At 67.3% G+C, this 230,686-nt stretch carries 203 protein-coding genes, 1 other RNA gene, 3 pseudogenes and 2 riboswitches (1 of these 209 cut by a window edge); of the genes and pseudogenes, 164 read left to right on the top strand and 43 right to left on the bottom strand.

Going from position 1 to position 230,686, the window contains the following annotated elements:
- From VKV57_08995 to VKV57_08985, 3 genes are all read right to left on the bottom strand, one after another.
- Positions 1 to 78: the 5' portion of a hypothetical protein gene (locus VKV57_08995; GenBank protein ID HLW60047.1), read on the bottom strand. 1,839 nt of this gene lie to the left of the window's left edge; the window shows 78 of its 1,917 coding nt (coding positions 1-78); it begins with the start codon at positions 76 to 78; its stop codon lies off the left edge, out of view.
- Between the two features lie 162 nt (positions 79 to 240).
- Positions 241 to 2,052: a hypothetical protein gene (locus tag VKV57_08990; GenBank protein ID HLW60046.1), complete on the bottom strand. Its 1,812-nt coding sequence runs from the start codon at positions 2,050 to 2,052 to the stop codon at positions 241 to 243.
- Between the two features lie 384 nt (positions 2,053 to 2,436).
- Positions 2,437 to 2,511, bottom strand: a riboswitch (cyclic di-GMP riboswitch).
- A 106-nt stretch (positions 2,512 to 2,617) separates the two neighbouring features.
- A complete protein-coding gene (locus tag VKV57_08985) occupies positions 2,618 to 3,727 on the bottom strand; it encodes a crosslink repair DNA glycosylase YcaQ family protein (protein HLW60045.1) in 1,110 nt (369 codons plus the stop codon).
- A 248-nt stretch (positions 3,728 to 3,975) separates the two neighbouring features.
- Here VKV57_08985 and VKV57_08980 point away from each other — a divergent pair, with 248 nt between their 5' ends.
- Complete coding sequence (locus VKV57_08980; GenBank protein HLW60044.1) at positions 3,976 to 4,434, top strand: sulfocyanin-like copper-binding protein; 459 nt, start codon at positions 3,976 to 3,978, stop codon at positions 4,432 to 4,434.
- Between the two features lie 47 nt (positions 4,435 to 4,481).
- Positions 4,482 to 5,693 carry a sulfite oxidase gene (locus VKV57_08975; GenBank protein ID HLW60043.1) on the top strand — a complete coding sequence of 404 codons (1,212 nt, stop codon included), beginning with the start codon at positions 4,482 to 4,484 and terminating at the stop codon, positions 5,691 to 5,693.
- 382 nt (positions 5,694 to 6,075) lie between these two features.
- On the opposite strand, the gene VKV57_08970 is transcribed toward VKV57_08975, so the two are convergent.
- The 3 genes from VKV57_08970 to VKV57_08960 form a co-directional block, all read right to left on the bottom strand.
- Positions 6,076 to 6,900 (bottom strand): ABC transporter permease, encoded by an 825-nt coding sequence (locus VKV57_08970; protein HLW60042.1) that lies wholly within the window; start codon positions 6,898 to 6,900, stop codon positions 6,076 to 6,078.
- Positions 6,857 to 7,726 (bottom strand): ATP-binding cassette domain-containing protein, encoded by an 870-nt coding sequence (locus tag VKV57_08965; protein HLW60041.1) that lies wholly within the window; start codon positions 7,724 to 7,726, stop codon positions 6,857 to 6,859. Before VKV57_08965 ends, VKV57_08970 begins: the two co-directional genes overlap by 44 nt.
- 507 nt (positions 7,727 to 8,233) lie before the next feature.
- Positions 8,234 to 8,491, bottom strand: coding sequence for a hypothetical protein (locus tag VKV57_08960; protein ID HLW60040.1), 258 nt, complete (start codon positions 8,489 to 8,491; stop codon positions 8,234 to 8,236).
- 480 nt (positions 8,492 to 8,971) lie between these two features.
- Between VKV57_08960 and VKV57_08955 the strand changes: the two genes are divergently transcribed.
- The 9 genes from VKV57_08955 to VKV57_08915 all read left to right on the top strand — a co-directional run bounded on the left by VKV57_08955 (position 8,972) and on the right by VKV57_08915 (position 21,090).
- The gene (locus VKV57_08955; GenBank protein ID HLW60039.1) at positions 8,972 to 9,379 is read left to right on the top strand and encodes a PIN domain-containing protein; all 408 of its coding nucleotides are present in this window, start codon (positions 8,972 to 8,974) and stop codon (positions 9,377 to 9,379) included.
- 458 nt (positions 9,380 to 9,837) lie between these two features.
- Positions 9,838 to 11,208 (top strand): adenylosuccinate lyase, encoded by a 1,371-nt coding sequence (purB, locus tag VKV57_08950; GenBank protein HLW60038.1) that lies wholly within the window; start codon positions 9,838 to 9,840, stop codon positions 11,206 to 11,208.
- 25 nt (positions 11,209 to 11,233) lie between these two features.
- Positions 11,234 to 11,803: an HD domain-containing protein gene (locus tag VKV57_08945; GenBank protein HLW60037.1), complete on the top strand. Its 570-nt coding sequence runs from the start codon at positions 11,234 to 11,236 to the stop codon at positions 11,801 to 11,803.
- A gap of 44 nt (positions 11,804 to 11,847) precedes the next feature.
- A complete protein-coding gene (locus VKV57_08940) occupies positions 11,848 to 13,533 on the top strand; it encodes a hydantoinase B/oxoprolinase family protein (protein ID HLW60036.1) in 1,686 nt (561 codons plus the stop codon).
- Entirely contained in the window at positions 13,530 to 15,572 is a 2,043-nt protein-coding gene (locus VKV57_08935) for a hydantoinase/oxoprolinase family protein (GenBank protein HLW60035.1), read from the top strand. The genes VKV57_08940 and VKV57_08935 overlap by 4 nt, the downstream gene beginning before the upstream one ends.
- A 56-nt stretch (positions 15,573 to 15,628) precedes the next feature.
- The gene (gene solA / locus VKV57_08930; protein ID HLW60034.1) at positions 15,629 to 16,804 is read left to right on the top strand and encodes an N-methyl-L-tryptophan oxidase; all 1,176 of its coding nucleotides are present in this window, start codon (positions 15,629 to 15,631) and stop codon (positions 16,802 to 16,804) included.
- 6 nt (positions 16,805 to 16,810) lie between these two features.
- Positions 16,811 to 18,064, top strand: a complete 1,254-nt coding sequence (locus tag VKV57_08925; GenBank protein HLW60033.1) for an amidohydrolase family protein — start codon at positions 16,811 to 16,813, stop codon at positions 18,062 to 18,064.
- Positions 18,065 to 18,498: 434 nt separating this feature from the next.
- Entirely contained in the window at positions 18,499 to 19,455 is a 957-nt protein-coding gene (gene speB / locus VKV57_08920; protein ID HLW60032.1) for an agmatinase, read from the top strand.
- Positions 19,456 to 19,752: 297 nt separating this feature from the next.
- Positions 19,753 to 21,090 (top strand): S41 family peptidase, encoded by a 1,338-nt coding sequence (locus tag VKV57_08915; protein ID HLW60031.1) that lies wholly within the window; start codon positions 19,753 to 19,755, stop codon positions 21,088 to 21,090.
- Between the two features lie 281 nt (positions 21,091 to 21,371).
- Here the strand turns inward: VKV57_08915 and VKV57_08910 are convergent, their stop codons facing one another.
- Positions 21,372 to 22,562, bottom strand: a complete 1,191-nt coding sequence (locus VKV57_08910; GenBank protein HLW60030.1) for a tetratricopeptide repeat protein — start codon at positions 22,560 to 22,562, stop codon at positions 21,372 to 21,374.
- A 1,080-nt stretch (positions 22,563 to 23,642) separates the two neighbouring features.
- Here VKV57_08910 and VKV57_08905 point away from each other — a divergent pair.
- From VKV57_08905 to VKV57_08875, 7 genes are all read left to right on the top strand, one after another.
- On the top strand, positions 23,643 to 24,719 hold the full coding sequence (locus VKV57_08905) for a glycosyltransferase family 2 protein (protein ID HLW60029.1): 1,077 nt from the start codon (positions 23,643 to 23,645) through the stop codon (positions 24,717 to 24,719).
- A gap of 692 nt (positions 24,720 to 25,411) precedes the next feature.
- Complete coding sequence (locus tag VKV57_08900; GenBank protein ID HLW60028.1) at positions 25,412 to 25,942, top strand: hypothetical protein; 531 nt, start codon at positions 25,412 to 25,414, stop codon at positions 25,940 to 25,942.
- The gene (locus tag VKV57_08895) at positions 25,923 to 26,543 is read left to right on the top strand and encodes an SIS domain-containing protein (protein HLW60027.1); all 621 of its coding nucleotides are present in this window, start codon (positions 25,923 to 25,925) and stop codon (positions 26,541 to 26,543) included. Before VKV57_08900 ends, VKV57_08895 begins: the two co-directional genes overlap by 20 nt.
- Positions 26,543 to 27,682, top strand: a complete 1,140-nt coding sequence (locus VKV57_08890; GenBank protein ID HLW60026.1) for a glycosyltransferase family 4 protein — start codon at positions 26,543 to 26,545, stop codon at positions 27,680 to 27,682. Before VKV57_08895 ends, VKV57_08890 begins: the two co-directional genes overlap by 1 nt.
- 1,169 nt (positions 27,683 to 28,851) lie before the next feature.
- On the top strand, positions 28,852 to 30,117 hold the full coding sequence (locus tag VKV57_08885; protein ID HLW60025.1) for an oligosaccharide flippase family protein: 1,266 nt from the start codon (positions 28,852 to 28,854) through the stop codon (positions 30,115 to 30,117).
- A gap of 101 nt (positions 30,118 to 30,218) precedes the next feature.
- Complete coding sequence (locus tag VKV57_08880; protein HLW60024.1) at positions 30,219 to 31,373, top strand: glycosyltransferase family 2 protein; 1,155 nt, start codon at positions 30,219 to 30,221, stop codon at positions 31,371 to 31,373.
- Positions 31,374 to 31,482: 109 nt separating this feature from the next.
- Complete coding sequence (locus tag VKV57_08875; GenBank protein ID HLW60023.1) at positions 31,483 to 34,152, top strand: hypothetical protein; 2,670 nt, start codon at positions 31,483 to 31,485, stop codon at positions 34,150 to 34,152.
- Between the two features lie 109 nt (positions 34,153 to 34,261).
- On the opposite strand, the gene VKV57_08870 is transcribed toward VKV57_08875, so the two are convergent.
- Complete coding sequence (locus VKV57_08870) at positions 34,262 to 35,170, bottom strand: hypothetical protein (GenBank protein ID HLW60022.1); 909 nt, start codon at positions 35,168 to 35,170, stop codon at positions 34,262 to 34,264.
- Between the two features lie 277 nt (positions 35,171 to 35,447).
- Between VKV57_08870 and VKV57_08865 the strand changes: the two genes are divergently transcribed.
- A complete protein-coding gene (locus tag VKV57_08865) occupies positions 35,448 to 36,290 on the top strand; it encodes a class I SAM-dependent methyltransferase (GenBank protein HLW60021.1) in 843 nt (280 codons plus the stop codon).
- 287 nt (positions 36,291 to 36,577) lie between these two features.
- On the opposite strand, the gene VKV57_08860 is transcribed toward VKV57_08865, so the two are convergent.
- Together VKV57_08860 and rfbB are read right to left on the bottom strand one after the other, a co-directional pair.
- Entirely contained in the window at positions 36,578 to 37,402 is an 825-nt protein-coding gene (locus VKV57_08860) for a sugar nucleotide-binding protein (protein HLW60020.1), read from the bottom strand.
- On the bottom strand, positions 37,399 to 38,421 hold the full coding sequence (gene rfbB / locus VKV57_08855; GenBank protein ID HLW60019.1) for a dTDP-glucose 4,6-dehydratase: 1,023 nt from the start codon (positions 38,419 to 38,421) through the stop codon (positions 37,399 to 37,401). Before rfbB ends, VKV57_08860 begins: the two co-directional genes overlap by 4 nt.
- 193 nt (positions 38,422 to 38,614) lie before the next feature.
- Here rfbB and VKV57_08850 point away from each other — a divergent pair, with 193 nt between their 5' ends.
- The 17 genes from VKV57_08850 (at position 38,615) to VKV57_08770 (ending at position 65,336) form a co-directional block, all read left to right on the top strand.
- Complete coding sequence (locus tag VKV57_08850) at positions 38,615 to 39,232, top strand: DUF5666 domain-containing protein (protein ID HLW60018.1); 618 nt, start codon at positions 38,615 to 38,617, stop codon at positions 39,230 to 39,232.
- A 1,295-nt stretch (positions 39,233 to 40,527) separates the two neighbouring features.
- Positions 40,528 to 41,223, top strand: coding sequence for a response regulator transcription factor (locus tag VKV57_08845; protein ID HLW60017.1), 696 nt, complete (start codon positions 40,528 to 40,530; stop codon positions 41,221 to 41,223).
- A gap of 636 nt (positions 41,224 to 41,859) precedes the next feature.
- Entirely contained in the window at positions 41,860 to 43,116 is a 1,257-nt protein-coding gene (locus tag VKV57_08840; protein ID HLW60016.1) for an SLBB domain-containing protein, read from the top strand.
- A 22-nt stretch (positions 43,117 to 43,138) separates the two neighbouring features.
- Positions 43,139 to 45,412, top strand: coding sequence for a polysaccharide biosynthesis tyrosine autokinase (locus VKV57_08835; protein HLW60015.1), 2,274 nt, complete (start codon positions 43,139 to 43,141; stop codon positions 45,410 to 45,412).
- Positions 45,413 to 45,510: 98 nt separating this feature from the next.
- Positions 45,511 to 46,908, top strand: coding sequence for a sugar transferase (locus VKV57_08830; protein HLW60014.1), 1,398 nt, complete (start codon positions 45,511 to 45,513; stop codon positions 46,906 to 46,908).
- A gap of 146 nt (positions 46,909 to 47,054) precedes the next feature.
- Positions 47,055 to 47,819 (top strand): hypothetical protein, encoded by a 765-nt coding sequence (locus tag VKV57_08825; GenBank protein HLW60013.1) that lies wholly within the window; start codon positions 47,055 to 47,057, stop codon positions 47,817 to 47,819.
- A gap of 299 nt (positions 47,820 to 48,118) precedes the next feature.
- On the top strand, positions 48,119 to 49,117 hold the full coding sequence (locus VKV57_08820) for a polysaccharide deacetylase family protein (GenBank protein ID HLW60012.1): 999 nt from the start codon (positions 48,119 to 48,121) through the stop codon (positions 49,115 to 49,117).
- 163 nt (positions 49,118 to 49,280) lie between these two features.
- On the top strand, positions 49,281 to 50,711 hold the full coding sequence (locus VKV57_08815) for an O-antigen ligase family protein (GenBank protein HLW60011.1): 1,431 nt from the start codon (positions 49,281 to 49,283) through the stop codon (positions 50,709 to 50,711).
- Positions 50,712 to 50,789: 78 nt separating this feature from the next.
- Positions 50,790 to 52,472 (top strand): right-handed parallel beta-helix repeat-containing protein, encoded by a 1,683-nt coding sequence (locus tag VKV57_08810; GenBank protein HLW60010.1) that lies wholly within the window; start codon positions 50,790 to 50,792, stop codon positions 52,470 to 52,472.
- Positions 52,473 to 52,568: 96 nt separating this feature from the next.
- Positions 52,569 to 53,789, top strand: coding sequence for a glycosyltransferase family 4 protein (locus tag VKV57_08805; protein ID HLW60009.1), 1,221 nt, complete (start codon positions 52,569 to 52,571; stop codon positions 53,787 to 53,789).
- Positions 53,790 to 53,969: 180 nt separating this feature from the next.
- A complete protein-coding gene (locus tag VKV57_08800; protein HLW60008.1) occupies positions 53,970 to 54,788 on the top strand; it encodes a WecB/TagA/CpsF family glycosyltransferase in 819 nt (272 codons plus the stop codon).
- Between the two features lie 303 nt (positions 54,789 to 55,091).
- Positions 55,092 to 57,671 carry a hypothetical protein gene (locus VKV57_08795; GenBank protein ID HLW60007.1) on the top strand — a complete coding sequence of 860 codons (2,580 nt, stop codon included), beginning with the start codon at positions 55,092 to 55,094 and terminating at the stop codon, positions 57,669 to 57,671.
- A 237-nt stretch (positions 57,672 to 57,908) separates the two neighbouring features.
- Complete coding sequence (locus VKV57_08790) at positions 57,909 to 59,222, top strand: polysaccharide biosynthesis C-terminal domain-containing protein (GenBank protein HLW60006.1); 1,314 nt, start codon at positions 57,909 to 57,911, stop codon at positions 59,220 to 59,222.
- 381 nt (positions 59,223 to 59,603) lie between these two features.
- The gene (locus VKV57_08785) at positions 59,604 to 60,881 is read left to right on the top strand and encodes an NAD(P)-binding domain-containing protein (protein HLW60005.1); all 1,278 of its coding nucleotides are present in this window, start codon (positions 59,604 to 59,606) and stop codon (positions 60,879 to 60,881) included.
- The gene (locus VKV57_08780; protein HLW60004.1) at positions 60,865 to 63,201 is read left to right on the top strand and encodes a class I SAM-dependent methyltransferase; all 2,337 of its coding nucleotides are present in this window, start codon (positions 60,865 to 60,867) and stop codon (positions 63,199 to 63,201) included. Before VKV57_08785 ends, VKV57_08780 begins: the two co-directional genes overlap by 17 nt.
- An 81-nt stretch (positions 63,202 to 63,282) precedes the next feature.
- Positions 63,283 to 64,107 (top strand): polysaccharide deacetylase family protein, encoded by an 825-nt coding sequence (locus tag VKV57_08775; GenBank protein HLW60003.1) that lies wholly within the window; start codon positions 63,283 to 63,285, stop codon positions 64,105 to 64,107.
- A complete protein-coding gene (locus VKV57_08770) occupies positions 64,104 to 65,336 on the top strand; it encodes a glycosyltransferase (protein ID HLW60002.1) in 1,233 nt (410 codons plus the stop codon). The genes VKV57_08775 and VKV57_08770 overlap by 4 nt, the downstream gene beginning before the upstream one ends.
- A 40-nt stretch (positions 65,337 to 65,376) precedes the next feature.
- On the opposite strand, the gene VKV57_08765 is transcribed toward VKV57_08770, so the two are convergent.
- Positions 65,377 to 67,218, bottom strand: coding sequence for a hypothetical protein (locus VKV57_08765; GenBank protein ID HLW60001.1), 1,842 nt, complete (start codon positions 67,216 to 67,218; stop codon positions 65,377 to 65,379).
- Positions 67,219 to 67,740: 522 nt separating this feature from the next.
- Positions 67,741 to 67,818, top strand: a riboswitch (cyclic di-GMP riboswitch).
- A 443-nt stretch (positions 67,819 to 68,261) separates the two neighbouring features.
- Between VKV57_08765 and VKV57_08760 the strand changes: the two genes are divergently transcribed.
- Both VKV57_08760 and VKV57_08755 read left to right on the top strand, forming a co-directional pair.
- Positions 68,262 to 68,903 (top strand): hypothetical protein, encoded by a 642-nt coding sequence (locus VKV57_08760; protein ID HLW60000.1) that lies wholly within the window; start codon positions 68,262 to 68,264, stop codon positions 68,901 to 68,903.
- Positions 68,893 to 69,666 (top strand): hypothetical protein, encoded by a 774-nt coding sequence (locus VKV57_08755; protein HLW59999.1) that lies wholly within the window; start codon positions 68,893 to 68,895, stop codon positions 69,664 to 69,666. Before VKV57_08760 ends, VKV57_08755 begins: the two co-directional genes overlap by 11 nt.
- Positions 69,667 to 69,673: 7 nt before the next feature.
- Here VKV57_08755 and VKV57_08750 read toward each other — a convergent pair whose 3' ends face one another.
- Positions 69,674 to 70,573, bottom strand: coding sequence for an amidohydrolase family protein (locus VKV57_08750; protein HLW59998.1), 900 nt, complete (start codon positions 70,571 to 70,573; stop codon positions 69,674 to 69,676).
- A gap of 116 nt (positions 70,574 to 70,689) precedes the next feature.
- Here VKV57_08750 and VKV57_08745 point away from each other — a divergent pair, with 116 nt between their 5' ends.
- From VKV57_08745 to VKV57_08710, 8 genes are all read left to right on the top strand, one after another.
- Positions 70,690 to 71,913 carry a choice-of-anchor tandem repeat NxxGxxAF-containing protein gene (locus VKV57_08745; GenBank protein HLW59997.1) on the top strand — a complete coding sequence of 408 codons (1,224 nt, stop codon included), beginning with the start codon at positions 70,690 to 70,692 and terminating at the stop codon, positions 71,911 to 71,913.
- The gene (locus VKV57_08740) at positions 71,913 to 72,647 is read left to right on the top strand and encodes a hypothetical protein (protein HLW59996.1); all 735 of its coding nucleotides are present in this window, start codon (positions 71,913 to 71,915) and stop codon (positions 72,645 to 72,647) included. Before VKV57_08745 ends, VKV57_08740 begins: the two co-directional genes overlap by 1 nt.
- Positions 72,647 to 73,060: a ribonuclease HI family protein gene (locus tag VKV57_08735; protein HLW59995.1), complete on the top strand. Its 414-nt coding sequence runs from the start codon at positions 72,647 to 72,649 to the stop codon at positions 73,058 to 73,060. The genes VKV57_08740 and VKV57_08735 overlap by 1 nt, the downstream gene beginning before the upstream one ends.
- Positions 73,061 to 73,093: 33 nt before the next feature.
- Positions 73,094 to 73,429, top strand: an RNA gene (gene rnpB, locus VKV57_08730) — RNase P RNA component class A.
- A 105-nt stretch (positions 73,430 to 73,534) separates the two neighbouring features.
- On the top strand, positions 73,535 to 74,707 hold the full coding sequence (gene iolM / locus VKV57_08725) for a scyllo-inosose 3-dehydrogenase (GenBank protein HLW59994.1): 1,173 nt from the start codon (positions 73,535 to 73,537) through the stop codon (positions 74,705 to 74,707).
- An 82-nt stretch (positions 74,708 to 74,789) separates the two neighbouring features.
- Positions 74,790 to 76,094: an extracellular solute-binding protein gene (locus tag VKV57_08720; protein ID HLW59993.1), complete on the top strand. Its 1,305-nt coding sequence runs from the start codon at positions 74,790 to 74,792 to the stop codon at positions 76,092 to 76,094.
- Positions 76,095 to 76,104: 10 nt separating this feature from the next.
- Positions 76,105 to 77,028, top strand: coding sequence for a sugar ABC transporter permease (locus VKV57_08715; GenBank protein HLW59992.1), 924 nt, complete (start codon positions 76,105 to 76,107; stop codon positions 77,026 to 77,028).
- Complete coding sequence (locus tag VKV57_08710; protein HLW59991.1) at positions 77,028 to 77,873, top strand: carbohydrate ABC transporter permease; 846 nt, start codon at positions 77,028 to 77,030, stop codon at positions 77,871 to 77,873. Before VKV57_08715 ends, VKV57_08710 begins: the two co-directional genes overlap by 1 nt.
- Before the next feature lie 13 nt (positions 77,874 to 77,886).
- Here the strand turns inward: VKV57_08710 and VKV57_08705 are convergent, their stop codons facing one another.
- The 5 genes from VKV57_08705 to VKV57_08685 are packed head-to-tail and all read right to left on the bottom strand — an operon-like array spanning position 77,887 to position 83,230.
- Positions 77,887 to 78,891, bottom strand: coding sequence for an oligopeptide/dipeptide ABC transporter ATP-binding protein (locus VKV57_08705; protein ID HLW59990.1), 1,005 nt, complete (start codon positions 78,889 to 78,891; stop codon positions 77,887 to 77,889).
- Positions 78,884 to 79,867, bottom strand: a complete 984-nt coding sequence (locus VKV57_08700) for an ABC transporter ATP-binding protein (protein HLW59989.1) — start codon at positions 79,865 to 79,867, stop codon at positions 78,884 to 78,886. The genes VKV57_08705 and VKV57_08700 overlap by 8 nt, the downstream gene beginning before the upstream one ends.
- Complete coding sequence (locus VKV57_08695; protein ID HLW59988.1) at positions 79,864 to 80,715, bottom strand: ABC transporter permease; 852 nt, start codon at positions 80,713 to 80,715, stop codon at positions 79,864 to 79,866. The genes VKV57_08700 and VKV57_08695 overlap by 4 nt, the downstream gene beginning before the upstream one ends.
- A 13-nt stretch (positions 80,716 to 80,728) precedes the next feature.
- Entirely contained in the window at positions 80,729 to 81,664 is a 936-nt protein-coding gene (locus VKV57_08690; protein ID HLW59987.1) for an ABC transporter permease, read from the bottom strand.
- A 45-nt stretch (positions 81,665 to 81,709) separates the two neighbouring features.
- On the bottom strand, positions 81,710 to 83,230 hold the full coding sequence (locus VKV57_08685; protein HLW59986.1) for an ABC transporter substrate-binding protein: 1,521 nt from the start codon (positions 83,228 to 83,230) through the stop codon (positions 81,710 to 81,712).
- 324 nt (positions 83,231 to 83,554) lie between these two features.
- Between VKV57_08685 and VKV57_08680 the strand changes: the two genes are divergently transcribed.
- From VKV57_08680 to VKV57_08580, 21 genes are all read left to right on the top strand, one after another.
- Positions 83,555 to 84,046, top strand: coding sequence for a (2Fe-2S)-binding protein (locus VKV57_08680; GenBank protein ID HLW59985.1), 492 nt, complete (start codon positions 83,555 to 83,557; stop codon positions 84,044 to 84,046).
- 13 nt (positions 84,047 to 84,059) lie between these two features.
- Positions 84,060 to 86,333 (top strand): molybdopterin cofactor-binding domain-containing protein, encoded by a 2,274-nt coding sequence (locus VKV57_08675; protein HLW59984.1) that lies wholly within the window; start codon positions 84,060 to 84,062, stop codon positions 86,331 to 86,333.
- 402 nt (positions 86,334 to 86,735) lie between these two features.
- Positions 86,736 to 87,533, top strand: coding sequence for an FCD domain-containing protein (locus tag VKV57_08670; GenBank protein HLW59983.1), 798 nt, complete (start codon positions 86,736 to 86,738; stop codon positions 87,531 to 87,533).
- Between the two features lie 40 nt (positions 87,534 to 87,573).
- Positions 87,574 to 88,503: an ABC transporter permease gene (locus VKV57_08665; protein ID HLW59982.1), complete on the top strand. Its 930-nt coding sequence runs from the start codon at positions 87,574 to 87,576 to the stop codon at positions 88,501 to 88,503.
- Complete coding sequence (locus VKV57_08660; protein HLW59981.1) at positions 88,496 to 89,410, top strand: ABC transporter permease; 915 nt, start codon at positions 88,496 to 88,498, stop codon at positions 89,408 to 89,410. The genes VKV57_08665 and VKV57_08660 overlap by 8 nt, the downstream gene beginning before the upstream one ends.
- A 69-nt stretch (positions 89,411 to 89,479) precedes the next feature.
- Positions 89,480 to 91,030: an ABC transporter substrate-binding protein gene (locus tag VKV57_08655; GenBank protein HLW59980.1), complete on the top strand. Its 1,551-nt coding sequence runs from the start codon at positions 89,480 to 89,482 to the stop codon at positions 91,028 to 91,030.
- A 37-nt stretch (positions 91,031 to 91,067) separates the two neighbouring features.
- The gene (locus VKV57_08650) at positions 91,068 to 93,023 is read left to right on the top strand and encodes an FAD-dependent oxidoreductase (protein ID HLW59979.1); all 1,956 of its coding nucleotides are present in this window, start codon (positions 91,068 to 91,070) and stop codon (positions 93,021 to 93,023) included.
- An 11-nt stretch (positions 93,024 to 93,034) separates the two neighbouring features.
- Positions 93,035 to 94,186, top strand: coding sequence for an FAD-dependent oxidoreductase (locus VKV57_08645; protein HLW59978.1), 1,152 nt, complete (start codon positions 93,035 to 93,037; stop codon positions 94,184 to 94,186).
- A 33-nt stretch (positions 94,187 to 94,219) separates the two neighbouring features.
- Positions 94,220 to 95,608, top strand: a complete 1,389-nt coding sequence (locus VKV57_08640) for an MmgE/PrpD family protein (GenBank protein ID HLW59977.1) — start codon at positions 94,220 to 94,222, stop codon at positions 95,606 to 95,608.
- Positions 95,608 to 96,567, top strand: a complete 960-nt coding sequence (locus tag VKV57_08635) for an NAD(P)-dependent oxidoreductase (protein HLW59976.1) — start codon at positions 95,608 to 95,610, stop codon at positions 96,565 to 96,567. Before VKV57_08640 ends, VKV57_08635 begins: the two co-directional genes overlap by 1 nt.
- A gap of 124 nt (positions 96,568 to 96,691) precedes the next feature.
- Entirely contained in the window at positions 96,692 to 98,041 is a 1,350-nt protein-coding gene (locus VKV57_08630; GenBank protein HLW59975.1) for an MmgE/PrpD family protein, read from the top strand.
- Between the two features lie 219 nt (positions 98,042 to 98,260).
- On the top strand, positions 98,261 to 99,163 hold the full coding sequence (locus tag VKV57_08625; GenBank protein ID HLW59974.1) for a TIM-barrel domain-containing protein: 903 nt from the start codon (positions 98,261 to 98,263) through the stop codon (positions 99,161 to 99,163).
- A complete protein-coding gene (locus tag VKV57_08620; GenBank protein ID HLW59973.1) occupies positions 99,163 to 99,435 on the top strand; it encodes a hypothetical protein in 273 nt (90 codons plus the stop codon). The genes VKV57_08625 and VKV57_08620 overlap by 1 nt, the downstream gene beginning before the upstream one ends.
- A 135-nt stretch (positions 99,436 to 99,570) precedes the next feature.
- A complete protein-coding gene (locus VKV57_08615; protein HLW59972.1) occupies positions 99,571 to 99,981 on the top strand; it encodes a (2Fe-2S)-binding protein in 411 nt (136 codons plus the stop codon).
- 302 nt (positions 99,982 to 100,283) lie between these two features.
- Positions 100,284 to 100,880 carry a GNAT family N-acetyltransferase gene (locus VKV57_08610; GenBank protein ID HLW59971.1) on the top strand — a complete coding sequence of 199 codons (597 nt, stop codon included), beginning with the start codon at positions 100,284 to 100,286 and terminating at the stop codon, positions 100,878 to 100,880.
- Between the two features lie 84 nt (positions 100,881 to 100,964).
- The gene (locus VKV57_08605) at positions 100,965 to 101,948 is read left to right on the top strand and encodes a Gfo/Idh/MocA family oxidoreductase (GenBank protein HLW59970.1); all 984 of its coding nucleotides are present in this window, start codon (positions 100,965 to 100,967) and stop codon (positions 101,946 to 101,948) included.
- Positions 101,941 to 102,750, top strand: coding sequence for an HAD family hydrolase (locus VKV57_08600; GenBank protein HLW59969.1), 810 nt, complete (start codon positions 101,941 to 101,943; stop codon positions 102,748 to 102,750). The genes VKV57_08605 and VKV57_08600 overlap by 8 nt, the downstream gene beginning before the upstream one ends.
- A gap of 107 nt (positions 102,751 to 102,857) precedes the next feature.
- Positions 102,858 to 103,787, top strand: a complete 930-nt coding sequence (gene iolN / locus VKV57_08595; protein ID HLW59968.1) for a 3-dehydro-scyllo-inosose hydrolase — start codon at positions 102,858 to 102,860, stop codon at positions 103,785 to 103,787.
- A gap of 20 nt (positions 103,788 to 103,807) precedes the next feature.
- Positions 103,808 to 104,674: a sugar phosphate isomerase/epimerase family protein gene (locus tag VKV57_08590; protein HLW59967.1), complete on the top strand. Its 867-nt coding sequence runs from the start codon at positions 103,808 to 103,810 to the stop codon at positions 104,672 to 104,674.
- A gap of 49 nt (positions 104,675 to 104,723) precedes the next feature.
- Positions 104,724 to 105,635 (top strand): TIM barrel protein, encoded by a 912-nt coding sequence (locus tag VKV57_08585; protein HLW59966.1) that lies wholly within the window; start codon positions 104,724 to 104,726, stop codon positions 105,633 to 105,635.
- A gap of 13 nt (positions 105,636 to 105,648) precedes the next feature.
- Entirely contained in the window at positions 105,649 to 106,638 is a 990-nt protein-coding gene (locus VKV57_08580; protein ID HLW59965.1) for a D-glycerate dehydrogenase, read from the top strand.
- A gap of 386 nt (positions 106,639 to 107,024) precedes the next feature.
- Here the strand turns inward: VKV57_08580 and VKV57_08575 are convergent, their stop codons facing one another.
- From VKV57_08575 to VKV57_08555, 5 genes and pseudogenes are all read right to left on the bottom strand, one after another.
- Positions 107,025 to 107,663 carry a dihydrofolate reductase family protein gene (locus tag VKV57_08575; GenBank protein HLW59964.1) on the bottom strand — a complete coding sequence of 213 codons (639 nt, stop codon included), beginning with the start codon at positions 107,661 to 107,663 and terminating at the stop codon, positions 107,025 to 107,027.
- Between the two features lie 111 nt (positions 107,664 to 107,774).
- Positions 107,775 to 108,182: an integrase core domain-containing protein gene (locus VKV57_08570; protein HLW59963.1), complete on the bottom strand. Its 408-nt coding sequence runs from the start codon at positions 108,180 to 108,182 to the stop codon at positions 107,775 to 107,777.
- Between the two features lie 796 nt (positions 108,183 to 108,978).
- Positions 108,979 to 109,805: pseudogene (locus VKV57_08565) on the bottom strand (SDR family oxidoreductase).
- A 175-nt stretch (positions 109,806 to 109,980) separates the two neighbouring features.
- Positions 109,981 to 111,021, bottom strand: coding sequence for a zinc-dependent alcohol dehydrogenase family protein (locus VKV57_08560; GenBank protein ID HLW59962.1), 1,041 nt, complete (start codon positions 111,019 to 111,021; stop codon positions 109,981 to 109,983).
- 291 nt (positions 111,022 to 111,312) lie between these two features.
- Positions 111,313 to 111,717 (bottom strand): RidA family protein, encoded by a 405-nt coding sequence (locus VKV57_08555; GenBank protein HLW59961.1) that lies wholly within the window; start codon positions 111,715 to 111,717, stop codon positions 111,313 to 111,315.
- Between the two features lie 152 nt (positions 111,718 to 111,869).
- On the opposite strand from VKV57_08555, the gene VKV57_08550 reads away from it, so the two are divergent.
- The 39 genes from VKV57_08550 (at position 111,870) to VKV57_08360 (ending at position 154,114) form a co-directional block, all read left to right on the top strand.
- Positions 111,870 to 112,136, top strand: coding sequence for a hypothetical protein (locus tag VKV57_08550; GenBank protein HLW59960.1), 267 nt, complete (start codon positions 111,870 to 111,872; stop codon positions 112,134 to 112,136).
- A gap of 26 nt (positions 112,137 to 112,162) precedes the next feature.
- Complete coding sequence (locus VKV57_08545) at positions 112,163 to 112,675, top strand: DUF5317 family protein (protein ID HLW59959.1); 513 nt, start codon at positions 112,163 to 112,165, stop codon at positions 112,673 to 112,675.
- A gap of 111 nt (positions 112,676 to 112,786) precedes the next feature.
- A complete protein-coding gene (gene mraZ, locus VKV57_08540; protein ID HLW59958.1) occupies positions 112,787 to 113,257 on the top strand; it encodes a division/cell wall cluster transcriptional repressor MraZ in 471 nt (156 codons plus the stop codon).
- Between the two features lie 76 nt (positions 113,258 to 113,333).
- On the top strand, positions 113,334 to 114,332 hold the full coding sequence (gene rsmH / locus VKV57_08535; GenBank protein ID HLW59957.1) for a 16S rRNA (cytosine(1402)-N(4))-methyltransferase RsmH: 999 nt from the start codon (positions 113,334 to 113,336) through the stop codon (positions 114,330 to 114,332).
- Between the two features lie 137 nt (positions 114,333 to 114,469).
- The gene (locus VKV57_08530; GenBank protein HLW59956.1) at positions 114,470 to 114,799 is read left to right on the top strand and encodes a hypothetical protein; all 330 of its coding nucleotides are present in this window, start codon (positions 114,470 to 114,472) and stop codon (positions 114,797 to 114,799) included.
- The gene (locus VKV57_08525) at positions 114,796 to 116,517 is read left to right on the top strand and encodes a penicillin-binding transpeptidase domain-containing protein (GenBank protein ID HLW59955.1); all 1,722 of its coding nucleotides are present in this window, start codon (positions 114,796 to 114,798) and stop codon (positions 116,515 to 116,517) included. Before VKV57_08530 ends, VKV57_08525 begins: the two co-directional genes overlap by 4 nt.
- A gap of 119 nt (positions 116,518 to 116,636) precedes the next feature.
- Positions 116,637 to 118,121, top strand: a complete 1,485-nt coding sequence (locus VKV57_08520) for a UDP-N-acetylmuramoyl-L-alanyl-D-glutamate--2,6-diaminopimelate ligase (GenBank protein HLW59954.1) — start codon at positions 116,637 to 116,639, stop codon at positions 118,119 to 118,121.
- Positions 118,121 to 119,557, top strand: coding sequence for a UDP-N-acetylmuramoyl-tripeptide--D-alanyl-D-alanine ligase (gene murF / locus VKV57_08515; GenBank protein ID HLW59953.1), 1,437 nt, complete (start codon positions 118,121 to 118,123; stop codon positions 119,555 to 119,557). The genes VKV57_08520 and murF overlap by 1 nt, the downstream gene beginning before the upstream one ends.
- Positions 119,554 to 120,519, top strand: coding sequence for a phospho-N-acetylmuramoyl-pentapeptide-transferase (gene mraY / locus VKV57_08510; GenBank protein ID HLW59952.1), 966 nt, complete (start codon positions 119,554 to 119,556; stop codon positions 120,517 to 120,519). The genes murF and mraY overlap by 4 nt, the downstream gene beginning before the upstream one ends.
- Positions 120,516 to 122,009: a UDP-N-acetylmuramoyl-L-alanine--D-glutamate ligase gene (gene murD / locus VKV57_08505; GenBank protein ID HLW59951.1), complete on the top strand. Its 1,494-nt coding sequence runs from the start codon at positions 120,516 to 120,518 to the stop codon at positions 122,007 to 122,009. Before mraY ends, murD begins: the two co-directional genes overlap by 4 nt.
- Positions 122,000 to 123,169, top strand: a complete 1,170-nt coding sequence (gene ftsW / locus VKV57_08500; GenBank protein ID HLW59950.1) for a putative lipid II flippase FtsW — start codon at positions 122,000 to 122,002, stop codon at positions 123,167 to 123,169. Before murD ends, ftsW begins: the two co-directional genes overlap by 10 nt.
- The gene (gene murG / locus VKV57_08495; protein HLW59949.1) at positions 123,154 to 124,287 is read left to right on the top strand and encodes an undecaprenyldiphospho-muramoylpentapeptide beta-N-acetylglucosaminyltransferase; all 1,134 of its coding nucleotides are present in this window, start codon (positions 123,154 to 123,156) and stop codon (positions 124,285 to 124,287) included. Before ftsW ends, murG begins: the two co-directional genes overlap by 16 nt.
- Positions 124,284 to 125,678, top strand: coding sequence for a UDP-N-acetylmuramate--L-alanine ligase (murC, locus tag VKV57_08490; protein HLW59948.1), 1,395 nt, complete (start codon positions 124,284 to 124,286; stop codon positions 125,676 to 125,678). Before murG ends, murC begins: the two co-directional genes overlap by 4 nt.
- The gene (gene murB, locus VKV57_08485) at positions 125,671 to 126,597 is read left to right on the top strand and encodes a UDP-N-acetylmuramate dehydrogenase (protein HLW59947.1); all 927 of its coding nucleotides are present in this window, start codon (positions 125,671 to 125,673) and stop codon (positions 126,595 to 126,597) included. Before murC ends, murB begins: the two co-directional genes overlap by 8 nt.
- Positions 126,598 to 126,607: 10 nt before the next feature.
- A complete protein-coding gene (locus tag VKV57_08480; GenBank protein HLW59946.1) occupies positions 126,608 to 127,465 on the top strand; it encodes an FtsQ-type POTRA domain-containing protein in 858 nt (285 codons plus the stop codon).
- Positions 127,466 to 127,487: 22 nt separating this feature from the next.
- Positions 127,488 to 128,729, top strand: coding sequence for a cell division protein FtsA (gene ftsA / locus VKV57_08475; protein ID HLW59945.1), 1,242 nt, complete (start codon positions 127,488 to 127,490; stop codon positions 128,727 to 128,729).
- Between the two features lie 225 nt (positions 128,730 to 128,954).
- Positions 128,955 to 130,028, top strand: coding sequence for a cell division protein FtsZ (gene ftsZ / locus VKV57_08470; protein ID HLW59944.1), 1,074 nt, complete (start codon positions 128,955 to 128,957; stop codon positions 130,026 to 130,028).
- A gap of 138 nt (positions 130,029 to 130,166) precedes the next feature.
- A complete protein-coding gene (locus VKV57_08465; protein HLW59943.1) occupies positions 130,167 to 131,240 on the top strand; it encodes a site-2 protease family protein in 1,074 nt (357 codons plus the stop codon).
- On the top strand, positions 131,231 to 131,992 hold the full coding sequence (locus VKV57_08460; protein ID HLW59942.1) for an ABC transporter ATP-binding protein: 762 nt from the start codon (positions 131,231 to 131,233) through the stop codon (positions 131,990 to 131,992). Before VKV57_08465 ends, VKV57_08460 begins: the two co-directional genes overlap by 10 nt.
- Entirely contained in the window at positions 131,989 to 133,245 is a 1,257-nt protein-coding gene (locus VKV57_08455) for an ABC transporter permease subunit (GenBank protein HLW59941.1), read from the top strand. Before VKV57_08460 ends, VKV57_08455 begins: the two co-directional genes overlap by 4 nt.
- Before the next feature lie 319 nt (positions 133,246 to 133,564).
- On the top strand, positions 133,565 to 134,089 hold the full coding sequence (gene nrdR / locus VKV57_08450) for a transcriptional regulator NrdR (GenBank protein HLW59940.1): 525 nt from the start codon (positions 133,565 to 133,567) through the stop codon (positions 134,087 to 134,089).
- Between the two features lie 53 nt (positions 134,090 to 134,142).
- Positions 134,143 to 137,799 (top strand): adenosylcobalamin-dependent ribonucleoside-diphosphate reductase, encoded by a 3,657-nt coding sequence (locus tag VKV57_08445; GenBank protein ID HLW59939.1) that lies wholly within the window; start codon positions 134,143 to 134,145, stop codon positions 137,797 to 137,799.
- A complete protein-coding gene (locus VKV57_08440; GenBank protein ID HLW59938.1) occupies positions 137,793 to 138,134 on the top strand; it encodes a hypothetical protein in 342 nt (113 codons plus the stop codon). The genes VKV57_08445 and VKV57_08440 overlap by 7 nt, the downstream gene beginning before the upstream one ends.
- Positions 138,135 to 138,344: 210 nt before the next feature.
- On the top strand, positions 138,345 to 139,262 hold the full coding sequence (locus VKV57_08435; GenBank protein HLW59937.1) for a phosphate/phosphite/phosphonate ABC transporter substrate-binding protein: 918 nt from the start codon (positions 138,345 to 138,347) through the stop codon (positions 139,260 to 139,262).
- Between the two features lie 37 nt (positions 139,263 to 139,299).
- The gene (gene phnC, locus VKV57_08430) at positions 139,300 to 140,121 is read left to right on the top strand and encodes a phosphonate ABC transporter ATP-binding protein (GenBank protein ID HLW59936.1); all 822 of its coding nucleotides are present in this window, start codon (positions 139,300 to 139,302) and stop codon (positions 140,119 to 140,121) included.
- Positions 140,121 to 141,284 carry a phosphonate ABC transporter, permease protein PhnE gene (phnE, locus tag VKV57_08425; GenBank protein ID HLW59935.1) on the top strand — a complete coding sequence of 388 codons (1,164 nt, stop codon included), beginning with the start codon at positions 140,121 to 140,123 and terminating at the stop codon, positions 141,282 to 141,284. The genes phnC and phnE overlap by 1 nt, the downstream gene beginning before the upstream one ends.
- Positions 141,281 to 142,066, top strand: coding sequence for a peptidoglycan editing factor PgeF (pgeF, locus tag VKV57_08420; GenBank protein ID HLW59934.1), 786 nt, complete (start codon positions 141,281 to 141,283; stop codon positions 142,064 to 142,066). Before phnE ends, pgeF begins: the two co-directional genes overlap by 4 nt.
- A 141-nt stretch (positions 142,067 to 142,207) precedes the next feature.
- Complete coding sequence (locus tag VKV57_08415; protein ID HLW59933.1) at positions 142,208 to 142,888, top strand: YggS family pyridoxal phosphate-dependent enzyme; 681 nt, start codon at positions 142,208 to 142,210, stop codon at positions 142,886 to 142,888.
- Positions 142,889 to 142,951: 63 nt separating this feature from the next.
- Positions 142,952 to 143,356 carry a cell division protein SepF gene (locus VKV57_08410; protein HLW59932.1) on the top strand — a complete coding sequence of 135 codons (405 nt, stop codon included), beginning with the start codon at positions 142,952 to 142,954 and terminating at the stop codon, positions 143,354 to 143,356.
- Between the two features lie 51 nt (positions 143,357 to 143,407).
- A complete protein-coding gene (gene mtnA, locus VKV57_08405) occupies positions 143,408 to 144,442 on the top strand; it encodes an S-methyl-5-thioribose-1-phosphate isomerase (GenBank protein HLW59931.1) in 1,035 nt (344 codons plus the stop codon).
- Positions 144,443 to 144,553: 111 nt separating this feature from the next.
- A complete protein-coding gene (locus VKV57_08400; protein ID HLW59930.1) occupies positions 144,554 to 144,910 on the top strand; it encodes a hypothetical protein in 357 nt (118 codons plus the stop codon).
- A 431-nt stretch (positions 144,911 to 145,341) separates the two neighbouring features.
- The gene (gene ileS, locus VKV57_08395; protein ID HLW59929.1) at positions 145,342 to 148,494 is read left to right on the top strand and encodes an isoleucine--tRNA ligase; all 3,153 of its coding nucleotides are present in this window, start codon (positions 145,342 to 145,344) and stop codon (positions 148,492 to 148,494) included.
- A gap of 130 nt (positions 148,495 to 148,624) precedes the next feature.
- Positions 148,625 to 149,476 carry an amino acid racemase gene (locus VKV57_08390; protein HLW59928.1) on the top strand — a complete coding sequence of 284 codons (852 nt, stop codon included), beginning with the start codon at positions 148,625 to 148,627 and terminating at the stop codon, positions 149,474 to 149,476.
- A 147-nt stretch (positions 149,477 to 149,623) separates the two neighbouring features.
- A complete protein-coding gene (locus tag VKV57_08385; GenBank protein ID HLW59927.1) occupies positions 149,624 to 150,001 on the top strand; it encodes a TraR/DksA C4-type zinc finger protein in 378 nt (125 codons plus the stop codon).
- Between the two features lie 71 nt (positions 150,002 to 150,072).
- Positions 150,073 to 150,453, top strand: a complete 381-nt coding sequence (gene lspA / locus VKV57_08380) for a signal peptidase II (protein ID HLW59926.1) — start codon at positions 150,073 to 150,075, stop codon at positions 150,451 to 150,453.
- 4 nt (positions 150,454 to 150,457) lie between these two features.
- A complete protein-coding gene (locus VKV57_08375; GenBank protein ID HLW59925.1) occupies positions 150,458 to 151,270 on the top strand; it encodes a prolipoprotein diacylglyceryl transferase family protein in 813 nt (270 codons plus the stop codon).
- A complete protein-coding gene (locus VKV57_08370; GenBank protein ID HLW59924.1) occupies positions 151,254 to 152,237 on the top strand; it encodes an RluA family pseudouridine synthase in 984 nt (327 codons plus the stop codon). Before VKV57_08375 ends, VKV57_08370 begins: the two co-directional genes overlap by 17 nt.
- A gap of 59 nt (positions 152,238 to 152,296) precedes the next feature.
- Complete coding sequence (gene pyrR, locus VKV57_08365; protein HLW59923.1) at positions 152,297 to 152,854, top strand: bifunctional pyr operon transcriptional regulator/uracil phosphoribosyltransferase PyrR; 558 nt, start codon at positions 152,297 to 152,299, stop codon at positions 152,852 to 152,854.
- A 189-nt stretch (positions 152,855 to 153,043) separates the two neighbouring features.
- The gene (locus tag VKV57_08360) at positions 153,044 to 154,114 is read left to right on the top strand and encodes a sensor domain-containing diguanylate cyclase (protein ID HLW59922.1); all 1,071 of its coding nucleotides are present in this window, start codon (positions 153,044 to 153,046) and stop codon (positions 154,112 to 154,114) included.
- On the opposite strand, the gene VKV57_08355 is transcribed toward VKV57_08360, so the two are convergent.
- Positions 154,111 to 155,868, bottom strand: coding sequence for an NFACT RNA binding domain-containing protein (locus tag VKV57_08355; GenBank protein HLW59921.1), 1,758 nt, complete (start codon positions 155,866 to 155,868; stop codon positions 154,111 to 154,113). The two genes, VKV57_08360 and VKV57_08355, sit on opposite strands and share 4 nt — an antisense overlap.
- 123 nt (positions 155,869 to 155,991) lie before the next feature.
- On the opposite strand from VKV57_08355, the gene VKV57_08350 reads away from it, so the two are divergent.
- From VKV57_08350 to VKV57_08275, 16 genes are all read left to right on the top strand, one after another.
- Complete coding sequence (locus tag VKV57_08350) at positions 155,992 to 158,679, top strand: HAD-IC family P-type ATPase (GenBank protein HLW59920.1); 2,688 nt, start codon at positions 155,992 to 155,994, stop codon at positions 158,677 to 158,679.
- Positions 158,680 to 158,684: 5 nt separating this feature from the next.
- Positions 158,685 to 159,551 carry a YicC/YloC family endoribonuclease gene (locus tag VKV57_08345; GenBank protein ID HLW59919.1) on the top strand — a complete coding sequence of 289 codons (867 nt, stop codon included), beginning with the start codon at positions 158,685 to 158,687 and terminating at the stop codon, positions 159,549 to 159,551.
- A gap of 14 nt (positions 159,552 to 159,565) precedes the next feature.
- Positions 159,566 to 159,859: a DUF370 domain-containing protein gene (locus tag VKV57_08340; protein HLW59918.1), complete on the top strand. Its 294-nt coding sequence runs from the start codon at positions 159,566 to 159,568 to the stop codon at positions 159,857 to 159,859.
- On the top strand, positions 159,856 to 160,398 hold the full coding sequence (locus VKV57_08335) for a cytidylate kinase family protein (protein ID HLW59917.1): 543 nt from the start codon (positions 159,856 to 159,858) through the stop codon (positions 160,396 to 160,398). The genes VKV57_08340 and VKV57_08335 overlap by 4 nt, the downstream gene beginning before the upstream one ends.
- Positions 160,340 to 160,972, top strand: a complete 633-nt coding sequence (locus VKV57_08330) for a flavoprotein (protein ID HLW59916.1) — start codon at positions 160,340 to 160,342, stop codon at positions 160,970 to 160,972. Before VKV57_08335 ends, VKV57_08330 begins: the two co-directional genes overlap by 59 nt.
- A complete protein-coding gene (gene priA, locus VKV57_08325) occupies positions 160,969 to 163,092 on the top strand; it encodes a primosomal protein N' (protein HLW59915.1) in 2,124 nt (707 codons plus the stop codon). Before VKV57_08330 ends, priA begins: the two co-directional genes overlap by 4 nt.
- A gap of 6 nt (positions 163,093 to 163,098) precedes the next feature.
- Entirely contained in the window at positions 163,099 to 163,602 is a 504-nt protein-coding gene (gene def / locus VKV57_08320; protein ID HLW59914.1) for a peptide deformylase, read from the top strand.
- Entirely contained in the window at positions 163,599 to 164,555 is a 957-nt protein-coding gene (gene fmt, locus VKV57_08315) for a methionyl-tRNA formyltransferase (protein ID HLW59913.1), read from the top strand. The genes def and fmt overlap by 4 nt, the downstream gene beginning before the upstream one ends.
- 69 nt (positions 164,556 to 164,624) lie before the next feature.
- Positions 164,625 to 165,308 carry a zinc metallopeptidase gene (locus VKV57_08310; GenBank protein ID HLW59912.1) on the top strand — a complete coding sequence of 228 codons (684 nt, stop codon included), beginning with the start codon at positions 164,625 to 164,627 and terminating at the stop codon, positions 165,306 to 165,308.
- Between the two features lie 40 nt (positions 165,309 to 165,348).
- Entirely contained in the window at positions 165,349 to 166,698 is a 1,350-nt protein-coding gene (gene rsmB, locus VKV57_08305) for a 16S rRNA (cytosine(967)-C(5))-methyltransferase RsmB (GenBank protein ID HLW59911.1), read from the top strand.
- Positions 166,695 to 167,807, top strand: a complete 1,113-nt coding sequence (rlmN, locus tag VKV57_08300; protein HLW59910.1) for a 23S rRNA (adenine(2503)-C(2))-methyltransferase RlmN — start codon at positions 166,695 to 166,697, stop codon at positions 167,805 to 167,807. Before rsmB ends, rlmN begins: the two co-directional genes overlap by 4 nt.
- Positions 167,804 to 168,169: an FHA domain-containing protein gene (locus VKV57_08295; protein HLW59909.1), complete on the top strand. Its 366-nt coding sequence runs from the start codon at positions 167,804 to 167,806 to the stop codon at positions 168,167 to 168,169. The genes rlmN and VKV57_08295 overlap by 4 nt, the downstream gene beginning before the upstream one ends.
- The gene (locus VKV57_08290; protein ID HLW59908.1) at positions 168,166 to 169,224 is read left to right on the top strand and encodes a protein phosphatase 2C domain-containing protein; all 1,059 of its coding nucleotides are present in this window, start codon (positions 168,166 to 168,168) and stop codon (positions 169,222 to 169,224) included. The genes VKV57_08295 and VKV57_08290 overlap by 4 nt, the downstream gene beginning before the upstream one ends.
- Positions 169,221 to 171,128 (top strand): PASTA domain-containing protein, encoded by a 1,908-nt coding sequence (locus tag VKV57_08285; GenBank protein ID HLW59907.1) that lies wholly within the window; start codon positions 169,221 to 169,223, stop codon positions 171,126 to 171,128. Before VKV57_08290 ends, VKV57_08285 begins: the two co-directional genes overlap by 4 nt.
- A 20-nt stretch (positions 171,129 to 171,148) precedes the next feature.
- Positions 171,149 to 171,820, top strand: coding sequence for a ribulose-phosphate 3-epimerase (gene rpe, locus VKV57_08280; protein ID HLW59906.1), 672 nt, complete (start codon positions 171,149 to 171,151; stop codon positions 171,818 to 171,820).
- Entirely contained in the window at positions 171,817 to 172,860 is a 1,044-nt protein-coding gene (locus VKV57_08275; GenBank protein ID HLW59905.1) for a histone deacetylase, read from the top strand. Before rpe ends, VKV57_08275 begins: the two co-directional genes overlap by 4 nt.
- Before the next feature lie 25 nt (positions 172,861 to 172,885).
- On the opposite strand, the gene VKV57_08270 is transcribed toward VKV57_08275, so the two are convergent.
- The 6 genes from VKV57_08270 to VKV57_08245 form a co-directional block, all read right to left on the bottom strand.
- Complete coding sequence (locus VKV57_08270; protein HLW59904.1) at positions 172,886 to 173,833, bottom strand: MBL fold metallo-hydrolase; 948 nt, start codon at positions 173,831 to 173,833, stop codon at positions 172,886 to 172,888.
- A 50-nt stretch (positions 173,834 to 173,883) separates the two neighbouring features.
- Positions 173,884 to 174,921, bottom strand: coding sequence for a methylmalonyl Co-A mutase-associated GTPase MeaB (gene meaB / locus VKV57_08265; protein ID HLW59903.1), 1,038 nt, complete (start codon positions 174,919 to 174,921; stop codon positions 173,884 to 173,886).
- On the bottom strand, positions 174,918 to 176,351 hold the full coding sequence (locus VKV57_08260; GenBank protein HLW59902.1) for an AMP-binding protein: 1,434 nt from the start codon (positions 176,349 to 176,351) through the stop codon (positions 174,918 to 174,920). The genes meaB and VKV57_08260 overlap by 4 nt, the downstream gene beginning before the upstream one ends.
- On the bottom strand, positions 176,338 to 176,760 hold the full coding sequence (locus tag VKV57_08255; GenBank protein ID HLW59901.1) for a cobalamin B12-binding domain-containing protein: 423 nt from the start codon (positions 176,758 to 176,760) through the stop codon (positions 176,338 to 176,340). The genes VKV57_08260 and VKV57_08255 overlap by 14 nt, the downstream gene beginning before the upstream one ends.
- Before the next feature lie 43 nt (positions 176,761 to 176,803).
- Positions 176,804 to 178,507, bottom strand: a complete 1,704-nt coding sequence (locus tag VKV57_08250; protein ID HLW59900.1) for a methylmalonyl-CoA mutase family protein — start codon at positions 178,505 to 178,507, stop codon at positions 176,804 to 176,806.
- Between the two features lie 108 nt (positions 178,508 to 178,615).
- Positions 178,616 to 179,509: an NAD(P)-dependent oxidoreductase gene (locus tag VKV57_08245; protein ID HLW59899.1), complete on the bottom strand. Its 894-nt coding sequence runs from the start codon at positions 179,507 to 179,509 to the stop codon at positions 178,616 to 178,618.
- A gap of 189 nt (positions 179,510 to 179,698) precedes the next feature.
- Here VKV57_08245 and VKV57_08240 point away from each other — a divergent pair, with 189 nt between their 5' ends.
- The 6 genes from VKV57_08240 (at position 179,699) to pstB (ending at position 185,149) form a co-directional block, all read left to right on the top strand.
- Entirely contained in the window at positions 179,699 to 180,646 is a 948-nt protein-coding gene (locus VKV57_08240) for a DUF47 family protein (protein HLW59898.1), read from the top strand.
- 168 nt (positions 180,647 to 180,814) lie between these two features.
- The gene (locus VKV57_08235) at positions 180,815 to 181,228 is read left to right on the top strand and encodes a methylglyoxal synthase (protein HLW59897.1); all 414 of its coding nucleotides are present in this window, start codon (positions 180,815 to 180,817) and stop codon (positions 181,226 to 181,228) included.
- A 119-nt stretch (positions 181,229 to 181,347) separates the two neighbouring features.
- Positions 181,348 to 182,442 (top strand): phosphate ABC transporter substrate-binding protein PstS, encoded by a 1,095-nt coding sequence (gene pstS, locus VKV57_08230; protein ID HLW59896.1) that lies wholly within the window; start codon positions 181,348 to 181,350, stop codon positions 182,440 to 182,442.
- 18 nt (positions 182,443 to 182,460) lie between these two features.
- The gene (gene pstC, locus VKV57_08225; protein HLW59895.1) at positions 182,461 to 183,450 is read left to right on the top strand and encodes a phosphate ABC transporter permease subunit PstC; all 990 of its coding nucleotides are present in this window, start codon (positions 182,461 to 182,463) and stop codon (positions 183,448 to 183,450) included.
- On the top strand, positions 183,450 to 184,304 hold the full coding sequence (gene pstA, locus VKV57_08220; GenBank protein HLW59894.1) for a phosphate ABC transporter permease PstA: 855 nt from the start codon (positions 183,450 to 183,452) through the stop codon (positions 184,302 to 184,304). The genes pstC and pstA overlap by 1 nt, the downstream gene beginning before the upstream one ends.
- A 5-nt stretch (positions 184,305 to 184,309) precedes the next feature.
- Complete coding sequence (gene pstB, locus VKV57_08215) at positions 184,310 to 185,149, top strand: phosphate ABC transporter ATP-binding protein PstB (GenBank protein HLW59893.1); 840 nt, start codon at positions 184,310 to 184,312, stop codon at positions 185,147 to 185,149.
- A gap of 255 nt (positions 185,150 to 185,404) precedes the next feature.
- Here pstB and VKV57_08210 read toward each other — a convergent pair whose 3' ends face one another.
- Positions 185,405 to 185,893 (bottom strand): reverse transcriptase-like protein, encoded by a 489-nt coding sequence (locus tag VKV57_08210; protein HLW59892.1) that lies wholly within the window; start codon positions 185,891 to 185,893, stop codon positions 185,405 to 185,407.
- Positions 185,890 to 186,150 carry a hypothetical protein gene (locus VKV57_08205; GenBank protein ID HLW59891.1) on the bottom strand — a complete coding sequence of 87 codons (261 nt, stop codon included), beginning with the start codon at positions 186,148 to 186,150 and terminating at the stop codon, positions 185,890 to 185,892. Before VKV57_08205 ends, VKV57_08210 begins: the two co-directional genes overlap by 4 nt.
- A 227-nt stretch (positions 186,151 to 186,377) precedes the next feature.
- On the opposite strand from VKV57_08205, the gene VKV57_08200 reads away from it, so the two are divergent.
- Both VKV57_08200 and phoU read left to right on the top strand, forming a co-directional pair.
- Positions 186,378 to 186,500: a hypothetical protein gene (locus tag VKV57_08200; protein ID HLW59890.1), complete on the top strand. Its 123-nt coding sequence runs from the start codon at positions 186,378 to 186,380 to the stop codon at positions 186,498 to 186,500.
- A 219-nt stretch (positions 186,501 to 186,719) separates the two neighbouring features.
- Positions 186,720 to 187,379: a phosphate signaling complex protein PhoU gene (gene phoU / locus VKV57_08195; protein HLW59889.1), complete on the top strand. Its 660-nt coding sequence runs from the start codon at positions 186,720 to 186,722 to the stop codon at positions 187,377 to 187,379.
- On the opposite strand, the gene cofC is transcribed toward phoU, so the two are convergent.
- The 3 genes from cofC to VKV57_08180 are packed head-to-tail and all read right to left on the bottom strand — an operon-like array spanning position 187,376 to position 189,609.
- Complete coding sequence (gene cofC, locus VKV57_08190) at positions 187,376 to 187,993, bottom strand: 2-phospho-L-lactate guanylyltransferase (protein ID HLW59888.1); 618 nt, start codon at positions 187,991 to 187,993, stop codon at positions 187,376 to 187,378. The two genes, phoU and cofC, sit on opposite strands and share 4 nt — an antisense overlap.
- A complete protein-coding gene (gene cofD / locus VKV57_08185; GenBank protein ID HLW59887.1) occupies positions 187,990 to 188,964 on the bottom strand; it encodes a 2-phospho-L-lactate transferase in 975 nt (324 codons plus the stop codon). Before cofD ends, cofC begins: the two co-directional genes overlap by 4 nt.
- 39 nt (positions 188,965 to 189,003) lie before the next feature.
- The gene (locus VKV57_08180) at positions 189,004 to 189,609 is read right to left on the bottom strand and encodes a nitroreductase family protein (protein HLW59886.1); all 606 of its coding nucleotides are present in this window, start codon (positions 189,607 to 189,609) and stop codon (positions 189,004 to 189,006) included.
- Between the two features lie 365 nt (positions 189,610 to 189,974).
- Here VKV57_08180 and proC point away from each other — a divergent pair, with 365 nt between their 5' ends.
- From proC to VKV57_08065, 23 genes and pseudogenes are all read left to right on the top strand, one after another.
- Positions 189,975 to 190,808, top strand: a complete 834-nt coding sequence (proC, locus tag VKV57_08175) for a pyrroline-5-carboxylate reductase (protein ID HLW59885.1) — start codon at positions 189,975 to 189,977, stop codon at positions 190,806 to 190,808.
- 130 nt (positions 190,809 to 190,938) lie between these two features.
- On the top strand, positions 190,939 to 192,549 hold the full coding sequence (locus VKV57_08170; GenBank protein ID HLW59884.1) for an ABC transporter substrate-binding protein: 1,611 nt from the start codon (positions 190,939 to 190,941) through the stop codon (positions 192,547 to 192,549).
- Between the two features lie 118 nt (positions 192,550 to 192,667).
- On the top strand, positions 192,668 to 193,672 hold the full coding sequence (locus VKV57_08165; protein HLW59883.1) for an ABC transporter permease: 1,005 nt from the start codon (positions 192,668 to 192,670) through the stop codon (positions 193,670 to 193,672).
- A gap of 1 nt (position 193,673) precedes the next feature.
- Entirely contained in the window at positions 193,674 to 194,552 is an 879-nt protein-coding gene (locus VKV57_08160) for an ABC transporter permease (GenBank protein HLW59882.1), read from the top strand.
- Between the two features lie 77 nt (positions 194,553 to 194,629).
- Positions 194,630 to 195,124 (top strand): thioesterase family protein, encoded by a 495-nt coding sequence (locus VKV57_08155; protein HLW59881.1) that lies wholly within the window; start codon positions 194,630 to 194,632, stop codon positions 195,122 to 195,124.
- A gap of 84 nt (positions 195,125 to 195,208) precedes the next feature.
- Positions 195,209 to 196,483: a S1 RNA-binding domain-containing protein gene (locus tag VKV57_08150; protein HLW59880.1), complete on the top strand. Its 1,275-nt coding sequence runs from the start codon at positions 195,209 to 195,211 to the stop codon at positions 196,481 to 196,483.
- Between the two features lie 83 nt (positions 196,484 to 196,566).
- Positions 196,567 to 197,349: an enoyl-CoA hydratase/isomerase family protein gene (locus VKV57_08145; GenBank protein HLW59879.1), complete on the top strand. Its 783-nt coding sequence runs from the start codon at positions 196,567 to 196,569 to the stop codon at positions 197,347 to 197,349.
- Between the two features lie 152 nt (positions 197,350 to 197,501).
- The gene (locus VKV57_08140) at positions 197,502 to 198,536 is read left to right on the top strand and encodes a sensor domain-containing diguanylate cyclase (GenBank protein HLW59878.1); all 1,035 of its coding nucleotides are present in this window, start codon (positions 197,502 to 197,504) and stop codon (positions 198,534 to 198,536) included.
- Between the two features lie 159 nt (positions 198,537 to 198,695).
- Positions 198,696 to 198,887 (top strand): hypothetical protein, encoded by a 192-nt coding sequence (locus VKV57_08135; GenBank protein ID HLW59877.1) that lies wholly within the window; start codon positions 198,696 to 198,698, stop codon positions 198,885 to 198,887.
- Between the two features lie 21 nt (positions 198,888 to 198,908).
- A pseudogene (locus VKV57_08130) lies at positions 198,909 to 199,157 on the top strand (OsmC family protein).
- A gap of 15 nt (positions 199,158 to 199,172) precedes the next feature.
- A complete protein-coding gene (locus VKV57_08125; protein HLW59876.1) occupies positions 199,173 to 199,400 on the top strand; it encodes an FmdB family zinc ribbon protein in 228 nt (75 codons plus the stop codon).
- Between the two features lie 10 nt (positions 199,401 to 199,410).
- Entirely contained in the window at positions 199,411 to 200,754 is a 1,344-nt protein-coding gene (locus tag VKV57_08120) for a flagellar biosynthesis protein FlgA (protein ID HLW59875.1), read from the top strand.
- Positions 200,755 to 200,760: 6 nt separating this feature from the next.
- Complete coding sequence (locus tag VKV57_08115) at positions 200,761 to 201,354, top strand: mismatch-specific DNA-glycosylase (GenBank protein HLW59874.1); 594 nt, start codon at positions 200,761 to 200,763, stop codon at positions 201,352 to 201,354.
- 71 nt (positions 201,355 to 201,425) lie between these two features.
- Positions 201,426 to 202,106 (top strand): DsbA family oxidoreductase, encoded by a 681-nt coding sequence (locus tag VKV57_08110; protein ID HLW59873.1) that lies wholly within the window; start codon positions 201,426 to 201,428, stop codon positions 202,104 to 202,106.
- A gap of 172 nt (positions 202,107 to 202,278) precedes the next feature.
- Positions 202,279 to 203,079: an SDR family NAD(P)-dependent oxidoreductase gene (locus VKV57_08105; GenBank protein HLW59872.1), complete on the top strand. Its 801-nt coding sequence runs from the start codon at positions 202,279 to 202,281 to the stop codon at positions 203,077 to 203,079.
- A 231-nt stretch (positions 203,080 to 203,310) separates the two neighbouring features.
- Positions 203,311 to 204,234 (top strand): acetamidase/formamidase family protein, encoded by a 924-nt coding sequence (locus VKV57_08100; protein ID HLW59871.1) that lies wholly within the window; start codon positions 203,311 to 203,313, stop codon positions 204,232 to 204,234.
- A 261-nt stretch (positions 204,235 to 204,495) separates the two neighbouring features.
- Complete coding sequence (locus VKV57_08095; protein ID HLW59870.1) at positions 204,496 to 204,678, top strand: hypothetical protein; 183 nt, start codon at positions 204,496 to 204,498, stop codon at positions 204,676 to 204,678.
- Between the two features lie 173 nt (positions 204,679 to 204,851).
- Entirely contained in the window at positions 204,852 to 205,265 is a 414-nt protein-coding gene (locus VKV57_08090; protein HLW59869.1) for a GYD domain-containing protein, read from the top strand.
- Positions 205,266 to 205,424: 159 nt separating this feature from the next.
- Positions 205,425 to 205,655, top strand: coding sequence for a hypothetical protein (locus tag VKV57_08085; protein ID HLW59868.1), 231 nt, complete (start codon positions 205,425 to 205,427; stop codon positions 205,653 to 205,655).
- A gap of 550 nt (positions 205,656 to 206,205) precedes the next feature.
- A complete protein-coding gene (locus VKV57_08080) occupies positions 206,206 to 206,451 on the top strand; it encodes a hypothetical protein (protein HLW59867.1) in 246 nt (81 codons plus the stop codon).
- A 413-nt stretch (positions 206,452 to 206,864) separates the two neighbouring features.
- Positions 206,865 to 208,385, top strand: coding sequence for a PAS domain S-box protein (locus tag VKV57_08075; GenBank protein ID HLW59866.1), 1,521 nt, complete (start codon positions 206,865 to 206,867; stop codon positions 208,383 to 208,385).
- The gene (locus VKV57_08070) at positions 208,382 to 208,810 is read left to right on the top strand and encodes a response regulator (protein HLW59865.1); all 429 of its coding nucleotides are present in this window, start codon (positions 208,382 to 208,384) and stop codon (positions 208,808 to 208,810) included. Before VKV57_08075 ends, VKV57_08070 begins: the two co-directional genes overlap by 4 nt.
- Before the next feature lie 454 nt (positions 208,811 to 209,264).
- Positions 209,265 to 210,080 (top strand): SDR family oxidoreductase, encoded by an 816-nt coding sequence (locus VKV57_08065; GenBank protein ID HLW59864.1) that lies wholly within the window; start codon positions 209,265 to 209,267, stop codon positions 210,078 to 210,080.
- Positions 210,081 to 210,083: 3 nt separating this feature from the next.
- Here the strand turns inward: VKV57_08065 and VKV57_08060 are convergent.
- The 3 genes and pseudogenes from VKV57_08060 to VKV57_08050 form a co-directional block, all read right to left on the bottom strand.
- Positions 210,084 to 210,847: pseudogene (locus VKV57_08060) on the bottom strand (IS5 family transposase).
- A gap of 62 nt (positions 210,848 to 210,909) precedes the next feature.
- Positions 210,910 to 211,458, bottom strand: a complete 549-nt coding sequence (locus VKV57_08055; GenBank protein HLW59863.1) for a dihydrofolate reductase family protein — start codon at positions 211,456 to 211,458, stop codon at positions 210,910 to 210,912.
- A 134-nt stretch (positions 211,459 to 211,592) separates the two neighbouring features.
- Positions 211,593 to 212,573 (bottom strand): IS481 family transposase, encoded by a 981-nt coding sequence (locus VKV57_08050; protein ID HLW59862.1) that lies wholly within the window; start codon positions 212,571 to 212,573, stop codon positions 211,593 to 211,595.
- Between the two features lie 599 nt (positions 212,574 to 213,172).
- On the opposite strand from VKV57_08050, the gene VKV57_08045 reads away from it, so the two are divergent.
- From VKV57_08045 to xylB, 4 genes are all read left to right on the top strand, one after another.
- A complete protein-coding gene (locus VKV57_08045) occupies positions 213,173 to 213,352 on the top strand; it encodes a hypothetical protein (GenBank protein HLW59861.1) in 180 nt (59 codons plus the stop codon).
- Between the two features lie 12 nt (positions 213,353 to 213,364).
- Positions 213,365 to 214,354 (top strand): aminoglycoside phosphotransferase family protein, encoded by a 990-nt coding sequence (locus tag VKV57_08040; protein ID HLW59860.1) that lies wholly within the window; start codon positions 213,365 to 213,367, stop codon positions 214,352 to 214,354.
- Positions 214,355 to 214,660: 306 nt separating this feature from the next.
- Positions 214,661 to 215,836 (top strand): VLRF1 family aeRF1-type release factor, encoded by a 1,176-nt coding sequence (locus VKV57_08035; GenBank protein ID HLW59859.1) that lies wholly within the window; start codon positions 214,661 to 214,663, stop codon positions 215,834 to 215,836.
- A gap of 162 nt (positions 215,837 to 215,998) precedes the next feature.
- Positions 215,999 to 217,507, top strand: a complete 1,509-nt coding sequence (gene xylB, locus VKV57_08030; protein ID HLW59858.1) for a xylulokinase — start codon at positions 215,999 to 216,001, stop codon at positions 217,505 to 217,507.
- A gap of 15 nt (positions 217,508 to 217,522) precedes the next feature.
- On the opposite strand, the gene hxlB is transcribed toward xylB, so the two are convergent.
- From hxlB to VKV57_08005, 5 genes are all read right to left on the bottom strand, one after another.
- A complete protein-coding gene (hxlB, locus tag VKV57_08025) occupies positions 217,523 to 218,083 on the bottom strand; it encodes a 6-phospho-3-hexuloisomerase (protein HLW59857.1) in 561 nt (186 codons plus the stop codon).
- 149 nt (positions 218,084 to 218,232) lie between these two features.
- Positions 218,233 to 219,141: a TIM barrel protein gene (locus VKV57_08020; protein HLW59856.1), complete on the bottom strand. Its 909-nt coding sequence runs from the start codon at positions 219,139 to 219,141 to the stop codon at positions 218,233 to 218,235.
- A 13-nt stretch (positions 219,142 to 219,154) separates the two neighbouring features.
- Complete coding sequence (locus tag VKV57_08015) at positions 219,155 to 220,225, bottom strand: ABC transporter permease (GenBank protein HLW59855.1); 1,071 nt, start codon at positions 220,223 to 220,225, stop codon at positions 219,155 to 219,157.
- Positions 220,222 to 221,730, bottom strand: a complete 1,509-nt coding sequence (locus VKV57_08010; GenBank protein ID HLW59854.1) for a sugar ABC transporter ATP-binding protein — start codon at positions 221,728 to 221,730, stop codon at positions 220,222 to 220,224. Before VKV57_08010 ends, VKV57_08015 begins: the two co-directional genes overlap by 4 nt.
- A 93-nt stretch (positions 221,731 to 221,823) precedes the next feature.
- On the bottom strand, positions 221,824 to 222,828 hold the full coding sequence (locus VKV57_08005; GenBank protein HLW59853.1) for a substrate-binding domain-containing protein: 1,005 nt from the start codon (positions 222,826 to 222,828) through the stop codon (positions 221,824 to 221,826).
- A 257-nt stretch (positions 222,829 to 223,085) separates the two neighbouring features.
- Between VKV57_08005 and rpiB the strand changes: the two genes are divergently transcribed.
- The 6 genes from rpiB (at position 223,086) to VKV57_07975 (ending at position 228,414) form a co-directional block, all read left to right on the top strand.
- The gene (gene rpiB, locus VKV57_08000; protein ID HLW59852.1) at positions 223,086 to 223,577 is read left to right on the top strand and encodes a ribose 5-phosphate isomerase B; all 492 of its coding nucleotides are present in this window, start codon (positions 223,086 to 223,088) and stop codon (positions 223,575 to 223,577) included.
- A gap of 58 nt (positions 223,578 to 223,635) precedes the next feature.
- Positions 223,636 to 224,439, top strand: coding sequence for a triose-phosphate isomerase (locus tag VKV57_07995; protein ID HLW59851.1), 804 nt, complete (start codon positions 223,636 to 223,638; stop codon positions 224,437 to 224,439).
- Between the two features lie 28 nt (positions 224,440 to 224,467).
- Positions 224,468 to 225,490 (top strand): dihydroxyacetone kinase subunit DhaK, encoded by a 1,023-nt coding sequence (locus VKV57_07990; GenBank protein HLW59850.1) that lies wholly within the window; start codon positions 224,468 to 224,470, stop codon positions 225,488 to 225,490.
- A 112-nt stretch (positions 225,491 to 225,602) separates the two neighbouring features.
- Positions 225,603 to 226,295, top strand: a complete 693-nt coding sequence (gene dhaL / locus VKV57_07985; GenBank protein ID HLW59849.1) for a dihydroxyacetone kinase subunit DhaL — start codon at positions 225,603 to 225,605, stop codon at positions 226,293 to 226,295.
- 339 nt (positions 226,296 to 226,634) lie between these two features.
- Positions 226,635 to 227,903 (top strand): helix-hairpin-helix domain-containing protein, encoded by a 1,269-nt coding sequence (locus VKV57_07980; GenBank protein HLW59848.1) that lies wholly within the window; start codon positions 226,635 to 226,637, stop codon positions 227,901 to 227,903.
- A gap of 76 nt (positions 227,904 to 227,979) precedes the next feature.
- Complete coding sequence (locus tag VKV57_07975) at positions 227,980 to 228,414, top strand: universal stress protein (protein HLW59847.1); 435 nt, start codon at positions 227,980 to 227,982, stop codon at positions 228,412 to 228,414.
- Between the two features lie 245 nt (positions 228,415 to 228,659).
- Here VKV57_07975 and VKV57_07970 read toward each other — a convergent pair whose 3' ends face one another.
- Positions 228,660 to 229,424 (bottom strand): transposase, encoded by a 765-nt coding sequence (locus VKV57_07970; protein ID HLW59846.1) that lies wholly within the window; start codon positions 229,422 to 229,424, stop codon positions 228,660 to 228,662.
- Positions 229,425 to 230,271: 847 nt separating this feature from the next.
- Here VKV57_07970 and VKV57_07965 point away from each other — a divergent pair.
- Positions 230,272 to 230,686 (top strand): BON domain-containing protein (locus VKV57_07965; GenBank protein ID HLW59845.1); only part of this gene is annotated, 415 nt, incomplete at its 3' end.

Below are 230,686 nucleotides of genomic sequence, written 5' to 3'. Positions count from 1 at the left end.
GGCGTACGTGCCGTACCAGACCGGGATGACCACGGCGAGGAACGCGGTCACCGCACAGGTCAGGATCCTTCGTGTCATTCGTCGTTGTCTCATGGATTGGCCCCCATAGATTCGATCACACCTGCGAGTCGCCTACACTGCATCCTGCCGCGCACCCTGGTGGGTGTCTTCGAAGGGGAGGTGGAGCGCCGGAGCCGTGTGCCCCGGCGCCCCACCCGTGACCTGATTCCCAGGACTCGTCTAGGTGTTGTTGTTGCCGCCCTTGCCGCCGCCGCCGCCGCTCCCGCCGTTGCCGGAGTTGTTGGAGTTGCCGCCGCCGCCGGTCCCGCCGCCGCCGCCGATTCCGCCGTTGCCGCTCGAGTTGTTGTTGGAGTTGCCGCCACCGCCGCCCGTGCCACCGGTTCCGCCGTTGCCGGAGTTGTTGAAGTTGCCGTTACCGGCGTTGCCACCGCCGCCGCCCGCGCCGCCGTTGCCCGAATTGTTCTCGTTGCTGTTCCCGCCGCCGCCGCCGTTCCCGCCGCCGCCGCCGTTCCCCGAGTTCAGGGTGTTATTGTTGCCGCCGGTTCCGCCCGACCCACCGGCACCACCGTTGCCGGAAGCTCCGGAGTTGGTGCTCGTGGTCGACGCGCCCGCGTCAATCACGCCGATGTTGCTGTTGCCGCCCGCGCCGCCCGTGCCGCCCGCACCGCCGTTCCCCGAGCCGGCTACGTTGCTCGACCCGCCGTTCCCGCCGGCGCCACCCGCTCCACCGTTGCCTGCGGAGCCCGTGTTCGTGTCGCTGCTCGTGGAACTACCGTCAAACACGCCCACGTTGCCGCCGCCGCCGTTCCCGCCGGCGCCACCTGCGCCGCCGTTCCCCGAAGCGGCTCCGTTGGTCGACCCGCCGTTCCCGCCGACGCCACCCGCCCCACCGTTGCCTGCGGAGCCGGTGTTGGCGTCGCCGCTCGCAGAACTAAGGTCCCCGACGCCCACGTTCGAGTTGCCGCCCGTGCCGCCCGCCCCGCCCGCGCCGCCGAGGCCCGAACCGGAGTCGTTGGTGCTGCCGCCCGTGCCGCCGTTGCCACCTGCACCGCCGTTGCCGGCCGAGCCCGCGTTCCCGTCCGCGCTCCCGAGGCTACCGTCCACGACGCCGTCGTTCGAGTTGCCGCCCGCTCCACCGGCGCCACCGGCGCCGCCGATGCCTGACCCGTTGGTGTTGGAGTTCCCACCGGCCCCGCCGGCCCCACCGTTCCCACCGACGCCCGCCGTGCCGAAGTTGCCGTCGAGGCTACCGGAGCTGCTGTCCTGAACGCCGGTGTTGTCGTTGCCCCCGGCCCCGGCGTTTCCGCCAGCGCCGCCGCCGCCCGATCCGCTGCCGTTCAAGTTGCCGCCGGCCCCGCCGCTGCCGCCCGCGCCGCCCGTGCCCGCTGCCCCGACATTCAAATCGCTGCTGCCGGAACTGTTGTCCTGGACGCCGATGTTGGGATCGCCGCCGGCGCCGCCGTTGCCGCCGTTGCCGCCGTTGCCCGAGCCGGAGTCATTCGACGTGCCGCCGTTGCCCCCGGCGCCCCCGATGCCGCCGTCGCCGGCCGAACCGGCGTTCGCGTTGGCGCTACCGGTGCTGTTGTCTTGGACGCCCGTGTTGGTGGTGCCGGCCAGGCTCCCCGCCGCGCCGCCGCCGGCGCCGCCTGCCCCGCCGGCCCCGCCGTTGCCGGAGCCGTTCGTGTTGGTGTCCCCGCCGTTGCCACCCGCGCCGCCCGCCGCGCCGTTCCCCGCCTCACCAGAATTGCTGTTGGAGCTGCCGGAGCTATTGTCCACCACGCCTGAGTTCCCGTCGCCGCCGATCCCGCCGGCCCCACCGTTCCCGCCGTTCCCGGAGACGCCGGAGTTGGTGTTCCCGCCGTTGCCGCCCCCGCCACCGGTTGCGCCATTGCCGGAACCGATGGTATTGTTGCTACCGCCGGCACCGCCGGTGCCGCCCGCCCCGCCGTTGCCCGAGTCCATGGCATGGGCGGCCGGCAGGCTCGCGCCCAAATACCACGCCGAAACCGAAAACGCCAGCACGAGCGTCACAGCAAAGTACAGGACCTTTGAACGTCTGGCACCTTTCCTCACAGTTCACCTCCGTGTGGGTTAATCGCAACCGCGATCTCGAGGCAGTACGGATTCACCTCCCTCCGGAATCGCCTGCGAACCTTGCGTCCAGACACAGCAGTGCTAAGACAGCGAAGAGCTCGCCTGTGACAGGGGGGATGCCCGCCAGGATCGGCGTCGGCATCCAAGCGTGCGACGTGCGCGAGATAGACCGGTGCGGGATCGTGTGCGGCGACTATCGGAGACGCAGCGCCAAACGTGCGCGCGGCCAGGTACCACAGCAGGGTGCGGAGGGAACCGTGCGAAACGAAAACGGCACGGCGCCCCGCGAAGGGCCCCGTGCCTTATACGTTCGGAGCCCTCTTCGGTAACCCGGCTGACCCCGAGGGTCCCGTGGCTTTGCGTCCCCGAATTGCTTCGGGTTTGCCTTTATCGGAGGTGCTGGTGCTATGCGATTTTCTTCATTCTGCTTCCGGGGTCGGCATTTGTCAAGCGCCGTCGTTTGTTCGATATGTCGGTGTGATGCGCATCCGCTATCCGTTGCTTAGGATTTCAGGCCCAGAAACGCGCGCACGCGATCCAGTTCCGCTTCGAGTTCGCGCTTGAAGGCGCGATCGCGGGGCGGGTGCGACTCAACGTAGCCGACCTCAGACGCAAGTTCGCCGTTCCTCACCGATAGGTTCCCCCAGCCGATGACGCGATCTCGCCACAGCAGCGGCAGCGCGTAGTAGCCGAGCTTGCGTTTGGGCGGCGGCGTGTAGGCTTCGAAGCGGTACACCCAACCCCACAGCAGTTCGAAGCGGGCGCGGTCGCGCACCATCGGATCGAAGGGTGTCAGCAACCGCACCGTCTCCTGCGCCGTCTGGCGCGCCGCGTCCTCCTCGGCCGGCCAATACCAGTCGACCCCATCGACGCGCGCGTGCGCCAGCCGCTGTTTGGCCCGCGCGAGGGCGCTCGTCAGCTCTCCGCGCCACTGCGGCACGGCAAAGCGCAGCCGGCGCACAAAGAACGACAGGCTCGCCGCGGGCAGCGGCGCGTAGATGCGGACGGCCACATCAATCAGCCGGTCGATCCGCGCGCCGCGCGCGGCCTCATTCGCCGGCCCGGGCCCGTGCCGGCGCAGGGCGTAGATGCGGATGCCGCCCTCGCGCCGGACCACGCGCAGCAGGCCGCGGTAGTGCATGGCGTCCAGCAGTTGGGTCGTGGCGTTCGACGAGCCGCCCCAGTAGTTCCTCACCGTGCCGTGCGAGAAATGATCATCGACCTCTCGCGGGTGCACCGCGCCGCGTTCGCGCACAAACTCCAGCAGGAGCCGGGCCCGATTCCTGCGGGTCGCGGGCCAGGGCCGATCCCCTTCGGCGGGGACGCTGATATCCGGACGCGGATGCATCAGCGCCTGGACGGCGCCGGTCACGAAGCCGTAGGTGACGAAGAAATCTTCCTCGACGTCGAGCTTCGCGTAGCGGCGTTCCAGGTCGCCGGCGCGGTAGTCCTTGACGCGGTGGCGCAGGATCAGATCCTGCGCGCGCGCCGGCGCGCGGATCGGATCGGCCTGGACATAGCCGAACCGGTTGAGGGTGCGCGTGAGTGTGGCCGGCGTGAAGAGGCTGCGGGCAACGGCAAACCGCCGCAGGTCGTCGAGGGTGATCACCATGCCTGTAGCATTCGGCGAATCGCCGCTCGATCCCGCGACGTCTCCGACGTGGGGATCCGCGCCGGCAGGATTTCCCCCGAGCGGAACGGTAGTGGTCCCCTGGGATGGGGCCCGTGCGTCGTGCATACGTTGAGGCCCGTTCTCAAGATGCCGCACAATGAACGCCCGTGCATCGTAGCACCCGCCGTTGTCGGGGCCCCCGGGGATGGGCGCCCTGGGCCGGTGGGCTCGTCTTTGCGGCGGTTGCGGTGACGTCGGCCGGAGCACTCGGGGCGGGGACGCCCCCACCCGTCGGCTACGACGGCGCCACGCGCACCGCGTCCTTGGACCTCACCGCGGCCCAGGCAGACGGTTACAACTTCAACGGCTACGCCGGCGGTGCGCTGATCGTGAAAGTGCCGATTGGGACCAGGGTGCAGGTGACGATGCGAAACGCCGCGGCGGACGTCTCACACAGCGCGCTGGTGGCCGCCTGGGACCAACGCATGAAAGGTAGTGGGATGACGCCGGCATTCCCCGGAGCGGCCCCCGCCGACTTCGAGACGGGCATCACGTCGCACGATCCTCCGCTGCGCTTCAGCTTCACCGCCCTGAGCGCCGGGACGTACGCCCTCATCTGCGGCGTCCCCGGCCACGCGTTGATCGGCATGTGGGACGAGTTCGACGTGGTGAACGGGCTGGACGCACCGTCGGTGACCACCAAGTAACGCTTGGGTCGGCGGGGAAGATCACCACCGACAGGGAGGGGGGCGGGATGGACGGGGAACGCGTGCCCGGACTGGAGGCAGGGGGCAGCCACCGCCTGACGCGGCGCGGGCTGCTCGTGCGATCGGGGGTGTTCGTGGGGGCTGCGGCGCTGGGCGGGTCGTGGGCGGCGGTCCGCGGCGCCCTGGCGCAGGAGCCCGCGATCCCGGGGGTCGCCCCGGGGATGAAGGTGATCAGTCGGTCGCCGATCAACCTGGAGACGCCGATTCAGTCCCTGCGGACGTGGATCACCCCCAACGACTGGTTCTTCGTCCGCCTGCATCTGCCGGGATACGCGCAGCTCAGCCGGGAGACGTGGGAGATGACCGTGGACGGCGAGGTCGGGCAACCGCTGCGCCTCGGGTGGGCCGAGGTGCAGCGGTTGCCGCGCGTCGAGCTGACGGCGTGGCTGCAGTGTGCGGGCAACCGGCGCGGGCACTTCCAGCCGAAGGCCGCGGGCGGGCAATGGGATCGCGGGGCCGTCGGGAACGCCCGGTGGGCCGGCGTTCGCTTGCGCGACGTGCTGCTGTCGGCGAACCCCACGGTCAGGGCCCATCACGTCGCGTTCGAGGGAAGCGATCCCAACGGCGCCGCTCCGCCGTACGTCCGCAGCATCCCGATCGAGAAAGCCCTCGACCCAAACACGCTGCTCGTTTTCGAGATGAACGCGCAGCCGCTGCCGGTCCTGCACGGGTTTCCGGTCCGGGCGCTGGTTCCGGGATGGGTCGGGTCGGCCAACGTGAAGTGGGTCCGAGCGATTCACCTGGGCGCTCAGGAGTGGAACGGACCGTACATGAAAGATCTCTACCGCATCAACCCCGTGCCGATCAATCCGACCGACAAGACCTTCAACTTCTCGCAGGACTTCGTCCCCACCACGGTGTTCCCGGTGAACTCGTTCTTCACCTCACCGACCGGCAGCGAGACGATGCCGGCGGGGTCGAGCGCCTTTGCCGGTGTCGCGTACGCGGGGGAGACCGCGATCGCGACGGTGGAGGTCTCGGCGGACGGCGGGGCGTGGCGGCCGGCCCGGATCACGACGCCCGGATCCGCCTACGCGTGGTATCAGTGGGAGTTCACGGCGACGTTCGCCCCCGGGCGTCACGAGATCGCGGTGCGCGCGACGGACTCGCGCGGTCGGACGCAGCCGCGTGATGGATTCTGGAATCCGCAGGGATATCTCTACAACGGGTGGGACGTCCTGGCCTGGACCGCTTCGTGATTGTCTCCTGATTCAGGCGCCCGCCACCATACGGCTGGGGATGGCGGCCTCACCGCCGCAGCCGACGAGCGAGTACGGCCTACGCGGCCAGCGGCGGTGAGGATGCGGGCGGTGCTCGGTGAAGTCGGTCCCCGTCGATGCCACGTATGCTCTGTCTTCTGCCGAATCGAAACCGCGCGAGCGCGGAGTGCATCAATTCCTGGAGAACCGGAACGATCGGTTCGACCAGGCCGTCGAGGGTATCCCGCACGGTGGGGGAGACATTCGATGGCGTCGCAGGCGTCTTCGGACATCGCCCCGATCCTCGTCATATCCGTCACACCGATCACAGGCCGTCCAAGGCCCGCTTGCCGAGGCTTGTCTCGGTGACCTTGAAGGGACGTCACGTCACCATCTGTGGATACAACTTGGCTGCCAATCCCACGAACAGCGCGGTCCCAAGGAGCAGGACGCCAAAATCGGTTCCCAAGCCCAGGGCACTCGTTCCGCCGTTGACCATGAGCGCGCGCAGGGCGTCGACTTGGTAGGTGAGGGGGTTGATGGCCGAGAGCAGGCGCAGCCAGTCGGGCATCAGGCTGATGGGATAGATGGCATTGCTGGCGAAGAACAGCGGCATCGTCAAGATCTGGCCGATGCCCATGAACCGCTCCCGCGTCTTGACCAGGCACGCCATGACGACCGAAAACATCGAGAAGAGGGCGGAGCCCATGATGACCAGCACGAGGACGCCCACCACGTTCGCCGGGTGGAAGTTCACGTCGATGCGCATCAGCACCGCGAGGGCGTAGACGATGATCGCTTGTGAGAGGGCGCGGACGCCCGCGGACAGCGCTTTGCCGAGGACCAGCGCCGTTCGGGTGGCCGGGCTCACCAGCAGTTTGTGGAGGATCCCGAGGTCGCGCTCCCAGATGGTCGCGATCCCGTAGAAGATGGCGATGAAGAGGACGCTCTGCGCGAGGATCCCGGGGGCCATGAAGGCCAAATAGGTGAGGCGCCCGGTGGGGACGCCCCGGAGCCGCGCCATCACCTGGCCGAAGACGACCAGCCAGAGCGTCGGTTGAACCGCCCGGGACAGTAGCTCGAGCGGGTCGTGCCGGAGCTTTCGGATCTCGGCGCCCGCGACGGCGAAGACGTGGCGGAGGAACGCCAGGGCGGCCGGGGGTTCACGAAAGACGTCGGGCGGTATGGCGGGTACGTAGGAGCTCACGGAAGTCCCCTCCTTGTTCGAGTGTGGCTCCGGTGAAGTGGATGAACGCGTCATCCAGGGTGGCGGCCGGCCCGACCTGGGCCTTGAGGCTGGCCGGCGAGCCGACGACCACCACTTGGCCACGATGCATGACGGCGACCCGGGCACAATGTTGATCGGCTTCTTCCATGCTGTGGGTCGTGACCAGGATCGTCATCTGGAAGCGCTGCTGGAGCTCGTGGAGGTGCTCCCAGACCGCTCGGTGGGCGATGGGATCGAGGCCGACTGTGGGTTCGTCCGCAAAGAGCACGGCGGGGTGATGCAGGGTGCTCTGGGCGATCTCCAGGCTTCGGACCATCCCTCCAGAGTAGTGACTCACTTGTTTGTTGGCCGCATCCTGGAGGCCGATCAGCGTCAACGCTTCATGGATCCGCCGGGCGCACTCCTTCGGCGGGATGTTGTAGAGCTGCGCGGACAGCAGGAGATTCTCGTATCCGGTGAGCGCGCCATCGGCCGAAACCAGTTGCGGCACATAGCCGATCCGGCGGCGGACGCGCGGCGCCTGGCTCACGACATCGAATCCGGCCACCCAGGCGTGGCCGGTGGTAGGCGGGAGGAGCGTGGTCAGGATCTTGATCATCGTGCTCTTCCCCGCCCCGTTGGGCCCGATCAGTCCAAAGATCTCACCGTGGTGAACCTCGATGGACGCGTCGTCCACGGCCGCCAGCGCACCGAAGCGTCGGGTCAGGCCAAGGGTACGAATCGCTTGGGCGGGGGGCACGGCGTCGCTGCCGACCGGCTCGACCGCCTGCGGGGCGGCTCGCGCTGAATCCGAGTCTGGGGTCATTGTCGGGTCGACTTCTTGCGGTCGTCTACACAGGGGGGCGCGGGCATTCAACGGGGTCCGGCGACAATGGTCTCACCTCGATCGCGGCAATCGTCTTTCTCCAGGGTGGAGAGGAACGCTCGTAGGGTGACAATCGGACGCTGAGATCGCCCGAGGCCGGTTAGATGAGCGTCTCGGGACACCGGAAAATGAGCGGCCGCACCCTTGGCCAAGGCGATCAGGTCATCACCCCCGGGGTCGGGTGCCAGCCTGGAACCCGGTTCGGGGTCGACGACCATGCTGGCCCTGTGCTCGAGCGGAGTCAGATACGCGCCCACTGCGTCTACCGTCGCATACTTCCTGAACTTGGGACGTAGGAGAGCGGCCCTCCGCGCATTGGGTGAATTCTGGGAGACAATGAATTCGACCCCCCCGCCAATCCAAGACAAGCAGTATCTGAGCCGGGGTCTTGGTGCGTCAGGCTAGGCGGCGAACAGCCCCCCCGGGGTCGAGAACCGCCCGATCCACCTACTTTCTCGAAGCGTGGAGTTCCTGATAGGCGATTTCGAGAGCTTCCTTGCCTGTCAGCTGACTCCGGTTCCAGATCTTCTCCAGTGCTCCGACCCCCAAGTATCCGCGGAGAGCATCCTCAACGACCTCGTACACCTTCTTGCCCGTGCGCGCGGCCAGCACCTTCATGGCCCTGAGCAGGGTGTCCTCAATGTCGATCGTGGTCTTCTTTCTGGCCATGTTGCCATTAATGACAGACTCATAGTATTCTGTCAAACCCTCGAAATGGCGCCAGGGTTTTTCCGAGCGGGTCTGTGGGTGATCGGGACATCTTGAATTTCTGTGGGGTTCTGTTTGGAGGGTGCAACCCCGTTCGTAAGTTGACGGAGTGGACCTGCTTGGTGCACTGCGCGGGTCCACTCTCGTTTGCTCCGGACTTCGGCACCCTTGCGTTTGCCTGACGAATGTAATACAATTCAAGCAGGACATAATACATACGGACCGTGTGATGGCGAAGAGTTTCCGCTTGGATCCCGGGCTGGAAGGGCGGTTGAAACGCGCCGCGCAGACGGAAGGGACGTCTACGTCTGAAAGTATTCGGCGGGCGATCGGCCGGTACTGTGAACAGGTCTTGGGGGCCACGTTGGCCCCTAGGTTGGCTGACGTGATTGGACTCGGGCGGGGCGGTGGCGGCCGTGCTCGCAGGAGCGGTGAGGCATTTCGGCGAGTTCTCCGCCGTAAGCACGGGCGGTCCGCGTGACGCTGACCGACGCCGGCCCTCTCGTGGCCCTGCTGGACCAGGACGAGCCCGACCACGCGAAGTGTGTCGCGCAGTTGCCACTGTTGCGCGCGCCGATGCTGACAACCTGGCCCGCCCTCACGGAGGCCATGGACCTCGTCGGGGAGGGCTTGGGGTGGCGTGGTCAGGAAGCCCTGTGGCGCATCCTGCGGCGAGGGGATCTCCGCCTTGCGGAAACGGGCGCCTCGACGGTCGATCGGATGGCACGGCTCATGTCGAAGTACCGTGACGTGCCAATGGATCTGGCGGACGCCTCCCTGGTCGCGGTGGCGGAGGAGCGTAGGTTGGCGAAGATCTTCACCCTCGACCGGGATTTTCGCATCTATCGGCTGCTCGGTCGTCGATCGTTTGTGATCGTCCCCTAAACAACTGCCCACATAGCCGCGACCGATATCCCGGGGTCTATGGCGGCCCATGGTTCGCCGGCTGCGGCGCCAGGGGATCTCTCCAGGGCCTCCCGGGTTGGCACCGCGCCATCGTCACGGCCAAAGTTCGCCGCATCGCCCTGATCTTCGCCAAGTCTCCACGCGGATGCTCAGGACCGGCCTCCAGCGACTCGATCCCATTCTTGCCGCAGACTCCACCGCCGCTGGGGCTGGCTAGCAGCTCGTTCCGTCATCGCTACGTTCGTCGAGGAGGCCCGTCTGACCGCATAGAATGTGACACCGGAACTCAAATGGCACCCAAACAGGCGGGACGGAGGCGCAGCAGGATACGGTCGGGCACGGGAGATGCCCCTGGGCCGCGCGAGCAGCCTGGTCGGGGTGACGGGGAAGCGATAGCTGATGGCAAGGGGCCGGCGTCGCACGTATACCCGGGGGAGATGGAGCTGTACCGGGACCACTTCGGAACACCGGAGATGCGGGAGGTCTTTTCCGAGGCGTCTCGGCTCGAGGCATGGCTGGCCTACGAGGGCGCCCTGGCGTGGGCCCAGGGCGGCCTTGGGATCATTCCGCCCGCCGCGGCAGAGGAGATCGCGCAGAAGGCCTCACTTCGAGCCGTGCCGCGCGCCCGGATCATCGAGCTCTACCGGCACACCCGGCTCGATACGGTGGCGCTGACCCGCGCGCTCGCCGAGGCCTGCTCGGCGGAGGCGCGGGGCTACGTGCACTTCGGGAGCACGACCACCGACATCTACGACACCGGGCTGGCCCTGCAGCTCAAGGATGCCTGGCGGCTGCTCGTCCGCGACCTGCGCGCGCTCTCCGAGACGCTGGCGCGTCTGGCGGTCCGCCACCGGCACACGGTCAGGGTCGCCCGGACGCACTCGCAGCATGCGCTGCCGATCACGCTCGGGTTCACGTTCGCGATGTGGCTCGACGACTGCACCGGTCACCTCCGCCGCCTGCTGGAGCTGCGGCCGCGCCTCTTGGTGGGGAAGGTCACAGGGGTGGTGGGGAGCCAGGCCAGCTTCGGCAGTCAGGGGCTGGTCCTGCAGGCGCGGGTCTGCGAGCGGCTGGGGCTTGGGGTGCCGGATGCCAGCGTGCAGCTGTCGCGAGCGCGGTACCAGGAGTTCCTGACGGCGCTCGGCCTCGTCGCCAACACCGTTCAGCAGATCGCCAAGGACGTCTGGACCAAGATGCGGACCGAGATCGGGGAGCTGCACGAGCACTTCGAGGTGGGTACCCAGGTCGGCAGCACGACGCTCGCCTTTAAGCGCAACCCCACGACGTGCGAATGGCTGCTGGGGCTGAGCCGCCTCATCCGGCGGAACGTCGCCGCCGAGTTGGAGCTCGTCGCCGAGGACGAGCGCGACGGGGTGCGCGTGGCGGTCGAGCAGGTGGTCATTCCGGAGTCGTGTCTGCTCTTGTCGACGATGCTCGACCTCGGTCGCCGGCTGCTGGACGGGCTGGCCGTCGACGAGGCGCGGATGGCGGCCAACCTCCAGCTGACGAAGGGCCTGGTGTTCTCGGAGCCGATCATGATGGAGCTCGCCCGGCGCGGGCTCGGGAAGCAAGAGGCGCACGAGGTCCTCTACGACTGTGCCACTGTCTGCTACGCGGAGGGCATCGACCTCGCCGAGGCGCTGCGCCGTGACCCGCGGGTCACGCGATCCCTTGCCCCGGAGGAGATCGCCGCGCTGATGGATCCGACCCGGTACCTCGGGACCATCCAGCCCCAGATCGACGCGGCCATCGCCCGCGCCGAGGCTGTCGCCGGGCCGATCCGCGACGCGATCGGCACCGGGGCATGACGGCCCGGGCAGGAGGAGGAGCGGCATGACGACGTCCATCGACGCTGCGCTGGCGCGCCGGTTGGTGGCGCGGCTGCCGGAGATCGAGCGGCTCCGCGAGCGCGCGCTCGCGGACAAGACGGTGGGGTGCTGGCTCGAGGCGCTGCGGACGGGCGGGTGGGAGCCGGAGGATCTGGACCGGATGCCGGCCTCGCTGCGGCTGACCGACCGCCCGTTCCGGCTGGCGCACCACGTTCGCGGGGTGACCCAGATGGCGATCGGCGCGTACGAGATGTACGAGGGCCTCTACGCGGGTGAAGCGCTGCGCTTGGACTACGACGTCCTGGTCTGCGGCGCGCTCCTGCACGACGTCGGCAAGCCGATCGAGTTTGCCGAGCAGGGCGGGACGTGGGGGTGGAGCCAGGCCGCCCGCTCGTACCGCCATCCGTTCGGCGGGTTCGCGGTCGCCAGCCGGTGGGAGATCCCCCCGCGGGTGCTGGAGATCATCGCCTATCACTCGACCGAGGGGGAGCACTTCCCGCGGTCCCCGGAAGGGGTCGTGATCCACCTGGTCGATGCGCTGAACTTCACCCCGCTCCTCGCCGGGAGGACGTAGCGCGTGGCGGTGCGGGGACCGAGCCTGGGGCGCGGGAGCGGCCGATGACGGACCATTCGCGGTCCGAAACCCCGCGGTCGGGGGGCGCGCCGGCGGCTCTCGACCCGATCGGCCTGGAGATCGTCTGGCGGCGCCTGATCGCGATCGCCGACGAGGCGGCGACGACGCTGGTGCGCACGTCGTTCTCGCCGATCGTGCGCGAGTCGAACGACTTCTCCTGCGTCATCTTCGACGCGGCTGGAAACGCCGTGGCCGAGAATACGCTGGGCATCCCGTCGTTCAACGCCGTGATCTCCCGCACCCTCGCCCACTTCCTCCGGATCCGCCCTGCGGCGGACTGGCGGCCGGGCGACGTCGGCATCACCAACGATCCCTGGCTGGCCTCCGGGCACCTCCCCGACGTCACGATCCTGGCGCCGGTCTTTGGGGACGGCGGCGTGCTGGCCTGGGTGGGGAGCATCGCCCACATGGTCGACATGGGGGGGACGTTGTGGTCGGCGGACACCCGCGAGGTCTACGAGGAGGGCGTGCTCGTGCCGCCGATGCTCCTCTACCGCGAGGGGCGGCCCAACGACGATCTGCTCCGCCTGCTCCGCGCCAACGTCCGCATGCCCGATCAGGTCACCGGAGACCTGATGGCGCAGGTCGCCGCGGGGGAGACCGCGGCCCAGCGCCTGCTCGAATTGGTCGAGGAGACCGCCCTCGGCGGTCTGGACGGCGTCTCGCAGGAGGTCTGCGGCCGCGCCGAAGCCGCGATGCGGCGGGCGATCGCCGCGATCCCCGACGGGACCTACCGGAGCCGGCTCGACACGGACGGGACCGGCGAGGAGCCGGTGCACCTGGAGGCGGAGGTGCGGGTGCGCGGGGACGAGATCGACGTCGACTACGCCGGCACCTCCCCGCAGGTCCGCCAGAGCCTCAACACCGTGCTGAACTACACCGAGGCGTACACCTGCTACCCGCTCAAGTGCGCGCTCGACCCGTTCACCCCGCGGAACGAGGGATCGTACCGTCCCATCCGCGTCACGGCTCCGGAGGGGTCGATCCTGAACCCGCGCCGCCCGGCGCCGGTTCACGCCCGGCAGCTGGTCGGCCATTGCCTGGCCGCGCTCGTCTACGACGCGCTGGCCCCGGTGATCCCCGACCGGGTGATCGCGGACTCGGGCAGCGCGCCGACCCTGCGCGTCGTCGTCTCCGGCGCGTGGCCCGACCGCCGCCCGTTCACGTCGATCCTGTTCCTGAACGGCGGCATGGGAGCCCGCCCCCGATCCGACGGGCTGGCGTGCACCTGCTTCCCCTCGAACGTCGTCTGCGGCTCGATGGAGATCATCGAGGCGACCGCGCCGCTCCGGATCTGGCGAAAAGAGTTCGCCACCGACTCGGGGGGTCCGGGACGGTTCCGGGGCGGGCTGGGGCAGGAGATGGAACTCGAGCTGCTCGCTTCCGCCCCCGCGACCCTCTCGCTGTTCGTCGACCGGGTGGACCACCCGCCGCGCGGGCTCCTCGGCGGCCTCCCGGGCGGGCGGGCCGGGATCGCGGTCGACGGGCGAGAGGACGGCTTCCCTCGAAAGGGCAGAAGCCGGCTGGCCCCGGGCGGCCGGGTGCAGGTGCGCTACCCCGGAGGCGGCGGGTACGGCGACCCCCGCGGCCGCGCCCGGGACGCGGTGCGGGCCGATCTGGACGCCGGTGTGATCTCCGAGGCTGCGGCGAGAGAGGCGTACGGCCTGTGACGGTTCGCCTCGTGGGGGTCGACGTCGGCGGAACGTTCACCGACCTGGCGCTCTGGAACGGCCGCACGGGGACCGTGTTGGTGCACAAGCTGCTCACGACCCCTGATGACCCGACGCGCGCGATCGCGGCGGGGCTGGAGGCCCTGGGGGGACCGACGGACGGGGTGATCCACGGGACGACCCTGATCAGCAACGCGCTGATCGAGCGGCGCGGCGCCCGGGTCGGCCTGGTGACGACCGAAGGATTCCGGGATACGCTCGAGATCGGGAGCGAGCTGCGCTACGACACCTTCGATCTCTTCCTGGAGCGCCCCGCGCCGCTCGCCCCGCGGTCCCTCCGGCTGGCGGTGCGCGAGCGCATCGGCGCGGGCGGGGAGGAGGTGCTGGCGCTCGACGAGGCCGGCGTGCGCGCGGCGGGCCGCGCTCTCGCCGCGGCAGGGGTGGAGGCGATCGCCGTGGCGTTCTTCAACGCCTACCGCAATCCCGAGCACGAGCGGCGGGCGGCGCGCCTGCTCTCGGACGGCGACGGCTCGATCGCGGTGTGCGCCGCGTGCGACATCGCGCCGGAGATCCGCGAGTACGAGCGCACCTCCACCGCCGTGGCCAACGCCTACGTGCAGCCGCTGGCCGCCCGCTACCTCCTCCGGCTCGGCGAGGTCGTGCGCGCCCCGCTGTTCGTCGTGCTCTCGGACGGCGGCATGACCACGGCGCGGGAGGCGGCGGCGCGGCCGATCACGGTGGTGGAGTCGGGCCCCGCCGCGGGGACGATGGCCGCGGCCCACCTGTCGGGGGAGGCCGGCTGGCCGGAAGTGATCGCCTTCGACATGGGGGGGACCACGGCCAAGATCAGCCTGATCCACGCGGGGGTCCCGGAGCGCACCCACGCCATGGAAGTGGCGCGGGTGCACCGCTTCAAGAAGGGGAGCGGGCTGCCGCTGCGCGTGCCGGCGGTGCAGCTGATCGAGATCGGCGCGGGGGGCGGCAGCGTGGCCCGGCTCGACGGCCTGGGGCTCCTGAAGGTCGGCCCGGAGAGCGCCGGCGCATTTCCCGGGCCGGCGTGCTACGGCCTGGGCGGCGGGGAGCCGACCGTGACCGACGCCGACCTCCACCTCGGGTACCTCCACCCGGAGCGCTTTCTCGGCGGCCGCATGGCGCTCGATGCCGGGCGGGCGGAGGCGGCGCTCGGAGCGCTGGGGGCGTCGCTCGGCTTCGACGTCACGGCGGCCGCGGCAGGCATCCACGAGGTGGTGAACAACAACATGGCGACCGCCGCCCGCATCCACATCGCCGAGGGGGGGCGCGACCCGCGCCGCTACCGCCTGGTCGCCTTCGGGGGGGCCGGCCCGGTCCACGCCTACGGCCTGGCGCGCCTGCTGCACGTCCGCGAGGTGAGCTTCCCGCACGCCGCCGGCGTGGCGTCGGCCGTCGGCATGCTGGTGGCCCCGCGCAGCATCGAGTACACGCGGAGCCTGGTGTCCCCCATTGCCGGGCTCGACTGGAATCACGTGGCCGCGGCCCTCGCGGAGCTCGAGGCGGGCGCGCGCCGGCTGCTGGGAGACGCCGGAGCCGATCCGGACGAGATCCGGCTCGAGCTCTCCGCGGACATGCGGTACGTGGGGCAGGGGTACGAGGTGACGGTCCCGCTGCCGGCCGGGGCGGTGGCGCGGGGAGATGCGGCGGCGCTGCTGGCCGCGTTCGAGGCCGAGTACCGCCGGCGGTTCGACCGCGTCGTGGAGGCGGCGCCGGTCGAAGTGGTCTCCTGGCGCCTGCGCGCGGTCGCCCCACCCTCGGTGGGGAGCGTCCGGTTCGAGGCGCCTGCGGGGAGCGGCGGGTCCGCGCTCGTGGAGACGCGGCAAGTCTACTTTCCCGAGGCCAAGGCGTTCCTGCCTACCCCCGTGTACGACCGCGGCCGCCTCACGCCCGATGAGACGATCGTGGGACCGGCGCTCGTGGAGGAGGCGGACACGACGGTGGTCGCCGGGCCGGCCGCCCGGATCCGGCTCGAGCACGACGGGAACCTGACGATGCAGCTGGACTGATGGGCCGGGGCCGGCCAGGGCGCGGCCCTTCGACGGGCAGAGGGGGGATGGAGACGATGGGCACGGGTGAGTACGACGCGATCGTGGTGGGGCTCGGCGGCATGGGGAGCGCCGCGGCCTACCATCTGGCCCGCCGGGGAGCGCGCGTGCTGGGCCTCGAGCAGTTCGGTCCCGCGCACGATCGGGGGTCCTCGCACGGCGGGACGCGCGTCATCCGGCAGGCGTACTGGGAAGGGCCCGACTACGTGCCGCTGGTGCTCAAGGCCTACGATCTCTGGCGGGCGCTGGAGGGAGAGTCAGGGACTTCCCTGCTCACCATCACCGGCGCGCTCCACATCGGTCCCCCCGACGTCCCTTCCGTTGCCGGGGCGGCGCTCAGCGCGCGCACGCACGGCATCCCGGTGGAGACGCTCACCCCGGATGAGGTGCGCGAGCGCTACCCCGTGGTCAGACTCAGGTCGGGGCACGTGGCGCTCTACGAATCCCAGGCCGGGCTGCTCAACCCCGAGCGGTGCGTGACGGCGCACCTGGACGCCGCGCGGCGCCGCGGCGCCGACCTGCGCTTCCACGAAGCGGTGGAGGAGTGGAGTGCTGCGTCTGGGGAGGTGCGCGTCCGGACGTCGGGCGACACGTACGGGGCGGGCCGGCTGGTGCTGGCCGCCGGGCCGTGGACGGACCGGGTGGTGCCGGATCTGGCCCTGCCGCTCGAGGTGGAGCGGGTGGCGCTCTGCTGGTTCGAGCCGCGGGCGCACATCGAGGAGTTCATGCGGGTGCCGATCTGCCTGTGGGAGGACGACGGGGTGTCGGCGGGGGGGTTCCCGTACATCGAGGGGCAGGGGATCAAGTCCGCCTTTCACCACGCGCACGGGGAGCGCACCACCCCGCAGACGATCCGGCGGGAGGTGAGCGAGGCGGAGGTCGCGCAGATCCGGGCGCACCTGGCGACGCTGATGCCGGACGCCCCGGGGACGCTGCGGGCCGTGGCGACCTGCATGTACACGAACACGCCGGACCAGCACTTCATCATCGACCGCCACCCCGCCCACCCCAACGTCGTGCTGGCCTGCGGCTTCTCCGGGCACGGCTTCAAGTTTGCGTGCGTCGTCGGCGACGTCCTGGCCGACCTGGCGATGAGCGGGGCCACGCCCCAGGCGACCCGGATGTTTGCGCTCGGCCGGTTCGGGTCGAGGACCGCCCCCTCGCCGGGTACGCCCGCGGGTGGGGAGGGGTGAGGCGCGATGGCGGCGTGTGATCTCATCGTCCGGCGGGGACGCGTTCCGGGGCACGAGGGCGTCGCGGACGTGGGGGTCCGGCGCGGGCGGATCGTCCAGATCGCCCCCACGATCCGCGGGAGGGCCCCGGTGGAGATCCCCGCCGACGGCCGGCTGGTCGCGCCGACGTTCGTGGAGCCCCACATCCACCTCGATAAGGTGCTGGTGAGCGAGCGAGTCCGGGCGAACCTGTCCGGGACGCTCGCCGAGGCGATCGAGATCATGTGGGAGGCCAAGCGCCGGTACACGGTCGAGGACGTGGCCCGCCGGGCCGGCCGCGTGATCGAGCTCGCGGTCACCCACGGGGTCACCGAGATCAGGACCCACGTCGACGTGGACCCGATCGGCGGGCTCACCCCTCTCCGCGGCGTCGCGGAGGCGCGCCGCCGATACCGGGACCTGTGCCGGATCCAGATCGTGGCGTTTCCGCAGGAAGGCATCGTGAAGAGCCCGGGGACCGATCGCCTGCTGGCGAGGGCGATGCGCGCGGGCGCGGAGGTGGTCGGCGGGATGCCGCACAACGAGGACACCCCCGCGGACTCGGTCCGCCACATCGACACGGCGTTTGCCCTGGCGCGCCGGTACCGGGCGGACATCGACATGCACGTCGACGAGACCGACGACCCCCAATCCCGGACGCTCGCGGAGCTTGCGGCGCGCACCCTCCGGCACCACTACGGGGGCCGCGTCACGGCGGGGCACATCTGCGCGCTCGCGGCGTACGACGACCCGTACGCCGCCAAGGTCATCAACCTAATGGCCCGCGCCGGGGTGAACGTGGTGACCAACCCCGCGACGAACCTGATGCTGCAGGGCCGGTTCGACCGGCAGCCGATCCGGCGGGGCGTGCCGCGGGTGAAGGAGCTGCTGGCCGCCGGCGTCGTCACCGCCTTTGGGCAGGACTGCGTCAAGGACACCTTCTATCCGAGCTGGGGGCAGGCGGATCCGCTGGAGGTGGGGCAGATCACCGCGCACGCCCTGCAGTTCACGCAGCCCGGCGAGGTCGAGACGTTGGCGGAGATGTGCACGGTGAGCGCCGCGCGCATCTTGGGGCTCCGCGACTACGGGGTGCGGGTGGGGGCGGTCGCCAGCCTGAACGTCATCGAGGCGCCGACGTTCGCCGAGGCGTTCCGCACGCGCGCGGCGCGTCGGTACGTGCTGTTTCGCGGGCGGGTCGTCGCCGAGACCGTGACGACGTCCACGCTCCATCGGGCCCGCTGATCGTGGATCCAATCCGGCCGAACCTCGAGGGAGGCGGCCGGGACCCCGCGGCGGGCCCGTAACTCGATCCCTCGTGCTCCGGAGCGAGACCGTCGAGGCGCAGCGTCGGCGGCAGGAGATCGTCGCGGTGAGGGGCAACAGCGGGGAGGGTCCCACAGGCCGGGTGAGGTCCGCATCGACGTGAGGAACGTCTTCCGAGCGGCAACCGCCGGCCGGCGCTTCGGCGAAGGGTTTGGAATGCATGCCGTCGCGTCGGGCGGCCCACGCTCGGCGGTTCGTGCGGGATGAGGACGGAACCGGCGGGCGCCTGCGCGTCCACGGATGGCAAAAGCGGCCCAAGAGGTGATCGAGGTGGCTGACGTCGTGTGGGTTGCGGCGCGCGCGGTGACCGTCGTGGCGCGGTCCATCCCGCGGGCTCGCCCGGAGGTCGACGCATGACGGCCGCGGATCTGCCCAGTGCGACCCAGGTGCCGCGATTTTCCGGGATCCGAACCTTCATGCGCTTGCCGTACTCGCCCGCCCCGGAAGCTTCCGCGGCGGATGTCGCCATTGTCGGCATCCCATTTGACACCGGCGCGAGCTTCAGGAGCGGCGCGCGGTTTGGGCCGTCGGCGATCCGGGACATCTCGGTCCTGCTCCGGCCGTCGAACCAGTTCCACGGGATCAACGCCCTGGAGCGCCTCCGCGTGGTCGACGGCGGTGACGTTGCGACCGTTCCGGGCGAGATTCTGCGGACCTATCAAAGCATCGACGACCGCTGGTCGGAGTTCGCCAAGGGCGGCCTCGTGCCGATCGGCCTCGGCGGCGACCACTCCGTCACGCTCGGCGAGCTCCGCGGGATGGTGCGGCGGCGGGGGGCGCCCGTGGCGCTCGTCCAATTCGACTCGCACTCCGACACCTGGGACAATTACTGGGGCGTCCGCTACACCCACGGCACGCCGTTCCGGCGGGCGTGCGAAGAGGGGCTGCTGGACACGGCGCATTCGATCCAGGTGGGGCTGCGCGGCAGCGAGTACGCCCCCGGCGATCTGGACGAGACCCGCGGGCTCGGCTTTCAGGTGGTGCTTATGCAGGATCTGCTCTCGATGTCGCCGGCCGATGTCGCCCGAGCGATCCGCGAGCGCGTGGCCGGCCGTCCGGCCTTCTTGAGCTTTGACATCGACTTCTTCGATCCGTCGTTCGCTCCCGGCACCGGGACGCCGGAGGCCGGCGGCCCCACCAGCATCTTCGGGCTTCACACCGTCCGGCAGCTCACCGGCATCCCCTTCGTCGGATTTGATGTGGTGGAAGTGCTGCCCGCGCACGACCCCTCCGCCATCACGGCGCTCCTGGCGGCGACTCTCGTCTTCGAATTTCTCGCCCTGATTGCCGTCGGCCGGGCCGGCGCGTGATCGGGAGGCCGGGGGAGGGCATCCCCCCAACGACGGCCGCTGGCGGTTGCGGCCGTTTGCTGCTGCTGTCATGATCCCGTCATCGCGCATGGGTATAATGCACCATGGACGGAAGAGGACGGCACTCGAATCCTCGATGCGTGCGATACGCAGAGGAACGGTTGAGCCCTCCGCGATCGCTAGGATTGTCGGGGATCGTGGAGAAGTTACCGGGCGCGGGACTTTCCGTCGACCGCCCGACGTAACGCTCGTATAGATCCCGATGGGATACCCTGAGGTGATCTTGGAGGTGGTCGCATGACGGCGTGGATACGGCGCAGGCAGTGGATGGTTCTGATCCTCGCGGTCGTCCTGGCCGTCGGTTCCATGGGGGTCGTCCGTCCTGCCGAGGCGGCCGACGGGTTGCTCGTCGTGGCCGCCCTCCGGGTGCTCCAGCGGGACTATGTCGATCCTGTGGACCCGGTGGTGGCTTTGAATGTCGCGATCGATATCCTGCGGCAGGGGACCCACCTGGACGCCGCCGCGCTCCCGGATATCCCGGTCGGTACGGCGCTGGCGAAGGCAGAGTCCGGGTTTGTGGCGGAGTTCCGGCAGGCGGCGGGGTCGGGGGCGGTGCCGGCGACGCCGCTGGCCTACGCGGCGACCCAGGCGATGCTTATGTCGCTGCACGACAGCCACACGTATTTCCTCCCCCCGCAGCAGTTCCAGGAGGGCCGTCAGCAATTGATTGGGGACCCGGGGATTACGGGGATCGGCGTCCGCATCTCGTCTCGAAAGGACGACAGCGGGACGGCGTGGATCTTCGTGGAGGATGTGCTGCCCGGGTCGCCGGCGGAGCGAGCGGGCCTCAAGCGGTTCGACCGAATCGTGCAAGCGGGAAGCACCCCCCTCAAGAACGTGGCCGCCGAGGAGGCGAGCACCGCGATTCGTGGCGCGATCGGCTCGACCGTGGATCTGGTGCTGCAGCGGGGAGATCAGGTGGTGAAGACCTCGGTGGTGCGCGCCCCGATCCCATCGATCCCCGCCTACGCGACGTTCATCTCGCCGGGGATCGCCTACGCGCGGCTGTTCCTCTTCTCCGCCGGATCCGGCGGGGTGCTGGGCGGGGCGTTGGAAGCCCTGGCCGCGCAGGGGCCGGTGCGGTCCATCATTCTCGATCTGCGGGGGGATCCCGGCGGGCTCGTCAGCGAAGCGGCGCGCGTGGGCGGACTGTTCCTGCCGCCCCGGACGGATCTGGCCCGCATCGCTGAACACGGCAGCGGCCCGAGCGTGCTTCGGACCCTGGGCGCTCCGTCGTTTCCCGAGACCCCGTTGGTCGTGCTGGTCGACCAGGGGAGTGCGTCCGCATCCGAGTTGTTGGCAGCGGCGCTGAAAGAGCACGGGCGGGCCACGATTATCGGCGAAAAGACGGCGGGGGCGTTGGGCGCGGCGATCGAGGTGGCGCTCCCCGAAGGGGGGATGTCCGTGACGGTCGCCCGGATCACCACCCCAGGCGGCGCGGAGGTCGAAAACGTCGGGGTCAGCCCCGACGCGGTGGCCACACTGACCGTTGCAGATATGGAGCGCGGCGAGGACCCGCAGCTGCAGGCGGCGCTGCGGACGGCAAGCGCCGAAGCCCTAAAACACGCCCCGTAACCCCCGCGATCTTGTGCTGCGGGTTACCGCCGCTGGGGGCACATGGCGCATCAGTGGTCAGCGTTTTAGCAGGTTGTCAGCCTCGATTACTCCGATGAAATATCGCCGGTGCCTCCGGCCTGATTTGCCCACGAGGTGCCGCGGCCGGCGTTCAGGTCTTGGCAGCGAACGTAACGTATCTCACGCGGTACTGCGCGGCGGAAACAGTGGGGGGCGGTTTCTTCTCGTTCTCAACCCCCCTAATTTCGTTTGCGAAACAAGCGCCTCCTACATCATGTGGTTTATCCGCCTTGCGGGGAATGGTGCCTTTCATCTTGTGCTCGGGCAAACTTGGCCCGGAGGCCTGCTAGATCGGCCAAATGGAGCACGGCAACGGTGTCGTTTGGCTTTACCGCCTTAAGTGCTTCGTAGGCTTGTTCATAGTTCGCCTCGGCCTCCTTATATCTTCCTCGCCATTTTGCCAGCCACCCAAGCTCGCAGCAGGTTGCCACGAGGTCTGGGATCATTCCCAACATGCGAGACTGCTGTTGGGCAGCCAGAATCTCCCTTTCCGCCTCCTCAATGTTTCCCGCATCTGCTGCGACCATCCCGAGGACGATCCGCGCCCGAGTTTCTGCTTCCGGCTGACCGATCTCCCGACTGCTAACGCTCGCCCGGTTTGCGTATTCCTCGGCTCGCACCAAATCCCCGCAGACGAAGTAGCACCGCGCTAGCTCGGTCAAAACCCGGCACTCGCCCGCTCTGTCCTTAAGCCGTTCCCTAATGGTGAGGGCTGCTCCGAAGTGTTCCAGTGCCTCTTGCGGGCGACCTCTTTCGAGGAGCAGGAGGCCCAGGTCACTTCGTACGTGCGCTGCCGCGCTACCTTCATCGCACTGCCGAAAGAGCACTAGTGCACGCTCGTACAACTCCAACGCACCTTTCCAATCACCATTCTTCGCGGAGATCTCGCCCAAAGCCGTTAGCACCTGTCCAGCCCATTGGGGCTGCGCCGGTTCGCTGAACAGATCACGCGCTCGCGTGAATGCCCATACTGCCTCCTCCATGCGCCCGAGACGCATGAGTGCGGTACCGAGATATAGGTGGATTTCGCCCTCCAGCAACGTCTCAGGCTCGCGCAACCTGGTCAGCACCACCAATGCTTCCTCGTGCAGCGTCACCGCCTGCAAGAAGTCGCTTTGGTGATATTCCACCAGGCCTAGCCCATACAGCGCCCGGCACTCAGTCAGAGGATCCTTTGTCATTCGTCCTGCTTTGAGCGCGTTGTCGAAGTACGGGCGCGCTTCGCAATGCCGTCCTGCGCCAAGCTCGGTCTCCCCAAGCCCCAGTTCCGCCCGTGCCTTCATCACTTCACTCCGGCACGCCGTTGCCAACTCGGCGAGCTCGCCGAATGCATCACGCGCAGAGTTGTACTCACCCCGGGCGAGCTCACCTTGCCCTTGGTTCTCAAGTAGAGCCAGGACCTTCTCCGACACGACGCTTTCGCCGTTAAGAAAGTAGGAGACGCGACGACCCAACCGCGCCGCTAGGCGCACTAGCGTCGCCGCTGACGGCCTGGTTCGGTCGTGCTCAAGCGAGCTAATGAATCCCTTAGTCAGCTCTGGGCCCCCCAACTCTTCTTGGGTCAGCCCTACTGCCTGCCGTGCCCGTTTGATTCGCTTCCCAAGGGTTGACATCGGAATAGGTGTCCCTCTACGTATATCTGCACTTTTGGGATGAGTGCCCTTATTTGGTCCCAGCATCCATCTAAGTGGAGGGGATGGCCGCCTGGTGTAGTTTAATCAGTACTGTCATGCCGGGCTAAATGCTGACTAACCAAACAACCCCGACTACTGCCCAGGCCCGTCTTGACCGAACGGCTTAAGCGGGGGAACACCTTCATGCGCGTGAATGCCCCCGATTCTAATTGACTGCCCCGGTCCATCCTGTCCTGCACTGACCGTTAGCGGAAAGTTCACGAGCAGCATTGTTGCCACAAAACACAGAATTGCGAATCCTCTGAACATTAATCACCTCCCAAAGGCCTCAGGCGGCCACGTTGCTGTTTTTGGAGACGCAGGTCAACTCCTCCCAAACAAATGCGCGCCGGAAGCCCGATCGCCTTCCTAATTAGTTCAGGCTGTTATTTGTCTGCCCGAACTCGACCCTTGCAGGCACCCAGATTTGTCGAATACTATAGACGTGATAACGAGACCGCCGCATGCGGGCAGCTAATGCGGATATGTTTTGTTTGTTGCTCGAATGGCGCTAGCTTGCGCCTGTCGATAGATGATCGCCTGGTGAAAGGGTTTGGCCCAGCCAATTGAAGGCTCAACGCACGGTCTTCCAGAGATCCACCAAAGACCCTCTATCCTACTCAAACGGAGTCCCCGAAGCGCAAAATATACAAAGTACATTGTCACCTTCTGCAAGGTGACTCCACATTGGATAGTCGAGAGGAATTGCTCATCACACATGGAAACACCTGACATCGAGGGCGGGGAAGGATCATATCTGGGTCCGATCCAGACCTCCGCCCTCCGAAATGAATAAAGGAGTCTGGGGAAATAGGGACCATGTTGGTTTATGTAGCCTTCCTTGTAGTCATGCTGGCGCTAATTGGGGCACTCTTGCATCCCTTTTTGACGTTCCTATACTTCATCCATCCCCGCACTCCCGATTGGCTAGTATTCTTGGATCGTGCAAAGATTTTCATTGCAGACTTCTTTTTCTGGGGTATTTTTAGTTTGCTGGCCATTAGTGTCGTTATAATTACAAAGTCGCGATTGATGAGAAAAGCTCAAGTCCTAAATCATAACCATCGGTGCGGGCAACCAATCGACGCTTGGGCCGAATCCGGTTCAACCCAAGTCGTAGTGGCGATGACTGCGTACGATGATGCACCATCCATTGGTGACGCAGTCCGAGATTTCAAAGTTCGTCCCGAGGTGGAAAAAGTTATAGTAATTGACAATAATAGCCGTGATAGAACGTCAGCCCAGGCCGAGGCTGCGGGCGCAAGCGTTGTCGAAGAGACCCGCCAAGGATATGGCTATGCCTGTATTAGGGGGCTTGAAGAAGCTCTAAAAGTCCCAGGTGTTGAGGTCATTGTCCTGACCGAGGGGGACGGGACCTTTTCAGCCGCCGATTTGCAGAAGTTTTTAGCTTATATCAATCAAGCAGACATGGTCATAGGGACCAGGGTTGTCCCTGGTTTGGCGGAGCAAGATTCTCAGATGGATCATTTCTTCATTTGGGGGAATGTTGTCATTAGTACCTTGTTGCGCCTCAGATTCTGGAACTCGCAGTTCCTGGGAGCGGCTCGCCTAAGCGACGTGGGTTGTACCTTCAGAGTGATCCGCCGGGGGGCACTCGAGCGGATTCTTCCCGATCTCGTTGTTGGAGGAAGTCATTTCTCGCTTCATATGATGCTCATTGCACTGGCTAGAAAGCTTGCTATCATCGAGATTCCAATTACTTTCCGCCGCCGAGTGGGACAGTCTAAGGGAGCAAGCCGTAGCATATTGCAGGGATTAATAGTAGGGTTCGCTATGATCTGGCACATTATGACATATATAACTCCGGGGCCCGCGCGTCTATCAAGTTCATCCGAAGAGGCACCTGAGCCAGAAATGGCGAGCAGGCCAAGTTGAGCTGTAAAAAACCCGGACTAAATCAGTCGCGTTGAAAATGCCAAAGGATCGGAGTTTAGCCGAACGGCGCTCCGCGCTTGTTTACAATCGTCCAGATTTTGCTTATGCACATCAGCTGCTACTCTGTATGCGATGGCCTATCAGCAAATTCGCAGGTTAGACCGCGAGATAGAAACCGCCTCCAAGGTACGAGTATAGTGTTGTTGCGTGCTAGAGCACCTCTTCGTATATCCTTGGCGGGTGGCGGTACTGATGTTTCCCCCTATCCAGAGCAACACGGGGGTTCGGTATTAAATGTCACCATTGCTAAGCATGCCTACGCATGTTTGGAGCCTGGAAGCGACAACTCCTTCCGGATGCATGATCTGGACGAAGCCTCAGTGGTTAGCGGAAACATCGGGAGCGGAATTGCATATTCCGGGACCCTCGACCTGGCGAAAGCGGTGGTTGTCAAGTTGGGGGTAAAACGGGGCTTCACTTTACTATCACATTCAGACGCCCTTTGGGGATCGGGCCTCGGATCATCTTCGGCCCACGTAGTGGCAGTTCTTGGGGTTTTCTCGCGATGGCTGCATTCTCATATGTCGCCGCATGAGCTTGCGGAGGCCGCGTACGAAATAGAACGCGTAGATCTCGGCAGGGAAGGGGGACGTCAAGATCAATATTCGGCAATATTCGGAGGGTTCAACTTTATGGAGTTTGGTGGCAGTGAGGTCGTGATCAACCCCCTTCGGATTAGGGAAGACATCGTGCATGAGCTTCACTATCGGTTGCTACTTTGTTTCGTCGGAAGAACCAGACTCTCATCTGAGATTCTGAGGGACCAGACCAGCCATTATATCTCAGGGGATGAGAACTTGATTGAGGCTTTGGCGCGAACAAAGGAACTCGCCCATGAAATGAAGCGCGCGTTGCTTCGGGGAAAGATTGATGAAATGGGCGAGATGCTGCATGCGGGGTGGGAACTGAAGAAGCGTTTTAGTGCACTGATCACGAGTCCGTGGATCGATGAGGTATATGAAGAAGCTCGCAAACACGGCGCGCTCGGCGGCAAGCTTCTTGGCGCGGGAGGCGGAGGTCATATGCTTTTCTTCTGCCCGAAGTCCGGCAAACATGAGCTAGCATCTCACCTAGCAAGGTTTGATTTGAACGTAATTCCTTTCTCGTTCGATCCGGATGGGTTGACTGTTTGGGAGGTTAACAATGGCCGGGATCCCCAATGATCCCCACGCTGATTCACTCGAAGAGCAGATTGCAGAGATATCTAGGATAGGGCGACACTTAACTGGGCGGATACAGGATCTTATGCGCATTGCTGTAGTCTGGGCTCAAGCTTTGGAGAGCGGCAACAAGATAATGTTCTGTGGTAATGGCGGGTCCGCCGCGACGTGCCAGCACCTTGCGGGGGAACTAGTTGGTCGTTTCCAAAAAGATCGCAAATCTCTCGCTGGTTTGTCCCTTACAGCGGATACATCAGTTATAACCGCTATTGCGAACGACTACGGTTACCGAAAAGTGTTTGCGCGGCAACTTGTTGCCCAGGGACGTCCGGGAGATATTCTTGTCGGCATCAGTACAAGTGGCGAGTCCAAAAATGTCGTTGCGGCATTTCAGAGGGCTAAGCAACTTTCGATTGTTCCGATGGCACTTACAGGCTTGCGAGGAAATCTAAGGAACTTGACGGATTATGCGATCTGTGTTCCTTCGAATAACACCCAGCGGATTCAAGAAGCGCATTTAATTGTGGGACATATTCTATGCGGGTTAGTGGAGGATATCATCGTTCGGGCGTCCTCGCAATCTATAGGGATCTCGGTAAGATAATGCGATTTCTTTTCCTTGTTGGTAGAGATTCAAGGCATCCGAGTGCTGGAGGGGGAGATATACAGGCCTGGGAATGGGCCAGATATGTGGCCGGTCACGGCCATGAAGCCACATACATTTGTTGCGGCCATCCGACTCTTCCTACTGCTGAACTGATTAGCGGGGTCATGGTACTTCGCATGGGACCGGGCTTTCTATTGCCATTCAAAGCATATAGATTCTATAAGCACCACCAGCTTGACATCGATCTCGTCTATGAAGATGTTATCGGAGGCGGGCGACTTCCCTATCTGTCCCCCCTCTATGTAAGGAAACCGATTGTGGCAGCATGGCATCAGCCAACAAGCGATTTGTTGATCGACAGCCACGGGCGACTCGCGGCCATTTTGTTGTCCTTCGTTGAGCGACTGGTTGCGAAGTTCTATCGGAGTACTTGGTTAAGAGCTCCATCTGAAGAGATACGCTCGCAATTGATTTGCGAATTGGGTCTTCCAATTGCACGAATCCGAGTAATTCCCGCCAGCATCCCCGAAGAATGGTTCACCAGTAAGCGCGTTGCCCACCCCGATGGACAATTGATCCTTTGTGTGAGTAACTTTCGACGGTACAAGGGCATTCACACTCTTATAAAGGCTCTTCCGCTTGTGAGAAAGCAGTGCGAAGATGTGCAACTTGTGATTGTAGGTCGAAGAATTGATTTGGCATACGAGAGAACCCTGCATCTTTTGGTCGACGAACTCGGTCTCGACCAATGTACTCGATTCCTGACGAACATTAATGAAGAAGAGAAGAGATCACTGCTATGCAAGAGCCGCCTGCTTGTCCTTCCTTCTCGCCGAGAAGGGTTCGGAGTTGTCGTGCTTGAGGCTAATGCATGTGGTGTTCCTGTTATTGCTAGTAGCGGGGTTCCTGAGAGCGTCGTTAAGGATGGTTGGAATGGACTCCGATATGTTTTTGGCGATGTCGACGGTTTGGCCACGAGTATTGTTCGGCTACTCCGATCTGATGAGTTGCATCATGAACTTTCCGACAACGGATTGGTATTTGCGAAACGCTTTGGGTGGGCCGAGGTTGGGCGCCAGTTCGAAAATTTGGCCAAATTGGCAAATCCTCTAGGTGAGGTTGGCAAGAGGTCATGACACAGGTGGGATCGGTGCGCGAGCTGGTGGCCAAAATCTGCTGGAAGCAAGGGGTTCGGCTTTTTCAACTAGGCAAGCGAGTGCGATTCCTTGGTCCTTTTCAACATGCGATGCTCGCAGCAACAAACAAGCTGTTACCGCCACCCTCCTACGAAATGCGGATCTCACTTCAAGACGGACTGGAGATGATGGTGCCACCGTGCCTTCCGCGAGCACGTACTTACGCCGCTGGCGTTTATGAAGAGGGAGTGACTGCTGTAGTCAGGAGTTTACTTTCGGAGGGCGACACATTCGTTGATGTGGGCGCGTTTTGTGGGTACTACACACTTCTAAGCTCGCGGTTAGTAGGGATGACAGGGCGTGTGTTTTCATTCGAACCCCTCCGATCAAACTATTGCTATCTGGTGCGCAATATTAGAGCGAATAGTTGTTGGAATGTTACCGCAGTCAATAAGGCGGCGTCCAGTGAGACAGGTTCTCGATATCTCACGATTCACGAAGAGCCAGATCACAACTGGCTATCGTCATCACCCCCCCAAGGGAAGTCCATTGAAATTGCGAGTCTTAGCCTTGATGATTTTTTTCGCTTGGAGGGATGGCCTCCTGTTAACGTCGTTAAAATAGATGTTGAGGGGAGTGAGACGGAAGTTCTAGAAGGGATGGTTGAGTTGAGCCGAAGGAATCCATCGATGCGGGCCATCATGGAGTTTGATCCAGCAAATCTTCGACGGGCGGGTGCAAGGCCATGTGATCTGGCACTGCAGCTAGTGAAGTTGGGTTTCCGAAGTGGGTCCGTTATTGAGAGAGGGATGACTCCCTTTGACGTTGCCAAGGGGATGCCTAGAATAATTGGTACCTACAACATTTTGTTCAGAAGAGACGAAGATTAGGAAAATGCTCTACGCAGCACGCTGCATGGATTGCAAGACCACAATTCGTAGCGGGTGAGAACGTTCCATGAAGATGCCCCGCTCAAACATCGACGCGTTTGCGACCTATGTTCCACGTTGTATCCTCAACACTCAACAGGCCCGGCAAGACACGCAACTTCGGACAGGCCTCACAGTCGTTCACCTTTCTCTTCTTTCACGACGTATCGGAGCGGGAAACCTCCGCGCCCGGGCCCTTTTACCTTCGCAACCTTCGCGAGGACCGATGGTTTGTCGACGATGAAGCCCATTTCTCAATCAGGAGACGGTCGAATCCTGGAGCGGAGTATATTTCTCGTTCTTGGAACTGTTGTGCTTAACGGGGTCAACTGGCTTTATCATGTCGCGATGAGCCGACTTCTCGGGCCAGTCGGCTACGGAGGATTAAGCGCACTCCTAGGATTGCTAGTCGTTCTCACCATTCCGGTAAACACGGTTCAGATGGGACTATCCGCCTTTGTTGCCCGCATCTACGGGAAAGGAGAGGGAGGCGTTCTCAGGGGGCTCCTGTATGAGAGTTTAAGGGGCGCTCTAATGATTGGAGTTCTTTCTCTAATTGTGGTTACGCTAATGAGTTATTGGATAGCGGGGGCTCTCAAGTTTGAATCGGTGGGGCCGGTAGTTCTTTCTGCCACGGCGCTAATTTCATGGGCCTCGTTGCCGGTCTTGCGAGGCATGCTGCAGGGGGCGAGACGCTTTGTAAGGCTTGCGGTGAGCTTAGCCGCGGAAGGTATATTCAAGTTTGTCGCAAGTGTGATCTTTGTTTCGCTTGGGTGGGGACTTAACGGTGCTGTTGCAGGAGTGAGCTTAGGGGCCCTCGCCGCTCTTGTGTTGACAATACTCGCCGCACCCGCGTGGTCGCCATTCGAGGAGGGGGAGCACATTCCACAACTGATCAATGTACTTAGATCGCTAGGGCCTTATGCTGTACTCACTAGTTGCTTTACTTTGTTGACACAACTCGATGTAGTGTTCGTCAGAATATTATTCCCTCCGTATGAAGCTGGATTGTATGCTGCTGCTTCAACGGGGAGCAAGGTTATTCTGTACCTAACAGCAGCGCTGCCTATGGTGCTGTTGCCGGAGATGGCCTCGCGGCACTCGATGAAAGAGGACGGCAGGATTATTCTGATGCGATGTCTAGTCTATGGTGGATCACTTGGGGGCATGACTGTTCTTCTTTACTTTATGGCACCTAACATGGTCACAAGGATCATGTTTGGGGACGGCTACGTAGGAGCATCTTCGATTCTCGGTCTTCTTGGGGTGGGCATGCTCGGATACGAGTTGGCGCTCCTGGGGATGTATTATCAGCTGGGGATAGAGAAGCGTGGGTTCCTTCGGCCGGTAGGAATCATGACCCTCGTGTTCCCAATTCTACTGCTCGTTTTTCGAGGTAGCATTCATGATATAGCGTACTTGATGGCAACGATGGGTATTTGCGCACTTATTATTGTGTCGTGGGGGATCTTCTTCCCGAGACAGCTTGTTGCGAAGAGTGGCTGAGAGGTCCCCCTACTCAAGCGCGCGCGGCATGGGTTTTGTCCCAGGACAGGTCGAATAATCGAACAAGGATTTGGCCGAGGACGGCAGGGTAGCTAAACTTCATGTTACATCCTCATATGACCCTTCTTATCAGGAGACTGAATAACCTGTATGCGCGTGTCGACGTAATGACATCAGAAGTAGCAAACTGCAAACACGCTCCTTGGGGGGGAACAATCCCCCTAGTTTCGGTACTTGTACTTAACTGGAGGGGCAGGCGATTTTTAAAGCCCTGTTTTGCCAGTCTCATCCGGGATGTATGTCCCCACGTGGAGCTGTTGCTTATTGACAACGGCAGCGATGATGGCTCTGTTGACTTAGTAAAGACGGAATTTCCTCAGGTACGCGTCATTAGCTATGACGTAAATCTCGGATTCAGTCGAGGCTACAATGCTGCGGTGCCGTTGGCAAGAGGGCGGTTCATGGTCTTCTTGAACAATGATACAGAAGTCAAAGAAGGATGGCTTTTCCCTCTGATAGATGCTCTCCGCGAGAGGCCGGACATTGGAATTGCAAGCAGCAAGTTAGTTTTCTTCGGGACTCATTTGCTTAATGGTGTCGGAGGTTATTTGAAACTCTGGACAGGTGGTGGTGAATTAGGATTTGGTGATGCTGAGGAGTCTTTCCCCGTCGGGGGGATCATTGAACCTTTCTACGGCTCGGGCGCAGCATTGGCTATTCGCCGAGAGTTGTTCGAACGAACTGGAGGCTTTGACGACGAGATGTTCGCCTACGGCGAGGATTTAGATCTTTCTTGGAGAGTGCGATTGGCTGGATATCATGTAAAATGCATTCCTGGGTCTGTTGTATATCATCATTTCTCGTCGACATTGGGCGGGGTTAATCCGGCAAAATTCAAAATGGGTGTCCAACATTATATTCGAGCGATGCTCAAATGCTTGTCTTATCACAATCTTTTGCACGCTCTCCCGATATATTTGGTCTTTGCGCTGATTAAGGGTGGAATGCTGTCCTTGTTGACCCGCAATCAGGAGTACCTAATTAATGTATTCATTGCTTTTCGCTGTATTGCGTATAATGTCGGCGAGATATGCCAAAAACGTAATGCGACGCAGAGGCTTCGTGTCGTCTCAGACCGCAGAGTATTTGCAAGTGACGGCTTCGGGCTCTTTGATGCACCATGGCATTTCTTCCGATTGTGGCGAATACTCGGGAGTGTCAGGAGAACTAAAATTTGCAGAAAGGTAGAGAGATGACAGGTAGCAATTCTGGGGTAGGAGAGCCTATTTGCGCCTTTCCCATGGGAAATTAAGGACCTTAATAGGGAAGGCCGCATATTGCGCCGTGCCAATTATTGCGTTATGCATGCTCTGTCTCATACTGACGCCGGTAGGCATGTGGAGCCGTCCGGATATTGAAGCGATCTACAAAGGGTTCGATCCTAATCTAGTGTATGAGGTTCAGAAGGCCGGCAATTTCCAAGATGGAATAGTTGAAGTCTCACAAAACCACCTCAAACTCATATCAGTACCGACTTCGCACCCAACCGTACATTTGGTTAGTTCCGAACTGAATTACCGAGCCGCAATGAATGTTCGAGTCCTTGATAGTCAACCTGGGACAGTACCACTCGAAATCAGAATATGGAGCCCAAGGAAGGAAGCCGGCTACTCCATCACGTTCGAATCATCTCCCCAAAACCTTATCACAGCACAGGTCATGCTGAGAGATACAATTTTAGATCGGACTGTTCTGGGGACGTACCAACTTCGCTCAGCCTACCATGTTGAGCTCTCTGTTGATAGGGAGCGCGGGACGATTCAAGGTCAGATCCGACCTCTGGGAAGACCTTCGCCCGGGAGCAACATGGTTTTGCTCGTGGGTGGACCGGACGAGGCGAACCACCAGGAACTCTATTCAAGGTTTATGCAAGTGGAAGGCGGGAAAAACTACATATTCGGCGGGCAAGTTAGGCGGGTTTCCGGCCCTGGTTGGTACAAGATTGTTGTTGATTGGCTTGACAATAAGGGCGAGAGAATAGGTCACGCAAACGAGTGGCAACCTCCAACAGAATTGGGAAAGTGGACCCCAAAAAGGTTTCTTGCGACAGCACCAAATGCTGCCACTTTCGCTCAAATCATCCTCGGTGCCGGTAGTGAACAGAGTCAGTATATGATGACAGATCTTTTCTTGAAAAAACCACCTGTTTTGAATCTAAATCTCCTCTCGAACGGTGATTTTGAAAAGGGGTTTGAGAACTGGAAAATAATTGGCGGTAAAAGCGAAAGCATAGGAAAGGTCTTCCTTCTTCCAACGGTGATTGCGACTGGGATCACCACAATGAGAGCCCCAGATCTCTTTCTTAAGTTGCCGTTGGCCCTCACCTTGGCTGGGTCATCTAAGAATGGATTGGCTATTGCTCAGATCGAAGATTACAGTCTTACAGTGCCATCTCAAATCTGGCCCGCAATGAGAGTGCAAGATCGCCGGGCTACGGCAACTGTCATGGTACTTCTTGTGCTGGGCTGCTTCGCAACAATTGTCGCAACAGTCCTGCGTCTGCGTACCCTGACGAGGAAACTAACCCTTCTATCACGGAATGGATGGTCGATGGGTAAGCAAACATTGTTAGGGCCATGGCCCATTTTGGTTGGTTTCGGTAGCATCGTGGCCGCATACATATTGATCAACGCGTTGCTGTTTCCATTGGGATATCATGCATATGATCTTATCGGTGAAAAGATCTGGGCATACGTGGGAACACGATACGGCTTAACTAGTGTCTACCAAATCTCAAGCCTGGTGACGCCGGCTGATGCCTGGGGAGGGGTCCCTTTCGCCCCTTCGGATTTTCCCTATGGCCCCTTGATGGCTTACATATTTACAGGTATTGGTTGGATTTATCGACTCTTCCTTGCAGATCCATCAGGACTTCGTCTAGGCACCTTCCAATTGGATGTTCTTATAAAAACTTCCAATGTCATAGCTGGTCTCGCCGATTCGTTCTTAATCTACCTCATTTTGTCCCGCTGCGGCATGAGTCGGCGGTCGAGCTTACTATCAACATCTCTCTTCCTATTCAATCCTGCGGTGTGGTTGGTGATGTCTGTTTGGGGCGAGACACACACAATTAGCCTTTTATTCGTACTTTTAGCCATTTGGTTTGGTGAAACAAACCGACAAGTGGCCGCTTGGTTGGCAATTGCGATGACCAGTTTTACCAGGTTGCAATTGCTCATTCCCGCTCTTCTATTGAGTCTAATCTTCTTGCGCAAATTCCCCCTAAAAATCAATGTCTACGCTATTTCGTGGAGCATTATTCTGGGTTTTTTGATTCTAGCCCCCTTCACCCTAGCTCTTGGGCCCTCGGCGCCATTGAACATCATACTCCAAGGCATGAGGACGCAAAATCCTACTGATCCGCGTGTCGGAGCCTACTTCTATGCATCTCTGCAAGCCCTGAATCTTTGGCCGCTTGTAAGCAGGTTCACGGGAGGTTTCTCAAGTTCCGGGCGGTTTTTCTTCCCATCAACAAACCTCCTGGTCGGCCACTTAACGTACGTTCAGGTTAGTGACATACTTTTCTTACTTGTGTTTCTCTCCATTTGTTTCGGCATCATACGGAGTCGCCGCATCTTAATAGAGGGCAGATACCTTACCTTGGTGGCCATAGGCATTCTTGCCCTACTATTACTGCGGACCGGTATTGCAGATCACTACTTCGTATTGGCCTTACCGTTTATAGTGGTAGCCCGAGTGTCGCTCAACCGGTGGGCATACTACTCAATAATCATCACCCTGACGCTCACAACGTTCGTATCCTGTTTTGGCGACTTGGGCATAGCGTCATCACAGGTTGGGTTCTTGATGCCAGCGCTCTACTACCAGAATAACATGCTGACTCGATTCTTCATTGGTTTGATTAACTCCGATTGGTTCATAACCGTCGGCAGCCTCGTCAATCTGTTAGCGCTTGTATGGTTGGTTGTCGAAGGGACACGATCATTTTTGTTCCCCGTGCTTCGCGGGTCTTGAGGGCGAGAGCATAAGCCTGCACTTTAAGACGACTTGTTCGATGGGGCACCTAAACCGCCCTTGTGGTTCTGGCGGAATGCGCTTGACACCCGTTGGTGAATAACACTCCCTAAAATTGCGGCAGAGTGCCAAATAGGAACGGCTGGTTAGTTGGTACATACCACCCAACCCCAATGGACCAGCCTTCCGATACTTTGTTATAGGAAAATGTATATTCCCTTACAGGGCCAGAATACCCAGGGACAGCTATATTGAATTGTGTTGCGAATGTTAGGGTTACCTTCGGGGTGAGCATATCGGTAAACTGTGCCCACGCAAAGTTATCGTAGTTTACAGAATCGTATACTAAGGGGCTTACACCAAATCCTTCCTGGTGGACATACGATAGACCAATTGCTATCGAAGGGGAGAGTGGCATGTTGGTACTTAACGCGCTTAGCCAGTAGCTTGAGCTTTTTCCCGTCCCATAAAAATAATCCCCTAACTGGTAAATTGCCGACAGTGTTATTCGTGATATGTGGATCGGTTGGGTGGAAATGGTCAGTACTGTACCTGTGCGCGATGTCTGTGCTTCCAGAGGTAGAACAGTGGCGAACCACCCGGCGGAAAAGTCTATGGTTGGGATGATGAACGACTTGGGAGAAACCGGCTCCCATAGAAGATTAGCTTCAGGTAGCCGATTCACTTCATAATCTCCCAGGTGCTCGCGTTGGCTTCCGGTTACCGATAAGTGCCACTCCGGGCTAAGAGGAGTGTCGTAAGTGAGGACGATGAACGGATTGGTGGCTTCTTCAAGTTGAGTCCAACGCCAGCCGAGTTGCAGGGTCCATCTACTAGATGGACATCTAATCCCTCCTTCAGCATAGAAACCTAGCACGGTGCTATAGCCGCCATTGATGAGAGGGTGGATTTTCGAACATAGACCACCGGGGTCTGCTGCCCGAGCAGGCGTTATTAGGGTCAGGAGCAGTACTGCTAAAAGCAGAAAACCGGGAATCCTACTCCACCTGATACTCACGGTGCACCCCTCGTACAGGCTTGGCCGAAATGGGAACACTGGATGATAGAGGGCCTGAGAGAGCCACTTTTTGAATTGCGCATGTTATCCACGATGCACTGACCCAGACGGTTCGATATGGGTGTTGATATTTCCGCCTAAGGAACTGCCGAAATGTTTTCTGAGGCAGGGCCAAAATTAGATGTCCGCGGCATTTCAAACTTAGACGAGCAGGACCCTTTAAGCCAAGCTCGAAGTGAGGTTCCCGGGATTCCGTTAAGATAGTTTTGGACCCACTATGCGTACTGAACCTCCTGAGATTCTGTATCGGCTATTGGGAGTCATAGAGAAACTTCGACTCCTTAGATTAACGTACAGGCTTTACTTATTGTTAGAACAGTATGCCCCACATAATCTTTGGCGCACTATTCGTCGAGACAAAATTGCACCAGACGGCATCCTTTTCCCGCCACCGCGGCTTCGCACCACTGTTGCGGGCAAGAGTGACCCATCATGGTGGTTCGGGAGTGGCGAGCTTTCAGCAAGAGACATCTTAGGTACACTTGCGGAGAACGGGTTCTATATAGGTAGTGGTTGGAAAGTCCTGGACTTTGGATGCGGAGCCGGACGTGTGATCCGGCATCTTTGGTCGGTTGCACGAGCGGACCTGTATGGTACAGATTCAAATCCAATGTTGGTCGACTGGTGTGACAGAGTCCTCAAGTTTGCACAATTCACACTCTCCCAGCCTACGCCGCCTTTAATGTACCCAGCCTCATACTTCGATGTGATTTATGCGATATCTGTTCTGACTCATCTGCCAGAAGAGGACCAACTGTCTTGGATGCGTGAATTTTCAAGAGTGTTAAGACCTGGTGGTCTCCTTTTAATTACCACCCATGGTGAATGCTATCTTGGGCGACTAAATGGGGAAGATAAGAAGCGCTTCATGGATGGCAAGATGGTTATAAGACGCCCGGCGTATGCCGGGAGCAATCTTTGCACAGCGTTCCATCCAGAGGAATATGTCCGACACACACTGTCTAAGGGCTTTGAGATGATTGACTGGGTTTCCGGCGGCGCGAAAGGCACTCCTCGCCAAGATATTTTCCTTTTGCGTGAAAACCACACGCAGCTCTAAGCCTTCGTTCAATGATGCCTAGGCTCTGGGTCATTCCTGTTTCCGAGCAATGTCAATCCCTAGACAGATGCTCTGATATGAGCGCATCGACGTGGAAGTTGACCATGGTGTTCCCTGGGGCGTTTGGCTTCGAACCCACTAGGTTCGACGCATTAGTTACGCAATCTCCGCCGCCAACATAGCGCAGATCGAGGAATACCTGGACTAGGCCTGTTCGACTGGTCGTTGCGGTTCTCACTGGGGCTCCGCGGAATCCCACCATGTATCCTAAGGGCGACCCCGCTAGCCTATAGAAAACCCTTCAATCCGTCTTCGAAGGTCCTCATCTTATAGAAGATATTCAACTTGCTCATCATCATAGAATATCGGGGGCGAGGAGCGCGGAGGGCGGAGAATTTTTCAAAAGTAATCGGCGTGATGCGTGCGCCATCAAAATCGAATTTCGTGGCAATCAACTTCCCGGCCGCATAAGGAGACAAGCTCTGCGCCCCGGTGATGTGCACGATCCCAGGCGAGAAGTGGCGAATCACCTGCTCCGTGGCATAGGCGATGTCATCGATAAATGTGGGGGTGATGATAGAATCAGTCACCAGTTGCAACTCACTTCCCTGCTCAAGGAGGGCTCGAATCCGTCGCACGAAGTCCTTCTTTTTTGGAAAGGCGGCTCGGTACGGGTACGAAATCCGAACGATCATAGCCGTGCCGTGCACGATCTGCTCGCCTTCGTATTTCGACCTGCCGTAACACCCTAGGGGGTTCGGGATGGAGTCTTCGTCATAGGGAGGCGCCGTGCCATCGAAGACGAAGTCCGTGGAAAAATAGATGAGCTTTCTGTCCCTTCGAGTGACCGCACGATAGATATGGTCCGTGCCGCGCACATTGATCTCGTAGGCTCGATCTTGGTGCGTCTCGGCCCCTTCGACGTCCGTATACGCGGCCAGGTGTAAGAGGTACTCGAATTCGGTGGCCCCAATGACCTGATCGACCTGGCGCTTGTTCGTGATATCGAGCATGTCATGTCCCAAAGGGAGGAACTCGAAGCGATCGCCGAGGAGCTCGACAATCCGCGATCCCACCAGCCCGGTCGCGCCGGTGATCGCTACCCGGATCATGTGGGGCGGCGCGGCCGATACTGCTTCGTGTAGTAGTCCTGATATTCGCCCGACTTTACCCGGTTCCACCACGGCTCGTTCTGTCTGAACCAGTCGATCGTCTTAGCCAGGGCCTCGTTGAGATCGTAGCGAGGGGTCCAGCCCAGTTGGTCGCGGGTGGCGCTCCAGTCAATGGCGTAGCGTCGATCGTGGCCGGGGCGATCTTCCACGTACTGAATCGCCCCCTCATCCTTGCCCATCACCACCAGGATCTTCTTCACGATCTCGAGGTTTGAGACGTCCTCGGTGAGCCCCCCGATCAGGTAGGTCTGACCGACGACGCCGTCGCGCAGGATGAGATCGATCGCCCGACAGTGGTCCTCCACGTACAGCCAGTCCCGTACGTGCAGTCCATCGCCGTAGAGGGGGATTTTCTTTTCCTCGAGCGCGTTCGTAATCGTCAGGGGGATGAGCTTTTCCGGAAACTGGTATGGGCCGAAGTTGTTGGAGCAGTTGGAGATGGTGATTGGCAGGCCGTATGTGACGGCGCAGGCCCGAACCAGGTGATCGGCTGCGGCCTTCGAAGCAGCGTATGGATTTCGGGGATCGTAGCGGGAGCGGTCGGTGAATCGCTCCTGCGTGCCGAGCGGTAGTGCCCCAAACACCTCGTCGGTCGAGATGTGATGAAAGCGCTTGATCTTGTTCCGGAGGGCCGCCTCCAGGAGGATCGCCGTACCTGTGATGTTCGTCTGTATGAACGGTGCGGGGTTCAGGATGGACCGATCGACGTGAGACTCGGCGGCGAAGTGGACGACGACGTCGGCGTCGTGCATCAGCGAATCGACCATCGCTCCGTCGCACACGTCGCCCTGCACAAACCGGTACCGTGGATGGCGCTCCACGAGCTCCAGGTTCTCCAGGTTGCCGGCGTAGGTGAGCTTGTCCAGGTTGACGATGTGGTCGTCGGGGTGGTGGCGCACCCAATAATGGATAAAGTTCGATCCGATGAACCCCGCCCCACCGGTCACGAGAAGTTTCATCTTAGTACTGTTAGCATACCAGACTTTGTGGGATGTGACCTCGGCCGCGCCACGACGGTGGCGCCGTGCCGCGCGCGGTGATGATTGGGCGGGTGGGAAACGCTCACCGGGCCATTCACAGAATCGTGACAGTCGAGGAGTAGATATATTGGCAGGCCTTTCCGAGGATGGAAACCGAAGAGGAGTGAGGTAGATGCGCCAGCACCTGCGGCCCGGCAGGCTAATCTCGGCCATTGTCGCGGTGGTTGCGTGGGGGGCCGCGATGCCGACCTCCGCCGCCTCGGCCGGCCCCGCAACGATGGTCGAGGGGACGATCGTGGCGGTAAACGGAAGCGGCCTCAGGCTCGCACCCGCAGGCGGCGGGGAGAGGGTCGTCGAGGTTGGACCGGACTCGCTGATCCTCGCCAGGCAGGCGGCAACGCTCGGGGAGATCACCCCCGGTGCCGCCTTAGGGATCGCGGCGAAGCGGGAGGCGGACGGCTCGCTGTCGGCCACCTCGATCAACATCTTTTCCCCGGAGCTCTGGAACCGGGTGACGAAGGGCCAGTTCCCGATGCGGTCCGGAGACGTGATGACCAATGCGGTCGTCATGCAGTATGCGGACCGCGTCGAGGGGCACACTTTATACATGAAGTACAATGACGGATCCGCCGCTATCAATGTTCCGGCCGCGACAGAGATTCACCGTCTGGTCACGCTGCGGTTGGGGGATCTCAAGCCGGGGATGCGGATCAGCGTTCGGGGGACGGGCAATACGGACGGGAGCATCAGGGCGTCGACGATCGTCTTTAACCGGCCCGGCCAAGCTTAACCCCCCGGCCGAGAGCCGCAGGTTCTCAGCGTAGGCAAGGGTACCGTGTAGGCCTATCGAAGCTTAGAGGGGCGGATAGTGTTCGAGGTCGGCACCGAGGAGCGTGGGATGATTCGGAGGATCGTAGCGGCTGTGGCGTTCATGACCCTTTTCGTAGGATTCGGCGGGGTACTTTCGCAGGGTCCGCCGGCGTTCGCCGATGTGACGTCCCCGGCCGGCACGGTGGGGGGGACGATCATCATCTTCTCACCCGTGAATGCGCCTCCCGTGGGTTTGTCGTCCCAGTCGATCTTGGTGCCGAAATGGCCGGGTGTCCAGGTCTTTCAGGCCCCGGGCGCTAATATCCCGACACCGGCCCTTCCAAGTATTCTAGTGCTCACGCCGACGCCCGCTACCGGCTCGCTCGTTGTACCCCTGCGTGTGCCACAGGTTACGGGAGGAGGGCCCCCGCTTCTGCAGCTGCAGTTGGTGATCCCCGGACCAAATCCGGCGCAAAATACCACGGTCAATCTGGCGCAACTCCTAAACTCGCTCCTCGCCTCCACGCAGTCCGCCAGCACCCCGGGGGCTCCAATGGCCGTCTCTGGATCGATTCCCGCAACCGTCCTCGCAACCTCATCGAGGTGATGGTGGGGGAAGAGTTAGCCTCCAAATTCGATCGGATAGAGCGTAATTGCTCCCGTCTCGAACTGGAGGCGCCGCACTATGGAGCTTCGGGGATCCCCTGGGGGTTCGTGGTCTCGGAGCCCCGCCCACCTTACAGCCGCGCCAAACAGCCGCCCCAACTTAGCGTGAGGTAGTAGTGTCTAATCTGTCGGCCTCCTCATTTCGAGCCCCCCATGGTGTCGTCTTGTCATCTGGGACAAACATTAGGCGGCATGCAAGCCGGGTATAAATGTGCTGCCGCAGGGGTTCTCTCTGACGGGTCGGCGCGTCGGTTCTCCGTGTGTCACTCTTCACTTCCCCATACAGGTGACGGCGTGGGAGCCATCAGGGACGACCTCCTCAGGGCCGGGCTCTCGGCGCAGTCAGGAAGGCTATCGGTTCTCCTGCGAAGCGTGTTCGGGAAGGTCCCCCAAACCGTCGTCCGCGAGTCCCTTGTCGCGGCCCCCACGGTAAAGGCGATCGCGTGTAGGGGGAACGCCGTTTCGATGTCACGTTGCTGATCATCCGTGACGCCTCCTTCACATGGTGACGGCGAATCCATCAAGTGAAGGAAGGAGCTTTTCGCACGAAATCAATATGCATCTATCGATAGAAAAGTTAGAATTGAACCTTAGGGGATAGAGGGGTACATGCTCACAGGCACCAGCGTCGCCACCGCCGAGAAGACTCCGCAACAGGTACGAGTGATCCTGGCTATTGACTTGGTGCTGATGCGCCAGGGGATCAGCTGGGTGCTGAACGCTTTTGAGGACATCAAGGTGATCGGCGAGGCCGACAGCGCCGACGAGGCAATTCGGGTGGCCTTGGAACTCAAACCCAACGTCGTGCTGATGGATCAAGAGCTGGGGGAGGAGGATGGTCTCGGGGCTACCAGGATGATCAAGCAGGCGATGCCGCAGATCGAGGTGATCGTGATGACCGACCACCTCGACGATGCGAAGGCGCTTGAGGCCATCGAGGCCGGGGCGACCGGCTACATCCTGAAGGACATCCCCGGTGCCAACCTGGCGACCGCTGTGCGCTCGGTGTGCCACGGTCGCGCCTTCTTCCACCCCGAGATCACCCGCAAGCTGATGGAGCGCCTGGGGCGCTTGGCCCGGGAGCGGCGGGGGGCTCAGCGCTCTGAGACCGGGGGGCTCACCCCGCGCGAACTCGACATCCTGGCGGAGGTCGCCAAGGGTCGGACGGACCAAGAGATCGCCACCCGCTTCGTCGTCGCGGAAGGCACGGTCAAGACGCATATCCGCCACATCCTCCGGAAGCTCCCCGCCCGGAACCGCGCCCAGGCCGTCGCCTATGTCCTGCGGAAGGGCCTGATCAAGTAGCGGCCGGTCGTCGCTCCGCTCCTCCGGAGACATTGGGTCCCTACCGTATCGGCCTCAGGGACCGGAGACACTCAACTCTCTCGCCTCAAAAGTCTATCGTTCGATTTGGCACTCTTCCGCCGCCTGATATATCGACGTCCGCCCCGTGCCGCGGTACAAAGTGATGTAAGGCATTTGATCGTCTGCGGACACTGGGAACAGCGGGGCGGCGGGATCGAGCCGGACACGGCAATAGTCAATGCTCGGGCAGAGGATTGCTCCGCGGCTGGCACGGACCGCGGGGAACGCACCGTCCGCTATAATGGCGGTCAGTATGTAGTGATCGGGCTGTACTTCGCAAGCGGCCACAATGGACAGCGGGAGTTGTGCTACATCTTGCGGCACGCATCGGACCACAGCAATGGCCGGCGCTTTAGCTGACCCTCAGCCGAAGCCATCGGGGATGCCAGGATGGTTGGCCTCCGGTGCGATGCGAGTCTCCCTTCGAAACACGTCCCCCAAGCGCACGGGTTGGGACTTGTCTGGTCGTTTGTTTCCCAGCACGCCTCAAGCGTGGGATCGCATGCTCCGTAGGGGAGTGCCCCGAGGCCCCGGGTGCATCTCCGAGGTGAAGGTATGGGCCGGGGAGGGTCAGGGATGATGAGGTACGGACAGGGTCTTCGGCGGGTGCACATGTCGACCGTGGCGCTACTTGCCGCGTTTGTAATGCTCCTGGCGGGCGTTCCGGCGAATAGCCAGACGCCGGGGACGACGTACGAGCTCGGCCCTGGGGACGTCCTGGATGTGTCCGTCTGGGGGTACACCGACCTCGCCCGCACGGTCACGATCGGGCCCGACAATCGGATTGCCCTCCCCTTGATCGGTTCCGTTTCGACGGTCGGGACCACGGTAGATCGGCTGAGGGCGACCCTGACCACGGCCTACGCCACGTACATCCTGGATCCCCATGTCACGGTCATGATCAAGGATTTCCGGAAGATCCGGGTGTCGATGCTCGGCCAGGTGGCTCACCCGGGGGTGTACGAGTTGCCGGCTGGAGCGCACCTTCTTGACCTGATCGCCGCCGCGGGTGGCCTGACCGACACCGCCTCCACCACGGGGGTGCAGGTCCTGCGTCCCGGGGAGGCACCCACGGCCGTGGACGTCGACCGGGCGCTCGCCGGAGACGTCAGCCTCAACGTGGCGCTCCACAGCGGCGAGACGCTTGTGGTGCCTGAGGATCTCACCAACGTGGTGACGATTGAAGGTCAGGTGGTCCATCCCGGGCGGATCCGCCTCAAGGGCAACATGCGGGTCCTGGACGCCTTGCTGATGGCCGGAGGGCTTACAGACCGCGCCTCGGTGACGCAGGCCCGGCTGGTACGCGCCACCGGCGCCTCCCAGGACCTCCTGCTGGACGATCTCCTCCTCGACCAGAACACCGGGTTCAACGTTCCGCTCAAGGCCGGAGACACGCTCTACATCCCCGAGGAGCTGGACAACAAATTCTACGTGCTCGGCGACGTGCGCGCCCCAGGGGCATTTGTCATCAAGGGGCAGGTCACAATGCTCCAGGCGATCGCGATGGCGGGGGGGCCGCAGCCCGGGCCGGGGACGGCCAAAACTGTCTATATCGTGCGGAGGCGCGGCACCGGACCAAACGTCCTGGCGTCGGTGCCCAACGGCGGAGACCTTGTTGCCGGGCCCCCGGTGACGACCACGACCGCGCTGCCAAACGGGCGCGGCGCGCTCATCTCCGCCGATCTCCAGGCAATGCTGCGCACCGGCGATATCTCACAAGACGTTCCGGTCGAGCCCGGAGACGTTGTGGTGGTCCCGCAAAACAAGGTCAACGGCATCCAGACGATCGTGAGCATCCTGGCTGGCATCGCCAGCATCTTCAAGCCCTTCTAGGGAGGATGTGGAGGCCTCTCCTATGACCAAAAGTTACGAGTTGCGACTACGAGACATCATAGACGTGGTCTACCGGCGCCGGCAGATCGTTCTTCGGGCGCTGCTCATCGGGCTCGGACTGGGGATGGTGGCTGCGTTGGCCGTTCCCCCCGTGTACCAGGCCTCAACGATCATCACGCAGGACAAGGTGCCGCCGGGGGTCGTCCTCAACCAACCGGCGTTTGGCCCCACAGATCCGAACGCGGAGGCTCAAGCGGTCTCTCCTGACCTTTCCACCCTCGCCGAGCTGGTTCGGAGCGACACCGTCATTCAGGGGGCCCAGGCGCGTCTGGCCCCTCCGCTGGGGGCTCAGGCGGCCAGCGAGGTTCTGGCCACGGTGCGCGTGAAGCCGCTTCACCAGACGCAGCTCCTCACGATCAGTGCGGCGAGCCGGAACCCCAAGGCCGCCGCGGATGCCGCCAATGCCGTGGCCGCCAGCCTCATCGACATGGACCTCGGAGCGCGGAGGCTCCGCGCTACCCAGCTGCGGCAGGCCATCGAGCAGCAACTGGCGGTCGCGGCCCCGAAGCTGCGGGCAAGCGAAGAAGCGCTGACAGCCTTCAAGTCGGAGCATGGGGATGTCGCGGTCCAGGATCAAACCGTGCAGAGCGTGAACCGGCTTGGCCAGTTGCAGGCCGAATTGGTGGACGTGCGGACGTTGCGGCAGGAAACCCAGGCGCGGATTGCGGCGAGCCGAGCCCGCCTGGCCTCACAGTCTCAGGTGGCGCCCACCCAGTGGATTCCGAGCCCGCTGATCACCAGCCTCCAGAACCAGCTGGCGACCGAGGAGATCAACCTCTCCGGCATGCGCCGGCAGTTTACCCAAAAGTATCCTGGACTGATTGCCGAGGAAGCGAAGCTTCAGGAGACCAAGCGTCGTCTGGACGCCGAGTTGTCCCGCAGCTTGCAAGTCGATCACTACGGCGTCGACCCGGTCTACCAGCAGCTCGCCCAGCAGCTGAGGCAGGATGAGGTGGTCAGCGCTTCCTACGACGCTCGGGAGGGGGCCCTGACCGCGGCGATTCAGGAGTACGGAAACAAGCTCCGCCAGCTGCCCGCACGGGAGCTTGAGCAGGTGCGCCTCGCCCGCCAGGCCAAGGACGCTGAGACGGTCGACCAGATTCTGTCCGACAAACTCCAGCAGGCGCGGATCGCCGAGGCATCCATCGGCAGTGCGGTGCGCGTGGTCGATCCGGCCAAAGTGCCGCTTCGTCCGGCGAGGTCCCGGTCGATGGACCTGATCTTCGGCGCGTTCCTGGGGCTGATCGTCGGCACTGGAGGCGCTCTCGCCAAGGAGCATTTCGATGATCCGATGAAGTCCGGCGAGGACGCCGCGGCGGTGTTGGGGATGCCGATCCTCGGGTTGATCCCCCGCCTCGATCGGAATTCGCTGCGGCCGCGGGAGGGGCAGGGGGGCGCACCGGCGTTGGCCACCAGCCCGCTGTGGTACCTCTTCCCGCAGTGGCGCCCCACGGCCGCATCGCTCCAGGCCGCGGCGCGTCTACGCACCGCCTTCGCCGAGTCGTTTCGGTATCTGCGCACGAACCTGCTCTACGTCCACAAGGAGCCCTTCCGCACCCTGCTCGTCACGAGCCCGGGGCCATGGGAGGGGCAAGATGTCGTGGCCGCCAATCTCGCGATCGCGTTGGCGCAAATGGGTCGGCGCGTATGGCTGATGGAATGCGACATGCGCAGGCCCGCGCTGGACCAGTGCTGGGCCCTGCGCACGGTCCGGGATGAGGCTGCGAACGGTCTCAGCGACCTCCTCACCGAAGGGCTCTCGGTGCGGCAAGCGGTGGTGCGGACGGGGGTCGAAAATCTCTGGTTCCTGCCCGCCGGGCGGAGGCCCTCGAACCCGGCGGAGCTTCTTGGCAGTGATCGCATGCGGGCGGTGTTGAAGCAGGCCCGCGAGGAAGCGGACGTGCTGGTGCTCCTGGCCCCTCCGGTTCTTCCGGTGAGCGATGCCGCGGTGCTGGCGTCATCCGCGGACGGAGTGCTCCTGGTGGTCAAGATCGGCACGACGCCCCGGGAGGCGGCATACAAGGCGCAGCAGCAGCTGCAGGCCGTCGGTGCTCGCATCCTCGGGGTGGCGGCGACGGCCGTCCCAACCGGAATCGTCGGAAGCTTTGATCGATACTACTCCAGCTACTACGAAGCCGAGCCCGCAGGGCCATGGCATTTTGGGGATACCGCTGTCGGAGCCACACCGGAGCACGTGCCGCCGGCCGCGGCGGTGCAGGAGGGGCTCCCCGGGTGACGTCAGCAGGAAGGCAGAAGAGGAAGACTCATTGGCCTGCGGCGCGGCCGCTCGGGCCGGGCATCACATGGATTCTGGGGTAGCGAGGGCAACGTTGGATGTGTAGGCGATTCGGGCCGAACTACATGACCTTGTTGTACCTGCTGGATCTGGGGTGCGGGGCGCTGGCCCTCTCGATTGCCGTGCGCCTGCGTCTGCTCCCATTTTCGCCGCCGATCGGGTGGTGGGACGCGAAGGCGCCCGTCCTCGTTCGCGTGCTGGTTGTCTCCCTGTTCGGCATCATCCTCCCCATGACCAACCTGTACGATGCGCGGCGGATTTACCGGGTCGTCGACGAGGCCCGGCGAGTGGTTGTGGGGGTGACCACCTCGAGCTTGGTGCTGGCGGGGGCGCTCTACCTGACGTATCGCGAGCTCCCCCGCTTGATCTTCTTGTATTTCGTCGCGGTGGCATTGTTGCTGCTGCTGGGACACCGACTGATCCTCCGGGTTCTCTACCGGACAGCGCGCTGGGCCCCCCAGATGCCGGTGGCTCTGATCGTCGGGGCAGGCCCACTGGGGATCCAGACCATGAGGAGTCTGGCTGAGGCCGGGGCCACCTTTGCCGGGTTCGTGGATGACGATCCCGCCAAGGAAGGGACGCTGGTCGAGGGCCTCGAGGTCGGGGGGATACACGCCATCCCCGAGATCGTGGCCCGGCGCGGCGTGACCGATGTCATCTTGGCGCTCCCACGGCACGAACAGTCCCGTCTGGCGCACCTGCTGGTTTCGCTCTGGAAACTGCCGCTGCGCTTGTACATGATTCCCGATTTCTTTGACCTGGGCTTCGCCCGGACTCGGGTCGAGTATCTGGGCGGATTGACCATGATCGGACTGCGCGAACCGGTGATCGACGGGTTTCAACGCGTGGCCAAGCGGTTGCTTGACGTGGCGCTGGGCTCGCTGATCTTTCTCTGTGCCCTGCCGGTGATGGGGGTTGTTGCGGTCCTCATTCGCTTGGATTCCCCCGGGCCGATCCTGTTCAAACAGCAGCGCGTCGGCGAGAACGGCCGTCTGTTCACCATGTATAAGTTTCGGACGATGGTCGTGGATGCCGAGAAGTCTCAAGACGCGGTGATGGTGTACAGCGAATCGGGCAAGATGATCCACAAGCGGATCGACGATCCGCGGGTGACGCGGGTCGGTCGTCTATTCAGGCGCCTGAGTTTTGATGAGCTCCCGCAACTCATCAACGTCCTGCGTGGGGAGATGAGCTTGGTCGGACCTCGGCCCGAGATGCCGTGGGTCGTCGCCCAGTACGACCCGTGGCAGTATCAGCGGCTGGCGGTTCCTCAGGGGATGACCTCGTGGTACGTGGTGAATGGCCGGAGCGAGGTGCCGATGCACCTGAACACCGAGCAGGATTTGCGTCACCTCCGCTATTATTCGATCTTTGGCGACTTGAAGATTCTCTGGAAATCCATGGGAGCCGTGCTGAAGGGGCGGGGGGCTTTCTAGCTCGAACTGTCCGAGATCCTCCTGCCGAAAAGTGGAGCCTCGGGTCCCTCTGATCGCTGCGGGATTGAGCCATCTCCACCGGATCCCGGCGGGAGGTGGCGGCGGGATCCGTAGCCGGCGCAGGCTTGTTGCCGGAGGTGACGGACGTGGACGTGCGCCCTGACCAGATCGCGTCGCAACGATTCGGGGTGCGGTTCTTTGGCGCCGATCGAAAGGAAGTCCGGCAATCGGTCCTTGACGCGGCCACGGCGCTGGGCAGGCTTCGCGAGCGGCTGACCCTGGAGATGGTCAAACGCGGAGACTTCGAGCGTGCCCTGAGTGTGGCGACCCGCGATACCGAGACGCTACAGCGAGAGCTGGCGGCCGTCCAGACGAAGCTGCGAGCCTATCAGCAACTGGAGTGGCCCTCCCCCGACGATTTAGTGACCACCCAGCGGGTGTTCGAGAATGCCCACACCAGAGCGGAAGAGATCACCGCGGCGGCGGAACGGGCCGCTTGCGAGGTCGTAGGCGCGGCGCGGGCCGCCGCGGCCGACATCATCGGCAGCGCCCGCGTGCTTGCCCAACAAGTGCTGCGCGCTGCGGAGCGGGTGGCGAGCCTAGAGCTGAGGCGGTCGGGGGATGAGACCGCCCAGATCTTGGCGTGGACCGAGCATCGGGTCGCCCTCCTCGAGCGGGAGACCGTGCGACAAACCGCCGCGTTCGTCGAACGGCTCTCCACCTCTGTCTCGCGCCTCGAGGCGCTCTCAGACGGCTTGGACGCTTCACCCGAGGAGGCGATCGGCGTCCAAACCGAAGCGGACCATGAGGACATTGCGGACGTGACCCCTCTGGCGCACTACCTCAGCGATCTGCGTTTCGTCGACTCTCCGGCGGTCGCGGAGGGGAGCGAGACCTCCCCCACCCGATGAACGGACGCCGACCAGAGCAGGGGGCCGCGCGATCGTGCTACCACGGAATAGCCCCTCGTTATGTCCACCGGAAATGCGCACACCTGCACGGGGCCTCGTAAACCGACGCCAACCGGAGGACCAAAAGGACTCCCTCGGCTGCCTCGGTCCCGGATGAAAAGTCTATCTTTCGAATCGCGGCTATTTCCCAGGGATATATCGACGGCCCCCTATCTGGGCAGTACAAAGAGGGTTAGGGCAGATGGGAGCGTACATGACCGCTCCGCCCTGCGCGTGCAGCCGTCGTGAGAGGACAACCGATGCGAAAGTGGCTTAGGCGGCTGTTCGTCGAGCTGGGCCGGCGGGTAGTGGTCCCCCGAGTATCCTCCAGGGTGGTGGTCCTCTGCTACCATTCCATCCACCCCACCGGATCGTTTCGCTCAGCGACGCCGGCTCTGTTTTCGCAGCACCTGAGTTGGCTGAAACAGCACTGTACGATTGTGCATCTTCAAGCCGCCGTTCGGGCCGCGTCGCTATCCCCTGCGGGGCAGCCGGTCGTCGCCATTACCTTTGACGATGGCTTCGCCGACAACTACGAATACGCGTTCCCCCTGCTCCGGGAGCACGGGGTCCCCGCGACGTTCTTCCTCACGGTTGGGCTGCTGGAGAGGAATCCGGTCGTCCTGGAAAGACTCCGCACGTTGTGGGGTGCGCACGCGAGCGAACTCCGCCCGCTTGAGTGGCCGGCGGTGCGGGAAATGCAGCGGGCGGGGATGGAGGTGGGAGCGCACACCTACAGCCATCCCAACCTGGCGCGTCTGGATCGACGCACGGCGGAACTGGAGGTGCGGCGACCCAAGGACATCATGGAACACCGGCTGGGCGTGCCCGTCCGTCTTATGGCGTATCCCTTCGGCAAACCCCACTGCGATTTCACAAGGGAAACGGTCGATGTGGTGTCGGGCGCCGGGTATGAATATGCGGCCGCGGTGACGTGGCGGGGGATTCGGGCGTCGGACTCGCCCTTCAGGATCCCCCGGTTCACCTGCAGCGGGGACAGCGTCTGCACCCTTCGAGATCAGGTGTCCGGGGCATGGGATCTCCTGGGCGCCTGGCAGGAGTGGGCGCCGCGGGGGGTGCGCTGGTCGGCCAAAGGCCCGCCGGCGTGGTGGGCGGATGTCGTCCACGAACTTGGCGCAGGCGGTGCGATCGGCCGTGACGTGCCGCACGGGTCCAATTTGGAGGCGAGCCGTCTGGACGGGGAGAGAGAGGGTAGGGGGCAAGCGCCCGAGGGTCCTGCCGTCGGCCTACGTCTGTGAACCAAGCCGGGGGTAGGAGTCGACCGCGGGATCGCACCAGGTCCGGGGTGGTGAGATGCAGGCGCTGGGTGCGAGTCAGAGATCGCATCCGGGTCCTGCGCGGCCGGCGGAACACTCCGGTGCAGCCCCGCGTGCCACATCGCCAGCGCCGGGAGGTAGAGGCGTGATCTCGACATTGGGTGTCCGGGGGCCGAGGCGGCCGGCCGCACCCGTTGCGTTGAGCGGGGTAGGTCTGTTCGTCGCCTGTGGTGGGATTGTCCTGGCGCTCGCCTGGCTGGCTCCCCAGTTCCTGATGCCGACGTTGGCCGTGATCGGGGGCGCGAGCGTGCTCTGGCTAGTCTGGGCCGGGGTGCCGATGCTGAGCGCGCTCCTTCCTCGGCTGCGGTGGTGGCACGTGCTTTGGACCGCCCTCTTTTTGAGTGACTTCACGTTCCGCATTCGCAGCGCGGAGGCGTCGGTCGAGAATCCCCTCGATCCTTGGGCGGTCTACAGGGTGGCGCTGGTGGGGATCGTCGCCGTGACGCTCCTGCTCCGCCTGTCCATGAAGGCGACCAATCCGCTCGCCGTCCTGTCCAAGGGAGCCGTAGGGTGGCTGATGGTCTATGGGCTCGTCAACCTGGCGTCCGTCGCGTGGTCGGTCTACCCGGCGTGGACCGCGTACAAGTCCCTGGAGTTCTTGACCGATCTCGCACTGCTGGCGGCGATTGTGGCCACCCTACGGAGCCTGCGCGGGTACAAGACGATCTTCGACTGGACGTGGGCCCTGTACGGGGGCCTCCTGCTCGTGGTGTGGGCAGGCGTGTTCGTGTGGCCGAGTGTGGCATTGGAACCCACGCGCGGCCTGCTGGGAATATCGATCTCCGGGGTGGTGCCGCTGATCCCCCCCAACACCGTCGGGCGGATGGGGGCGGTTTTGGGGATCGTCGCCATGATACGCCTCGCGCGCCCGACGGCGCACCGGGGATTCTACGCGGTGGCCTTCCTGCTGAGTCTCGCCAGCCTGATCTTTGCACAGAGCCGGGGACCGCTTGCCGGGTTCCTGCTCGCATTGGTCGTCATCCTCATCGCCATGCGCCGGTGGCGCGTCTCCATGGCCATCGCGGCGGCCGCGCTGATCGTGCTCTTGACCCCGGGGCTACGCGACGCGGCACAGCAATTCGTCCTCCGGGGGCAGGACGCCGAATTGTTCCAATCGCTCTCGGGGCGGACGACGTGGTGGAATTACGCCTGGGACCGCTTCCAGGAGCATCCGTTGGTGGGGTTCGGCGGGTTCGCCGGGCCCCGGTTTACCGTGCTGGCGAACATCGGCGAATCGGAGACCTCCACGCTCCACAACACGTGGCTGGAGGTCCTCCTCAGTACCGGCGCGCTGGGGCTCGCGCTTCTTCTGGCTGCGTTGGTGAGCGTGTGTACGGCTTTGTGGCGCTTCCGAGCCCTCGCGCTCCACGAGGCAGAAACGGGTGGGCTCTGGCTCGAGGCCGTCGGGGTCCTGATCGTGCTGCTGGTGACCTCAACGTTCAGCACCGAACTCATCTGGCACCCGGCGCTGTTCTTTCTGGCCATCGTCGGCTACGCGCAGCAACTGCGCGGGTGATCGGGGGATGCGGTCGGTGACGATCCTGCTTGGTCCAGAACCGGCTCGAACGGCCGGGGGCCGGGGAAGTTGGGCCGAGTGAGGCGACTGCGCCCGAGCTCCTTGGCGTGCAACGCGGCCTCCTCTCAGCGGGCGCTTGGCGTCCCGCCGCTCTGTGCCAGCGCGCTCCTCGTGCTCGCGGCCCTGGTGGCGTCCGCTCCGCAGCTCGCGGCACGGCAGTCTTCCGTGAATCCGGTCGGGGTGACGCTCCACGTCGCCAATCGGCAGACCGGGGCTTCGGACACCAATCCCGGCACCGAGCGCTTGCCTCTGAGGACGGTCGGCAGGGCGGCCGCGCTCGCCGCGGCCTACAACGCCAACGGCGTGGCGACGACCGTGGTGATCCATCCGGGGATCTACCGCGAAGCCGTGGCGTTCCGCGCGGAGACTGCGGCGCCGGTCACCTTCCAGGCGGCGGAGAACGGCACGGTGATCCTTTCGGGCTCGGACGTTTGGACCGGCTGGCAGCCCTGGCGGGGGGGAGTGTATCGACACGCTTGGCCGTATCGGTGGGGCGTGGTGGCCGTCCCCGCGAACTGGCCGGCGATCGCAGAAATTGCCCGCCGACGCGAGATGATCTTCGTCAACGGGCGACTGCTGACCCAAGTCCTTTCGCCGGGCGCGGTGACCGAGGCCACGTTCTACGTCGATGAGCGGGCGGGATGGGTCTACATATGGCCCGCGGCGGGGACCGATATGGCGAAATCGATGGTGGAGGTGGCCATCCGGCCCAATATTTTCAAGGCCTCCCACACAAACATCACCATTCGGGGGTTGACGTTTCAGCACGCGGCGACGTTCCTCGATGATAACGCGGTTGACGTTTCCGGCGGGGGGAGTGCCCTCATCGAGGATACCCAGTACCTCTGGAACAACTGGGGCGGGCTCGATATCCAAGATTCGACGAACGCGGTCGTCCGGCGAGGCGTCGCGAACTACAACGGCGGGCGGGGGATGTCCGATTGGGAGAATAAGAACATCCTCTTCGAAGATAACGAGACGTCCTTTAACAACTGGCGGGGGGCGTGGGGCGGGTTCGTCGACTGGGCGATGGGCGGCATCAAGAATATGCGCGTGCACGGTGGCATCTGGCGTCGGCACAAGTCTTTTGCCAATCGATCCTACGGGTTGTGGTTCGACTGGGACAACCGGGATGTCGTGGTCGAGGATAGCGTCCTCTGTGACAACGAACTGTCGGGGTTGTTCCTCGAGGCGAGCGAAGGGCCGATCGCCGTCGTCCGATCAACGTTCTGCAACAACGCGCACGCCGGTGTGTCCGGGAACGGGACGGAGCGAGTCACCCTCCAGGATAACGTCTTCTACCACAATGGAGTCTCGCAGATCGAGTTGGGGGGCAGTCAGGTGCGTCGCGGGGTGGACGATTGGGAGACAAAACAAGCCCGAGATCTTCGCGACCAGCACTGGGCCCTCTGCGGGAACGTTGTCGTCGGCCGGACTGCCGACGCCCAGGAGCCGGGCTGGGCCCTGACGGTCCCGGACTGGCCGTGGTTTCTCTCGACGTTGAAATCCTCCGGGAACACCTGGTGGAATGCGAAGCGCTCCGCCATCTTCCGCTTCGCCGGGTGGCGGGAGCTGGACCTCACCGCATGGCAGCGCCTTACCCGACAGGACGCGGACTCGATCCTTGCCGACCCGAAGCTCCCGGGCTCGGATCGGGGGAGCCTCGCGCTGGCGGCGGGGAGCCTGCGGAGAGCGTGCTGATCCGATGGGGACCGGGACGCCGCCGCCCGGGTCGCGACCCGGAGCCGACAGCCCCCCTCTGCGGGATGTAGCGCATTTTCAGCGCGCGGCGACCCTATGCGAGTCTTGATCCTCCACAATCACTATCAACACGCGGGCGGCGAAGACGTCGCGGTGGCCGGCGAGCGCGACCTGCTCGCCTCCCACGGCGAGGACGTCAAGGTGCACGCGGTCTCGAACGACACGCTGCGCACCGCGTGGGCCAGGACCGCGGCGGCGTGGCGCGCGCCCTATTCCAGCGCGTCGCGACGGGAGGTTGCCGCGGAGATTCTCCGGTTTCGGCCGGACATCGTCCATATCCATAATTTCTTTCCCCTGCTCACCCCTTCCGTCTACGATGCCGGTCGAGCCGCTCGGATCCCGGTCGTGCAGACCCTGCACAATTACCGGCTGCTCTGCTTGAACGCGGAGTTCTTTCGCCACGGCCACCCCTGCGAGGACTGCCTGACGAAGATGGTCCCGTGGCCGGGGGTGCTGCACGCGTGCTATCGCCGGAGCCGCGGCGCGAGTGCGGCGGTGGCGGCCATGTTGACGCTGAACCGGCTCCGCCGCACCTGGAGCGACAAAGTCGACCTGTACATCGCGTTGACCGAGTTTGCCCGGAACAAGTTCATTCAGGGGGGCCTTCCCGCCCGGAAGATCGTGATCAAGCCCAATTTCGTCCGCGTCGACCCGGGGCCCGGAACGGGGGGAGGCCGCTACGCGCTGTTCGTGGGCCGGCTCGTGGCCGGAAAAGGATTGACGACGCTCCTGGCAGCCGTGGCGCACTTGAAAGACCAGATCCCCTTCAAGATCGTGGGGGAGGGCCCGCTCGCCGGCGCTGCCGGGAGCGCCGGCGGCGCGGGTGGCAGCGTGGAGTGGCTGGGAGCGTGTTCTCATGAGCGCGTGCTGGCATTGATGAAGGAGGCATGGGTTCTCCTCTTTCCCTCCCTCTACTACGAGAACTTCCCCATGGTCATCGCGGAAGCGTACGCCGCGGGGTTGCCGATCATTGCGAGCAACGTGGGCAGCATGTCGCGGTTGATCGACCATGGACGCACCGGGCTGCACGTCCGCCCAAACGATCCCTCGGATCTCGCGGCCAAACTGCAGTGGCTCTGGACGCATCCCCAGGATCGCGCCCGGCTGAGCCGGAACGCGAGGGCCGAGTTCGAGCAAAAATACACGGCGGAACGCAACTACCAGGCGCTGATGGAGATCTACGCGTTGGCGAGGAAGCAATCGTCAGTTGCGTGTTCGGGATCGATGCAACGCGCGGACGTGGTGGGGTCCTCATGAGGCTCGTAGGGGGAGAGGGGCGGCGACACGCGCGGTTCCCCCGCCCCACATCTCAAGCCGTACGCGGGATGCGGTGCACGCCGCCGGCGTGTCCGGTTGATGGGAAGGGGAAGCACGGTGCAGCGGGATCTCGTCGCTGAGCGTGTGAACGTCCTGGGCGTCGGCGTCAACGCCATCACCATGGATCACGCCCTCGCCGCGGTTGAGCGGTGGATTGCGAGGCGTGAAGCGCATTATGTCTGCGTCACCAACATCCACGGGGTGATCGAAAGCCAGCGCGACCGGGATCTTCGGCGGATCCACAACGCTGCGGGACTGGTCACCCCGGACGGGATGCCGCTGGTGTGGCTCAGCCGCCTCCGAGGCCGGCGGCACGTGGAACGCGTCTACGGCCCGGACCTCATGCTCGCGCTGTGTGAACGTTCAGCGGAAATGGGCTATCGTCACTTCTTCTATGGGGGAGCGAGGCACGTGCCCGATCGGTTGGCGGCGAATCTCCAGCGGCGCTTCCCGGGGCTGCGGGTGGCGGGGACGTACGCGCCGCCCTTTCGCCCGCTGACGGATGCGGAAGACGAAGGCATCGTGGAACTGATCAACCGGGCCGGACCGGACATCGTCTGGGTCGGGTTGAGCACTCCGAAACAAGAGCGGTGGATGGCGACGCATGTGGGGAGGGTGGACGCGCCCGTGTTGATCGGGGTGGGAGCGGCCTTCGACTTTCACGCCGGCGTGAAGGCGCAAGCCCCCCGTTGGATGCAGCGGAGCGGATCGGAGTGGCTCTTTCGCCTGGCCACAGAGCCACGACGGTTATGGCGCCGCTATGCCACGACGATTCCGTCGTTCTTGTGGCTGTGCCTCCTGCAGACCCTTGGGATCAGAGAGTTCCGCCTCGAGGAGACGGTCCCGCGGTCGGCCGCCGGCGGGGCGCCGGATCTTGAGGCCCCCCGAGGGGATGCGGCGGTCGAATTCGAGACCACGACGGATCCTCGGTCTCTGTGATGATGTGGCAGACCACCGAATCGTCCATCGTGCCGCTGAGGCGCGGGCAAGGAGCGTGTTGGCGGCAGCCGATCGCCCCATGTTGGTCGTCCGTCCATGGAAAAGGGACGCGGGGGGATGGCGGTTTCCTCTCCGGCGATCCGGCGGGCCAGGGGGCACGGGTTTCCTGGGGGGCGCATCCTATGCGGATCGCGAGTTCCCCTCGGCCGGAGGGGGCGTCCCGGCCAGCGGCGCTTGGAGGAGAGTTTGCCTCTCGTGGAAAGCGCCGCGAAGGCGCTCGCGTGAAGGAGGGTTCTTCGCACCGTGAAGAGTAGCATCAGGGAAGCCGAGGCCGAGAGGAGTGCGACAACGACGCTGAGGGCCTTCGCCGGACTCCTCGACGACCGTCTCCTCTACTGCGTCCTCCACGGTTGGGCGTCACCGCCTCAGTCTCGTCCTTCCGACCTCGATATCGCCGTCGCCCCCGCGGACCTTGGAAAGCTTGAGGGCACGCTGGCGAACACCCCAAATGTGAGAGTCGTACAACTGCTTCGACACGAGGCCTCCTGCCATTATTTTGTCCTCGCGACTCACCAGGCGGGCACGCTGCGTTTCGGTGCCTTGGACGTCGCCACCGACTATCGAGTGGACGGTCGCATTTTCTTCACCGCCGAGGATCTCTTGCGGCATCGCCGGAAGGTCAACGACACGTGGGTGACCGCCCCCGAGGTCGAGTTCGCGTATCTGCTGGTAAAAAAGATCTCCAAGGGCACGCTGCCGGAGCATCAGCGGGCGCGAGTGCAGAGATTGTCCGAAGGGCTGGGAGGCGAAGCCCACCGCATCGTCCGCCGATTGCTTGGGGCACGCTGCGGGAATCAAGTCATCGACTGGCTGGCTCGGGCGGACTGGGGAGCCTTGGAGGCACGGCTCGCTCATCTGAAGCGCGCGCTCCGCGCCGAGACTTTGAAGCGGGACCCGTTCAATGCGATTCGCTACTGGGGTGCTGAAATCCGTCGCCGGTGGCGGCGATGGTGCCGCCCCACCGGGTTGTGCGTTGCGGTGTTGGGTCCGGACGGCGCCGGGAAGAGCACGCTGATCGCGCACCTTGAACAGAATTTGGCGGAGGCGTTTCGACGGGTCTCCGTCTATCACTTCCGCGTGCGCCCGGGGCATCGATCGGCCAATCCGGTGACCGACCCTCACCGGAACGCCCCGCATCCCGCGTGGCTTTCGCTGCTCAAAGTCTCCTACTACGCGCTGCTCGACCTGATCGGGTACGTCTTCATCGTACGGCCGCGCCTCGTTCGATCAACCTTGGTCCTCTTTGACCGTTACTATGACGACCTGCTGGTCGATCCCCGCCGCTACCGCTATGGGGGGCCGATGCGGGTGGCCCGGTATGCCCGGTCGTTCGTCCACCGGCCGGATCTCTACTTTGTGCTTGACGTGCCCGAGGCGCAACTGATCGCCCGCAAGCAAGAGGTGTCGCGAGAGGAATTGGGGCGCCAACGTGAAGCCTACCGGCGGCTCGCCACCGACTACCCCAACGCCGTCCTGTTGGACGGGTCGCTCCCCCCCGGCGACATCGCGCGAAGCGCCAGCGACGTCATCGTCGACTGCCTGCACGAACGGTACGTGAATCGCCATCGCCGCCGGTTCGGCGGTGGCAACGTCGAACACACCCTCCACTGGTTGACGTCGGTCCTCTGCTCTTCCCCCGAAGAGGCATACTTCGATCTGCGTCGCCGGCCACGCGATCGTCGTGCCTCGCGCTGGTCGACCGTGAAGACGTTCGGGAGGTTGTTGTTGGGCGATGGGCGCGGGTACTTGATTCCGCTGGACGCCGGTCGAGCTGGACTGCGGGCGTTGGACCTCTACAATGCCCAGAGCCTGAAGGCGGGTTTCGCCAAAGGGCTGTTTGCCGCGGGCCTGAGATCGGGCGTGGGAAGGCGAATGATCCCGCCGGTCCACTTGATCGCCCGCCGAGGATCGACGGCGTCCGAGGGTGGCAATGGGTTCATCCTCGAGTATCTCGCACAGATTCTCGGTCGCCGGGACTTGAGTGTGGGAATCTCCGTCGGCACGCCTGGCCCTCACCGCAAGCCTGTCCTGCTCGTGCTGGGCGGCGACGGGCAATCGCTGGCGTATGTCAAAGTCGGCTCAAGCCATGTGTCGAACCTCCTCGTGCAGTGCGAAGCGGAAACGCTGCAGTTCCTGACCACCCACCCATGTCATTCGTTCTCCGCGCCAGCCGTGCTCCACGCGGGCTGGTGGAACGGTCGGTTTTTGGTCATTCAGTCCGCCCCGACGGGGGAGATGCGGGCGCCCGCCGGAAGCCGGAGCCCTCGGTATCTGGACGTCCCCAAGGACCTGGCTGCCTTGCACACGCGATGGATGACACTCAAGGAGAGCGGTTTCTGGGAGGACGTGCTCCTGCGGATTCACGAGGTTTCGAATCAGTACTATCGTGAGACGCTGGAGCGGGGAGTGCGAAGGGCGGAGGAACGGCTGGCGTCTGACCCGCTTCCCTTCCACCTCAGCCATGGCGATTTTGTCCCCTGGAACACACGATACGACGGGCGGAAGCTCTTCGTCTTTGATTGGGAGTACTCGAGAGAGGCCGGGCTTCCCGCCGAAGACGTGTTTCACTTTCATTTCCAGGAGTTGCGGTGCCTGGCGCGGTGGGATCCCGCGGAAATCTACGGCGCGTTCTTAACGGACAAATCGCTTCGCGGACGGGTTGAGATGCATCTGGCGGGACTCGGGGGGGCCGGAATCCCCCCGGAGCTCCTCTTCTTTCTGTACCGGCTGGATCAACTTGCCACGGAAGCGGTCGAGGCGCAGGCGGACGTCGCGTTGCTGCGGGAATTTGCGGTGTTCCGAAAGTTTGTCGATGCGGTCTGACTTGGAAATGTGCCCCACGCCCGCGAAGGCCCCGATGTGGACCTCCAGCCGAGCGCCCTCACGTGGGGGCGGAGGCCCCGGGGGTCGGGCGGCGAGGGAAGCCGGGCGTTGCGGCACGCCGCCGTCGGGGTCGATGCGGGTGGCGGGATGAGCGTGTTTCGATCGTGGGTGGAGGGGTTACCGCTTCCCGGGGGCCAAGGGCGATCGGCCCGTCGGCTCACAACGGATACGGTCCCCGTGGGCGAGCCTCGGCAGGGCTCGGCGCTGTTGCCCGTTTTGGTGGGCTGGGCGGCCAAGGGGTCCTGGGCCATCATGGACCAGGGGCTTTTTGCGTCGTCCAACTTTCTGCTCAACGTCATGCTTGCCCGGTGGCTGACCCCTCGGGATTATGGTGCGTTCACCGTAGCATTTTCGTTCTTCCTGTTCATCGGCGCCGTGCATTTTGCCCTGCTGATCGAACCCATGCTGGTGTTCGGCCCGGCCAAGTATGCGGGGCGGTACGCGGAATATCTGAACACGCTCCTGCTGGGCCACTGGGCTTTGGTTGCGCCGGCGAGCCTAGCCCTGCTGCTCTCCGGCACGTTCCTCGCTCTGTTTTGGCCCGGTGCCCTGTCCGCGGCATTGGTGGGGTTTGCGTTTGCGGGTCCGGTGATCCTTCTGACCTGGTTGATGCGGCGGGCGTGTTACCTTCGCTCGGAGCCCCGCCTCGCCGCGCTCGCGGGCCTGCTCCATCTGACGCTGATGATGGTGGGCCTCTTCGCCCTCTACCGACAGCGGTGGCTATCCATTTTGTCGGCCCTCGCGCTGTTGGTGGCCGTGAGCCTTCTCACCTGTCTCTGGCTTTCGATTCGCCTGCACCTCCCCTGGCCCTCGCGCCCGCCCCGGGGGGTGTTTCGCGGCACATTGAAAGACCACTGGCGGTATGGGCGGTGGGCCGCCGCCACCATGGTCTTGATGTGGATCCCGGGCGAGTCATACTTTCTGCTCCTCCCCCTATGGCACGGTCTGGATGCGACGGCGGTGTTCAAGGCGATGATGAATCTGACCACGCCTCTTCGGAACACGGACATCGCCCTCGGGGTGTTAATGTTGCCGGTGCTGGCGCGCGTTCGGGGGACCGCTCGGTTTGGTCGATTGATATCGCTGGCGACGGCCGTGCTGGTTGTCGGGTCGGCGGTGTACTGGATTCCGCTGGTCCTGTTTCATCGCCCGCTGCTGGCATGGATGTACGGAGGGCGATACGAGGGATACGCCGAGGTGCTGTGGTTCCTGGGCCTGTACCTGCTGATTTCGCCGGTCACGGACATCTTCGGCGGTGGATTGCGGGCGCTTGAGCGGCCCGACTTGGTATTCAGAGCCAACGTCCTGGCGACGGTTGCGGCCCTGACCTTCGGGCTCTGGGGCATCGTCCGCTGGGGGGTTGTCGGAGCGGGGGGAGGGCTGGCATTGTCGTCCACGGTCAGGGCCATCGCGACGTGGTGGTACTTTCGGGACCAAAGGAGGCGCGTCCACTGGTCTGAAAATGTCGCCGGCGTGAGGCCGGCAGGGTGACGCCCGCAGCGAGGGTGATCCAGAGAGGGTTCGGGCGCCTTGGAACAACTGGTAGGGGTCGACGTTCATCGGGGCCGCGCGGATTCCTCGGCCGGCCCGGGCCATCCATCTCGGGATCGGCTGTGGACCCGGCATCGTGCCGGGGCCTTTGGGCGTGCTCGGGTATTTACCCGATCGCGCCCGCTTTTTCGAGGCGCGGCTGCCTCAGCGGCATGTAGACCGGAGATCAAGGTGCCCACGGTTGAGCGTCAGCGCCCCTCCGCTCATCCGATGCGGACAGCGGGGAATGCGGATCGGACATTGGTCCTCCACGTTCCGGCGAGCGGCAATGCGCGTAAAGCGATGGGCTTGAGCTAGTCGGGCCGATGCGAGGAGATGGACATGGGTGATTCGATGGATCCGGCAGTTGCGATCATCGGTGCGGGGCCATACGGGTTGTCGGTTGCGGCGTACCTCCGGTCCGGCGGCGTGGCGTTCCGGATCTTCGGCACGCCGATGCACCGCTGGCGCGAACAAATGCCGAAGGGGATGTTCCTCAAATCCGAAGGGTGTGCGTCAAACCTCTTCGCGCCGGGCGCCGGCCCCACGCTCCGGCAATACTGCGCTGCGCAGGGGCTGCCGTATGCCGATTATGGCGCGCCGGTCTCGCTCGAGACGTTCACGCAGTACGGCCTCTCCTTCCAGCAGCGGGCTGTCCCGATGGTCGAGGATGCAATGGTCACGGCGCTTGAGAGGTCGTCTGAGTCGTTCCAGGTGCGGCTGGGCAGCGGGGAAACGTTCAGGGCCGGCAAGGTCGTGGTGGCGACCGGGTTGTCTCATACGGCTCACATCCCTGCGGTGCTGGCCCAGTTGCCTCCAGCGCTGCGATCGCACAGCGGGGAGCACGACGATCTGAGCCGGTTCAAAGGGGGGGACGTCACCGTGGTCGGCGCGGGGCAATCGGCGCTGGAGACCGCCGCGCTGCTGCACGAGGCGGGAGCCGAAGTGCGGTTGCTGGTGCGCCGGCCGGCGGTCCTCTGGAACCCCCCCCCGGCCGCGCGTCGTCGATCGCTGTACGCACGGGCGCGCCATCCGATGTCGAACCTGGGGCCCGGGCTCGGGCTGTGGTTCTACTCGAACGCGCCGATGGCGTTTTACCATCTGCCGGAACCGATTCGGATCGCCAGGGCACACAAGGCGCTTGGGCCCGCGGGGGCGTGGTGGCTCAGGAACCGCGTCGAGGGTCGGGTGCCGATCGTGGTCGGGTGCTCGGTGGGGGGAGCGGAGCCGAGCGGCGAGGGAGTCCTCCTGCATCTCACCAGGTCGGACGGCGGGATCCGCCGGTTGACCACCGACCACGTCATCGCGGCGACCGGCTACCGGTTCGCCCTCGATTCCCTGCCGTTTCTCGGGGAGCGGCTCCGGTCGCAGCTGCGTTCCGTGCAGCGGACGCCGATCCTCTCTCCCAACTTTGAGTCCTCGGTGCCCGGGCTCTACTTCACCGGGTTGGCGAGCGCCAATCACTTTGGGCCGGCGATGCGGTTCCTCCATGGGGCCGACTATACGGCGCGGCGCGTGTCGCACCATGTCGCCGGCGGGCGTCGAACCCGCTCGTCCCTTCCCGCGGGCGGGAGGCGCGCATTACGATGCCGGGAGTTTTCGTATGACCGATCACCATAGTCGGGCCCGGGAGCTGCCGCACGCGCTCCTCCCTGCGCCCGAGGCGACCGTGCCGGCGCTGGTGCTGAAGGTGGGTCGGTACGTCCTTCACGACCATGGGGGGCTCGGCGTCATCCGGACCCTCGGCCGGTTGGGCGTGCCGGTCTATGGCATCGTCGAGGATCGGTTCACCCCGGCCGCGGTCTCCGGATATCTGACGGGCGCATTCGTCTGGGATACTCGCGATCTGGATCGGCACCGGCTCCTCGATGGCATGGCGGTGATCGCCGAACGATTGGATCGTCCCACCGTGCTCATTCCTACGGATGATGCGGCGGCAATTTTCATGGCGGAGGAGGCGGCGACGTTGCGGCGGTGGTACCTGTTCCCCGAGCAGCCGGCGCATCTCCCGCGGACGTTGGCCAGCAAGAAGGAGCTGTACCTGTTGTGCAAGCGGATCGGGGTGGCCTGCCCGGAAACGGTGATCCCGAACTCTCTCTCGGACGTGCACCGGTTCGTCGAGTCCGCGATGTTTCCGGTCATGGTGAAAGCCGCCGAGCGGCACCCGCGGAGCGAACGCACCACATGGATCGCCCGGACTCCCGAGCAGGCGGTCGCGGTCTACCGGGACGCGGAAGGCCGGGGCGGGTCGAGCCTGATTTTTCAGGAGTATATTCCCCCGGCCTGCGGCGAGGACTGGTTCTACCACGGGTACCGCAACACCCAATCCGATTGCTGTGTGGGCTTCACCGGCAGGAAGCTTCGGTCGTATCCTCCCTTTGCCGGCCCGACGACGCTAGGGCAGGCGGTGGGAAACGAACCGCTGCGGCAGCAGGTAGAGGCGCTGTTGCAGGCGGTGTCCTATTCGGGCGTGATGGATCTCGACTACCGCCTCGATAAGCGGGATGGCCGGTACAAGCTCCTCGACTTCAACCCGCGGATCGGGGCGCAGTTTCGGCTGTTCGAGAGTCCGGCCGGGCTCGATGTGGCGAGGGCGCTGTATCTCGATCTGACGGGACGGCGCGTCCCCCGGCCCGGCCCGATCGAGGGCCGTACGTTCATCGTCGAACCCTACGACCTCCTGGCCAGCCTCGGCTATTTCCGACGGGGCGTGCTCGGGCTCCGCGAGTGGTGGCGGTCGCTCGAGGGCTGGCGGGAATTGGCGTGGTTCAATCGCGATGATGTGCTCCCGTTCCTGGTGATGGGCCTTCGGCTGTTCCTGCGAGGGGTCGAGCGGGCCCTGCGGATGCGTCCCGGCCCGCCCATCTCCAACCGCCTGCCGTCCTACGTGCGGGGCGCGCGGGATCGGGTGGCGGCGGGGCCGCGCACGGCCGTCCGAGCACGCCGGATTGGATGGCTTTCACGTCCGGGGGGCCCTGCCGGTCGGGCGGGCGTTGCCGGGACGGAGGTTCGCGACGGCGGCGGCGATGGAGGGGGGAGCGACGCGCCGAACGCGGGGAGGAGGAAGTCGATGCGGGGCACTCTCCGGGCGATGAGGACGGTGTCGCGGCTCGCCCGTCTCGTGGCCACCGATCCGAGCGAATCCTGGGGGAAGATACAGGATCACGTCGCCGAATGGCGGGAGCGCCGCAGGCCGCGGTGCGGGTACGAGGTGGAACGCGATTGGGAACGCCGCCTGCACCAACTCCTCGGCCTTCCAGGGCCGGGCGAGGCGGACCCCGAGTTTTGGGCGCTGTGGCCGCAGGTGGTGGCGCCATTTGAGGCGCAGGGGGTGCAGATCGGCCGGGGAGCTTTTGGCGGGTGGGGGGACGGGGAGCCGGGAATGGTCCGTGCGGTGTGGTATGTGGTTCGGCATCTGCGGCCCGCTTGCATCGTCGAAACCGGAGTCGCGCGTGGGTTTACCACTCGGGTGATTCTCGAAGCATTGGAACGGAACGGCAGCGGTCACCTTTGGAGCATTGACCTACCCCCGGCCCTGAAACCGGAGTTGCACCGGCAAGTCGGGGCGGCGGTGTTGGACCGCCTTCGCCACCGCTGGTCGTACCTGAAGGGGTCGAGCGCGCAGCGCCTCCCGGGGCTGCTGGCCCGGCTCGGGCAGATCGACCTCTTCATCCACGACAGTCGGCATACGGAACGCACCGTCCGCTTCGAGCTCGATCGGGCGTGGGCGGCGTTGCGCCCGGGCGGGGTCCTCATCGTCGACGACATTGATCTCAACCGGGGCTTCGCTTCGTTCACGCGGGCGTTTTCGGGTCATCAGTCCCTGGTCTGCTACGCCGAGCCCCTTCGACCCGATCCGCCGCGCTTCCACGGCCGGGGGCTGTTCGGCATCATCCGAAAGAATGTGGCGGCCGCGGACCGGGTGGCGGGCGATGATTGAATTGACAACGAGCCACACGGACGGGACATCCGTCCGCGCAAGCCGGCGCCCGCGGGGTGCCTCGGGGATGCGGCGAGAGGCATGATGCCGCGGCGGGAAGGTCCTCTTCCGCAGACGAACGGCGACGCGCACGGGGGGCGGGGCGGGCTGTGCGTGCTCACCTTCCACCGGGTGGTCGAGCGGTGCGAAAGGGATCACGACATCACGCGCCGATCGTTCTGCCACCTGTTGGACGCGATCGCGGCGATGGGCACCGTGACCGACACCCAACTCGCGTCGGGCGAGTCCCTGCGGAAGCGCGCCGCCGTCCTGACGTTTGATGACGGCACCGAGGACCATCTGTGGGCGGGGGAGGAACTGGCCCGCCGGGGTTTGCCGGCGATCTTCTTTGTCCCGGCGGGCCGAGTGGGCCGGCCGGGCTTCCTCCCGCCACACCGGGTGCGCGGCCTCGGTGCGATGGGGATCCGGATTGGCTCGCATGGGTTCGATCACCTGCGCCTGGAGGCGGGCCTGCCGCCCGCCGCGATACGAAGGGAACTGGAGGACTCAAAGAAGTTCCTGGAGGATGTCGGGGGGGCGCCGGTGGTGTATTTCGCCCCTCCGGGAGGACTGGGCAGCCGGGTGGTGCGGCAGGCGCTCGGCCGGTATGGATACGCGGCGTCGCGGTCGATGCGGTGGGGGATCTATGAGTCCTGGGAGGCGCGCTGGGAGATTCCCTGCATTCCGGTGACCGAGTTCACCCTGAAGCGCGGATGGGTCACCGCGGCCCTCCGGGTCGGTGCGATGCCCCTGGCGATGAGAGGCGCCTGGCTGGTCAAACGGCTGATGCCGAGTCGTGTCCGTTTCGCCGTGCGCAGGAAGCTTCATACTCCCCCGGGGGCGGCCCGCGAACGCACGGGGCCGTGAGGGTTCTGCTGTCCGCCTACGCCTGCGAGCCGAACAGAGGCTCCGAACCGGGAGTGGGCTGGGGCACCGTGCAGGCCCTGGCCGCGCACCATGAGGTCTGGGCCCTGACGCGGGCCAACAACCGGCCGGCGATCGAGCGGGAGACGGCCCGCACCCCGATGCCAAGCGTTCACTTCGTCTACTATGATCTTCCGCGGTGGGCCCGTTGGTGGAAGCACGGGCAGCGAGGGGCGCAGCTGTACTACTACCTCTGGCAACTCGGGGCCTACTTCACCGTTCGCCGACTGCACCGCGGCATCAGGTTTGATCTCGTCCACCACCTCACCTTTGTGAAATACTGGACGCCGAGCGTCCTGGCGCTGCTGGGGGCTCCGTTCGTCTGGGGACCGGTGGGAGGGGGAGAATCCATCCCCGGCGCGTTTCGGCGGGATTTGGGCCCCATCGGGATGGCCCACGAAACCGTGCGGGATCTGGCCCGGTGGGTAGGGGAGCACGACCCCTTGGTGCGGCTCACCGCCAGACGGAGTGCCGTCACGCTCGCCACCACCCCGGCGACCGCGGACCGGATCCTGCGGATGCGGGGGCACAATGTACGGATCCTCAGCCAGCTGGGGCTGTCGGACCGCGACCTGATCCGGCTGGCCAGCTACCCGCCGCCCGCCGAGGCGCCGCTCCGGTTCATCAGCATCGGCAACTTGTTTCGGTGGAAGGGCGTCCATCTGGCCCTGCGGGCGTTTGCGCAGGCCGGGCTGGACGCGGAGTTTTGGGTGGTGGGAGACGGTCCTGAACGGTCCAGGCTTCAGTGCCAGGCCGCGGCCCTGGGGATCGCGTCCCGGGCCAGATTTTGGGGACGGCTGCCCCGCGAGGAGGCATGGGCAATGCTGGCCCGGTCCCATATCTTGGTCTTTCCCGGAATGCGCGATTCGGGAGGGACGGTGTGTTTGGAGGCGATGGCGATGGGCCGTCCCGTCATCTGCCTCCAGCTGGGGGGGCCCGCACAAGTCACCAAGGGGAGCGGGATCCAAATCCCTGCGTGCGCTCCCGCGCAGGCGGTACGGGATCTTGCGGAGGCGATGCGCCGGTTGGCGCGGGATCCGGCGCACCGCCAGGAGCTCGCCGAAGCCGGGAGGCGATGGAGCGCCGACGCGTACCGGTGGGAACAGAAGGTGGAACACATCAACGCCATATATCGGGAGGCGGTGGCGGCCGCCGCGGACGGACATCCCTAGAGCCTCTACAAATCGATTCGTTCGAGGGCTCGTTTTTTGGTCAGGACCCATCATGGGGGACTTGCCAGGTGAGCTGGGGGGGTTTAGAAACGTGCACCCCTGGTTCGCTCGGATCCAGTCCCACGAGCACGTAGTCCCCGCGCACGGCATCGGGGATGTATGCCACGAGGTGAGTCTGCACCACCATCGACCTTCCCCAGACGGTGGTGGCCACGGCGGTGATCGGTTCATAGGTGAGGAGGTCTGGGTCGCCGAGCCTGCGGAGCTGGCGCGGATCGATGCCGCTGAAGAGTTGCTGGCCCGGGCCGATTCGGATCGTCACCTTCAGCCGGGTTCCCTGAGGGGTCAGGCGGACTCCCGGCACGGTTGAGTCCGGCTTCCCTGGTGCGCCGTCCAGGGTATCGACCACTCGGAGCTTGACGTCGGTCCGTCGGTCGAGCGCCGCCAGAAACTCCAGCGCGGGAATCCCGGGGCGCAGGGTGAGGGGGGCGTTCAGCAGGTACAGGCGTTTCACGCCCGGATCGCGCAGTTGATCCGTGATCGCCGCTTCCAGCGACGCGGCGGTTCGATTGTCCCTCACCAGTGCGGGCTGCTCCAGCAGGTGCCGCGTCAGGAAGTATCCGGGTCCGATCGCGATGAGCAGGACGACGAATCCCACGCTGAGCACACCGCCGGACAGGTGCCGTTGAGGGCGAGGGGTATCCAGTCGACCGAGCAGCGCGACGAGCACGGGGAGGAGCAGCGCCTGCTCGAAGTACATGAACCGATTGTCGGCCTTCACGACGATTGGGACGGCGGCCGCGGCACACGTCATGACGAGCGCCGGCCCCAGCCAGCGGCCTTCGTGCGGCAGACGCCATGCCCGGCCCACCATGATCCAGATGAGCACGTTCACGCCCATGGCCGCGATCCCGCGTCCGATGGCGATGGCGGACGCAGCATCAGGCGGGCCACCCGACAGAATCCGTTGCAGTGTGTCCGTTTCGATCGGGAAGAAGGCGGTCAAGAAGAACCGAACCGAGTTCAGAGCCACGAGCGGGATGCTGCCCACGCGTGTTTCTCCGAGATCGCTCAGCACGTAGTTTCCGCCCAGGCCTGCGTGGGCGCGGACGATCAGGTAGGCGAGCAGCGGGACTCCCAACGCGACCAAGACCGGCCACGGCCGTCCGGTCGGCGGGGGGATTGCCGCTGACTCCGCGTGCGGACCACGGGCGAATGCCGAGGATCGGAGGAAATACACGCCCACCACTCCGGGGGCGGCCAGCGCCGTTTCCTTCGCAAACATGGAGAGGCCAAGCAAGCCGCTGATCGCCGCGAGCCCTGCCATGTTCGGGCGCCCACCGCTCCGGGAGGCGGTGACGAGGAGGGCCAGGATGGCGAACACCGCGGCGATCATGTCCCCGCCAAACGCCACGAGATGCAGCAGTTCCGCCGAGGACACCGATCCCGCGAATAGGGCCGACGCCAGAAGCCCGCCGGGCAACGACAGGCTGAAGATCCTCCGCGACACCAGAAAGACGAGCGCCGCCATCAACGCGTGCCCCACATAATTCGTCCCGAGCATCACCACAGACGTCGGCCGGGGGCTGAGCCAACTGATGAGGTAGACGGAGGCATTGATTGTGGGGCGAATGAAGTTTGTCTGCGAGGGCCCGATCTCAGGGAAGTTCACATTGTAGTCGCGGTAGCCCTGCGTCACCCATTGTATCGGCGACATCGGGAAGAACCGAGAACTGTGCAGGATCAGCGCGAAATCGTCGCCCTGAACCGCATACGAGGACAAGAATGGCAGATTGATCAGCACGATCGCCGTCAGGACGACCACAAACACGATCGCGCTCCATGCCGCGTCGCGGGTTGGAAGATCGGCGAACCGTCTCATCAGTCCTCGCTTCCGTGCTCCCTGGCTTCCCTTCCCGCGGCTGTGGTGTCGGCGACCGGTCGATGGTACCGTGGAGCCGAGCGGGTCGAGTCGTGCGTCCGCGCTGCGCGCACCCGCGTTCTTGGCGCACGCGGCAAGGGCATTGGCGCCTCATGCTTGGGACCTCGTTCGTTACACCCTACGATACACAACGCTTCGTCAGGCGATGTCCCGATTCTTCTCGATACGGCACCGAGGTAGGTCGCGCGCTCCGCGGAGCGCCCCGCGCCCCCGCGTTCCACCGACACGCCTATCTGCTCTTTCCCTGGGGAGGTCTTCCGCGACTGCCCACCTCCCCATTTATACATTTACATGGGAAGCCGGCGCGAGACGCCGGCGGGGGGGTGATGCGCCTGGGGGCCCCGCACGATCTTCCATGAATCCTCGGACGAACTTGCATTGACATCGCGCCTCCCGCACGCGTATGATTCATGGCAAGTCGCAGGGATCGTGTACCGCGGGGGAGCACCGGAACCGGTCTCCCACCGACAAAGGCAAACCTGGGGCGACCCAGGGACGCAAAGCCACGGGACCTTTCGCGAGGTCAGCCGGGTTGCCGAAGGGGGACGGTTCGGAGCGCCGACAGGGCGCCCCGGCCGGTGGGGATTCGTCCTCGCGGGCTTTTTCGTCTCACCCCCCCTCAGGCGGTCTCGATCGGGATTCTCTCGGGACGCGGTGCTCGTCGTCCCTGCGCAGGCGGCGTCCTTTCCGTTGAGCTCGCGCACCTCCCCCCCTAAGGCGGGGCCGGGAACCCCTCCCCGGCCTCGTCTGCTTTTCTTGGAGCATTTGTGATCCCGTGCTGCGCCCTTGCCATCGCTCCCGGGCGAAGGACTTCGAAGGTGGGGACCCAGAAGCAACACTCCCGGGATGCGAGACCAGCGCCTTCGGCGTGATGCGCCCGCCCGCCACGGAGCCCACCGTCCGCAAGGCGACTTCCCGTCATCACCCTGTCATCCTGTCGAGGTATCCTGGTGCGGAGAGCCGAATGCCGGAGGACAGTGCGAATGCGATTGACACGGGCGTCCTGGAGGATGGTCGGCATGGTGATGATCGGCCTCGTCGGGATCGCCCTCGGCCTCAAAGGCTACTCCGCCCCGCATCTGACCGGGAGCGGGCTTCCCCAGGCCATGACCGGCACCGGGACGGGTCGCTCCCTGGGCGCGACATCGGCTCCGGGCCGGGCGCCCGGTGCGGTTGCTCCCACCCCTCGTGCGGGACAGACGAGAAATCGGCAGAGGACGGCCGCCCCGCGGAGGTCCCGCACCGCGGGGGGCGCCACGCGGACAACCGGAAACACAGGGGCAGCTCCGCCGGCCCAGGCCCCCAGTGCCGTCGCCCCCGGTCCCCTGCTGTCGGACAGCATCTACGGCCCGTACGCCTACCAGCTCTATCCTGGAACGCCGTCGGCAGACACTGAGCAGGCTTTGAGCGGTTTCCAGGTGTCGTTCGCGCCCGTCGACGAGCGGACCGAGAAGGTCACGGTGTCGACCGCCGACCAGCCCCCGCAGTCGGACACCTTCCCCCGCGGCGACAGGCTCTACCTGATCGAGACCCGCATGGGCGACGACGGCTTCGACGGCGACAACAACTACGGTGACGACGGCTTCGTCCTGACCGACGGCGGAGGGCACATCATTGCCCAGTGATCGGGGCCGCCGAGTCGCTCGTCGGGTGGGACGGCTGACGCTCGGGGCGATCCTCGGCGGGATCAGCGTCTGGGAAGGCCTGGCGGCGCCGAGCGGGGGAGTAGGGGCCGGGATTCCCGAGCTGACCGCGCGCCTGCCGGGGGTCCCGTGGGCGCTCCGGCACGACTGGATCATCCTCTTCCTGAGCCTGGCGCTCGTGATCGACCTGCTCCCGCGTCTCGTGCCCTGGCTGGCCGTCGGCGTCCTCGCCGAGGTCGTCCTCGGCCTCCTCCGGACCGGCGGGGTGACCGATGTTCTGGTGCGCGATGTGGGTCTCTTGGCACTGGCGCTGGCGGTGGCGTGGGAGGGCGGTCCGGCCCGTCTCGTGGAACGGTTCGCGCTCGGGATCGTGCTCGCGAGCTTCGGCATCTGGGAGCTGACCGCTCCCAGTGAGTGGGTGGGGTATCTGCCGGCCGGACTGTCCGCGCAACTGCCGGCCGTCCTGCTCGTGCTCGGGCACGGGTGGGTCCTGTTCGTGCTCGCAGGAGCGCTCATCCTCGACGCGTTCCCGGGGGTCGCCTCGTGGCTGGCGCTCGCCGTCCTCGTGGAGGTCGGGGTCGGCCTGGTCCTGACGAGCGGGGTCACGCCCATCCTCGTGCGCGATCTCGGCCTGGTCGCGCTCGCGCTGATGGGAGCTCTGGAGGGCGCGGGCCGGCCCGCGCCCGAAGGCTCATCCCCGGAAGGGCACCCGCCCGGAATCGCGCCGGCGCTCCACAGCCCGTAGCGAGGCGCTACGCCTCCCGGAGGCCGAAGAGGCGCCGGGCGTTCCCCCCGAAGATCGCGGCGCGGTCCTCCTCCGCCGCCACCAGCCGATCGAACGTCGCGCGCTGCTCGGCGAGGATCGCCTCGCGGTACTCTTGGGGGATCGTCGAGTCCGTCCCGAACATGATCCGCCGCGGGCCGTAGGTCCGGAGGAGATCGCGGAAGACTTCTTCCAGGGGCGGCGCCCCCGGCGTGTACTCCCGCCAGTTGTTGGTGCCCGACGTGTCCACCCAGATGTTGTCGGTGTGGTAGGCCAGGAACAGCGCCTCGCGGAGGAATCCCGCGCCGCAGTGCGCGATCGTAAACGTGATCTCCGGAAAGTCCTTCGCCGCCGCCGAGAGGTGGAGCGGGTCGGCGTACCGCAGGTCGTAGATCGGTGCCACCGTGATCCCGAAATGGAAGAGGACGGCGAGCCCCTGCGCCGCCGCCGCCTCGTAGACGGGGTAGACGGCGCGATCGCTGGCGCTGAACCGCTGGATCGGCGGGTAGAGCTTGAGCCCCCGGAGTCCCCACTCGCGGAACCGGCCGACCGTCGCGGCCGCATCCGCCGCCAGCGGATCGACCACGCTCCCCCAGCCCTGGAACCTCGACGGGTCGGACCGCACGAATTCCGCGAGCTCTTCGTTCCCCTCCCCGATCGCGATGAAAAATCCCGTCCGCACCCCGGCGCGGTCGAAGGCGGCGGTCCACCGCGAGGCGTGCTCCCGCAGCGACACCCCTTCCAGGCTGCGGATCCGCTCCGCCCACCGCCCCCCTTCGCCGGTGAGCTTCGCGACCGCGCTGGGCCGGATCGACCACGGTCGATCCCGAAGGCGGTGGAACATGGCTGCGGTCACCAGGTGCAGATGGCTGTCAACGATCGTGGACAATGCGGCGCTCCTTTCGAGGCAATGGTCGAGGGATTCGCTCCGCGCGCCGGGAAGCCCCCTCTCGTGGACGTTCTCCTGTTGTGCCGCCACCACCGCTCGGCTAGGATAGAGGCAGGATGACGAGGCTGGGATTCCTGCTGGTGGTCCTCGTGCTGTTTGCCGCCCCCGCGCGGTCCCAACCCGCGGGGCCGCCGGTGCTCGTGGTCGCCGCCACCCCGGCCTCCGCCCCACGCCCGGACGCGGCCCGTCTCGTCTTCCTGACCGGGCAGGCCGCGCCCAACGGCGGGACGTTTACCGAGTTCTCCGACCCCTGGCTGAACGACCGGGGCGACCTGGTCTTCGCGGCGCTGACGACCGGTGGGGCCGCGCACGATTCGATCTACCTGCGGGCGGACGGGCGCACCACCACGCTCGCGTCGACCGGGCAGCCGGCGCCGACGGGGGGAACGTTCGAGGTGTTCAACGACGTGGTCCTCAACGATCGGGACACGGTCGTGTTCCTCGCCCGCACCAGCGACCGGACCGCGCGCCTGGGCCTGTACCTCGCCCGGGCCGGGACGGTCGCGCCGGTCGTGGCCGTCGGCCAGCCGGCGCCCTCCGGGGGCACCTTCAGCGACTTCGCCAACCCGACGATCAACGCCGAGGACACCGTCGCCTTCGTCGGCCGGATGACCCAGGGGGCGCAGGAAGGGATTTTCAGCGCCAGCGAGGGGAGCATCACCCCGCTCGTGCTGAGCGGCCAGAGCGCCCCCGGCGGCGGGTACTTTCAGTTCTTCCTCGACGGCAGCCCGGCGCAAAACGATCACGGCCAGATCGCGTTCGTGGCGTCGACGGCCCCGCGGGTGGCGTTCGGGGTGTACGTGCTGGTGGGCACCCGGCCGGTGCCGGTGGTGACGACGGACGATGAGGCCCCCGTCGGCGGCCCGTTTACGGAGTTCGGCTTCGTCAACCTGACCGGCTCCGGCTCCGTCGGGTTCGTGGGCCGGACCGCGCGCAGCACCGTTCGGGAGGCCTTCTACGTCACCGGCCTGGCGCAGCTCGTGACGCTGGCCCGGCAGGGCGAGGCGGCGTCCGGGGACGTGCTGACGACGTTCGTGAACGGCGTGATGAACGGGCACGAAGCGGTGGTCTTCGAACTCGGCACCCCCAGCCCGATCCCGCGGGGGATTTACCTGGCGACCCGGGCCGGCGTGCGCGCGGTTATCCGCGCCGGCGACCCGACGCCAACGGGGGCCCGGTTCACGGCGTTCGATGCCCCGGCGATGAACAGCCGCGGCCAGATCGCCTTCGTCGCCGAGGGCGACGACGGACGCCACGGCATCTACCTGGTGACGCCGTGATGATGACCGAGCCCGCGGACCGGCCGGAGACCCAGGCGCTGGAGGGGCTCTGGAAGCTTCAGCAGGTGGACTCCGCGCTCGCCGGCGCGCGGGCCAGTCGCGCGGCGCTCGACGACGGGAGCGCGCTGCGCCAGGAGGCGGAAGCCGCGCGGGCGGCTTCCGCGGCCGCCTCCGGCCGGCTGCACGAAAATCAGGCGGCCCTGCGGGACCATACGCTGCAGCTCGAGAGCACCGAGGTCAAGCAGAAGAAGATCGAAGGCGATCTCTACGGAGGGCGGGTGTCCAACCCCAAGGAACTGGCGAGCCTCCAGGACGATCTCGCCGCGCTGGGGCGCGCCCGCGACCACCTCGAGGATCAAATCCTGGCCCTGCTCGACGAGGTCGAGGCCCACAAGGAGGCGGCCGGCGTGGCCGAGGGGGCGCAGCGGGACCTCGACCAGCGGCTGGCCGCCCACCTGGCCCAGTACGAGGCGGCGTGCCGCCGGATCGACGCCGAGATCGACGACCTCGTCTCGCAGCGCGCGGTCTGCGCGGCCGCGGTCGAACCGCGCCTGTTGAAGAAGTACGAGGGAATCGCGACGCAGCAGAGCGGCATCGGCATCGTGGCGATCCAGAGCGGCCGGTGCAGCGGCTGCCACAACATCCTCGCGTCGAATTTTGTCACCCAGGCCCGAGACGGCCGCGTCGTGACCTGCGAGCGCTGCCACCGCATCCTCTACGCCGCCGCGGCGTGATGGCCGCCCGGCGGGATCTGGTGATCTGCTTCGACGGTGCCTCCCGCGGCAACCCCGGGCCCGCGGCGATCGGGGTGGTGGTGCTGGAGAAGGGGGTGCCGATCCGCGAGATCGGCGAGGTGATCGGCGAGACCACAAACAACGTCGCCGAGTACCGCGCCCTGCTGCGCGGGCTCCGCGAGGCGGCCGCGCTCGGCGCCCGATCGGTGCGGATTCAAAGCGACAGCGAGCTGGTGGTTCGGCAGCTCTCCGGGCAGTACCAGGTCCGCAGCGAGGCGCTGGCTCCGCTCCACCGTGAGGCCCGGGCCCGGATGCGCGAGTTCGAGCAGGTCGACGTCGTCCATGTCCCGCGCGAGGACAATCGGGGGGCGGACGCGCTCGCCAACCTGGCGCTGGACGGGCAGTCGGATTGAATCACAGGGGGGGGCATGCTACCATACTGCGGGAGAGTAGGCCGTGCGGCCGCGGGCGCGCATGCGCTCGAGGAAAGTCCGGGCTCCGTAGGGCAGGGTGCTGGGTAACGCCCAGTGGGGGCGACCCCGAGGACAGTGCCACAGAAAAACACCGCCTCCTCAGGGAGGTAAGGGTGCAACGGTGCGGTAAGAGCGCACCAGCGGCCGGGCGACCGGCCGGCTCGGTACACCCCACCCGGAGCAAGGTCACATAGGGGGAGATGAGGCGGCCCGCCGATCCCCGGGTAGACTGCTAGAGGTGCCGGGTAACCGGCGTCCGAGAGAGATGGCCGCACTCGACCGAACCCGGCTTACAGGCCTACTCTTCCCATCCCCGGTCCCGCCGGTTCCTCGCGGGCGCGCACATCTGCCGAATGGTATGCTGAGACGTGGCGTGGCGGCGGTCTCCTCCGCCCGCGAAAGGCAGGTGCACGGATGAAAGGACTGCAGATGACGGCGGAGTGGGCGCCCCGGGCGGGCTACACCCTCTCCGAGTTTGAGCGGCGAACCGGCAAGGCCACAACCGGGGCGAGCGTCTGGCGGCACCCGAAGGTCCAGCTCACCGAGGTCACGGAGTCCCGGCTCGGGCCGAAGGACGTCCGGCTGCGGCCCAGGGCGTGCGGTGTCTGCGGCTCGGACGTGCACTTCTACGAGACGGACAAAGACGGATACATCCTCTACCCGGGCCTCACGAAGTTTCCCGTCGTGATCGGCCACGAGTTCAGCGGAGAGGTCGTCGAGGTCGGCAAAGACGTCCGGGACCTCAAGCGGGGCGACCTCGTGACCGTGGAGGAGATGATCTGGTGCGGGGAGTGCGTCCCCTGCCGGAACGGATGGCCGAACCAGTGTCTCAATCTGGAGGAGATCGGGTTCACGATCGACGGGGCGATGGCCGAGCAGCTGGTCGTGGGCGCGAAATACTGCTGGCCGATCACCGCGCTCGCCGACACCTACGGGAGCGCGGAGGCGGCCTGCGAGGCCGGCGCGCTGTGCGAGCCGACCAGCGTCGCCTACAACGGGATGTTCGTGCGCGGCGGCGGGTTCAAGCCGGGGGGGGTGGTGGCGATCTACGGGACGGGCCCGATCGGATTTGCGGCGATCGCGCTCGCCCGGGCGGCCGGGGCGAGCCGGGTGATCGCGTTTGAAATGAGCCCGGTGCGGCAGGCGCTGGCGAAGAAGGTCGGGGCCGACGAGGTGCACAGCCCCGCGGACCTCGCGGCGGCGGGGAGCAGCCCGCACGAGGCGGTGCTGGCGGCGAGCGGCGGCGCCGGCGCGGACCTGTCGGTGGAGGCCGCCGGGGCGCCGTCGAAGACGATCCCGGAGATGGAGCAGTCGCTCGCCATCGGCGGCACGGTGGTGATCATCGGGCGCGCGGCGGAGCGGGCGCCGATGTACCTGGAGCATCTGCAGACCGGCGCCGCCCAGGTGGTCGGGGCGCAGGGGCACTCCGGTTACGGCACGTTCCAGAACGTCATCAGGCTGATGGCGTCCGGCCGGATCGATCTCAGGCCGATCATCACCAGCCGGTTCCCGCTGAGCGGCGCCGTCGCCGCGATCGAGCGGGCCACCAAGCGGCAGGACGGCAAGGTCCTCGTGCAGGGGGTGTGAACGGGTAGGCCCGGACCGCCGCGTCCGCGGACGGCGGCTCCGGAGATCGCGGCCGTCTGGCCACGGGAGGAGGGACGGAGAGATGCTTCGACGGTATGCACCGGTCGGGTTGATCCTGGTCCTGCTCTTAGGCAGCTACGGGGTGGGGGTGGGTGCGGGCGCCTCGAAGCCCGCGCAGTTGAACATCGGGGTCGTCGCCGGAGGCGAGACCCGCGGCCTCAAGGCGATCAAGCCGATTTGGGAAAAGGCCACCGGGGTCAAACTCAACCTGATCGAGTACCCGTACCCAAGCCTCTACGAGAAAATGGTAACGGCATTTCAGGCGAACGCGGCCACCTTCGACATCGTCATGCTCGACGATCCCTGGATGCCGAAGTTCGGCTCGGAAGGGTGGCTCGCCCCGCTCGACGCTGCCCCCTTTAACCTGAAGCGCGATCCCGATATCTACCCCGTGGTGTATGAACTCGGCTCCTGGCCGCCCCCACGCGGCCCCATTCCCCCGGGGGAGGCTGCCAAGGCCCGGCACATCGAGGCGATCACGCTCGTGGGCAACGTCGAGATGTTTCTGTACCGCAAGGATCTGATCCCCAAAGCCCCGCAGACGTGGGATGAAGTCCTCTCCAACGGGACGCACCTCGGGAACCCCGGGAAGCAGTTTTACGGGTTCGCGATGCGGGGCGCGAAGGGCAACCCCGTCATCTCGGAGTGGAACCCGATTCTCACCACGTTTGGCGGCCGGATCTTCGATGACAACTGGAACGTGGTCTTCAAGTCAGATGCCACCATCAATGCCCTGAAGTTCTTCGTGGGGCAGCTCAAGGCGATCGCCCAGCCGGGAGCGGATACGACCGATGCCGGCGACCGCGCGAAGTTGGCCGCGACGGGCCACGCCGCCCAGGAGGAAACCTGGCCGGCCGAGGCGTCGGATATCGTCGAGAATGCGAGTGTGAGCAGCGTCGCCGGCAAGATCGGATATGTGGTCCTCCCGGCAGGACCCACCGGGCGACACACGCCGATGATGGGCAACTGGCTCCTCGGGATCCCCAAGGCCGCGAAGGAGAAAGACTGGGCCTACCGGTTTATCGCCTGGGCGACCAGCAAGGAGATCCAGAAGCCGTACGCGGAGGCGGGGGGCATTCCGTTCCGCAAGTCGATCCTCACCGATCCGACCCTCAACAAGCGCTTCCCGTACTTCGCAGCGATGGCGGATTCGCTCGCCGCCCCGCCGTTCTGGCGGCCGCGCACGTCGGAGTGGTCGGCGGTGGAATCGATCCTCGGCACCCACGTCAACGCCGCCTTGGCCGGCAGCGAGTCGCCCGAGCAGGCGATGGACCGGGCGCAGGCGGAGATCACCCAGCACATGAAGGAGGCGGGCTACATTAAGTAGGCCGCCGCTCGTGGGTGGGGTGCTGCCGGCTGCGGCGGCGCCCCACCCGGCGAGGTTCACCCCTGCCGCGCGCCGCCGGCGCCTCGCCCCGTACCTCCTGGTGGCGGGGCCGGTGCTCTACCTGCTGACGGTCGTCGTCTACCCGATGGCGTACGCCGTCGCGTTGAGCCTGCAGTACTACCGGGTGGGCGGTTTCGCGGGCCTGCATAACTTCGCGTTTGCCTTCCAGGATTCGCTGCTGGCGGCGTCGCTCAAGGCGACGCTCACCTACATCGTCATCGTCGTGGGGGTGGAGCTCGCCGTCGGGCTGGCGCTCGCGGTCGCGGTGCAGCGCACCATCCAGAGCGTCCTCGGGCGTACGCTCGCCTACCTGCTGTTCATCGTGCCGATGGTGACCCCGCCCGTGGCGGCCGGGGTGAGTTTCCGGCTGATGTACATCCCCGAGTACGGGATCCTGAACGTGATCCTGCACAACCTCGGGTACCACGGGAAACCCATCCTCTGGATGTCCTCGCCCGGGATGGCGATGTTCTCGGTGGTGAGCGTCGACGTCTGGCAGTGGATGCCGTTCGTCTTCCTGGTGTTGTTTGCGGGGCTCCAGGCGGTCCCCCCGGACGTGATCGAGGCCGCGGAGATGGATGGGGCGGGGGGATGGGCCCGCTTCCGGCAGATCGACTTCCCGTACCTCAGGCCGCTGCTGCTGTTGGTCCTCGTCTTTCGCCTCACCGACACCCTGCGCGTGTTCGACCACATCCAGGTGCTGACGATGGGCGGGCCCGGCGCCGCGACGGAGTTCTTGAGTCTGTATCTCTATAAGATCGCGTTCAAGTTCAGCAACCTGAACTACGCCTCGGCTCTCGCCATCTACATCGTGCTGGTCATCTCGATCATCTTCGCGCTCTTCGGCCGCTACCTGTCGGAGGAGGTGGCCTGATGGCCGGGCGGCGCTCGCCGTGGCGCCTGGTGGTCCTGCTGACGCTCGGCGGGCTCGCGCTCGTCTACCTCTTCCCGTTCGCCTGGCTGCTCTCCACCTCGCTGAAGCCGACCAGGGAGCTCTACTCCCAGCCGCCGACGCTGTGGCCGGTGCACCCCAGTCTGGACGCGTACAGCGCGGCGCTGCTCGGCGCGGGAAACTGGGTGCTGCTCCGGAACAGCCTCGTGGTCTGCCTGGCCGCGGTCGTCCTCACGCTGGCCCTCGCCCTGCTGATCGCGTACCCGCTGACCCGCCTCCCGGTGCCCGCGGCCTTCCGACGCGGGCTGCTCTCGTGGCTGCTCAGCCTGCGCTTCCTCCCCTCGATGGTCGTGGTCATCCCGATCTTCGCCACGATCCGGCAGTTGGGGCTCTACGACCGCCTCCTCGCCCTGATCCTCATCTACGCGGCGTTCTCGCTGCCGTTTGCGGTGTGGATGCTTAAGGGCTTCCTGTCGGAGATCCCGATGGAGGTCGAGGAGGCCGCGCTGGCGGATGGGGCCACGCGCTGGCGGGCGTTCTTCCAGATCATGCTGCCGATGCTCTCGCCAGGGCTGCTGGCGGCGTCCGTGATCACGTTTGCGCTGGCCTGGAGCGAGTTCCTCTACGCGCTGATCCTGACGGCGACGCCGCGCTCGCAGACCTTCTCCATCGCCGTGTGGAGCTTCGTCACCGAGTTCGAGATCATCTGGAACCAGATGGCGGCGGTGGGGGTGATCTCGGCGTTGGTGCCGGTGGTCCTGCTGCTGCTGGCCCGCAGGTACGTGATCTCCGCGCTGACGTTCGGCGCGGTGCGCGAGAAGGCCTGACCCCCCGCCTGGATCAGCCCGCGGCGGTGGCTCCGGCATGCCGCTCGGCTTCGTGGCACGCCACGAGGTGATGGGGCCCGAGCTCCCGGAGCGATGGGGCCTCGGTGAGGCAGCGGTCCACCTTCCAGGGGCACCTTGGATGGAACCGGCAGCCCGGAGGGATGCGGACCGCGCTCGAGGGCTCGCCCTCGATCTCGATCATCTCGCGCGGCTGCTCTTCCACCTCCGGGATCGCGGAGAGCAGGGCCAGCGTGTACGGGTGCAGGGGGCGGCTGAACAGCGCGGCGCTGGGGGCCTGCTCCACGATCTTCCCCAGGTACATCACCGCCACTTCGTCGCTCAGGTAGCGGACGACGCGCAGGTCGTGCGAGATGAAGAGCATCGTCAGCCCGAGCGACGCCCGCAGGTCGAGCAATAGGTGCAGGATCTGCGCCTGGATGGAGACGTCGAGGGCGGAGACGGGTTCGTCGGCCACGAGCAGCTCCGGGCCGACGGCGAGGGCGCGGGCGATGCTGATCCGCTGGCGCTGGCCGCCGGAGAACTCCCCCGGGTACTTGTGGGCGTCGGTCGGGCCGAGGCCCACCTGGGTGAGGAGCCGCTTCACCCGCGCGGGGCGCTCGGCGGGCGTGCCGATCCCGTGAACCGCCAGCACCTCGGTCAGCGCGTTGCCGACCCGCTGCCGAGGATCGAGCGACGAATACGGGTCCTGGAGCACGACCTGCATGCGCTTCCGGTACGGGGCGAGGGCGTGCTCGTCGAGCCGGGCGAGATCGACGTCGCCGAACCACACGGCGCCGGCGTCGGGCTGGTACAGCCGCAGCAGGCAGCGGCCGAGGGTGCTCTTCCCGCACCCGGACTCGCCCACCAGGCCGAGCGTCGCCCCGCGGGCGAGGTCGAACGAGACCCCATCGACGGCGCGCACCTGGTCCGGCCGCCGGCGCCGCAGGGCGCCGACGAGCGTGAGCGGCAGCGGGAAGTGCTTGACGAGATCGCGGACCCGCAGCAGCGGCTCAGGCAACCGCGGCCCCCCCCAATTGCTCCGCTTTGAGGCAGCGGCTCAGGCGCCCCGGCGCCACCTGGCGCAGCAGGATCTCCCCCCGCCGGCACTCCGCCGAGGCCAGCGGGCACCGCGGCGCGAACGCGCACCCCTCGCCCAGGCCGATGAGGTCCGGCGGGGCGCCGGCGATCGGCACCAGCGGCCGGCGGCGGTCCATGCTGGGGACCGATCCGATCAGCCCCGCGGTGTAGGGGTGCAGGGGGCGTGCGAACAGGTCGGCCGTTGGCGCCAGCTCCACGATCTGGCCCGCGTACATCACCGCCACCCGGTGCACGACCCGCCGGACGATGCCGAGGTCGTGCGTCACGAGCACGAGCGCCATCGACAGCTGCCGCTGCAGCGCGGCGAGCAGGCGGAGGATCTGGGCCTGGATCGTGACATCGAGCGCGGTCGTGGGCTCGTCGGCCAGCAGCACGGCCGGCCGGCGCGCCAGGACGACGGCGAGCATCACCCGCTGCCGCTGTCCCCCCGAGAGCTGGTGCGGGTAGGCGTGGAGCCGGCGCTCCGCGTCGGCGATGCCCACCTGGCGCAGCAGCGTCACGATCTGCCGCCGCCGCTCGGCGGGGGCGCGGGGGGCGGCGGTGAGCACCTCCCCGATCTGCCGCTCGATCGTCAGGACGGGGTTGAGGGCGGTCATGGGATCCTGGAACACCATGGCGATCCCGCGTCCCCGGATGCGCTCGAGGTCGCGCTCGCGCAGCCGGAGGAGGTCGCGTCCCTCGAAGCGGACGGTGCCGCCGACGATCCGGGCCGGCGGGTGGGCCAGGCGCAGGATCGATCGGCAGGTCATCGTCTTCCCCGATCCCGACTCGCCGACGAGCGCGAAGGTCTCGCCGGGGAGGACCTCAAAGCTCACGCCGCGCACGGCCTCCACGACCCCGCGCGGGGTAGGGATCTCGACCCGCAGGCCCTCGACGGCGAGAACCGGTTCGGTCACTGGCCGCGGACGCGCAGCAAATCGGCGAGGCCGTCGCCCACCAGGATGAACGCGATGCCGGCGAACATGCAGGCAAACCCCGGCATGGCGGCGATCCACCAGCCGGTGTACAGGAAGGTGCGCCCCTCCGCGATCATCAACCCCCACTCCGGGGCGGGCGGGCGAACGCCCAGCCCCAGGAAGCCCAGGGTCGACACCGTGAGGATGATCAGCACGATGTCCGAGGCGAGGTACGTCACCGCGGGGGCGATCGCGTTCGGCAGGATGTGGCGGAGGATGATCCGCCACCGGTTGAAGCCGAGCGCGCGCAGCGCTGCCACGTACTCCAAGTTTTTCTCCCGCAGCACCTCGGCGCGGACGAGCCGGGCGAAGACGATCCACTCCACGACGCCGATCGCGATGAGGATGTTCGTCTCCCCGGGCCCCAGGAACGCCACGATCGCGATCACCAGCACCAGGAACGGGATGGCGGTGATCACGTCCACGGTGCGCATCACGGCCACGTCCGTCCAGCCGCCCAGGTAGCCCGCCACCGCCCCCGCCAGCGCCCCGAAGACGAACGGGAAGATCACCGCGAGCACGCCGATCCGCAGGTCGATCGCCGCCCCGTACAGGACCCGGGTGAAGACGTCCCGGCCGTAATTGTCGGTCCCGAACGGGTGCGCCGCCGAGGGCGGCTGCAGCATGGCGTTGAGGTCCTGCGCCTCCGGGCTGGAAGGCACCAGCACCGGGGCGAGCGTGGTCCCCGCGAGCAACACCAGGAGCATCAGCCCCCCGGCGAGGATCCCGAGGGGCAGCGGGAGCCGGATCGGCCGGGCGGCGCGCAGCGCCCCCGCGAGCGTGCTCACCGAGGGGTCCCGTTCATCCCATCCGCACCCGCGGGTCGAACAGCGGGTAGACGAGATCCGTGGCCAGGTTGATCAGCATCGCGCCCATGGCGAACATCAGGGTCAGCGTCTGCACGACCACGTAGTCGCGCGCGCCGATCGATTCCACCATCCACGAGCCGAGCCCGGGGATGGCGAACACCGTCTCGATCACCACGGACCCGCCGATGGCGTAGGACATGCGCACCCCGATCAGCGTGACGACGGGGAGGAGGGCCGCGCGGAACACGTGCCGGAACAGCACCACGCGGCCCCGCAGCCCCTTGGCCCGGGCGAAGTCGACGTAGGTCGTCGTCACCACGTCGATCAGCGACGATCGCAGATTCCGGCTCAGCACCGCCGCGAAGGCGTACGACAGCGTGAACGCGGGCAGGAAGAGGTGCCGCAGGTGGTCCCCAAACCCCTCGCCGTACCCCTCGGCCGGGAACCACCGCAGCTTCAGGGCGAACGCGATCAGGAAGAGGATGCCGATCCAGAACGCGGGCGACGCCAGCGGCACCGCCATCAGCGCGCGGATCACCTGGTCCGGCCAGCGGTTTCGGGTGAGCGCGGCGAGGAGCGCGAGCGGGACGGCGACGAGCACGGACAGGATGAGGCTGTAGACGATCAGGAAAAACGTCACCGGCATCCGGCGGTTCAGCAGTTCGGTGACCGGCGACTGGTAGCGCAGCGACTCGCCGAGGTTCCCCGTCGCCAGGTTGCGCATGTAGAGCGCGTACTGCTCCCAGAGCGGCCGGTCCAGGCCCCACTGGTGGCGCAGCGCGGCGACCGACGCGTCGGTGGCCCGGTCCCCGAGAATCGCCGAGGCGGGGTCGCCGGGGAGCAGCTTGATCAGCAGGAAGATCAGGACGGTGACCAGGAATGCGATCGGTACCGTCTGCCCGATCCGCCCGAGCGCGTACCGCAGCATCCGGCCGCTCCCCGCCGCGCGATGTCCCGAGTTCTGCTTAGGCCTCTACTGCGCCACGGCCACGTCCTTGAAGATCCAGGGCCCCGTCGCCAGCTGGACGAAGCCAGACACCTTCTTGTTGAGCGCGATGGTGTAGGGGGCGTAGTAGAGCCACACCAGCGGCGCGTCCGTGATCGCCAGCTGCTGCATTTGATAGTAAATCTGGCGCCGCTTGTTGAGATCCAGCTCCCGCACGCCCTTGTTGATGAGGGCGTCCATCGCATCCGACTTGTACCCGGTGTGGTACGACTTGGCCGTGACGTAGTCGAACTCGTAAGACGCCAGCTCGGAGGGGTCGGGCACGTCGTTGGTCCACCCGCTGACGTCCACCTGATAGTCGAGCGCGCGCATCCGCTGGGTCGCCGTCGCCCGGTCGAGCGGCTCGATCTGCAGGTTCACGCCGATCTTCGCCCACATCGCCTTCAGCAGCGTGGTCGCCGTCTCCGCGTCCGTGTTTCCGGACCAGATGATCGCCTTGAGCGTGATGGGGGTGGGCACGCCGGACTCCTGCAGCAGCTGCTTCGCCTTGGTCAGGTCCAGCGTGTACGCCTTGAGCTGTTTGTCGAAGAGGGGCGTCGTGATCGGCAGGAACGACGTCGCCGGGGTGCAGGCCCCGTAGCAGACGGCTTTGACGATGGCGTCCCGGTCGGTGGCGTAGGAGAGCGCCTCCCGCACCTTGATGTTGTTGAGCGGCGCCGCGGTGACGTTGAGCAGCACATGTTGGACCGCGGTCGAGGGGTTGAGCTGCACGTCGATCCGGGGATCCCGCCGCAGGGTGGAGAGCAGGGAGAACGGCGGGTAGTCCACCCCGTCCACGTCCCCCGACTGCAGGGCGATGACGCGGTTGTTGTCATCGGGGATGTAGCGGAGGTGCAGTTCCGGCGTCCGCGGCCGTCCCTTCACGTAGTAGTAGGGGTTGGCCTTCATCACCAGCTCCTCGCCCTTCTTCCAATCGGTGAGCATGAAGGGGCCCGAGCCGATGGGCTTCGTCGAGATCTGCTCATGGGTCGCCGATTTGAAGACTTTCTCCGAGAGGATGGCGTTGGAGAACAGCGACACGTCGGAGAGGAAGGGGGCAAACGGTTCCTTCAGCGTGAAGACCACCGTGTGCGCGTCCGGCGCCGAGATCGACTGGACGGATTCCAGCGCCCACTTCCACGGCCCGTCCATGTCGTGCGCGCGCTGGAGCGACCAGACGGCGTCGGCCGAGGTCACCGGATCGCCGGTGGAAAACCGCGCGTCCGGACGCAGGGTGAACGTCCACGTCTTGCCGTCCGGCGAGACGGCCCACTTGGTGGCGAGGTCCGGCACGAACCCGTCGCCTTTGACGTTGATCGCGATGAGTTCCTGGTAGATCTGCATGTACGCCCAGATGTTGGGGTTCGCGTCCTGGGTCACGGGATCGAGGTCCTCCGCGGCCCGGTTGACGCCGAAGTTGATCACCGGCTTAAAGCCGGCCGCGCCGGTCGGGGAGAACAGGCCGAACACCAGTCCGGCCGCGGTCACGAGAGCGATAAGGATTCGCACGCGCATTCGCCTCCTGTGCCGAGATTCGACTGCACTCCGGGATACGACCCGGGTGGTTCGTCACGCTGCGTGGCGCCTCAGCCGCGTCCGGGATGCCCGGACCGCGAAGGAGTCCGCGCAGGAGGATCGGGAGGATGCGGCAGCGGAACCCGATCGCCGGACCCCTCCCCGCCGGGATTTCCATGGAGAGGTCGTGACCACCTTCCATATAATGGGTTATTATAGTCACAGCCTGCTCCGCACGCGGGTCGCTTGCTGCCAGGCTGTTCACCCCGTCCCTGGAGGTGGCGCACCATGAACGGCGGTCCGCTCCGTCGCGGATCCATGCAGCAGGTCGCCCAGGCACCCCCCACACTCCCGCTCCGCCTGACCGTCAATGGCACCGCGCACACCATTCGTTCAGCGCCCGACACCCCACTCCTGTACGTGCTGCGGGATGAGCTGCGGCTGCAAGGACCGCGATTCGGCTGCGGGCTCGGTCAGTGCGGGGCGTGCACGGTTCATCTGGGGGGCAGCGCGGTCCGCTCGTGCACGATCGCGGTATCGGCGGTTGGCGCCCGGCCGGTCACAACCCTGGAAGGCCTGGGATCCCCCGAACGCCTCCATCCCATGCAGCAGGCCTTTATTGACGAACAGGCGATGCAGTGCGGGTACTGCATCAACGGATGGATCATGACGGCGGCGGCGTTCCTCAAAAACAATTCGAGCCCCACCGATGCAGAAATCCGCGCTGCCCTTTCGGGATTGATCTGCCGCTGCGGTGCGCACATGCGTATCCTCCGCGCCGTCAGCCGTGCCGCCGCTCGACGAGGATGAGGAGGGGTTGAACATGCCGAGCACTGTCTCCCGGCGTCAATTCTTGACCGCCTCAGGCGCGGTGGTCGTCGGCTTCGCGATGCCGTCCGCGTTTCTCGGCCCGTCCCCGGACGCCACGGGCGCGGTGCCGGGCGCGGGCCTTTCACCGGACCCGACGCGGCTCGATTCCTGGTTGACGATCGCCGAGAACGGCAGCGTCACGGTGCTGACGGGCAAGCTCGAGCTCGGGATGGGGGTCTCCACCGCGTTTGCGCAGATTGTGGCCGAGGAGCTGGACGTGCCGCTTCGGTCGGTTTCGTTCATCATGGGGGATACCGCGCGGACCCCGGATCAGGGGGGAGTGGGGGGCAGCACCTCGATCTCCGTCGGAGCCAATCCGCTTCGTCTGGCCGCCGCGGAAGCCCGGCGAGTCCTGCTGGAGCTCGCCTCGGCCCGCCTCGGTGCTCCCGCAGACCAACTCGTCGTCCAGAACGGGGTCGTACAGCGGAAGGACGCTCCCACCGCGCGCGTATCGTATGGAGAGCTCATCGGCGGGCGACTTTTTGAGGTGACCATGGAGTCGGGCGGCGGAGCCGGTGCGGCCGATGCCGCGGGGAGCGCCCGACCGAAATCCCCGGATCGCTACACGATCGTCGGCCAGCCCATCCCCCGGATCGACATTCCCGACAAGGCGACCGGCCGGTTTTCCTATATCGTCGACGTGCGGGTGCCCGGCATGCTGCACGGCCGCGTCATCCGGCCGACGCCCCCGGGCGCCACGCTCCTCCGCACCGAGGAGCCGCGAGGGGTTCCCGGATTGGTCAAGGTGGTGAGGAAGGGAAACTTTCTCGGGGTCGTGGCCGAGACGGAGTGGGGGGTGATCCAGGCGGCACGAACGCTCAAGGTCACCTGGTCGGCGTCGGGGGTGATCTGGCCGGCGATGGCCGACCTGTACAAAGCGATGTGGGCGATGCCCGCGCGCACCCGGCGGGTGATGGCGCAGGTGGGGGACGTCGATGCGGCGCTGGCGTCGGCGGCGCGGACGATCGGGGCCCGCTACGAGTGGCCGTTCCAGTCGCACGCCATGATGGGTCCCTCGTGTGCGATCGCCGAGGTGCGTGACGGGGGAGCGACGGTGTGGTCGCACACCCAGCACCCCCACCAGCTGCGGGACGGCCTGGCGGAGCTGCTCGGCCTGCCGGTCGCCAAGGTGCGCGTCATCTGGGTGCAGGGCGCCGGCTCGTACGGCCGCAGCGGGCACGACGACGCCGCGGGGGACGCGGCGCTCCTCTCGCAGGCCGTCGGCCGCCCGGTGCGCGTGCAGTGGATGCGCGCCGACGAAACGGGGTGGGATCCCAAGGGGCCGCCCATCGTCATGGCGGCTCGGGCCGGCCTCGATGACCGCGGCGGCGTGGTGGCCTGGGACTTCGTGGCCCGCGACTTCAGCTCGTCGGGGGTCTCCCCTAGCCCGAGCCGCGCGGGGAACTTCCTGGCCGGTCAGCTGATCGGGCTGTCGGCGGAAAACATCGACAACCCCGCCAACCTTCAAGAATCCTATACGTTTCCGAGCAAGCGCAGGGTCGGCGAGGTCGTGCCGTGGCCGCAGGAGGGCTCGCCGCTGCGCACGTCAAACCTGCGCGCTCCCGGGCAGCCGGGGACGACGTTCGGCGGGGAGTCGTTCGTGGACGAAGTCGCGGCCGCGCTGCACGCCGATCCCGTGGAGTTCCGGCTGCGTTACCTGCAGGATCCGCGGGCGATCGCCGTGGTCCGGGCGGCCGCACAGCGAGCCGGTTGGGTCTCGAAGCCGTCCCCCCGAGCGGATCTCTTGCGGTCCGGTCTGGTCACCGGACGCGGCATCGCCTACACGCCCCGCGGCAACACCCGCCTGGCGACGATCGCGGAGGTGGAGGTGAACCAGGCCAGCGGGCAGGTCCACGTTACCCGGTTGGTGATCGCCCACGATTGCGGCCTGATCATCAACCCGGACGGTCTGCGCGGCACGATCGAAGCGAACCTGGTGCAATCGACGAGTTGGGCGTTGAAGGAAGAGGTGCGGTTCGGCCGGGAGGGGGTGACCAGCGTGGACTGGGCGAGCTACCCCATTCTCAGGACGCCGGAGGTCCCGGACCAGATCGAGGTCGTCCTGATCAACCGCCCCGACCTGCCGCCCTCTGGAGCGGGGGAGCCCGCCTCGGTGGCCACGGCCCCGGCGATCGCCAATGCGATCTTCGACGCGACCGGTGCGCGCCTCCGCACCGCGCCCTTCACACCCGCGCGCGTGAAGACCGCGCTTCTCCACCGAGCGTAGCCGATAGCTCCGACCGGGTTTCCTGCGTGCATCGGATGGGGAACGGACTCGCCGCGGATCGCTACTGTGCGCCCGGCGCCTCTCGGATGTCCGAGCGTCTCGACACGGTCAAAATCGGCCGCCCTCGCTACCAATTGTATCTGCATAGGCGGGCTCCAGAGATAGGAGCCCGTTTATGTTTCCTATCACTTCCCCTTCGAGGTGTGCCGACGACTCGGCCGTGGTTGACTGGCGTGATGCGGACCTCGCTCATCACTTTCCTAAGCAACTCGAGTGCCTTACGGAACAGCCCCGGGCAGTAGTAATCGAAATGCAGGAACCCCGACGGTGATCCCTCTGTTCGTAGGAACAAGCCTGGGATCATGCAGGTGTCGGTTTGGTTTTGCTCGAAGTTGATCATCAGTGATTAACAACAAGACCGCCTCGGCCGACGGCGAAGAAAGCGTCCTGCGCGTGGATCGCGCCATCCTGCAGAGCATTGCGGACGCGGACGGGCCGGGCGGCCAGGGTACGCTCAGCCTCCTTCTGCGCCGTCACGGTATGGCCGTCAGCGCGCCGACCATCGGCCGGCGGCTGCGCGAGTTGGAGTTTACCGGCGCGCTCCGGAAAGTCGGCGTGGAGGGACGGGTGATCACGGAACGCGGCCGGCGGCTGCTCAAGCACTGGCAGGCCGAAGCGTACTTTCGGACAACCGGCCAGGCGCTCCTTGACACGCTCAAGCGCAGCGACAAGAAGCATCTGCTCGATCTACTCGCTGCTCGGCGGGTGGTTGAGACCGAGGCCGCGGCGCTCGCGGCGGAGCACGCGACGCCCGCGGCGATCGCGCGGCTGGAACACATCTTCCGCAATCAGGTCGAGAGCGTCAAGCGCGGCACCCTAGGCGTCGCGGAAGATCAGGCGTTTCATCAGGAGATCGGTCGGGCCTCGGGGAACACCGTCCTCGCCTCGCTCGTGTCGCTGCTGCGCCACCACCGACGCTACAACGTCATCGTGACGTCGATGCGCGCCGTCGTCGGTGGACGCCTTACGGTCGATCACGCCGCCATTCTCGGCGGCATTAGGCGCAAGAATCCGCGTGTCGCCCGGCAAGCGATGGAGCGCCATCTCCTCAACCTCGCGCATGACCTGGACCGCTACTGGGCGCAGTACACGTCCACGAAGACGACGGTCGCGCGGCGCGGCCGCGCGGCCCGCGAATGAGCACGCCGGCTCACTGTACGCCGGGGTCGGAGCCGCCGTGATGACCCGCTATATCATCGGCCGGTTGGGATGGGCCGTCGTCGTCCTGTGGACGCTGACGGTTGTGGTATTTGGAGTGATCCACCTTAGCGGCGACCCCACCGCGCTGTATGTGGGGCAGGAGGCGACCGCGCAGGACTATGCGGTGATTCGGCACGCGTTGGGCTTTGACCGGCCGCTGCTGCAGCAGTACGGGAGCTTTCTCGCCCACGCGGTTCGCGGCGATTTTGGACGGTCCCTTCGGTTTCAGCAGCCGACGCTGCCGATCGTACTGGGTCGGCTCCCCGCCACGCTGGAGCTGGCCGTCGCTGCGATCGGCCTTGCCGTGATCCTGGCCATTCCGCTTGGCGTGTTCTCGGCGGTCCGGCACGGATCGGCGCTGGACGACATCGGCACGGTGCTGGCGTTGTCCGGGCAGTGCATGCCGACGTTCTGGCTTGGCATAATGCTGATCCTGATCTTCTCGGTTCAGCTGCGGTGGGTTCCGATTTTCGGCACGGGTCCCTTGCGGCTGGTGCTGCCGGCGGTGACGCTCGGCGCCTGGGCCATGGCCCGCACGGCGCGGATCACCCGCTCCAGCATGCTGGAAGTGTTGCGCCAAGACTACCTGCGGACGGCCGAGGCCAAAGGGCTGTCCGCCGCGACCGTGGTGCTGAAGCACGCGCTGCGCAACGGCGCCATTCCGATCCTCACCTCGCTCGGGCTGGACTTCGGCAATCTGCTCGGCGGCGCCGTGATCGTGGAAACGGTGTTCGGCTACCCAGGCGTCGGCCTGCTAAGCGTCAACGCGGTGGTCGGCAAGGACATCCCGCTGATCCAGGCGGTCGTGGTCGTGGTGGCGGCCGTGCTCGTGTTGCTCAACCTCGGCATCGATCTGCTTTACGTCGTCCTGGATCCGCGGATCCGGTACGGGAGCTCGTATGGTGCCTAACGGGGCGGTCTCGATGGTGATCGCGCCGCCGCGGCGGCTGCGGGGGCGCCACCTGCTCTTCCGCGCCATTAGGCCGATTCGCGCAAGCGGTCTCGTGGTGGCCGCCGTGATCGTCTGCGCCGCCGCGCCGGGTTTCGTCACGCACGGGAACCCGAATGCCGTCCATCTGCTGGCCCGGTTTGCGCCGCCGATGAGCCGCACCCCCGCGGGCACGGTGAGCCTGCTCGGTACCGACGAACTCGGCCGCGACATTTTCACCCGCCTCGTCTATGGCGCACGCACCTCCATGTTGATCGGCGCCGCCGCCGTTCTCTTTGCGGGCGTTCTCGGTACCGGACTCGGCTTGACCGCCGCGATCCGGGGCGGGCTCGCGGACAGCGTCATTATGCGGCTCGCGGACATGCAGTTTGCGTTTCCGTTTATCCTCCTCGCCATCACGATTATCGGTATCTTCGGCCAGACCATTCAGAATGTCATCTTGGTCGTGGGGCTCAGCAACTGGGTCGCCTATGCCCGCATCGTCCGGGCCGAGACCCTCGCGGTTCGCGAGCGGGCGTACGTGGAGGCCGCGCGCGCCATCGGCATGACGTTGACGCGGATAGTCTGGCGGCACGTTCTTCCCAACGTGTGCGCCTCGCTGATTGTCGTCGCGACGTTCGGAATGGCGGGGTCGATCCTGGCCGAAGCCGGCCTGAGCTTCCTCGGGCTCGGCGTTCCTCTGAGGATTCCCTCGTGGGGGGGGATGCTAGCCGACGGTCGGCAGTACTTGGATACCGAATACTGGTTGTCGTTCTTCCCGGGTATCGCGTTGTTTATCACGGTCCTGGCGGTCAATCTGCTCGGCGACGGCCTGCGCGACGCGCTCGATCCATACGTCCGGACGCGGAAGGCGTCGCGGTTCTGGTGAGGCACCGGTCAACAACATGAGGAGGTGGTAGGGGTGAAACGCCGTTTACGAGCAGCGAGGTCCCGGGGCGTGGCGCCGGCGGCCGCATCCATCACGCGCCGACAGTTCGTCACTGGGGCGGCGGCCGCAGGGCTGCTGTCCGTGCTACCGAGCGCCCACGCGGCCGGACCGGGCCCGATGGTGGTGGTCATTCCGGGCGAACCGTCGACGCTCGACTGGCAGAAGGCGTGCGACCTCAACACCCACGAGGTCTGCCGTAACATCTTTGACACGCTGCTGATGCGCGACCACAAGACGCTCGCCTTCAAGGGCAGCCTCGCGGAGTCGTGGCGCCTTGTGAATCCGACGACCTGGCAGTTCAAGTTGCGCCGCGGGGTCCGCTTCCACAACGGCGAGCCGTTCGACGCCGCCGCCGTCAAGTTCAGCGTGGAGCGCATGCTGGACCCCAAGTTCGGCTCCTCGCATCGCGGGCTCATTTCCGACATCGACCACGTCGACGTCGTGGATGCTCAAACCGCCAACGTGGTGACCCAAAAGCCCTTCCCGCTGCTGCCCCAGCGGATGAGCTCCGGGGTGTGCGGGACAATCTCTATGGTCCCGCCCAAGTACGTCGCAGACACCGGCGAGGCCGGCGCCGCCGCGAAGCCCGTGGGGACCGGGCCGTACAAGTTCGTGGAATGGGTGAAGGACGACCATATCACGCTTGAGGCAAACCAGGATTACTTCCTCGGCCGCCCGGCGATCGACCGGGTGGTCTTCCGCATCGTGCCGGAGTTGTCTACGCGCGTCGCCGCGTTCGTGTCAGGGCAGGCGGATTTGGTCCTCTACGTGCCACCGGACCAGGTTGCTAAGGTCAACGCGAGCGGCGCGGGCAAGATCGTCGTCTCTCACCTCGGCGGGCTGGTGATCATGACCGTGATCACCAACTACCTCATGCCGGGGCCGTGGGAAGACGTGCGCGTCCGCCGCGCCATCAACTATGCAGTCGACATGGACACCATCATCAAGACGGTGCTGGGCGGGTACGCCGACCCGGTCGGTATGCCGCTGGAGCGGGGTGCGTCCGGCTTCGACACGAGCATCAAGTTCCCGGGGTACGATCCCGCGCAGGCCAAGGCGCTCCTACGGCAAGCGGGGCACGGGAGCGGGTTCGGCATGACGCTCAACGTTCCGAACCACCGCTACATCAACGACGTGGAGGTGATGCAAGCGATCGCCTCGATGCTGGGCAACGTGGGCATCCAGGCAAACGTTCAGGTGACCGAGCAGAGCGTCTACGTCACCAAGTGGGCTAAGCGCGAGCTGTTGCCGGCTTACATGGTGGCCTGGGGCGGCGGCGGCCTGTTCGACGCCGATCTCCTGTTCAACTCACTGGACTCCCACTCCGCGCTGTCGATCTATAAAAACCCCGCGCTCGACGCCGTGCTGGAGCAGGCGCGCACAACCATCGACACCGCAAAGCGGAAGAGCCTGTACTACCAAGCGCAGCAGATCGTAGCGCGCGAGGTGCCCCTGATCAAGGCCTACCAACAGGCCACAATCTTTGGCGTGAGCAACCGCCTGGCCTGGGAGCCTTGGATCGACGGCATGGTCTTCCTGCACGATGCTCGGTTCAAGTAGCGCCGGCGTGGCTGGCGCACGACAAGGAGGCGACACGTTGAGCTCGCAATTGCAGCGGCTGTTCAGTCCGGTCAAGATCGGCCACCGGGAGGCGAAAAACCGCATTGTTAGCACGCCGCACGGGGCGGCCTTCGGCGAGAAGGGCCGGATTACCGAGCGCTACATCCGATACCACGAGGAGAAGGCCAAGGGCGGCTGCGGTGTCGTGATGATGTTCGGGTCCAGCAGCATCCACCCGACCTCGATCAACGACTGGGGCGAGGTCAACAACTGGGACGATAGCATTATTCCGGAATTCCGGCAGATGAGCGACGCGATCCACCGCCACGGTGCGCTCTGCGTCTCTCAGATCTCCCACCGCGGCCGGCGCGGCCATTCTTGGTATTCCGGCGCACCGTTGTGGGGTCCGTCCGAGACGCGCGAGGAGCGCCACCGCCAGTGGCCACACGTTATGACGAAGGTGGAAATCCGCGAAATCGTCGGGGCCTGGGCGGCCGCGGCGCTGCGGCTCAAGAAGGGCGGATTCGATGGGTGCGACATCCCGTGCTATGGCGGGCACCTGCTGGATCAGTTCCTCTCGCCCCTCTCCAACAAGCGCACCGACGAGTACGGCGGCGATCTCGACAACCGCCTGCGCCTCACGCGGGAGGTACTCGAGGCGATCAGGGAAGTCGTCGGCCGCGACTTCATCGTGGGCATCCGCCACAGCGGCGACCATTACGCGCCGGGAGGATTGACGCAGGCCGACCTGCTCGAGGTCGCGCGGCGCATCGACGCGTGGAACCTGCTCGACTACTGGATTGTCACCGGTTCGAGCACCGAGACGTTGCGGCTTGAGGCGATGGTTACGCCGTCGCTCTACCACCCCGAGGGACTCCACAACGACTTCGCGGCGCAAACGCGCAAGGTGGTTCGCGCCCCCGTGATCGTGACCGGCCGGATCGTCACCCCGCAGCAAGCGGAGGCCGCGCTCGCCTCGGGCGTGTGCGACTTGGTCGGCATGACCCGCGCGCTCATGGCCGACCCGGACATGCCGAAGAAGGCTGCAGCTGGGCGGTTCTCTGACATCCGGCAGTGCGTCGGCATCAGCGAAGGCTGCATCGGGCTGCTGCGCCAGGGCAAAGCAATCACCTGCGTGCAGAACCCCGCCGTCGGCCGCGAGGCGGAACTGGCCGAAATCGCAGCGGCGTCTCGTCGGAAGCGCGTGGTCGTTGTCGGCGGCGGCGTCGCCGGGCTGGAGGCGGCCAGGGTGGCAGCCGTGCGCGGTCACCAGGTCGTGCTCTTCGAACAGACGGATCGCCTCGGCGGGCAAGTGCTCGCCGCCGCGCGGGCGCCGAAGCGCGAGACGATCGCGCAGATCGCCTCCTGGTTGGAGGGGCAGGCCCGCAAGCACAACGTGGACGTTCGGCTCAACATGCGCGTTTCGGCGGCGGAGGTGTCTGCGCTCAAGCCGGATGCCGTGATCGTGGCGACCGGCGCCGCCCCACGGCTCCCCGAGATTCCGGGCGTTACGCTGCCACACGTGACGACGGCGGAAGACGTGCTGCTTGGCCGCGTGGCGCCCGGCAAGCGCTGCGTTGTGGTAGATGAGGAGGGCCACTGCGCCGCGCCGACCACCGCCGACTTTCTCGCCCAGCAAGGCCGGCAGGTCACCGCGATCTCTCGCTACTTCCTGCTGGGCGAAGACATCGACGAGGGCGTGCGGGCCGACCTCTACGCGCGGCTCTACAAGCAGGGGGTCAAGATCGAGGCGACCACGGTCGCGGTCGCCGTCGTGCCAGAAGGCGTTCGCGTCCGGCACGCCTATTCCGGCGTCGAGACGGTGCTCGAAGCGGACACGGTGGTCATGGCATTCGGCGGCGTCGCGCGGGACGGCCTGTATCACGAACTCGAGAGCAGGGTTCCTGAGGTGAAGCTCGTGGGAGACGCGTACTCGCCGCGTCGCATCCACGACGCGATCCTCGATGGAACCCGGGCCGCGCGCGCGGTCTGAGGAGGGCTGTCGTGCAGCGTCCGGACGTGCTCGTCGTCGGGGGAGGCATCATCGGCTGCAGTACCGCTTACCACCTGCTGTTGCGCGATCCAGCGCTTCGCGTCCTCGTGCTCGAGCGCGAGGCCATGGTGGGCATGGGATCCACGTCAAAAGCGACGGGCGGCATCCGCCACCAGTTTTCGACCGAGGTGAACGTCAGGTTGACGCAGCTTAGTCTGCCCGTCTACCTGCGCTTCGAGGAGGAGACGGGGTACTCCGTCTTCTTTCGTCCCCACGGCTATCTCTTCGTCACACGCAGCAACGAGATTTTCGCCACCATGCGCGACGCCGTGGCGCTTCAACATCGCCTCGGCGTTCGCACCCGTGTCCTCGAACCCGGCGAAATCGGGCAGTTCGTGCCGGGCATCCGCACGGACGATCTTGCTGGCGGTACCTTTTGCGACCAGGACGGCAGCGCCGAACCGGCGGCGGCGGTCCAGGGGTTTGCGAGCCGCGCCCGCGCGATGGGGGCTGAATTTCGCTTTGGAGAGGACGTCAGCGCCGTCCTGAAGAGCGTGGGCCGCGTGGCCGGCGTGGAGACTGCCGGCGGGCGGATCGAGGCCGGCACCGTCGTGATCGCCGCCGGCCCCTACGGGGCGCAGCTTGCGGCGCTGGGCGGGGTCGAGGTCCCGGCCCAGACGTTCCGCCGGCAGGTTAACGTGGTCGCGCCGCTCCCTGAACTCGACGTCGAGATGCCGCTGCTCACTGATGCCGATACCGGCTTCAATCTCCATCGCACGGGGTCCGGCGACATGCTGCTCGGCGGCACGGACCGGGACTCCCGGCCGGGGTTCGGTCTCGACGTCCACTGGGACGGCATCGAGCGGGTCCTGACGGCGGGGGCGCACCGCGTACCGTCGCTGATGCGGGCGCAGGTTCGGCGCACGTACGTCGGCCTGCGGTCGCTCACCCCTGACCTGCACCCGATTCTCGGACGGGTACCGGGTGTCGACGGGCTGGTGCTGGCGTGCGGCGACAACGGCAAGGGATTCATGCACGCGCCCGCGATCGGCCGACTGCTGAGCGAGGAGATTCTCGACGGTCGAGCCTCGTCCCTCGACCTCGCCCCCCTCCGTCTAGAACGATTTGCCGGGCCGGTGCACCGCGAGGCCTACGTCTTCTAGCACTACACTCCAGCGGGAGGTGTCACGCATCCCATGCCGGATAGCGGACAAACGGAGCGGTTCACGAAGTTTGTCGAAGAGTTCACCTTTCGGCAGATTCCGGCCCAGGTGCTGGAGCGCACGAAAGACGTCACGTTCGACGGACTCGGCGCGCTGCTGTCGGCGGTGTCGCCGCGCTACGATCTTGGGGGCGTGATGGCCCGCATCGTCGAAGAGACGGGCGGTGCGCCGGACGCATCCGTATTCGGCACTGCGGTGCGCACGAACTGCGCCACCGCCGCGCTCGTCAACGGCACCTTCGCCTATTACGGCGACATCGAAAGCTATCATCCGGGCGCCATCATGCACGCCATCGCCGTGGTGGGCCCGGCCGCGCTGGCAGTCGGGGAGCGCATGCACCGGAGCGGTCGCGACGTCCTGAGTGCGATCGTCGTCGGTATCGACGTTGCTTGCCGCGTGAGCAGCGCCTTGAACCCGATCACGCTGTTTGCGCGCGGATTCCACCCCACCTGTGTCGCCGGCACGTTCGGCGCGGCGGCCGCGGCGGCACGCCTCTATGGCCTGCGAAACGCCGCGCTACGCCGAGCATTCGGCCTCGCAGGCACCGAGGCGTCGGGGCTGCTGGCATGGGTCAGCGACCCAACGGAACACTCGCGGCCGTTCAATATGGGCCTCGCCGCCCGGCACGGGGTGTTTGCCGCGCATCTTGCCTCGTGCGGGTTCGGCGGCCCGCCGGAGATCTTCGAGGGCAAATATCCGCTCGGCCGTGCCTTCACGGGCGAGTGGCACCCGGAGGAGTTGTTCGACGGGCTCGGGGAACGGTTCAATGTCATGGGGCTGTACTTCAAACAGTACGCGTGCTGCGCGTTTATCCACCCCGGACTCGACGGCCTGCTTGACCTCATAGGTGCCGCGGAGGTGCGGCCGGACGCGATTCGGCGGATCACCCTGCGGTTTCCGGCGTCGGGGTACCGGGTCATCGACGGCAACGCCCTGCGCTCGCACTGCGCGCAGTACGTGCTCGCCCTTGCTGCCTACAAAGGCGCGGTCGGCTTCTACGACATCCTTCACGACCAGCGGACGGATCGGCGGATCGACGCCCTTTCGCGCCGCGTCAGCGTGGTGGGGGACGACGAGCTGGACCGTACGTACCCCGAGTTGTACAGGTCGATCATCGACATCGAGACGGCGGACGGGGCCCACCACGTCCGTGATGTCACGCACCCGAAGGGATCGCCGGAGAATCCGCTGACGCGCGGCGAACTCGCGGACAAGTTCGCACGCCTGACGGAAGACGTGTTGCCCCCCGGAAGGGCGGCTGAGATCGCTGAGGCGATGCGGACGCTCGAGGAGCTGCCGGATATCGGTGCGTTTACTGAACTGCTGCGAGGGGACACGGTGCACCGCGGGGGCGATGCCTGATGCAAATTGTCGTTCCGGACGACAGTCCGCCGGTCATTTCGGGGACACCCGCCCTGGCGCGGATCCAGGCGGTCGGAGACACCGCCGTGTTCACGACGCCGCCGGCCTCGCTTGACGACCTGATCGGACGGCTGCGCGGCGCCCACACCGCCGTCAACATTCGCGGTTTCTGCAAGTTTCCAGAGGCGGTCCTCGAGGCCGTGGCCGGCACGTTGAAACACCTCGCCATCTGGGGCACCGGAACCGATAACGTTGACCTCGCCGCAGCACGGCGGCTGGGCATCGTGGTCTCGAACACGCCCAACACGGCAACGGAGCCGATCGCCGAACATTGTCTGGCCCTCATGCTCGCGGTCGCTCGCCGGATCATTCATTTGGACGCCGCGGTTCGCCGCGGCGAATGGCCTCGCGGCACGCTGGTCCAATGCCGCGGGAAGACGCTCGGGATCGTCGGGACCGGTGCTATCGGGACTGCCTTCGCGGATCTTGGCCGCGGCATCCAGATGCGCGTGGTGGCGTGGACCCTGCATCCAGACCGCGCGAAGGCGGCGCGCGCCGGGTTCGAGTATCTACCGTCGCTCGAGGACCTGCTGGGCGAATCCGACGTGGTGTCGCTGCATCTGCGCTCGAGTCCCGAAACGCGCGGACTGCTTGGGGCGAAGCAGTTCGCCGCCATGAAGGACGGCGCCATTTTCATCAATACGGCGCGGGGCGATATTGTCGACGAGGTCGCGCTGGCGGTGGCACTGAAGAGCGGCAAAGTCGCGGGCGCCGGCCTCGACGTCTTTGCGACGGAGCCCGTGCCTCGAGACAGCCCGCTCCTGGCGCTGCCGAACGTCGTCCTGACTTCGCACACAGCCGGGACAACGCCCGAGGCGCTGGCGAACGGACTTAACCTCTGCGCGGAAAACGTCGTGCGGTACATCACGCGCGAAGAGGTGGTTCACCGAGTGGTGTGAGGCGCAGGGCACCCCCACACAGGGCCGATGTTCCGCAGTGTGGAATCAGAGAACCGTTTCAATTTCCCAAGATCGGCGACAAGGTGGTGCCATGGATTCAGCGACCCCAGCAACGAGCCGCGCGATGACCGACCGGTTCGCGTCCTTCGTCGAGACGTTGTCCTACGAGCGCATTCCGTCGGAGGTGGTTGCGAAGACCAAAGCGATCCTCCACGATGGACTGGGCGCGTTGCTCTCGGCAACGTCGCTACGCTACGACATCGGGGCGGTGCTGCGGCGGTTCGTGCGTGAAACCGGTGGCACGCCGGAAGCGCAGGTGTTCGGATCGGATCTCCGGACGAACTGCGCGACCGCAGCGCTCGTGAACGGCACTTTTGGTTATTACTGCGATATCGAGAGCCATCACGCGGGCGCCATCATGCACGCGATCGCGGTCGTGGGACCAGCGGCGCTGGCGGTCGGCGAACGGATGCACCGTTCTGGCAAGGACGTACTCGCGGCGATCGTCTGCGGCATAGAGAGCGCGTGCCGGCTGAGCTACGCACTGAGCGGCGCGGCGCTGTACGCGCGGGGGTTCCATCCGACCTGCGTCGCGGGAACATTCGGGTCGCTCGCCGCAGCGGCGAGGCTCTATGGTCTGCGCGGTCCGGCGCTGCGCCATGCTTTCGGCCTCGCCGGCACGGAGACATCGGGTCTCCTCGCCTGGGTAAGCGACGACACCGAGCACTCAAGGCCCTATAACATGGGACTCGCGTCGCGCCACGGTGTGTTCGCGGCGCATCTAGCCTCGTGCGGGTTCGGCGGCCCGCCGGCGATTTTCGAGGGCAAGTACCCACTCGGCCACGCGTTCACGGGGGAGTGGCACGAGGATGCGCTGTTTACAGACCTCGGCACGACGTTTAAGGTGATGGAGCTGACCGTCAAGCAGTACGCGTGCTGCGCGTTCATCCATCCGGGGCTCGACGGGCTACTCGATATTCTCGAGACCGAGAGCGTGCGTCCGGACGAGATCCGGGGTATCACGCTGCGATTTCCGGCCGGTGGCTATCACGTCATCGACGGCAATGCGCTCCGGTCCCACTGCGCGCAGTACGTGCTCGCGCTCGCGGCCCACAGGCGCGTCGTGGACTTCGACGACATCCTGCACGATCGCCGCGATGATCTCGGCATCCGCGTCCTCTCGGATCGGGTACAGGTGGTCGGCGATGCCGAACTGGACCGCACGTATCCCGATCTCTACAGGTCGATCATCGAGGTCGAGACGGTGCGCGGCCGGCATACCCGCGACGTCACCTACCCAAAGGGCTCGCCGCAACGACCGCTCTCGGCCGAGGAACTGCACCGCAAATTTGTGCGCCTTACGGCCGACATCGTCAGCCCGCGCCGCCAGGACGAGATCGCCGGGCTGGTCGGCCGCCTGGAAGAGGTACCCGACGTTGGCGATCTGGCGCGCTTGCTTGCCCACGACACATGAAGTCCGGCACTCTTCAAGGGCGGCTTGGACGGGGGCCGCATTTCGGGCCCCCAACTACCAGCGAGAGGTCATTACTGGCCCGACAAGAAGCCGGCCGCCAAGTAGTACGACGGTCCCGCCGTGGAAACGGCTTGTGCTGAGGCCGCGCTGAACGCCTTCATCGGCGTTGGTAACTCCCTCTCGTGGCGCCGAACGTGACGACAGAACCTGGTGGAGTCGATGCCTGCTAGGCGCGATGACGCGCGGGTGTGGAATCGCGAAGGCCCGACGCTCACCGTGTCGGCGGCGCCGGTCCGGCTAACCATCAGGGTCTGCACCCCGCGCATTGTGCGCCTGCGAATTGGCGAGGGCAACGCGCCCACCGAGTCGGCGTACGTTCCGGCGCGGGAATGGCCGAGCGCCCAGTTCACCGAGGAGCCGGGGCCGGTAGCATCCGTCGATACGGGTGAGTTCGTGCTCCGTGTCACGACCGGTCCGTGGTGTGTGACGTTCGTCGATCAACGCGGAGACGCGCGCGTGCGCGTGCCACTCGCCGAGCTACGGTGTTCGCCGAACGCGGTGGTGCGTCTCGAACTGGCGGGCGTGCAGCACTTCTATGGGCTCGGTGAGGGTGGGCAACAGTTCGACCGACTCGGGGTCACGCGCAGATTCTGGAACAACCACGTCAACCACGGGCACGGCGCGGACGTGCCCATCCCGCTCCTTTTGTCGCACTTGGGCTACGGCCTGTTCTTCGACAACGCCCGGCCGGCCGACGTGACCGTGGGGGGCGCCGACGGCGGGAGATGGGTGGAGTACCGGAGTGCATCGGGACCGCTGGACCTCTACTATCTCGGCGGCACCGGCGGTCTACGGGAAGTGCTGGGCGACGTGGCGACGCTGCTGGGCCAGTCGCCGCTGCCGCCGCGTTGGGCGCTGGGCTACCTGCAGTCGACACGCCATTTCGGTGGCACCGCCGAGTGGCACCAGTTGCTGGCGACGATCCGCGAAAAGCGAGTCCCATGCGACGCGCTCATCTTCCTCTCCACCTACGGGGAGGCCCTCGGCTGGAACCGTGGGGTCGGGCATCTCGAATGTGAGCCGAGGGTGTTGCCGGATCCGCCGACGATGTTCGCAGGCTGATGTCCGATCCGGAGCTCTTGATTCTCGACGAGCCGTCCGCAGGCCTCGCGCCCCACGTGGCCGACGATGTGTTCGGCCAGGTGCGGGCGATCAATCAGCGGGGCGTGAGCCTGCTCATCGTGGAGCAGAAGGCTCGCCAGTGCCTGGCGATCGCTGATTACGGCTACGTTTTGGACCAGGGGCGCAACCAAATTGAGGGCCCGAGCGCGCGATTGCTGGAGGATCCCGAGATGATCCGGCTCTACCTAGTGGTGCGAGTCGAAAATAGGTGACACGAGCGCGACACTTGTGCTCTGGATCTGCAACAGTCTGAAACAGGCCAGTCCGTGTCACTCATCAATGACTCGGTCCACTAGGAGCCCGGCGCCGCCAGCCAGAAGCTAGCTGAGATTGCCCGGGGCGGCTTGGTGTTCGCGACGTACGACGAAAGGACAACCGTGATGTATTCACCCGGTGAAGGCAAAACGGACCTGCGCTTGACGCACGGTGTGCGACGGGGGCAAAAGATCACCATGTTCTTGAATGACCGGCCCGTCACCGCCTACCTGGGTGAATCTGTGGCCGCCGCGCTGATGGCGGAGGGGCATATTGCGTTTCGACGAACGGCTCGACGCGGCGATTTCCGAGGGCTGTTTTGCGGCATGGGCATTTGCTACGACTGCCTGGTGGTGATCGATGGCGAACCGGGGCGCAGGGCCTGCATGATTGAGGTTCGCGATGGTATGCACGTGAAGCTTCAGCAGGGATGGGACGAGGTCGGGCACGTTGAGGCGACCCAACGCCGCTCGCACGGCGGAGGCTCCACAGAGATTGGGTAACCTCCTAGCGCGATGAACGTCGGCGTGAACACGCCATCGAATGCGACGCAGGGCTCGCCGCAAGTCCCGCCGGGGGTGGGTGTCCATATCGGAGGGACCCAAAGGCCATCAATACGATCACCCCAGTCTCGTTCCTCGCGGCCAAAACGGGCGGAGCGCTAGGCGCCCCGGCTCACCGATATTGCCGACGCGTCCGCGTGGGCGCGGGGGGGCCGCGACGGCATAACTCGAGCCCCCGGTTAGAGGCTCTGCCGCGTCCCGGAGCGAACTCCAGAGCAGACGCCGGCACGACCCGTTAAGCCATGAGCGACCGGAACCGCACCGCCCCCAGCACAGCCCTGAAGATTCGGCCGCTGACCCCGGATCGATGGCACGACCTTGAGGCGCTGTTCGGGGAACGGGGGGCGTGTGGCGGCTGCTGGTGCATGTGGTGGAAGCTCACGCGGTCCCAGTTCGCGCGGCAGCAGGGGCCGGGAAACCGGCGGGCGTTTCGAAGGCTCGTGACCTCCGGGGAGCCCCCGGGGCTCCTCGCGTACCACCGGGGCACCCCCGTGGGGTGGTGCGCGGTGGCCCCGCGCGAAGCCTACCCCGCCCTGGAGCGATCCCGCGTGCTCGGGCGCATCGACGATCAGGCCGTGTGGTCGGTGGTGTGCTTCTTCGTCGCGAGGCCGTTCAGGCGGCAAGGCCTGACGGTCGCGCTGCTCCGGGCGGCGATCGCGTACGCGAAGCGCCGAGGCGCGGCGCTCGTCGAGGGGTATCCCGTCGCGCCGCGGAGCGGGAAGATGCCCGACGCCTTCGCGTACACCGGCCTCGTGCCGGCGTTCCGCGAGGCGGGGTTCGTCGAAGTCTCGCGTCGGTCGCCGACCCGGCCGATCATGCGGTGCGCGCTCTCCGGATAAGGGGTTCCGCCGGCGGGCTCCCGCGCGGTTCGACGCGAACACGAGTACCCGTCAGGCTGAATCGATCAAGGGCGGTGGCGCGGAATGACGATCAAGGTGGGCATCCTCGGGGCGGGGTACATCGGCGGGGTGCATGCACGCAACCTGAAGCGGGACGAACGCGCCGACCTGGTGGGGATCGCCGACATCCGCCCCGAGGCGGCGCAGCGCCTCGCCGCCGAGGTCGGTACCCGTCCGCTGCCGGACCTCGATGCCCTCCTCCACGAGGGGGCGCAGGCCGTCTACGTCACGACGCCCAACGCCCACCACGTCGATCCGGTCGTGCAGGCGCTCGGCGCCGGGGTGCACGTCTTCAGCGAGAAGCCGATGGCGACGACGCTGGAGGGGGCGCGGCAGATCGCCGGCGCCGCGGCGAAGAGCCGGGGGCGCTACCAGCTGGGGTTCAACCGGCGATGGGCGCCCGCCTACGCGTACGTCCGCGAGCTGATCACCGCGGGAGAGCTGCGCCCGACGATGGCGCACATCAAGATGAACCGCGGGGAGCTCCAGAACCCGCCGTGGGTGAGCACGACCGCCCTGACCGGCGGGTTCCTGTACGAGTCGACGATCCACCTCCTCGACATGTGCCGGTTTCTCCTGGGGGACGTCGCCGCGGTCCTCTGCCAGGCGCGGACCACCGCCTACCAGGAGCCCGATGGGTTCGCGGCGATCCTCCGCTGCGCCTCGGGGGCGCTGGTGACCTTTCACTCCTGCGCGCACGCCACCTGGATCTTTCCGTTCGAGCGGATCGAGCTCTTCGGACCGCACCAGGCGGCGGTCACCGAGGAGATGGAACGGGTGAGCGTGAGCCCCGGGCTGGGGCGCGAGATCACGACCCGCAACTACTTCCAGCTGCCGGTGGAGGAGAAGTGGGGGTACCGGCTCGAGGATCGGCGGTTCCTGGACGCGATCGTCGACGGCCGGCCCCCGGCGGTGACCGCGGAGGACGGCCTGCGGGCCACCGAGCTCGTGGAGGCCTGCTACCGCAGCGCCCGGGCGGGGGCGGAGGTGGGCCTCCCCCTTGGCTGAGCCCGTGCGGTACCGAGTGCTGGTGACGGACATCGACGGCACGCTCGTCCCCGAGTCAAAGGTCGTGCCGCCCGGGGTGGTCGCCGCGATCGCCGCGGCGCGCGCCCGGGGGGTGCGGATCTGCCTGGCCACCGGCCGGCAGCCGCGATCGGCCAAGCGGTTCGTGGACGCCGTCGGCGCGGACTCCCCCACCATCGTGTACAACGGCGGGCTCCTCTACGACTATCCCTCCGCCCGCGCCCTGTGGGCCCGGCCGCTCCCCCTGCCGGACGCCCGCCGGGTGCTGCCGGTGCTCAAGGGGTTCCCGGAGACCTCGCCGCTCATGTACATCTTCAACAAGGTGTTCGCGGAGCGGCGGACGCCGTTCGTCGATCTCTACTCCGGGCGGGACGCGCTCGAGGTGGAGATCACCCCCGACTTCTCGACGCTCCTGACGGAGCCGCCGATGAAGTTCCTCGTCGTCGGCCACCGCCCCGACCTCGACCGGCTCAGCCGGACGCTCGCGGCGCTTCCCGGACCGCCGATCAACCAAGTGTTCTCGCAGTCGGATTATCTGGAAATCCTCCCCCCCGGCATCGACAAGGGCGTGGCGCTGCGGGAGCTGGCCGAGACCGTCGGCGTCCCGCTGGCGCAGATCGTCGCCGTAGGGGACGCGATGAACGACCTCGGGATGCTGGAGATGGCGGGGCTGGGGGTGGCGGTGGAGGGCAGCCCCGCGCCGCTGCTCGCCGCGGCGGGGGCCACCTGCCCTCGGCCGGAGCAGGAAGGACTGCGCGTCCTTATTGAACGGCTGTTTCTTTAGAGGCGCGCTCCAGGCGGGGCGCGCGGACAGGCGGAATCCGCACCGGCGAAGGAGGAGTGAGGGTGGCGAAGACGGCGAAGTGGACGATCCCGCCGAAGGGCGGGCACATGGATAAGCGGACCGGCGTGTACCTGCAGAACATGACCGGGCACGAGGTCGAGGCGCGGTTGAAGAAGAACGACGTCCTGCTCGTCCCGCTCGGCGCGACCGAGGCGCACGGGGCCCACGCGCCGCTCGGCGAGGACGTCTTCCTGGTCTGCCGGATGGCGGAGGAGGTCGCCGCCCGGACCGGGTGCACCGTGGCCCAGCCGGTGTGGTACGGGTCGCACCCCTACCACCACCTGGGGATGCCGGGGACCGTAGTGATCCCGGAGGAAGTATTCACCGGGTACGTGCGGGCGATGATCGCGGGATTCTGGAACATGGGGTTCCGCAAGCAGATCCTGCTCAACGGCCACGGCCAGGAGTACGTGATCCCGACGGCGATGCACCAGTTCGCCAAGCGCTACCGGGTGCCGAGCCTGCTGCTGCTGGTGAACTGGTACCATCCGATCCGGGATCACTTCAAGCTCAAGCGCGACGGCGGGACGTACGAGACCTCGTTCATCCACGCGGACGAGGTGGAGACCTCCTGGTCGCTCGCGCTGTTCCCCGAACTGCTCGACATGAGGTACGCGCCGGATAACAAGCTCGTCGGCTTCCTGCCGGGGGACCACGTCGACAAGGCCGGCAACCTCCTCAACCGGCCGATCAACTGGTACAGCCAGGTGGGGGCAGGCCCGATCGAGGTCAAGGCGTACATCGAAGGGGTGGTGGGGCGCAGCAGCATCGCCCGGGCGGAGAAGGCGATGGGAGGCGTGCCGCAGCTCCTCGACTACCTGGAGCGGTTGGTCAACGATGTTCACAAGGCGTTCCCGCCCGGCAAGCTGCCTCCGATCTCGATGACCACGGAGCGCGACCCCAAGGAACTGGAAGCGGTGCTCAAAGGGCCGAGAAAGGGCGGCAAGAGCATCTACAGCCTCGGCTACCCCCCGTAGCCGCGGGGGGGGACGGCCCGATGAAGCTCGCCTACACGATCTCCGCGTCTCCGACCCGCTTCGCCGCGGTGGCGCAGGGGCGGGATCTCGCCGCGTCGATCCGCCACCTGGCCGAGGTGGGCTTCGCGGGGGTGGAGCTCGCGATCCGCGATCCCGCCCAGGTGGCCCTGGGGGAGATCGTGGAGGCCACCGCGCGCGCCGGCGTGATCGTGCCGGCGATCGGCACCGGGCAGGCCTACCTCGAGGAGGGGCTCTCGCTCGCCGCCGCGGATCCGGCGGTGCGGGACGGGGCGGCGGCGCGCCTGGAAGCCCACCTGAATGGGGCGGAACGGCTGGGGGCGCTCGTGATCGTCGGGCTGATCCACGGACCCATCCCCCCCGAGGCGGACCGTGCTCGGGCGACGGAGTGGCTGCTGGCCGGCCTGGGGCGCGTGGCGCGGGCGGCGAGGCCGCACGGGGTCCGGATCGTGATCGAACCGGTGAACCGGTACGAGAGCAACTGGCTCAACACGGTCGGCGAGGTGATGGACCTGCTCGAGCGGCTGGGCGAGGACAACGTCGGGGTGCTGCCGGATACCTTTCACATGAACATCGAGGAGGCGGATCTCCGGGAGGCGCTGCGTCGGGCCCGCCCCCGTCTCTGGCACGTGCACGTCGCCGACAGCAACCGGCGGGCCCCGGGGAGCGGCCACCTCGACTTCGCCGGGGTGGTGGCCGAGTTGGCCGCTGCGGGCTATAACGCGGCGGTGTCCGCGGAAATCATCCAGGACCCGACCTTCGAGGTCGCGGCCGCGCAGACGTTCAGGACGATGGCGCCGCTCGTGCCCCGCCGCTCGCCGCCGCCGCGGTCGGGAACGCAGGGAAGGCCGCGCGGATCCGAGAAGTAACCGGACGGGCCCGCGTGTTCGGAGATCACCCCCGCACAGGAGGTGCTGCATGCAGGAATCCTGGCACCGCTATCTCCGTCTGGGGATCGTGCACTTCATGGCATTCCCCGCGGTGATGCGGGGCGAGGGCCCGTACGTGGAGACGGTCCGGCAGATCGCCGGGGACGAGTTCTTCACCGCGATCGAGCTCGGCTGGGTGCACGACGACCGGGCCCGGGCGGAGGCGGCGGCGGTTCTGCGGGAGAGCCATCTCGGCGTCGGGTTCGGCGCGCAGTCGGCGCTGCTGACGACCAAGGGCAACCTGAACGCGCTCGACGACGGCGATCGCCAGAAGGCGGTGGCGCTGGTCCGGCAGTGCGTCGATCAGGCGGCCCAGCTGGGCGCCGCGCGGGTGGCGGTCCTGAGCGGCCCGTACCCGGGTCCGTCCGACGAGGCCAAGGCGACGCGAAGCCTGGTGGAGTCCCTGCTCGACCTCTCCGCGTACGGCCGGGGCAAGGGCATCGCGATCACGCTCGAGACCTTCGACCGGACGATCGAGAAGAAGGCGCTCGCCGGTCCCACCACGCTCTGCGTCGAGATCTCCGAGGCCGTGCGCCGCGACTTCCCCGATTTCGGCCTGATGCTGGACCTCAGCCACATCCCGCTGGTGGGGGAGGGAATCCGGGAGTGCCTGACCCTGGGGCGCGAGCACCTCGTGCACGCCCACATCGGCAACTGCGTGATGCGGGACCGCGCCCATCCCGCCTACGGCGATCAGCATCCCCGGTTCGGAATCGAGGGCGGGGAGAACGACACCCCGCAGGTGGTCGAGTTCCTGCGATGCCTCTTCGAGATCGGGTTCCTGGGAGGGAAGGGGCGCCCGTTTCTCAGCTTCGAGGTCAAACCCCTCGCCGGCGAGACTTCGGAAGCCGTGATCGCCGGCACCAAGCGCGTCTTCGCCGACGCGTGGGCACAAGTGTAAGGAGGAGCACCAGATGACCAAGCCGCGGATCTATATCACACGACCGCTGCCGGAGGGGCCGATGCGGATCCTGGACCGGGCGGTCGAGTACCGCATGTGGGAGCGGGAAGCCGAGCCGGTGCCGCGCGAGACCCTGCTGCGGGAGATCGTCGATGTCGAAGGCGTGATCTGCCTGATCACCGAGAAGATGGACGCCGAGGTGATCGAGCGGGCGCACCGCTGCCGGGTGATCGCGCAGGTGGCGGTCGGGTACGACAACATCGATGTGGCGAGCGCGACCCGGAAGGGCATCTTCGTGACGAACACCCCCGGGGTCCTCACCGACACGACCGCGGACATGGCCTGGGCGATCCTGATGGCGACCGCGCGCCGGGTGGTGGAAGGGGACAAGTTCACGCGGTCGGGGCGCTGGAAGACGTGGGAGCTGATGGGCTTCACCGGTCAGGACGTTTACGGCGCGACGCTCGGCATCGTCGGCCTGGGGCGGATCGGCGTCGCCATCGCCCGGCGCGCCAAAGGGTTCGCCATGCCGATCCTCTACCACAACCGCAAGCGGGTCGACGCCGCCCTCGAGGCTGAGCTGGGGGCCCGCTACCTGCCCCTGGAGGACCTGCTCCGGCAGTCGGACTTCGTCATGATCAGCACCGCGCTGACCGCCGAAACGCGTCACCTGATCGGCGAGGCGCAGCTGGCGCTGATGAAACCCACCGCGGCGCTGGTGAACATCGCCCGCGGACCAATCGTGGACCAGCGCGCCCTCTACCGGGCGTTGGTGGACCGCAAGCTCTGGGCCGCCGGGCTCGATGTCTTCGAGGCCGAGCCGGTGCCGATGACCGAGCCGCTGCTCAAGCTGGACAACGTCGTCATCCCGCCGCACCTCGGGAGCGCCAGCATCGCGACGCGTGTCAAGATGGCGACGATCGCGGCGGAGAACTTGGTGGTGGGCGTGACCGGGAACGTGCCGCCCAACGTCGTGAACCCCGAGGCCCAGGAGCACCGCTAAGCGGCGGTCATCGCTCCGCGCCTCCGGCACCATTCCCCCGGTCGGGTCGGCTGCGGCGGGGCGGGGCACGGTCGGTGCCCCCGCGTCCCGATCCTCGCCTTCGGCACCTCATCGTGCGGGATCCATGGGTTCCGGTACCGGATGCGTCGGTGTGGGGGCTCATGCACACACGCACGACGTGCTCAGACCCGCGCTCGCGAAACGCGCCCATGCGGGCATGGGGATCCCGCCAAATCGGCCGTCGCCTTTTCTCTTCGGATCACTTTTCGATGATCAGGCCGAACCCGTAGCGATCGAGGAGTCGGGCGAGCGTGCGGGCGTCGTTGGTGAGACGGCGCAGCTTCTCCGTTCGAATCGCGGCGGACGCGCGCATCGTTAGGCCGCCTTCACTGACGCACATAGCGCAAGTGTGTGGCAGCTGGACCATCAAGAACCTTGTCAATGCGAAACTGCGGCCCGGGCTCGCGTAGGTTCTCGAAGAGACGCCGACCACCGCCGAACAACACGGGTGCCAAGGCGATTTCCAGCTCGTCAACGACACCCAGGTTCAGGTACTGCTGGATCACATCCGCTCCACCCGCGATACGAATATCACGACTGCCTGCCGATTCCCGAGCCAGCTCTAAGGCACGCTCCGGCCCGTCATTGATGAAGTAAAAGGTCGTCCCACCGGGGCGCGCCCAGGGTTCGCGTTTCTCATGGGTAAGAACGTATACCGGTGTGTGAAACGGAGCCTCCTCTGGCCAGGCACGCTCGCCTTGGTCGAACATTCGCTTGCCCATAATGTTGGCACCGATGCGCTCCGTGGTGCTGCGAAGCAGGTCATTGACCGGGCCGGTCTCTCCCCCTGGTCCGAGCTTGAGGTTCTCGCGGAAGTACTGTTGGTTGACGATCCAGGCCATCAGCGCACCCCACTTGGCGCCCCAGTTCTTGTACTCAGGCTTGTCCCAATTCTCGATGGTCATTCCTTCCGGTGCCATGTAGCCATCGAGGCTAAGCGCAATGTTGACGAATACTTTACTCATGATTCTCCTCTCGCATGTTCGGATGTCGGGCTAACGTTCGCGCTGAGCCGCGGCGCTTACTTTCGCGGCGGCGCCGGGATCTTCCCTCGGTTCTGTTAGACACGTGAAGTTCTACGCGTCTCGACGTTCATAGTCAAGGGGCGACTGATAGCCCAGCGACGAATGCAGTCGCGGGTAGTTGTAGAACCGCAACCGACGGAGCTGCTGGCGGAGATCGGCAACCATCAGGAACGAGCGTCCGTGGATCACTTCAGCCTTGAGTGAGTGGAAGGACTCCATGTGGGTGTTCTCGCCGGGCGCGCCGCCCCGCGTCATGCTCTGCCGCACACCGCTCGCCGCTAAGCGCGTGCGTACCGGCGTCCCCTGAAACTCGCTACCGCGGTCGCTGTGGAAGATCAGGTCGGCGTCGGGTCGTCGTCGTCGAAGCGCCGCGTCCAGCACGGTCCGGGTCACGCGTGAGTCCCGGGTCGCCGCGAGCCGCCACGCCAGCACCCGACGTGACCACTGATTCAGGACCACGATCCAGGACCACGATCAAGTGCCGCCAGCGGCCGCCGCCGCCAAGGTAGGTGACGTCACCTACCCAAATCTGATTCGGCCGGGTCGCATGCGGTGAACCGGATGAGTTTTTTGGGCAACGCATGCTCCTCTTGGAGCAGCGCGTGCGCTCGCTGCAGCGATTGAAACCGTTTCATGTCACGCGCCGGCGGCACGTTCATCCCGGCATGATGTCAGATCTCAAAAACAACTGAGATGTCTAAAACCCTCTACCCCACGCGCCTTCAGCCATTTTTGCCCTTGAAATCACCCACGCGACTTCCTGAAGACCCTCATTAGAAGAGGCACTGCAAGCTGGTGAAGGTTAGACCGCTGAGTCTAAAGAGGTTGATAACCCCGATGATATGCGAGACCTTGCCCGCGCGATTGCAGGATTCGCTAATATCAATCCAGGCAACATCTTTACAGGTGTCAAGGGCACCGGAGAAATCGCAGGAGATCTATTGGCAACTGCAAAAGCATGGGACAATCCCCAGAAGTGGATTCGTGAGACCGCAGTTCAGCTGGTACCCCCCCATTCGAGTAAGGGTCACACGTTTTGACTGCCAGGGTAAGAGAGTTGTGCGCGTGTTTGTCCCTCGTGGTGGTGCGCCAGTCTACTGTGCAGACAAAGTGCCGTATATACGGGATATGACATCTGTGTCCAGAGCGGGGCCTGAGGACCTCCCTCTAATATTCAGCCTCTTTCTCCATTTTGAACTCTTCTCGCCGTGTTGTTCCCTTGTTGCGGGCACCGTGGAATCGGAGTGCTGTGTCCTCACTTTGGAGCGAGATCGCCGTACCAGTAGGCGGCGGTCACTCCGCCATCCATGAGGAAGTCGCTGCCGGTAATGAACCCACCGTCCGGGCCCATCAGCAGCGCGCCGACAGTTCCCACCTCGTCTGGAGTGCCAGCGCGTCCGGCCGCAGACACCTCGATCATGCGCCGGTAGCCTGCGCCACGCGGCCCGGTTAGTTCGTCCTTGGCGAGCGGGGTCACAATGATACCTGGGCTGATCGCGTTGAGCCGCGCACCGCACTTGCCCCAGCGCACTGCCTCGGCCATTACACGTAGCGAGTTCCCGCGCTTCGCGAGTTGGTAGGCGTGAAGAGAATCCGGCACGTTGTCGGGTTGGAGGAAGGGAAGACTGAGCAGCTTTTCCACCGGTGCTGTGGCCAATGCTTTATTTTGCTCGACGGCGAGCGGGGGAAGACGGTGCCCCGACTGCGAGGCGATGACGACACCAGCACCACCGCGGGCGATGACGCTGCCGAACTCTTCCAGCACGAGCGCCGTGCCATAGAGATCGACCTTGAGGATCGTCGCCGGTGATGCCTGCGTCGGGGAAACACCGGCAGCATGGATAAGACCAGTGACATCGCCCAGACCCGTGGCCGTCTCGACCAGCGCATGCACGGCCTCGCGTGAGGAGGCATCGACCGTCGCGACGCTCACCTCAAATCCGGCGTTTCCCAGGACCTCTGTGCCGCTTCGGCATTGTCCACGCGCATATCGGCCAGCAAGACATGCTTACCGGCCCCAACCCGCCGCGCGACAGCTTGACCGATCTGACCGGCTCCGATGAGGACAATTACGTTTGTCATGGCATTCCTTTCACCAACAATTGTGGGCCTTTCATGCGACCCGTGTAATGACTTCGAATCCGACCGTGTCAAGGCGCGTCATCCGTTCAAATGTGTCACTCATTTCGTCGAAGGACAGCTCCCGCGTGACCAACCGTGCCAGTTTGAGCTTGGATGTAAGGGTGCCCACTCTACGCTAGATCGTTCCGATTCGCAGGAGGGATTTGACCGCGCGCCGCTCGTTCATGGCGGTATAGGCCTCGACGATGCCGTTGAGATCGGTGGCAAAGTCAAATACTCGCCCCGGGTTGAGGCGGCCTTCGAGAACGTCGTCCAGCAGTTCGGGGATGTATCGCCGCACGGGCGATACGCCGCCGCGCAATCCGATGTTGCGGAAAATAACGGTCTCGATCGGCACCTCGACGCCGTGTGGGGCACCAATAGCACCGACAATCGAGCCGACTCGGGCAATGCTGAACGCCGTGGCCATGGACTGTCCAGTGCCGACGCATTCGAGCGCAGCGTCCACGCCGATGCCATCGGTCATCTGGAGGATTTTCTCGGTTGCCTCATCGCCGCGCTCAGCGAGGATGTCGGTCGCGCCGAATGACCGGGCAAGCTCTTGGCGAGCGGGGTTGCGGCTCAAAGCGATGATGCGCTCGGCACCGAGGCGCTTGGCGGCGATCACGGCGCACAGGCCAACTGCCCCGTCGCCGACGATGGCGACCGTGTCGCCATTCTTCACACCGGCGCTTACCGCCGCGTGGTGACCTGTGCACATCACGTCGGAGAGCGTAACCAGGGAGACCATTGTCTCGTCTGAGTGGTCCGAGCCGGGAACACTGACCAGGGTGGCGTCGGCGAGAGGCACGCGCACGGCTTCACCCTGTCCGCCGTCGATCCCGTGATTTCCGAACGAGCCACCGTGGATGCAGTTGGACGGCCAGCCCGCACGACAGTTCGCGCAGGTGCCGTCGCAGTATGTGAAGGGGGCCACAACCAGGGCGCCCTTCTTGATGCCGTGTACGTCTGTTCCGATCTGTTCGACCACGCCGATGAACTCGTGACCGATGGGACCCAGTGCGTGCGGGGACTCGCCACGGTAGTACCACAGATCGGAGCCACAGACACACCCGAGCACGACGCGAACCACGGCGTCGGTCGGTTCTTGGATTTGGGGATCAGGTCGCTCGCCAAGTTCGATGTTCCCTGGTCCGTTGAAGATCGTTGCTCGCATGATCGTTCGTCTCCTCTTGACTATTGACTACGTTTCGCGCCCGGTTCAGCCGGTCCCGTTCGTGGGTGTCACCCCCCCTTCAGGTAGACGTGTGGAATCCGATGATCCCAGGTAATCGCGTGGTGGGGCGGCTGATAGTAAGCAGGTGTCCGACACCCGGCCATCGTATGCCGGGGAGTCCGATCTCGGGTAGCAGACCTCGTCCACGGTGCGTGATGGCGTACGTTTTGGTTGGAGCGCCCCCGCCGCTTCCTCCGCCGAAGTGGCGAGCGGGCGCATGGCTCTGGCCCGCTACTTCCCCAGGTACGCGGTGCACGTGACCTCCACGCGGAGGTCAGGATGGATCAGGGCCGTCACCTGGACGAGCGTGCTTGCCGGTCGGTGCTCGCCGAAGATCCGAATCCGAACGGGGTTGATGACGGCGCGATCGTTCATGTTCGTTAGGTGGATCAGAACGCTCGTCACCCGGGAGAAATCAGCACCGACGTGTGTCAGCACCCGTCCGATGTGTTCGAAAACCTGTTCCGCCTGCCGCGCAGCGTCGCCCTTCCCGACCACGCGGCCGTTCCGGTCCATCGCCACCACCCCGGAGATGTATAGGTAGTCCCCGGCCCGTACCGCGTCGCAGTAGTGGCTGACGGGTTCCGGGAGGAGCCCCGCCAGGCGGATGCGCTGGATGCCGGTCACGGATCGCACCTCCTTCAGGTCCTCGGCGCAGCGTGCTCTTCGCGCTGCCCCGCTGGCATCCCTACGGCCGGGTGCTGCGGATCGCCGAGGCATCGGGAGGCGGTTGCCGACGAGCATAGGGTCAAGGGGTGCGCGGGTCCTATGTTATAATGGGGGCTACCATGCGGTGCCCGAACTGCGGGAAGCGGAGCGTCATCAACCACGTCACGGTCCGCTGGAGCCAGGTGAAAGGGTCATTCCTGCCTGCCCGGGGGCACTACTGCACCGCCTGCAAGACCGCGTTCGAGGATGAACGGACGGGCTCCGCGGACTTCGCCTTCCGATCGGTGCGGGTGGACACGATGACCGATGCCCTCCGCCGCCTCCAGGAGAGCGCAGATGTGGTGATCGTTCGACACAAGGCCGGCGGGCGGGAGGTCCTCTTCTGATCCTCCTGTTCGCCGCGCTCACCGGGTTGGGCATCGGGTGGGCGCGGGGTGGGAGCCTCCGCGCGCTCGGCAGCGTCCCCCTCAAGAACCTCCCGTTCCTCGGCATCGCCGTCCTCCTGGTGCTGGCCGCGCGTGCGGCCTCGGTGCCCCCGGTTCTGGCGCGCGCGTTGTTGGCGGCCGGCGATCTGGGAGCCCTCATCGTGCTCTGGCGAAATCGCCGCCTCCCCTGGATGCCCATCCTGTTCATTGGGCTCGCGCTGAACACGCTGGTGATGCTCGCCAACGGCGGGAGGATGCCGGTGACCGGTCAGGTGCTCGGCTTGATGGCGCTCGGCAGCGGCGATCCGTGGTACACGGCGGCCGGCCGGGGCACCCGGTGGGCCTTCCTCGGGGACGTGCTTCCCGTTCGGGTGGGCGTCCTGGGGGCGGTGGTCAGCGTGGGTGACCTCCTGATGGCGGTCGGGCTGGCCGGATTCGTCGCCCGGCAGATGGGGAGGGAAGCCATCGCTCGCGGGGACGGGCCGCACGTGATCGGTTAGGCGAACATGTGTCCGTATCCCGTGGCCCTCAAGGCAGGGGTCTTATTTTTTTTGGGAATTCGTCGATCCCGATGTCCGCTCATGAAGGAGATTGGGGAATAGTGGAGAAAGGTGGGAGTTCATAGGGACGAGTGGGGAAGAGGATGGGCGGCAGACCGGATGTTCAGGGGAGAAGCGGAATACGCTCTGGACGAGAAAGGGCGGGTGGTGATCCCGCCCAATTTCCGTTCGGTGATGGGGGAGCGCGTGATCGCGACGCGCGGGGCGTCCGACCCCTGCATCTGGGTGTACTCGCAAACCGAATGGCCCTCGGTGGAGGAAAAACTCCGCGCCCTGCCGTTTCGCTTTCGGGACTTCGCCCGGATGATGCGCGCCAGCGCGGACTGTGATGTGGACCGGCAGGGTCGGATCTCGCTCCCGTCGCCCCTCCGCAAGTACGCCCGCATCGCTCGCGCCGTGACGATCATCGGGATGGGCAACCGGTTGGAGATCTGGAGCACGCCGGTCTGGCAGGCCAGACTCAACAGGATCGTGAAGGCACCGCAGGCGCTGGCCAAGCAGATCGAGGAACTGAACCTGTAAGCGTCGCCCCCTGCGGGGATCTGAGGCAGGGGGAACCGATGAAAGTTGGTGTGACGGATCCGTGGCGGTCCTGTGGATGAATCCGACAGCAGGGTCTCGTGAAACCTCAGCGCACATCCCGGTCCTGGTGGACGAGGTGCTCGCCGTGCTGGCGCCGCGCCCGGGGGCGGTGATCGTCGACGCCACCATCGGCGACGGGGGGCACGCCGAGGCGTTGCTGGAGCGGATCGCGCCGGCGGGGCGGCTGATTGGGCTGGATCGCGACGCCGACGCCGTGGAGCGGGCGGAGGATCGGCTGCGCCGGTTCGGCCAGAACCTCGTCGTGCGCCAGGCCAGTTTTGCCGAGCTGAATGCGGTGCTCGATGAGATGGGAGCGGGGTTGATCGACGGGGTGCTCTTCGACTTGGGGGTTTCGAGCCGGCAGCTCTTCGAGCCGGAGCGCGGGTTCAGCTTCGACCGTCAGGGCCCCCTGGACATGCGCATGGACCGCGGGCAGACGGTGACGGCCGCGGAGCTGGTGAACACCCTGCACGAGCGCGACCTGGCCGACCTCATCTACCGCTACGGGGAGGAGCGCGCGTCCCGCCGGATCGCCCGGCAGATCGTCGCCCGGCGGCCCATCACCACGACGCGCGACCTTGTGCGAGCGGTCGAGTCGGCGATGGGGGGCGGACGGGGGCGGCACCATCCCGCCACCCGGACGTTTCAGGCGCTGCGCATCGCGACGAACCAGGAGGTCGAGGCCCTCGAAGCCGGGCTCCCCCAGGCGATCGGCCGGCTCCGTGCCGGAGGGCGGATCTGCGCGATCGCCTTTCACTCCATCGAAGATCGGATTGTCAAGCAGACCTTCGCGCGGTACGCACGGGGGTGTACCTGTCCTCCGGGTGTGCCGGTGTGCGTGTGCGGCGGTCGACGTCTGCTGCGCGTGATCACGAAGAAGCCCGTCACCCCCTCGCTGGCCGAGGTGCGCCAAAACGCCCGGGCCCGGAGCGCCCGGCTTCGCGCGGCGGAGCGGCTGGACGAACCGTTTCCCCAGCCGGCGGGCGGCCCGGCGCCTTTGCGGGGGGCGGCATGAACTCCCCGGCTCGGTCACACACACCATCGTCCCCCTTGCTGATCCCGGAGCATTGGGGCCCACGAGGGAAGGAGGCGACCCGGCGTCGGCGGAGACGTTCCCCCATCACGCTCGTCCTCACGTTCGCAGCACTGGCCGTGCTCCCACCCATCGCATACATCGCAGCCACATCCAATGCCGCACACATCGGTTACCGGATCCTGCAGCTCACGCAGAACATCGCCGCGCTTGAGTCCGAACACGAGCGTCTCCAAGCCATCGCCTCCTCCCTCCGGGCCCCGCTTCGAATCGAGCAGATCGCCACCACCCGCATGGGGTTGCGGGCCCCGAGGGCGGAGCAGATCGCCGCCCTCCCGCTCTCCCCGACCGCACCGCGTCAAGGGGCCTCGCGGCCGCCTGGGCTGTGGGAGCGCATCGGGGCCTACTTCCATCGCAGCGAGGCGGCGGCGGCAGAGCCCCCGCAATGACCCCCCGGGCCGCGCCCGCCGCACAGGACGCGTCACGGTGGCGGCTGATCGTGGTCTTCGTGGCGTGGGTGGTCGCGTTCGGGCTGCTCTTCGGTCGCCTGGTCGACCTGCAGGTGGTCCGGGCGCGCAGCCTGCAGCGGCTGGCGATCAGCCAGCAGCTGGAGTCGCTGAAGCTGCCGGGACGACGCGGGGACATCGTCGACCGCGCCGGGCGGCGGCTGGCCGTCAATATTTTCGTCGACTCCATCTACGCGATTCCCCGGGCGATCCCGGACCCCGCGGCCTTCGCGCGGGAGGTGGCGCCCGCGCTCCATCTGACCCCGGCGGAGGTAGAGCTCCAGCTGCGGAGGGGCGGCCCGTATTTTACCTGGCTGGCCCGCCGCCAATCCCCTGAGACGGTTGAGGCCGTTCGCGCGCTCCAGCTCGGGGACGCGGTCGGGGTTCTCCCCGAGGCCCGCCGCGTCTACCCCGCCGGGCCGCTCGCGGCGAGCGTGATCGGATTCGCGGGCACGGACGACGCCGGCCTGGCCGGTCTCGAGCTGGAGTACGACGGCATCCTGCGCGGGGTCGAGGGGATCGGCTCGGCCCACCGCGACGCCATCGGCCGTGAGCTCGTGCAGACGCAGCGCATCCTCACGCCGGCGCGCGACGGGGACACGCTCGTCCTGACCTTGGACGAGATGATCCAGCACATCGCCGAGCGCGAGCTGGCCCGAGCGGTGCAATCCGCCAGCGCCCAGGGCGGCACCGCGATCGTGATGGACCCCACCACCGGGGCGATCCTTGCGCTGGCGACGTATCCCACCTTCGACCCGAACCGGTTCCAGGCGGTCCCCTCCGCCAGCTGGAAGGACCGGGCCGTCTCCGACGTCTACGAGCCGGGGTCGACGTTCAAGCTGATCTTGGCCGCGGCGGCGCTGAGCAGCCACGCGGTCCGCTCGCAGGAGAAGTTTCCCGATCCCGGCAAGATCCGGATTAACGGCGCCACGATCCACGACGCCGAGCCGCCCGAGCACAGCCCGCTCAACCTGGCGGAGATCGTGAAGTACTCGAGCAACGTGGGCGCCGCCCAGGTCGCCACCCGGGTGGGGAAGCAGCGGCTGTACGGGTACATCCTGCGGTTTGGGTTCGGGCACCCCACCGGGATCGATCTCCCGGGGGAGGGGGCGGGGATCATCCGGCCGACGAGCCAGTGGCTGGGACCTTCCCTGCAGAACATCGGGTTCGGCCAGGGCATCTCCGTCACGCCGATCCAGCTCCTCGTCGCCGCCTCGGCGTTTGCCACCGGCGGGCTCGCCGTCCACCCGCACGTCGTGGAGGCGATCCGCGACGCGGCGGGGCACCCGATCGATACGCCCGGCGCGCTCCCCCCGCACCCGGTGATCGAGCCCCGGGTGGCCGACGAAGTGCTGGCGATGATGCGGGAGGTGGTGGCGGGGGGAACCGGGACCAACGCCCGCCTGGCGGGGTACACGGTGGCCGGCAAGACCGGGACCGCCCAGCGCCCCAGCCCCACGGGAGGGTACGAGCCCGGCGCCTACGTCTCGTCGTTTGTGGGGATGGTCCCGATCCCGTCCCCCCGGCTCGCCATCTTGGTGATTGTGGATCGGCCGCGGGGGGTATATTTCGGGGGGGACGTGGCCGCTCCGGCGTTCCGCGAGATCGCCCGGCAGGTGTTGTGGTATCTGCGCGTGCCGCCGGCCGAGTCCCCCGAATGATGTCTAGGAACCGGCCGAAGTTGCTAATATATCAGTAGATGGCGGGATACCCGAAGGCGGCGGGGCCGGGGCGGCGGCAGGCAGGACCCGGCTCAGGATGGATGCGCGGGGGGCGCTCGATGCGGTTGACCGATCTGCTCGCGGGGACGGAGCCGGCCTGCTCGCTACAAGGACCCCCCGACCTCGAGATCTCAGGGCTTGCCTACAACTCGAACGCGGTGCGCCCGGGCGACCTGTTCGCCGCGGTCCGGGGATTCGTCCACGACGGCCACCGCTACGCTGCCGATGCCGTCCGCCGCGGAGCCGCGGCGGTCCTCGTCGACCATGCGCTCCCCGATCTCGCGGTGGCCCAGGTCGTCGTGCCCGACACGCGCCCGGCCCTCGCCGCGCTGGCCGCGCGGTTCTACGGCGATCCGTCGCGGCGGCTGTGGGTGTGCGGGGTGACCGGCACCAACGGCAAGACGACCACGACCTATCTCATCAACGCGGTGTTGAGTGCCGCGGGTCACCGCACCGCGGTGATTGGGACGATCGGCGTCGAGGCGAACGGCGTCTCGGTGCCGTTCGAGATGACGACCTCCACCACGCCGGAGGCCCCCGACCTGCAGCGTCTGCTGGCCGACCTCTGCGGGGCGGGCGTGGGCGATGTGGCGATGGAGGTGACCTCGCACGCGCTGGAGCTGCACCGGGTCGCGTCGTGCCGGTTCCGCGCGGGGGTCTTCACGAATCTCACCCAGGATCACCTGGATTTCCACGGCGATCTGGACCGCTACCGCGACGTCAAAGCTCGGCTGTTCGCCATGGTCGATCCCGACGGCGCCTGCGTCGTGAACGCGGATGACCCCAGCGCGGCGGCGATGGCCGCCCGGAGCCGTGCGCGGGTCGTCACCTACGGGATCGACGCGGACGCGGAGGTCCGGGCGACCGATCTCTCCCACGAGCCGAACGGCACGCAGTTCTCGGTGGCCTGGCCGGGCGGTCGGCAGCGGCTGGCGCTGCGGCTGCCCGGACGGTTCAACGTGTCGAACGCCCTCGCCGCGTTCGCCGTGGGGCTGGCGCGCGGTGTATCGCCGGACGTGATCGCCTCGGCGCTGCGGACGGTGGCGGGGGTGCCGGGGCGGTGCGAGGTGGTGGACGAGGGCCAGCCGTTCGCCGTCCTCGTCGACTACGCGCACACTCCGGACAGCCTGGAGAAGATCCTGCGCCTGGCGGCGCAGGTGACCCGGGGCCGCCGGATCGTGGTATTCGGCTGCGGCGGGGACCGCGATCGGACCAAGCGGCCGATCATGGGGCGGATCGGCACCGACCTGGCTGACTACGCCGTGTTCACGTCGGATAATCCGCGGGGCGAAGATCCCGTGGCAATCATCCGCGAGATCGAGGCGGGGGCCGGCGACGCGGGCAACTTCGAGAGTATCCCGGATCGACGCGCCGCGATCGAACGCGGGATCGCCGTCGCCCGGCCGGGCGACGTGGTGGTGATCGCCGGCAAGGGGCACGAGCCGTACCAGATTCTGAAGGACCGGATCGAGGTCTTCGACGACCGGCAGGTCGCGCGCGAGGTGCTGCGGGCGCGCCGGGGCGGGGTGGGAGTCGGACGCTGATGGGCGCGCCGATGGAGGAGGAAATCGCGGGTGCGACCGCGCTGACCGCAGCCGAGGTGGCCGCGCTCGTCGGCGGCACCCTCGCCAGCGGCGAGGGCGGGACGCCGCTCGCCGGCGTCGCGATCGACAGCCGGGCCGTGGCGCCGGGGATGCTGTTCGTCGCGCTGACCGGCACCCGCACCGACGGGCACCGCTACGTCGGCGAGGCGCTGCGCCGCGGCGCCGGGGGGGCGCTGGTGTCCCAGCCCGTGCCGGGCGCGCCGCGTGCGGCGGCGATCATCCTCGTTCCCGACGCCCTGCGTGCTTTTCACCGACTGGCCAGGGGCATCCGCGACCGAAGGACGCTTCGGGTCGTGGGCATCACCGGCAGCGTGGGGAAGACCTCGACCAAGGAGATGGCGGCCGCCGTGTCCGGGCAGCGGTTTCGCACCGCCCGCACCCCGGAAAACTGGAACACCGAACTCGGGGTGCCGCTCGTGCTGGCCAACCTGCCCGCGGACTGCGAGGTGGCGGTGCTCGAATTGGCGATGCGCGGGCCGGGACAGATCCGCGAGCTCGTCGAGATCTCCGGTCCGAACATCGGCGTGATCACCAACGTCGGCGAGTCGCACATGGATTTCTTCCCCAGCCGCGAGGCGCTGGCGGCCGCGAAAGGCGAGTTACTGGAAGGGCTGCCCGCCGGCGGCGTCGCGGTCCTCAACGCCGAGGATCCGCTGGCGATGTCGCTGGCCCCGCGCACCCGAGCCCGGATCCTCTCCTTCGGGGGCCGGGACGGCGACGTCCGCGCCTCGGCGGTCGAGGTGCGGCCCGAACGCGGCAGCCGGTTTCGCCTGCACACGCCGTCGGGCGATGTGCCGGTCGCGCTGGGGGTGCCCGGCAGCCACTCCATCCTGAACGCGCTCGCCGCCGCGGCGGTGGGCGTCGCCCTGGGGGTCGGCCCGGAGGCGATCGCGCGCGGGCTGGCGGAGGCGCGGCCGCTGCCGCGCCGGCTGGAACCGCTGCGGGTGGGCGGGATCACCCTGCTCAACGATGTCTACAACAGCAGCCCGCAATCGATGCACGCGGCCTTCGACGCCCTGGAGGAGATCGAGGGCGCGCCGCGGATCGCGGTGCTGGGCGACATGAAGGAGCTCGGCGTCCACGCCGTCGAGGCCCACGAGCGGGTCGGCCGCGAGGCGGCCCGTCGGCGGATCGACCTCCTCATCGCCTTCGGCCCGCTGGCCGCGACCCTCGCGGCGGCGGCCCGGGCCGCGGGCGGGCCGCGGGTGGTGCACACCGACGACCCCGACGCCGTGGTGGCGCTCCTGCGGGCCGAGCTGATCCCGGGTGCGGTCGCGTTGATCAAGGGCTCGCGGGCGATGGAGATGGAGCGGATCATCGAAGCCCTCCGCCGGCCGGAGCCGACGCGCGCGCCGGGGAAGGGGAGCGGGGCGTGACGCCGTTTCTGGCCGCGGGAGGCATCGCCGCGGCGCTGACGCTCGTGGGGGGCGGTCCGGTGATCGGCTGGCTCCGCGGGGTGGGCGCCGTCCAGGCGATCCGGGCGGACGCCCCGGCCCGGCACGGGGAGAAGGCCGGCACGCCGACGATGGGTGGGGTGTTGATCATCGGCGCGGCCGTCGTGTCCGCGCTGGGCGTCGGGCTGGCGGCCCTGGGAGCCCCGCCCGACCTCCTGATCGCGCTCGGGGTGATCGTGGTGTTTGCCGCGATCGGCGGCGCCGACGACGCCATCGGGATCGCCCGCGGCCGCAACCTGGGGCTGCGGGCGCGGGAGAAGCTGCTGCTCCAGATCCCGGCCCCGCTGCTGCTCGGCGCCTACGCCGTGGCCCACCCGCATTTGGGGTCGGCGCTGGCCGTGCCGGGGACGCACCTGTCGGTGACGCTGGGCTGGGGGTATCCGCTCTTCGCCATGCTGCTCGTCGTCGGCATGGCCAATGCCGTCAACCTCACCGACGGGCTCGATGGGCTGGCCGCGGGCAGCGTCGCCATCGCCGCCCTGGCCCTCGGGGTCCTCGCCGCGCGGGCGGGGGCGGCGCCGGTCGGCGTCCTCTGCGCCGCGGTGGCGGGGGCGGCGCTCGGCTTTCTCTGGTTCAACGCGCACCCGGCGGGGGTGTTCATGGGGGACGTCGGGTCGCAGGCCCTCGGCGCCGCGCTGGCGGTGGCCGCGATCCTGGCGAAGATGGAGCTCGCGGCGCTGATCGTGGGCGGCGTGTTTGTCGCCGAGGCCGTCTCGGTGATCCTTCAGGTGACCTCGTTTAGGACGACGGGCCGCCGCCTGTTCCGGATGAGCCCCGTCCACCACCACTGCGAGCTGCTGGGGTGGACGGAAACGCAGACGGTGGTGCGGTTCTGGGTGTGCGGCGCGCTGCTGGCGGCGATCGGGATGGGGTTGGGCGCGTGATCGCCGACGTCCTCCGGCGGCTGAGCGGGAAGCGCATCCACGTGATCGGCCTCGCCGGCACGGAAGGGAGCACCGTCGTCGAGTTCCTCCTGGACCGCGGGATGACGTCGATCACCGCGCACGATCTCGAGACGCGCGAAGGGTTTCCGGACGCCTTCCGCCGCTACCACGCCTGGATGGCCCCGGCCGCGCAGGCGGCGGCGATCCAGCGGCTGCTCGCCGCGCCGATCGAGCGGCGGTTCGGCGATCGATACCTGGACGGGTTGGACGGGGCGGAGATCATCTACGCCGGCCAGGCGTGGTTCCGGCATCCAGAGAACCAGCCGGTGGCCCGCGCGCGGGATCGCGGCGTGCCGCTCAGCAGCATGACCGCGCTGTTCTTCGAGACCGTCCCCTGCCCGATCCTCGGCGTCACGGGCACGAACGGGAAGTTCACGGTGGTCCACCTCGCGGCGCAGATGCTCGAGGAGAGCGGGCGGCGGACGTTCGTGACCGGCAACGATCGCACCCACGTGCCGATCCTCTCCCGGCTGGCGGAGGTGACGCCGGAGGCGGTCCTCGTCCTGGAGATCAGCAACCGCCAGCTGGTGGGGCTGCCGTACAGCCCGAAGATCGCGGTGCTCACCAACCTCGCGCCGCACCACCTCGACGATCACGGCTCGTTCGAGGCGTACGTGCGGGTGAAGGCCGGCATCTTCGCCCATCAGCGGGCCGGGGACTGGGCCATTCTGAACGCCGACGACCCGCAGTCCCGGGCACTTGCCTCCGAGTGCCGGGGGCGGGTCCTCACCTTCAGCCGCCTGGGGGCGGTGGAAGAGGGGGCGTGCGTCGTCGACGGGCAGATCACGGTCCGGCTGGGGGGGAGGGAGGACCGGCTGATCGCGGCGCGCGACCTTGCGGTCCCCGGCGCGCACGCGCTCGAGAACGCCCTCGCCGCGGCCCTCGCCGCGCGGGCGGCGGGCGCGAGCCCGGCGGCGGCGGGTAGGGTCCTGCGGGCCTTCCGGGGGCTGCCCTACCGGATGCGGCTCGCCGCGGAGATCGCTGGGGTCCGGTACTATGAGGATTCGCTGGCCACCAACCCCACCGCGGCGGCCGCCGCGATTTCCGCGTTTGAGGGGCCGCTGGTGCTGATCGCTGGCGGACAGCGCCCGGGTGGGCAGGCGGAGGACTTCCGCCCGATGGCCGCGGCGCTTGCTCGGCGGCCGGTGCGCGCGGTCCTGTTGATCGGCGCGATGGCACCGCGGATCCGGGAGGCGCTCGAGGCCGCCGGCGTCCAGGACCCCGTGGTCGAGTGCGGCACGCTCGCGGGGGCGGTCCGCGCGGCGCGCGAGGTCGCGCGGGCGGGGGACGTGGTGACGCTCTCCCCGGGGTGCGAGAGCTTCGACCAGTTCCGCGACTACCGCGATCGGGGCGATCAGTACCTGGCGCTGGTGGGGGCGCTCGCCGGCGAGGCCACATCCGGGGTGGGAGGGGCCGGACGATGGACCTGATCCACCGCCGCGGACCGGCGTGGGGGCTCTTTGTCATCGCGCTCGGGCTGACCTGCGTCGGCGTCGTGATGGTCTACAGCGCGAGTTCGGTCGCGGCCCAGGCTCAGTTCCACGACGGCGCCTTCTTCCTGAAGCGCCAGCTCATCTACGCGGTCATCGGGCTCGGCGCGATGTCGGTGGCGTGGCACGTCCACTACCTCAGGCTCCGGCGGTGGACGATCCCGCTGCTCGCCCTCGCCATCGCCGCGGTGATCCTCGTGCTCTTCCCCCACATCGGCCGGGTCGCCGGCGGCGCGCGCCGGTGGCTGTCGCTGGGGGGCGTCTTCAACTTCCAGCCCGCGGAGCTGGCGAAGCTCGCGACGATCCTCTACCTCAGCAACTTCCTCGCCAACCGCGGCGAGCGGGTCCGCGAGTTTGGGGCGGGGCTGCTTCCGCCGCTGATCGTCTTCCTGGTTCTCGGCGCCGCGATCCTCAAGCAGCCCGACCTGGGCTCGGTGCTCGTGCTGGGGCTCATCACCGTGGTGATGCTGTTCTTGGGGGGGGCGCGCGTCTGGCACCTGCTGCTCGTGAGCGCGGCCGCGGTCCCGCTGGGGCTGGTCGTCATCCTGCGCGAGTCCTACCGCAGCAGCCGGCTGCTGGCCTTCCTCGATCCCTGGAAGGACCCGCGCGGCACGGGGTTTCACATCATCCAGTCGCTCCTCGCCCTGGGCTCCGGGGGGCTCGTCGGCCTCGGGCTCGGCCACAGCCAGCAGAAGTTCTTCTACCTGCCGGAGCGCCACACCGACTTCATCTTCGCGATCATCGGCGAGGAGCTCGGGCTGGTGGGCACCACCGCGATCATCCTGCTGTTCGTCCTCGTGGTCGTCTGGGGATACCGCATCGCGTCGCGGATCCCCGACCGCTTCGGGATGCTGCTGACCTCCGGCCTGGTGACGATGCTGGTGGGCCAGGCGGCGCTGAACATCGGCGTCGTCTCCGGCGCGGTCCCCGTGACCGGCGTGCCGCTCCCGTTCATCAGCTTCGGCGGATCCTCGCTCGTCTTCAGCTTTCTCGCCATCGGCATCCTGCTGAACCTCTCCCAGTACGCCCATCGCCCCGAGCCGGTCGCGGCGGAGCGGCCGCCCTCCAAGCCGCGGCGCGCGGCGTGGGCGCGCCCATGAACATCATGCTGGCCGGCGGGGGGACGGGGGGCCACGTCTACCCGGCGCTGGCCCTGGCCGAGGCGTTCCAGCGGCACGATCCCGCGACCCGTCTCGTGTTTGTGGGGAGCGGGGGAGGGATGGAAGCGCGCCTGGTGCCGGCGTCCGGCATTCCCTTTGTCGGCCTGGCCGTCCGGCCGCCGAGGAGCCTGGCGCCGCTCCGGGTGGCCTGGTCCGGAGCGACCGCCGTCCTCAGCCTGGGGCAGGCGGTGGGGGCGGTGGCGCGGTTTCGGCCCGCCGCGGTGATCGCCACCGGCGGGATCGCCGCGCTCCCTCCGGTGCTGGCGGCCGCCGTCCTCAACGCGCCGGTCGTGGTGCTCGAGGGCAACGCGGTCCCCGGTCGGACGAACCGGATCCTGGCGCGGTACAGCCGGGTGGTGGCGGTGGCGTCCGAGGCCGCCGCGTCGCGCCTGCCGGCCGGGCGCACGGCGGTGACCGGGCTGCCGGTCCGGCGGGAGGTGCTCGCGGCGACGCGCGACGACGGCCTGCGCGCGTTTGGGCTCGCCCCCGATCGGCGGACGGTCCTGGTGGTCGGGGGCAGCCAGGGGGCCGCCCGGTTGAACCGGGCGGTGGAAGAGGCGGTGGGGCGCCTCGCCCCGCGCCGGGATCTGCAGATCCTCCATCAGATCGGTCGGGGGTGGAGCGGGGCGGCGCCCGATCGGCCGGCGCCGGCGCGGGCCGATGGAGTCGGATACGTGCGCCTGCCCTACCTCGAGCGGATCGGCGCGGCCTACGCGTGCGCCGATCTCGTGGTCAGCCGGTGCGGCGCCAACGCGCTCGCCGAGATCACCGCGTGCGGCCTGCCGTCGATCCTCGTCCCGTATCCCTACGCGGCCGACGACCACCAGTCGCACAACGCCGCCCCGCTGGTTGCCGCCGGCGCGGCGAGCCTGCTGCGCGACGAGGCGCTCACCGGCGAGGCGCTGGCCGGCGAGATCACGGCGCTGGTCGATGCGCCGCCGCGGCTCCGGGCGATGGCCGCGGCCTCGCGCGGCCAGGGGCGGCCGGACGCCGCGGAGCGGATCGTGGCGCTCGTGGAGCGAATCGCCCACCCGGTCCGCGAGGAGGTGTGCGGATGATCCCCACGGGATCGCGCGTGCACTTCGTCGGCATCGGCGGGGCCGGGATGAGCGCGATCGCGTCGGTGTTGATCGCCCGCGGCTTTGTCGTCTCGGGCTCAGATCTCCGGGAGAGCGAGGTCACCAAGCGCCTGCGGGCCGCGGGGGCCCGGATCGAGATCGGCCACGCCGCGGCGAACGTCGCCGACGCGCAGGTGGTGGTGACCAGCCGGGCCGTGCCGGAGGGGAACGTCGAGGCGCTGGCGGCGCGTGCGCGCGGTGTCCCGGTCCTGCACCGGGCGGTGATGCTGGCGGGGTTGATGGAGGGGATGCGGAGCACGGCCGTGGTCGGGACGCACGGGAAGACCACGACCACCTCGATGATCGCGCGGATCCTGGAGCGCGCCGGAAGGGACCCGACGGTGCTGATCGGCGGCGAGGTCGATGACTTCGGCGGGAACGCGCGCGCGGGCGTGGGCCGGGACCTGGTCGCGGAGGTCGACGAGAGCGATGGGTCGCTGCTCCAGGTGTCGCCGGAGATCGCGGTCGTCACCACCGTCGATGCCACCGATCACCTGGACTACTACGGCTCGGCCGAGCAGGTGCTGGAGACGTTCCGGCGGTTCCTCGACCGGCTGCCGCGGCAGGGGTTCGCGGTGGTCTGCGCCGATGCGTCCGCGGGGCGGGCGCTGGCGGAGGGGTTCGGGGGGCGCGGGGTGACCTACGGCCTGGTGGCCGGGGCGACGTACACCGCGGAGGCCGTGGAGATGGTCGGGGCGCACACCGTGTTCCAGGCGCACCGGGGCGGGGCGGCGCTCGGTGAGGTGACCCTGGCGGTCCCGGGAGCCTACAACGTCCAGAACGCACTCGGCGCGCTGGCCGTCAGCCTGGAGCTGGGGATCCCCTTTGGGATCGCCGCCTCGGCGCTCGAGGCGTTTCGCGGCGTGCAGCGGCGGTTCACGGTGCGGGGGGAGGTGGGCGGCGTCCTGATCGTCGACGACTACGCGCACAACCCCACGAAGGTCGGTGCCCTCCTCCAGGCGGCCCGGCAGTGCTGGCCCCACTCCAGGATCATCGCCGTCTTCCAGCCCCACCGGTACAGCCGCACGCAGACCGTGGGGCCGCAGTTCGCCGGGGCGTTCGACGCCGCGGACGAGGTGATCATCACGGAGCTCTACGGCGCGGACGAGACCCCGATCGCGGGGGTCGATGCCGGCATCATCGTCCGCGCGGTCGGCGCGCGCCGGCCGGTCGAGTTCATTCCCGACGCCGCGCAGGTGGCCCCCGCGCTGGATGGGCGCCTCCGTCCCGGAGACCTCGTCTTGACGATCGGGGCGGGCGACGTCTGGAAGATCGGGGACGCCATCGTCTCGCGGCTGCGCGCGCGGGAGGTCGGCGCCCCGCGTGGCTAAGGCGGTGTCCGACACGCTGGCGAGCCATTTGGAGCGGCTGTGCCCGGGCGGCGTGCGCGTCGACGAGCCGCTGAGCCGCCACGTGACGTTCCGCATCGGCGGGCCGGCCGACATCCTGCTCCTGCCCGGCTCGCTCGATCAGCTCGCCGCCTCGGTGGCGTGGCTGTACCGGGAGGGCCTGCCGTTTGTGATCCTGGGACGCGGCAGCAACGTCCTCGTCGCCGACCGCGGGGTGCGCGGCGTCGTCATCAAGACCGGCCGCGGGCAGGAGGCGGTTCGGTACGAGGACGCCCGCGTCGCCGCGGAGTGCGGGGTCAGCCTGCCGCTGCTCAGCCGGGCCGCTTCGGCCCGCGGCCTCAGCGGGCTCGAGTTCGCCGCGGGGATTCCCGGGTCGATCGGCGGGGGCGTCGTCATGAACGCGGGCGCGCATGACCGCTGCATCGCGGACGTCACCACCCGGGTGCGGGTGCTGACCCCCGCGGGCGAACGGCGGTGGACCCGGGAGGAGATGGGGTTTCGGTACCGGCACAGCCGACTGCAGGAGGATCCCGGCATCGTGCTGGAGGTCGAGCTGACCCTGCTCCCGGCCGATCCCGCCGAGTGCCTCGCCCGTCTCGACGCGTGGCTGGAGACCCGCAGCGACACGCAGCCCCTCGGACCGCCCAGTTCGGGGTGCGTCTTCCGCAACCCGGAGGGGGATCACGCCGGGCGGCTGATCGACGCAGCGGGGGCGAAGGGCCTGCGCGTCGGCGGAGCGGTGGTGAGCGATCGCCACGCCAACTACATCCTGAACGCTGGGGGCGCCCGGGCGGCGGAGGTGCTGACGCTGATCGAGCAGGTCCGCTCGCGCGTGCGCGAACGGTCGGGGGTCGACCTCCGGCCGGAGATCAAACTCGTCGGGGAGTTCGACCCGGCATGAGGGGTCCCTGATGTCGGTGGTGGTTCCCCTTCCCGAGACGCGTCCGGCACCGCCCCCGCGTCCCGGCGTGTCCGCGCGCCGCCTGCTGCGGTTCTGTGCCGCCATCGCCTCGCTGTGCGCCCTCGCTGCGGTCCCGGCCTCATCCGTGTTCGACCTGCAGTCGGTGACCGTCCTCGGCAACTCCGCGGTGGCGTCGGACGACGCCCTGGGCCGCGCCGGAGTGGGCCCGGGCCTGAACGCCTTCCGCGTGAACGCCGGCGAGATCCGCGGGCGCCTGCTCGCCGATCCGCGCGTCCAGGACGTCTCGGTGGCGATGGCGTTTCCCCGACGCCTGACGATCACGATCCGGGAGCGCCCTCCGGTGGCGGCGCTGCTGGCGGACGCCGGGTACATTCTCCTCGGCGAGGACGCGGTGGCGATTCGGGAGTCGAGCGATCCCGGAACGCTCCCCGTGCTGATCGTCGACCGCTTCGCCCCCGCCGCCGTGGAAGTCGGCACCACGCTGGGGTCCCCCGATGTGCGCTTGGGGGCGTGGATCGCGGTCGCGCTGCCCGAGGCGCTGCGGCCGCAGGTGGCCCTGGTGAGGGTCGACCGAAACGGCGAAGCCAGCCTCACGCTCGGCGACGGCACGGTCATCCGCCTGGGGGGAGGCCGGCGGGTCGCGGAGCGCCTCGCGCTCGTCCCCGAGGTGCTCGACGCGATCGCGGCGCGGAAGGTGCGGGTCCAGTACGTCGACCTGCGGTTTCCGGGGAACGTCGTCATCCAGCCGGCGGCGGCGTCCGCGCAGGGCACCGGCGCGGCGGGCAGGCAGGAGAACCCTTGGGCGCGTGGAATAGATCCGGCGATGCACCGTCCATCGCCCCCTTAGTCGAACCCGGAGGTGCACCCGGTTGGCAAAGCGGGCGGTCCTGGTGGGGCTCGATATCGGGACCACCAAGGTCTGCGTGATCGTTTCCGAGCTCGATGAAGATGGAGAGGTCCACATCACAGGGATGGGGACCTCTTCGTCTGTTGGCGTGCGGAAGGGCGTCGTCGTCGACCTGGAGGCCACCACCCGCGCGATTGAGGAGGCGGTGGACAAGGCCGAGCGGATGGCGGGGCTCCGCATCGCCACCGCGATCGTCGGCGTTTCCGGTGGGCATCTCGCCTCCCAGAACAGCCGCGGGGTCGTCGCCGTCTCCCGGGCGGATCACGAGATCGAAGAGCAGGACGTGGCGCGGGTGGTCGAGGCGGCGCGGATGGCCGCGGTGCCGGCGAGCGACCGCGAGATCGTCCACCTGCTCCCGCGCGACTTCATCGTCGACGGCCAGGACGGGGTGAAGAGCCCGGTCGGGATGTACGGCACGCGGCTCGAGGTCGAGGCACACATCGTGACGGGGGCGAGCACGCTGCTGGCCAATCTTCTGAAGTGCGTGCAGCGGGCCGGGCTGGACAGCGATGCGCTGGTCCTGGAGTCGCTTGCCTCCGGCGAGGCGGTGCTCTCTACGGCCGAGCGCGAGCTCGGCGTGGCGCTGGTGGACATCGGCGGCGGGACCACCAGCCTCGGCGTCTTCACCGGCGGCGGGCTCTGCTACACCGCGGTGCTGCCCTACGGGGGCAACCACGTCACCAACGACATCGCCGTGGGGCTCCGGATGTCGTTTGCCGACGCCGAACGATTGAAGCTCCGCGACGGCGGCACGCTGTCCGCGTTCGCCGGCGAGGGCGAGCTGATCGAGGTGATGCACGTCGGCAGCCATGAGCCGCGGGCGCTGCCGCGGCGGGCGCTGTGCGAGATCATCGAGCCGCGGATCGCCGAGATCGCCGGGCTGGTGAAGACGCAGCTCGTCCGCTCCGGCTTGGCCTACCGCATCCCCGCCGGAGTGGTGGTGACCGGGGGCACGGCGCAGCTGGACGGGCTGGCCGAATTGTTTTCCGATCGGCTGGGCATGGCGGCGCGGGTCGGGCTGCCCGACATTTCGGGGAGCGTGGCCGACACGGTGAGCAGCCCGGCCTTCGCGACCGGCGTCGGGCTGGTGCTGCACGCCGCGCGGCGGCGCCGGGTGGGCCGGGGGGCGAGGAGCCTCAACGGGCACGGGACGGTGTACGGTCGGGTCCGCCAGTGGATCCGCGAATTTACCTTGGGCGCCTAGCGGAACCCGCGGGGCCCCGTGTCCAGCACGGGGCGGGCATTGGCCTAGGGTGGAGGTTAGGCACTCCGCACCGAATGACAGAGACGCTGCACACGGGGTAGGACAATGGCGCAACGGTCGCGGCACCCGATCGAACGGATGTTGTCCTGGGGAACCGAACCGGCGAACGCCGGTCGCGCGGGGGAGAGACGTGGGTCTCCTCCAGATCCGGCAGGAGGGCTGAGGATGGCGAACGGGGAGCGGGATCTACGGCGATACGCGGCGATCAAGGTCGTGGGGGTCGGCGGCGGCGGCAGCAACGCGGTGAACCGGATGATCAGCGCGGGGCTTCGGGGGGTCGAGTTCATCGCCATCAACACCGACGCGCAGGCGCTGGCGCTCAGCAACGCCGACAAGAAGATCCACATCGGGTCGAAGCTCACCCGCGGACTGGGGGCGGGAGGCGATCCGGATGTCGGCCGACAGGCCGCGGAGGAGAGCCGGGAGGAGCTCACCGAGGCGCTGGAGGGAGCCGACATGATCTTCGTCACCGCGGGAATGGGCGGCGGCACCGGCACCGGGGGCGCGCCGATCGTCGCGCATGTCGGCCGCGAGCTCGGCGCCTTGACGATCGGGGTGGTGACGCGGCCGTTTGGGTTCGAGGGGCGCCGCCGGGCCACGGCGGCGGAGGAGGGCATCCACAACCTCCGCCAGCGCGTCAACACGGTGATCACGATCCCGAACGATCGGCTCCTTCAGGTCGTGGACAAGACCGCCACGGTCGTCGAGGCGTTCCGCGTGGCCGACGATATCCTGCGGCAGGGGGTGCAGGGGATCGCGGACCTGATCACCGTGCCGGGGCTGATCAACCTCGACTTCGCCGACGTGCGCACGATCATGGCGGAGGCCGGGTCCGCGCTCATCGGTATCGGCGTGGCCAGCGGCGACGGCCGCGCCGTCAAGGCGGCGGAGATGGCGATCGCCAGCCCGCTGCTTGAAACGTCGATGCAAGGGGCGCGGGGCGTGCTGATGAATATCACCGGCGGCACCGATCTGGCGCTGCTCGAGGTGAGCGAGGCCGCCCAGGTCGTCCAGAAGGCGGCGGATCCCGACGCCAACATCATCTTCGGCGCGGTGATCGACGACACCCTCGACGGCGAGGTGCGCATCACCGTCATCGCGACGGGGTTCGAGGGGCGGCGGCTCGATCACGAATCGATCGACGACGACAGCGTGAGGGTGGGAGGGGGCGACGAGGTCGGGAGCCCCCGGTTGGAGCGCGACGATCTGGACATCCCGGCCTTCCTGCGGAAGCGCTAGCGGACCGGATCGCTCGCCCGACGCGTAGGCCGCCCCAATAGGGGGGAGGCGGCGGATCGGGCCCGTGCCGCGCACAGGGCGGGGCTCCGCCTCGCCGCGCCTCTTCCAATCTCCCGCGCGGATGGTAGGCTAGAGACTATGGCGACGGATGCCCAGAGCCGCTTCGCGGCCATTCACGACGCGGTCGCCTCGGCGTTCCCGGTGCAGGACTTCGGGGTCGATCAGGGTCGGCCGATCTTCACCATCATCCCCGGGGCCGACGACAAGGCCAGGTTTCTCCGGCTCAAACGGGACCTGGAGCCGCTCGACGTTCTTCCGCTGCTGCGGCGCCGCGGCGGGAACACGGTGGTGATGCTCAGCCCGAAACCTCCCGCCACCCGCGTGCAGTGGTCCCTGCCGGTGGCGCTGTTTGCCGCCACGCTGCTGAGCACGTTCTTCGCCGGGCTGCTCAACGCGCAGGGGGGCCTGCCGGGCCAGCACCTCAACCCCGTGACGTCGGGGCTGGCGTTTTCGCTGTCGCTGATGGGGATCCTCTTCTGCCACGAGATGGGCCACAAGCTCGTATCGATCTGGCGGGGGATCGACGCCAGCCTGCCGTACTTCATCCCGCTCCCGCCGCTGATCCCGGGGTTCGCCATCGGGACGATGGGGGCGATCATCTTCACCCGCGCTCCGGCGCCGAACCGGGACGCGTTGGTGGAGCTCGGCGCCTCGGGGCCGATCGCCGGGTTCATCGCCGCGATCCCCGTGCTGATCTACGGGGTGGCGCACTCCTCGGTGGTCGCGGGGGGCGCCGCCCTGGTGCACACTTGTCTCCCCACCCCGCGGCTGGTCGATTTTCTCATCTCCTGGATCCTCCACCCCGCCCCCTCCGCGGAGGTGTTCATCCATCCCGTCCTGTTTGCGGGGTGGATCGGCCTGCTCGTCACGGCGATCAACCTGCTCCCCGGCGGGATGCTCGACGGCGGGCACGTGGTGCGCGCGCTGTTCGGCGCGCGCGCGCACCTGCCCATTTCCCTCGCCGCCGCCGGGATCGCGGTGTACTTTCGCTACTACCTGATGGGGGCCCTGATCCTGTTCCTGGCGCGGCGCGGGCACCCCGGCCCGCTCGACGACTGCTCGCCGCTGACGACGCGGCACCTCCTGCTGGCCGGGGCGGTCGTCGTGATCTTTGCGCTCAGCGCCGTCCCGGTGACGTTCTCATGTCCGTAGGGGCGGGGTCGACGGGCGAGCCGGCCGTGCTGGTGGAAGCCGAGGACCTCCAGAAGCGCTTCCGCAGCTTCCACGCTGTCCGCGGGGTTTCGTTTCGGTGCTTCGCCGGCGAAGTCTTCGGGCTCCTCGGCCCGAACGGCGCGGGCAAGACCACGACGATCCGCATGCTGACGACGATTCTGCGGCCGACCTCGGGGACGGCGCGGGTCGCCGGGCACGACGTGCGGCTGGACCCCGCCGCGGTGCGCGGCGTGATCGGCGTGCTCCCCGAGAACACCGGGGTCTACGGGCGGCTCACCGCGCGGGAGGCGGTCCGGTACTCCGGCCAACTCTACGGCGTCGAGTCCGAGGTGCTGGAGGCGCGGGTGGAGGCGATCTTCGAGGCGCTGGAGATGACCCCGCACATCGACCGGATCACCGATACGTTCAGCAAGGGGATGAAGCAGAAGGTGAACATCGCCCGGGCGCTCGTGCACGATCCGCCGGTCGTCTTCCTCGACGAGCCGACCTCCGGGCTGGACGTCATCTCCGCCCGGTCGGTGCGCGAGTTCGTTGAGCGCTTCAAGCGGGACGGCCGCTGCGTCATCATGTCCACCCACGTCATGGACGAGGCGGAGAAGCTCTGCGATCGGGTGGCGATCATCGCCGCCGGCAAGATCCAGGCCGAGGGCCGGCTGGGGGAGTTGAAGGCCAAGACGGGGCTCGGGTTGGAGGAGATCTTCGTCCAACTGGTGGAGGACACCGTCCGATGATGCGCCGAATCCTCGGCCGGCTGCGGCGGGGGCGGGGCGGCCCGGCGGAGCCCTCCCCCGCGCCGATGTGGCCGTCGGTGCGGGCGGTCTTTGCCAAGGAGCTGCTGGAGGCGCTACGGGACCGCCGGACCTTGCTGGTGATGGTGCTGCTGCCGGCGTTCGTGATGCCGCTGGCGACGTTGGGGATCCCCTACCTGCAGCAGCGTCAGCAGCGCGCGCTGACCACGACCACCCCGACGGTGGCGATCGTGGGGCAGGCCGCGGGCCTGATCCACATGGCCTACACGACGAAACTGATCCACCCCGTGCGCGCCGCCGACCCGGTCAAGGCGCTGCGCGAGCGCCGGGTGCTGGCGGTCGTCCGGGTCCCGCCCAAGATGGAGGCGATCATCGCCCGGGACGGGCAGGTCCACGTCGACATCCAGTACGACGCGAGCGATTCCGAAAGCCAGGTCGCCCGGGACAAGGTCGTGTCCCTGCTCTCGCGCTACAGCCAGCAGGTGGTCGCCCGGCGCCTGCTGGCGCGCCGCCTGAACCCGGCCGACCTGCTGCCCGTGGTGCTGGACGAGCACAGCGTGGCGACCCAGCGGCAGCTGTCCGGGCTGCTGCTGGCCGGCGTCCTGCCGTTTTTCATGGCGATGCTCGCCGTGGTCGGCGGGATGTCGGTGGCGGTGGACCTGGCGGCCGGCGAGAAGGAGCGGGGCACCCTGGAGTCGCTGCTCGTCACCCCCCCCAGCCGGGAGGCGATCGTGCTGGGGAAGTTCCTGACGGTGTTGACCGCGTCGATGGGGGCGGTGATCATCGTCGTCATCTCCATGATGCTGAGCCTGCGGTGGGGATATCCGGTCCTGCTGCCGGCGGCGCGGCAGCTGAACGTCAGCCTGCCCCTGGGGACCGGGGCGGTGGTGCTCGTCGTCGCCCTGCTCTTCGCGGCGCTGGTCAGCGCGGTGCAGCTCGCCGTCAGCATCTATGCCCGGTCGCCGCGTGAGGCGCAGCAGTACGTCACCCCGCTCTACTTCGTGATCGTGATGCCGGCGCTGGCGGTGCAGTTCATCAGCGAGATGCAGGGGCGGGCGTGGATCTATCTCCTCCCCGTCCTGAACACCTTCTTCGCCTTCCGCGAACTGCTGCTGGGCACGGTCAACTGGGGCCACCTGCTGCTGACGTGCATCTCCAGCATGTTCTACGCCGCGCTCGTCCTGGAGCTCGCGATCGCGCTCTTCAGCCGCGAGAGCGTGATCTTCAGGACCTAGGGCCCGGCCGCTTCCGCGTCCCTGGATCCCAGGGCCCGCGTTCAGGGGGGGGGAGCCACCTCCCGAGGCCGAGCCCCCAACCCGGACGACCCACCCCCGGCCGGGACGCCCCTGCCGACCTCAATGTGTGGCCCATCCGGTCGAATGAGGGAACGGGGTCTTGCGACCGATAGAAAGGGCGGCGGGAGCCCTGCGGCCCCGGAACCCGGGGTGCCACGCCTCACTTTGAGGCGGCAGCGAAGGTTTTCCCCCTTGAGACACTATATCTTGTGTGTTATGATCCCTCTACTTCTAGATGTAGACGGTGAGGCAAACATCCGTGCGGTGTCCGTACTGCAGCTGGACCGACAGCAAAGTCCTGGACTCCAGGGCGATCGAAGACGGGGCAGGGATCCGGCGGCGGCGAGAATGCCCGGTATGCCGGCGGCGGTTCACCACATTCGAACGGGTGGAGCGGGCCGCGCTGCACGTCGTCAAGCGGGACGGGCGGCGCGAGGACTTCGATCGGACCAAGATCCTCACCGGGATGGTCCGGGCCTGCGAGGGCCGGCCGGTGACCCGAGAGACCTTGGAGCGCGTGGCGGAGCAGATCGAGCGGGCGCTGCAGGAGCGCGGGGTCGCGGATGTCACGAGCCGGGTGATCGGGGACCAGGTGATCGAACGGCTCCGCCACATGGACGACGTCGCCTACGTGCGGTTCGCGTCGGTGTACCGTCGGGTGGCCGATGTGGACCGCCTGATGGATGAGATCCAGCGCCTAAAGGCCCGCAAGCAGCGCGAGGCGGAGCTGGCGCCGCAGATCGCGCTGATCCCAGTCACTCCACCCGATCCCGAGCGGAATTAATCCACGATCGTGCCGCATTCGTCTCCACTATCTGCTTCTCCCGGAGGACGCCGATGGCACTGACATCCGAGCCCGCCGCCGCAGCCAAAGAGGGGCCCGCCGCCCCCGCACCGCTGCCGCAGGAGACCCTGGAGTTCTTCGGGGGGGACGAGCTGCGCGCGCGCGTCTTCATCGACAAGTACGCGCTGCGCGACCGCGATGGGCAGATCCTGGAGCTCACCCCGGTCGAGATGTGGGAGCGCGTGGCCCGCGGCGTGGCGAGCGTGGAGCCGACGCCCGAGGCGCGGGAGCGGTTCGCTCGGGAGTTCTACTGGCTGATGGAGGATTTTCGGTTCATCCCCGGCGGTCGGATCATGCACGCGGTGGGCAACCCCAAACGCGTCACCGCGCTGAACTGTTTTCCGGCGGGCACCCGTGTGATCTCCCGAGAGGGATTCAAGACGATCGAGGAGATCCAGGCGGGCGAAGAGGTCCTGACGCACCGGAACCGTTTCCGCAAGGTCACACAGACGATGCACCGAGAAATCGCAGAGCCGCTGCGGACCGTTCGACTTTGGTACCTCGGCGACCGGCAGATCTCGGTGACGAAGGAGCACCGATTTCTGGCCTTCGACGGGTTGCGTGTGGATTGGGTGGAGGCGCAGAAGCTCACGCCCGTGCATTACGTGAAAGTTGGTCGAATCGACGAAACCGTGCCGGTGCGGGAACTCGATCTCGCGGAGTATGTGAGTGCCGCCGCGATCGAAGACGAAGTGGGAAAGCTCTTCACGATCACGGCCTACGTCGGCGGTCAGGGGGCCCGCGGGCGCGCCGAGAGCAGGAGGGTTTGCCGCAAAGTTCCTCTGGACGAGCGGTTTGGTCTCTGGCTGGGGTTCTTCATGGCCGAGGGCGGCGTGACCGAGAACAGCGTGTACTTCACGTTCAGCAAGGACGACGAACCCTACGCTGAAGCCATCTGTACCCTCACCCAGCAGTTGTTCGGCGTGGAGGCCGCCATCCAGCGGCGTGAAGGCCAGGAAGGACACTGGCTGCGAGTCTACGTGCACAGCAAACTGATGGTTGAGTTCATGAAGAATTTCTTTGGCGGAGCCTTCCACGCCCATGACAAACGCCTGCCGGCGTGGTTTCTCACGGTCGGGAAGGTGGTGCAGAAGGCGTTCATCGCGGGCCTGTTCTCGGGCGACGGCGTCATTCGCGATACCAGCATGAAAATCTTCCTGGCGAACCCGGACCTAGTGCGGCAGGTGTTCGCCATCCTGCTGCGGCTGGGCGTGGTGGCCTCGATCCGTTGGGAAGGGATCCTCCGGTACACCCGGCACCGGGGTCTGTGGATCAACGTTGGGACGCAACGCTACGTGGAGGCGATTCGCGCGTGGCTCGAAGGCAAGTGGGATCACGACGCGGTCCTCGCCGAGGTTCCGCAGAACTTCTTTTATAAGGTGGTGGACGGCGATCTGTACGTGAAGGTGAAGGAGTGCGGGTGGACCCCCCCCAGCGGGGAGACGGTGTATGACCTGACCGTGGAGGGGGACCATTCCTTCGTCGCCGAGTTCGCCGTCGCTCATAATTGCTACGTGCTGCCGATCAAGGACGACTCGATCGAGTCTATCTTCCAGTGGATGAAGGAGGCCGCCCGCACGTACTCACTCGGCGGCGGCGTGGGGGGCGACATCAGCGTCCTCCGGCCGGCGGGCGCGCCGGTGAACAACGCGGCGCGGACCAGCACCGGGTCGACCTCGTTCATGGAGCTGATGTCGCTCACCACCGGGACGATCGGCCAGAGCGGCCGGCGGGGCGCGCTGATGATCACGATCGCCGACCACCATCCCGACGTCCTCGAGTTCACGAAGATCAAGCGGAACCTCAGCCGGGTCCGGTACGCGAACATCAGCGTGCGCATCAGCGACGACTTCATGCGCGCGGTCGAAGCCGACGCGCCGTGGGAGCTGTACTTTGAGAACGATCGGGCGGCGATCCGCCGGACGGTCAGCGCCCGAGAGGTGTGGGCGGAACTGATCCAGGGGGCCCGGAACTTCGCGGAGCCCGGGGTCATCTTTTGGGACACGATCAAGCGGTGGAGCACGTCCGAATACAACGGGATGAACGTCATCACGACCAATCCCTGCAGCGAGATCCCGCTTGAACCGTATGGCTGCTGCTGCCTGGGAAACGTGTCCCTGGCCGCGTTTGTCACCGATGAGTTTTCCCCCCAGGCCCAGGTGGACTGGCCTCACCTTGAACGGGCCCTTCGCCTCGCCACACGCTTCCTCGACAACATACTCGACTACAACGCCGATAAGCATCCGCTCCCCGAACAGCGTGCGGCCAGCCTCTATTCTCGGCGCATTGGGGTTGGGTTCACCGGCCTGGGGGATCTGTTGTGCAAGCTCCGCCTCAAGTACGACACCGAGGACGCGGTCGCGTTCGTGGACCGGCTGTTCGACCGGATCAAGAATATCGTCTACGACGAGAGCGTCACCCTCGGCGAGGAGAAGGGTGTGTTCCCGGGGTACGACGCGGAGCGGCATCTGCGGGGCCGGTTCCTGCAGACCCTGGAGCCGGCGGTGCAGGCGCGGATCCGCGAGCACGGACTGCGCAACGTCGCCCTCCTCACCGTTCCCCCGGTCGGCAGCGGGGCGGTCCTGGCGGGCACGACCAGCGGCGTCGAGCCGATCTTCGATCTGGGATACACCCGCCGGAGCGAGTCGCTCTCGCAGGAGACCTTCGCGGTCTATCACCCGCTGGTCAGGGCCTATATGGAGCGGTTCGGCGTCGCCAGCGAAGACGATCTCCCCGGTTTCTTCGTCACCGCCCACCAGATCACGCCCGAGGTGCGGGTGCAGATGCAGGCGGCGATCCAGAAGCACATCGATCACTCGATCTCGTCCACCGTCAACTGCGCGGCCGACACCGGCGAGGAGGATGTGGCCAAGATCTACCTGCTCGCCTGGAAGATGGGGTGCAAGGGGATCACGGTGTACCGCGCCAACTCTCGCGAGAACATCCTGACCGCCGGGACGAAGCGGTCCCTGGAGGCCTCCGAAGGCACCCACGGCACCGCCGCGCCGCAGGCCGAGGAGAAGGGTGCGCCGGCGGCCCTGGCCGGACCGCCGCCCGTCTGGGAACCGCGTCCGAAGCGACCCCGGCCGAAAGTGACCACGGGGCGGACGGAGCGGATCGAAACTCCGCGCGGGCGGATCTACGTCACGATCAACGAGGACGACCGGGGGGTATGTGAGGTGTTCGTGCAGTCGCTCGACGTCGAGGCCGATGCGATCGGCCGGATGGCCTCGCTGGCGCTGCGCACCGGCGCCGATCCGCGCGACGTGATCGAACAGCTGTGGCGCGTCCAATCCCGGGAGGTGGCGATCGACCGGTCGGGGGACGGCACGATCGTGCGGGTCACCACCGTCGCCCAGGGCGTGGCCCTGGCCGTCGGGCGGGCGCTCTACGGGCCCGGCTTCCGTCCGGATCTCGTCTTCCCGATGGCCGATCGGCTCCCCGAGCCCCGGTCCTCCAACGGGCACACAAACGGCGGCGGGGCCGACGGGCCGGTCGAGCTCGCCGTCGAGGCGGCGGGGCGATCGACCCAGGCGGAGATTCAGCAACCGCTGCTCACCTTCGCCGGCGTGTGCCCGGACTGCGGCAATTCGCTGATCCATGAGAATGGCTGCAGTTCTTGTCGGTCCTGCGGATACTCGCGGTGCTGAGGCGGGCGGGCCGGGGGCCCGGGGGACCGGTGGCGACGAAGCGCAAGGCGAGCGCCCCGGCGCGGGGGAACGGCGGATCGTTCGCCGCCCCTCCGCCGACCACCGGGGACCTGATCAACCGACTTTCAGAGGAGCGCTTGATGCTCTACCAGCAGGGCTCGGGTCATCCCCTCCCCCGGGAGATCCGGGCCCGGCTGGTGGAGATCGTCCGCGAGCTGGACCGGCTGTGGGAGGCGCGGCGGCACGAACTCGCCTCGGCGCCATTTCCGCTCCAGGCGCCCCCGGCGCCGGCGGAGACGAAGACCCGGGCGCGCGGTCACCGCCAGGTCGCCTGAGCCGTCCGCCCGCACTCCGGCGCGCCGCGCGGGACGTCGCAGACCACCGCGCCCGCCGCGGGCGGCGGGCCTCCACCACGAGCTGACCCCGTGCGTACCCAGAGCCTGCGCGATCCCGTGGCCGGTGCCGTCGATCCCGCGCGCAGGGGGGAGGAGAAACCGGAGAGCCACAAGAAAGTACGGCGCACACGCTCTTGGGGGAGGCCCTCAGTGACAACTCGACGGCTGGTCGCTCTGGGGTTCGCCGCGGTCCTGTCCTTCGCGGCGCTCGCGTCCGCCCCGGTCGCCCCGGCGCCGGCGGAGACGAAGCTGGTGATGGCGTTCGTGCCCTCCGGCGAGGCGCGGACGATCCTCGAGAACGGCAACCGGATCGCCCACCTCCTCGAGATCGCTACGGGGTATCGCTTCGAATCGTTCGTGGCGACGAGTTACGCCGGGGTGATCGAGGCGATGGGAGCCGGACGCGCCGACGTCGGCTGGCTGAATACGTTCTCGTACGTCCTCGCCCATCAGAAGTACGGCGTCGAGGTGCGCTTGGTGACGGTGCGCTTCGGCCTCCCCTATTACCGGGCGGAGATCATCACGCAGGCGAGCTCGGGGATCAACTCGCTGGCCGATCTGAAGGGAAAGCGGTTCGCCTTCGTGGACCCGGCGAGCACGTCCGGATTCCTGTTCCCGAAGGCGGGCCTAAAGAAGGCCGGGTACGACCCGGACAAGTTCTTCGGCCAGAGCGTCTTCGCCGGCTCGCACAACAACGTCGTGCTCGCCGTCTACCAGGGGCGGGTGGACGCGGGGGCGGTGTTTGAGGACGCGCGGGCAACCGTGCAGAAGACCCTGCCGGACGTGATGCAGAAGGTGAAGGTGATCTGGAAGTCCGATCCCATCCCCAACGACACCGTCAGCTTCCGAAAGGACCTGCCCGCCGACGTGAAGGATCGGGTGACGAACGCCCTCCTCCTGTTCTCGCAGCAGCCGGCCGGGCTGGAGGCGTTGAAGTCGCTGTACGAGATCGAAGCGCTCGCCGATTATCACCTCCTGGTCACCAAGTACCACGTCTCGGTGCCGAATTTGGACGCGTTCTTCAACGTCGTCCGGGATGTCCAGAAGTACGCGGGCGTGACCGAGTAGAGATCGCTCACGCGCCCGGGATCCCCCCGATCCCGCGATGCCGGCGCGCGGGCGGGACGCGTTCGCGGGCGACGGCGGGGGGGCGGTGGTGAGCGAGCCCGTCCTGCGGATCGAGCACCTGACGAAGGTGTACGGCGACGGCACCGTTGCGCTGTCGGATGTCAGTTTTGACGTCGCCCGCGGCGAGTTCCTCGTTATCATCGGCCTGTCCGGGTCGGGCAAATCCACGCTGCTGCGGTGCATCAACCGCCTGATCGACCCCACGTCGGGGCGGATCACCTTCCAGGGCCGGGACGTGACGGCCGCCTCCGGCCATGAGTTGCGGGAGATCCGGCGGAAGATCGGCATGATCTTTCAGCAGTTCAACCTGGTCCGCCGCGCCTCGGTGTTCACCAACGTCCTGGCGGGGCGGCTGGGCTACGTCCCGCCGGCGTGGGCGCTCGCCAACTATTTTCCCCCCGCCCTCGGTCAACGGGCGGCGGCCAACCTGGAGCGCGTGGGGATTCTGCAGCGGGCCCGCGCTCGGGCCGACGCGCTCTCCGGGGGGCAGCAGCAGCGGGTCGGGATCGCGCGCGCGCTGATGCAGGAGCCGGAACTGATCCTGGCCGACGAGCCGGTGGCGAGCCTTGATCCGGCAACGTCGCACTCCGTGCTGCGGTACATCGAGGAGCTGAACAAGAAAGACGGCATCACCGTCCTGTGCAGCCTGCACTTCCTCAGCCTGGCGCGCCGCTACGGCACCCGGATCATCGCGCTGAAGGGCGGGCAGATGGTGTTCGACGGCCTCCCCCACGACATCGACGAGGCGCGCTTTCGGGCGATCTACGGCGAGGATGCGGTGGAAGTGGAGATCACCTGATGGCCGCCACGAAGCCCGATCGGGGCGCGTCGGGCGACCGCTGGCAGCCCCAGGCGTGGTACCGGTCGTGGTGGTTCTACCTTTTCGTCGTCATCACCGTGCTCACGTATGCCTACGGGTGGCGGGTCACGCAGATCCGGCTGGGCGAGCTCTGGCGCGGCGCCTACCTCGTCGGGCCGTTTGCGACCGCGCTGGCCTCTCCCGACGTCCTGGAGCGCGATCGGCAGTTGCAGATCGGGACCTCGCCCTTTCTCTATGGAGGGGAGGCACCCTCCCCGCCGGCCGCCGCCGGGGCGCGCCTCGTCCTGTCCGAGATCCGGGGGGCGATCGGAGATCGGGTGACCGCGACCGGTGAGGGGTTCGCCCCGAACCGTCCGGGGATGCTGTGGTGGGAGAATCAGATCGGCCAGCGCCAGCAGTTGGGGGCGTTTACCACCGACGCCGGGGGGCGGTTCACGTTTGCGTTCACGGCCCCGGAGGTGCAGGGGACCCAGAACACGGTGACGGCGGAGGTGGTGATCGGGACCGGGGGGCTCCATCCGAGCCAGACGCTCCTCACCGTGATCGACCGGATGGTGGAGACAATCTTCCTCGCCCTGATGGGCACGACGATGGGCGTGCTGTTTGCCGTTCCCCTCTCGTTCCTGGGAGCCAAGAACCTCACCGCCCACGTGCCGGCCGGCGCGCTGGTCTACGCGCTGACCCGGACGTTCTTCAACCTCACCCGGTCGATCGAAGCCCTGGTGCTGGCGATCATCTTCACGGTCTGGGTGGGCCTGGGCCCGTTCGCCGGGGTGCTGGCGCTCGGCGTGCACAGCATCGCGGCGCTGGGGAAGCTCTACTCGGAGGCGATCGAGAGCATCGACACCGGTCCAATCGAGGCGATCACCGCCACGGGGGCGAGCGGGCTGCAGGTGGTCCGGTACGCGGTGGTGCCGCAGATCATCCCGCAGTTCATCGCGTTCACGATCTACCGCTGGGACATCAACGTTCGGTTCAGCACCGTCATCGGATTCGTCGGCGGCGGCGGGATCGGGTTTGTCCTCCAGCAGTACATCAACCTGCTCCAATGGCGCCAGGCCGCCACCGCGTTGTGGATGATCGCCATCGTCGTGGTGGTGCTCGACTACGCGAGCGCGGTGGTCCGCCAGCGGATCGTATGACCGCCGGCCTCATCCCCGCCGTCCCCCTGGAGGCCACCGGGCTCGTCCGCGCGGCGTTCTCCACCCGACACGGCGGGGTGAGCGCGGGCGCTTACCACAGCCTCAACCTCGGCTACACCGTGGGCGATCTCCCGGAGGCCGTGACCGCGAACCGCGCGAGGGTCGCCGAGGCGTTGGGGATCACCTCCGGGACGCTCGCCGAAGCGGAGCAGGTGCACGGCAGCCTGGTCGCGGCCGTCGGCCGGAGCGGGGACGGGCGCCCCGGGGGCGCGCCGATTCGCGGCGCGGACGCCCTGATCACGGCGGATCCGGGGGTGTGGCTTGCCGTCTACGCCGCGGACTGCGTGCCCGTTCTCATCCTGGACGAGCGGACGCCGGCGATCGCCGCGGTGCACGCCGGGTGGCGCGGGACCGCGGCGGCGATCGTGCCCCGCGTCTTCGGCCGGATGCGCGAGGCATTCGGGACGACCCCGGCGGACTGCACGGTCGTGCTGGGGCCGGCGATCGGGGGGTGCTGTTACGAGGTCGATGCCCCCGTGGGGCGCGCGATGGCAGGGGCCCCGTGGTGGGGCGCCGCGGCGCGCCCGACGGGGCCGGACCGCTGGCGCCTCGACCTCAAGACCGCGATCCGGTTCCAGGTGCTGGCGTGCGGGGTGCCCGACGCCCGGGCGATCACGATGGCGTTCTGCACCGCGTGCCGCCCGGACCTTTTCTTCTCGCACCGCCGCGATGGGGTCACGGGGAGGATGGCCGCCTGCCTGAGCCTCCTCTCCGATCGCTGATCGGGGGGCGGGGGTCTCGGGCAAGGACCTGGACCCCCTGCTGTCGAATAAACACCGCCCTCTGGCGCCCCCGCGCCGATGGCGGCGCGGGAGGGGGTCGGCCCCGCACCATGCCCGGCCGGCGCGCCGGGGTGGGGAGCGATGGCGGAGATCGGGGCCAATGTCGCGCGGGTTCGCGCGAGGATCGCCGAGGCGGTACAGCGCTGTGGCCGGCGTCCCGAGGGCGTGCAGTTGATCGCGGTGACGAAGACGGTCGGCGTGGACCGGATCCGCGAGGCCGTGGCCTGCGGGCTGCGCGTGCTGGGGGAGAATCGGGTCCAGGAGGCGCGGGCCAAGGTCCCCGAGGTCGGGGGTGGGGTGTCCTGGCACCTGATCGGCGGCCTGCAGCGCAACAAGGTGAAGGACGCGCTCCGGCTGTTTCAGGCGATCCATTCCGTCGATTCGCTCGAACTGGCGGAGGAGATCAGCCGCCGAGGCGCGCAGCGGGGCGGTGACCCGGTCGGGGTCCTGATCGAGGTGAATATCTCCGGGGAGTCCCAGAAGCACGGCATCGCCCCGGGGGAGGCCGAGGGGCTGGTCTCGCGGGTGATGCGGCTCCCGGGGCTGCGGCTGCGGGGGATGATGGGGATGGCCCCACTCGTCGAGACGGCCGAGGCGGCGCGTCCGTTTTTCCGGCAGCTGCGGGAGTTGCGCGACCGGATCCGCGAGGCGTTGCCCGACTGTGGACTGGACGAGCTGTCGATGGGGATGACGAACGATTTCGAGGTGGCGATCGAAGAAGGCGCGACGATGATCCGTGTCGGCCGAGCATTGTTTGCCTGAGCAACCGAAAACGACCCAGCACCGATCGCAGCAGCAGACGCAGCACCGACGGAGGCACAGACGATGAGCCGGATCATGCAGCGGATGTGGAACTTTCTGGGATTTGAAGACGAGGACGCGCGCGGTGGGCTCCCCCGCGACGCCGCCGCCCCCAGAGCCCCCGTGTTCAGCCTGCACACCCAGCGCACCATGGAGATCGTGGTCCTGGAGCCTGGAGCGTACGACGAGGCCCAGACGGCGGCCGATTACCTGAAGACCAACCGCCCGATCGTGATCAACCTCCGGGCCGCCGACCGAGACCTCGGCAAGCGCGTCGTCGATTTTCTCAGCGGGGTGACGTATGCGCTGGACGGACACATGCAGCGCGTGGGCGATGAGATCTTCCTCTTCACACCGCGCCAGGTGTTCATCACCGCGGAGCAGGCTCGCGAGGAGGCGGTGTCGGGCTCGCTGTTCCCCATCGACTGAGCCGGGCCGCTCCCCCCGCCGGCCGGGGGCCGCGTCGGCCCCGCCGTGGTAATGCGCGCCGACGCGCCGCTGTGGTGGGAGGACGGCGCGCTGTGCCTCCTCGACCAGACGGGGTTGCCGCACGAGGCGCGGACCGTTCGCTGCACGACGTGGGAGGAGGTCGCGGAGGCGATCCGGGTGCTCCGGGTGCGGGGCGCCCCGGCGATCGGCATCGCCGCCGCCTACGGCCTCGCGCTGGCCGCGCAGGCGTGCGCCGGGCGTCCGCTCGCGGAGAGCCGCGCCGCGGTCGGCCGCGCCGCGGTCGGCCTGCGCGCCACCCGCCCCACCGCGGTCAACCTGGGCTGGGCGCTGGACCGCATGCTGGCGGTCGCGGAGGGCTCGCCCGATGGGACGGCGCTTCCGCGCCGGCTCCTTGAGGCCGCGGAGGCGCTGGCGCGCGACGACGTCGAGACCAACCGCCGGATCGGAGCGCATGGCGCGGCGCTGCTGCGCAGCGGCGCCCGGGTGCTCACCTACTGCAACACCGGCATGCTCGCCACCGCCGGATACGGCACGGCCTTCGGTGTTCTCCGGTGTGCCCACGACCAGGGACTGGGGATCTCCGTGATCGCCTGCGAGACGCGCCCGGTCCTGCAGGGTGCCAGGCTCACCGCGTGGGAGCTGCTCCGCGCCGGGATCCCGGCAACGTTGATCACCGACAACGCCGCCGGTGCCCTGATGCGCGGGAGCGGCGTGGACGCGGTGATCGTCGGCGCGGACCGAATCGCCGCGAACGGGGACGTGGCGAACAAGGTCGGGACGTACACGCTGGCGGTGCTGGCGGGTGCGCATCACATCCCGTTTTACGTCGCCGCGCCGCTCAGCACCGTGGACCTCGCCACCCCCGCCGGCGACGACATTCCGATCGAGGAGCGGCGGCCGGAGGAAATCCGAAACGTCGGGAGCGTCCGCGTCGCCCCGGCCGAGATCGCCGTACGCAACCCCGCGTTCGACGTGACGCCGCACCAGCTGATCACGGCGATCGTCACCGAGGCGGGGGTGATCCGTCCGCCGTACCCGGACGGCCTCCGCCGCGCGATGCGCTGAGATCCTCCCGCCATCTCCCGGGTCAGCCGCGACCGGTCTACCCGCCTCCGATTGGGGGAACAGAGGGGGGTGGATCGTTCGCTCCTTGCTGGTCACCGACGGAGGTGGGAGATGAAGAGAGGTCTCATGATCTGTGGACTCGTGCTGGTCGTTGCCGTCCCTGCGTTTGCCGCGCTGACCGACCAGTACTACTCCACCGGGGAGTTGATCAACATGCCGACGCTGTTCCAGCGCGGGTACATCGCCGGGGTGCACGATGCCCTCGCGCAGCTGGAGTCGTCGAAGGACTCCTCCGCCGAGATCCACGATACGCTGTTGTGCATGGATCCCAACACCGACAAGCTCTCCACTCTGACCGGCTGGGCCCTCCGCCGCCTGAACGATGATGCGGCGACTCGGATCGGGCCGAACAACAGCGCGGTGGATACGATGATGGTGTTCTCGGACGCACACCCCTGCTCGCGCTGAGTGACCGCATCGCCTGAGGCGGAGGGCGCGGGGGCGGGCCGGGGGCACCGGCCGGGCCCCCGCAGCCTTTCATCGGGCATCCGGCGCCCCCACCGACGGCGGCGTGCGAGTCTCGCCCCGACGGACGACGCTCTCCCCACGTCGGAGCGCGCCGGGATCGCACATCCGGTCTGGGCTGCGGCGCGGGTCCGGGGCCCCCGGTGGTCGGGCTGCGGGTCCCCTTCGTGCCGGACACCCCCCGAGTGATGCGGGGGATGAGGGCGCGAGGCCAAACGCATCGCCGTTGACGCTCTCGGGCGGGTGTGCTAGAATCGCCCAGAACTGGAACGCGACGGCGCGTCGCAGTCGTGTGCTGCGCCGATCGCTCCACCCTGGCGCCAAGGATGGACCGCCTCTCAGCCGGGCGGGCTTTTTTGTTGCGGAGGATCGGGATGCCGTTTCAGCCAGTGGACACCCGCGTCGACTTCCCCGCCCAGGAGCGGGCGCTGCTGGCGTGGTGGCAGCAGCACGGGATCCTCCCGAAGTACCTCGCCCGGAACGCCTCCTCCGCCGTGCGCTGGTCGTTCCTCGACGGCCCCATCACCGCCAACAACCCCATGGGCGTGCACCACGCCTGGGGGCGATCCTACAAAGATCTCTTCTGCCGCTACCACACGATGCTCGGCCACCGCCAGCGGTATCAGAACGGCTTCGACTGCCAGGGGCTCTGGGTAGAGGTCGAGGTCGAGAAGGAGCTCGGCTTCAAGAGCAAGCGCGACATCGAACGCTACGGCATCGCGGAGTTCGTCGAGCGCTGCAAGGCCCGCGTCCTCCACTACGCTGGGATCCAGACGCAGCAGTCGCTGCGGCTCGGCTACTGGATGGACTGGGACCACTCGTACTTTACGATGTCCGACGAGAACAACTACTCCATCTGGATGTTCCTGAAGCGGTGCTGGGAGCGCGGGCTTCTCTACAAAGGCCACGACGTCATGCCCTGGTGCCCTCGGTGCAGCACCGGGCTGTCCGAACACGAGATCGTCACCGAGGGCTACCAGGAGGTCACCCACACCAGCCTGACCGTGCGGCTGCCGCTCTCGGGCCAGCCGGGAGCGTACCTGCTGGTGTGGACGACCACCCCCTGGACCCTGACCAGCAACGTGGCGGTGGCGGTGAATCCCGAACTGACCTACGTGCGCGCGGAGCAGGGGGGAGACACCTACTACCTCGTGAAGGACCGTCTGGACGTGCTGCGCGGCGGCCACCGGGTCCGCGAGGAGCTGCCCGGGGCGGCCCTCGTCGGGTGGACCTACACCGGGCCGTTCGACGACCTACCGGCGCAGCGGGGCGTCGAGCACCGGGTCGTCCCCTGGCCGGAGGTCAGCGCGGCGGAAGGGACCGGGCTCGTTCACATCGCCCCCGGCTGCGGCGCCGAGGACTTCGCGCTGGGGAAGCAGCACGGCCTTCCCGTGCTGGCCCCGATCGACGAGTTTGGCGTCTTCACCGAGCCGTTTGGGTGGTTGGCCGGACGGCATGTCTACGATGTGGCGGCGCCGATCCGGGAGGACCTGGAGCGCCGGGGCTTTCTGTACAAGGCGGAGGAGTACACGCACCGCTACCCGATGTGTTGGCGGTGCGGCAGCGAGTTGGTCTTCCGCCTGGTCGACGAGTGGTTTCTGGCCATGGACCCGCTGCGCGCCCCCATGATCGCGGTCACGGAGAAGATCCGCTGGATCCCCGAGTTCGGCCTGGAGCGCGAACTGGACTGGCTCCGCAACATGCACGACTGGATGATCAGCAAGAAGCGGTATTGGGGGCTGGCGCTGCCGATCTGGGAGTGCCGGGCCTGCCGGACCTTCGAGGTGATCGGCGGCGAGGAGGAGCTGCGCCAGCGCGCGGTCGAGGGGTGGGAGGAGTTTCAGGGCCACACCCCGCACCGGCCCTGGGTGGACGCGGTGAAGATCCGATGTCCGCGGTGCGGGGCGCCGACGTCGCGGATCCTCGACGTGGGAAATCCCTGGCTCGACGCCGGGATCGTGCCGTACTCCACGATGGGGTACCGGCGGGATCCCGCGTCGTGGCGGGAGTGGTTTCCCGCGGACTTCATTACCGAGGCGTTTCCCGGGCAGTACCGCAACTGGTTCTACTCGATGCTGGTGATGAGCACGGTGCTGGAAGACCGCGAGCCCTACCGGGTCTGCCTCGGGCATGCGATGGTCCGGGACGAGCAGGGTCGGGAAATGCACAAGTCCTGGGGCAACATGATCGAGTTCAATGAAGCCGCGGAGCGGATGGGCAGCGACGTCGTCCGCTGGCTCTACGCGGTTCAGGCCCCGTCGCAGAATGTGAACTTTGGCTACGGCCCGGCGGACGAGATCCGGCGCCGGTTCGTCCTCCCCCTCTGGAACGTCTACGCCTTCTTCGTGACCTACGCCAACCTGGACGGGTTCGTCCCGGGGGCCGCGGCCGAGGCCGGGGAGCCGGGGGTGCTCGACCGATGGGCGCGGGCGTCCCTCGGCCGCGTCATCCGGACCGTCCGCGAGTGCCTCGACGGATACGACGTCCCCGGCGCCGCGCGGACCATCGAGCGCTTCGTCGATGACCTGTCGCTCTGGTACGTTCGCCGGGGCCGGCGCCGGTATTGGAAGTCCGAGCTCGACGCCGACAAGCGGGCCGCCTATCAGACGCTGTACGACGTCCTGGTGACCCTGAGTCGTCTCCTCGCGCCGTTCGTGCCGTTTCTGGCGGAGGCGCTGTATCAAAACCTGGTCCGCGCGGTGGACGACCGCGCCCCGGAGAGCGTGCACCTCTGCGCGATGCCGGCGGTCGAACCCGCCTGGGACGATCCTGCGCTGCTGGAGGCGACCGAGCGGACCCGCGAAGTCATCTCCATCGGGCGGTCGGCCCGGAACGCCGCGAAGATCCGGGTCCGCCAGCCCCTGGCGGCCGCGATCGTGGTCGACCGGTCGGGCGTGCTGAAGCGCCACCCCGAACTGGCGGAGCACGTCCGCGACGAGCTCAACGTGAAGACCCTGCGGTTCGCGGACTCGTCCCGGGCGCTGGGCCGGTTGGAGGTCCGCCCTCGGTTCGACCTGCTGGGCCCCAAATTCGGCGGCCGGATCACTTCGATCGTCGAGGCGCTGCGGGAGCGGGGGGAGGCCCTGCTCGACGAGACCCCGGAGCGCGAGCCGTTCCGCCTCGCCCTGGCCGGCGGGCAGGAGGTCGTCCTGGAGCGCACCGAGGTCGATGTGCGGGTCGTCTGGAACCCCGGGCTGGTCGGCGCCGGGGGGGCGGGGGCATGGGTGGTGCTGGAGACGGCCCTCACCGACGACCTGGTGCGGGAAGGGATGGCGCGCGAGCTGGTGCACCAGATCCAGCAGCTGCGCAAGGAGGCGGGGTTTCAGATCGCCGACCGGATTACCGTCTACTACGAAGGGGATGCCGCCCTCGGGGAGGTGCTCCGCAGCCACCGCGACTATGTGTTGCGGGAGGTCCTGGGCGCCGATGCCCGTGCCGGGGTGCCGTCGGCTGATGCGCAGGTTCACCGGAAGTCGGTGCGCCTGGATGGGCATGAGCTGACCGTCGGCATCGTTCAGGCCCAGTAACGACGTGACGCCGGGGGCTCTGCCCCCGCCCGAAAAGCCCGCGGCGAGGGTGGGCGGGGCGTCCCGGGAGGCGGGAAACGGTCCCGGCACGCGAGGATACTAGGAGTAACGCGAGGGGAGCAGCGAGCGGATGACGGGGGAGCGGGGAAACAGAGTCGTTGGCGTGCTGGGCGGGATGGGCCCGCTGGCGACCGCGGATTTTTATAGGAAGCTCGTCCACCTGACGCCGGCGCGGATCGATCAGGATCATCTTCGCGTCATCATCGACAGCAATCCGAAGATCCCCGATCGCACGGCGGCGCTGCGCGGCGAGGGACCGGATCCCACCCCGGCATTGGTGGCGACCGCCCAGGCGCTGGAGCGCGCCGGGGCGGACCTGATTGCCATCCCGTGCAACTCCGCGCACGCTTTCCTTCCCGCGATCCGGGAGAGCGTGCGGGTCCCCGTGCTCGACATCATGGCGGAGGTCGCCGCGGCCGCGGCCGCGATGACCCCGCGGCCCCGGGCAGCCGGGCTCCTTGCGACCGACGGGACGGTCGAGACCCGGCTGTATCATCGGGCCCTCGCCGGCCGCGGGATCGAAGTCGTCGACACCACGGCGCCCGAGCAGGCGCGGGTGACGGCGGCGATCCTGGCGGTGAAGGCCGGAGACCTCGGCCCGGCCGGGCGCGAGCACGTGCGCGCGGTGGCCGCCGCCCTGGCCGCGCGCGGCGCGCAGGTGATCGTGCTCGGGTGCACCGAGATCCCCTTGGTCACCGACCCGGACGAGCTCCCGGTCCCGGTGTTGGACGGAACCGAGATCCTCGCCGCGGCCGCGGTCCGGGAGGCCGTTTCCGCCGATCCGCCGGCGGAGGAATTTCCTGTAGGCGGTCGGCGTATAACTCGGCTACCGCCCCCCGGCGAGACGCCCGCGCCGGGACGCACGTATGATGGAGCAGGCAAACCAAACGCGGGATCGTCCGAGCCCGCAAGGAGGTCCTAGATGGCAGCCAGGCGACCCCGGAAGGCGGCACCTTCGCGTGCCCGATCCCAACGGCCCAAGTCGCGGAGCGCACGGAAGGCCGCGGCACCCGCCTCAAACGGGGCGCGGACCCGTGTCCGCGTCGTGCGGCCGGCGAAGCGAAGCGGCGTGGGGCGAAAGGATGAGTTCACCCGGTTGCTGCTCGAAGAGCGCAAGCGGCTGCGCGCGGAACTGACCGAGATGGAGGAACATCAGGTCAAGACCGAGGAAAAACCCATCGCCGACGTGGCGGGGTACGAGGACGATCTGGTCGACGTTGCCACCGAAACCTTTGAGCGGGAGAAGGAACTGGCCATCTCCAGCAACGTGCAGGGGATGCTCGAGATGGTGGAAGAGGCCCTGGAGCGCGTCAGCAACGGCACCTTTGGGATCTGCGTGGGGTGCCGGAAGCCGATCGACGGCAACCGCCTCCGGGTGATCCCGTACACGCGGCTGTGCATCAAGTGCAAGGAGCGCGAAGAGCGGCAGCGCGTCGCCGTGCGCTGACGACGGGTGCCTGGGCCGCCGGCACCGCGGGGGTCCTGGGGTTTGCCTGCAGCCTGGCCGGGGCGTCCGAGGTGTCGCGCCTCGTTCCCGTGGGAGGGACGCGGGTCCTGATCCCGCACCTGCTCGCGCTCACGCTGGTCCACAATCGCGGCATCGCCTTTGGGCTCCTGACGCGCCTTTCGCCCGGGGCCACGATGGCCATCGCCTTGACCGTGCTTGCCGTCCTCTTCTACAATAGAACGGCATGGCCGGCGGCTCGGGCGGGGCAGTGGGGGTTCGGCCTGATCGTGGGCGGAGCGCTCGGGAACATCTTCGACCGCCTCCGCTTCGGCTACGTCATCGACTATGTCGACGTGCACGTGTGGCCGGTATTCAATTTGGCCGACGCCGCGATCGTCGTGGGGGCAGGCGCGCTGGTCGCCGCGTCGCTCGTTGGCCGGCGCCGGGGGTGATTGAATGAGGCCCGTGCTCTTCCAGCTCCCGACCCCGTTCGGTTTGTTTCCCGTCTCCTCGTTCGGGGTCTTCCTGCTGTTGGCGTTCATCGTCGCCATCGTCCTGACCCGCGCGCGGACGCGACGGCTGGGGTGGGACTCCGGGGAAGTCGTCGACCTCTCCCTGTACGCGATCATCGGCGGGATCATCGGTGCCCGGATCGGCTACGTGCTGGTAAACTGGCAGGACTTCGCGCTGGCCCCGGCCCGGATCACCATGATCTGGGTGGACGCCGGGTTGATGTTTTACGGCGCGCTGATCGGCGGCGCGCTGGTCGCCTGGGCGTACGGACGCCGGCGCGGGTGGGGGTTGGGGCAGATCGCGGACGCGGCGACGCCGGGGCTGGCCGTGGGCTACGCGATCGCGATGATCGGGTCGCTGCTCTACGGTCTGAACTATGGGCGGCCGGCGCGCGTCCCCTGGGCCGTCGTGCTGTTCGGCGAGCCGCGGCATCCGACGCAGCTCTACCTGATGGTCGCGGTGTTGGTGATCTTCGGCATTCTGCTGGCCGTCGATCGGGGGACCAGGCCGGCGGGGCGCCTGTTCTGGCAGTTCGTGCTGATGCTGGCGATCGCGCGCTTCGGGATCGAATACTTCATGGACAGCCCGCGGGTGGTGGGTCCGCTGACGCTCGCGCAGGGGGCCAGCATCGTCGCCGTCGTCCTGGCCGCGGTCATGTGGGCCGCCTTGGGCCACGCCCCCCAGCCAGATCCCGGATCGGGGCCGCGGCCCGGGGCCGGCCCGGTGCCGCAGTCGGACGGTGAACCCCACGGTTGAGTCTGACGGGCCAGCGTACCCGGTCTTCGAGGCGGCGGCCACCGATCGTGGCCGCCGCCTCGACGTCGTGGTCGCCGCGCGTTTCCCCGATTATTCGCGTTCGCGGGTGGGGCATCTGGCCGGGCGCGGCGAGATCCTGGTCGACGGCGCCGCGCGGAAGCCCGCGTTTCGCCTCCGGCCGGGGCAGCGGGTGGAGGTGCTCGCCCCGCCGTCCGATCCGCTCCTCGTCGGTCCCGAGGCCATTCCCCTCACCGTCGTCTATGAGGACGCCGACGTTCTCGTCGTCGACAAGCCCAGCGGTCTCACGGTCCATCCGGCGCCGGGGCACCCCGGGGGAACCCTGGTCAACGCGGTGCTCGCCCGGGTGCCCGATCTCTCGGGGGCCGGCGGGGCGCTTCGTCCCGGCATCGTGCACCGCCTGGACAAGGATACCTCGGGGCTGCTCGTGGTCGCCAAGACCGCACTCGCGTACCGATCGCTGGTGGCGCAGCTGCGCGCGCGCGCGATCGCCCGCGTCTATCTCGCGCTCGTGCGCGGGACGCTCAGGGGAGAGGCGGGGGTGATCGACGCCCCGGTGGGGCGGCATCCCGTCCATCGGACCCGCATGGCGGTGGTGCCGCGCGGCCGGCCGGCCGTGACGCGGTACCGGGTCCGCGAACGGTTTCCCGAAGCGACGTTGCTGGAGTGCCGCCTGGAAACCGGACGGACGCATCAGATCCGCGTTCACCTGCTCCACATCGGCCATCCGATCCTGGGCGACCCGGTCTACGGCCGCGCCCGGGTGCCGGAGATGCAGCGGCAGGCGCTCCACGCCGCGCGGTTGGCGTTCACTCACCCGCGGACCGGTGACGCGGTGACGTGCGATGCCCCCCTCCCCCGGGACTTCGCGACCCTCCTCGATCGACTCCGCGCCGAGGCCGCGCCCCCCGCCTCCGGCAGGGCGCGATCGAGAAAGCGCGAAGTGTAGGCCACGATTCCGCAACCCCGAGGACGGCAAGCGCAGGCAGGGGCGGGAGGCTTTCCAGCGTGACGCTGCGGGAAAAGGCCAAAGTGATGGACCGGGAAACGATCCGCCGCACGCTCACGCGGATGGCGCACGAGATCGTCGAGCGCAACGCCGGAGGGGCGGATCTCTGCCTGGTCGGCATCCCCCGGCGTGGGGTGCCGCTGGCCGAGCGGCTCGCGCACCAGATCGCCGAAGCCGAGGGCATCCGCATCCCCGTGGGGACGCTCGACGTCACCGGGTACCGGGACGATCAGGGGGCGGGGCGATCGACGGACCGCGGCGGCGCATCGCCCTCGGGCACCCGCCTCCCTTTCGACGTCGCCAACCGGCGGATCATCCTCGTGGACGATGTGCTCTACACCGGACGGACGGTCCGCGCCGCGCTCGACGCCCTCATCGACCGCGGCCGGCCGGCGTCCATCCAGCTGGCCGTCCTGGTCGACCGGGGGCACCGCGAACTGCCGATCCGCCCGGACTTCGTCGGGAAGAACCTGCCGACCTCATCGCGCGAGGTCGTGACGGTTCGAGTCGCCGAAGTGGACGGCGGCGACGAGGTGGTGATCGAGGAGCCGGTCTAGCCCCTCGATCGAAGGGTTTCCGGCGCAGCCGGGGTGTCTCTCCCGTGCTCGCATCGGGGAAAGGTCTCGCCCCAACACAAACTGGGCATGGTACTTACACCGGAGCGCCGGTGATCCGCACCCCCCCGCGCTCGCGCGGGGTGGTGCGGAGGCGCACACCGGGCCACTGGAGAGGAGACACACCTGACCATGCCGAGCAGAGGAACTTCCGCGCCCACCCAGGCCCGCCGGACCAACCACCGGTCCGATCGGGCGCTGCTCTTTCTCGCCCGCCTCGCCAGCGAATTCACCACCGCCCACGCCTTGTCGGATCTGCTGGCGCGGGTGATGCTGATCCTCAACGAGGAGACCGGATTCGACTCCTGCTCGCTGGCGCTGCTCGACGAACGGAACCCCGAGGTCCTGACGATCCAGGCGGCGTCGGGGCTCCGCGCGAACTCGCGCGGACACGAAGTGGCGCGCACCGCCGGACTGCACGGCATCGTCATGGCGTCGAGACTGCCGCTGCTCATTCCGGACCTGCGGGCGGACCCCCGGGTCCACCGCCGCGAGGCGGCGGTCCGGTCGGCGATGTTCGCGCCCCTGGTGGTCGGCGGCCGAGCGGTGGGCGTGCTGAGCGCGCATCGGGCGGCGCCGCACGCGTTCACGGAATCCGATCTCAGCCTGCTCACGGTCGTCGCCCGCTACCTGACGGGCGCCATCGAGGTGGCGCGCCTGCATTCGCAGGTGAACGCGCTCGCGGCCACCGACGCGCTGACCGGGCTCGCCAACCGCCGCCGCTTCCTCGATCAGCTCGCGTCGGAGATCGCCAGGAGCCGGCGCGGCAAACACGACCTGAGCGTGGTCGTGCTGGACCTTGACGGGTTCGAGATCATCAACGACGTCCACGGGCACGCCACGGGCGACGCGCTGCTCATCCACATCGCCCAGACGTTGACGCGAAGCATCCGCGGATCGGACCTGGTCGCCCGCCTCGGGAGCGATGAGTTCGGGCTGCTGCTGCCGGAGACGAGCCCCGCCCGCGCCGGAAGCCTGATCTCCCGGCTGCGCGATCTGGCGATCTCGATCCCCCGCCAGCGGCACGCCGGGGCGGCGGTGAGCCTCTCCTACGGCATCGCCACCTGGCCCAAGGACGGGCCCACCCCGGAGCGGACCCTGCAGGTCGCCCACGGCCGGCTGCATGCGATGAAAGACCGTTCCGTGCGGCGGGGATCCAAGCGGGTCGCCCGACCGCACGCGGCGGCCGCCACGCGCTCCTAACCCCGCCCCCGCTTTCCCCCACCGCGTAGGGGGTCGCTTCCCCCGGCCTCCCCGGGCGGCACGGCGGGGGCGACGCGCAGCGTCCGTTCCTCCGAGTAGGTGACGGCCCCCGGCGCGGCCCCGCGCGGCTTGTGGACGCGCTTGCGCGGCACGCAATCGACCGCGACCTGCGCGTCGTGGCGCCCCTCGCTGTAGTAGGCGGCCGCCTGCGCGGCCGCGGCGATGCTCGACTCGGCGGGGCGGCCGCCGGCTTTCAGGACGACGTGCGCCCCCGCCAGCCCCCGGGCGTGGAACCACAGGTCGTCGGGGCCGGCCTCGTGGAAGGTGATCCGGTCGTTCTCGCGGGCGCTGCGTCCGACGAGGATCGTCGCGCCGTCGGCGGTCAGGTATCGGCGCGGCCCCGTTCGCACCGGAGGCCGGCCGCGTGGGGTGCGTGCTCCTCCTCCCGCAACGGCGAGGTCTGATCGGATTTCCCACAAATCATCGCTGGACCCCGCCGCCTCGATCTGGACGAGCGCGGCGCGGAGGGCGCGCGCCTCCGCTTCCAATTGGCCGATGCGGGCGGGAATTGCCCGCGCCGCCGCCCGGGCCTTCGCGTACCGGCGGAAGTAGCGCTGCGCGTTCTCGCTGGGGGTGAGGGCGGGATCGAGCGGGATCTCGATCTCGGCGCCGCCCGCGGTATGATCGGGGACGCGGAGCGCCACATCTCGCGGCCGCGCGTTGCGGGCGTACGTCAGGATGAGATCGCCCATCACCCGGTAGCGCTCGGCGGCCTCAGCGTCGGCGAGGGCGCGCCGGTTTTGGTCGAGCGCGGCCCCGCGCTTCCGCAGCGCCGCGCCGACCGAGGCCGCGAGCTGCGCGCGCCGCTCCTCGATCGGGGAGGCCGCGGCGGCATCACGGCTGAAGCGGTCCACGGCTTCGCTCATCGTCGAGGTCGGATGCGCCGTCCATCGATCGAAGATCCGCATCGGGAACGGCGCGAACGCCGCGGCCCGCGTTTCCTCGGTGTAGAGCGTCGGCGCGAACGCGCCCGAGTCGAGCGTCGCCCCGATCTCCCGCAGAACCCCCAGGATCGCCGCCGCGGCGGCGGCCGCCGCCTCCGCTGGCCGCTCCGCGTCCACCCCCGCCCGCGCCGCGACCTCCCGTGCCATCGTCGGGCTGATCCCCAAGACGGTCTGGGACAGTCGTCGAGCCAGCGGCAGCGGGCTTTCCAGCAGCTTGCCCAGGGCCTCGAGCGCCAGCGCATCGGGCGTTGGGCGGTCCGCGGGGGGAGCGAGGTAGGGGCGTCCCGGCAGGACCGGCCGCCGCGGCGACATTGCCGCGCTGACCACTTTGAGCGCACCGAGCACCACGCGGTCGTCCGCGAGGATGAGGTTGCTGTGCCGACCCATCACCTCCGCCACGAACCACACGCGGCCCTCCAGCGCATCGAATCCCAGCCGAAGCACCCGGTTGAACCGCGGCTGCTCGACGGCGCCCAGGCGGGCCTCGGCCAGCCGGCTGCGGATCAGCGTCCCGAACGGCGAGAGCCGCTCCGTCGCCTCGGGCCGAGGGGCGAAGTGGACGCGGCTCCGCTGCGGGTGGATGCAGCCGAGCAGATGCCGGACCGTTCGGTCGGGCGCCAGGGCAATGGCGATCGTATCGGGGGAGGGCTGGCGCACCCCGGCAAAGCGCGCGCCCAGGCACGCGCGGATCTCTCCCGCGACGGCGGCGAGGGCGAGGCTGTCGAAGAGCGCGGCCACGGTTTCGGGCATGGTCCTGCATCCAATTTGGTGGGGACCGCCGCACTTCCTATGCGCCTCCGATCGGCCCCGAATGCGGACGGCGCGACGCCCGGCGGTGGGAATCCCCTCCCGCCGTCCCGAAACCCCAGACCCGTGTCCTGGCACGCGACCCCCTGGCCCGACGTCGTCCGCGCCCTGGGGACCGATCCCCAGCGGGGACTGACCACGGCAGACGCGCAACGCCGCCTGCGCGAGACGGGCCCCAACCGGCTGCCGGCGCGCCGCCCGCGCTCGTGGGTCAGCCGCATCGGGGCGCACTTCGCGGAATTCTTCGTCCTGCTGCTGCTGGCTGCCGCGGCGGTGTCATGGCTGCTTGGGCAGCGGGTCGACGCGCTGGCGATCGCGCTGATCGTCGCGGTCAACATCGCGCTTGGGGTCGCGCAGGAACACCGGGCGGAACACGCGCTGGCCGCGCTGCGCACCCTCGCCGCGCCGCACGCGGAGGTGATCCGCGACGGGATCCCGCGGAGGCTGCCGGCGGCGGACCTCGTGCGCGGCGATCTCGTCGTCCTGACCTCGGGCGCGCGGGTGCCGGCGGACCTGCGATTGGTCGAGACCCACGTCCTCGCCGTGGACGAGTCCCTGCTGACCGGAGAGGCGGCCGCGGCGGGCAAGGAGGCGGAGGGGAGCTGCGCGGAGGACGCTCCGCTGGCGGAGCAACACACCCTCGCCTTCCTCGGCACCGCCGTCGTCTCCGGCCGGGGCCGAGGGGTGGTGATCCGGACGGGAGCCCAGACCGAGCTCGGCGCGCTCGCCGGGGCGGTGGATGCCGCGCCTCCCAAACGCACACCGCTCACCGAGCGACTGAGCGCCCTCGGCCGCTCGCTGGCGGTGGGGGCGATCGCGCTGTGCGCCCTGGTGTTCCTCGCCGGGCGCGCGCACGGCCGGCCGGCGTTCGAGATGTTCCTCATCGCCACCAGCCTGGCGGTGGCCGCCGTGCCGGAGGGGCTGCCGGCGGCGGTGACCGTCGCGCTCGCGCTCGGCGTGCAGCGGATGGCGCGGAAACGGGCGATCGTGCGCCGGCTCGCGGCGGTGGAAGCGCTGGGGACCGTCACCGTGGTCTGCACGGACAAGACCGGGACGCTCACGGTCAATGAGATGGCCGTCCGCCGGATCGAGGCGGCCGGGCAAACCATCGAGGTGACGGGGCCCGGGTACGCGCCGAGCGGCGAGGTGCGCCTCCGGGACGGCGGAGACGCCCGCGACTTCCGGCCGCTCCGCGCCCTGCTCGAGGCGGCCGTCCTGGCGAGCGACGGCGGCGTGGTGGAGGAAGGCGGCCGATGGCGGCCGTTCGGGGATCCGCTCGAGGCCGCCCTCGCCGCCGCCGCGATGAAGGCGGGGCTCGATCCCGCGGCCCTCGCCCGGACGGCTCCACGGGTGGGCGAGACCCCGTTTACGCCCGAGCGCAAGCGGATGCTCACCGCCCACCGCACCGCGACCGGGCTGGCGGCATACGCCAAGGGCGCTGCGGAGGCCATCGTCCCCTTCTGCACCGCGCGGGTCGGCGGGGCGGGGGAGGAGCCGCTCGACGACCCGGCCAGGGCTGCCCTCCTCGCCCGCGCGGAGGCGATGGCCGCCGAGGGGATGCGGGTCGTGGCGATCGCCCGGCTCGTCCTCCCCCCCGACGCGCGCGGGCCGGGGGATCTGTTCGACGCCCCCGACCGGTCCGCGGTGTTCCTGGGATTCGTCGGCCTCGTCGATCCGGTCCGCCCCGAGGCGCGGGCCGCGATCGCCGCCGCCAGGGAGGCCGGCGTGCGCGTGCTGATGATCAGCGGCGATCACCCGCGCACGGCGCTGGCCGTCGCGCGCGAGGTCGGCCTGGACGATTCGGGCACGGCGCTCACCGGGCCGGACCTCGACCGGCTCTCCGACGCGGCCATGACCGACGCGATTCGAACCTGCTCGGTGTTTGCGCGGGCGACCCCCCAACACAAAGTCCGGATCCTGGGGGCGTTGCGAGGAGCGGGGGAGATCGTGGCGATGACCGGCGACGGGGCAAACGACGCTCCCGCCCTGGCCGAGGCCGACGTCGGTGTCGCGATGGGGCGGGGCGGCACCGATGTGGCGCGCGGGGCGGCCGACCTCGTTCTCACCGATGACCACTTTGCCACGATCGTGGCGGCGATCGGTGAGGGCCGCACCATCTTCGAGAACATCCGAAAGTTCGTGCTCTTTGTGCTCGCCAGCAACGTGGGGGAGGTCGCCGTGGTACTCGCCGCGACGCTGGCCGGCGCGGCCGCGGTCCTCACCCCCATCCAGATCCTCTGGATCAACCTCGTCACCGACGGCCTGCCGTCGGCGGCGCTGGCCGTGGACCCGCAGGATCCCGCCGTGATGCACCGGCCCCCCCGGCCCGCCAGGCAGTCGCCGTTCGCCGCCGGAGGACTCACGGCCGTGCTCGCGTTCGGCCTGGTGATCGCCGCGGCCTGCGGGGCCGCGGATCTCTGGGGGATGGTCAGGGGGGAGTCGGGGACGCAGCGCCGGACCCTCGTCTTCCTGACCCTCGCCCTCAGCCAGCTCATCTTCGCCTTCTCCTGCCGGTCCGCGGACCGACCGGTGACCGGGCGGGAGTTTGCGGCGAACCGCTGGCTTCTCGGGGCGGTGACGCTCTCGATTGCCCTCCAGGTCCTGGTGGTGACCGCCCCGGGGCTGCGCACGGTGTTCTCGGCGACCCCACTGGGAAGAGGAGATTGGGTCGCGGTCGCCGGACTCTCCTGGGTGCCCTTTCTCGTCTCGGAACGCTTCAAGACAATCCGCCGGCACCGCCGCCGCAGATGCTGAGGAGCATGACGGGGTTTGGAACCGCCGACCTCACCACCTCCATCGGCCGGTACGGCGTCGAGATCCGGTCGCTCAACCACCGGTTCCTCGAGGTGGTGGTGCGCCTTCCGCGGGAGCTCTCCCCCCTTGAGGATCGGATCCGGTCCCTCGCGCAGGGGCGCGTCTTGCGGGGTCGGGTTGAGATTGCTATAATGAGAGAAAGCTACGGAAAGCGTGTGCGAACAGTAAAAGTCGACTTAGACTTGGCAAGAACGTTCGTCACCGCCCTGAATGACCTCAAACAGGCTGTCGGGCTCTCCGGGGCCCCCGATCTGGCGATGTTGGCGGGTCTCCCCGACCTCGTGAAGATCGAAGAGCAGAAGGAAGACCTGGAGGCGGGTTGGACCGCCATCGCCGAGGGGGTGCGGATGGCACTCGACCGGCTGGTGGCGATGCGGGAGGCCGAGGGCGCGCGGTTGTCGTCCGACCTGGAGCAGCGGGTGGGGCGGCTGGGACAGCGGATCGAGGAGATCGAGAGGCGCGCGCCCGCGGTGGTCAAGGAGTACGCGGGGCGGCTGGCCAAGCGGATCGAAGAGCTGAGGGGGGCGGTCCCCGTGGACGAGGGCCGGGTGGCGACCGAGATGGCCTTTTTCGCCGATCGATGCGACATCTCGGAGGAGATCACCCGATTCCGCGGCCACCTCGTCCAGATCCGCCATCATCTGGCGGGGGATGGAACCCTCGGGCGGACGCTGGAGTTTCTCGTGCAGGAGCTGGGACGCGAGGCCAACACGATCGGCAGCAAAGCAAACGACCTGGAGATCTCCCGGGCCGTGATCGCGGTGAAGGGCGAACTCGAGAGCCTGCGCGAGCAGATCCAGAACGTGGAGTGAGGAGCACAGCGCCGATGGAGACCCGCCTCATCAACATCGGATTCGGCAACATCGTTGCGGCGAGCCGTATCATCGCCATCGTCAGCCCCGACTCCGCTCCGATCAAGCGGATCATTCAAGAGGCGCGCGACAAGGGGATCCTCATCGACGCGACCTACGGACGCCGGACCCGCGCCGTGGTCATCACCGACAGCGGGCACGTCGTCCTTTCCGCCGTCCAGCCCGAAACGGTGGCCCACCGCTTCACGAGCAAGGGGGACGCCGAGGACGAGGAAGAGGAACCCGCCGAGGCGGTCGAGTCCGAATGATCGTCACGGTGAGCGGGGAGATCGGTGCCGGCAAGAGCACGGTCGCCAAAGCGCTGGCGCGCGCCCTGGACCTCCGGTACCTTTCGGCGGGGGAAGTGTTTCGTGAGGAGGCCTATCGGCGCGGCCTGACGCTCGAGGCGCTGGGGCGCCTGGCGGAGCGGGACCAGTCGATCGACCGGGCCCTCGACGCGATGCAGGTGGAGGTCGCCCGCGGGGGCGGGGTGCTGGTGGACAGCCGGTTGAGCGGCTGGTTGATCGACGGCGACCTGCGCGTCTGGATGCGCGCGCCGCTCGGGGTGCGCGGCGCGCGGGTGGCCGCCCGAGACAGGGTGCCGGAGGCGCAGGCGATCGAGGATCTGCGCGCGCGCGAAGACTGCGAGCGCCGGCGCTATCGCGACACGTATCAGATCGACCTCACCGATCTCAGCCGCTACCACGTCATCGTGGACACCAGCCGCTGGAGCGCAGAGGAGATCGTCGATGCGCTCCTCGTCCTCGCCCGGCGGTTCGAAGCGGAACGACTGGGCTGCCGCTCCTAAGGCCGTGGCGGGGAGTCTGGCGGGGCGCGTCGTTGTTGTTGGCGTGACCGGCAGCATCGCCGCCTACAAGGTGGCGGTGGTGGTGCGCCGGTTGCGCGGGGAAGACGCCGACGTCTACGTGCTGATGACCGCGGCCGCCGTCCGGTTCGTGGGGCCGGCAACCTTCCGGGCGCTCTCGCATCACCCGGTGATCACGGACATGTGGGATCCCAACGGACCGTGGGATGAGCCCCACGTGGCGCTTGGCGAGCTGGCCGATCTCTACCTGATCGCTCCCGCGAGCGCGGACATGCTGGGACGCCTGGCCGCCGGGTTGGCCGGCGACATCGTGAGCGCGACCGCCCTCGCCACACGTGCGCCGCTCGTCGTCGCCCCCGCGATGAGCGACCGGATGGCGGAGTCCCCCGTAGTGCAGGAGAATCTGGCGCGGCTCCGCGCCCGCGGCGTGGATGTGATCGGGCCGGACCGGGGGCCGCTGGCGTCGGGGAAGAGCGGCCTCGGCCGGATGGCCGAGCCGGAGGCCATCGTCTCCACGGTGGCGGCCCGGCTGGGTGGGCGCCCGGGCCCGCAGTGATCGGTGAGCCGGGGACGTGCGCTGAGGTCCTGCTCGATCTGCCCGCCCGCCGTGCCGACCGGCTCCTGACCTATCGCCTGCCCGACCCGCTCCGGCGCTCGGTCCAGGTCGGGACCCGCGTCCTCGTCCCCCTGGGGCCCCGCACCGCGCACGGGTTCGTCATCGCCGTTCGCCCGCAGGGCGCACCCGACGCGCGCGAACTGCGGGGGATCGAGGCGGTCGCGGATCCGCAGCCGTATTTCACCCCGCAGATGCTCGACCTGGCCCGCTGGCTGGCCGATCGGACATTGTCGACGCTGCTCGAAGCCGTGCACAGCCTGATCCCGCCCGAGGTCATCCGCCGCGCCCGCGACCGCGCTCCATCCACGGCGGTCCTCGGGGTCGTCCCCAGCTCCGCCCGCCGGATGGGCACCCGCCAGGCGGCGATCCTCGAGGCGCTCCGGTCGGGGGGCGAGGTGGCGGTGGACGATCTCGTGCGCGCCGGGGGCCGGCCGGCACTGCGCCGCCTCGTCGTCCAAGGCGCGGTGGTGGTCAGGGATCCTGTGCCCCCCGTCCGCCCCGCCGCGGTCCCATCCGGGGAACCGCCCCCCGATGGGGCAGGGCCCGCGCCGCAGGAGTCGGTGCTCCTCTGGGGGGATCCCGAGGCGCGGCAGCGGTGGATCCTCGCCGCCGCCGCCGGGGTCGTGCGGGGTGGGGGACAGGTTCTGCTCGCGGTCCCCGAGATCGCCCTCGTGCCCGACCTGCGGGACCGCGTGCGGGCAGCTCTGGGCGACCGACTGGCGGAACTGCACTCGGAGATGCCGGAGCGCGCACGCCGGGGCGCCTGGGCACGGATCGTGGGCGGGCGGGTGGACGTGGTGATCGGGACCCGCTCGGCGCTCTTCGCGCCGCTGGAGCGCCTGCGCCTGATCGTGGTCGACGAGGAGCAGGACCCGGCCTACAAGGCCGACGGGGCGCCGCGCTATCACGGACGGGAGGTCGCGCTGCGCCGCGGAGCGGTCACCGGGGCGCGCGTCGTGCTGGGCGCTGAGGCCCCGTCGGTGGAGACGTACGCGGAGGTCGCGTCCGGCCGGATCGCGTGCGTGCGCCTCGCCCCGACCGTCGCCGCCCCCCGGATCGGGCTGATCGACATGCGCGCCGAGCGGCGCCGAGGGCATGTGGGCCTCCTCAGCCGGACCCTGGTCGGCGCGATGCGGCGGCACCTGCGCGCGGGCGGACGCGTCGCCCTCTTCGTCAACCGGGTCGGGTATGCACGCGTCCTGCTCTGTCAGGAGTGCGGGCGCGCGGTCGTGTGCCCGCGGTGCGATGTGCCGATGCCGTATGACGGCGAGCGCCGCACCATCTCGTGCCGGATCTGCGGGCTGACCGCGCCGGCCCCGGCCGTCTGCCCGCGGTGTCGGGGGGTCTCGCTGCGGTGGTTCGGCGCGGGCACGGAGCGCGTGGAGGCGGTGATCGGCCGGATCTTCCCCGACCATCGCGTCGCCCGCCTCGACCGGGAGACGGCCCCGCAGTTTGACAACGTGATCGAGGAGTTTCGCGGCGGTCGGCTCCGGATCGTCGTCGGCACGCAGCTGATGCTGCGCGCCCGCCGGCTGCGTCCCAGCCTGGTCGGGGTGCTCGACGCGGACCTGTCGCTGTACCTGCCGGATTTTCGCGCGGGAGAGCGGACGTTCCAGCAGCTGCGGGCGGTGGTGTCGCTGGCGGCGGGCGCGGATGGCGGCGAGGCGGTCGTGCAGACCCGCGTGCCCGACCACCCCGCGATCGCGGCGTTGGTCGCGGGGGATGAGGCGATGTACCGGGCGGAGCTGGAGGTGCGCCGTCAATTCGGGTATCCGCCCTACACCGTGCTGGCCAGGGTGGTGGCGGCCGGCCCGGAGCGGGAGGCCGCCCGGGCGCTCGCCGAGTTGGCCGCCGCGGCGGCGCGCCGATCGGAAGTCGACGTCCTCGGGCCGGCCCCGGCGCGCGGCCTCGGCGCGCACGGCGTGTTTCGCTACCAGTTCCTGCTGAGAGCCGTCGACGGAGAATCGGTGCGAGCGGCGGCGCGCGCCGCCCTCGCCGCGACGAGCGCCGTCCGCACCGGGCGGCTCACCGCGGAGATGGACCCGCAGGAGACCTACTGAGAGGCGATGATGGAGATCATCACCGTGGACAGTCCCCGCGCCGGCATTCTCCGCCGGCGGGCCCAGCCCGTCCGCGTCGTGACGCGCGAGGTCCAAGCGCTGATGGATGAGATGTTCGCCATGCTGGTGAAGGCGCACGGGCTCGGGCTGGCGGCTCCGCAGGTCGGGGTCAGCCGGCGGATCTTCGTCGCGCGCCTGGAGGACCGTCAGATCGCCCTCGCCGATCCCGAGGTCCTGCGCCGGGATGGAGAGGTGGTCGCGACCGAAGCCTGCCTCAGCATTCCCGGGCTGCTCGGGGACGTGCCGCGCGCCGAGCGGGTGACGGTCCGCGGGCGGAACCGCCGGAACCGGTTCGTGACGATCGAAGCGTCCGGGCTCCACGCCAGGATCCTCCTGCACGAGATCGATCACCTCGACGGGATCTTGTTCACCGACCGCGTCAGCGATCCGAAGACGCTGCGCCGCGTCGATGAGGCCTCCGAGGTGGCGCCCGCCGGGGACCTGGAATGAAGGTGATCTTCATGGGGACGCCGGAGTTTGCGGTCCCGTCGCTCGAAGCGGTGCTCGGGGCGGCCGACGTCGTCGCCGTGATCACCCGGCCGGACGCCCCGCAGGGCCGCGGCCTTCGCGTCGTATCTCCCCCGGTGGCCGCGGTGGCGAATCGGTACGCGCTCGAGGTCCTTCAACCGGCATCGCTCAAGGACGCCACGGCCCTCGGCCGCCTCCGTGCGCTTGCGCCCGATCTGTTCGTGGTCGTGGCGTTTGGGCGGATCGTGCCGTCGGAGGTCCTGGCGGTCGCCCGGCTCGGCGGCATCAACCTCCATCCCTCGCTGCTGCCGCGATACCGCGGGGCGGCGCCGATCCCCCGCGCCATCGCCTCCGGAGATGCGGAGACGGGAGTCACGGTGCTCCATATGAGCGACGAGCTGGACGCCGGGGATCTCATCCTGCAGCGCGCGGTGCCGATCGGGCCCGACGACACCACCGCGACCCTCGACCCTCGTCTGGCCCGCGAGGGCGCCGGCCTGCTCGTCGAAGCGCTGCGCCGGCTGGAGGCCGGGCAGGCCCCGCGCAGACCCCAGGATCCCGCGCGGGTGACGTACGCGCCGAAGCTGACCCGGCAGGAGGCGTGGCTGTGCTGGACGGACTCCGCGGTGCGGCTGGCCAACCTGGTTCGGGCATTCGACCCCTGGCCGGTGGCGTCCGTCCTGCTGGAGGGGGCAGCGCTTCGGATCTGGCGGGCGGTCCCGCGTCCCGGCGGCGGGCCCGACCTGCCGGGGACGGTCGTCTCCGTCGGGAAGGACGGCCTGTCGGTGGCGACGGGCGAAGGGCGGTTGCTGATCATGGAGATCCAGCCGGCTTCCGGCCGGCGGATGACGGTGCCCGAGTACCTTCGGGGACATCCGATCGCCCCCGGCACCGTCCTGGGCGGGCGTCCCCCGGAATCGCCGCCCGGCCGGTAGCGCCTCCGGCCGCGGATTTAGGAACCCAGCGCGAACTGTGCTACAATTTTGAGGCTGGGAGGTGAGCCGATGCTGTGGTTTTGGGACCCCACCATGATCATCGTGATTCCCGCCGTCCTCCTGGCGCTCTACGCACAACTGCGGGTGCAGTCGACGTACGCGCAGTACAGTCAGGTCCCGATTCGCAACGGGATGTCCGGGGCCCAGGTCGCCGAGGAGATCCTGCGCAGGAACGGCCTCTCCGGCGTCGAGATCGCGCGCGTCGACGGGAGGCTTTCCGATCATTACGACCCCCGCAGCCGCGTGCTCAGCCTCTCCTCAGACGTGCACGACGGCGTCTCGGTCGCCTCCGCGGGGGTGGCCGCGCACGAGACCGGGCACGCCATCCAGCACGCGCGCGGCTACGCGCCGCTCGCCCTGCGCTCCGCGATGGTGCCGACGGTGCAGTTCGGCTCCTGGCTGGCCTGGCCGATCTTCATCATTGGGTTCCTGTTCCACTCGGGGACGATGATCCAGCTGGGGATTCTGGTCTTCTCGGCCTTCGTGGCGTTCACCGTCGTCACGCTTCCGGTGGAGTTCGATGCGAGCGCCCGCGCGATGCGGGCGCTGCGGGAGGAAGGGCTCGTCACCGCGGATGAGCTGCGCGGTGTGCGCTCGGTGCTGACCGCGGCCGCGCTCACCTACGTGGCGGCCGCGGCGATGGCGATCCTGCAGCTCGCGCGCATGCTGCTCCTCTCTCGGCGTGAGGAGTGATGCCCCCTCGCCGCGTGCGGGGCCGCATCCGATCCGGCCGATGCTGCACGCGCGCACGTGTCGGGGGGTGGCGTTAGAGGTTCTGCACCGCGTGGACGCCGACCGGGCCTTCAGCGGTGCGCTGCTTCGCCGGACGCTGGACCACGCCGGGCTGAGTCCGTCCGATGAGGCGTTGGCCACCGAGATCACGCTGGGAACCCTCCGCCACCGCGCCGAAGTCGACTGGGTGCTGACGCGGTGCACCCGGACCCCGCTGGACGATCTCCCCTCCCGAATTCGCAGCGTGCTGAGGCTCGGAGCGTATCAGTTGTTGTTTCTGGATCGCATCCCGCCGTCCGCGGCCTGCTCGGAGGCCGTGGAGCTGGCGAAGCGGGTCGGCCATCCCGGAACCGCGCGACTGGTGAACGCGGTCCTGCGGCGGGTGGCCGCCTCTCCCGTGGCGATCCCCGATGATGCGGCCACCCCCGAGGGCTTGGCGCTGCGGCACTCGCATCCCGCCTGGCTCGTCCGCCGATGGGCGGCGCGTTTCGGGCTCGAGGAGACCCGCGCCCTCTGCCTCGCGAACAACACCCCGCCCCCATCGGCGATCCGCTTGAACACGCTGCGCGGTACCCCCGACGTCGTCGCCGGCGCGCTGGAGGCGCGCGGCTTCCGCCTCACGCGCTCCGCGCTGGTCCCGGAAGGGGCGCGCATCGTCGCCGCTCCCCAGGCGGCCCGCCGCGCCGCGTACGCGGAGGGATGGTGCTCGCCTCAGGACGAGGGCTCCATGCTGGTGAGCCGTCTCCTGGCGCCGCGTCCGGGGGAGACCGTGATCGACGCCTGCGCGGGGTCGGGGGGAAAGACGACCCATCTCGCCGCGCTGATGGAGAACCGGGGACGGATTCTGGCCTGCGACGTCGTGCCCGCCAAGCTCGCCGCACTTCCCCGTCAGTGCGCGCGGACCGGTGCGACCATCGTCGAACCGCGGCAGATCGATGCCACGCGGCTCGGGACGATGATGCCGGCCGTCGCCGACCGCGTCCTCGTCGACGCCCCGTGCTCGGGGTTGGGGGTGGTTCGCCGCCGCCCGGAGATCAAGTGGCGCCTCACCCCCGAGCACCTCGGCCCGCTGGCCGTCCGTCAGCGCGCGATCCTGGAGGGTGCCGCCGCCGCGGTGCGCCCCGGCGGCTGGTTGGTGTACGCCGTCTGCACGCTCGAGCCCGAAGAGGGCCCCGAGGTGGCCCGAGCGTTTCTCGCCGCGCGTCCGGAGTTCGCCCCCGCGCCGATCGTCGGGTGGCCGGTCCCCGACGGCGCTCGCGTGCCCGGCGGGGAGGGGACGGCGGTGCTCTTCCCGCACCGGCACGGAACCGACGGGTTCTTCGTCGCGGCGTTCCGCCGCAGGGCTCCGTGACGCCCGCCCCCGCCCTCGACCTGCGCGGCCTCCTGCTCTCGGAGCTGGAAGACTTGGTCGAGCAGGTCGGGGAGCCGCGCTACCGCGGGCGTCAGATCGCCCGCTGGCTCTACGTCCGGGGGGCCGCGGCCATCGATGAGATGACGGACCTGCCGCGAGGATTTCGCGACCGGCTGCGTGGGGTGGCGACGGTCGAGCCCCTGGCGGTGCGTCGGGCGCAGGAGGCGCCCGACGGATCCGCCACCAAGCTGCTGGTGGCGTTGGGGGACGCGCGGACGGTGGAGTGCGTCCGCATGCGGTTCGACGACGGCCGGCGCAGCGCGTGCGTCAGCACCCAGGCGGGCTGTGCGATGGGCTGCGCCTTCTGCGCCACGGGGCTCGGCGGGTTTTCACGAAACCTCTCCGCCGGCGAGATCTTGGGTCAGGCCCTGCTCATACGTGCGCGCGGGCGGCGCAGGCTGTCGAACGTGGTGTTCATGGGGATGGGCGAACCCCTCGCCAACTACGACGCGACCGTTCGGGCGGTCCGGATCCTGTCGGCTCCGTACGGGATGGGCATCGGGATGCGGCACATCACGGTGTCGACCGTCGGGCTGGCCCCGCAGATCCGCAGGCTGGCGAAGGAGCGGCTGCAGATGACGCTCGCCGTCTCCCTGCACGCGCCGACCGATGCGCTCCGGAACCGCCTGGTGCCGGTCAACCAGCGGTACCCGCTCGCCGATCTCCTGGCGGCATGCCGCGAGTACATCGACGCGACCGGCCGGCGGCTGACGTTTGAATACGTCCTGATTGACCGGGTGAACGACGGCCCCGGAGAGGCGCGGGCGCTCGGCCGGCTCCTGGCAGGGGTGCGGGGTCACGTCAACCTGATCCCGCTCAATCCGGTCGCCGGCATCGCCTTCCGGCGGCCCGCCGCGCATCGGGTGCGCGCCTTTGCCGACGCGCTCCGGCTCGGCGGGATCGCGGTGACGGTGCGGATCGAGCGGGGCGGGGAGATCCAGGCGGCGTGCGGGCAGCTCCGCTTGGCCGAGGGCGCGGGGCGGCCGTCGCGCTGGACGCCGGCTTCGACCGCGGGCGTCTCCGCCGCCGGTCCCGGGGGCGCGTCGTGACCTTGCCCCCCGCCGAGTTCCCCGGGAGCGAGACGCGCATCTATCGCCCTCGCGGCGGCGCCCCGCGGCTGCGGGTGGTCTCGGGTCTGGCCGGAGCGACCGGCCGCGAGTACCCGCTCGACGCCCCCGTGATGACGATCGGACGGCGGCCGGATCAGGCGATCGTGTTGAACAGCCCGAGCGTCAGCCGGGCCCACGCGCGCATCGAGATCGGCCCCCGCGGCGTGGTGATCATCGATCTTGGAAGCACCAACGGTACCCTGGTCAACGCGCTCCGGCTGCGCGGCGCGCGCGCGTTGCTCCGCCGCGGCGATCGGATCGGGATCGGTCCCGTGGTGCTCGAATACCTCGCCGCCCCATGACGCCGATCGGCGGGCTGGCCGCCCGCGCCGGGGCGCGGAGCGACACCGGCCGGGTGCGGGAGGTCAACGAGGACCGCGTCCTCCGGCTCGAGGACACCGGCGGGGGGAGGGCGCTGTTCGCGGTCGCCGACGGGCTCGGCGGGCACGTGGGGGGGGACCTCGCCAGCACCCTCGCCGTGGACACCCTGGCCGCGGAGGTGCCGGCGCGGCTGGCCCGAGGCGTGCCGGCGCAGGACGCGCTGTCCTACGCGTTTCGGCGCGCCAACGAGCTCATCCGGGCCCGGGCCGAATCCGAGGGCCTCACCGGCATGGCCACGACCTGCACGGCGCTGGTGATCGATGGGAACGCGGGAATCGTGGCTCACGTCGGTGACAGCCGCGCCTATCTGCTTCGCGCGCATGAGGTGCGACAGCTCACCATCGATCACTCCCTCGCCTCCGAGCTCGCCCGCCGCGGCGAGGTCGCTCCGGCCGAGGTCGAGACGCACACCCACCGGCACGTGCTGACGCGGGCGCTCGGGAGCGCCGAGCGGGTCGAGATCGACGTGCGGGTCGAGCCGCTCCGGGCGGGCGATGTGCTGGTGCTGGCGACCGACGGCCTCCATACCGCCGTGCGTCCGGAGGAGATCGGCGCGGTGGTGCACGCGGGGCCGCACGCCGACGAAGCCAGCAGCGTCCTGGTGGGGTTGGCGAACGCCCGGGGAGGATTCGACAATGCCTCCGCGGTCGTGATCCGCCTGGCGCCGCGGTGGATCGGCCGCGCCGCCCGCATCCTGCGCCCGCTGGTGCTCGCCGGGCTGCTTGCCGCGGGTGTCGGCGCGTATCGACTGGAGCATGCGTACTTCCTCGGGATCCGCGGCGGAACGGTGGTCGTGATGCGCGGGGTACCGGCGCGCGTCCTCGGCGTGCCGCTCTCGGGCGTCGTCAAGGTGACCGAGATCCCGGTCGCCCGGCTCGGACCCGCCGATCGGGGCCGCCTGATCCGAGGGATTCCGGCGGCGAGCGCAGAGGAGGCGGAGGGCATGCTGCACGACCTGCTCACGCGCCGGCCATGATCGGCCGGATCCTCGACGGTCGGTACGCGGTCACGGGCCCGCTCAGCGAGGGCGGGATGGCCCTGGTCTACCTCGGCCGGCGGCTGTCCGACGACCGGCAGGTGGCGATCAAAGTGCTGCGTGAGCAGTACGCGCACGACACGGAATTCGTCGCCCGGTTCGAGCGCGAGGCCCAGGCCGTCGCCCGCCTGTCGCATCCGCACATGGTCCAGGTCTACGATTACGGTCGGGACGGCCACGTCCATTTCATCGTGATGGAGTTCGTCGAGGGCGAGGACCTCAAGACCCTGCTCCGGCGGGTCGGCGCCCTCACCGAGGCGCGCGCCCGCGAGATCGGGGTGCAGGTCTGTGAGGCCCTGGCGTTTGCGCACGGGGTCGGCATCGTCCACCGCGACGTCAAACCTCAGAACATCCTTCTCAACCGCGACGGCCGGGTGAAGGTGACGGATTTCGGCATCGCCCGCGCCCTGGCCTCATCGGACATCACGGAAACGGGGACGGTCCTGGGCTCCGTCCAATACCTCTCGCCCGAGCAGGCTCGGGGGCTGGCGGTGGGAAGCAGCGCCGATCTCTACTCCCTCGGCGTGGTGCTGTACGAGGTGGTGACGGGTCACCTGCCGTTCGACGGCGACAGCCCGATCACCATCGCGCTCAAGCACGTGCACGAGTTTCCCCCCACCCCCCGCCGCGACGACGGCGTCCCGCTCAGCCGAGAGGTCGAGCGGATCATCCTGAAGGCCCTGGCCAAGAATCCCCAGGATCGGTATCGATCGGCCGACCAGATGCGCGGCGACCTGATGGGAGAGACCGCGGTGTGGCGCGAGGAGCCGACCCCCGATGTCGAGGAGACGATGATCATCGCGGGGAAGGCGGGGCGCGGCGGGGACGGCCGGGCCGTGCGGATCTCCCCACTCCTCGCTCCTCTCCTCGGCGTCGCCGTGGCGCTCCTCGCCCTCTTCATCGGGGGCTCGTACGGCCTGCAGGCTTTGAACGCGTACCTGAACGTGCCGGAGGTGACCGTCCCCGATCTGAGGGGCCGGAGCCTCGGCGACGCGCAGAGCCAGGCGCGGAAGGACCGGCTGGGGGTCCAGGTGATCCAGCAAAGCTACAGCCGCACCGTGCCCACTGGGTTCGTGCTCGGCCAGGACCAGCCGCCGGGGAAAATGGTGAAGGTGGACCGGACGATCGGCGTCACCACCAGCCTGGGACCGCAGATGGTCACCGTCCCGGACATCCGCCGTCGGTCGCTGACCGATGCCCGGTTCGCGATCGAACAGGCCCGCCTTGCCGTGGGCGAGGTGCGCGACGCGTATGATGACACCCTGCCGCCCGGGGTCGTGATCTCTCAAGATCCGGCACCCGGCGCCTCGCTGGAGCGGGGCACGTCCGTCTACCTGCGGGTGAACAAGGGGCCCGAGACCCTGGTCCTGCCGGACCTGGTCGGGCGGTCCTTGGACGACGCCCGCCGGCTGCTGGCGGACCTGGGCGTGACGCTGCGGCAGGTCACCCAGGTGCAACGCGGCGATGTGCCGCCCGGGCAGGTCGTGACGATGACCCCGCGCGCCGGGACCCAGATCCGGCACGGGGATGCGGTCGTCGTGGCGGTCGCCGCCGCTCCCGGGCCCGGCAGCCCGCCGCCGCAGCCGATCGTCACCGGCACCCCGATCGCCCCGGCGACGCCCGGCGATCCAAACAAGAAGCAGGCGCGGGTCACCTTGATCGTGCCCGGGGGCGCGGCGCAGCAGCGGGTGCGGATCATGGTGATCGACGGGCAGGGCGTGCGCACGGTGTACGAGAAGGTGCACGCCCCGGGGGACACGATCAACACGGTGGTGAGCGGCTCCGGCTTCACGATCGTGCAGGTCTACATCGACAATCGACTCATCCAGGAGATCCGGCCCTGACCCCGCGAGGCCCCGGCGAGGTGGTGATCGCCCCGTCGATTCTGGCGGCGGATTTCGGCCGGCTGGCCGAGCAGGTGCGCGCCGTCGAACGCGCCGGCGCGGACCGGATTCACATCGACGTAATGGACGGCCGGTTCGTTCCCGAGATCACGATGGGCCCGGGCGTCACCCGCAGCATCCGGCGCGCCACCGCGCTGCCGCTCGACGTGCACTTGATGGTGGTCGAGCCCGAGCGCCAGGTGCAGGCGTTTGCGGAGGCGGGGGCGGCCTCGATCGCCGTGCACGTCGAGGCCGCCGTGCACCTCTACCAGACGCTCCGCCAGATCCGCGCGTCCGGCGTGCTGCCGGCGGTGGCCCTCAATCCCGCCACCCCGCTCGACGCCGTGGAGTGGGTCCTGCCGGAAGTGGCCGCGGTGCTGGTCATGACCGTCGAGCCCGGCAGCGGCGGGCAGCCGTTCATCCCCGAGATGGTGGCGAAGATCCGCGACCTCGCCGAGGGACGGCGGGCGCGCGGGCTCGACTTCGAGATCGCCGTGGACGGCGGGATCACGGCCGAGACCGCCCCGGCGGCGTTGGAGGCCGGGGCCTCCGTGCTCGTCTGCGGGACGGCGGTGTTTGGCGCCCCCGATGGGATCGAGGCGGCGATGGCCCGACTGCGCCGCGCGGGCGGCCGGGGTGGGCGGCGACCGTGACCGAGCCCCCCGTGCTGATCACGCACCCCGACTACCGCAGGCACCTCACCTTCCCCGGTCACCCGGAGCGGCCGGAGCGCGTGGCCGCGATCGAATCCCTCCTCCGGCGGACGCCGCTCTGGGAGGCGTGCGAGCATCCGACCCCCGAGCCGGTCGACGAGGATACACTGGCACGCGTGCACACGCGGGCGTACATCCGGCGGGTCCACGACTTGGCCGCCGCCGGCGGCGGTTCCCTCGATCCCGACACCCCGGTCGCGCCGGCCTCCGATGGCGCGGCGCGGCGGGCCGCCGGAGGGGCGTTGCTGGCCGTGGACACGGTGATCCGCCGCGAGTCGGGGGTGGCGGCCGCGCTGGTCCGGCCGCCCGGCCACCATGCCGGGCCCGGCGAGGGACGGGGCTTCTGCATCTTCAACAACGCGGCGCTCGCGGCCCGCCACGCGCTCGACGCGCACGGCCTGGCCCGCGTCTTCATCCTGGACTGGGACGTGCATCACGGCAACGGGACGCAGGAGATCTTCTACCGCGATCCGGCCGTCGTCTGCTGTTCGCTTCATCAGGAGGCCTGGTATCCGGGGACGGGGGGGCTGGAGGAAATGGGCGAGGGGCCGGGGGAGGGCACCACGATCAACATCCCCCTCCCCGCGGGGATCGGCGACGGCGGGTACCAGCACCTGTTCGAGGAGGTGGTGATCCCGCTGCTCCACGCCGTGGCGCCGCCGTTGATCGTGGTCTCCGCCGGCTACGACGCGCATCACGCCGACCCGTTGGGAGGAATGGTCATGACCGCCCGCGGGTTCGGCCGGCTGGCGCGGTCGGTGCGCGAGGCCGCTCCGGCGACGCCGATCGCGCTGATGCTCGAGGGCGGCTACGACCTGAGTGCGCTCGCCTACTCCGTTGCCGCGACGCTGGAGGGGTTCACCGGGATCGATGCCCGCGCGGCGGAAGCGGGAGCCGAGGTGCGCGAGGTGCCGTTTAGCGTGGCCCAGGCCCGCGCGCGCGCGGTGCGGAGGATCGTCGGCGAGTACTGGACGCTCTGAGGCGTAGGCGCGCGCCGGACGCCCGTCACCCGGTCGGCGGGTGTCGGCGGCGGTGATCGATGATGCCCTGCGCGGAGACTTCCAGGTGGTCGGCCAGCGCCTGCTCGACCGCGGCGGTCCAGGCCACGCCCCGTGCCGCCAGATCGCGCCGGACGTGCTCGACCAGGCGCGGGTAGACGTGCTCCCATGTCGGGGGCTGGATGCCGGAGGTCCCCAGCGCGACGAATGCGCCCACCTGGTCGTGGAGACGCCGGCGGAGGGCATCGCCGTCGAGCGGGTAGCGGCCGAAGTGCGAAAAGAGCACCGCCCCAGGGCGCAGCGTGCGCAGCAGGTCCGCCGAGCGCAGCATCGCGTCGGGGTCGAACTGGTTCGGGGCGGTATCGGGGAGCACGTAGTCGCCGGCGATATCCACGAACCGGCTCCCGAGTTCGTCTCCCGAGAACAGGCAGCCCGCCCCCGCGTCCAGGATCATATGCTGGTGTCCGGCGTGGCCGGGGGCGTCGAAGAAGCGCAGCCGGTGGCCGTCGCCCAAATCCAGGTCGGCCCCGGGTTCGGGGACCAGCAGCCGCGCCTCCGGGACCGGTTCGGGCAGCCCAAAGTATGCCTCGAGTTTGTCGCCAAACACCTCGCGGGCGCCGGCGACCAGCCGGGCGGGGTCGGTGAGGTGGCGTGCGCCGCGGCGGTGGACGACGACCCGGGCCGCCGGGGCGTGTGGCAACAGGGTGCCGACGCCGCCGGCGTGGTCGAGGTGAATGTGCGTGACAATGATGTAGGCGAGATCCTCCGGCGCGATGCCGAGCTCCCGAAGCGCCCGCAGCCACACCGGGGTGCTGCGGGCGGGGCCCGTCTCCACCAGCGCGGGGCGCGGCGCGTCGATCAGGTATCCGGAGGTGTGGTGCGCGAGACCCCGATCCCACAGATCGACGCTGCGCACCCCCGGAGCCGCCTCCGCCTGGGGTGGATCGCTGACCATTCGAATCCCACCTTCGCCGGTGCGCCGGCGCCGTGTTCCTCTTGCTGCCGCTACGGGTGGCGCAGGAGGTGGTCGAGGAGCGCGCCGGCCGCCGAGTGCGGGTCGATCGCCTGGCTCTTCGCCCGGTCGAGGATCTGACCGAGCGCGGAGTGGCCGTCGAGTTTGGCCCGCACGTGAACGGCCAACCCCCGTTCCACCAGGTCCAGGACCTCTCGCTCCGCCCGCCGGGCGCGACGCACGGCGAGCTCGCCGGAGGCCTCGAGGTACTCCCAATGCCGGCGGGTCATCCGCCACAGCTCCTCGACCCCGGTGCCCTCGCTCCCCACCGTCTCGAGGATCGGCACCTCCCAGGGGGACGATCGCCGCGCGAGGTGCTGCAGCTCGCGCAGCTGAAGGACCGCCTCCTTGGCGCCCGGGCGATCGGACTTGTTGACCACGAGCAGGTCCGCGATTTCCAGAATCCCGGCTTTGAGCATTTGGATCGAATCGCCCAGCCCCGGCGAGGTAACCACGACGACCGTGTCGGCCGCGCGCATGATGTCCAGCTCGCTCTGGCCGACGCCGACCGTCTCAAGCAGCACGATGCCAAAGCCGAACGCATCGAGCAGGTGCGCGACATCGCGCGTCGACCCCGCCAGCCCGCCGAGGTGCTCGCGCGCCGCCATACTGCGGATGTACACTCCGTGGTCGCCGCTGTGGCGGAGCATGCGGACCCGGTCGCCGAGGATCGCTCCCCCGCTGAACGGGCTGGTGGGATCGACCGCCACCACCGCCACCGTGCTCCCCGCCGCCCGGGCCATGGCGATCAGGTGGTCGACGAGCGTGCTCTTGCCCACCCCGGGAGGGCCCGTCACCCCGATGCGGTGGGCCCCGCCGATGCGGTCCCAGACCCGGTGGATGATCGCGGCGGCGGACGCCGGATCGTTCTCGATGCGGGTCACCAGGCGCGCCAGCTGGCGGCGGTTGTCGAAATCGATGGTCAGCTCCGGCGGCCCATCGGCCGCGCGGGGCGGGACGGATCCCGGGGACAGGGGTTCGCCCCCTCGGGCCGGCGACGGACCGCGGCGGCGGCCGGACCCGCTCCTCACCGCTTAGGCGACCGCATGCTTTCCTCGTAGAGGGCCCGATTGTCGACGAGCCGCCTGGCCTTGAACTCGGTGCGGGGCAGGGTGCCCGGCGGTTCGAGCCTGACGATCGGCCGGATGCCGATCACGGACCTGAGGCGTGCCGTCGCGCGCTCGCGCAGCGCCTCCAGGACGCCGGGCGCTCCTTCCGCCTGCCGGGCCCAGGCCTCGCTGTACTCGACCCGGACGATCAGCTCGTCCATCGCCCGATCCCGGCTGATCACCATCTGGAACTCTCCGCCGAATCCCTCCACCGCCCGCAGGACGTCCTCGATCGCGCTGGGGTAGATGTTGGCGCCGCGCACGATGCACATGTCGTCGAGTCGGCCGTAGATGCCGCGGGGGAGGCGGGGATACGTCCGCCCGCACTCGCAGGGGTCGTTCACCCACCGCGTGAGGTCCCCCGACACCAGCCGGATCATGGGTTGTGACGTTCGCTCCAGGTGCGTGTAGACCGGCGTGCCCTCCTGTCCGAAGGGGACGGGCTCGAAGCGCTGAGGGTCGCAGACTTCACAGTAGACGATGTCCTGCCACAGATGCATCCCGCACCGGTACTCGCACTCCGCGTTGCTCATCCACGGCGTCATTTCGGCCATGCTGCCGCAGTCGACCGCGGCGGCGCCGAAGGTGTCCTCGATCGTCCGTTTGGTCGCCGGGATGCCCGCTCCCGGCTCGCCGGAGAAGAACATGATACGAAGCCCGAAGTCCCGGGGGTCGACCCGTTCCCTCGCCGCCACCCCTGCCAGGTGAAGGGCGTAGGAGGGGGTCCCGTAAAAGCCGGTCGGTTTCGTGTCCAGCAGCCAGCGCAACGCCATCAGCGTCTGGCCCGGGAGCCCCGCCCCGAACGGGAAGCAGGTTGCGCCCAGCCGCTCACCGCCGACCAGCGCGCCCCAGCTCCCGATGTAGAGGCTGAAAAACGACGCGATGAAGAGGGTGTCCCCCGGCCGGAGGCCCATCCCCCACATGATGCGGGCGTGGGCGCTCGCGATGCGCCGCCAATCGTCTCTCCCGATCGCAAACGCGGTGGGCCTGCCGGTGGTTCCCGACGTGCCGTGGATCCGCGCCACCTCCGGGCGGTCGATGCACAGGTACCGACCGAACGGGGGGTGCTCGTTCTGTTCCCTGCGGAGTTCGGCCTTGGTCACCACCGGGAAGCGCTGCAGGTCCGGCAGCGTCCGGAGCGCATCCGGATGCACGCCGGCGGCGGTCCACTTCGCCCGGTAAAAGGGCGATCGCTCCCACGCCCAGCGGGTGATCGCCCGAAGGCGGCGCAGCACAAAGGCATCCCGGTCCCCAGCCGGCATGGTCTCCCGCTGCGGGGACCAGTACCGCTCCCGCGGGTCGGGAAGGAATCGCTCGTCGTAGACGGGCGGCCAGCGGCTATCCTGATCCACGGGGAGCTCGGGGGCTCCCGGCCGGGATGTCGGGGCCCGGCCGGCGCAGCGCGTGAGCGATCCAGTTGACGATCTCATCCGTCGCCGTGTCCTGGTCGAAGACCGCCGCCGCCCCCAGGTCGCACAGCTTCTGGCGATCGGCGGCCGGGATCACCCCGCCCACCACCACTTTGATGTCCGCGGCGTCGTCGGCCCTCAGCTGTTCGAGGAGCGGCGGCACCAGCGCCATGTGGGCGCCGGAAAGAATGCTCACCCCGATCACGTCGACGTCTTCCTGCACGGCCGCCAGGGCCACTTCCTCCGGGGTGCGGTGCAGGCCGGTGTAGATGACCTCGAAGCCCGCGTCGCGGAGGGCCCGCGCCACGACCTTCACCCCCCGGTCGTGGCCGTCCAACCCCACCTTGGCCATGAGGATGCGCACCGGCCCCCGGGGGGCGGCGCCATCCGTCCGTTCAAAAGACCGGGTGCTCAACGTAGGTCCCGAACACGCCCCGCAGGGCGTTGACGATCTCCCCCACCGTGGCGTCGGCTTTGACCGCATCGATCGTGGGCGGGATCAGGTTGTCGTCGCCGCGGGCCACGGCGGTCAGCTCCGCCAGGCATCGTGCCACCCGCTGGGGGTCGCGCCGCCCCCGGACGGCGGCGAGCCGCTGCTTCTGCCGCGCTTCCGCACCCGGGTCCACTTCCTGCAGCGCGAAGGGGATGACCTGAGACTCGGCGGGGTCCACGTGCTTGTTGACGCCGACGACCGTCAGATCTCCGTGTTCCTTTCGCCGCTGATAGCGGTAGGCGGCGTCGGCGATCTCGGTCTGAAAGAAGTTCTGGCCGGCCGCCTCCACCGCGCCCCCCAGGTCGTCGATCCGGGCGATGTAGGCGCGCACGCCCTCTTCCACCTGGTTGGTGAGCGTCTCCAGATAATAACTGCCGGCCAGCGGGTCGATCGTGTTCGCCGTTCCCGTTTCGTCGAGGATGATCTGCTGCGTGCGCAGCGCCACCTTCATCGCGAGTTCCGAAGGGATCGCCAGCGCCTCGTCCATGCCGTTGGTGTGCAGGCTCTGTGCGCCGCCGAGGACGGCGGAGAGGGCCTGCAGCGCCGTGCGGGCGACGTTGTTGAGGGGTTCTCGGGCGGTGAGGCTGCTCCCGGCCGTCTGGCAGTGGAAGCGGAGGCGCATCGACTCCGGGTTCCGCGCGCCGAACCGGTCGCGCATCGTGGCGGCCCAGATCCGCCTCGCCGCGCGGAACTTGGCGACCTCTTCGAAGAAGTCGCGCTCGGCGATGAAGTAGAAGGCGAGGCGGGGGGCGAACTCGTCGACCGCCATCCCCTTGCGGACCACTTCCTCCACGTAGGCGATGCCGTTGGCGAGGGTAAAGGCGGCTTCTTGAATCGCCGTCGCCCCCGCCTCGCGGATATGGTACCCGCTGATGTTGATGGGGTTGTAGCGGGAAAGATGGCGCGCGCTGTAGATGATCAGGTCGCGCACGATGCGCATCCCCGCCGGAATGGGGTAGAGCCATTCCTTTTGGGCGATGTATTCCTTTAGGATGTCGGCCTGCACCGTCCCCGAGAGTGCCTCCCGCGGAACCCCGCGCCGCTCGGCGAGCGCGAGGTACATGGAAAAGAGGATCCACGCCGTGGGGTTGATCGTCATCGACACGCTGATCGCGCCGATGTCGATGCCATCGAGGATCCCGTCGAGGTCGTCGAGGGTGTCGACCGCGACGCCTTCCCGGCCCACTTCGCCGCGCGCGCGCGGGTCGTCGGAGTCGTAACCCATCAGCGTCGGCATGTCGAAGTCGATCGAGATGCCGGTCTGGCCCTGGGCGATCAGGTACTTGAGCCGGGCATTGGTGTCGGCGGCGGTCCCGAATCCGGCGATCTGGCGCATCGTCCACGGTCGGGACCGGTACATCGTCGGGTAGGGTCCCCGGGTGAACGGGTAGCGCCCGGGAAGCCCGATGCGTTCGGCGTAGTCGAGCCCGGCGAGGTCTTCGGGGCCGTAGATCCGCTCCACGGGGAGCCCGGACAGGGTCTCGAAGTGCTCCCGACGCTCCGGCGCCCGGGCCAGAGCGGCCTTCAGTTCGGCGGCCGCCCAGTCCCCTCTCGGGTCGGCGAGGGTGGGGTCGGGGGGACCCGTGGGGCGTTTGGTCGTGGCCACCGGGCACCTCCTCGGGTGCGACCGAACGGTCCCCCGGTCATGCGCGGATCCGGGATCCAGGCAAATTCTAGCCCGGCGCCTCCGCCGCTGTCAACGAAGGTGGGGCGGTCAGCGCGCGCGCGGCTCGGTGCCGCCGAGCCCGGCGACGACCTGCGCCAGGACGGAGTAGTCCTTCTCGCCGAGCCCTTGATTCATCGCGATCTGGTACAGTTGCGCGGCGAGGCCGCCGCCGACGAGCGGCATGGCGACCGATCGGCCGGTTTCCATCACAATCCCCATGTCCTTGTGGTAGAGCTTGGTGCGGAACCCGGGCTCGAAGTTTTGGTCGAGCATCCGCTGGCCGTGCAGCTCGAGCACCCGGCTCTGGGCGAATCCCCCGAGCAGCGCCGCCCGCACCTTGGCCGGATCGACCCCGGCCTTCCGCGCCATCGTCAGCGCCTCGGCCACGCCGAGCAGGGTCAGCGACAGGACGAGTTGGTTGCAGGCTTTCGTGACCTGGCCGGCGCCCGACTCCCCCAGGTGGACGATCTGCTTGCCCATTCGCTGAAACACCGGCAGGACCCGCTCGAACACCGCCGGCTTCCCTCCCGCCATGATCGAGAGCGTCGCCTCGATCGCCCCCTTCTCGCCGCCGGACACCGGCGCGTCAAGCATCTCCGCGCCCCGCTCGGCCAGCTTGGCGGTCATCTCGCGGGTCGCGACCGGCGAGATGGTGCTCATGTCCACGACGACGCTGCCCGCGCGGACCCCGTGGATGACGCCCTCCGGCCCGAGGATCACCTCGACCGCGTCCGGCGTGTCGGCGACCATCGTGATCGTGATGTCGCTCCGGGAGGCCACGTCCCGCGGCGACGTCCCCGCGACGGCGCCGCGCTCCACCAGCGCCGCCATCTTGCCGCGGGTGCGGTTCCAGACCGTGATCGGGTATTTGGCGTCCAGCAGGTGGCCGGCCATGGGGCGCCCCATGATGCCGAGGCCGATGAAGCCGATGCGTTCGCTCACAAACGTCACCTCGCTTCGGTGCGCGGATGCGCGGGTTTGCCGTGCAGGCGTGACCCCGGCGGATCCACCGGGGTCACACCGCCTCAATGCGCCGCGGCCGGCGGGGTTTCCTCCAGCGGGGTTTCCTCCAGCCGCGGCCGGCCCAGCAGAGGCACAGGGTGGACGCGTGCGGTATGATGGATGCTGGCCATGGGACCCGATCGCCGACCACCGCAACCCGACACCCCGCCCGCCGGCGCGTCTCAATATCCGATCACGCTCCTGGAGGAACTGGCCGGGAGCATCTTGGAGGCGGCCCGGACGCTTGGGTCGATGCTCGACGGACGTCTCTCCTCGACCGAGGCCTGGCAGCGGATTCGCGATCTGGAACACACGGGCGATGCGATCGCCCGAGACCTCTTCGAGGCCACGACGACCGGCGGCGCCCTCCCGTTCAGCACCGAGTCCCTCCGCGCCCTGACGGGGTATCTCGACGACGTGCTCGACGCCATCGAGGCGGCCGCGGCGCGGTTGGCGATTCACCGAGTGAAGCGCGTGCTCCCGTCGGCGCGCGAGATGGGCCGGAACGTCTTCGAGTCCGCCCAAGAGCTGGCGAAGGCGATCGGCCAGCTCAAGGGGATGCACGACGTGTTCCCGCACACCCGCGCGCTGCACAACCTGGAGAACCGCGGGGACGACCTGCTGCGGGAGGTGATCGAGCGGTTGTTCTCGGGGCGGGCCAGCGCCAAGGAGATCATTAAATGGAAGGACATCTGCGAGAACCTTGAGGCCATGACCGACCGGTGTGAGGACATCGCGAACATCCTGGAGACGATTGTCGTGCAGGCGGGGGCGGAGGACCGGCTCCTCGCCAACCAGTTGGTGATGAACATCGCCGAGCGCACGGTGACGGTGGCGGGGGAGGGCGTGCCCTTGGCCACCAAGGAGTTCGACCTCCTGCACCTGCTGCTGCGCCACCTGGGCAAGATCGTCCGCCGCGAGCGGCTGATGCAGGATGTGTGGGGGGACGATTATTTCGGCGACACCCGCACCCTCGACACCCATGTCGCCTGGCTGCGCAAGAAGGTGGAACCCAAGGGCGGGGTGCGCATCACCGCCGTGCGCGGGATCGGCTACCGCCTGGACGCGCGGCCGTAGCGCCGGCCTGGATTTCGAATATTCTTCACCGGCCCTTCACCTCGCGTTGACGTCCGGCGCGTAGGCTCGAGCCGTCGCCGCCAGTCGGGCGACGGATAGGGGTGTGTGATGAGTTCAGCGCCGCAGACGTTGTCCCCGCGTGCCTTTGCTCCGCGGACGCCGGTGCCGATGTTGGCCGCCAAGCGCATCGCCCTGATTGCGCACGACAATAAGAAGACCGATCTTCTGGAGTGGGTCCGGTTCAACAAGGAGCTTCTGGCGCGCCACGAATTGTGCGCGACGCGCACCACCGGTCGGCTCATCGCCGAGCGCCTCGGCCTTCCGGTCGCCGAGTTTCACAGCGGGCCGTTGGGAGGCGATCAGCAGATCGGAGCGAAGATCGCGGAGGGCGGCGTCGATTTCCTGATCTTCTTTTGGGACCCGCTCGAGCCGCATCCGCACGACCCCGATGTCCGGGCGCTGCTTCGGATCGCGGTGGTGTGGAACATCCCGGTGGCCTGCAACCGCGCCTCGGCGGACTTCATGATCTCCTCCCCACTCATGGCCCACGAGTACCAGCGGCTCGTGCCTGCGTACGCTTAACACTCTCTTAACCTCCCCTTCACCGGGGCATCGCACAGCCTGGAACCGGCCGCGGTACGCTATCAGCGATGGATCTCGGGGCAGGCTAGGTAGAACGAGATCTCTGAAGGAGGGATGGCATGAAGATGGCTCGACGATGGCGCTGGATCGCAGGCGCGGTCCTCGCCGGACTGATCCTCGGCCCGGGTGGGTTGCCGTGGGGGACCACCGGCGCGGTCGCCGCGGGACCGATTGTGCTCACCGGGGCGGGCGCCACGTTTCCATATCCGATCTACTCCCGGTGGTTCGCCGAGTACAATCGGCTCCACCCGGATGTCCGCATCAACTACCAATCGATTGGCAGCGGCGGTGGGATCGCGCAGGTGCAGAAGGGCACCGTGGACTTCGGCGCCTCGGATGCCCCGCTCTCCGATGACCAGTTGAAGGCGATGGGACGGCCCGTCGCGCTGATCCCCACCGTCGCCGGGTCGATCGCGATGAGCTACAACGTTCCGGGGGTCGGCTCGGGGTTGCGTCTGACGCCGGAAAACATCGCCGATCTCTACATGGGGCAGATCACCAAGTGGAACGATCCGCGCCTCGCCGCCAACAACCCATCCGTGAAGCTGCCGAACCTGCCGGTTACGATCGTGCACCGATCGGACGGCAGCGGCACGACCTTCCACTTCACCTCCTTCCTCTCGATCGTCAGCAGGGGCTGGGCCGACAAGGTCGGGCGCAGCACATCCGTGGAATGGCCGACCGGGATCGGCGGCAAGGGCAACGAGGGGGTCTCGGGGCTGGTCAAGCAGACCCCGGGAGGGATCGGGTACGTTGAACTGGCGTACGTGGTGCAGAACCAACTCACGTACGCGGTCGTCAGGAACCGGTCGGGCGCATGGATCGCCCCCTCCCTGTCCGCCACGACCGCGGCCGCCGCCGGCGGCGCCGACGCCATGGTCAAGACCAACGATGTCCGGGTCTCGATCGCCTACTCGCCTGGAGCGACCACGTATCCGATCGCCGGGTTCACCTACCTGCTGATCCCCAAGGAACAGACGGACGAATCGAAGGGCAAGGCCCTGACGGATTTCCTCTGGTGGGCGATTCATGACGGGGAAAAAGACGCCCCCCAGCTCCTGTATGCTCCACTGCCCGCGCCGGTGGTGCTGATCGACGAGCGCATCATCAAGACCATCGGGTATCAAGGCCACGCCTTCCTTCCCGCGCCGTAGGGCTCGGTTGTCCTAACGATGCTTCCCTCGAACGTCGGCAGGAGGGCGGAGGCCCTCCTGCCTCCCGGCGCCGCGTTCGTGCGGCGCCACAAGGCCTGGACGGACGCGGTGTTTCGCGCCGTGTTGACCGCGTTCGGGTTTGCGGTCGTGGTCATCGTCGCCTCGATGATCATCCAATTATCCATGGCGGCCTGGCCGGCGATTGCGCGTTTTGGGGCGGGGTTCCTCTGGACGCAGCGGTGGGATCCGGTCCACAACGTCTTCGGGGCGGTCACGTTCGCGTACGGGACCCTCGCCTCTTCGCTGGTGGCCTTGGTCCTTGCGGTCCCGGTGAGCCTTGGCGTGGCCATCTATCTGGCGGAGTTGGCTCCGCCGGTGCTGTCGACGGTGCTCGGGTTCATCATCGAGCTTCTGGCGTCCATCCCGAGCGTCATCCTCGGCCTCTGGGGGATTTTCGTCATGGCCCCCTGGCTGCGCAGCGTCGTGGAGCCCGACCTCCGGGCGATTCTGGGGTGGCTGCCGCTGTTCAGCGGCCCTGCGTACGGGATCGGGTTGCTCGCCGGCGGGATGATCCTGGCGATCATGCTCCTGCCCATCGTCTCGTCGATCTCGCGCGAGGTGCTGAAGTCGGTGCCGCTGAGCCAGCGTGAGGCCGCCTACGCCCTCGGGGCCACCCGCTGGGAGGTGATCTGGCGCGCCGTCCTCCCATACGGCCGGACCGGCCTCACCGGGGCGGTGATCCTCGGCCTGGGACGCGCCCTCGGCGAGACGATGGCCGTGACCATGGTGATCGGCAACCGCCCGCAGGTGTCACCCTCGTTGTTTCAGCCCGCGTACACGATCGCCGCGGCGCTCGCCAACGAGTTCTCGGAGGCCACCACCGGCATCTACATCTCCGCGCTGATCGAACTGGCGGTTGTCCTCTTTGTGATCTCCTTGATTGTCAATGCGATCGCCCGTTGGCTCATCTGGCGGATGGGGACCCTGCCGACGGGAGGGATGGGGTGATGCTCGTCTTTCCGGCTACCGCGGCACGCCGTCGCGCCACGGACCGCCTGATGACGGGGCTCGCGGCCGCCGCGGTGCTGATCGCGCTCGCCCCCCTCGTCAGCGTGCTGATCTACGTGGTCCTGCAGGGCGCCACGTCGCTCGACTGGGCGTTCTTCACCCAGCTCCCCAAGCCGGTGGGGGAGACGGGCGGGGGGGTTGCGAACGCGATCAGCGGCACCCTCACGCTCATCCTGCTGGCGTCGTGCGTCGGCCTCCCCATCGGCATCCTGGGAGGGTTGTATCTGTCCGAGCTGGGAGACGGCCCCCTCGGCTGGTGGATCCGGTTCACGGCCGACGTGTTGAACGGCGTGCCCAGCATCGTCGTCGGCGTTTTTGTCTATACGCTCCTCGTGGTCCCGATGCGGCGCTTCTCCGCCATCGCCGGCGGGGCCGCCCTGGGGATCATGATGGCCCCGCTGGTGATGCGGACGACCGAGGAACTCGTTCGCCTCGTGCCGACGTCACTCCGCGAGGCGGCGCTTGCCCTGGGTGTCCCCTGGTGGCTCACCACCGTGCGCGTGGTGTTGCGGACGGCGGCCGTGGGGATCATCACCGGCGTCATGCTGGCCATCGCCCGCATCGGAGGAGAGACGGCACCGCTACTCTTCACCGCCTTCAACAACCAGTACTGGCAGACGGGGCTCGATCAGCCGATCGCGTCGCTGACGGTCCAGCTCTATAACTATGCGATCGCCCCATACGACGACTGGCACCGTCAGGCGTGGGCCGCAGCGCTGGTGCTCATGTCGATGACGCTCTTGCTCAACATCGCCGCCCGGCTCGTGGGCCGGTCGCGATCCGGGGGGAGGTAACCGTGATGATGCAGACGTCGAGCGCCACGCTGTGGAGTCGGGCGCTTCTGGGCGCCCTCGAGCGCTCGGTGCCCGTCGAGGGGGTCGGCACCCAGCGCATCCAGGCCGTGCGGGTGAACGCCTACTTTGGCCGCACCCATGCCGTCCGCGGGGTCTCGATCGGTGTCCAAGCCAACCGCATCACCGCGATCATTGGACCGTCGGGTTGCGGCAAGTCGACGTTCCTCCGCTGCCTCAATCGCATGCACGAACTGATCTCGGGCGCGCGTGTCGAGGGGCAGGTGCTGCTCGACGGCGAGGACATCTACGCGAAGGAGATCGATCCCGTGATGATCCGGCGCCGCGTCGGCATGGTCTTCCAGCGGCCGAATCCGTTTCCCACCATGTCGATCTATGACAACGTGGCCGCGGGCCTCCGATTGAACGGCGTCCGCCAACGAAAGCTTCTCGATGAGGTGGTAGAACAAAGCCTTCGACAGGCGGCCCTGTGGGAGGAGGTCAAGGATGTGCTCGGCCGACCCGGCGCCAGTCTCTCCGGGGGGCAGCAACAACGGCTCTGCATCGCTCGCGCGCTGGCGGTGAAGCCGGAGGTCCTGCTGATGGACGAGCCGGCGTCCGCGCTCGATCCGGGGTCCACCCTGAAGATCGAGGAACTGGCCAGGGTGTTGCGCGAGCGCTTGACGATCGTGCTCGTCACCCACAACATGCAGCAGGCGGCGCGCGTCTCGGACAGCACGGCCTTCATGCTCACCGGAGAACTGGTGGAGTTTGGGCCCACGGCCGAGCTGTTCACGCGGCCGCGGGACAAGCGGACGGAAGACTACATCACGGGGCGGTTTGGTTAAGTCGACGATCGCGGGGTTCTTTCTAGCCGGGGGCGGTCGCCGGGGGACCAGGCCGGAGTGGGGTGGCGACGGACGGCACCACGGATCCCCCCGCTGTTACCATCTCCTCAGGAGCATCCGAGCGCAAAACCTCGTCGCCGGCGGTCTCGTGAGCTTCGCGCGTCACCCACTCGCCGACAAGCGAAGGTTTGTTGATGATGGACCTCTGCGCTTCGTGAAGGCGGGGCGCCACCCGAGCACCGTGGCGATCGGAGCCTAGGAGCCGTCCGGCGCGACGTACGGAGGGGCACCCCGGCGTGCGCAGGTCCACAGCGGCAGCTCGTCCACCGTCTGATCCGCGAGGCCGGATGCCAACGCGGCCCGGGCGACCGACACCGCCTCAGGTTCCCACGGGATCTGGTCAGCCTCCACGCGCGCGCTCCGATAGGCGTGGAGGAGGGCGCGGACTTCGAGGTAAGGCCCGACAAGTTCGAGCGGCACGTCCCGGCAGCGATTGATCTGGGCGACCACCCCCGGGTCGTCACTGTGCACCACGACGCGCCGCGACCCCAGCCGCCGGGAATTCCAGAGGGCCAGGAGGATGCCCTGGAACGCCGCACGATCCCGCGGACACCCGGGCACGACGCGACCGACGCAGCGCAGCGCGCGACCGTGTGCATCGACGAACACGATGCCGATCGCCGCGCGAATCCCACCGTCGATCACCGCGACATGAGCGTGGAGTTCCCCCACCCTGGCAGTCATTTGACGAGGTCAATCAGGGAGGAGAGGATGCCGATGACCACAAGCAGCACGATCTTCAGACCGACGAGGTCGCGGTCGTCGGTGAACCGCTGCCAGAGGCTCGCGCCAGGGGACGGGGGAGGAGGAGCGAGCCACCCGCGGGGACCGCTCCGTCCTTCGAAAAGGCCGTTCCCGGATTTGGATCCGGCCGCGCGCGACGCGCGCGCCGCGTAGCGGTCAGACCGTGCCACGTCCTCCCGGCCGAGACGGAGCGGCATGCGCATGCACCCCTCCCACATCATGGCCTATCGGGAACGTCCCTGCGTCCTGGCCCTACTGTATACGGCCAAGGTCAAGGGGAGGTGAAGCCCCCGCCAACCTGTGGTGAAGGATGTCGAGGATGGCTTCACGCAGCCTTAAACCGGCCTTCACCTCCGGTTAACCTTCGCATTCTACGCTGGATGGTACGGGGGGGCGGGGACCTGGGATCCCTGTCGATGGGGCGATGCGCACGGACCAAGAGGCCAGATGGCTCGCGGATGCGAAAGCGGCGCTGACGATCGCCGGGGTGTTGCTCGTTATCTCTGCGGTCGCGGCCGCGTGTGTGAGGTCGCTGTTGAAGTTCTAAGCAACGGACTGAAGCCGCACCGTGTCCTGGGGGAGTGAAAGCGACGGACGCATCACGAGAACGCTGCGCCCGCGGGGTGGGAGGTACCGTCTCCTAGAAAGTTCGGGTGAAGGCTGAGGTGGGGCGGCCTCGCCGCGCCCCGGGCCGGGGGTGGGGACGAGGAAGACGGTCCCGGCATCCGGAATCGCTCGGTAATCCCGTTGAAGCCAGGGGACGAGGATGACTACCCGGGAGACCTTCGACCACGATCTGCAGCACTTGCAGGAGGACCTCCTGCGGATGGCCGATCTCGTCGACGACGCGATCCGGCGGGCCGTCGACGCGCTGCAGGCGCGCAGCCTCGATGGCGTCAACACGGTGATCGCCTCCGACAACGCCATCGACGCCCTGCACCTCGAACTGGAAGAACGCTGCCTGCGCCTGATGGCGACGCAGCAGCCGATGGCGAAGGACCTGCGCATGATCGCCGCGATCTGGACGATGACGATCGATCTCGAGCGCATGGGCGACCACGCAGAGGATATCGCCCGGATCACCCGACGCGCGGCCGGACAGCCGCTGCTCAAGCCCTTGATCGACATTCCCCGGATGGCGGAGATGGTGCGGGAGATGCTCCACGACGGCCTCGACGCGTTCGTCCGCAGGGACACCGCGCTCGCCGAGCGCATGGCCGCCAAGGATGACGAGGTCGATCATCTCTACGGGCAGGTCTTCCGGGAGCTCCTGACCTACATGATCGAAGATCCCAAGAACATCCAGCGGGCCACCCACCTCCTGATGGTGGCCCAGGCCCTGGAACGGGTGGGGGACCACGCCACGAACATCGCCGAGCGAGTGATCTATATGGTTACCGGGACGCTGAAAGAGCTGAACGTCTAAACGGCCCACGGCCGGGCGGGCGCCCACCGCCCCCCAAGCGCCGCCAGGTCGGCCGGCGTGTCCAGGTCGAAGGCGAGGCCCGGCCGGTGCACCTCGACGACCCGCAATCCCCGCCTCCGCGCAAGGCTGTGGTGCGCCCGCCGACTCCCCAGGCCGTAGGCGGGGCGCACCGCAGCGCCCGCGCCCGGGGGAAACAGCAGGGCGTTCGTCCCCGCCTCATCGCGAGAGGGCGCAAGCACCAGCGTCCCCGCCCCCCCGGAAGCCAGCACCGCCGCCACATCCGCCGGCTGTAATAATGGAAGATCGCCGGCCACAACGAGTAGCCCGCGGCCGGCGCCGGACAGGACGCGCAACGCTTCGGCCAGGGCATCGTTCAGGCCCGGCTTGGGGTCGAAGATCCCCCGGACGCCGCAGGCGGCGGCAAAATCCCGCACCGCCGGATCCGGGGTCATGACGACCACATCCTCCACCCCCACCGTCGCACGCAGGACGCCGCAGATGGACTTGAGGAGCGCGAGGCTGAGCGCCGCCCGCTCCTCCTCGGGAAGCACGGACCCCAGGCGGCCCTTGGCCCGGAAGAGTGCTTTCTGTGGGATGAGGGCCCGGACTCTCACCCCGGCTTTGCCGCCACTGCGGCGCCGCGCCTCAAGGCGATCTCGATCAGCGCCCGGGCGAGCCGCCTCCGGCCGGCGCGATCGGACATCAGCGTGTCGACGCACTCCACCGCCAGAGGCCGCCCCGGTACGCCCGCATCGGCGACGGCATCGGCATCGGCTCGGTCCCTGACGTCGAGGACGAACACCTCGGCGAAGGCCCTGTACAGGGCCGCGACCGCGGCGGGCGCCGCCGGCATCCCGAGCCCCCGCAGCATCTCTACGGTCGGCCCCTTGACCGCCTCTCCGCCGATCAGGGGACTCACGGCGATCTTGAGCGCCCGGCTCTCTCGAAGCGCGCGCTCCAACCCGGGGAGCGCCAGGATCGGCCCCACGCTGACGAGCGGGTTGCTCGGAGCCACCACGATCACCGCGGAGGCCCGGATCGCGTCGAGGGCCTCGGGCGACGGACGGGCCCGTTCGATGCCCTCAAACTCGATGCCGGCCACCGGATCGCGCGCGCGGCGCTTGACGAAATATTCCTGAAACGGCAGCCGCCCGGCCGGGGTGCGCACGAAGGTGGCGACCCGATCATCGCTCATCGGCAGCACTTTTGGGACGACCCCCAACCCGGCGGCGAGTGCGGCGGTGATCTCGGTCGGCCGCCGGCCCTCCCGCCGCCATGCGGTTCGGGCAAGGTGCGTGCCGAGGTCCCGGTCCCCCAGCCGGAACCACGTCGGCAGCCCGTAGCGCGCCAGCATGTCGAGGGCCGTCCACGTGTCCCCCTCCAGACCCCAGCCCTGTTCCACGCTCGCCAGGCCGGCCAGCGTGTACAGCACGGTGTCGACGTCTGGGGAGATGTGAAGGCCCAAGTGCTCCCAATCATCGGCGGTGTTCACGATGACCGCGAGCTCGACCGGATCCGCGAGCACGGCCGCGAGACCGTCCACGAGCTTGACCCCGCCCACCCCGCCGCACAGGACGGTGATCACGCTCGGTCTCCTCCAATGATGGGTCTCCTCAACGCAACCCTAGCGAAACGCGACGATCGATTCCAGAGGCTTCCGCGGAGGGACGGGCGGAGTATGGGCGGGGTAGCCGATCGTCACCAGGGCCTGCGGGATGAAGCCCCGCGGCAGCCCGAGCGCCCGCCGGACGATGCCGGGGCAGAACAGCGGGGCGCAGCACCAGCACGCCCCCAGCCCGTTCGCGGCGGCGGCCAGCAGGAGGTTTTGCACGGCGGCGGCGGCGCTCTGCACGGCCATCACCTGCTCCGCCGCCCGCCGGGTCCGGTCGGGGTAGGTGTCCATGTCCTCCATCGCATACCCGACCAGGATCAGCGCGGGGGCTTCGCCGAACCGCCGGAGCGAGAATCGGAGCTCGACCTGGATCGCCGCCTCCGCGGTGCCGAGCCGCTCCAGGTCGCGCCGCCAGCGTCGTCCCATCCAGTCGGCCAGTCGGCGCTTTGCCGCCGCCGACTCGACCACCACGATGCGAGTGGGCTGCACGTTGTGGGCCGACGGGGCGCAGGCCGCGGCTTCGAGGAGCGCCCGCACCAGTTCGACCGACACGGGCGCCGGGGTGTAGAAGCGCACGGTACGGCGGTCCATCAGGAGGGGGGGGACCGACGGGGTCATCGCACCGGCATCCTTCGCGCCCGGGGGAGCGGACCCTCCTCCGCTGACCTGGCGCTCGGTGATTGACGGGCGGCGAGGGAGGGTGGTATAGTAAGCGAACAATAAAAGAGCTGTGACGGGGGACGTAGGACGTCCGGCCTGCGTGAAGAGAGCGGCGCCAGGTGCTGCGAGGGCCGCCGCGGGTACGTCCGAATCCCACCCCCTGAGCTGCTCCCGGGGCGGCGGTCGCCGCCAAACGGGAGCCGGGCCGCCCGAGACAGCGTGAGTGCTCCGGTCCTGCCGGGCCGGGGAACAAAGGTGGTACCGCGGAAGCGCCCCTTTCGCCCTTTGGTGGAGGGGGCGTCGTTATTTCCGGAGGGTCAGCGATGCTGACGCACCGTACGGTGGGGATCATCGGGGCCGGGAGCATGGCCGAAGCGTTGCTGCGCGGCGTATTCGACGCCGGCGTCCTGCGCCCCGAACGCTGCCTGGTGACCAATAAGAGCAACGACGAACGCCTCGCGCGCCTGGGGCGCGCGTGGCCGGTGCGAACGACCCGCGATAAGCCCGAACTGATGGCGTGGAGCGAGGTCGTGATCTTGGCCGTGAAGCCGCGCGACATGCCGACCGTGCTGGGCGAAATCGCCCCCCACGTCACGGGCCGACATCTCATCGTCTCGGTGGCGGCGGGGGTCTCGATCGAGATGATCGAGCGGGCGCTGGGCGCCGTCGCGGTGGTTCGGGCGATGCCCAACACCTCGACGGCGGTACGCGCGTCGGCGACCGCGATCGCCTCCGGCCGCCTGGCCGGTCCGGAGCACCTCGGCATCGCGCGCGCGATCTTCGAGGCGGTCGGCTGGGTGGGAGTGGTTCCCGAATCTCTGCTCGACGTGGTGACCGCGGTTTCGGGGAGCGGGCCGGCGTATGTGTACGCGCTGGCCGAAGCGATGGTGGACGCCGGGGAGCGCGCGGGGCTCCCCAGCGACGTGGCGCGCGCCCTGGTCTCCCAGACCATCCTCGGAGCGGGGAAGATGCTCACCGAGACCGGCGAAAGCCCTGACGTGCTTCGCGGACAGGTAACCTCCCCGGGGGGGACGACCATGGCGGGACTCGAGGCCCTCGAGCAGGGAGGGTTCCGCGCGGCGGTGCACGCCGCCGTGATCCGCGCCACCCGCCGCGCCCGCGAACTCCGGGGCAGCCCCGTCCGCACCCCGCGCTAACCCGCCGGATCCCCCTTCGGGCGCCGGGACGGGAGCCAGAAGGGCTCCTCCCGTCCCGGGGCGTATGTTATGGCAGGCCATCTGCGGCATTTCCGCACGGGGCCCGGTCCATCTCGAGAGGAGGACAAGGATGGTACGGATAGCGATTCACCGGGTACTCCCGGTGCTGCTGGCGCTCGCCATGGTCCCGGTCGGGTTGTGGGGGATCGCCCAGGCCCAGGCGCCGAAGACGCTGGTCATCGCCATCGGGGCGGACCAGACGGGGATGGATCCTCAGACCGTGGAGAACAACGAGTCCGGGTTCGTGATGTCCACGATGTACGACTCGATCGTGAACTACAAGCCCGGCACCAGCCTGGTCGGCCCCGGGCTGGCCGAAAAATGGGAGATCTCGACCGACGGCAAGGTGTACACCTTCCACCTCCGGCACGGGGTGAAGTTCCACGACGGCACCCCGATGAACGCCCACACGGTCGCCGCGGACGTCGATCGCGCCATCAACCCGCAGAACCCCTGCTACGTCCTGGGCCGCAAGGGCGTGGATACCTACGACGACTTCACGTATGGATCGGCCAAGGACGGTACCGTGGCGAAGATGGATGTCCTCGACGACTATACGCTGCGGTTCACCCTTCCCCAGCCGAACGCGCCGTTCATCACCAGCCTGGCGATGATCTGGCAGGGGATCGTGAGCCCGGAGGCCACCAAGAAGTACAACTGCGACGCGGGCCAGCACCCGGTGGGGACCGGGCCGTTCAAGTTCGTGGAGGCGGTGCGGAACGACCACATCACCGTCGAGGCGAACCCCGACTACTGGGGCGGGCGGCCGAAGGTCGACCGGATCATCTTCCAGATCGTCCCCGAGAGCGCCACGCGGATGCTCAAGCTGGAGCGGAACGAGGTGCAGATCCTCGCCGACGTCCCCCCCTCCGACTACGCACGGGTGACCGGTAATTCGGCCCTCAAGATGTACACCCAACCCGGATTGACGATCCTGGGCGTGGAGATGTCCAACGACGTGGGCCCGTTCAAGGACAAGCGGGTGCGGCAGGCGATGAACTACGCCGTGGACAAGGACGCCATCAACAAGGGGCTGTACGGCGGCGCCACCACCTCGAGCCAGGGGATCCCGCCGGTGCTGTGGGGGTACAACAAGTCCGTGCAGCCGTACCCCTACGACGTGGCGAAGGCCAAGGCGCTGCTGGCGGAGGCCGGATCGCCCAACGGCTTCACCACCGAGATGATGGTCTACGCCAACCCGCGGGGCTACAACCCGATCGGCGGCGCCAAGCTCGGCGAGGCGGTGCAGGGCTACCTGGCCAAGGTCGGCGTGAACGTGAAGATCACCCAGTACGAGTGGGGCGCGTACCTGGACAAGATCCGCCACACCCCGTGGGAGGGGTTCGGCATCGGCGGGTGGTCCGGCGACAACGGGGACCCCGACAACTTCCTGGGGGACCTGTTTGAGTTCGACGAGGCCGCCGGCAAGGCGCGCACCAACAACAACTCGCGCCACCACAACCCAGACTACGACAAGCTGATCGTCCAGGGCCGGTTGGTTTCCGACCAGGCCAAGCGGGCGCAGATCTACATGGAAGCCAACAAGATCCTCCACGACGATGCGCCGTGGATCTTCATGAACCACACGAACCAGGTGCGGGCGGCGCGGGCGACCGTGAAGGGGTTCCTGCTCAACCCGCTCCAGATGTTCTTCCACATGGAGCAGGTGTCGCTGCAGTAGGCATCGCGATCGCCGGACGTCGAGGTCGGGGGCCCGCGGCACGCTGCTGCCCGGGCCCCCCGTTCGCTGAGGAGTTGCGCCCCGGGCGGTCCGCCGCCCGGGGATACCTGGATGCCCAATGCTGAAGTACATCGCGCGCCGGTTGGGACAGCTCATCCCCGTGCTGCTGGGGGTGAGCATTCTGGTGTTCTTCGGGATGCACCTCATCCCCGGCGACGTGGCGCAGCTCCTCTTGGGCGACAAGGGGACCGACGCGGACCTGCAGCGCCTCCGCCACCAGCTCGGGTTGGACCAACCGGTCTACATCCAGTATTTCCGGTTCCTGCTGGGGGGGCTGCGCGGCGACTTCGGGGTGTCGCTCCGCACCCGGCAGTCGGCGATCTGGGAGATCGTCCAGGCCCTGCCGGTGACCTTGGAGCTGAGCCTGGCCGCCCTCGTGTTCGCGGTGGTGTTCGGCCTCAGCATCGGCGTCATCGCCGCGCGGCGGCCGCACTCCCTGATCGACACCGGGGCGATGATCGGGGTGCTGATCGGCGTGTCGATGCCGGTGTTCTGGACCGGGATCCTGTTGCTTATGGTGTTCGGCGGGATACTGGGGTGGCTGCCGCTCGGCAGCATGCTCGACGAGGGGATGACGTTTCACCGGATCACCGGGATGTCCCTCGTCGACGGGCTGCTCACCGGGAACGGGGCGGTCGTCCAGAGCAGCATCCGCCACCTCATCCTGCCCGCGGTGACCCTCGGCGTCACCTCGATGGCCACAATCGCCCGGATGTCCCGATCCACGATGCTCGAGGTGCTCAACCTGGACTTCGTCCGAACGGCCCGGGCGAAGGGCGTGGGGGAGCGGCGGGTGGTGAGTCACCACGCGCTGCGCAACGCCCTCCTGCCCGTCGTCACCCTGGTCGGGCTACAGCTCGGGCTGCTGCTCAGCGGCGCCGTCCTGACCGAGACCATCTTCGCGCTCCCGGGGCTGGGGCGGCTCGCGATCACCAGCGTGCTGGCGCGGGATTATCCCGTGGTGCAGGGGGTCGTCCTCATCGCCGCCGGGATCTTCGTGCTGGCCAATCTCCTGGTCGACGTGCTCTACGCGTACCTCGACCCCCGGATTCGGTACGATTGAGATGGCGACCGCGCTCGCATCCGGCCCCCCGCACCGCCGTGCCGCTGCCTTGTCGTGGCGCCGGATGCGTCACAGCACGAACCTCGTCGTGGGAGCGAGTATCCTGGTCCTCGTGGTTGCCTCGGCCGTCCTCGCCGCCCAGATCGCTCCCTACAATCCCATTGACCAGGCGTTCGCCGATCAGCTCCGGGCGCCGTCCCCGGCCCATCTCTTCGGAACGGACGAGTTCGGCCGCGACATCTTCTCCCGGGTGATCTACGGCGCCCGGATCGCCCTGGTCATCGGCGTGCTGGCCGACGGGATCGCCGCATTACTGGGCATCCTGCTCGGGGTCGTCTCCGGGTACTTTGGCGGAAACGTCGACGCGGCGATCATGCGGGTCGTGGACGTCATGCTGGCGTTCCCCTACCTGCTGCTGGCGATGATCGTGGTGGCGATCCTGGGCCCCAGCCTCACCAACGCGATGATCGCGATCGGCATCGTGTACACCCCCCAGTTCGCACGCCTGGTGCGGGGAGCGGTCCTCGCGATCCGTGAGCAGGAGTTCGTCGAGGCGGCGGGGGCGGTCGGCGCGGGGGCGGTCCGGATCCTCGCCCGTCACATCGTGCCCAACATCCTCTCGCCGATCATCGTCATGGCCACGCTGACCGTGGGCTTCACCATCGTCGAGACCGCCGGGTTGTCTTTCTTGGGTTTGGGGGCCAGCCCGCCCACCCCCGAGTGGGGCTCGATGCTCGCCACCGGACGGTCGTTCATGCTGACGTCGCCCTGGATCGCGACGTTCCCCGGGCTGGCCATCCTGGTGACGGTCGTGGGGTTCAACCTCGTGGGGGACGGTCTTCGCGACCTGCTGGACCCCCGCCTCCGCGGCCGATCGTGACGCGGGATGCCGCCGGGTCGGCGCGGGTGCCGATCGAACCGGCGGCGGGGTCGGCGCGTAGAGAGGGAAGGACCGGGATGTCCAGGACGTCGAACCTCCCCACTCGCGGCAGCGGTGCGGAGGCGGGGATGGACGTATCCGAATTGGAGGTGCGGGTACGCTACGCGGAGACCGACCAGATGGGGGTGGCGCATCACGCTAGTTACCTGGTGTGGTTCGAAGCCGGGCGCACGGAGTTCATCCGGTCGTGCGGCCGCTCCTATGCTCAGATCGAGGCGGACGGGTGGCTGCTCGTCGTCGTGGAGGCCCGGTGCCGGTACCTGCGGCCGGCGCGGTACGATGATCTCCTGACCGTCCGGACGCGGCTCGCATCGCTGCGCCCGGCGACGCTGGAGTTCGGCTACGAAATCGTCCGGAAGGCGGACGGAGACGTCATCGCCCGCGGGGCGACGCTGCACGCGGCGGTCGACCGCACGGGGCGTCCCCGCCGGATCCCCCCGGGCATCCGCCGAATGTTGGGGGTCCCGGCCGTGTACGGGCCCGCCCGGCGGGCGGATTCCTCGGTGAGGTAAGCGCAGCAGAGCGGGACTGGCGCACGAAAATTTCGCGGCCGCGGTTGATGGCGCGGTCGCGGCGGAAGGACGGGTGAGGGGTCGATGTCAGAGGAGCGGCCGACGTCTCAGCAGGGAGAAGAGCTCGATATCGCGCAGATGCCCGCGCTCGAGGAGCAGCAGATTGTCCAGGGGACGGTCGTGCGCATCGACAGCGAAGGGGTCCTGGTTGACGTCGGCGCGAAGTCGGAGGGCTTCATTTCGCCGAAGGAACTGTCGGCGCGCGGCGACACCCTGGAGGGAATCGCCGTGGGGGACCGCATCGACGTGTACGTGATGAAGGTCGAGGGGGAGGAAGGGAGCATCCTGCTCAGCAAGAAACGCGCCGACCTGGCACTGGCCTGGGACCGGATCCAGCGGGCGTTCGAGGCCGGCACGACCCTGCACGCGATGGTGGTCGACAAGGTGAAGGGCGGCTTGGTGGTGGACCTGGGGATGCGGGGGTTCGTCCCGGGAAGCCATGTGGATCTCTCGCAGGCCAAGGGCCGGCAGTTCGAGGCGTTGGTGGGCCAGAGCATCCCGCTGCGGATCATCGAGGTGGATCGCCCCAAGGGGCGGGTGATCCTCTCGCACAAGAACGCCATGGCCGAGGAGCGCGGGAAGGCCCGGGAGGCCGTGCTCGCCTCCCTGGAGGAAGGGCAGGTGCGCGAGGGGGTCGTGAAGCGCCTGACCGACTTCGGAGCGTTCGTCGATCTCGGCGGGATCGACGCCCTCCTGCCGATCAGCGAGATGGCGTGGACCTACATCACGCACCCGTCCGAGGTCGTCCATCGGGGACAGCGGATCTCGGTTGCGGTCCTCAAGATCGACAAGGCGGCGGGACGGATCTCGCTGGGGCTGAAGCACATCCTCCCCGACCCCTGGCAGCATCTCGGGGAGTCGTACCGCCCCGGCCAGGTGGTGAGCGGGAAGGTCGTCCGCACCGTCGCCTCGGGCGCCTTCGTCCGTCTCACCGAGATCGATGCCTTCCTCCCCATCTCTGAGCTGGCCGAGAAGCGCGTCCAGAAGGTGACCGATGTGGTCGAGGTCGGCCAGACCGTGGAAGCGCTGGTGACCGAGATCCGCGCCGACGAGCGCCGCATGATCCTCAGCCTGCGGCGGCTGGCCCGGGAGCGGGAGCGCACGCGGGTGAAGGAGTACATCAGCGCTCAAGGCGAGGAAGGGCGCGTGACGATCGGCGACATCGCCGGCGAGCTCCTCCGCCAGGTCGTGACCGCCCCCGCCGCCTCGGAGCGTTCGGCGGAAGCCCCATCCCCGACCGAGGGCGCCCCGCGCCCCGCGCCGGAGGATCGCCCTCCCTCGGGTGCCCCGCCGGACTGACGCCGCCGACTCGGTCCATCCCCCGCGGTCGATCGCAGCGCGCCCTTCTCTTCCCATGCCCGGACAGGGCGGAGGTGGCCCGGATGGAATCGGCTCAGATCCTCTTCGAGGTGGAGCGGGAGGTCGCGTACCTCACCGTCAACCGGCCGGAACAGCGCAACGCCATGACCTGGGCGATGTACCAGCGCCTCGTGGAGATCTGCGATCAGGTCGACCGCGACGACGGGATCAAGGTCCTGGTCGTGCGCGGCAGCGGGGAGCGGGCGTTCATCTCCGGGACCGACATCAGCCAGTTTCCGGCGTTTCGCGGCAACCCGCAGGCGGGCATCGAATACGAGGAGCGGATCGACCGCGTGATCGGCCGGCTGGAGGCGGTGGGCAAACCGTCGCTGGCCTCCGTGCGCGGATACGCCGTCGGCGGGGGGATGACGATCGCCGCGACCTGCGATCTGCGGATCGCCTCGGACGACGCGCGGTTTGGCATCCCCATCATCCGGTTGGGCAACTGTCTGTCGATGCACACCTACGCCCGCCTCGTGGCCCTGCTCGGCCCGGCGCGGGCCAAGGAGATGATCTTCACCGCCCGGCACGTCGGCGCGGCGGAGGCCCTGTCCTGGGGGTTGGTGAACGAGGTGGTCCCTGCCGCGACGCTCCAGGCCAGGACCCGGGAGGTCGCCGAGGCGATCGCCGCCGGCCCCCCCCTGACGCTACGGGCCAGCAAAGAGGCGGTGCGCCGGGTCGTGCAGCGGCTCCTGCCCGAGAATCCCGGCCATGATCTGGTGGCGATGTGCTACAACAGCGGGGATTTCCAGGAAGGAGTGGCGGCGTTTCTCGACAAGCGGGCGCCGCAATGGACCGGTCGGTGAGACTGCGGCGCTCAAATTTAGGGTATTGATATAGTGGTGGCGGCGCGTTCCGAGGGCAGGCCGGCCCGGCACGTGGTGAACCACAGCTCAGGGGGTGGGGGAGGGTGCACCGAAGGGGCGGGCGGTCAGAGCACCGGAAAGCTCATGCTCCGATGGAATCGATCGGCCGCGCCGAGCCTGGGGAATTCACGCCCCCGGACAAGTCGCTGGCGTTTCTCTCGCGGTTGGCCACGGAGTTCACCGCGGTGCTCAGCCTGGGCGACCTTCTCGAGCACGTGATGCGGGTGCTGCGCGAGGAGACGGGTTTCGATTCGTGCTCGCTCGCCCTCGTCGACGACGGCAATCCGGGGGCCCTCACGATCAAGGCGGCCTCCGGGCTTCGAGAGGGGTTCCGGGGGCTGGAAGTGCCGCGGGATCGCGGGCTGCACGGGGTGGTGATGCAGTCGGCGGAGCCCCTGTTGGTTCCCGATATGCAGGCCGACCCCCGCGTGTTCAGGCGGGAGGAGCGCATCCGGTCGGGGATCTATGCCCCGTTGATCGTGCGCCGCCGGCCGATCGGGGTGTTGAGCGCCCACCGCGAGCAGGTCGGCGCGTTCAGCGAGGTCGATCTCAACCTTCTCACCGTCGTCGCCCGCTATCTGACAGGAGCGATCGAGGTGGCCCGCCTCCACGAGCAGCTCAAGGAACTCGCGGCCACCGATGCCCTGACGGGTCTGTCGAATCGACGGTGCTTCTTCGACCGGTTCGCCTCGGAGATCGCCCGCAGCCGTCGGACCCAGCGCAGCCTGACGCTGGTGCTGCTCGATGTGAACGCCTTTAAGGCCGTAAACGACGCCCATGGGCACGCGAAGGGCGACGAAACGCTGATCCGCGTGGGCGAGAGCCTGACGCAGGTGGTCCGCGCCTCCGACCTGGTCGCCAGGTTCGGGGGGGACGAGTTCATCCTGATGCTTCCGGAGACGACGGGCGCACTGGCGGAGGAGGTCCTCGGCCGGCTGCGCACGCTGCGCATCCCGATGGTCGATCAGGCCGGCCGCGAGATGCCGCTGAGCTTCTGCTGGGGGACCGCGGTGTTCCCGGATGATGGACCGGATCCGGAGCGCCTCCTCCACGTGGCGGACCAGCGCCTCTACGCGATGAAGCAGGACCTTTACAAGCGGGAGGCGGTGTCCCCGCCGCACCGCTGATCCCCGCTGGCCCCCGACTCCTGGGGTGGACCCATCGTTCCGCGCCCGCTCTTCGCCCGCGTCCGGTTACGGCTCGCCTCGCATGCTATACTCCTACTAGATTCCTGCTTCGGTGCCGGCAATCGAAGTCTCGAACCGACGCAGGACCGGGGGTGCGACGTGGAGCCCGTTCACATAGCGCGGGTGCGTATCTACCAGGACAAGCGCCCGAACCGCCGGGCGTTCATCGGGGATTTTCCCGAGCCGATCCGGTACGGAGTGAACACTGGGGTGAAGGCGTTTTATAAGATGGAACCCGACGAGGAGCTCCCCAGCACCCTGGACCACCTCGTCGCCGCGGCGGCGGGTTGACTCACCGGGACCCTCGCCGGCGCGCTGGAGGCGCGCGGGATCGCCAGCGCCCCGGAGAAGCTGTGGGCGGAGGCCGAAGGGACGGTTGAGGCTCCGGAGCGGGTGATGAAGGTGACCGCGATCCGCGTCACCTACCACCTGACGATCCCGTCGGGAATGCGCCAGGAGGCCGAGCGCGCGCTCGCCGTGTTCGAGCGCGGCTGTCCGATCGCCCAGACGCTGAAAGGCTGCGTCGCCATTAGCCATGCTTGGGAGATTCGCGAAGGCTGAACGGAGGAGGCCCTGATGACATACGTATTTCAATGCCGGTCGTGCGGGCACGAGTTCGAGATGACCGCGACGGTGGCGGAGTATGAATCGCGAAAGAGGACGGCGTGTCCCGAGTGCGGCCACGGCAACACCCGTCGAGTGTACACCCCCATCCTCGTCATGACCGCGGCCCGCGGGGGCGGGGACGACACCAGCTCGTCGGGTGGATGCGGCTGCGGCGGGGCGTGCAGCTGCGGCCACTGATCCACCGCGCATGCTGAACCAGCAGCTCGCCGCCCGCGAGGCGGCGGGCCGGCCCGTGCGCGTCGGGGTGATCGGGGCCGGGCGATTCGGCACGATGATCCTCTGCCAGCTTGCGACGATGCGCGGGGTGCGCCCCGCCGTGGTCTGTGATCTCGGCGCCGACCGGGGGCTGCGTGCCCTGGCGCACGCCGGGTTCTCCGCCGACGCGGTCGTGCGGGCCGATGCCGTGCGGCGGGTCAACGAGGCGATCGCGCGCGGCGTTCCTGCGTTCACCGAAGATTCCCGCGTCCTGCTCGGAAGCGACATCGACGTGGTCGTGGAGGCCACGGGCGTCCCCGAAGCCGGGGTGGACTCCGCCCTGGAGGCGTTCCGCCGCGGCAAACACGTCGTCATGGTGAACGTCGAGGCCGACGTGCTCGTCGGGGCGGTGCTCCGACGGACCGCCGACCTGGCCGGGCTCGTCTACTCCGCCGCGTACGGCGATCAGCCGGCCCTGATCGATGAGCTCGTCGAGTGGGCGACCGGCTTGGGATTCGAGGTGGTGGCCGCGGGCAAGGGGACAAAGTATCTCCCCGCCTACCGGAAGGGCACCCCCGACGACATCTGGGACCGATACGGCGCGGACGCCGAGCAGCGTGAGGGGCTGAATCCTCGGATGTACAATTCCTTCACCGACGGGACGAAGTCGGCGATCGAAATGGCGGCGGTGGCGAACATGACGGGGCTTCGCCCCGACGTTCGAGGTATGCACTTCCCGCCCGCCGGCATCGACCGTCTTCCCGAAGTCCTGAAGCCGGCCGAGCAGGGGGGAGTCCTCGAGCACTCGGGGGTGGTCGAGGTGGTCAGCTCGGTCGACCGCGACGGCCGGCCGGTCCCCAACGACCTTCGTTGGGGTGTCTACGTGGTGATCACCTCGCCGCGGCCGTACACGCGGCGGTGTTTCGCCGACTACGGGATGCCGGTGGATCGGACGGGGACGTATGCGGCCATGTACCGCCCGTTCCACCTGGTGGGAATGGAGCTGCCGATCAGCGTCGCCCGAGCGGTGCTGGAGCACCGAGCCACCGGCACGCCGCGGCCGGTGCCCGTCGCGGCGGTTGCCTGCGCGGCGAAGCGCCCGCTGGGGGTCGGCGAGATCCTCGACGGGGAAGGCGGCTACACGGTCTACGGGTTGATCGACGACGCCGTGAGTGCGAAGCGCGAGCGGTGGCTGCCGATGGGCCTCTCCCGCGGCGCCACGCTCATCCGGCCGGTGCCCGAGGACGGGTTGATCCGCATGGACGACGTCTCCGTCGAGGCGTCCGGGGCGCTCTACCGCCTCTGGCAGGAGCAGATGCAACTCGTCCCCGGCTGATCGCGCGTGCCGCGCCCGACCGGGTCGTCGTACCCGTTCAGCACGCTCCCCGACTATCTCGCCCCTCGGCTCGACCTCGTCTTTGTGGGCATCAATCCCGGGGTGTACTCGGTGGCCCGCGGGCACTACTTCGCCCGACCCACCAGCCGGTTCTGGCCGGCGTTCTCGCGATCCGCGCTCAGCGCGTCGATTCGCGCGGCCCTCGGGCGGGAGGCGCTCGGGCCGGCGGACGACCGGGCGCTCCTTGCGTACGGGATCGGCTTCACCGATGTGGTGAAGACCCCGAGCCGGAGCGCGGGGGATCTGCGTCCCGCGGACTTCCGTGCGTGGGCGCCGAAGCTTCGGCGGCGGCTCGAAACCTGCCGGCCGCGCGTCGCGTGCTTCCACGGCCTCACCGCCTATCGGCCGTTCGCCCGGTACGCCCTGGGAGCGGCGGAGGGCGGGTGGACGCTGGGGGCACAACCGCGGCACCTCGGGCGGACCGGGCTGTTTGTCGTTCCCAACCCCAGCCCCGCAAACGCCCATTTTCGGCCCGCCGAGTACGTGGCGTGGTACGATCGACTGGCGGAGTTCTTGAAGGAGTTGGGCCGGCGGCGTTGACGCTCGGTGGCGGAGGCAGTACCCTTGAGTCGCCCGCCGCACGCGACCGGCGTCGGGGGAAAGGGGACGCGATGCGCCTGCGCATTGACGTGGTCTCGGACGTGATCTGCCCCTGGTGTTTCGTCGGCAAGCGGCGTCTGGAGAAGGCGCTCCGGGCGCTCGGGTCCGGCGTCGAGGCCATGGTGGAGTGGCACCCATTTCAGCTCAACCCGGAGATGCCTCGCCAGGGGATCGACCGGAAGGTGTACCGCGAGGCCAAGTTTGGAGATCCGGCACGGTCGGAGGCGCTGGACGCGCGGTTGACCGAGGTGGGGGCGTCGGAAGGCCTTCGCTTCGCCTTTGATCGCATCCGCCGGACCCCCAACACCTTCGACGCGCACCGTCTGATCTGGCTGGCCCGGCGTGAAGGCGCGCAGGACCACGTGGTGGAGGAGTTGTTTCGACGCTATTTCATCGAGGGCGAGGACGTTGGAGACCGGCAAACCCTCCTCGATGTCGCGGCGACCTGCGGGTTGGATCGGGAGCGGGCCGACGGGTTCCTCGCAAGCGAGGCGGGGACCGCCGACGTGCGTCAGGCCGAAGCGGAGTTTCGGGAGCTCGGGATCGAGGGGGTGCCCCACTTCATCGTCGACGGCAAGTACGGCATCTCCGGGGCCCAGAGCCCGGAGATCCTGCTCTCCGCGTTTGAACAGATCATCGGCCTGCGGGCCGCGCCCGCCGGGCGCGCCGCCGACAACCCCTCGGATCGATAGACCGTCCCCCGCCCGGGGAGACCCGGGAAGCCCATGGATTGAGTCGAAGGGGCGTGTCCGCCTAGGCCCCCCCCAGACCGGGTGACCAAGCTTTGGGGGCCGGCCACGCGGGGGCGATCGGCGGCCGGATCTCGAGCGGTGCCACCGGCCGATCAGGAAGGGGGGAGGGGACATGGAGTTCGCGGGCAAGGTGGTCTGGCTGACCGGGGGTGGGGGCCGCATCGGCCCGGTCATCGCCACAGTATTCGGCCGGGAGGGGGCGGCGGTGGGGGTGTGCGATCTTGATGGACCCCGCGCGGAGGCCGCCGCCTCCGCCGTGCGGAAGGCCGGCGGACGGGCGGCGGCTTTCGCCGGAGACGTCAGCCGCGAGGCCGACGTGGAGCGCCTGCTGGCGGGCGTGACCGAGGCGCTGGGGCCGGTGGACATCCTCGTCAACTGTCACGGGGTTTCCCCGAACGTCCCGGTGCTGGAAATGGACCTGGCCACCTGGCAATCGCCGTTTTTGGTGAACACGCAGGGGTGCTTCTTGACCTGCCGGGCCGCGGCGCGTCAGATGGTCGACCGGGGCGCACGGGGGTGCATCATCAACATCTCCTCGGGGGCTGCGACCTCGGGACGACCGGGGTCCGCGGCCTACTGCGCGTCCAAAGCCGCGATCAACATGCTGACGCAGGTCCTCGCCACGGAGCTCGGTCCCCTCGGCATACGCGTGAACGCGGTTACCCCCGGCCTGGTGACCGACACCCCCCTGCGACGGGGAGAGGCCGGGCACCCCTACCTGAATCTCATGATCGAGATGACGCCGCTCGGACGGACGGGGATTCCGAGCGATGTGGCGGAGGCCGTGGCGGCGCTGGCCTCGGATCGACTGCCCTGGGTCACCGGGGCCAATCTCGAAGTGACCGGGGGTTCCCACTGCGGGCGGACGAACGCCCCGCTGACCAGGCGGCTGGGGACAGCGACGCGGCCGTAGAGGGTGAGGGCGGGGTCAGTGCCGGGGTCGTCGGGAGCAGGTAGGAAAGGGCCTGGGGTGTTCACGATAAGGGTTTTCTGATCGCCGAGTGGGGGAAACATCGCATCGAAAGGTCGGTCGGCCGTGGGGCTCCCACAGGCATCGGGGCCTCGCGCGCCGTATCATAACGCCCGCGTCGGATCGGTGAAGGGCCGGCCCCAGGCCTCCGGCGGTCGGCGGTGAGGAGCGAGCATGGCGGTCCACAGGTTTGCGCCGAAGATCTACCATACGACGATGGGCCCCCACGAGTCCGTTCTGACCATCACCCCCGGGGACACCGTCGAGACGACGACGGTCGACGCGCGTGGAATCGATGCGGCGGGGATCCAGGTGACCGAGCGGGGGAACCCGCAGACCGGGCCCTTTTTTATCAAAGGGGCCGAACCCGGCGACATGCTGTCTATCCACCTCGACCGGCTCACTCCCAACCGACCCTTCGGGTGGAGCCAGACCGTGATCGCCGAGAACGTTCTGGACCCCGAGTGCATCAAGCAGACGCCGGATGCGATCCTGGCCAAGTGGGAGATCGACCTCCGGACGGGCACGGCCACGCTCGTCGAGCCCGCGACCTCGCTGGGACGGCTCACCTTGCCCATCGCGCCGATGCTGGGATGCTTTGGGGTCGCCCCGTCGCACGGTCAGGCCATTTCCACGGCGACCTCCTCCACACACGGCGGGAACATGGATTACCGCGGGTTCCGTGCGGGGGTTTGGGTGCACTTCCCGGTATTCGTCCACGGGGCGCTCTTTCATCTGGGCGACGGGCATGCCCTCCAGGGGGACGGCGAGATCGTCGGGACGGGGATTGAGATCTCCTTCGACGTGCAATTCACCGTGCGTCTCGTCAAAGGCAAGACGATTCACTGGCCGAGGGCCGAAAATGCGGATGAGATCATGACCGTGGGGAACGCCCGGCCACTCGACCAGTGCGTGCAACACGCCACAACGGAAATGGTGCGTTGGTTGCGAGAGGACCACGGCCTTGATGCGCGCGGGGCCCACCTCCTCCTCGGTCAGTGCGTGCAATACGATCTCGGAAACGTCTATGACCCGGCGTATACGATGGTGTGCAGGGTGGCCAAGCGATACCTTTCATCGGCGCGCGCCGCTCGGTGACCATGGGCGGGGCGGGCGAGGATGCGCGGCCCCGGGCCCGGCCTCCGCGACCCAGTCCGGGCGACCCCGCGGGGTGCCACCGCTCCCCACACATCTCCCGGCCGCGCGGGGCGGCGAAGGGAACGGTCGCATTCCTGTGATCGAAAATAGGCTGCCCGCCCACCGAATGCGCCACCCGGGGGATGGCTCCGCCCGCCGGTGAAAACGGCACCGACGAGGCCGTCGTCGTCCCTGTGCCCCCCTTCCTCAGGGCATTGAGGAATGTTTATTGCGCTGACAGCGGTTATCTTCGTCGTCGACCTCGCCTTATTCGCTTTGGTGTTTGTGATCATCCGCTCGCGAAGAGCGAGCGCCCGGGTCATCGCCGTCATTGTGGCGCTGGCGGCGTTGCTCTATCTTGCCAGCCTCGCGCTGCAGCTCTACGTCTCCGCCCGCTTCACGTGATCGGGTGCTCTCCCCACGACTTCCGCCCGCGCTCACGATCTCGCCGCGAACCTCGGGGGCTCCGCGGGAGCTCGCCGGCCCTGGGCCGGAGCAGCCGGTCGTCTATGGGTGTGGCGAAGGGGGCATATCCCAAATGAGTGAGCTGACCATCCACGCTGCTGAGGTGGTGGGACGTGGCCAAGTACTTGATCCGAGGATCTTACAATCCCGATGGGGTGCGCGGTCTCATCCGCGGCGGCGGCGGGTCGGCGAGGCAGGCGGCGATCCAAGAGATGCTCGAACAGGCCGGCGGGGGGGTGAAGGTCGCTCCCCTCATTGCCAGCGAGGATAACCTTTTCGCCCTCCAGGCGATGTTGGCGAGCGTATCGGAGAACCTCAGCGGCCGGCTCGAAGCGTTCTACTATGCGTTTGGCGATGTTGACGTCTTTGCCATCGTCGATCTGCCCGATCACGTGACCATGACGAGCGTGATGCTAGCCGTCAACGGCTCCGGCGTGGTCCGGGCCACCGCCACAGTGCTCGTCACCCCCGAAGAGATGGACCAGGCGGTGAAGAAGAGGATCACCTATCGTCCCCCGGGGAGGTGAGCGCGTGCCACCGGCGCCAGGCGCCTCCGCGGATCCGCCGGCTCATCGAGCCAGAACGATGACGGCGAGGGACCGGAAGGGGTACCCTCCCGCGGGCGGCATCTGCGTCCTTCCCCCTCCCGTGCTCCTGGTGTTCGGGCGTGGGGGATGCTGGAGCGCATGAGCAGTCCCAAGGACGGGCTCATCCGGGTGTCCCACGGACAGGATCGTTATGACCTGCTCGTGTTTCCCACGGCGGGGCGGTGGCTCTGGTACGTGACCCTGTCGGGCGCGACATCGAGTGTGAAGGCCAGTTCGGGGAGGCTGTTGGGGTGTGGCGAGTCCCCGGATGAGGCCGATGCGTGGAGGCAGGCCAAAATCGTGATGCGCGCGAGCCGCAAGAACACCTAACGGGACGCGCAGAGACCCGCCGGGCGAAGCTCATCCCCCACCCACAGCCGGCCCTCCTCCACTCCTCGCCGCGTCTTTCCCCTTCGCTCCATCAAACCCCGCCCCGTGCGCGAGCTTATCGGGTCACGCGATCGTATCATCGCCGGACATCCCGTCATAGTTGCGTGCTCGGTTTGGTTCGCGCGGCGGAAAACGGCCGCGCAGGGGGTCCTTCCGCCCGAGAATGTCGTGAACGGGCCCGCGCGAACTTGCCGGTAAGCCGGGCAAAGGGTCCGCCATCCCGCGAACGGGCGCGGCGAAGGCTGTGATCGTTCGATATTTACAGACAGTTCATTCGGACGAGCGAGAACCATTTAGATGGGGGGAAGTCGCGGCCATCGGTTTCGTGTACCGTGAGCCTATGGACGCTGCTTCCGGGACCCCTCCGCCCTCGCGATTTTGCCGGATTTGTAGTCATGAGAACCGGACCCAGATCGACGATGCGCTTTCGAGGAATGACCCGCCCGAGGGCATTGCGAAGCGGTTCAATACCTCAGTGGTATCCATCTTGATGCATCGGAGTCACCTGCCGGGACTCCCCGACATCTCCCCAAACGGCGGAGAGATCGATGGGTCGGATGTCTTGGCGGCTCGGATCAAGGCGCTCCAGGAGAAATGCCTCATGTTGTTGGAAATCGCAGAAGGCGCAAGCGAGCCGAGGAGTGCCTTCGTGGTTATCCGTCAGGCACGTGAGCAACTTGAGGCGCTGGGGCGGTTGACCGAACAACTGCAAGCGGACTCCAAAGTGGCGGGATAGCCGGACCGCGGAATTTGTCGAAACGACGACCGACGGGGGGGAGGGGCCCGAGAATGGTCTGACGCCTCCAGTGAATCCGGCCCCCGCCTCTGTGAGACGGCTGCCCGCCACCCGCTGATCGCTCGTGGAACCGCGCGCGTCATCCTCGCTGACACTCCCTACCGCTCCCCCGGAAGCGATTCCGACCCCTCCGCCAGACGATCCTTGGCCGTTCTGCTCTCTCGCTCGCGGTGGAAAGTCCCGATGGTGGGTGATTCCTCGATCGTGAAGCGGGCGGTGTGGAGCCCGACGGGTCTACGTGAAGTCCTATGCGGGCATTACGGATAGCGGTGGGGGCATCGATCGTCCGGAGCGCGGTGACGCGGATCCTCGTGCTTCATCCGTCGGCAGACAATAAGGGGGGGCGCGCATCAGTGGCACTGCGAGGCACCGTGGAATCCTTCCAGCTGCTGTTTGCCAATAACCCTCTTCCCATGTGGGTCTACGATCTTGAGACCCTCAAGCTTATCGAGGTAAACGGGGCTGCCGTCGCCCACTATGGGTACTCGCGCGATGAATTTTTGGCGATGCGGATTACCGAGCTGCGCCCCGAGGATGAGGTGCCACGCCTGCTCGCGAACGTGGCGAAAGAACGCCCCGAGCTTCAGTCATCCGGCGAATGGCATCACCGCCTCAAGAACGGACAGGTGATCGATGTGCACATCACCTCGCATACGCTGGAATTCTCCGGTCGACACGCGATCTTGGTGGTGGCTCAGGATATCACCGAGCGCAAGCACGCGAGGCTTGCCCTGCAGCAGAGCGAGGCGCGCAAATCGGCCATATTGCAGGGCGCGCTGGATTGCATCATCACCATGGATCACCTCGGGCGGATCCTTGAGTTCAACCCGGCCGCGGAAGCGACCTTTGGGTATCGCCGTGGTGACGTGCTGGGGCGCGAGCTGGTTGACCTCATCATCCCTGCAAACCTTCGTGAGCGTCACCGTCAGGGGCTCGCCACCTACATGACGACAGGGACGGGCCCCGTTCTCGGTAAACGCACCGAATTGACCGCGCTCCGCGCCACGGGCGAGGAGTTTCCCGTCGAACTGAGCATCATCGTTGACCCGTCGAGCAAACCGCCTGTCTTCACCGGGTTCGTGCGGGATATCACCGAGCGCAAGCGGGCAGAGGACGAAATCCGCGCCCTGAATCGAGAATTGGAGGAGCGTGTGCGTCAGCGGACGGCGCAGCTTGAAGGCGTGAATCAAGAGCTCGAATCCTTTTCGTACTCGGTCGCGCATGATCTGCGATCGCCTCTGATTACGATCGGCGGTTTTTCTCGGATGCTTACCGAGGATTACTCGGCGATCCTTCCGGAGGATGCGCGACGCCTTATTGACCAGATCGTCGTGAGCACTCAGCACATGGGGAGCCTCATCAATGACTTGCTGTCGCTCTCCCGTCTCGGCCGTCAGCCGATCCAGGAGCAGTCGGTCTCCCCGGCAGAGGTCGTCCGCCACGCCCTGGCCGAGCTCAACGGGGCGCGAAGGGAACGGGTGGCGGATATCCGGATCGGCGACCTGCCGCGGTGTCGAGCGGATTCCGGGCTGCTCAAACAGGTGTATGTGAACCTCCTCTCCAACGCGCTGAAGTTCAGCCGCAATCGAGAGGACGCCCGCATCGAGGTCGGGTGGCGGCCGGATTTGAGCGACCCCGCGTTTCACACCTACTTCGTGAAAGACAACGGCGCGGGGTTCGAGATGCGATACGCCGACAAACTCTTCCACGTCTTTCAGCGCCTACACCGCCAGGAGGACTATGAGGGCACGGGTGTGGGACTGGCGATCGTCCAGCGCGTCATCCACCGTCACGGGGGGCGCGTCTGGGCCGAAGGAGAGGTCGGAAAGGGAGCCACCTTCTACTTCACCCTTGCGAGGAGTGATGAGAGATGATCGAAGACCCCATGGAAATCCTGCTGGTCGAAGACAACCCCGCCCACGCGGAGATGACCGTCCGGACGCTTCGGAAGAGCAACGTGTCCAATCACATTCAGGTCGCCCAAGATGGTCCGGAGGCGTTAGAATTGCTCTTCCCAAACGGTCGCAAGGGCAACGGCAGTCCGAAGCTGATTCTGCTGGACCTCAAACTCCCTCGGATGGATGGGATCGAAGTGCTTCAGCGCATCAAGGCGGATCCGCGGACGAAGGTGATTCCCGTCGTCATATTGACCTCCTCGAGTGACGAGCACGACTTGAAAACCTGCTATGCGTTGGGGGTCAACAGCTACATCGTCAAACCCGTCGATTTCCAGCGGTTCAGCGACGCGGTGCGGTCATTAGGACTGTACTGGGTACTGCTCAATCGACTTCCGAACTGATCGCGTGGCCGGGATCACGGATTCTGCCCCCCCACTGTGTCCCCACTATCGAGTGCGATCTCGTCTAGGCGGAGGCGAACTCCCTGAACCCCGCACCATCAGCTGGCCCTTAGTCAAGACTTCCCCACCCGGATAGGGTTTCCAGGAGAATCACGCCACGGACGTCGGGCCCGGGCGATCTCTCACACCATGCGATGGTGGTCGCCGCGGCCGGGCAAAGATCCGGGGGCAATCGAAGCCGAAGCGTGGGTTGTTATCACCGCCGCGCTCGCTTGCGCCGCGGGGCGGCTTGCGGGGGCATCGCAAACGTCTCGCTCCTTGCTCCCGCCTCCGATCTTTGCCAGCGTTGGTGTCCCCGCTTGTCAGCGGAAGGAAGTCACCTCGAAGATCTGAATGTAGGATGATGAACCGTTGCGGCAAAACCACCGCCTTGAGATCAAGGGAGGAGTAATCTATGGAGAGCGTTCGTCCGCGGCGACGAGCACTGATCACCGGGGCATCCGCCGGCATCGGGGGAGCGTTCGCCCACCGATTGGCGCGGGACGGTTACGATGTCGTGCTGGTCGCGCGACGGCGCGATCGGCTGGAGGCGCTTGCCGAGCGGCTCCACCGCGAAGCCCACGTCCACGCGGAGGTGCTCGCAGCAGATCTCACCGACGCCGATGCGCTCGCGGAGGTTGAAGCGCGCGCCGCGGGCGACGAAGCGCTCGCGCTCCTGGTCAACAACGCCGGGTTCGGTGGGTACCATCCTTTTGCCCAGATTGAACTGCCCGTCGTTGATCGTCTCATCGCCATCCACGTTCGTGCGGTGGCGCGCCTCACTCGCGCGGCCCTGCCCGGCATGATCCGTCGTGGCGCCGGTGGCGTAATCAACGTCGCATCGCTGCTCGCGTTCAGTGGCTCCATCCCGCCAAATCCGCTTCCCCACCGCGCCATCTATGCCGGGGCCAAGGCGTTCATGGTGGCTTTCACGCAGTCCCTCGCGGGCGAGATTGCAGGGAGCGGAGTACGCGTGCAGGTGTGCCTCCCGGGGATCGTGGCGACTGAGTTCCACGCATTGCAGGGCATGGATTTCAGCCAGAGACCGAAGATGACGGCGGAGGATGTGGTCGCCGCATCCCTTACCGCGTTCGCGCAGGGCGAAGTCACCTGTATTCCCGGTCTCGACGACGGATCGTTGGTGGAGCAGCTGGCGGAATTGCAGCGAAGAATCCTTGGGAGCGCCAACCGGCCGGAGCTCGCACGGCGCTATCGGACCGGCACAGCCTAGAGGTCATCTCATAAACGCCCGTAGCAGGATCTGCGCACAGGCGAGCTGGACCATGCCGAGGGTGTTCTCGAGGTGGCGCTCCCATCGGGTGACGACGCACCGGGAATTGTGGAGCCACGCGAAGAAGCGTTCGATTTTCCATCGTCGGCGGATACGGCGCAGCGGGCGGCCATCTTGCGTGTGGGCGCGGCGCCGACGATTCGCGGCGATCATCTCGATCCCGTAGGTGCGCATGAGCGTGTCATCGAGCGGGTCGCTCGTAGCCGCGGTCGCCGATCAGTCGGGTGGGGAGATCGGCGAGGAAGCGGGCCTCGAGAGTGGCGGGGACGAGGTGCGGCTCATACGGTGAAGCGCTGGCCACGTGGACGGCGATTGGAAGACCAGCACGGTCGACAATCGCCATGATTCTGGAGCCTTTGCCACAGCGTGTCGGACCGACGCCAACGCCCCCTTTTTTCGCCGACGCGAAGATCGCGTCGACGAAGGCTTCACTCAGATCGATCTGCCCGCGGTCGCGGAGATCCTCCGCGAGCCGTTGCAGGAGGCGATCGAGGCGACCCGATCGGTGCCGGACTTGGAAGCGGCGATGGCAGGTTTGGTACGGCGGATAGCGCCGCGGCAGATCGGCCCACGGCGCCCCGGTCCGGAAGATCCAGAGCACGGCGTTCAACACGCCGCGGGTGGCCCACGGCTGGCCTCGGCCATCGGTCGCCGCTGTGACCGGAAGATCGGGTGAGCACGGCCCATGGCTTGTCGGTCAGGCCCATGGCCGTCCGGTACGACGGTACCGCACGACCTGTTCATGAGATGACTTCGGCAAGCCCGATGGCTACCTTCTCGGCTCATACCGCATCGCCACCGCCCCCGAGCCGAACTCCAGCCGGCTCACGAGCCTCAAGTCGACGTGCTTCGATAGCCCCGCGAACAACGTCGGCCCGTGGCCCGCTAGCCTGGGCTGCACCACGAACTCGTACTCATCGATCAATCCCAGCTCCGCCAACGCCAGCGGGAGCTTCACGCCTCCCACTAACAGTCCCTTACCCGACTCCCGCTTGAGCTGCTGAACGGCCTTCCCCAGATCCCCGCGCACGAGCTCCGCGTTCCAATCGACCCGGTCCAGGGTGCTCGACACGACGTACTTCTTTGCTGCGTCGATCGTCCGAGCGAAGGGTTCCATCCAATCAGGCCTCGCTCCCGTCCGCGCCGGCGGCCGCCAAGCTGCTTCCATCATGTCGTACGTCACCCGGCCAAAGAGGAGGGCATCGGCCTGGTCGAGGTTCTCGACCGCGTGACGATGCAAGTCTTCGTCCGCGGGAATTGCACGATGATCGCAGCACCCGTCCAATGTGACGTTGATGTAATACCGAAGGGGTCGCATGACGTAAGAGTACCATCGATGGGGTAGCCCGGTACGACGGTACCGCACGACCTGTTTATGAGATGACTTCTAGGTTGTCCAGTGTGGACGAGGTGTTGACACTTTTGCACTCCAACCAAGAGCGTCGTCATCATTCAACTGGCCTTCCGAGCGGCGAACACCGACGCTGGCGTGCGCCCCTGCAACCGGTAGCCTTGGTGCGGCCGCTCCCGATTGTAGAAGCGCAGGTAGGCTTGCAAGTCCCGTTCCAACTGCGCCACGCTCGTGTAGTAGGTGCGGCGAAAGGCGACTCGCCACAACTCGGCCAGAATCGTCCCTTGCAACCGCTCGACGAAGCCATTGGTCCAGGCATGCCGCGGTTTGGTGCGCCGATGCTCGATGCCCAGGTCGCGACACGCCGCCGTGAAGCGCCCATGAAACTCGGGCCCGCCATCGGTCAAGACCGCCCGCACCTGATGGCCCGCGCGGCGGTAGGTCGGCACGACGTGCTCCCGCAGGAACTCGGTGGCTGTCCCTTGTGTGACCCGCGGCACGAGCGTCGCCACCGCGTACGAGCAGGCCGCGTCGCACGCCGTCAACTGCCAGACCTTGCCCACGCCCTTGAGCTTCCCCACGTAGAAGGCGTCCACGCAGACGAGGTCGCCGGGGCGCTGGGCCTCGACATGCGGGTGCACCAACCGGCGCCGCATCCGCTCGCTCACCACGCCGGCCGTGAGGACCGCCTGGGCTTCCAACCGGGTCAGCCGCTCCCATCGGGTCTGCAAGCCGTGGCGCTTGAGAATCCCATAGATCCCCGAGGCACTGACGCGCCAGCCGCCCCAGCGGGCCTGCCGGAGCTGCGCCGCGATCCGCGCGGGACCATGGGTCGGCCAGAGCAGCGCATACGCCAGCACGGCGTGCTCGAGGGCCGGGGTGGCCTGCCGGGGCCAGCGGGTGGGGCGGGTCGGCCGGGGCCGCAGCCCATCTGGCCCGTAGCGCACGAAGCGTTGGCGCCAGCGGTAGAACACGGTCCGGGAGATGCCCGCCTCCCGACACGCCCGGGTCACATTCCCCAGCAGCGCCGCGCGCTGCATGATCACGAGCCGGTGATGGCGAACGCTGTCCTCGAGGGTCATGCCTGTCTCCCCCCTTCCGAAGGTTGCGAGCCCTCGGTTGGAGATTTCGGAGGCAGAGGCGTGACCCTCTTTTCATGAGGAGACCTCCATCAGTGTCAACACTACATCCAAACAGGACAGCCTAGAAGAGCGCATCGGAGTATCAGGTCAACACCTGATTGCCTGGAGCTGGGTGGAGGCGCTCACGAATTCAAGCTTAATGTCGTTTTTCATGGAGAACTCTCGCCTACCACCACCTGCCGGATTGTCTATTCGGCGAGATGTTGTCGACGGCGTGCTCCAAAATCGCTTGTCGGGTACTTCTTGCGCCACACAGTTGACCGGTTCCTCGTAACCTCACCGGCACAGCCAGGCTAGGCGCGGAACCGCCGTCGGGAGGGGAATGGTCGGTCGATCGACCGAGCACGAAATTGGGCGGACGGCCGATGCGCGGGCCGGCCCCAAACGCCAGGCGTGCACGGGTTCGATGGTGAGATCCGCTCGCCATCGGCTCAGAATCGGGCCTTCAGCCGATATTCGCTCGCCTGCGTTCTATCTTAGTATTCACTCAAGGAAGAGTTGTTCGCCTTTGGATCGTCATGCTGACGTGGAGGAGGACGATGCAGAGCATAGGCCACGAGCCGTTTGCAGTCGAGCCACCTGACGCGGACCTCGACGAGGTGCTCGAGGCGCACGACGTGATCATGGCGAGCCTCCAGCACCTCCTTGAAGAGGTACAGGAGGAGCTGCCTGCAACTTACGTGGCGCGGGGCGATCGGGACCGCGTATTCTGCGGGTAGGGGTCACACGCGGTGGCCGAGACGTACCTGGGGACGTTGGATCACCACGATCCCCTGTTTGAGGTTCTTGCACTCCGGGCCTACCCGGAAACAAGGCATCCGGTGTTCCATGTACGGCGCATGTCGGGCCACCACCTCGTCTACCGCTACTCCGAGCAGACGACCAAGAGTTCGGTCGTGGGCAAGTTCTTCAGGTTGAACGAGTCGAACGAGCACACGCTTGCGCGCATCAAGGGCGAGTACCGGAATCTTGTCCGGCTGCGCTACCTGGGGTTGGCCACCCATCCGTACTCCGTGGTCAGGCCCCTGTGCCGCGAGGAGAAGATCGGGCTGGCCGTCGCCGAGGAATTCGTTGAGGGAAAGGACCTCGACCGGTTCATTTGCGGAGCCGTTGACGACGACGGCACCCGCGCATTGAAGCACGCCCTCCGACGCCTGGCTTCGTTTCTTCACACCCTGCACGAGAGGTCGGCGGGAGCGAGCATCGCGCGCCAGGAGGAAGTCGGCGCCTACTTTCAGCGGATCGTCGGCAAGCTGCAGCGTCAGGGCGTGATCGACCGGGGCCAAGGTGCGTGGTTCCTGAAGCAGGGGGACCGCTGGTTGAGCGCGCCGTTCATGATCGCGGAGGAGGTCCTCGTCCACGGCGATGCCACTCCGACCAACTTCATCTTTCGGGGATCGGATGACGTGGTCGCCATCGATTTGGAGCGGATGAGGCGGTCGGACCGGGTCTTCGATGTGGGTATGGTGTGCGGGGAGTTGAAACACGCCTTCCTCTGGAGGGCGGGGGACCGGTACGCCTCGGAGCCCTTCATCACGGGGTTCCTCAAGGGATACGCTCAGCGCTTTCACCGTCCCGATGAGGCGTTCCGAGCGATCACCCAACGGGTGCCCTTCTACATGGCGCTCACCGAGCTACGGATCGCGCGCAACGACTGGCTGCGCTGGGACTACCGGAAGCGCCTGACGTGGGAGGCGGGTGAATGCCTGTGGTGGGGATAGCGGTATGGTGGATAGTGCCGTAGGTCCGCACTGCCGCAACCGCCTGATCCATGACTAACCAATAACCAAGACGAGTGACCGTCCGAACGCGATGGAGATTCAAGTTCAGCGCCTGCAGCATCCACCAAGTAACATGCGGGTTGCGAGCCATTAAGGAAGCACGAACGGGCGTCCATCTCAACAAGGGGAGTCAGATGCTCCAGCTAGGAGCTGGTGCCAAGAAGGTTGTCGAGGAGGATACATCGTGCAACCGATAGGACTGCAAGGATCTTTCCCGTAGATTCAAAAGAGGATCGAGGTGGTCCCATGATTGATGTCGGAGAGCTCGCTGATCTTGCGGACGTCGCTCGTCAGGACGTCCTCTCCATCTTTCTTGACGTGGATCCGATCAAGCCCGAGCATCGGGTACCGAATCCGGCGTATCGGATCTGGCTGCACGAGGCCGTGCGCCAGACGCTTGCCGGCATCGTAGGGCCCGTCCGAAGTGAAGCGCTCCGGGTGGGGCAAAAAGTACTGGCATATCTGGACACGGCCCCGGCACGGGGCCGTGGGTTAGTCATCTTCGCCGCGCCGAATTTCTGGCGCGAATACTCCTTGCCATTTCCTCTCCCGAACCGTGTGCAGTTCGGCCGCCCGGACCTCGTGCCTCTGCTCTGGGCAGTGAGCGAGTACAAGGCGTACGCTATCGTCGCCGTCTACCTGGAGCATGCGTGGATCGCCGTGGCGTATCTGGGGCGGACGACAGTGGTCGACGATGAAACGCTGGAGCTGGACACCCGGGACTGGCGTTTCAAAGCCGGGCGGTCGGACACGTACACGCGGCGGGTGGGTGCTGGCGTCGGACGCGGGGCTCAAGCAGACACTTTTGATGCACGGGTCGACGAACGCCGGCGGCAGTTCTGGCGGGGAGTCGCGCGGGCCGCGGCGCGAGCACTGGGCGATCGTCACATCGACCGCGTGATCATCGGAGGCTCAGAGGAGGCCGCCGCCACTGTGCGTGGGCTTCTCCCGGATGCGGTCCGAGCGCGGGTGATCGAGACTGTACCGCTGCCTGCCTATGCCACCCTCGCCGAGGTCCAGGAGCGTACGCTTCCTGTAGCGATCGCCGACCTCGAACGAAGAGCATCTGGGCTGGTGGCGGCCCTGCTGGCTCGTGTCGAGGCCGATGGAAGCGCGGTGATTGGACGGGTAGCCACGTTCGAGTCCCTTATGCGGGGTGAGGTCAAGACCCTGGTGGTGGCCCGTGATCTCGACGGCGACATCTGGCAGTGTACGCAATGCGAGTACTTGAGCGCCACGCCGATCGGGACCTGCCCTGGCTGCGGGGGAGCAGTTGACCGCGTGGCGCTCCGGCAGCTGCTCCCGACCCTGGCCCGCCGGCACGGGGCCGGGATCGCGGTTGTCGGGCCGTCAGCGTCTTCCCAACTCACCGATGGCATCGGTGCCCTCCTACGCTATCGTGCCCCGCACCAGGTGGCGTAATGCTCTTTGTCATGATCAGGAGATATAAATACTAAATGCTGGTGTTCTGGGTACTGGTTGGCTTGTGAAGTTGACGCAGACGAATTCGCAACACAACGACCAGCTGCAGGAGGTCGACGATCATCCAGAGCCTGCAGGTTGTGGAGGGGGCCGGGTGCAGCGATGCGGTTCGTGATCGGGGTGGACGTCGGGACCACCGGAGCCCGAGCCCTTATCGTTGATCAGGCCGGCAACGTGCGAGGACAAGGTGTCGGACCCTATGCCTTTGAGACCCCAAGGCCCGGATGGGCCGAGCAGGATCCGGATGCCTGGTGGCGTGGCACGGGCGTGGCCATCCGCGCGGCTCTCGGGGCGGCCGGCGCCTCCAAACGTGACGTGGTGGCGATCGGACTGTCGGGCCAGATGCACAGCCTCACGCTGCTCGACCAAAACGGTGGAGCGTTGCGCGCCGCCATCCTGTGGAACGACCAGCGCGCCGCGGCGGAGTGCGAGGAGATCACTCGCCGGGTTGGCCGGGAACGGCTGATCGCGCTGACCCGCAACCCCGCGCTGCCGGGCTTCACCGCACCGAAGTTGCTGTGGACGAGGAACCATGAGCCCCATGCCTATGCCCGGATTGCGAGTGTGCTGCTTCCCAAAGACTATGTGCGGTACCGCTTAACGGACGTTCACGCGACGGATGTGTCAGACGCCTCCGGCACGGGGCTCTTCGACGTGACCGCTCGCGCGTGGTCCGCCGAGGTGCTCGCGGCCCTCGACATCCCGACGGAATGGATGCCTCGGGCGACAGAGTCACCCGTACTCGGCGCGGCGGTAAGCGAGGTCGGCGCGGCTGAAACTGGATTGGCCAGCGGCACCCCGGTGGCGGCCGGAGGCGGGGATCAGGCGGCGCAGGCGATCGGTACAGGCGTCGTACGCCCGGGCCCGTTGTGCGTGACGATCGGCACGTCCGGCGTTGTCTTCGCCACGCTCGATGCGCCGGTGGTCGACCCCGGCCTTCGAACGCATACCTTCTGTCATGCCGTTCCCGGCCGGTGGCATATGATGGGGGTGATGCTCTCGGCGGGTGGTGCCCTTCGGTGGCTGCGCCAGGCGTTCGCATCCGGCGTCGATTACGGCGCGTTGGACGCCGAGGCCGAAATCACACCTCCGGGCGCGGAGGGGCTCGTGTTCCTCCCGTACCTAACGGGGGAAAGGACTCCGTACCCAGACCCCAACGCGCGCGGGGCCTTCGTGGGGTTGAGCCTCGTGCACGGGCGGGGCCATCTCGTGCGTGCGGTTATGGAGGGAGTCGCCTTTGGGCTGCGTGATTCCTTCGAGATTATCCGTGCCGTGGGCGTTGAGATCACGCAGGTCCGAGCCACGGGCGGGGGCGCCGCAAGCCGGCTATGGAACCAGATCCTTGCGGACGTCCTCGGCGTCGAGGTCGTCGTGATGAACATCACCGAGGGAGCGGCGTACGGCGCGGCGCTGCTCGCGAGTGTCGGCGCCGGGCTATTCTCGACAATCGAAGCGGCGTGCGAGGCGGGTCTTTGCGTAGCGAGCCGTGCGGAACCGCGGCCCAACGTCGGCGCTCGATACGACGCCCTCTACGAAACGTACCGTGCGCTCTATCCGGCCCTTCGCCCATCGTTCGCGAGGCTGGCGGGGGCCCCGATCTCCGGCACCTGATCGAGTTCAGAACGCTTATTCCAGATTCGTGTGCCGACGGCTCATGTCGGCAAAGGACTTGCCCAAACGGTGCGCCAGTCGCAGCACCACGTAGTCCAAGTACAGCCACATCGCCTGCTCGTAGAGGGAACCCATCGGTTGGATCGACGCCCGCTCGCCTCCGCCTGTCGCCATTGTCTGACCCGGGATGACGATGACATCGTCTGCCTTGCCGGGCAGTTCTGCACCCGGATTCGCCGTCAACATCGTGACTTTGCCGTCGCTCGCGCGTGCGACGCCCATCAACGCGGCGACGGTTGAGAAGTAACCGGGTCCAGAACTGGTGACCAGGAGGTCCCCGGGGCCGAGATGCGGCGTTGTCATGTCGCCGACCACATGGGCATCAAGCCCCAGGTGGAACAACCGCATGCAGAAGCCCCGAAGCACCAGGCCCTCTCGGCCCACGCCATACGTAAAGACCCGCTGCGCAACGCGAAGGCGGTCGGCGAAGGCCCCGGTGGTCGCCTCGGGGATCTTCAGCAACACGTCGCGCACCTCGTCGACCATCTGAGACCGAACATTCAGGCCAACGCCCATCAGACGCCTCCTCGATCGCGCCAGCGCGTGAGACAGCCGGGCGCCGCCTCGCTCAGGTGTGGAGCGGCCTCGGTTTCCATGCCGTTTGCGGGGTGGAGGAGGTCAAAACGTCATCCGGCCAGGCCCATGCGCCGGGGAAGATGACCTCCTCACCGAAGGGCGGACGCCGCCGCTTCACCAAGAGCGCTCTGCAGCATCGTCATGGTCTCTCGTACGTCCTGATAGACGCACTCGTCTGTCTCCTCGAAGGGATAGATGAGTTCCACGTATTGGATCCGATCGCCCGCATTGTATCTCTCGATTGTCTGCCTGATCAGGTTCACGTTCAGCTTCCCCAGCTTGGTGAAGCCCCAATGCCGATCCCACTGTCCATCGGTCTGCTGCAGGTGGAAGCAGTCGATATAGGGCAGACACGTCGCGAGCCAAATTCCCATGTCCGCCCGCTCCTTGAGCAGCGGCTCAAACAGCACGTGGCCCCAGTCGACGAGGAGCCGAATGGGGACCGCCGTCCCCTCCAGATCCCACATCAGTTGCAGGCTGCCCTGGGGATCACTGGGAAACTCGGTGGAGAGGGGCGTCGGTTCCACAAGGATCTTCTTCAGACCTGCAGCCTTGGCATAGGACGCAAGCTCCCGGACCAGGTCGAGGACCTCGGCGTAAATCGCCCTGCGCCGGCCTTCGTCCTCCGCGTCCTCGTGGCTCATGCCGCCGAGCGGCGTGCCGATGCAGGCGGCCTCCATCGCCGACGTCATATCCACGGCCCGCTTGAAAAACTCTAGCGACAGCCGGCGCTGCTCAACCGTCGGCGCCAGAAGCTGCGGATAGGTGTACGAAGCGAGCCCTCCGAAGGTACCTCCCAGCAGCAGGCCTTCCTGTCTGAGGGCCCGGCTCCACCTCCGGGCGATCGCGTCGCGCTCGCCGGAGGGCCACCAGGGATCGACGAGATCCCATGTGAATTGGACATGCTCCGTGCGGAAGTCGTTGCGGATCATGGCCGCAAGCGGCGCCGGCGCGAGCCAGCGCTTGACCGCAAATGACAAGTTGAGCCCGATCTTCATGCCGCCTCCCCCCTCATTGCCTCGCCCGCGCAATCTTGCGTGAGATGGCGTCGAGTGCGATGGCACCGACAACAATCATGCCGCTTACCGCCGTCTGGTAGTATGGCGAAACGCCAAAGAGTACGATGACATCCTGCACAACCCCAATAATGGCAGCCCCGAGCAGCGCGCCGGCTGGGCTGCCCACGCCGCCGGTGAGCGCGACGCCGCCGATCACGGAGGCGGCGATAGAATCCAGCACCCACGTGTCCCCGATGCTGGGCTGCGACGTCCCCAACCGGGCCACCATGACCATTCCCGCCAAGGCGGCCACCAAGCCCACCCCCATGAACGTGAGCGTCCGCACCAGGTTCACGGGCACCCCGAGGATGTGCGCTGCCTCCCGGCTGTTGCCGATGGCGTACATGTACCGTCCGAACGGGGTGTAGGTTGCCACAAAGACGATCACGGCCAGCACCAGTAGCATGATCACAAATGGCATGGGGATGCCGAGAACCACGCCTTGTCCCAGGAAGTAGATAGCCGGCGGAATATCAATGATGGCCTTGCCTTGCGAGATCACGAGGTTGATGCCCAGGTACACGCCCGTCATGCCGATCGTCACGACCAGGGCGTTCAACTCCAACCACGTTACCAGGAGACCGTTCATCAGGCCGAAGACGGCACCCGACAAGAGGCCCAGGCCGAAAGACACGAACGGATCGATGTTAAGCCAAACCATGAAGACGCCGCCGAGTACTCCGGAAAGCCCCGCCACCGCGCCAACCGAGAGGTCCAGTTCCCCAAGGATCAACAGGCATGCCTGCGCCATCGCGACCATGCCCGTAAACGCCATTGCCCGGATGACCGATTGCATGTTGAACGTACTTAGGAAGTACGGCGACGCAATGGACGCGATGGCCATAATCAACAGCAGGGCGAGAAGGACCCCGCTGGTCTTGCCTTGCTTGAAGAGGTTCACGAGCCGGACGACCGCCGGCGAGGCAGGGGCCGCGCCCTTCACCGCGGGCTTCGTTGGCGCGGTCGCATCCTTCGCCGCGGACTTCACCTGAGCATCGGTCGCGCCCTTCGTCGCCGCCTTCATTGGAGGATCTCCACCCCGCCACTCACGGTTTCACCGATCATCGAGGCAATGATTTCGGTCTTGCCGGATACCTCTGGGTTGAACTCTCCGACGATTCTGCCGCCGTATACCGTGATGACGCGATTGGCGCATCTCAGCAGTTCATCCAGGTCGGACGAAATGAAGATCATGCTCGTTTCTCCGCCTTCGACCAGGTCCCGCATGAGCCCGTACAGATCGGTCTTGGTCCCCACATCGATGCCTTTCGTCGGTTCGTCTAGGATGAGCACCTTCGGCACGCACGCCATGGCGCGTCCAATGACGACCTTCTGCTGATTCCCGCCGCTCAAAAACATGATCGGTCGTTCCAGCGAGGGCGTACGAATGTCGAAGGTATCGACCATCTTCTGCACGAGGGCGCTCTCTCGACGGGCGGAGATTACGCCTCCCGTCGTGAGCTGCCGAAGGGTCGATATGCTGATGTTGTGCCGCACGCTCAACAAGGGGAGGATTCCCTGTTGCCGGCGTTCTTCGGGTAGATAGACCAGCCCCTCACGGATCGAAAGGCGCGGGTTGCCCAGCTTCAATGGTTTGCCGTCCAGCAGGACCCTCCCGCCCTTGGCGGGCAGGCGGCCGAACACGGTCTGCATGATCTCGGACCGCCCAGCGCCCACGAGGCCCGCGAACCCCAGAATCTCACCGCGGTGGAGTAAGAAGCTGATGTCGGCAAACCCCTGACCCGATAGGCCCTCCACCTCTAGCACGATGCTTTGCTCTTGGGTTCTCGGACGGAATACATGTCCCTCGTCGATGTCGCGGCCGGACATGTGCCGGATCAGCCAGCGGTGGTCCACATCACCCATCCGAGAGTACCCCACCTTTACCCCGTTTCGAAGGACGGTCACTTCGTCGCAGAGGTCGGAAATTTCATCGAGTTTGTGGGAGATAAAGATGATGCTGCGGCCCTGGCTCTTCAATTGCCGGATCACCTCGAACAGGCGAGAGATGCCCTTCGCGGTTAGGCTCGTCGTGGGTTCATCCAGGACCAAAATCCTGCCCTGCTCTTTGACGGTGGCCCTGGCGATCTGCAACAACTGCTGATTGGAGACGGAGATGTCGCCGGCGAGCCTGGACGGTGCCACGTCGATCTGGAAGAGGTCAAGCCACGGAAGAGCCTCCGCGAACAGGCGCTGTTGCCGGATCAGACCGTGAACGCCGGACGTCCAGAACGGCATGAACAGGTTCTCGGCAACGGTCATGTGGCGGAACAGAAGCAACTCCTGGGGCACGTAGGAAATCTTTTCGAAGAGCCGGGGATGCGTGAAGGCGTCTTCGCCCTCGATGCGTACGGTGCCCTTGTCCGGCCGGAGGACGCCGTCCAGAATCTTGACCAGCGTGCTCTTTCCAGCACCGTTCTCGCCGACGATCCCGTGGATGCGCCCGGGTTCGAACGCCACGCTGACGTCGTCGAGTGCGACCACGCCGGGAAAGGCCTTCGTGATCCCCGTCGCCTCTAGGACCGGCACGACGCATACCCCATCCATGGGAACGCCCGGGGGCCCCGGTCACCTGAGGCCGGGGCACCCCCGAGCGGCGCGTGCAATCGTCCGCCTTGCAGCCTACGTCTTCCAATAGGTGTCAACGTTGTCTTTCGTGATGACCCAAATACCGGTGTCGATGCTCTTGGGCAACGGCATGCCGCTTTTTCGCATCCACAGCGCGAGGACCGCCCATTGCCCCTGCATGAGGGGCTTGGTCGCCGACGAGGCCTGCATCACGCCCTGCCTGATGTATTGCAGAATCTCCTTTGGAGATTCGTCGAGTCCGACGTGCAGAACCTTCCCTGTGAGGCCCGCCTCCTTGATGGCCAGGCTCACGCCGATGGGTCCCGCCGCGTCGCAGTCAACGAAGCCGTTCAGGTCGGGATGTGCGGCCAGAATGGCGATGGCTTGTCTGTGAGCCGTCTCAATGCTGTCGTTGTCGATGCCTTCCGCCACAACTTGAATCCCCGGATACTTCGCGAAATTCGCCTTGTGGGCCAGATAGCGAATCCGGTGATTTGGCGCGGTAGGGAAGCCCTGCATGATCGCGACCTTGCCCTTGCCGCCCAGGAGCTTTATCAGCAGATCATCGGCGATCCGCGCCTGCTCGGCAAAATCGTTTTGGATGCTGGTGATGTGAAGGTCCTCGGGTGCCACTGAATCGAAGGCGACGACGGGGATCCCCAGGCGCTGTATCGACTGCAGCACGGTTCGGTTGCCGGCTGCGTCGAGCAGATCCAGCGTGATGCCGTCCGGCTTTGTGGCCGCGGCCTGTTCCAGGATGGTGTTCTGGAGGACGACGTCCGCCTTCGACGGAGCCCGGTAGTCGATGACGAACTTCGACCCCGTGGCTTCCTCCATGAGCTTGGCCTGAGCCTTCGCCCCGTCGACGACCGCATCAAACCACGGGTGAACCACCTTGGGAACGATGACGAAGCGGTACGACTTCATGACTGCCGCTTCCGCGGTCCGATTCAGCGCCGGCACCAGGCCGCCGGAGGCTCCAAGCGCGACCGCCGTCGCCGTCATCCCCTTGAGAAGCTCACGCCGCGGGATCGATGCCTCACGTTCATGTCCCATCATTCCACCTCCCCCTTGATCTCAACCATCGCCGGAGACGACGACCGCTTTATGCATACGCGGACCCCCTCTCGCTGAGAAGCCGACGAATCGCGAACGCTCTCTACACTACATAACTACATACAAATTTTATGCCGCCGGGCTCCCCGGCGGAATCAGGTCGGTGCCTGAATGCGGATACACTCTCGGACGGATATTCTGCCCGGCCGCTTTGGCAGAGAATGTTCTTGTAACCGCTCGGCGGAGATTGGAGCGTGAAGATGAGCGACGCCAACGAGAAACGCGGGAAGATCGTGATGGGCTCTGACCATTTTGGATTGCCTCTCAAGAACATGCTTCGCGACTATCTCCGGGACAAGGGCTACGACGTGGACGACCTTGGGACAACCAGCGCGGAACCCGTCGACTATCCGGATATCGGGCTCATGGTTGCGGAGACCGTCGGCCAGGGGAGATACGATCGCGGTGTGTTGATCTGCGGGACCGGCGCCGGCATGGCTATCGTCGCGAACAAGATCCCCGGGGTGCGTGCGGTGTGCGCGCACGATCCGTACACGGCGGAGCGCGCCCGCGCGAGCAACGACGCCCAGATCATCACGATGGGGAGCGAAGTCGTCGGCCCGGCCGTGGCAAAGAAGTTGATCGATCTCTGGCTGGCGAGCGAGTTCCAAGGGGGACGCTCGTCCCCGAAGGTCGCCAAGATCGCGCGGATAGACGAGCGATACCGTCATGCTCCGGCCCAGCGCATCTAGCGACCCGGGAGTCTCTCCGCTCCGCCACGATCCGCGTGAAGCCGCGGGCTTCGGGTGGCTGGGTGCCGGTTGGAAAATGAACAAGCGCCTGAGCGAGGCCGAAGCGTACGCCGCGACCCTCGGGGACTATCTCGCCGAGAACGATGTCCGGGTGAACCTCTTCATTGTGCCGCCGTTTACGGCGCTCAGCACGGTCCGCCGAGCGTTAAAAGATTCCAACGCTCACCTGGGGGCGCAGAATATGCACTGGGAACGTGGAGGCCCGTTTACCGGAGAGATTTCGCCGCTGATGCTGAAAGATCTCGGGGTCGGCATCGTCGAACTTGGGCATTCCGAACGACGCGCCGCATTCGGTGAGACCGATTTTACCGTCAACCGCAAAGTCCTCGCGGCGCTGGAGCACAGCCTGCGTCCGTTGATCTGCATCGGAGAGACTGGGACCGAACGGGAATTCGGCGTGGCGGTGGAGTCCGTGACCCGGCAGGTCAAGATCGCCCTCAAGGGTGTGCCCGAGCGCACCGTGCGGAGCGTGTTGTTTGCCTACGAACCAGTGTGGGCCATCGGAGAATCGGGAACCCCCGCGGACCCGGCATACGCCAACGGCATGCACGAAACCATCCGGAGGGCCGTGGCAGAACTCTACGACGGTCCGGTCGCGGCCGACGTTCCGATCCTCTACGGGGGCAGTGTGGATCTTGGCAATCTGGCGGGATTCGCCGGCCAGCCGCAGGTGGACGGCCTGTTCATCGGCCGGGCCTCGTGGGACGTCACCTCGTTCATCAAGTGTATCCAGGCGTTCGAGCATGCGAGGCAGTGTGCGGCCATGCAGAGGAGGGATTCCGTTGCCCAGCACTCCCGTTGAGTCCCTTGAGGTTGAAAGGGCGAAGACCATGAAAATGAAGAAGCTGATCAACGACCCCCTGCAGGTCGCGGATGAGCTGGTACAGGGATTTGTCGCCCTCAACGGCCGGCACTTCCGTCAGATACCGGGGATGAACGTCATCGTCCGGAGAGCGATGCCTCAGGGCGGCCGTGTCGGGGTCGTCATCGGCGGGGGAAGCGGCCATGAGCCTCTGTTCCTGGAGTTCATCGGCAAGGGATTGGGGGACGCGGCAGTCCAAGGAGCCATTTTCACGTCCCCCGGCCCGGATGCTATTCTCGAAGCACTCCGAAGCGTCAACGGCGGCTCCGGTGTCCTGTGTGTGTACGGCAACTACACCGGCGACAATTTGAACTTCGGCCTGGCCGAGGAGAGGGCCGCGGGGGAGGGCATCACTGTCAAGATGGTACGAGTCTGGGACGACATCGCATCGGCGCCCCGCGGCCAGGAAGACGAGCGGCGTGGAACGGCGGCCGATCTGTTCGTCATCAAAATCGCGGGCGCCGCGGCGGAGAGGGGATGGTCTTTGGGCGAGGCGTACCGGGTGACGGCAAAAGCGCGTGACAATTGTCGGTCGCTGGGGGTAGCACTGAGTTCGTGCACGCTCCCCGGGACGGACGTCCCGATCTTCAGCATCGGCGACAACGAGATGATGGTGGGCATGGGTCTCCACGGCGAGCCGGGGGTGGAAAGCACGACTCTCAAGACGGCCGACGACACGTGCGCTTTGATGATCGACCGAATCCTGCCCGATCTTCCATTCAGGGCCGGAGATCAGGTCAACCTGCTGATCAACGGCTACGGGGCGACGACCATGATGGAGTTGTTCATCATCGCCCGGCGCGCATATCAGAAGCTGACCGAGAAGGGCATCGATGTGTACGAGGGGCTGGCCGGCAACTGCTGCACGTCTCAGGAAATGGCGGGATGCTCCATCACCCTCATGCGGTTGGACGACGAGTTGCGGTCGCTCTGGGATGATCCGGCCTGGTCGCCGGGATTCAGCAGGGTGCCGGCATCGTTGCGAGGCTAGACGTGAGTCTGGCGAGGCGTGGAAAGCGCGTGGACAATTCAACAGCCCCGGAGGGCACTCGTGGACTCGAGCCGCCCCCAGACATGACACTCACGGAGAGCGAGGTCCCCGCATGAGTGAACTGACCCGGAAAGATTTCGTCGCGGCACTGAATCGCATGGTCACAGCCTTTGAAGAAGCGAAAGATTCCTTGTGCCGTATGGACTCGATCATTGGTGATGGAGACCACGGAATCAGCATGGTTCGAGGCTTCCGTGCTGTCGCCGAGAAACTACCCGCGGTGCAGGAGCGGGACATCGCCACGATTTCTGGCATGGTTGGATCATCGCTGATTGGAGGGATCGGCGGCGTTACTGGGCCGATATTCGGTACGGTCTTCGCGCGCCTGGCGGTTCAGGCCGAGGGCAAGGAACAACTGACCGTCGCCGACTTGGCCCAGGCGCTCCGGGCGGCGTTGGACGGCATAAGGGCGATCGGGCACGCCGAGGTCGGCGATAAGACCATGGTGGACGCGCTGGCCCCTACGACAGAGGCCTTGGAGCAAGCAGCCAAGGAGGGACTCGACATGAGGAGCGCCCTGGAACGGGCGTCGCGGGCGGCGGAAGAAGGTGCCCGCTCGACGATCAACATGAGAGCCACCAAGGGGCGGGCCCGCTACCTGGGTGGGCGGTCGATCGGTCACCAAGATCCGGGAGCCACCTCGTTCGCGTTCATCATAAAAGCCCTGTCGGTGAGCTATCAAGCCGAGTACCGCACGCATGAGTCTGAAACTGTGCCGGCGAAAACCGCACGGTCAGGAGGGTGAGCGCGTGTTCAAGAGCCATCCCCGCCCGGCTGGATTGTTGGTGCAACGCGCCACCCTCCAATCCGAATCAGAAACGACTGGTGATGGAGGTGTCGGACGTACGCGTGCCGTTTGGGGCCAGGACACCGCTGAGGTCGGTGGCATCCCACGCGGCTCATCCTTCTCGGAGACCTCATGAGGGGCCGGCTGGTGAACCATCGCCTCACCAGCGCGCCGCCGGAGTATCCGTAACTGTACGCTCCCCAGCCCCCGTATGATGATACGTAAGGATGGCCGGCTCGCTTCGTCGTGAAGGCCCCACCAAGGGCCAGGTCACTCCACGTTAGAGGGAGGCATCGCATGGCCGCTCCGACTGCTGCGCCCTCGCCCGCGCGGACATACCTCACCAACAAGCAGATTGCGGGAATCCTCAACGAGATCGCGGAGATGCTCGAGATCAAGGGCGAGAGCCTCTTTCGCATCAAGGCCTACCGCAACGCCGCCCGCTCATTGGAGTTCCTCGCCGAAGACGCGGGAGAGTTGTACGGGCGAGGCGGTCGGGCCGCACTGGATGCGATTCCTGGCGTCGGCGCCTCGATCGCCCAGAAGATCGAGGAACTCCTGCAAACCGGCCGCCTCCGCTACTATGAGCGGATCAAGAAGACCATCCCTGCCGTGACGCTGGAGCTGATGAAGATCCCCAACATCGGGCCGAAGACCGCGCAAAAGCTCTCGCAGGCGCTGAGGATCAAGAGCATCGCCGACCTGGAGGAGGCCATCGACATGCCCCGGGCCGCGAAGGTGTTCAAGGCGAAGACCCGGCAGCGAATCAAGACCGGGATTGCGCCACTCAAGCGACGCTCCGGACGAATCCTCCTGCCGTTTGCCGAGCCCATCGCGCGCGAGTTCGTTGAGGCACTGCGTCAGTGTCCTGGCGTGTCGCAGGCCCATGCGGTGGGTTCGCTGCGTCGGATGAGGGAGACTTTTGGGGACATCGACATCGTCTGCGCCGCCGCGGATCCCAAACGCGCGATCGAGCAGTTCGTCACGCATCGTGGCGTCGAGCAGGTGCTGGCCAGGGGGGACTCCAAAGCCACGATCATCCACGCCTATGGGGTGCAGCTGGATCTGGAGATTCTGCTGCGGAGGGAGTACGGTTCGCTGCTCGCGCATTTCACCGGCTCCCAGGGAACACAACATCGCCCTGCGGACCTGGGGCGTGGGGAACGGGTTTTCGATCTCAGAGCACGGCATCAAGGGGGGCCGCACGCTGCACACGTTCGAGCGGGAGCGAGATTTTTACCACTTTCTCGGGATGGACTGGATCCCGTCGGAGCTGAGGGAGAACCGAGGAGAGATCGAGGCTGCCCTCCGGCACCGGCTCCCGACCCTGATCGACGACGCCGACATCCGGGGGACCTGCAGGGGGACGCTCAGCTTGATGCCGGGCTGGCTGCGCGCGCTCTCGGCCATCAACCCGCTGACCTACCAGGTCGACCCCTACGCGCGCTGATGGTCAACGGCGGGAGCAGCACGCTCGGCCTCGCGGTGGATTTCTGTGTCTTCCTGCTCGCGGTCACCGTCTTCGTCGGCCTGGCGGCCAAATTATATCCGCGTATGGCGACGTGATGTCAGCCGCCATCGGGCCAGCTTTGAACGTCATGGCGTCGACACTCCAAATGGCATGCGTCGGGGGGAGGTCTTGATGAGAATCCTCGTGGCCACGGATGGGTCCATGCATGCGAGGCGCGCCGTGGACTTCGCCGTTCGGCTGGCGCAAGAGTTGCGTGAGGCGCACGTGACGCTGGTACACGTCGGACACATCCCCGTGATGGCATCAGCCGTTCTTGGGGATCCCGTGTTTGTGGACTATGCCGGGCTGGAGGAGGCGCTCGAGAGGGCGGGCCAGGAGCTCCTGCAGGAAGCGGCCAAGCCCTTGGTCAGCGCCAATGTCCCGGTTGAGCGTGACTATCGGTCCGGTGATCCGTCCGCAGAGATCATCCGGCTTGCCGGCGAGAAGAAGGCGGACCTGATCATTATGGGAGCGCGCGGCCTCGGCCAGATAGGGGGCCTCATCCTCGGCAGCGTCAGCGAGCGCGTCTTGCACGGAGCCCATCTTCCCGTCATGGTCGTTCGATAACTACGCTGCGAGCAACTCAGGTGCACATCAAAAGCCGCTCGCGGTCCTGCACCGTGCTGGCGACGTGTTTGGGTGTCATGCTCTCGCCCGCCGCGCCGGCGCGAGGCGTATCCCCGAGTTCGTCTGAAAAGCGTGTTCCTGGTGCTCACGGTCGCGCAGAACAGCGCGTTCTTCATCGCTCAGGTGGCGCCGCCCTCACGAACGCTTCCGTCGTGAGCCCGGCGCTGGCCAATCCCGAACGCCACCTAATTTAGCTCCTGGCGATCGTAGGTGGTGACTCCTATTCGGCCACGATCGTTTGTGCCATCCCGCCACCCTACAATCCGGCAGAGCGCCCGTTTGGCATCCCCTGGAGCCGCTGGCAGAGTGCAGAGCTGCTCGACGACCGGGGTCGCTTCGGCTTCTTGGTCGATGGTATGCGCGGCCGCTTGAATCTGGGTCTTGAGCGTGTCGAGGACGCTCAGGAAACCACCGAGCGCCTGTTGGTAGACGGGCCGCAGAGAGAGCGCACTCAGCCATTGCCGGCCTCGCCGCCCGAATGCATCAGTGTAGGGGCATTGATACCCATGCTTAAGGAGAATGGCGTGGATCCGGTTCTTGACCATGGTCTGGAGTTTGACCAGGGCGGCTCGGTAGCGCAGGAGCTCGCGCAGATCCCGGATCTCCCGGGGCGGGATGTATGCTGCAGGGACGAGGTCGGTCCGCAACAGATGCGCGAGGATTGTACTATCCACTTTATCGGTCTTCACCTTCGCTTCAACGATAGCCCGCGTCCGGAGAGGATGCGCCAGCGTGACTGGGATATCCAAATCTTCGAGCAGATCGTAAAGATGGTACCAGTTCATGCTGGCCTCGATCACGACGCGCGCCGGTTCCGCTACCTTCCCGAAGAACTCGGCCAATGTTTCGCGGCTGTTGGTCAGCTTGCCCTGTCGCTGAATCTGCCCCAGCGCATCCATCTGTGTGTAGAAAGTGTAGCGCTTATGAATATCAATCCCGATGTACTGCATAGGCTGTGACCTCCCCGGCGAGATGAGCAACTCGCCTTGCCATTCGTTCTTCTGGGGGCACAGCCTTTTCATCACATCACTACATCGAAATAGCACACTCAAGTATTCTATATACGACGGACTTAAGCCCGAACGGCCAATCCTCTCACTTATGGATCGGGGCAGACCGTTACTTCTGTGGCACCATCCTTGGTGAGCGCCTTCATGCCTCCGGTGTACCGAGCTGGGAACAGAGTGGGACTCCTCCTGTATCGACGGCTTCCCCGAGCAACAGATTGTCATTGGCAAGTTCAATCGGGTTTTGACCCGATTGTCTGCAGACTTGTGGGAAGTTATCCTATGAATTGACGGGAGTTGTGATTTTGTGGAGCGGAGGCGATGGCAACCGCGGGCAGCGAGAAGGTTGTTACGAAAGGTCGTCTACCCAGGACGATGCTCCCATCAGATCGGGGCTACGCTAATTTAGATGCCGACCAACGCGTTCCAGGATCGAAAATCGGCCTGACCAAGCCAGGTGTCCCCAGTGTGGGGCCGAATTGGACCTCGTCCCCGGTTATGAAGCCTACTGTCGAGAATGTAGATGGGAGGGAGAGTGGTTAACTGATTCTGTCCGGGCAAGGAGTACAAGGTGGTAGGCCCCGACCCAATGTTTGAGGACAGCGTCGGTCATCCGGTGGGCGGGCACGACGACCGGCCGAACGCGGTTGCCCTCGCCGTGGCCGCGGTGGGTCGATCATCCTTCGGCCCCACCGATTTCCTCACAGGGAGTGGAAACGACGGCCATCATGTTTGCGGCGGAGGGAGGTGAACTTGAGGAGATCGTCGATCAAAGAGGGGAGGCTAGGCGATGACTCAAAAAGTGTTGAGGAGCGATGCCGAGATTCAAAAGAGTGTCCTCGACGAACTCAAGTGGGACGGTCGCGTCCTGGCAACGGATGTGGGGGTGGAGGTCAACAAAGGGGTCGTCACGCTTACCGGGACCGTGGACAACTATGCGAAGAGAATCGCCGCTCAAGAGGCCGCACACAAGGTAGTGGGTGTTCTGGATGTGGCGAACGACATTCAGATCCGTATCCCAAGCCGCTATGGGCGCACCGACACCGAAGTTGCGCAGGCGGTTAGGCAGGCGCTGGAGTGGAATGTCTTTGTGCCGCACGAGCGGATTCAGTCGACCGTGTCCAATGGTATGGTCACGCTGACGGGAACCGTGGACCGATGGACCCAGTGCGACGAAGCGCATCGTGCGGTCTCGAAGTTGTCCG

This window comes from bacterium, assembly GCA_035307765.1.
GTDB lineage: Bacteria > Sysuimicrobiota > Sysuimicrobiia > Sysuimicrobiales > Segetimicrobiaceae > Segetimicrobium.
Note: the sequence above shows the minus strand (reverse complement) of the source record. Positions and strands in the feature narration are given on the sequence as shown.

Excerpts from the sequence above, each read along its gene's own strand:
- VKV57_08985 (HLW60045.1), bottom strand. The coding sequence starts at position 3,727 with ATGGTGATCACCCTCGACGACCTGCGGCGGTTTGCCGTTGCCCGCAGC.
- VKV57_08975 (HLW60043.1), top strand. The coding sequence starts at position 4,482 with ATGGACGGGGAACGCGTGCCCGGACTGGAGGCAGGGGGCAGCCACCGC.
- VKV57_08965 (HLW60041.1), bottom strand. The coding sequence starts at position 7,726 with ATGACCCCAGACTCGGATTCAGCGCGAGCCGCCCCGCAGGCGGTCGAG.
- purB (HLW60038.1), top strand. The coding sequence starts at position 9,838 with ATGGAGCTGTACCGGGACCACTTCGGAACACCGGAGATGCGGGAGGTC.
- VKV57_08945 (HLW60037.1), top strand. The coding sequence starts at position 11,234 with ATGACGACGTCCATCGACGCTGCGCTGGCGCGCCGGTTGGTGGCGCGG.
- VKV57_08940 (HLW60036.1), top strand. The coding sequence starts at position 11,848 with ATGACGGACCATTCGCGGTCCGAAACCCCGCGGTCGGGGGGCGCGCCG.
- solA (HLW60034.1), top strand. The coding sequence starts at position 15,629 with ATGGGCACGGGTGAGTACGACGCGATCGTGGTGGGGCTCGGCGGCATG.
- VKV57_08925 (HLW60033.1), top strand. The coding sequence starts at position 16,811 with ATGGCGGCGTGTGATCTCATCGTCCGGCGGGGACGCGTTCCGGGGCAC.
- speB (HLW60032.1), top strand. The coding sequence starts at position 18,499 with ATGACGGCCGCGGATCTGCCCAGTGCGACCCAGGTGCCGCGATTTTCC.
- VKV57_08915 (HLW60031.1), top strand. The coding sequence starts at position 19,753 with ATGACGGCGTGGATACGGCGCAGGCAGTGGATGGTTCTGATCCTCGCG.
- VKV57_08905 (HLW60029.1), top strand. The coding sequence starts at position 23,643 with ATGTTGGTTTATGTAGCCTTCCTTGTAGTCATGCTGGCGCTAATTGGG.
- VKV57_08900 (HLW60028.1), top strand. The coding sequence starts at position 25,412 with ATGGAGTTTGGTGGCAGTGAGGTCGTGATCAACCCCCTTCGGATTAGG.
- VKV57_08895 (HLW60027.1), top strand. The coding sequence starts at position 25,923 with ATGGCCGGGATCCCCAATGATCCCCACGCTGATTCACTCGAAGAGCAG.
- VKV57_08890 (HLW60026.1), top strand. The coding sequence starts at position 26,543 with ATGCGATTTCTTTTCCTTGTTGGTAGAGATTCAAGGCATCCGAGTGCT.
- VKV57_08885 (HLW60025.1), top strand. The coding sequence starts at position 28,852 with ATGAAGCCCATTTCTCAATCAGGAGACGGTCGAATCCTGGAGCGGAGT.
- VKV57_08880 (HLW60024.1), top strand. The coding sequence starts at position 30,219 with ATGTTACATCCTCATATGACCCTTCTTATCAGGAGACTGAATAACCTG.
- VKV57_08875 (HLW60023.1), top strand. The coding sequence starts at position 31,483 with ATGCTCTGTCTCATACTGACGCCGGTAGGCATGTGGAGCCGTCCGGAT.
- VKV57_08865 (HLW60021.1), top strand. The coding sequence starts at position 35,448 with ATGCGTACTGAACCTCCTGAGATTCTGTATCGGCTATTGGGAGTCATA.
- VKV57_08860 (HLW60020.1), bottom strand. The coding sequence starts at position 37,402 with ATGATCCGGGTAGCGATCACCGGCGCGACCGGGCTGGTGGGATCGCGG.
- rfbB (HLW60019.1), bottom strand. The coding sequence starts at position 38,421 with ATGAAACTTCTCGTGACCGGTGGGGCGGGGTTCATCGGATCGAACTTT.
- VKV57_08850 (HLW60018.1), top strand. The coding sequence starts at position 38,615 with ATGCGCCAGCACCTGCGGCCCGGCAGGCTAATCTCGGCCATTGTCGCG.
- VKV57_08845 (HLW60017.1), top strand. The coding sequence starts at position 40,528 with ATGCTCACAGGCACCAGCGTCGCCACCGCCGAGAAGACTCCGCAACAG.
- VKV57_08840 (HLW60016.1), top strand. The coding sequence starts at position 41,860 with ATGATGAGGTACGGACAGGGTCTTCGGCGGGTGCACATGTCGACCGTG.
- VKV57_08835 (HLW60015.1), top strand. The coding sequence starts at position 43,139 with ATGACCAAAAGTTACGAGTTGCGACTACGAGACATCATAGACGTGGTC.
- VKV57_08830 (HLW60014.1), top strand. The coding sequence starts at position 45,511 with ATGTGTAGGCGATTCGGGCCGAACTACATGACCTTGTTGTACCTGCTG.
- VKV57_08820 (HLW60012.1), top strand. The coding sequence starts at position 48,119 with ATGCGAAAGTGGCTTAGGCGGCTGTTCGTCGAGCTGGGCCGGCGGGTA.
- VKV57_08805 (HLW60009.1), top strand. The coding sequence starts at position 52,569 with ATGCGAGTCTTGATCCTCCACAATCACTATCAACACGCGGGCGGCGAA.
- VKV57_08800 (HLW60008.1), top strand. The coding sequence starts at position 53,970 with ATGGATCACGCCCTCGCCGCGGTTGAGCGGTGGATTGCGAGGCGTGAA.
- VKV57_08785 (HLW60005.1), top strand. The coding sequence starts at position 59,604 with ATGGGTGATTCGATGGATCCGGCAGTTGCGATCATCGGTGCGGGGCCA.
- VKV57_08780 (HLW60004.1), top strand. The coding sequence starts at position 60,865 with ATGACCGATCACCATAGTCGGGCCCGGGAGCTGCCGCACGCGCTCCTC.
- VKV57_08775 (HLW60003.1), top strand. The coding sequence starts at position 63,283 with ATGATGCCGCGGCGGGAAGGTCCTCTTCCGCAGACGAACGGCGACGCG.
- VKV57_08765 (HLW60001.1), bottom strand. The coding sequence starts at position 67,218 with ATGAGACGGTTCGCCGATCTTCCAACCCGCGACGCGGCATGGAGCGCG.
- VKV57_08760 (HLW60000.1), top strand. The coding sequence starts at position 68,262 with ATGCGATTGACACGGGCGTCCTGGAGGATGGTCGGCATGGTGATGATC.
- VKV57_08745 (HLW59997.1), top strand. The coding sequence starts at position 70,690 with ATGACGAGGCTGGGATTCCTGCTGGTGGTCCTCGTGCTGTTTGCCGCC.
- VKV57_08740 (HLW59996.1), top strand. The coding sequence starts at position 71,913 with ATGATGACCGAGCCCGCGGACCGGCCGGAGACCCAGGCGCTGGAGGGG.
- VKV57_08735 (HLW59995.1), top strand. The coding sequence starts at position 72,647 with ATGGCCGCCCGGCGGGATCTGGTGATCTGCTTCGACGGTGCCTCCCGC.
- iolM (HLW59994.1), top strand. The coding sequence starts at position 73,535 with ATGAAAGGACTGCAGATGACGGCGGAGTGGGCGCCCCGGGCGGGCTAC.
- VKV57_08720 (HLW59993.1), top strand. The coding sequence starts at position 74,790 with ATGCTTCGACGGTATGCACCGGTCGGGTTGATCCTGGTCCTGCTCTTA.
- VKV57_08710 (HLW59991.1), top strand. The coding sequence starts at position 77,028 with ATGGCCGGGCGGCGCTCGCCGTGGCGCCTGGTGGTCCTGCTGACGCTC.
- VKV57_08690 (HLW59987.1), bottom strand. The coding sequence starts at position 81,664 with ATGCTGCGGTACGCGCTCGGGCGGATCGGGCAGACGGTACCGATCGCA.
- VKV57_08680 (HLW59985.1), top strand. The coding sequence starts at position 83,555 with ATGCAGCAGGTCGCCCAGGCACCCCCCACACTCCCGCTCCGCCTGACC.
- VKV57_08675 (HLW59984.1), top strand. The coding sequence starts at position 84,060 with ATGCCGAGCACTGTCTCCCGGCGTCAATTCTTGACCGCCTCAGGCGCG.
- VKV57_08665 (HLW59982.1), top strand. The coding sequence starts at position 87,574 with ATGACCCGCTATATCATCGGCCGGTTGGGATGGGCCGTCGTCGTCCTG.
- VKV57_08640 (HLW59977.1), top strand. The coding sequence starts at position 94,220 with ATGCCGGATAGCGGACAAACGGAGCGGTTCACGAAGTTTGTCGAAGAG.
- VKV57_08635 (HLW59976.1), top strand. The coding sequence starts at position 95,608 with ATGCAAATTGTCGTTCCGGACGACAGTCCGCCGGTCATTTCGGGGACA.
- VKV57_08630 (HLW59975.1), top strand. The coding sequence starts at position 96,692 with ATGACCGACCGGTTCGCGTCCTTCGTCGAGACGTTGTCCTACGAGCGC.
- VKV57_08625 (HLW59974.1), top strand. The coding sequence starts at position 98,261 with ATGCCTGCTAGGCGCGATGACGCGCGGGTGTGGAATCGCGAAGGCCCG.
- VKV57_08620 (HLW59973.1), top strand. The coding sequence starts at position 99,163 with ATGTCCGATCCGGAGCTCTTGATTCTCGACGAGCCGTCCGCAGGCCTC.
- VKV57_08610 (HLW59971.1), top strand. The coding sequence starts at position 100,284 with ATGAGCGACCGGAACCGCACCGCCCCCAGCACAGCCCTGAAGATTCGG.
- VKV57_08605 (HLW59970.1), top strand. The coding sequence starts at position 100,965 with ATGACGATCAAGGTGGGCATCCTCGGGGCGGGGTACATCGGCGGGGTG.
- iolN (HLW59968.1), top strand. The coding sequence starts at position 102,858 with ATGGATAAGCGGACCGGCGTGTACCTGCAGAACATGACCGGGCACGAG.
- VKV57_08590 (HLW59967.1), top strand. The coding sequence starts at position 103,808 with ATGAAGCTCGCCTACACGATCTCCGCGTCTCCGACCCGCTTCGCCGCG.
- VKV57_08585 (HLW59966.1), top strand. The coding sequence starts at position 104,724 with ATGCAGGAATCCTGGCACCGCTATCTCCGTCTGGGGATCGTGCACTTC.
- VKV57_08580 (HLW59965.1), top strand. The coding sequence starts at position 105,649 with ATGACCAAGCCGCGGATCTATATCACACGACCGCTGCCGGAGGGGCCG.
- VKV57_08575 (HLW59964.1), bottom strand. The coding sequence starts at position 107,663 with ATGAGTAAAGTATTCGTCAACATTGCGCTTAGCCTCGATGGCTACATG.
- VKV57_08560 (HLW59962.1), bottom strand. The coding sequence starts at position 111,021 with ATGCGAGCAACGATCTTCAACGGACCAGGGAACATCGAACTTGGCGAG.
- VKV57_08550 (HLW59960.1), top strand. The coding sequence starts at position 111,870 with ATGCGGTGCCCGAACTGCGGGAAGCGGAGCGTCATCAACCACGTCACG.
- rsmH (HLW59957.1), top strand. The coding sequence starts at position 113,334 with ATGAATCCGACAGCAGGGTCTCGTGAAACCTCAGCGCACATCCCGGTC.
- VKV57_08525 (HLW59955.1), top strand. The coding sequence starts at position 114,796 with ATGACCCCCCGGGCCGCGCCCGCCGCACAGGACGCGTCACGGTGGCGG.
- VKV57_08520 (HLW59954.1), top strand. The coding sequence starts at position 116,637 with ATGCGGTTGACCGATCTGCTCGCGGGGACGGAGCCGGCCTGCTCGCTA.
- murF (HLW59953.1), top strand. The coding sequence starts at position 118,121 with ATGGGCGCGCCGATGGAGGAGGAAATCGCGGGTGCGACCGCGCTGACC.
- ftsW (HLW59950.1), top strand. The coding sequence starts at position 122,000 with ATGGACCTGATCCACCGCCGCGGACCGGCGTGGGGGCTCTTTGTCATC.
- murC (HLW59948.1), top strand. The coding sequence starts at position 124,284 with ATGATCCCCACGGGATCGCGCGTGCACTTCGTCGGCATCGGCGGGGCC.
- VKV57_08480 (HLW59946.1), top strand. The coding sequence starts at position 126,608 with ATGTCGGTGGTGGTTCCCCTTCCCGAGACGCGTCCGGCACCGCCCCCG.
- ftsZ (HLW59944.1), top strand. The coding sequence starts at position 128,955 with ATGGCGAACGGGGAGCGGGATCTACGGCGATACGCGGCGATCAAGGTC.
- VKV57_08465 (HLW59943.1), top strand. The coding sequence starts at position 130,167 with ATGGCGACGGATGCCCAGAGCCGCTTCGCGGCCATTCACGACGCGGTC.
- VKV57_08460 (HLW59942.1), top strand. The coding sequence starts at position 131,231 with ATGTCCGTAGGGGCGGGGTCGACGGGCGAGCCGGCCGTGCTGGTGGAA.
- VKV57_08455 (HLW59941.1), top strand. The coding sequence starts at position 131,989 with ATGATGCGCCGAATCCTCGGCCGGCTGCGGCGGGGGCGGGGCGGCCCG.
- VKV57_08445 (HLW59939.1), top strand. The coding sequence starts at position 134,143 with ATGGCACTGACATCCGAGCCCGCCGCCGCAGCCAAAGAGGGGCCCGCC.
- phnC (HLW59936.1), top strand. The coding sequence starts at position 139,300 with ATGCCGGCGCGCGGGCGGGACGCGTTCGCGGGCGACGGCGGGGGGGCG.
- phnE (HLW59935.1), top strand. The coding sequence starts at position 140,121 with ATGGCCGCCACGAAGCCCGATCGGGGCGCGTCGGGCGACCGCTGGCAG.
- pgeF (HLW59934.1), top strand. The coding sequence starts at position 141,281 with ATGACCGCCGGCCTCATCCCCGCCGTCCCCCTGGAGGCCACCGGGCTC.
- VKV57_08415 (HLW59933.1), top strand. The coding sequence starts at position 142,208 with ATGGCGGAGATCGGGGCCAATGTCGCGCGGGTTCGCGCGAGGATCGCC.
- VKV57_08410 (HLW59932.1), top strand. The coding sequence starts at position 142,952 with ATGAGCCGGATCATGCAGCGGATGTGGAACTTTCTGGGATTTGAAGAC.
- mtnA (HLW59931.1), top strand. The coding sequence starts at position 143,408 with ATGCGCGCCGACGCGCCGCTGTGGTGGGAGGACGGCGCGCTGTGCCTC.
- VKV57_08400 (HLW59930.1), top strand. The coding sequence starts at position 144,554 with ATGAAGAGAGGTCTCATGATCTGTGGACTCGTGCTGGTCGTTGCCGTC.
- ileS (HLW59929.1), top strand. The coding sequence starts at position 145,342 with ATGCCGTTTCAGCCAGTGGACACCCGCGTCGACTTCCCCGCCCAGGAG.
- VKV57_08390 (HLW59928.1), top strand. The coding sequence starts at position 148,625 with ATGACGGGGGAGCGGGGAAACAGAGTCGTTGGCGTGCTGGGCGGGATG.
- VKV57_08375 (HLW59925.1), top strand. The coding sequence starts at position 150,458 with ATGAGGCCCGTGCTCTTCCAGCTCCCGACCCCGTTCGGTTTGTTTCCC.
- VKV57_08360 (HLW59922.1), top strand. The coding sequence starts at position 153,044 with ATGCCGAGCAGAGGAACTTCCGCGCCCACCCAGGCCCGCCGGACCAAC.
- VKV57_08355 (HLW59921.1), bottom strand. The coding sequence starts at position 155,868 with ATGCCCGAAACCGTGGCCGCGCTCTTCGACAGCCTCGCCCTCGCCGCC.
- VKV57_08345 (HLW59919.1), top strand. The coding sequence starts at position 158,685 with ATGACGGGGTTTGGAACCGCCGACCTCACCACCTCCATCGGCCGGTAC.
- VKV57_08340 (HLW59918.1), top strand. The coding sequence starts at position 159,566 with ATGGAGACCCGCCTCATCAACATCGGATTCGGCAACATCGTTGCGGCG.
- VKV57_08335 (HLW59917.1), top strand. The coding sequence starts at position 159,856 with ATGATCGTCACGGTGAGCGGGGAGATCGGTGCCGGCAAGAGCACGGTC.
- VKV57_08330 (HLW59916.1), top strand. The coding sequence starts at position 160,340 with ATGCGCTCCTCGTCCTCGCCCGGCGGTTCGAAGCGGAACGACTGGGCT.
- def (HLW59914.1), top strand. The coding sequence starts at position 163,099 with ATGATGGAGATCATCACCGTGGACAGTCCCCGCGCCGGCATTCTCCGC.
- fmt (HLW59913.1), top strand. The coding sequence starts at position 163,599 with ATGAAGGTGATCTTCATGGGGACGCCGGAGTTTGCGGTCCCGTCGCTC.
- VKV57_08310 (HLW59912.1), top strand. The coding sequence starts at position 164,625 with ATGCTGTGGTTTTGGGACCCCACCATGATCATCGTGATTCCCGCCGTC.
- rsmB (HLW59911.1), top strand. The coding sequence starts at position 165,349 with ATGCTGCACGCGCGCACGTGTCGGGGGGTGGCGTTAGAGGTTCTGCAC.
- VKV57_08290 (HLW59908.1), top strand. The coding sequence starts at position 168,166 with ATGACGCCGATCGGCGGGCTGGCCGCCCGCGCCGGGGCGCGGAGCGAC.
- VKV57_08285 (HLW59907.1), top strand. The coding sequence starts at position 169,221 with ATGATCGGCCGGATCCTCGACGGTCGGTACGCGGTCACGGGCCCGCTC.
- VKV57_08270 (HLW59904.1), bottom strand. The coding sequence starts at position 173,833 with ATGGTCAGCGATCCACCCCAGGCGGAGGCGGCTCCGGGGGTGCGCAGC.
- VKV57_08255 (HLW59901.1), bottom strand. The coding sequence starts at position 176,760 with ATGGCCAAGGTGGGGTTGGACGGCCACGACCGGGGGGTGAAGGTCGTG.
- VKV57_08240 (HLW59898.1), top strand. The coding sequence starts at position 179,699 with ATGGGACCCGATCGCCGACCACCGCAACCCGACACCCCGCCCGCCGGC.
- VKV57_08235 (HLW59897.1), top strand. The coding sequence starts at position 180,815 with ATGTTGGCCGCCAAGCGCATCGCCCTGATTGCGCACGACAATAAGAAG.
- pstS (HLW59896.1), top strand. The coding sequence starts at position 181,348 with ATGAAGATGGCTCGACGATGGCGCTGGATCGCAGGCGCGGTCCTCGCC.
- pstC (HLW59895.1), top strand. The coding sequence starts at position 182,461 with ATGCTTCCCTCGAACGTCGGCAGGAGGGCGGAGGCCCTCCTGCCTCCC.
- pstA (HLW59894.1), top strand. The coding sequence starts at position 183,450 with ATGCTCGTCTTTCCGGCTACCGCGGCACGCCGTCGCGCCACGGACCGC.
- pstB (HLW59893.1), top strand. The coding sequence starts at position 184,310 with ATGATGCAGACGTCGAGCGCCACGCTGTGGAGTCGGGCGCTTCTGGGC.
- VKV57_08210 (HLW59892.1), bottom strand. The coding sequence starts at position 185,893 with ATGACTGCCAGGGTGGGGGAACTCCACGCTCATGTCGCGGTGATCGAC.
- VKV57_08205 (HLW59891.1), bottom strand. The coding sequence starts at position 186,150 with ATGCCGCTCCGTCTCGGCCGGGAGGACGTGGCACGGTCTGACCGCTAC.
- VKV57_08200 (HLW59890.1), top strand. The coding sequence starts at position 186,378 with ATGCGCACGGACCAAGAGGCCAGATGGCTCGCGGATGCGAAAGCGGCG.
- phoU (HLW59889.1), top strand. The coding sequence starts at position 186,720 with ATGACTACCCGGGAGACCTTCGACCACGATCTGCAGCACTTGCAGGAG.
- VKV57_08180 (HLW59886.1), bottom strand. The coding sequence starts at position 189,609 with ATGACCCCGTCGGTCCCCCCCCTCCTGATGGACCGCCGTACCGTGCGC.
- proC (HLW59885.1), top strand. The coding sequence starts at position 189,975 with ATGCTGACGCACCGTACGGTGGGGATCATCGGGGCCGGGAGCATGGCC.
- VKV57_08170 (HLW59884.1), top strand. The coding sequence starts at position 190,939 with ATGGTACGGATAGCGATTCACCGGGTACTCCCGGTGCTGCTGGCGCTC.
- VKV57_08165 (HLW59883.1), top strand. The coding sequence starts at position 192,668 with ATGCTGAAGTACATCGCGCGCCGGTTGGGACAGCTCATCCCCGTGCTG.
- VKV57_08160 (HLW59882.1), top strand. The coding sequence starts at position 193,674 with ATGGCGACCGCGCTCGCATCCGGCCCCCCGCACCGCCGTGCCGCTGCC.
- VKV57_08155 (HLW59881.1), top strand. The coding sequence starts at position 194,630 with ATGTCCAGGACGTCGAACCTCCCCACTCGCGGCAGCGGTGCGGAGGCG.
- VKV57_08150 (HLW59880.1), top strand. The coding sequence starts at position 195,209 with ATGTCAGAGGAGCGGCCGACGTCTCAGCAGGGAGAAGAGCTCGATATC.
- VKV57_08145 (HLW59879.1), top strand. The coding sequence starts at position 196,567 with ATGGAATCGGCTCAGATCCTCTTCGAGGTGGAGCGGGAGGTCGCGTAC.
- VKV57_08140 (HLW59878.1), top strand. The coding sequence starts at position 197,502 with ATGGAATCGATCGGCCGCGCCGAGCCTGGGGAATTCACGCCCCCGGAC.
- VKV57_08125 (HLW59876.1), top strand. The coding sequence starts at position 199,173 with ATGACATACGTATTTCAATGCCGGTCGTGCGGGCACGAGTTCGAGATG.
- VKV57_08120 (HLW59875.1), top strand. The coding sequence starts at position 199,411 with ATGCTGAACCAGCAGCTCGCCGCCCGCGAGGCGGCGGGCCGGCCCGTG.
- VKV57_08110 (HLW59873.1), top strand. The coding sequence starts at position 201,426 with ATGCGCCTGCGCATTGACGTGGTCTCGGACGTGATCTGCCCCTGGTGT.
- VKV57_08105 (HLW59872.1), top strand. The coding sequence starts at position 202,279 with ATGGAGTTCGCGGGCAAGGTGGTCTGGCTGACCGGGGGTGGGGGCCGC.
- VKV57_08100 (HLW59871.1), top strand. The coding sequence starts at position 203,311 with ATGGCGGTCCACAGGTTTGCGCCGAAGATCTACCATACGACGATGGGC.
- VKV57_08095 (HLW59870.1), top strand. The coding sequence starts at position 204,496 with ATGTTTATTGCGCTGACAGCGGTTATCTTCGTCGTCGACCTCGCCTTA.
- VKV57_08085 (HLW59868.1), top strand. The coding sequence starts at position 205,425 with ATGAGCAGTCCCAAGGACGGGCTCATCCGGGTGTCCCACGGACAGGAT.
- VKV57_08080 (HLW59867.1), top strand. The coding sequence starts at position 206,206 with ATGCATCGGAGTCACCTGCCGGGACTCCCCGACATCTCCCCAAACGGC.
- VKV57_08070 (HLW59865.1), top strand. The coding sequence starts at position 208,382 with ATGATCGAAGACCCCATGGAAATCCTGCTGGTCGAAGACAACCCCGCC.
- VKV57_08065 (HLW59864.1), top strand. The coding sequence starts at position 209,265 with ATGGAGAGCGTTCGTCCGCGGCGACGAGCACTGATCACCGGGGCATCC.
- VKV57_08055 (HLW59863.1), bottom strand. The coding sequence starts at position 211,458 with ATGCGACCCCTTCGGTATTACATCAACGTCACATTGGACGGGTGCTGC.
- VKV57_08050 (HLW59862.1), bottom strand. The coding sequence starts at position 212,573 with ATGACCCTCGAGGACAGCGTTCGCCATCACCGGCTCGTGATCATGCAG.
- VKV57_08045 (HLW59861.1), top strand. The coding sequence starts at position 213,173 with ATGCAGAGCATAGGCCACGAGCCGTTTGCAGTCGAGCCACCTGACGCG.
- VKV57_08035 (HLW59859.1), top strand. The coding sequence starts at position 214,661 with ATGATTGATGTCGGAGAGCTCGCTGATCTTGCGGACGTCGCTCGTCAG.
- xylB (HLW59858.1), top strand. The coding sequence starts at position 215,999 with ATGCGGTTCGTGATCGGGGTGGACGTCGGGACCACCGGAGCCCGAGCC.
- hxlB (HLW59857.1), bottom strand. The coding sequence starts at position 218,083 with ATGGGCGTTGGCCTGAATGTTCGGTCTCAGATGGTCGACGAGGTGCGC.
- VKV57_08020 (HLW59856.1), bottom strand. The coding sequence starts at position 219,141 with ATGAAGATCGGGCTCAACTTGTCATTTGCGGTCAAGCGCTGGCTCGCG.
- VKV57_08015 (HLW59855.1), bottom strand. The coding sequence starts at position 220,225 with ATGAAGGCGGCGACGAAGGGCGCGACCGATGCTCAGGTGAAGTCCGCG.
- VKV57_08005 (HLW59853.1), bottom strand. The coding sequence starts at position 222,828 with ATGATGGGACATGAACGTGAGGCATCGATCCCGCGGCGTGAGCTTCTC.
- rpiB (HLW59852.1), top strand. The coding sequence starts at position 223,086 with ATGAGCGACGCCAACGAGAAACGCGGGAAGATCGTGATGGGCTCTGAC.
- VKV57_07990 (HLW59850.1), top strand. The coding sequence starts at position 224,468 with ATGAAAATGAAGAAGCTGATCAACGACCCCCTGCAGGTCGCGGATGAG.
- dhaL (HLW59849.1), top strand. The coding sequence starts at position 225,603 with ATGAGTGAACTGACCCGGAAAGATTTCGTCGCGGCACTGAATCGCATG.
- VKV57_07980 (HLW59848.1), top strand. The coding sequence starts at position 226,635 with ATGGCCGCTCCGACTGCTGCGCCCTCGCCCGCGCGGACATACCTCACC.
- VKV57_07975 (HLW59847.1), top strand. The coding sequence starts at position 227,980 with ATGAGAATCCTCGTGGCCACGGATGGGTCCATGCATGCGAGGCGCGCC.
- VKV57_07970 (HLW59846.1), bottom strand. The coding sequence starts at position 229,424 with ATGCAGTACATCGGGATTGATATTCATAAGCGCTACACTTTCTACACA.